The sequence below is a fragment of the Marinobacter sp. es.048 genome, from assembly GCF_900188435.1.
Lineage (GTDB): Bacteria > Pseudomonadota > Gammaproteobacteria > Pseudomonadales > Oleiphilaceae > Marinobacter.
This window is the reverse complement of sequence record NZ_FYFA01000001.1, coordinates 1-230686: the sequence shown is the minus strand read 5'-3', so window position 1 is coordinate 230686 and position 230686 is coordinate 1. Positions and strand designations below refer to the sequence as shown.

219 protein-coding genes, 1 tRNA gene and 5 pseudogenes (1 of these 225 cut by a window edge) are annotated in these 230686 nt (G+C 55.1%); 126 read left to right on the top strand and 99 right to left on the bottom strand.

Features of this window, described 5'->3' with window-relative positions; all coding sequences use genetic code 11:
• The 3 genes in view from CFT65_RS01130 to CFT65_RS01120 are tightly spaced (at most 16 nt apart) and all read right to left on the bottom strand, a layout consistent with a single transcriptional unit that may run on beyond the window.
• Positions 1-412 carry the 5' portion of a phytoene desaturase family protein gene (locus CFT65_RS01130; protein ID WP_228705755.1) on the bottom strand. 1229 nt of this gene lie to the left of the window's left edge, so 412 of the gene's 1641 nt are visible here — the first part of the coding sequence; it begins with the start codon at positions 410-412; the stop codon falls past the left edge of the window.
• 11 nt (positions 413-423) lie between these two features.
• Complete coding sequence (locus CFT65_RS01125) at positions 424-930, bottom strand: DUF6231 family protein (protein WP_088826218.1); 507 nt, start codon at positions 928-930, stop codon at positions 424-426.
• 16 nt (positions 931-946) lie between these two features.
• Positions 947-2269, bottom strand: a complete 1323-nt coding sequence (locus CFT65_RS01120; RefSeq protein ID WP_088826217.1) for a DASH family cryptochrome — start codon at positions 2267-2269, stop codon at positions 947-949.
• Positions 2270-2437: 168 nt separating this feature from the next.
• Here CFT65_RS01120 and CFT65_RS01115 point away from each other — a divergent pair, with 168 nt between their 5' ends.
• Positions 2438-3550 carry an S-(hydroxymethyl)glutathione dehydrogenase/class III alcohol dehydrogenase gene (locus tag CFT65_RS01115; protein ID WP_088826216.1) on the top strand — a complete coding sequence of 371 codons (1113 nt, stop codon included), beginning with the start codon at positions 2438-2440 and terminating at the stop codon, positions 3548-3550.
• Positions 3551-3616: 66 nt separating this feature from the next.
• Here the strand turns inward: CFT65_RS01115 and CFT65_RS01110 are convergent, their stop codons facing one another.
• Positions 3617-4516 carry a LysR family transcriptional regulator gene (locus tag CFT65_RS01110; protein WP_088826215.1) on the bottom strand — a complete coding sequence of 300 codons (900 nt, stop codon included), beginning with the start codon at positions 4514-4516 and terminating at the stop codon, positions 3617-3619.
• A gap of 114 nt (positions 4517-4630) precedes the next feature.
• Here CFT65_RS01110 and CFT65_RS01105 point away from each other — a divergent pair, with 114 nt between their 5' ends.
• The gene (locus tag CFT65_RS01105; RefSeq protein WP_088826214.1) at positions 4631-5434 is read left to right on the top strand and encodes a glutathione S-transferase family protein; all 804 of its coding nucleotides are present in this window, start codon (positions 4631-4633) and stop codon (positions 5432-5434) included.
• Positions 5435-5471: 37 nt separating this feature from the next.
• Here CFT65_RS01105 and CFT65_RS01100 read toward each other — a convergent pair whose 3' ends face one another.
• The 6 genes from CFT65_RS01100 to CFT65_RS01075 form a co-directional block, all read right to left on the bottom strand.
• Positions 5472-6068: an antibiotic biosynthesis monooxygenase gene (locus CFT65_RS01100; protein ID WP_088826213.1), complete on the bottom strand. Its 597-nt coding sequence runs from the start codon at positions 6066-6068 to the stop codon at positions 5472-5474.
• A 75-nt stretch (positions 6069-6143) separates the two neighbouring features.
• Positions 6144-7472, bottom strand: coding sequence for a DUF1329 domain-containing protein (locus CFT65_RS01095; RefSeq protein WP_228705754.1), 1329 nt, complete (start codon positions 7470-7472; stop codon positions 6144-6146).
• A gap of 15 nt (positions 7473-7487) precedes the next feature.
• Positions 7488-9401 (bottom strand): DUF1302 family protein, encoded by a 1914-nt coding sequence (locus CFT65_RS01090; protein ID WP_088826211.1) that lies wholly within the window; start codon positions 9399-9401, stop codon positions 7488-7490.
• A gap of 43 nt (positions 9402-9444) precedes the next feature.
• Complete coding sequence (locus tag CFT65_RS01085; protein WP_088826210.1) at positions 9445-11910, bottom strand: efflux RND transporter permease subunit; 2466 nt, start codon at positions 11908-11910, stop codon at positions 9445-9447.
• Positions 11911-11921: 11 nt separating this feature from the next.
• Complete coding sequence (locus CFT65_RS01080) at positions 11922-12914, bottom strand: WD40/YVTN/BNR-like repeat-containing protein (RefSeq protein ID WP_088826209.1); 993 nt, start codon at positions 12912-12914, stop codon at positions 11922-11924.
• A 254-nt stretch (positions 12915-13168) separates the two neighbouring features.
• The gene (locus tag CFT65_RS01075) at positions 13169-14875 is read right to left on the bottom strand and encodes a sigma-54-dependent Fis family transcriptional regulator (RefSeq protein WP_088826208.1); all 1707 of its coding nucleotides are present in this window, start codon (positions 14873-14875) and stop codon (positions 13169-13171) included.
• A 383-nt stretch (positions 14876-15258) separates the two neighbouring features.
• On the opposite strand from CFT65_RS01075, the gene CFT65_RS01070 reads away from it, so the two are divergent.
• The 17 genes from CFT65_RS01070 to CFT65_RS00990 all read left to right on the top strand — a co-directional run bounded on the left by CFT65_RS01070 (position 15259) and on the right by CFT65_RS00990 (position 29043).
• A complete protein-coding gene (locus CFT65_RS01070; RefSeq protein ID WP_088826207.1) occupies positions 15259-15519 on the top strand; it encodes a phenol hydroxylase subunit in 261 nt (86 codons plus the stop codon).
• A 50-nt stretch (positions 15520-15569) separates the two neighbouring features.
• Positions 15570-16571 carry an aromatic/alkene monooxygenase hydroxylase subunit beta gene (locus CFT65_RS01065; RefSeq protein WP_088826206.1) on the top strand — a complete coding sequence of 334 codons (1002 nt, stop codon included), beginning with the start codon at positions 15570-15572 and terminating at the stop codon, positions 16569-16571.
• Positions 16568-16837: an MmoB/DmpM family protein gene (locus tag CFT65_RS01060; protein WP_014579141.1), complete on the top strand. Its 270-nt coding sequence runs from the start codon at positions 16568-16570 to the stop codon at positions 16835-16837. The genes CFT65_RS01065 and CFT65_RS01060 overlap by 4 nt, the downstream gene beginning before the upstream one ends.
• A 14-nt stretch (positions 16838-16851) precedes the next feature.
• Positions 16852-18399, top strand: a complete 1548-nt coding sequence (locus CFT65_RS01055; protein WP_088826205.1) for an aromatic/alkene/methane monooxygenase hydroxylase/oxygenase subunit alpha — start codon at positions 16852-16854, stop codon at positions 18397-18399.
• Positions 18400-18464: 65 nt separating this feature from the next.
• Positions 18465-18824, top strand: a complete 360-nt coding sequence (locus CFT65_RS01050; protein WP_172408402.1) for a phenol hydroxylase subunit P4 — start codon at positions 18465-18467, stop codon at positions 18822-18824.
• 10 nt (positions 18825-18834) lie between these two features.
• The gene (locus CFT65_RS01045; RefSeq protein WP_088826203.1) at positions 18835-19896 is read left to right on the top strand and encodes an NADH:ubiquinone reductase (Na(+)-transporting) subunit F; all 1062 of its coding nucleotides are present in this window, start codon (positions 18835-18837) and stop codon (positions 19894-19896) included.
• 13 nt (positions 19897-19909) lie between these two features.
• A complete protein-coding gene (locus tag CFT65_RS01040) occupies positions 19910-20245 on the top strand; it encodes a 2Fe-2S iron-sulfur cluster-binding protein (protein ID WP_088826202.1) in 336 nt (111 codons plus the stop codon).
• A gap of 5 nt (positions 20246-20250) precedes the next feature.
• Positions 20251-21174, top strand: a complete 924-nt coding sequence (locus tag CFT65_RS01035; RefSeq protein WP_088826201.1) for a catechol 2,3-dioxygenase — start codon at positions 20251-20253, stop codon at positions 21172-21174.
• Between the two features lie 33 nt (positions 21175-21207).
• Positions 21208-22668: a 2-hydroxymuconic semialdehyde dehydrogenase gene (locus CFT65_RS01030; RefSeq protein WP_088826200.1), complete on the top strand. Its 1461-nt coding sequence runs from the start codon at positions 21208-21210 to the stop codon at positions 22666-22668.
• Between the two features lie 7 nt (positions 22669-22675).
• Positions 22676-23536: an alpha/beta fold hydrolase gene (locus CFT65_RS01025; RefSeq protein ID WP_088828110.1), complete on the top strand. Its 861-nt coding sequence runs from the start codon at positions 22676-22678 to the stop codon at positions 23534-23536.
• Positions 23536-24321: a 2-oxopent-4-enoate hydratase gene (gene dmpE / locus CFT65_RS01020; protein ID WP_088826199.1), complete on the top strand. Its 786-nt coding sequence runs from the start codon at positions 23536-23538 to the stop codon at positions 24319-24321. Before CFT65_RS01025 ends, dmpE begins: the two co-directional genes overlap by 1 nt.
• Positions 24322-24347: 26 nt before the next feature.
• Positions 24348-25283 (top strand): acetaldehyde dehydrogenase (acetylating), encoded by a 936-nt coding sequence (locus CFT65_RS01015; protein ID WP_062783127.1) that lies wholly within the window; start codon positions 24348-24350, stop codon positions 25281-25283.
• A 13-nt stretch (positions 25284-25296) separates the two neighbouring features.
• Positions 25297-26334: a 4-hydroxy-2-oxovalerate aldolase gene (gene dmpG / locus CFT65_RS01010; RefSeq protein ID WP_088826198.1), complete on the top strand. Its 1038-nt coding sequence runs from the start codon at positions 25297-25299 to the stop codon at positions 26332-26334.
• Positions 26331-27125, top strand: a complete 795-nt coding sequence (gene dmpH, locus CFT65_RS01005; protein WP_088826197.1) for a 2-oxo-3-hexenedioate decarboxylase — start codon at positions 26331-26333, stop codon at positions 27123-27125. Before dmpG ends, dmpH begins: the two co-directional genes overlap by 4 nt.
• A gap of 9 nt (positions 27126-27134) precedes the next feature.
• Positions 27135-27326: a 2-hydroxymuconate tautomerase gene (locus CFT65_RS01000; RefSeq protein ID WP_088826196.1), complete on the top strand. Its 192-nt coding sequence runs from the start codon at positions 27135-27137 to the stop codon at positions 27324-27326.
• A gap of 51 nt (positions 27327-27377) precedes the next feature.
• Positions 27378-28073 carry a hypothetical protein gene (locus CFT65_RS00995; RefSeq protein ID WP_228705753.1) on the top strand — a complete coding sequence of 232 codons (696 nt, stop codon included), beginning with the start codon at positions 27378-27380 and terminating at the stop codon, positions 28071-28073.
• Between the two features lie 28 nt (positions 28074-28101).
• The gene (locus CFT65_RS00990; RefSeq protein WP_172408401.1) at positions 28102-29043 is read left to right on the top strand and encodes a ketopantoate reductase family protein; all 942 of its coding nucleotides are present in this window, start codon (positions 28102-28104) and stop codon (positions 29041-29043) included.
• Here the strand turns inward: CFT65_RS00990 and CFT65_RS00985 are convergent.
• Both CFT65_RS00985 and CFT65_RS00980 read right to left on the bottom strand, forming a co-directional pair.
• A complete protein-coding gene (locus tag CFT65_RS00985; protein WP_088826195.1) occupies positions 29040-30065 on the bottom strand; it encodes a peptidoglycan -binding protein in 1026 nt (341 codons plus the stop codon). The genes CFT65_RS00990 and CFT65_RS00985 overlap by 4 nt on opposite strands.
• Complete coding sequence (locus tag CFT65_RS00980; RefSeq protein ID WP_088826194.1) at positions 30062-30790, bottom strand: MotA/TolQ/ExbB proton channel family protein; 729 nt, start codon at positions 30788-30790, stop codon at positions 30062-30064. The genes CFT65_RS00985 and CFT65_RS00980 overlap by 4 nt, the downstream gene beginning before the upstream one ends.
• 95 nt (positions 30791-30885) lie before the next feature.
• On the opposite strand from CFT65_RS00980, the gene CFT65_RS00975 reads away from it, so the two are divergent.
• Positions 30886-31338, top strand: a complete 453-nt coding sequence (locus CFT65_RS00975; RefSeq protein ID WP_088826193.1) for an acyl-CoA thioesterase — start codon at positions 30886-30888, stop codon at positions 31336-31338.
• Positions 31339-31403: 65 nt separating this feature from the next.
• On the opposite strand, the gene CFT65_RS00970 is transcribed toward CFT65_RS00975, so the two are convergent.
• A complete protein-coding gene (locus tag CFT65_RS00970) occupies positions 31404-32087 on the bottom strand; it encodes a type 1 glutamine amidotransferase domain-containing protein (protein ID WP_088826192.1) in 684 nt (227 codons plus the stop codon).
• Positions 32088-32278: 191 nt separating this feature from the next.
• Here CFT65_RS00970 and CFT65_RS00965 point away from each other — a divergent pair, with 191 nt between their 5' ends.
• Genes CFT65_RS00965 through CFT65_RS00955 form a run of 3 tightly spaced genes read left to right on the top strand, consistent with a single transcriptional unit; the run spans position 32279 to position 35215 of the window.
• A complete protein-coding gene (locus CFT65_RS00965) occupies positions 32279-33031 on the top strand; it encodes a substrate-binding periplasmic protein (RefSeq protein WP_172408400.1) in 753 nt (250 codons plus the stop codon).
• On the top strand, positions 33028-34410 hold the full coding sequence (locus CFT65_RS00960; protein WP_088826190.1) for a ribonuclease J: 1383 nt from the start codon (positions 33028-33030) through the stop codon (positions 34408-34410). Before CFT65_RS00965 ends, CFT65_RS00960 begins: the two co-directional genes overlap by 4 nt.
• Entirely contained in the window at positions 34403-35215 is an 813-nt protein-coding gene (locus CFT65_RS00955) for a substrate-binding periplasmic protein (RefSeq protein ID WP_228705752.1), read from the top strand. The genes CFT65_RS00960 and CFT65_RS00955 overlap by 8 nt, the downstream gene beginning before the upstream one ends.
• A gap of 21 nt (positions 35216-35236) precedes the next feature.
• Here CFT65_RS00955 and CFT65_RS00950 read toward each other — a convergent pair whose 3' ends face one another.
• The gene (locus CFT65_RS00950; RefSeq protein WP_088826189.1) at positions 35237-36577 is read right to left on the bottom strand and encodes an HD-GYP domain-containing protein; all 1341 of its coding nucleotides are present in this window, start codon (positions 36575-36577) and stop codon (positions 35237-35239) included.
• Positions 36578-36801: 224 nt separating this feature from the next.
• Between CFT65_RS00950 and CFT65_RS00945 the strand changes: the two genes are divergently transcribed.
• Together CFT65_RS00945 and CFT65_RS00940 are read left to right on the top strand one after the other, a co-directional pair.
• The gene (locus CFT65_RS00945; protein ID WP_088826188.1) at positions 36802-39069 is read left to right on the top strand and encodes a putative bifunctional diguanylate cyclase/phosphodiesterase; all 2268 of its coding nucleotides are present in this window, start codon (positions 36802-36804) and stop codon (positions 39067-39069) included.
• A 71-nt stretch (positions 39070-39140) separates the two neighbouring features.
• Positions 39141-39569: a hotdog fold thioesterase gene (locus CFT65_RS00940; protein ID WP_088826187.1), complete on the top strand. Its 429-nt coding sequence runs from the start codon at positions 39141-39143 to the stop codon at positions 39567-39569.
• A gap of 17 nt (positions 39570-39586) precedes the next feature.
• On the opposite strand, the gene CFT65_RS00935 is transcribed toward CFT65_RS00940, so the two are convergent.
• Both CFT65_RS00935 and CFT65_RS00930 read right to left on the bottom strand, forming a co-directional pair.
• The gene (locus CFT65_RS00935) at positions 39587-40540 is read right to left on the bottom strand and encodes a GGDEF domain-containing protein (RefSeq protein ID WP_088826186.1); all 954 of its coding nucleotides are present in this window, start codon (positions 40538-40540) and stop codon (positions 39587-39589) included.
• A 77-nt stretch (positions 40541-40617) separates the two neighbouring features.
• A complete protein-coding gene (locus CFT65_RS00930) occupies positions 40618-41955 on the bottom strand; it encodes an HD-GYP domain-containing protein (RefSeq protein WP_088826185.1) in 1338 nt (445 codons plus the stop codon).
• A 163-nt stretch (positions 41956-42118) separates the two neighbouring features.
• Between CFT65_RS00930 and CFT65_RS00925 the strand changes: the two genes are divergently transcribed.
• Positions 42119-42799, top strand: a complete 681-nt coding sequence (locus tag CFT65_RS00925) for a hypothetical protein (protein ID WP_088826184.1) — start codon at positions 42119-42121, stop codon at positions 42797-42799.
• On the opposite strand, the gene CFT65_RS00920 is transcribed toward CFT65_RS00925, so the two are convergent.
• Positions 42796-43518 (bottom strand): sulfite exporter TauE/SafE family protein, encoded by a 723-nt coding sequence (locus CFT65_RS00920; protein ID WP_228705825.1) that lies wholly within the window; start codon positions 43516-43518, stop codon positions 42796-42798. The genes CFT65_RS00925 and CFT65_RS00920 overlap by 4 nt on opposite strands.
• Before the next feature lie 108 nt (positions 43519-43626).
• On the opposite strand from CFT65_RS00920, the gene CFT65_RS00915 reads away from it, so the two are divergent.
• Positions 43627-44085: a YchJ family protein gene (locus CFT65_RS00915; RefSeq protein WP_141103793.1), complete on the top strand. Its 459-nt coding sequence runs from the start codon at positions 43627-43629 to the stop codon at positions 44083-44085.
• A 7-nt stretch (positions 44086-44092) separates the two neighbouring features.
• Here the strand turns inward: CFT65_RS00915 and CFT65_RS00910 are convergent, their stop codons facing one another.
• A complete protein-coding gene (locus CFT65_RS00910; RefSeq protein WP_088826181.1) occupies positions 44093-44473 on the bottom strand; it encodes a rhodanese-like domain-containing protein in 381 nt (126 codons plus the stop codon).
• Between the two features lie 94 nt (positions 44474-44567).
• Between CFT65_RS00910 and CFT65_RS00905 the strand changes: the two genes are divergently transcribed.
• The gene (locus CFT65_RS00905; RefSeq protein ID WP_088826180.1) at positions 44568-44789 is read left to right on the top strand and encodes a DUF3565 domain-containing protein; all 222 of its coding nucleotides are present in this window, start codon (positions 44568-44570) and stop codon (positions 44787-44789) included.
• On the opposite strand, the gene CFT65_RS00900 is transcribed toward CFT65_RS00905, so the two are convergent.
• On the bottom strand, positions 44786-45160 hold the full coding sequence (locus tag CFT65_RS00900; RefSeq protein ID WP_088826179.1) for a thiol-disulfide oxidoreductase DCC family protein: 375 nt from the start codon (positions 45158-45160) through the stop codon (positions 44786-44788). The two genes, CFT65_RS00905 and CFT65_RS00900, sit on opposite strands and share 4 nt — an antisense overlap.
• Complete coding sequence (locus tag CFT65_RS00895) at positions 45144-46496, bottom strand: CHAD domain-containing protein (protein ID WP_088826178.1); 1353 nt, start codon at positions 46494-46496, stop codon at positions 45144-45146. The genes CFT65_RS00900 and CFT65_RS00895 overlap by 17 nt, the downstream gene beginning before the upstream one ends.
• Positions 46497-46721: 225 nt before the next feature.
• Here CFT65_RS00895 and CFT65_RS00890 point away from each other — a divergent pair, with 225 nt between their 5' ends.
• From CFT65_RS00890 to CFT65_RS00850, 9 genes are all read left to right on the top strand, one after another.
• Entirely contained in the window at positions 46722-48398 is a 1677-nt protein-coding gene (locus CFT65_RS00890) for a methyl-accepting chemotaxis protein (protein ID WP_088826177.1), read from the top strand.
• 107 nt (positions 48399-48505) lie between these two features.
• Positions 48506-49576, top strand: a complete 1071-nt coding sequence (locus tag CFT65_RS00885; protein WP_172408399.1) for a TRAP transporter substrate-binding protein — start codon at positions 48506-48508, stop codon at positions 49574-49576.
• A 129-nt stretch (positions 49577-49705) separates the two neighbouring features.
• Complete coding sequence (potA, locus tag CFT65_RS00880) at positions 49706-50827, top strand: spermidine/putrescine ABC transporter ATP-binding protein PotA (RefSeq protein ID WP_088826176.1); 1122 nt, start codon at positions 49706-49708, stop codon at positions 50825-50827.
• A complete protein-coding gene (potB, locus tag CFT65_RS00875; RefSeq protein WP_088826175.1) occupies positions 50820-51677 on the top strand; it encodes a spermidine/putrescine ABC transporter permease PotB in 858 nt (285 codons plus the stop codon). Before potA ends, potB begins: the two co-directional genes overlap by 8 nt.
• Positions 51677-52447, top strand: a complete 771-nt coding sequence (potC, locus tag CFT65_RS00870) for a spermidine/putrescine ABC transporter permease PotC (protein ID WP_088826174.1) — start codon at positions 51677-51679, stop codon at positions 52445-52447. The genes potB and potC overlap by 1 nt, the downstream gene beginning before the upstream one ends.
• On the top strand, positions 52444-53484 hold the full coding sequence (locus tag CFT65_RS00865; RefSeq protein ID WP_088826173.1) for an extracellular solute-binding protein: 1041 nt from the start codon (positions 52444-52446) through the stop codon (positions 53482-53484). Before potC ends, CFT65_RS00865 begins: the two co-directional genes overlap by 4 nt.
• A gap of 107 nt (positions 53485-53591) precedes the next feature.
• Entirely contained in the window at positions 53592-53879 is a 288-nt protein-coding gene (locus CFT65_RS00860) for a hypothetical protein (RefSeq protein ID WP_228705750.1), read from the top strand.
• Positions 53880-53942: 63 nt separating this feature from the next.
• Positions 53943-54251, top strand: a complete 309-nt coding sequence (locus CFT65_RS00855; protein WP_088826172.1) for an antibiotic biosynthesis monooxygenase family protein — start codon at positions 53943-53945, stop codon at positions 54249-54251.
• 338 nt (positions 54252-54589) lie between these two features.
• The gene (locus tag CFT65_RS00850) at positions 54590-55096 is read left to right on the top strand and encodes a GGDEF domain-containing protein (RefSeq protein WP_228705749.1); all 507 of its coding nucleotides are present in this window, start codon (positions 54590-54592) and stop codon (positions 55094-55096) included.
• Positions 55097-55100: 4 nt separating this feature from the next.
• On the opposite strand, the gene CFT65_RS00845 is transcribed toward CFT65_RS00850, so the two are convergent.
• From CFT65_RS00845 to CFT65_RS00825, 5 genes are all read right to left on the bottom strand, one after another.
• Positions 55101-55541 carry a universal stress protein gene (locus CFT65_RS00845; protein WP_088826171.1) on the bottom strand — a complete coding sequence of 147 codons (441 nt, stop codon included), beginning with the start codon at positions 55539-55541 and terminating at the stop codon, positions 55101-55103.
• Positions 55542-55579: 38 nt separating this feature from the next.
• On the bottom strand, positions 55580-56863 hold the full coding sequence (locus CFT65_RS00840) for a TRAP transporter large permease (RefSeq protein WP_088826170.1): 1284 nt from the start codon (positions 56861-56863) through the stop codon (positions 55580-55582).
• Positions 56864-56898: 35 nt separating this feature from the next.
• Positions 56899-57492 (bottom strand): TRAP transporter small permease, encoded by a 594-nt coding sequence (locus CFT65_RS00835; protein ID WP_088826169.1) that lies wholly within the window; start codon positions 57490-57492, stop codon positions 56899-56901.
• A gap of 108 nt (positions 57493-57600) precedes the next feature.
• Positions 57601-58629: a TRAP transporter substrate-binding protein DctP gene (gene dctP / locus CFT65_RS00830; protein WP_088826168.1), complete on the bottom strand. Its 1029-nt coding sequence runs from the start codon at positions 58627-58629 to the stop codon at positions 57601-57603.
• Positions 58630-58770: 141 nt separating this feature from the next.
• The gene (locus tag CFT65_RS00825; RefSeq protein WP_228705748.1) at positions 58771-59310 is read right to left on the bottom strand and encodes a YqiA/YcfP family alpha/beta fold hydrolase; all 540 of its coding nucleotides are present in this window, start codon (positions 59308-59310) and stop codon (positions 58771-58773) included.
• Between the two features lie 140 nt (positions 59311-59450).
• Between CFT65_RS00825 and CFT65_RS00820 the strand changes: the two genes are divergently transcribed.
• Positions 59451-60002, top strand: coding sequence for a glutathione peroxidase (locus CFT65_RS00820; RefSeq protein ID WP_088826166.1), 552 nt, complete (start codon positions 59451-59453; stop codon positions 60000-60002).
• Here CFT65_RS00820 and CFT65_RS00815 read toward each other — a convergent pair.
• Complete coding sequence (locus CFT65_RS00815) at positions 59999-61006, bottom strand: LLM class flavin-dependent oxidoreductase (RefSeq protein WP_088826165.1); 1008 nt, start codon at positions 61004-61006, stop codon at positions 59999-60001. The two genes, CFT65_RS00820 and CFT65_RS00815, sit on opposite strands and share 4 nt — an antisense overlap.
• Positions 61007-61091: 85 nt before the next feature.
• A complete protein-coding gene (locus CFT65_RS00810; RefSeq protein ID WP_088826164.1) occupies positions 61092-61748 on the bottom strand; it encodes a metallophosphatase domain-containing protein in 657 nt (218 codons plus the stop codon).
• 70 nt (positions 61749-61818) lie between these two features.
• Between CFT65_RS00810 and CFT65_RS18985 the strand changes: the two genes are divergently transcribed.
• The gene (locus CFT65_RS18985; protein WP_172408398.1) at positions 61819-62691 is read left to right on the top strand and encodes a hypothetical protein; all 873 of its coding nucleotides are present in this window, start codon (positions 61819-61821) and stop codon (positions 62689-62691) included.
• Here CFT65_RS18985 and CFT65_RS00800 read toward each other — a convergent pair.
• Complete coding sequence (locus CFT65_RS00800; RefSeq protein WP_088826163.1) at positions 62657-63433, bottom strand: crotonase/enoyl-CoA hydratase family protein; 777 nt, start codon at positions 63431-63433, stop codon at positions 62657-62659. The genes CFT65_RS18985 and CFT65_RS00800 overlap by 35 nt on opposite strands.
• Before the next feature lie 76 nt (positions 63434-63509).
• Between CFT65_RS00800 and CFT65_RS00795 the strand changes: the two genes are divergently transcribed.
• From CFT65_RS00795 to CFT65_RS00780, 4 genes are read left to right on the top strand one after another with little or no spacing between them, the layout of a single operon-like run.
• The gene (locus tag CFT65_RS00795; RefSeq protein WP_088826162.1) at positions 63510-64910 is read left to right on the top strand and encodes an ethanolamine ammonia-lyase subunit EutB; all 1401 of its coding nucleotides are present in this window, start codon (positions 63510-63512) and stop codon (positions 64908-64910) included.
• On the top strand, positions 64907-65737 hold the full coding sequence (gene eutC, locus CFT65_RS00790) for an ethanolamine ammonia-lyase subunit EutC (RefSeq protein WP_088826161.1): 831 nt from the start codon (positions 64907-64909) through the stop codon (positions 65735-65737). Before CFT65_RS00795 ends, eutC begins: the two co-directional genes overlap by 4 nt.
• Positions 65738-65774: 37 nt before the next feature.
• Positions 65775-66530 carry a putative 4-mercaptohistidine N1-methyltransferase gene (locus CFT65_RS00785; protein WP_088826160.1) on the top strand — a complete coding sequence of 252 codons (756 nt, stop codon included), beginning with the start codon at positions 65775-65777 and terminating at the stop codon, positions 66528-66530.
• Between the two features lie 12 nt (positions 66531-66542).
• Positions 66543-67283 carry a ParA family protein gene (locus CFT65_RS00780; protein WP_088826159.1) on the top strand — a complete coding sequence of 247 codons (741 nt, stop codon included), beginning with the start codon at positions 66543-66545 and terminating at the stop codon, positions 67281-67283.
• Positions 67284-67301: 18 nt separating this feature from the next.
• Here the strand turns inward: CFT65_RS00780 and CFT65_RS00775 are convergent, their stop codons facing one another.
• Positions 67302-68078, bottom strand: a complete 777-nt coding sequence (locus tag CFT65_RS00775; protein ID WP_088826158.1) for an FCD domain-containing protein — start codon at positions 68076-68078, stop codon at positions 67302-67304.
• A 217-nt stretch (positions 68079-68295) separates the two neighbouring features.
• Here CFT65_RS00775 and CFT65_RS00770 point away from each other — a divergent pair, with 217 nt between their 5' ends.
• The 5 genes from CFT65_RS00770 (at position 68296) to CFT65_RS19420 (ending at position 75487) form a co-directional block, all read left to right on the top strand.
• Positions 68296-69135: a (Fe-S)-binding protein gene (locus CFT65_RS00770; protein WP_088826157.1), complete on the top strand. Its 840-nt coding sequence runs from the start codon at positions 68296-68298 to the stop codon at positions 69133-69135.
• Positions 69132-70583, top strand: a complete 1452-nt coding sequence (locus tag CFT65_RS00765) for a LutB/LldF family L-lactate oxidation iron-sulfur protein (RefSeq protein WP_088826156.1) — start codon at positions 69132-69134, stop codon at positions 70581-70583. The genes CFT65_RS00770 and CFT65_RS00765 overlap by 4 nt, the downstream gene beginning before the upstream one ends.
• Positions 70580-71251, top strand: coding sequence for a LutC/YkgG family protein (locus tag CFT65_RS00760; RefSeq protein ID WP_088826155.1), 672 nt, complete (start codon positions 70580-70582; stop codon positions 71249-71251). The genes CFT65_RS00765 and CFT65_RS00760 overlap by 4 nt, the downstream gene beginning before the upstream one ends.
• Entirely contained in the window at positions 71248-74064 is a 2817-nt protein-coding gene (locus CFT65_RS00755; protein ID WP_088826154.1) for an FAD-binding and (Fe-S)-binding domain-containing protein, read from the top strand. The genes CFT65_RS00760 and CFT65_RS00755 overlap by 4 nt, the downstream gene beginning before the upstream one ends.
• Positions 74065-74179: 115 nt before the next feature.
• Positions 74180-75487 carry a methyl-accepting chemotaxis protein gene (locus CFT65_RS19420; protein ID WP_088826153.1) on the top strand — a complete coding sequence of 436 codons (1308 nt, stop codon included), beginning with the start codon at positions 74180-74182 and terminating at the stop codon, positions 75485-75487.
• Positions 75488-75645: 158 nt separating this feature from the next.
• Here CFT65_RS19420 and nfsA read toward each other — a convergent pair whose 3' ends face one another.
• The gene (gene nfsA, locus CFT65_RS00745; RefSeq protein WP_088826152.1) at positions 75646-76383 is read right to left on the bottom strand and encodes an oxygen-insensitive NADPH nitroreductase; all 738 of its coding nucleotides are present in this window, start codon (positions 76381-76383) and stop codon (positions 75646-75648) included.
• 162 nt (positions 76384-76545) lie between these two features.
• Between nfsA and CFT65_RS00740 the strand changes: the two genes are divergently transcribed.
• From CFT65_RS00740 to CFT65_RS00680, 13 genes are all read left to right on the top strand, one after another.
• On the top strand, positions 76546-77346 hold the full coding sequence (locus tag CFT65_RS00740) for an SDR family NAD(P)-dependent oxidoreductase (protein ID WP_088826151.1): 801 nt from the start codon (positions 76546-76548) through the stop codon (positions 77344-77346).
• Between the two features lie 10 nt (positions 77347-77356).
• Entirely contained in the window at positions 77357-78562 is a 1206-nt protein-coding gene (locus CFT65_RS00735; RefSeq protein ID WP_088826150.1) for an acyl-CoA dehydrogenase family protein, read from the top strand.
• The gene (locus CFT65_RS00730) at positions 78562-79587 is read left to right on the top strand and encodes a phosphotransferase family protein (protein WP_088826149.1); all 1026 of its coding nucleotides are present in this window, start codon (positions 78562-78564) and stop codon (positions 79585-79587) included. Before CFT65_RS00735 ends, CFT65_RS00730 begins: the two co-directional genes overlap by 1 nt.
• Positions 79584-79946, top strand: a complete 363-nt coding sequence (locus CFT65_RS00725; RefSeq protein ID WP_088826148.1) for a DUF6285 domain-containing protein — start codon at positions 79584-79586, stop codon at positions 79944-79946. Before CFT65_RS00730 ends, CFT65_RS00725 begins: the two co-directional genes overlap by 4 nt.
• Before the next feature lie 25 nt (positions 79947-79971).
• Positions 79972-81585 carry a long-chain-fatty-acid--CoA ligase gene (locus CFT65_RS00720; RefSeq protein ID WP_088826147.1) on the top strand — a complete coding sequence of 538 codons (1614 nt, stop codon included), beginning with the start codon at positions 79972-79974 and terminating at the stop codon, positions 81583-81585.
• 147 nt (positions 81586-81732) lie between these two features.
• Positions 81733-82956 carry an ABC transporter substrate-binding protein gene (locus tag CFT65_RS00715; protein WP_088826146.1) on the top strand — a complete coding sequence of 408 codons (1224 nt, stop codon included), beginning with the start codon at positions 81733-81735 and terminating at the stop codon, positions 82954-82956.
• A gap of 76 nt (positions 82957-83032) precedes the next feature.
• Positions 83033-83902, top strand: coding sequence for a branched-chain amino acid ABC transporter permease (locus tag CFT65_RS00710; protein WP_088826145.1), 870 nt, complete (start codon positions 83033-83035; stop codon positions 83900-83902).
• Positions 83899-84852 (top strand): branched-chain amino acid ABC transporter permease, encoded by a 954-nt coding sequence (locus CFT65_RS00705; protein WP_228705747.1) that lies wholly within the window; start codon positions 83899-83901, stop codon positions 84850-84852. The genes CFT65_RS00710 and CFT65_RS00705 overlap by 4 nt, the downstream gene beginning before the upstream one ends.
• A complete protein-coding gene (locus CFT65_RS00700) occupies positions 84849-85631 on the top strand; it encodes an ABC transporter ATP-binding protein (RefSeq protein WP_088826144.1) in 783 nt (260 codons plus the stop codon). The genes CFT65_RS00705 and CFT65_RS00700 overlap by 4 nt, the downstream gene beginning before the upstream one ends.
• A complete protein-coding gene (locus tag CFT65_RS00695; RefSeq protein ID WP_088826143.1) occupies positions 85628-86332 on the top strand; it encodes an ABC transporter ATP-binding protein in 705 nt (234 codons plus the stop codon). Before CFT65_RS00700 ends, CFT65_RS00695 begins: the two co-directional genes overlap by 4 nt.
• Positions 86333-86377: 45 nt before the next feature.
• On the top strand, positions 86378-87061 hold the full coding sequence (locus CFT65_RS00690) for a TetR/AcrR family transcriptional regulator (RefSeq protein ID WP_088826142.1): 684 nt from the start codon (positions 86378-86380) through the stop codon (positions 87059-87061).
• Positions 87062-87075: 14 nt separating this feature from the next.
• Positions 87076-88539 (top strand): NAD-dependent succinate-semialdehyde dehydrogenase, encoded by a 1464-nt coding sequence (locus CFT65_RS00685; RefSeq protein ID WP_323807563.1) that lies wholly within the window; start codon positions 87076-87078, stop codon positions 88537-88539.
• Positions 88540-88563: 24 nt separating this feature from the next.
• Positions 88564-89787: a CaiB/BaiF CoA transferase family protein gene (locus CFT65_RS00680; RefSeq protein ID WP_088826140.1), complete on the top strand. Its 1224-nt coding sequence runs from the start codon at positions 88564-88566 to the stop codon at positions 89785-89787.
• A gap of 39 nt (positions 89788-89826) precedes the next feature.
• Here CFT65_RS00680 and CFT65_RS00675 read toward each other — a convergent pair whose 3' ends face one another.
• Complete coding sequence (locus tag CFT65_RS00675; RefSeq protein WP_088826139.1) at positions 89827-90621, bottom strand: enoyl-CoA hydratase-related protein; 795 nt, start codon at positions 90619-90621, stop codon at positions 89827-89829.
• Between the two features lie 250 nt (positions 90622-90871).
• Between CFT65_RS00675 and CFT65_RS00670 the strand changes: the two genes are divergently transcribed.
• From CFT65_RS00670 to CFT65_RS00645, 6 genes are all read left to right on the top strand, one after another.
• On the top strand, positions 90872-91687 hold the full coding sequence (locus CFT65_RS00670) for an ABC transporter ATP-binding protein (protein ID WP_088826138.1): 816 nt from the start codon (positions 90872-90874) through the stop codon (positions 91685-91687).
• Positions 91687-92565, top strand: coding sequence for a branched-chain amino acid ABC transporter permease (locus tag CFT65_RS00665; protein ID WP_014579204.1), 879 nt, complete (start codon positions 91687-91689; stop codon positions 92563-92565). Before CFT65_RS00670 ends, CFT65_RS00665 begins: the two co-directional genes overlap by 1 nt.
• 1 nt (position 92566) lies before the next feature.
• Positions 92567-93610 (top strand): branched-chain amino acid ABC transporter permease, encoded by a 1044-nt coding sequence (locus tag CFT65_RS00660; RefSeq protein WP_088826137.1) that lies wholly within the window; start codon positions 92567-92569, stop codon positions 93608-93610.
• 71 nt (positions 93611-93681) lie between these two features.
• Entirely contained in the window at positions 93682-94890 is a 1209-nt protein-coding gene (locus CFT65_RS00655) for an ABC transporter substrate-binding protein (protein ID WP_088826136.1), read from the top strand.
• Between the two features lie 8 nt (positions 94891-94898).
• Complete coding sequence (locus CFT65_RS00650) at positions 94899-95708, top strand: ABC transporter ATP-binding protein (RefSeq protein ID WP_088826135.1); 810 nt, start codon at positions 94899-94901, stop codon at positions 95706-95708.
• The gene (locus CFT65_RS00645; protein WP_088826134.1) at positions 95705-97507 is read left to right on the top strand and encodes an AMP-dependent synthetase/ligase; all 1803 of its coding nucleotides are present in this window, start codon (positions 95705-95707) and stop codon (positions 97505-97507) included. Before CFT65_RS00650 ends, CFT65_RS00645 begins: the two co-directional genes overlap by 4 nt.
• A gap of 11 nt (positions 97508-97518) precedes the next feature.
• Here the strand turns inward: CFT65_RS00645 and CFT65_RS00640 are convergent, their stop codons facing one another.
• Both CFT65_RS00640 and CFT65_RS00635 read right to left on the bottom strand, forming a co-directional pair.
• On the bottom strand, positions 97519-97839 hold the full coding sequence (locus tag CFT65_RS00640) for a hypothetical protein (RefSeq protein WP_088826133.1): 321 nt from the start codon (positions 97837-97839) through the stop codon (positions 97519-97521).
• Between the two features lie 95 nt (positions 97840-97934).
• A complete protein-coding gene (locus tag CFT65_RS00635; protein ID WP_088826132.1) occupies positions 97935-98885 on the bottom strand; it encodes a hypothetical protein in 951 nt (316 codons plus the stop codon).
• A gap of 131 nt (positions 98886-99016) precedes the next feature.
• Here CFT65_RS00635 and CFT65_RS00630 point away from each other — a divergent pair, with 131 nt between their 5' ends.
• Positions 99017-99664, top strand: coding sequence for a hypothetical protein (locus CFT65_RS00630; RefSeq protein ID WP_088826131.1), 648 nt, complete (start codon positions 99017-99019; stop codon positions 99662-99664).
• Between the two features lie 41 nt (positions 99665-99705).
• Here the strand turns inward: CFT65_RS00630 and CFT65_RS00625 are convergent, their stop codons facing one another.
• Positions 99706-100098, bottom strand: a complete 393-nt coding sequence (locus CFT65_RS00625; protein ID WP_088826130.1) for a globin — start codon at positions 100096-100098, stop codon at positions 99706-99708.
• Positions 100099-100309: 211 nt separating this feature from the next.
• Here CFT65_RS00625 and CFT65_RS00620 point away from each other — a divergent pair, with 211 nt between their 5' ends.
• A complete protein-coding gene (locus tag CFT65_RS00620) occupies positions 100310-100597 on the top strand; it encodes a hypothetical protein (RefSeq protein ID WP_088826129.1) in 288 nt (95 codons plus the stop codon).
• A 2-nt stretch (positions 100598-100599) separates the two neighbouring features.
• On the opposite strand, the gene CFT65_RS00615 is transcribed toward CFT65_RS00620, so the two are convergent.
• The gene (locus CFT65_RS00615; RefSeq protein ID WP_088826128.1) at positions 100600-100986 is read right to left on the bottom strand and encodes a hypothetical protein; all 387 of its coding nucleotides are present in this window, start codon (positions 100984-100986) and stop codon (positions 100600-100602) included.
• Entirely contained in the window at positions 100983-101378 is a 396-nt protein-coding gene (locus tag CFT65_RS00610; protein WP_088826127.1) for a DUF4149 domain-containing protein, read from the bottom strand. The genes CFT65_RS00615 and CFT65_RS00610 overlap by 4 nt, the downstream gene beginning before the upstream one ends.
• A 170-nt stretch (positions 101379-101548) precedes the next feature.
• On the opposite strand from CFT65_RS00610, the gene nei reads away from it, so the two are divergent.
• Positions 101549-102391, top strand: a complete 843-nt coding sequence (gene nei / locus CFT65_RS00605) for an endonuclease VIII (RefSeq protein WP_088826126.1) — start codon at positions 101549-101551, stop codon at positions 102389-102391.
• Here the strand turns inward: nei and CFT65_RS00600 are convergent.
• Both CFT65_RS00600 and CFT65_RS00595 read right to left on the bottom strand, forming a co-directional pair.
• A complete protein-coding gene (locus tag CFT65_RS00600; protein WP_088826125.1) occupies positions 102358-104751 on the bottom strand; it encodes a YbcC family protein in 2394 nt (797 codons plus the stop codon). The two genes, nei and CFT65_RS00600, sit on opposite strands and share 34 nt — an antisense overlap.
• Positions 104751-106325, bottom strand: coding sequence for an NADH-quinone oxidoreductase subunit L (locus CFT65_RS00595; protein ID WP_088826124.1), 1575 nt, complete (start codon positions 106323-106325; stop codon positions 104751-104753). Before CFT65_RS00595 ends, CFT65_RS00600 begins: the two co-directional genes overlap by 1 nt.
• A 255-nt stretch (positions 106326-106580) precedes the next feature.
• Between CFT65_RS00595 and CFT65_RS00590 the strand changes: the two genes are divergently transcribed.
• Positions 106581-107135 (top strand): hypothetical protein, encoded by a 555-nt coding sequence (locus CFT65_RS00590; protein ID WP_228705746.1) that lies wholly within the window; start codon positions 106581-106583, stop codon positions 107133-107135.
• A gap of 38 nt (positions 107136-107173) precedes the next feature.
• Here CFT65_RS00590 and CFT65_RS00585 read toward each other — a convergent pair whose 3' ends face one another.
• The 10 genes from CFT65_RS00585 to CFT65_RS00545 all read right to left on the bottom strand — a co-directional run bounded on the left by CFT65_RS00585 (position 107174) and on the right by CFT65_RS00545 (position 117093).
• Complete coding sequence (locus tag CFT65_RS00585; protein ID WP_088826122.1) at positions 107174-109609, bottom strand: EAL and GGDEF domain-containing protein; 2436 nt, start codon at positions 109607-109609, stop codon at positions 107174-107176.
• A 107-nt stretch (positions 109610-109716) separates the two neighbouring features.
• A complete protein-coding gene (locus CFT65_RS00580; protein ID WP_088826121.1) occupies positions 109717-109956 on the bottom strand; it encodes a sulfurtransferase TusA family protein in 240 nt (79 codons plus the stop codon).
• Positions 109949-110074 carry a hypothetical protein gene (locus tag CFT65_RS19395; protein WP_267283781.1) on the bottom strand — a complete coding sequence of 42 codons (126 nt, stop codon included), beginning with the start codon at positions 110072-110074 and terminating at the stop codon, positions 109949-109951. Before CFT65_RS19395 ends, CFT65_RS00580 begins: the two co-directional genes overlap by 8 nt.
• Complete coding sequence (locus tag CFT65_RS00575; RefSeq protein ID WP_088826120.1) at positions 110071-111243, bottom strand: formate dehydrogenase subunit gamma; 1173 nt, start codon at positions 111241-111243, stop codon at positions 110071-110073. Before CFT65_RS00575 ends, CFT65_RS19395 begins: the two co-directional genes overlap by 4 nt.
• Positions 111244-111331: 88 nt before the next feature.
• Positions 111332-111940, bottom strand: coding sequence for a formate dehydrogenase FDH3 subunit beta (fdh3B, locus tag CFT65_RS00570; protein ID WP_088826119.1), 609 nt, complete (start codon positions 111938-111940; stop codon positions 111332-111334).
• A 15-nt stretch (positions 111941-111955) separates the two neighbouring features.
• Entirely contained in the window at positions 111956-114841 is a 2886-nt protein-coding gene (locus CFT65_RS00565) for a formate dehydrogenase subunit alpha (protein ID WP_088826118.1), read from the bottom strand.
• Between the two features lie 90 nt (positions 114842-114931).
• Positions 114932-115123, bottom strand: coding sequence for a twin-arginine translocation signal domain-containing protein (locus tag CFT65_RS00560; RefSeq protein WP_081449860.1), 192 nt, complete (start codon positions 115121-115123; stop codon positions 114932-114934).
• Between the two features lie 41 nt (positions 115124-115164).
• Positions 115165-115776 (bottom strand): TorD/DmsD family molecular chaperone, encoded by a 612-nt coding sequence (locus CFT65_RS00555; protein WP_088826117.1) that lies wholly within the window; start codon positions 115774-115776, stop codon positions 115165-115167.
• A gap of 109 nt (positions 115777-115885) precedes the next feature.
• Positions 115886-116515, bottom strand: a complete 630-nt coding sequence (locus tag CFT65_RS00550; RefSeq protein WP_088826116.1) for a DUF3306 domain-containing protein — start codon at positions 116513-116515, stop codon at positions 115886-115888.
• Positions 116515-117093, bottom strand: a complete 579-nt coding sequence (locus tag CFT65_RS00545) for a DUF3305 domain-containing protein (RefSeq protein ID WP_172408397.1) — start codon at positions 117091-117093, stop codon at positions 116515-116517. Before CFT65_RS00545 ends, CFT65_RS00550 begins: the two co-directional genes overlap by 1 nt.
• A gap of 143 nt (positions 117094-117236) precedes the next feature.
• Here CFT65_RS00545 and CFT65_RS00540 point away from each other — a divergent pair, with 143 nt between their 5' ends.
• From CFT65_RS00540 to CFT65_RS00525, 4 genes are read left to right on the top strand one after another with little or no spacing between them, the layout of a single operon-like run.
• On the top strand, positions 117237-119216 hold the full coding sequence (locus tag CFT65_RS00540) for a 4Fe-4S binding protein (RefSeq protein WP_088826114.1): 1980 nt from the start codon (positions 117237-117239) through the stop codon (positions 119214-119216).
• A 17-nt stretch (positions 119217-119233) separates the two neighbouring features.
• Positions 119234-120082 carry an Mrp/NBP35 family ATP-binding protein gene (locus tag CFT65_RS00535; protein WP_088826113.1) on the top strand — a complete coding sequence of 283 codons (849 nt, stop codon included), beginning with the start codon at positions 119234-119236 and terminating at the stop codon, positions 120080-120082.
• Positions 120079-120783 carry a biotin/lipoate--protein ligase family protein gene (locus CFT65_RS00530; protein WP_088826112.1) on the top strand — a complete coding sequence of 235 codons (705 nt, stop codon included), beginning with the start codon at positions 120079-120081 and terminating at the stop codon, positions 120781-120783. The genes CFT65_RS00535 and CFT65_RS00530 overlap by 4 nt, the downstream gene beginning before the upstream one ends.
• Complete coding sequence (locus tag CFT65_RS00525; protein WP_064229096.1) at positions 120780-121256, top strand: DUF6505 family protein; 477 nt, start codon at positions 120780-120782, stop codon at positions 121254-121256. Before CFT65_RS00530 ends, CFT65_RS00525 begins: the two co-directional genes overlap by 4 nt.
• Here the strand turns inward: CFT65_RS00525 and CFT65_RS00520 are convergent, their stop codons facing one another.
• From CFT65_RS00520 to CFT65_RS00490, 7 genes are all read right to left on the bottom strand, one after another.
• Positions 121257-122504 carry a molybdopterin-binding protein gene (locus CFT65_RS00520; RefSeq protein ID WP_088826111.1) on the bottom strand — a complete coding sequence of 416 codons (1248 nt, stop codon included), beginning with the start codon at positions 122502-122504 and terminating at the stop codon, positions 121257-121259.
• 26 nt (positions 122505-122530) lie between these two features.
• A complete protein-coding gene (gene mobB, locus CFT65_RS00515) occupies positions 122531-123022 on the bottom strand; it encodes a molybdopterin-guanine dinucleotide biosynthesis protein B (RefSeq protein WP_088826110.1) in 492 nt (163 codons plus the stop codon).
• Entirely contained in the window at positions 123019-123606 is a 588-nt protein-coding gene (mobA, locus tag CFT65_RS00510; protein WP_088826109.1) for a molybdenum cofactor guanylyltransferase MobA, read from the bottom strand. Before mobA ends, mobB begins: the two co-directional genes overlap by 4 nt.
• Positions 123607-123618: 12 nt before the next feature.
• A complete protein-coding gene (gene fdhD, locus CFT65_RS00505; RefSeq protein WP_088826108.1) occupies positions 123619-124488 on the bottom strand; it encodes a formate dehydrogenase accessory sulfurtransferase FdhD in 870 nt (289 codons plus the stop codon).
• A 186-nt stretch (positions 124489-124674) separates the two neighbouring features.
• Entirely contained in the window at positions 124675-125481 is an 807-nt protein-coding gene (locus tag CFT65_RS00500; protein WP_088826107.1) for an extracellular solute-binding protein, read from the bottom strand.
• A 69-nt stretch (positions 125482-125550) separates the two neighbouring features.
• Positions 125551-126294, bottom strand: a complete 744-nt coding sequence (locus CFT65_RS00495; RefSeq protein ID WP_088826106.1) for an ATP-binding cassette domain-containing protein — start codon at positions 126292-126294, stop codon at positions 125551-125553.
• Positions 126291-126989 carry an ABC transporter permease gene (locus tag CFT65_RS00490; protein WP_088826105.1) on the bottom strand — a complete coding sequence of 233 codons (699 nt, stop codon included), beginning with the start codon at positions 126987-126989 and terminating at the stop codon, positions 126291-126293. Before CFT65_RS00490 ends, CFT65_RS00495 begins: the two co-directional genes overlap by 4 nt.
• 118 nt (positions 126990-127107) lie before the next feature.
• Between CFT65_RS00490 and CFT65_RS00485 the strand changes: the two genes are divergently transcribed.
• Together CFT65_RS00485 and CFT65_RS00480 are read left to right on the top strand one after the other, a co-directional pair.
• A complete protein-coding gene (locus CFT65_RS00485) occupies positions 127108-127992 on the top strand; it encodes a helix-turn-helix transcriptional regulator (RefSeq protein WP_088826104.1) in 885 nt (294 codons plus the stop codon).
• Positions 127993-128030: 38 nt separating this feature from the next.
• Positions 128031-129164: a putative sulfate/molybdate transporter gene (locus CFT65_RS00480; RefSeq protein WP_088826103.1), complete on the top strand. Its 1134-nt coding sequence runs from the start codon at positions 128031-128033 to the stop codon at positions 129162-129164.
• Here the strand turns inward: CFT65_RS00480 and CFT65_RS19390 are convergent.
• The 3 genes and pseudogenes from CFT65_RS19390 to CFT65_RS19490 all read right to left on the bottom strand — a co-directional run bounded on the left by CFT65_RS19390 (position 129142) and on the right by CFT65_RS19490 (position 130191).
• Complete coding sequence (locus CFT65_RS19390) at positions 129142-129390, bottom strand: FAD-linked oxidase C-terminal domain-containing protein (RefSeq protein ID WP_088826102.1); 249 nt, start codon at positions 129388-129390, stop codon at positions 129142-129144. The genes CFT65_RS00480 and CFT65_RS19390 overlap by 23 nt on opposite strands.
• A gap of 149 nt (positions 129391-129539) precedes the next feature.
• Positions 129540-129965, bottom strand: a pseudogene (locus CFT65_RS19385) (FAD-linked oxidase C-terminal domain-containing protein); the annotation flags it as partial.
• Positions 129966-129972: 7 nt separating this feature from the next.
• Positions 129973-130191 carry a hypothetical protein gene (locus CFT65_RS19490; protein ID WP_416376644.1) on the bottom strand — a complete coding sequence of 73 codons (219 nt, stop codon included), beginning with the start codon at positions 130189-130191 and terminating at the stop codon, positions 129973-129975.
• 266 nt (positions 130192-130457) lie between these two features.
• Between CFT65_RS19490 and CFT65_RS00460 the strand changes: the two genes are divergently transcribed.
• On the top strand, positions 130458-131708 hold the full coding sequence (locus CFT65_RS00460) for an ABC transporter substrate-binding protein (protein ID WP_088826100.1): 1251 nt from the start codon (positions 130458-130460) through the stop codon (positions 131706-131708).
• Between the two features lie 65 nt (positions 131709-131773).
• On the opposite strand, the gene CFT65_RS00455 is transcribed toward CFT65_RS00460, so the two are convergent.
• From CFT65_RS00455 to CFT65_RS00435, 5 genes are all read right to left on the bottom strand, one after another.
• Positions 131774-132268 carry a MarR family winged helix-turn-helix transcriptional regulator gene (locus CFT65_RS00455; RefSeq protein ID WP_088826099.1) on the bottom strand — a complete coding sequence of 165 codons (495 nt, stop codon included), beginning with the start codon at positions 132266-132268 and terminating at the stop codon, positions 131774-131776.
• 83 nt (positions 132269-132351) lie between these two features.
• Positions 132352-133491 carry a cyclohexanecarboxyl-CoA dehydrogenase gene (gene aliB / locus CFT65_RS00450; protein WP_088826098.1) on the bottom strand — a complete coding sequence of 380 codons (1140 nt, stop codon included), beginning with the start codon at positions 133489-133491 and terminating at the stop codon, positions 132352-132354.
• A gap of 24 nt (positions 133492-133515) precedes the next feature.
• A complete protein-coding gene (locus CFT65_RS00445) occupies positions 133516-134298 on the bottom strand; it encodes an enoyl-CoA hydratase-related protein (RefSeq protein ID WP_088826097.1) in 783 nt (260 codons plus the stop codon).
• A gap of 32 nt (positions 134299-134330) precedes the next feature.
• Complete coding sequence (locus CFT65_RS00440) at positions 134331-135098, bottom strand: SDR family NAD(P)-dependent oxidoreductase (protein WP_088826096.1); 768 nt, start codon at positions 135096-135098, stop codon at positions 134331-134333.
• A 35-nt stretch (positions 135099-135133) separates the two neighbouring features.
• Positions 135134-136798: an AMP-binding protein gene (locus tag CFT65_RS00435; protein ID WP_088826095.1), complete on the bottom strand. Its 1665-nt coding sequence runs from the start codon at positions 136796-136798 to the stop codon at positions 135134-135136.
• Between the two features lie 548 nt (positions 136799-137346).
• Here CFT65_RS00435 and codB point away from each other — a divergent pair.
• Genes codB through codA form a run of 3 tightly spaced genes read left to right on the top strand, consistent with a single transcriptional unit; the run spans position 137347 to position 140595 of the window.
• A complete protein-coding gene (codB, locus tag CFT65_RS00430) occupies positions 137347-138630 on the top strand; it encodes a cytosine permease (RefSeq protein ID WP_088826094.1) in 1284 nt (427 codons plus the stop codon).
• Positions 138631-139332: a PucR family transcriptional regulator gene (locus tag CFT65_RS00425; RefSeq protein WP_088826093.1), complete on the top strand. Its 702-nt coding sequence runs from the start codon at positions 138631-138633 to the stop codon at positions 139330-139332.
• 33 nt (positions 139333-139365) lie between these two features.
• Positions 139366-140595: a cytosine deaminase gene (gene codA, locus CFT65_RS00420; protein WP_088826092.1), complete on the top strand. Its 1230-nt coding sequence runs from the start codon at positions 139366-139368 to the stop codon at positions 140593-140595.
• A gap of 7 nt (positions 140596-140602) precedes the next feature.
• Here codA and CFT65_RS00415 read toward each other — a convergent pair whose 3' ends face one another.
• Positions 140603-142294: an FAD-binding oxidoreductase gene (locus tag CFT65_RS00415; protein ID WP_228705744.1), complete on the bottom strand. Its 1692-nt coding sequence runs from the start codon at positions 142292-142294 to the stop codon at positions 140603-140605.
• 158 nt (positions 142295-142452) lie between these two features.
• Between CFT65_RS00415 and CFT65_RS00410 the strand changes: the two genes are divergently transcribed.
• On the top strand, positions 142453-142845 hold the full coding sequence (locus CFT65_RS00410) for a glutaredoxin family protein (RefSeq protein ID WP_088826090.1): 393 nt from the start codon (positions 142453-142455) through the stop codon (positions 142843-142845).
• A 102-nt stretch (positions 142846-142947) separates the two neighbouring features.
• Here CFT65_RS00410 and CFT65_RS00405 read toward each other — a convergent pair whose 3' ends face one another.
• Positions 142948-143844: a LysR family transcriptional regulator gene (locus tag CFT65_RS00405; protein WP_088826089.1), complete on the bottom strand. Its 897-nt coding sequence runs from the start codon at positions 143842-143844 to the stop codon at positions 142948-142950.
• A 144-nt stretch (positions 143845-143988) separates the two neighbouring features.
• Here CFT65_RS00405 and CFT65_RS00400 point away from each other — a divergent pair, with 144 nt between their 5' ends.
• Entirely contained in the window at positions 143989-145965 is a 1977-nt protein-coding gene (locus CFT65_RS00400; RefSeq protein WP_088826088.1) for an alkyl/aryl-sulfatase, read from the top strand.
• Positions 145962-147587 carry a GMC family oxidoreductase gene (locus CFT65_RS00395; protein ID WP_088826087.1) on the top strand — a complete coding sequence of 542 codons (1626 nt, stop codon included), beginning with the start codon at positions 145962-145964 and terminating at the stop codon, positions 147585-147587. Before CFT65_RS00400 ends, CFT65_RS00395 begins: the two co-directional genes overlap by 4 nt.
• 917 nt (positions 147588-148504) lie before the next feature.
• Here the strand turns inward: CFT65_RS00395 and CFT65_RS00385 are convergent.
• The 5 genes from CFT65_RS00385 to umuD all read right to left on the bottom strand — a co-directional run bounded on the left by CFT65_RS00385 (position 148505) and on the right by umuD (position 154529).
• Positions 148505-149473, bottom strand: coding sequence for a viperin family antiviral radical SAM protein (locus tag CFT65_RS00385; RefSeq protein ID WP_088826086.1), 969 nt, complete (start codon positions 149471-149473; stop codon positions 148505-148507).
• A 126-nt stretch (positions 149474-149599) separates the two neighbouring features.
• The gene (locus CFT65_RS00380; protein WP_088826085.1) at positions 149600-151816 is read right to left on the bottom strand and encodes a hypothetical protein; all 2217 of its coding nucleotides are present in this window, start codon (positions 151814-151816) and stop codon (positions 149600-149602) included.
• A gap of 297 nt (positions 151817-152113) precedes the next feature.
• The gene (locus CFT65_RS00375; protein WP_088826084.1) at positions 152114-152437 is read right to left on the bottom strand and encodes a HipA N-terminal domain-containing protein; all 324 of its coding nucleotides are present in this window, start codon (positions 152435-152437) and stop codon (positions 152114-152116) included.
• 377 nt (positions 152438-152814) lie between these two features.
• On the bottom strand, positions 152815-154095 hold the full coding sequence (umuC, locus tag CFT65_RS00370) for a translesion error-prone DNA polymerase V subunit UmuC (RefSeq protein WP_088826083.1): 1281 nt from the start codon (positions 154093-154095) through the stop codon (positions 152815-152817).
• A gap of 2 nt (positions 154096-154097) precedes the next feature.
• Entirely contained in the window at positions 154098-154529 is a 432-nt protein-coding gene (gene umuD, locus CFT65_RS00365; RefSeq protein WP_088826082.1) for a translesion error-prone DNA polymerase V autoproteolytic subunit, read from the bottom strand.
• Between the two features lie 91 nt (positions 154530-154620).
• On the opposite strand from umuD, the gene CFT65_RS00360 reads away from it, so the two are divergent.
• The 5 genes from CFT65_RS00360 to CFT65_RS00335 all read left to right on the top strand — a co-directional run bounded on the left by CFT65_RS00360 (position 154621) and on the right by CFT65_RS00335 (position 157965).
• Positions 154621-155043 carry a hypothetical protein gene (locus CFT65_RS00360; RefSeq protein WP_088826081.1) on the top strand — a complete coding sequence of 141 codons (423 nt, stop codon included), beginning with the start codon at positions 154621-154623 and terminating at the stop codon, positions 155041-155043.
• Between the two features lie 483 nt (positions 155044-155526).
• Positions 155527-156177 carry a hypothetical protein gene (locus CFT65_RS19130; protein WP_228705743.1) on the top strand — a complete coding sequence of 217 codons (651 nt, stop codon included), beginning with the start codon at positions 155527-155529 and terminating at the stop codon, positions 156175-156177.
• 191 nt (positions 156178-156368) lie between these two features.
• The gene (locus tag CFT65_RS00350; protein ID WP_088826079.1) at positions 156369-156608 is read left to right on the top strand and encodes a hypothetical protein; all 240 of its coding nucleotides are present in this window, start codon (positions 156369-156371) and stop codon (positions 156606-156608) included.
• 114 nt (positions 156609-156722) lie between these two features.
• Positions 156723-157076, top strand: coding sequence for a hypothetical protein (locus tag CFT65_RS00345; protein ID WP_088826078.1), 354 nt, complete (start codon positions 156723-156725; stop codon positions 157074-157076).
• Between the two features lie 454 nt (positions 157077-157530).
• Entirely contained in the window at positions 157531-157965 is a 435-nt protein-coding gene (locus CFT65_RS00335; protein WP_088826076.1) for a hypothetical protein, read from the top strand.
• 259 nt (positions 157966-158224) lie between these two features.
• Here the strand turns inward: CFT65_RS00335 and CFT65_RS00330 are convergent, their stop codons facing one another.
• Both CFT65_RS00330 and CFT65_RS18980 read right to left on the bottom strand, forming a co-directional pair.
• Complete coding sequence (locus tag CFT65_RS00330; RefSeq protein WP_088826075.1) at positions 158225-158572, bottom strand: hypothetical protein; 348 nt, start codon at positions 158570-158572, stop codon at positions 158225-158227.
• A gap of 182 nt (positions 158573-158754) precedes the next feature.
• Entirely contained in the window at positions 158755-158922 is a 168-nt protein-coding gene (locus CFT65_RS18980; protein ID WP_172408395.1) for a hypothetical protein, read from the bottom strand.
• Positions 158923-159552: 630 nt separating this feature from the next.
• Here CFT65_RS18980 and CFT65_RS00325 point away from each other — a divergent pair.
• The gene (locus CFT65_RS00325; RefSeq protein WP_088826074.1) at positions 159553-161055 is read left to right on the top strand and encodes an ankyrin repeat domain-containing protein; all 1503 of its coding nucleotides are present in this window, start codon (positions 159553-159555) and stop codon (positions 161053-161055) included.
• A gap of 339 nt (positions 161056-161394) precedes the next feature.
• Here the strand turns inward: CFT65_RS00325 and CFT65_RS00320 are convergent, their stop codons facing one another.
• From CFT65_RS00320 to CFT65_RS00290, 7 genes are all read right to left on the bottom strand, one after another.
• Positions 161395-161910: a hypothetical protein gene (locus CFT65_RS00320; RefSeq protein WP_088826073.1), complete on the bottom strand. Its 516-nt coding sequence runs from the start codon at positions 161908-161910 to the stop codon at positions 161395-161397.
• 109 nt (positions 161911-162019) lie between these two features.
• Positions 162020-162769 (bottom strand): hypothetical protein, encoded by a 750-nt coding sequence (locus tag CFT65_RS18870; RefSeq protein WP_141103791.1) that lies wholly within the window; start codon positions 162767-162769, stop codon positions 162020-162022.
• Between the two features lie 470 nt (positions 162770-163239).
• Positions 163240-164447, bottom strand: a protein-coding gene (locus CFT65_RS00310; protein WP_088826071.1) for an IS3 family transposase whose coding sequence is annotated in 2 segments (ribosomal slippage) — positions 163240-164120 and positions 164120-164447 — 1209 coding nt in all. Because the reading frame shifts where the segments join, the coding sequence is not laid out codon by codon here.
• Positions 164448-164673: 226 nt separating this feature from the next.
• Positions 164674-165597, bottom strand: a complete 924-nt coding sequence (locus tag CFT65_RS00305; protein WP_216360400.1) for an SIR2 family protein — start codon at positions 165595-165597, stop codon at positions 164674-164676.
• A gap of 153 nt (positions 165598-165750) precedes the next feature.
• A complete protein-coding gene (locus CFT65_RS00300) occupies positions 165751-166035 on the bottom strand; it encodes a hypothetical protein (RefSeq protein WP_088826069.1) in 285 nt (94 codons plus the stop codon).
• A 91-nt stretch (positions 166036-166126) separates the two neighbouring features.
• Positions 166127-166672, bottom strand: a complete 546-nt coding sequence (locus tag CFT65_RS00295; protein ID WP_088826068.1) for a hypothetical protein — start codon at positions 166670-166672, stop codon at positions 166127-166129.
• A gap of 2674 nt (positions 166673-169346) precedes the next feature.
• Positions 169347-169772 carry an MbcA/ParS/Xre antitoxin family protein gene (locus tag CFT65_RS00290; RefSeq protein ID WP_088826067.1) on the bottom strand — a complete coding sequence of 142 codons (426 nt, stop codon included), beginning with the start codon at positions 169770-169772 and terminating at the stop codon, positions 169347-169349.
• Positions 169773-170033: 261 nt separating this feature from the next.
• Between CFT65_RS00290 and CFT65_RS00285 the strand changes: the two genes are divergently transcribed.
• The 3 genes from CFT65_RS00285 to CFT65_RS00275 are packed head-to-tail and all read left to right on the top strand — an operon-like array spanning position 170034 to position 176247.
• Entirely contained in the window at positions 170034-170570 is a 537-nt protein-coding gene (locus CFT65_RS00285; RefSeq protein ID WP_088826066.1) for a hypothetical protein, read from the top strand.
• Positions 170571-170611: 41 nt separating this feature from the next.
• Entirely contained in the window at positions 170612-172927 is a 2316-nt protein-coding gene (locus CFT65_RS00280) for a site-specific integrase (protein ID WP_141103790.1), read from the top strand.
• Positions 172924-176247 (top strand): tyrosine-type recombinase/integrase, encoded by a 3324-nt coding sequence (locus tag CFT65_RS00275; RefSeq protein ID WP_088826064.1) that lies wholly within the window; start codon positions 172924-172926, stop codon positions 176245-176247. The genes CFT65_RS00280 and CFT65_RS00275 overlap by 4 nt, the downstream gene beginning before the upstream one ends.
• On the opposite strand, the gene CFT65_RS00270 is transcribed toward CFT65_RS00275, so the two are convergent.
• The 5 genes from CFT65_RS00270 to CFT65_RS00250 form a co-directional block, all read right to left on the bottom strand.
• Positions 176218-176541 carry a helix-turn-helix transcriptional regulator gene (locus tag CFT65_RS00270; RefSeq protein ID WP_088826063.1) on the bottom strand — a complete coding sequence of 108 codons (324 nt, stop codon included), beginning with the start codon at positions 176539-176541 and terminating at the stop codon, positions 176218-176220. The two genes, CFT65_RS00275 and CFT65_RS00270, sit on opposite strands and share 30 nt — an antisense overlap.
• Positions 176542-176632: 91 nt before the next feature.
• Positions 176633-177562 (bottom strand): HD domain-containing protein, encoded by a 930-nt coding sequence (locus CFT65_RS00265; protein WP_088826062.1) that lies wholly within the window; start codon positions 177560-177562, stop codon positions 176633-176635.
• Positions 177559-177843: a hypothetical protein gene (locus CFT65_RS00260; protein WP_088826061.1), complete on the bottom strand. Its 285-nt coding sequence runs from the start codon at positions 177841-177843 to the stop codon at positions 177559-177561. The genes CFT65_RS00265 and CFT65_RS00260 overlap by 4 nt, the downstream gene beginning before the upstream one ends.
• Positions 177840-179048: an Arm DNA-binding domain-containing protein gene (locus tag CFT65_RS00255; RefSeq protein ID WP_088826060.1), complete on the bottom strand. Its 1209-nt coding sequence runs from the start codon at positions 179046-179048 to the stop codon at positions 177840-177842. The genes CFT65_RS00260 and CFT65_RS00255 overlap by 4 nt, the downstream gene beginning before the upstream one ends.
• The gene (locus tag CFT65_RS00250; RefSeq protein WP_088826059.1) at positions 179041-179277 is read right to left on the bottom strand and encodes a hypothetical protein; all 237 of its coding nucleotides are present in this window, start codon (positions 179275-179277) and stop codon (positions 179041-179043) included. Before CFT65_RS00250 ends, CFT65_RS00255 begins: the two co-directional genes overlap by 8 nt.
• 151 nt (positions 179278-179428) lie before the next feature.
• Here CFT65_RS00250 and CFT65_RS00245 point away from each other — a divergent pair, with 151 nt between their 5' ends.
• The 11 genes from CFT65_RS00245 to CFT65_RS00195 all read left to right on the top strand — a co-directional run bounded on the left by CFT65_RS00245 (position 179429) and on the right by CFT65_RS00195 (position 190638).
• Positions 179429-179635 carry a helix-turn-helix domain-containing protein gene (locus CFT65_RS00245; protein WP_088828104.1) on the top strand — a complete coding sequence of 69 codons (207 nt, stop codon included), beginning with the start codon at positions 179429-179431 and terminating at the stop codon, positions 179633-179635.
• Between the two features lie 170 nt (positions 179636-179805).
• On the top strand, positions 179806-181938 hold the full coding sequence (locus CFT65_RS00240; protein WP_172408394.1) for a DUF853 family protein: 2133 nt from the start codon (positions 179806-179808) through the stop codon (positions 181936-181938).
• A 156-nt stretch (positions 181939-182094) separates the two neighbouring features.
• Complete coding sequence (locus CFT65_RS00235) at positions 182095-183189, top strand: ATP-binding protein (RefSeq protein ID WP_088826057.1); 1095 nt, start codon at positions 182095-182097, stop codon at positions 183187-183189.
• Positions 183190-183271: 82 nt separating this feature from the next.
• Positions 183272-183967, top strand: coding sequence for a hypothetical protein (locus CFT65_RS00230; RefSeq protein ID WP_088826056.1), 696 nt, complete (start codon positions 183272-183274; stop codon positions 183965-183967).
• Positions 183964-184473: a hypothetical protein gene (locus CFT65_RS00225; RefSeq protein WP_088826055.1), complete on the top strand. Its 510-nt coding sequence runs from the start codon at positions 183964-183966 to the stop codon at positions 184471-184473. The genes CFT65_RS00230 and CFT65_RS00225 overlap by 4 nt, the downstream gene beginning before the upstream one ends.
• A gap of 35 nt (positions 184474-184508) precedes the next feature.
• Entirely contained in the window at positions 184509-184979 is a 471-nt protein-coding gene (locus CFT65_RS00220) for a hypothetical protein (protein WP_088826054.1), read from the top strand.
• Between the two features lie 108 nt (positions 184980-185087).
• On the top strand, positions 185088-185786 hold the full coding sequence (locus tag CFT65_RS00215) for a metallophosphoesterase (protein ID WP_172408393.1): 699 nt from the start codon (positions 185088-185090) through the stop codon (positions 185784-185786).
• A gap of 798 nt (positions 185787-186584) precedes the next feature.
• Positions 186585-187412 carry an ADP-ribosylglycohydrolase family protein gene (locus CFT65_RS00210; protein WP_088826052.1) on the top strand — a complete coding sequence of 276 codons (828 nt, stop codon included), beginning with the start codon at positions 186585-186587 and terminating at the stop codon, positions 187410-187412.
• 167 nt (positions 187413-187579) lie between these two features.
• Positions 187580-188011 (top strand): outer membrane protein assembly factor BamE domain-containing protein, encoded by a 432-nt coding sequence (gene bamE / locus CFT65_RS00205; protein WP_172408392.1) that lies wholly within the window; start codon positions 187580-187582, stop codon positions 188009-188011.
• A gap of 105 nt (positions 188012-188116) precedes the next feature.
• Positions 188117-189616 (top strand): hypothetical protein, encoded by a 1500-nt coding sequence (locus CFT65_RS00200; protein ID WP_141103789.1) that lies wholly within the window; start codon positions 188117-188119, stop codon positions 189614-189616.
• 269 nt (positions 189617-189885) lie between these two features.
• Positions 189886-190638, top strand: coding sequence for a hypothetical protein (locus CFT65_RS00195; RefSeq protein ID WP_088826049.1), 753 nt, complete (start codon positions 189886-189888; stop codon positions 190636-190638).
• Between the two features lie 173 nt (positions 190639-190811).
• Here the strand turns inward: CFT65_RS00195 and CFT65_RS00190 are convergent, their stop codons facing one another.
• Together CFT65_RS00190 and dcm are read right to left on the bottom strand one after the other, a co-directional pair.
• Positions 190812-191207 (bottom strand): very short patch repair endonuclease, encoded by a 396-nt coding sequence (locus tag CFT65_RS00190; protein ID WP_267283775.1) that lies wholly within the window; start codon positions 191205-191207, stop codon positions 190812-190814.
• Between the two features lie 42 nt (positions 191208-191249).
• Complete coding sequence (dcm, locus tag CFT65_RS00185) at positions 191250-192635, bottom strand: DNA (cytosine-5-)-methyltransferase (RefSeq protein WP_088826047.1); 1386 nt, start codon at positions 192633-192635, stop codon at positions 191250-191252.
• A 383-nt stretch (positions 192636-193018) separates the two neighbouring features.
• Between dcm and CFT65_RS00180 the strand changes: the two genes are divergently transcribed.
• The 4 genes from CFT65_RS00180 (at position 193019) to CFT65_RS00165 (ending at position 197607) form a co-directional block, all read left to right on the top strand.
• The gene (locus tag CFT65_RS00180) at positions 193019-193783 is read left to right on the top strand and encodes a type II restriction endonuclease (protein ID WP_088826046.1); all 765 of its coding nucleotides are present in this window, start codon (positions 193019-193021) and stop codon (positions 193781-193783) included.
• Positions 193784-194282: 499 nt separating this feature from the next.
• Positions 194283-195395, top strand: coding sequence for an AAA family ATPase (locus tag CFT65_RS00175; protein ID WP_172408391.1), 1113 nt, complete (start codon positions 194283-194285; stop codon positions 195393-195395).
• Between the two features lie 113 nt (positions 195396-195508).
• Complete coding sequence (locus tag CFT65_RS00170) at positions 195509-196264, top strand: HNH endonuclease (protein WP_088826044.1); 756 nt, start codon at positions 195509-195511, stop codon at positions 196262-196264.
• A gap of 182 nt (positions 196265-196446) precedes the next feature.
• A complete protein-coding gene (locus tag CFT65_RS00165) occupies positions 196447-197607 on the top strand; it encodes a hypothetical protein (RefSeq protein ID WP_088826043.1) in 1161 nt (386 codons plus the stop codon).
• Between the two features lie 122 nt (positions 197608-197729).
• On the opposite strand, the gene CFT65_RS00160 is transcribed toward CFT65_RS00165, so the two are convergent.
• Positions 197730-198395 (bottom strand): RNA polymerase sigma factor, encoded by a 666-nt coding sequence (locus CFT65_RS00160; RefSeq protein ID WP_088826042.1) that lies wholly within the window; start codon positions 198393-198395, stop codon positions 197730-197732.
• Between the two features lie 319 nt (positions 198396-198714).
• On the opposite strand from CFT65_RS00160, the gene CFT65_RS00155 reads away from it, so the two are divergent.
• From CFT65_RS00155 to CFT65_RS00145, 3 genes are all read left to right on the top strand, one after another.
• Complete coding sequence (locus CFT65_RS00155) at positions 198715-199194, top strand: hypothetical protein (RefSeq protein WP_088826041.1); 480 nt, start codon at positions 198715-198717, stop codon at positions 199192-199194.
• Positions 199195-199332: 138 nt separating this feature from the next.
• Positions 199333-199830, top strand: a complete 498-nt coding sequence (locus CFT65_RS00150; protein WP_088826040.1) for a hypothetical protein — start codon at positions 199333-199335, stop codon at positions 199828-199830.
• A gap of 156 nt (positions 199831-199986) precedes the next feature.
• Positions 199987-200709 (top strand): hypothetical protein, encoded by a 723-nt coding sequence (locus tag CFT65_RS00145; RefSeq protein WP_088826039.1) that lies wholly within the window; start codon positions 199987-199989, stop codon positions 200707-200709.
• Here CFT65_RS00145 and CFT65_RS00140 read toward each other — a convergent pair.
• A complete protein-coding gene (locus CFT65_RS00140) occupies positions 200703-201419 on the bottom strand; it encodes a metallophosphoesterase family protein (RefSeq protein ID WP_172408390.1) in 717 nt (238 codons plus the stop codon). The genes CFT65_RS00145 and CFT65_RS00140 overlap by 7 nt on opposite strands.
• Positions 201420-201736: 317 nt before the next feature.
• Between CFT65_RS00140 and CFT65_RS00135 the strand changes: the two genes are divergently transcribed.
• The 7 genes from CFT65_RS00135 to drmB all read left to right on the top strand — a co-directional run bounded on the left by CFT65_RS00135 (position 201737) and on the right by drmB (position 215854).
• Complete coding sequence (locus CFT65_RS00135; RefSeq protein WP_088826037.1) at positions 201737-202369, top strand: metallophosphatase domain-containing protein; 633 nt, start codon at positions 201737-201739, stop codon at positions 202367-202369.
• Positions 202370-202474: 105 nt separating this feature from the next.
• On the top strand, positions 202475-205912 hold the full coding sequence (locus CFT65_RS00130; RefSeq protein ID WP_088826036.1) for a TM0106 family RecB-like putative nuclease: 3438 nt from the start codon (positions 202475-202477) through the stop codon (positions 205910-205912).
• 271 nt (positions 205913-206183) lie between these two features.
• Positions 206184-207080, top strand: a complete 897-nt coding sequence (locus CFT65_RS00125; protein WP_088826035.1) for a hypothetical protein — start codon at positions 206184-206186, stop codon at positions 207078-207080.
• On the top strand, positions 207067-208542 hold the full coding sequence (locus CFT65_RS00120) for a hypothetical protein (RefSeq protein WP_088826034.1): 1476 nt from the start codon (positions 207067-207069) through the stop codon (positions 208540-208542). Before CFT65_RS00125 ends, CFT65_RS00120 begins: the two co-directional genes overlap by 14 nt.
• Positions 208543-208563: 21 nt before the next feature.
• Entirely contained in the window at positions 208564-210273 is a 1710-nt protein-coding gene (locus CFT65_RS00115; RefSeq protein WP_088826033.1) for a nuclease-related domain-containing DEAD/DEAH box helicase, read from the top strand.
• An 11-nt stretch (positions 210274-210284) separates the two neighbouring features.
• Complete coding sequence (locus CFT65_RS00110) at positions 210285-213986, top strand: helicase-related protein (protein WP_228705822.1); 3702 nt, start codon at positions 210285-210287, stop codon at positions 213984-213986.
• Positions 213977-215854 (top strand): DUF1998 domain-containing protein, encoded by a 1878-nt coding sequence (gene drmB / locus CFT65_RS00105; RefSeq protein ID WP_088826031.1) that lies wholly within the window; start codon positions 213977-213979, stop codon positions 215852-215854. Before CFT65_RS00110 ends, drmB begins: the two co-directional genes overlap by 10 nt.
• Before the next feature lie 136 nt (positions 215855-215990).
• Here the strand turns inward: drmB and CFT65_RS00100 are convergent, their stop codons facing one another.
• Both CFT65_RS00100 and CFT65_RS00095 read right to left on the bottom strand, forming a co-directional pair.
• Positions 215991-216428 (bottom strand): HAD domain-containing protein, encoded by a 438-nt coding sequence (locus tag CFT65_RS00100; RefSeq protein WP_088826030.1) that lies wholly within the window; start codon positions 216426-216428, stop codon positions 215991-215993.
• Positions 216425-216988, bottom strand: a complete 564-nt coding sequence (locus CFT65_RS00095; RefSeq protein WP_088826029.1) for a 3'-5' exonuclease — start codon at positions 216986-216988, stop codon at positions 216425-216427. Before CFT65_RS00095 ends, CFT65_RS00100 begins: the two co-directional genes overlap by 4 nt.
• A gap of 273 nt (positions 216989-217261) precedes the next feature.
• Between CFT65_RS00095 and CFT65_RS00090 the strand changes: the two genes are divergently transcribed.
• Positions 217262-217519 carry a hypothetical protein gene (locus CFT65_RS00090; protein ID WP_088826028.1) on the top strand — a complete coding sequence of 86 codons (258 nt, stop codon included), beginning with the start codon at positions 217262-217264 and terminating at the stop codon, positions 217517-217519.
• Between the two features lie 130 nt (positions 217520-217649).
• Complete coding sequence (locus CFT65_RS00085) at positions 217650-218462, top strand: hypothetical protein (protein ID WP_088826027.1); 813 nt, start codon at positions 217650-217652, stop codon at positions 218460-218462.
• Between the two features lie 151 nt (positions 218463-218613).
• Here the strand turns inward: CFT65_RS00085 and CFT65_RS00080 are convergent, their stop codons facing one another.
• From CFT65_RS00080 to CFT65_RS00045, 7 genes are all read right to left on the bottom strand, one after another.
• A complete protein-coding gene (locus CFT65_RS00080; protein ID WP_141103786.1) occupies positions 218614-219207 on the bottom strand; it encodes a hypothetical protein in 594 nt (197 codons plus the stop codon).
• A gap of 153 nt (positions 219208-219360) precedes the next feature.
• A protein-coding gene (locus CFT65_RS00075; protein ID WP_172408389.1) for an IS3 family transposase occupies positions 219361-220496 on the bottom strand; the annotation gives its coding sequence in 2 pieces (ribosomal slippage) (positions 219361-220253 and positions 220253-220496; 1137 coding nt in all).
• A gap of 311 nt (positions 220497-220807) precedes the next feature.
• Positions 220808-220990, bottom strand: coding sequence for a hypothetical protein (locus CFT65_RS18865; RefSeq protein ID WP_141103785.1), 183 nt, complete (start codon positions 220988-220990; stop codon positions 220808-220810).
• A gap of 110 nt (positions 220991-221100) precedes the next feature.
• Complete coding sequence (locus CFT65_RS00060) at positions 221101-221994, bottom strand: hypothetical protein (protein ID WP_141103784.1); 894 nt, start codon at positions 221992-221994, stop codon at positions 221101-221103.
• 33 nt (positions 221995-222027) lie between these two features.
• Positions 222028-223209 carry an MvaI/BcnI family restriction endonuclease gene (locus CFT65_RS00055; protein WP_088826022.1) on the bottom strand — a complete coding sequence of 394 codons (1182 nt, stop codon included), beginning with the start codon at positions 223207-223209 and terminating at the stop codon, positions 222028-222030.
• A gap of 472 nt (positions 223210-223681) precedes the next feature.
• Positions 223682-223758, bottom strand: a tRNA-Arg gene (locus CFT65_RS00050).
• Positions 223759-223952: 194 nt separating this feature from the next.
• Positions 223953-224498 carry a YaeQ family protein gene (locus CFT65_RS00045; RefSeq protein ID WP_088826021.1) on the bottom strand — a complete coding sequence of 182 codons (546 nt, stop codon included), beginning with the start codon at positions 224496-224498 and terminating at the stop codon, positions 223953-223955.
• Positions 224499-224573: 75 nt separating this feature from the next.
• Between CFT65_RS00045 and CFT65_RS00040 the strand changes: the two genes are divergently transcribed.
• The 6 genes and pseudogenes from CFT65_RS00040 to CFT65_RS00015 all read left to right on the top strand — a co-directional run bounded on the left by CFT65_RS00040 (position 224574) and on the right by CFT65_RS00015 (position 229203).
• Complete coding sequence (locus CFT65_RS00040; protein ID WP_088826020.1) at positions 224574-224933, top strand: CidA/LrgA family protein; 360 nt, start codon at positions 224574-224576, stop codon at positions 224931-224933.
• A complete protein-coding gene (locus CFT65_RS00035; protein ID WP_088826019.1) occupies positions 224923-225648 on the top strand; it encodes an LrgB family protein in 726 nt (241 codons plus the stop codon). The genes CFT65_RS00040 and CFT65_RS00035 overlap by 11 nt, the downstream gene beginning before the upstream one ends.
• A gap of 12 nt (positions 225649-225660) precedes the next feature.
• Positions 225661-226948, top strand: a pseudogene (gene pepQ / locus CFT65_RS00030) (Xaa-Pro dipeptidase).
• A 108-nt stretch (positions 226949-227056) separates the two neighbouring features.
• Positions 227057-227265, top strand: a pseudogene (locus CFT65_RS00025) (bacterioferritin-associated ferredoxin).
• A 90-nt stretch (positions 227266-227355) separates the two neighbouring features.
• Positions 227356-227832, top strand: coding sequence for a bacterioferritin (gene bfr, locus CFT65_RS00020; RefSeq protein WP_014575823.1), 477 nt, complete (start codon positions 227356-227358; stop codon positions 227830-227832).
• A 9-nt stretch (positions 227833-227841) separates the two neighbouring features.
• Positions 227842-229203: pseudogene (locus tag CFT65_RS00015) on the top strand (phosphomannomutase).
• A gap of 38 nt (positions 229204-229241) precedes the next feature.
• Here the strand turns inward: CFT65_RS00015 and CFT65_RS00010 are convergent.
• Both CFT65_RS00010 and CFT65_RS00005 read right to left on the bottom strand, forming a co-directional pair.
• Positions 229242-230367 (bottom strand): annotated as a pseudogene (locus CFT65_RS00010) (phospholipase A).
• Between the two features lie 13 nt (positions 230368-230380).
• A partial coding sequence (locus tag CFT65_RS00005; RefSeq protein WP_228705741.1) for a hypothetical protein occupies positions 230381-230686 on the bottom strand: 306 nt, incomplete at its 5' end.

The window sequence follows — 230686 nt, the reverse complement described above, 5'->3', positions numbered from 1 at the left end:
GGGAGAGCCGCAGCCCTTCCTTGCCGGCGCGCAGATTCACGACCTTGTCGCCGAGGAAGAAGCGGTCGTAGTTCTCGTCCATGGGTGCCCATTCCAGCTTGCCGTCGGTGATGTACTCGAACAGCCTGCGGCCAAGGGTGTGGTGAGAGCCCATGTCGCCGATATAATGTACGCCTACGTCCCATTCGTAGCCGTTGCGGGCATAGCTGTGGGTATAGCCGCCGGCGGTGTAATGTTGCTCAAGTACGACGACTTTCCTGCCCGCCTTGGCGAGGCAGGCGGCGGTGGTCAGACCGCCGATGCCGGAGCCGATCACGATGGCGTCGTAGGGGCCTTTCAGGCGGTTGGCCCGGTATCGGGTGCCTATCCTGATCGTACTCGGTTTGAGTTTTTTGGAGGACGGAGTGCTCATAGCCTCGCTTGTTACCACCATGCTTTGCCCCACATTTCCGGATTGGCCCAGTTCTCCGGATTGTTCCAGGCCCGCTTGTGGTTGTAAGTATCCAGATTGTAGGTGTACAGGGTGAGTGCGCCGTTATCATTTTCCAGTTCGGCATGGCGACGGAAGCCGAGGCCGATGAAATCGGTAAAGGCCCAGCCCGGCGTCTCTCCCACCAGAACGGCAATCTGGTGGGTGCCGTAGTTTCGTAACTGGCCCAGCAGCAGGGCGCCTTCATCATGAGGCAGGTGCTCAAGGGTGCCGGTTATCAATGCCAGGTCTGCAACCCGGTCCAGGTGAAGCCTGGCATTGGGGTCGGTGGTGTCCAGGGTTCGAACATCGACGCCTTCCTGATGTTTCTGCCAGATTCGCGACATTTCGGTTGCGAGGCTGCCGCAGCTCAGCAGGGTTGCCGGTGAGCTGGAGTCGATGATGCGGGCCAGGGTTTCCCGTGCTGTGCCCGTGTTGCTGTTGTCCGTCATATCCGTCATGGCGATTCGCCTTTTGCTACAGGGGCCAGTCTGCCGCATCCACTGTGTGTAAGCCTACGGGCTGATCCGCATGTCCGCCCCAGCGGTCAATAAAGGTGCCGGTGGGATCGTACTGCTGCGTCTGTTTCTCGAGGTTGAATTGCCGCAGGCCTCTCGAGTCCGCCCCTACGCCAGCCAGATACTGCCAGTTGCCGTAGTTGCTCCCTACATCATAGTCGATCAACTGCTCCTCAAACCATGCCGCTCCATATCGCCAGTCCAGACCGAGTTCATTGATGAAGCAGCTTGCCACCAGTTGCCGGGCCCGGTTGCTCATGTATCCGGTTTCCCGCAGCTGATTCATAGCCGCATTCACGATCGGATACTCGGTGTTGCCCTGGCACCAGGCCTTGAAACGATGGCCGTAGAAGGTGCCATGCCGACGTTTACGCTGGACGCCGTCCCGGCGAAACAGGTTGGCGCCATGTTTCAGGGCGTACCAGTAGAAGTACTCGCGCCAGAGCAGTTCAAACCAGAGCCAGTAGGTGGATTCGTTTTTGGTCTCGCTGGCTTCGTATTCGGTGATGGTTTCTGCTACTTCCCGGACCGAGAGACAGCCGTTGGCCAGCCAGGGTGAGAACTTGGAGGAGGCATCCCAGGTGTCCAGGGCGTTCCGGGTTTCCTTGTAGCGGTCAATGCTGTGGTTGCCATAGAGGAATTCCTGCAGCCGCGCCAGGCCAGCCGCTTCACCGCCCATGAACTGCAATGGGTGCACGGGCTCCGGTATTGGCGGGCAATCGCCGCGATTGTCTTCCGGGAAGCCCGGCGGTGGGGGCAGGGCCGTAAGGGTGCGAATCCTTAACCGTTCGGAACAGCGTTCTCCGGTTTTCTCAACCTGCTTGCGGAACTGGGAAAAGGTGTCCGGCAATTCCTCGAGAGCCATCGGCAGGGAGCCCTCGGTAAACAGGCTCAGAGTCTCGAATTGCTGGAACAGGGTTTTCGGGAGTTTGTCCTTGATGGCCCGCCACTGGCCGGCCTCCTGGGTGCCGGGCAGCCGGGAGCGAACCACCCGTTCAATGTTGTGAGCGTGAGCAAGTTGAGGGATGGCGGTTTCCGGCTCACCAAAGGCAATGTGTAACCGCTGCCCCAGTGGTCGAAGGCTGCGCTCAAGCGCCATCAGGCTCTGCCACAGGAAGCGCCAGCCATGGTCTCCCATGGCCTTGCTCTGGAGGGCACCGGGTGCGAACCAGCGCGGATCTACCACATAGACGCAAAGCAGCATGTCGGACTTGGAGACCGCCAGCAGCGCGGTGTTGTCGTGCAGGCGAAGATCCCGCGTAAACCAGTAAAGCGTGCGCAACGTAAGAGCTCCTCTCTCGGTATAGGTCAGCTATGAGATGATACGAGCCAGTTCCGGAAAAGATTTCGGCGCCCATCTGGTTGCGCACTTCGTCTAGAATGAACGGACAGCCGGCACATCGTGGCGCAAAATCCAATACACAGATCCGAATTCAACAGGAGTCCGACAGTGATTAAATCCCGTGCAGCGGTCGCTTTTGAGGCCAACAAGCCGCTAGAAATTGTCGAAGTCGATGTGGCGCCGCCCCAGGAAGGTGAGGTACTGGTGCGTATCGTTGCCACCGGTGTTTGTCACACCGACGCCTACACCCTCTCCGGGGCGGATCCGGAAGGCTTGTTCCCGACCATTCTGGGCCACGAAGGTGGTGGCATTGTTGAAGCCGTTGGCCCCGGCGTAAAAAATCTGGAAGTCGGGGATCATGTCATTCCGCTCTATACCGCTGAATGCGGTGAGTGCAAATTCTGCACTTCTGGCAAGACCAACCTGTGCGGTGCCGTGCGTGCCACACAGGGTAAGGGCGTAATGCCGGATGGTACTTCCCGTTTTTCCTACAACGGCCAGCCACTCTATCACTACATGGGCTGCTCCACGTTCTCAGAATACACGGTACTGCCGGAAATCTCCCTGGCCAAGATCCCCAAGGAAGCGCCCCTTGAGAAGGTTTGCCTGCTTGGTTGTGGTGTCACCACCGGGATTGGCGCGGTGATGAATACCGCCAAGGTGGAAGAAGGCGCCACTGTGGCCATCTTCGGTCTGGGTGGCATCGGCCTGGCGGCGATCATCGGAGCCAAGATGGCCAAGGCGGGTCGGATTATCGGCGTCGACATTAACCCGGGCAAGTTCGACATTGCCAAACAACTGGGTGCCACCGATGTGGTTAACCCCAACGACTATGACAAGCCGATTCAGGAAGTCATCGTCGAGATGACCGACGGCGGTGTTGACTACTCCTTCGAGTGTATCGGCAACGTCAAAGTCATGCGTGCGGCACTGGAGTGCTGTCACAAGGGATGGGGCGAATCCATCATCATCGGCGTGGCCGGTGCCGGCGAAGAGATCAGCACCCGCCCGTTCCAGCTAGTGACCGGCCGGGTCTGGAAAGGCTCAGCGTTTGGCGGCGTGAAGGGTCGTACCGAGTTGCCCGGCTATGTGGAAAAGGCGGAGAAGGGAGAGATTCCGCTGGATGTGTTCATTACCCATGAAATGCCTCTGGAAGACATCAATAAGGCATTTGATCTGATGCATGAGGGTAAGAGCATTCGGACGGTTATTCATTTCTGAGTATGAGCGGCTCCCCGGTCACGCCCGAACGATCGGGGAGCAACTGAGTTCAAGCGCTGACTGAAGCTAATCCCAGAGCGGTTGATCGGACAGCTTTTTCTGAAGGAACGAGATAAAGGCTTTCACCTTCCCCGGCAACTGTTTCCTGTTGGGATAAAGGACATGGATTTGCTGTCGATCTGTTTCGTACTTGTCCAGTAGCTTGATGAGCATTCCGTCTTCGAGCAATTCACCCACCATGAAAGACGACAATCGGGCAATTCCCCCTCCCTGCATGGCATAGTCGCAAAGGGCATTTACATCGTTGGTAAGGAAGCCGCCTTTGGCTTCGATAAGCTGTTCCCCCTCGGGGGTCTGGAATCGCCATAGGTTGAATGATCGGCTGGTTGAAAGGCGCAGGCAGCTGTGGTTTCTCAGATCAGAGGGGACGCGAGGCTTTCCGTGGAGCTTCAGATATTCCGGGCTGGCGCAAACGATGCGCCGGCTTTCGCCAAGGTGCCTCGCTACCAGACTGGTATCTTCCAGAACGCCCAATCGGATAGCCACATCAACCTGCTCAGCCACCAGATCGACGGGAATGCCGGAGAGCTGAAGTTCCAGTTCCAGCTGTGGGTATTCTTCCTGGAACTCCATCAGGATGGGAAGTAGCTGGTGGTGTGCAAAACCCGGGGTGCTATTAATCCGAAGTTTGCCTTTGGCGATCTGACCGTAATTGCTTAATGTGTTTTCGGCGTCCTCGACCGCAGACAGTATGTCCAGGCACCTTCGATAGAACTGCTGGCCGGCTTCAGTCGTGCTCAGCTTCCTTGTGGTTCTATTCAGTAGCCGCACACCCAAGCGGTTTTCCAGTCTGTTGATGAGTTTGCTTACAGCGGAGGGCGTAAGTTCAAGTTCGCGTGCCGCAGCAGACAACCCTCCGCGTTGTATAACCGTTGCATAGACTTCCATTTCCGTCAGTTTGTCCATTCGTGATGATTACCTTTGAATTCTATTCACAAATGCTTGGACAACACTCGTCTTTTTCCCGCGACGACGCAAGCCTAAAGTCGTTAAACCCGGCCACCGAAATGGAGCGTTAAAATGTTGGAACTTTATACCCATCCTATGTCGCCCTGTGCGCAGAAAGTCCGCATTGTGCTCGCCGAAAAAGGCCTGCGATGGACGAAACATCATGTCGATCTCGCTCAGAAAGAGAATCTTCACCCCGACTATTTGCAGCTTAATCCGTTGGGCGTCGTGCCTACTCTGGTCCATGAAGGTAAGGCCGTTATCGAGTCCAGTATCATTTGTGAATATCTGGAAGATCGCTGGCCAGGGCCAAGCTTGCGGCCTGAGGACCCCTACGCAATAGCCCAGATGCGTTTCTGGATGAAACAGGTTGATAACAAGCTTCATCCGTCCTGCGGCGCACTTCAGTGGCCGTTAGTAATGCGACCGGGGTTGATGAAGAAATCGCAAACGGAACGCCAGGCATTGCTTGATCAGATTCCGGAGAAACCCCGGCGTGAGCGCCAAAAACGGCTGACTGAATTCGGCCTTGAGGCGCCAGATGTGGTCGATGCCGTTCACGTATACCGTAAGACGATTCTGGAAATGGAAAATGCGCTCAAAGAGCATCATTGGGTAGTCGCCGATAGCTTCAGTCTTGCTGATATCTGCCTGGCACCATACTTCCAAACGATTATGCAATTCGGCTGGACAGATATTTATGAGGATTGCCCGCGTGTGGCAGATTGGTTCGAGCGCTGCCGCAAAAGAGCGTCGTATGAACAATCGGTGGCAGCTGACTTTCCAGCGGACGTCAGGGCTGACCTGCTGGAAAAAGGCAAACCTGCATGGAGTCTGATCCAGGGGCATTTAGAGAAATTTCCGTCTCCGATGTGACTTACAAATGGGCGTCAATCATGTTCGATGCATCCGATCATCGAGAAGTTCTGGCTGTATTCGGAAACAGCCAGAACGCAAACCAGCGTGTCATTCGCGGCATCAATACGTAGCTCATCAATAGCATCACGACAGCAGTGACCAGCAATGTACGCAAAAGCAGTGGCACTTGTGCCAGCACATCCCCGAATAACAGGAAGACCAGAGTCACCGCCGGGTAGAGTGCCAGCCAGCTGACAATGGTCATCTTCCATTTGGGTGGAGGTGTCACCGGATTCTGGCCCGGTAAAGTGAACCAGGTAACGATTCCCGAAGTCACTTCCCGCTCGCTGGGCTGTACCAGCAGACTTTCTATCTGCTCCAGCAGTTCTGCCCTCTCCTCGGAAGCTTCCCATGCAGCCAGCGATTCCCGATCTTGGAACTTGAACACGATGCGGTATTCAGGATCGTCGGGTGAAGCCGGCCGGAACATGGCGGTGCCCAGGTAACCGGGAAAACGCGAGGCCCGCTCGGTCATCTGGCTGCTTAGTGCCTCAAATGCGTCTTGCTGGCCCTTCTTGACCCGCCGCGAGACAACCACTGTGAAGGGGGCTGTTGAATCCTGTTGGCCAACGCCAGACTGGTTGTCGGTCATGTTCATTATCCTCAATGGTCCAAAAAAGGGGCCCGCAGAAGCGGGCCCAATGGAGAAGCAACAAGGATCCGTGGATCAGCTTCCTGTTGCCCGCAGGTGCTGAACGTTGAACATCTGTGGTGGTGACAGCTCGGGGTCAACCTGTCCCTTGAATTGGCCGGTGGTGCAGTGGCTGGCCTGAACATCGATCATGCTGAAGCTGTCATCGATGGAGACACCGCTGCCCTTGTTCTTCGGCAGGTGGTGGTCCGGATGCGCCTGGCCAATGGTGAAGGTCTTCCACAGGCTGCCCTTGCGGTCATAAGACACGGTTCTCGGAATGGTGAAGGTCTGAGCATCCATGTAGTGAACACGCTTCGACAGTGGGTGGCTTTCATCCACTGGAACCGATTCAACCTCGTGAACCTTGCGGAGCTGCCAGGTGATGTCGGGGAAGCAACCGCCCTGCCCACTGAAGGACACAACCTGGTACCCATCACTGTCGCTGTGGGTTTCGGAATCGAGCGTCAGGTCGTTGTGGTTGTAGAAGGGCATCAGCATGTAACGGGTGCCCTTATAGGTCCAGTTCATATCTGAGATGCGGCCGTTGTAGCCTTCGAAGTCCTCGATCATCAGGTCAGAGCCGAGAAACGCGTCGGTGACCTGGCCAGTTGCCAGACGACGGACCCGGCGTTGAAAACCCAGGTACAGCCAGGAGTTATCCCGCTTGAGATCGTCCGCTGCACGATGGATCAGTAGCTGGGTGTTACGCACATCAGCCGGGTCCAGCACCTGAACGTAGATGGCCCGGAACAGGTCAGACGGATTCGGGGTAATTTCCGGCGTCGGTTCCTGGATCACACGTCCTTTGTAGTTCAGGAAGTGGAAGTTGAACTTGATGGTTCGCTCCACCTTGCCGGAGTCCATGTCCCGATACTTCCAGTAGAAGGGATAGATAGCCGCGCTGTCGCCCCAGTTGTACCCATACTTGTAGTTCCACGCCAGTTTCTCGCCCGCTCTGGGGTCGTTGACGTCAGGTTCTTCGGGGAAGGGGCGGCCAGCGTTCCAGCCGCTGATTTCACCCACGTTGTCACCGAGCGTAACCTGACCAAGTGAAGCCCTTGTGGCTTCAACATAGTTCGGGTGCAGATCAAAGGAGGTAGTCTCGCCTACGGTGATGGTGGTCATGCCCTGCTCGATAAAACCGTAGAATGCGGGATCAATGGCGTCCTTGAACTGGGCAACGTTGCTCTGGTCGATGACCATTCCGGCTTTCAGCCCATCAAAGCTCGGTGTCTCTGTGTTGTAGGGGTAGAAGGAGTTGGTAATAACTGCTTCATCGGCCATTAGCGCTGTCGACATCAGGCCTGCCGTGCAGCCAGCCATCAGCCATCTAAAAACGGATTTGTTCTTTGTCGTAGTCATTTTGGTTCCTCGTTATCAGAAGCTGTAACGTGCGGTCAGCTGGATTTCATCTTCTTTTTGGGCCATGCCGATCGGTCCTGACTGGAACCGGCCAAGCGGTTCGTACCCGGAGAGTCCGGCGGACTCTCCGGCGGGCTGGCCAGGATAGGCGGCGGTGAACGGATCCCAGGGGTTACAGGTGCGGCAGTCGTCAAACTTCCGGGCACCATCGCCGACCTTGAAGTTGGCACCGGCTGTGAGTTTGAAGTTGTCGTTAACCAGCCACTCGATTGATGGCGCGACGGCAGTAGCCTGGGCGCGAATGTCATGGGCTGTAATGATCTGTGGGCTCAGGCGGCCATTCATGTAGAAACCCTTGATCAGCAGGGTCGCAATCCAGTTCTGTTCCCAATCCGGAATCCCGGCCTCGCCCAGCAGACGTTGCTCGCGCTCGTGGTCAAGAATGTGCTGGCCAAAGATCTGACCGGAGAACAGGAACGCCTGGGATTCGTTCAGGGCCGGGATGAAGATGTTCTTGTCGGCACCCACCACGTAGCGAACGACATCAGACTCCGAATACAGCTTCTCACGAAGGGTGTTGGCGAACTCTTCACCGGAGGTGTACGCGGTTTCAACCCGGAACACGGTGTCGATGCCCTGGGAGTAATAGTCAAGGGAACCGCCTACCAGGTTTACTCTTGGGAAGTGGATATCGAAGGCAATCAGGCTTGGCCAAACGGCGGTTTCGCCGGTGAAGGCATTCTCAGCCGGGATGCCGCCGCGCAGTGATGGCAGCTGGGAGCGGTAGGTCAAGGCGTTCAGAGAGAAGCCGAGATCGCCGTATACGCCTTCAAGTTTCAAACCCAGCTGGGTGTTGGAAAGGCTCCAGCTTGGAAGGTGCGCCTCGCGGATACCGATCTGCCCCGGGCCAAAGTCGGTTGCGATGCTGCCGTTGGCAAAGTTGGCAACGGTGCCCCCGTTTTCCCACAGATTATTCATACCACGGAAGAAGCAGCCTGCATCCAGGATGACGTTCGGCTGGCCACACTGGCCAATATCATGGGGACGGAACTGATCGAAGTTCCAGACCACCTGGAAGTTCAGGTCGTCGAAGGCGAAGCCATCGAATACTTCGGTGGGACCCATGCGATAGTCTGACTTCAGGATCCACATGGGTATCCGGATGTCTTCCAGCTCGTCGTAGATGTTGTTGCGTGAGAAGTCCACGGGGTTGATAACATCCAGTACCCGGAACAGGTCCGTTCGGCCCCAGATGACCTGCTGTTTACCCAGGCGGGTGCTCAGCACGTTACCGCTGTCGAAGTTCAGGTCAAAATCGACATAAAGTTCACGGATGAAATCCGCTCGGTCGTTGAACTCCTGGAAACGAAGCTCGTTCAGATCCTTGTCCAGATAGTCATCAATACAGCCCCGGCTGTCGACATCGCAGGGGCGCACTGGAACACCAAATCCGACACCACCATCCTGGGGGTGCAGGTTTTCACCCAGGACGATCATGCCGTCGTTGGGGTTCTGATTGATGTCGAAACCGAAGTTGGGTGTCGGAGCGATACCGCCACCATGGGGTACGAATGGGTCAGGGTTGGGCACCAGTGCGGTGTCTTCAAGCAGAATGGCACCACCAGCGGTACGTCCATATTCATCCTTGTTCAGGTCGTACACCCCGTCATAGGTGCCGCGCAATGTGCCGTTGATGGAAACGTTGCTGAAAATGCCCACGTCGCCAATTCGTTTCTCGCCTTCCAGTTGCAGGGTATTACGGAACTTTGATAGACCGACGCCCTCTCGCCCGTAGGTTGCGTTTTCGTAGAAACCGTTGACGCGGGCATCTTCCGCAGCAACGGTTGTAGTCATTGGAACCAGCGCCAGGGTGGCACTACCCGCAAGGGTGCAGCACCAGAACCTCAGGCCTTTTATTGTTGTTTGCATGGCATGTCCTCGTTACAGGTTTTAGTGGGGCTTGGTACCGGGTTCAGGCCCGGTACGGCGCTCCCGTCACAAACCCATCGTCCTGTCTTGAACCCAACACAGGGGATGGAGCTGATTTTGTTTCCTTGTGGTCTGAATGCAGGATTCCGTCTTCATCGGCATAGACGTCGGTGATGAACCGCGGTTTGAAGGCCAACACCCATGAAGGCACCAGCAGCATGGCGGCCATGCCGTTGATGACGATCATCACGCACAGCAGCAGCGCAGCATCTGACTGGAATCTCAGGTTCGAGAAGATGACCCACATGATGATCCCGGCCATCAGGGTCAGTGCGGTAAAACTGATGGCCATGCCCGTTGTGGAAATGGCACGTCGCACGGATTCGCGCAGGTCGCCGCACTTGGCCATTTCTTCCCGAATGCGATCCATCATGTAGATCGAATAATCGATACCAACGCCGATTCCCACGGCAATGACCGGCACGGTATTGATATCGATGCTCAGGCCATTCAGGCCCATGTAGGCGTAGGTCAGGGTGGTGGCGAACAGCATCGCCAGGAGCATCATCAGGCCGGCGTGCCAGGAGGTGTAAAACAGCATCACGAAGGCGAAGATGAGCAGAAAGACCAGTGGCAGAACGATCACATTGGTTTCAAACGCTGATTCGTTCATGGCAGCTGCCACACCGAGCGTGCCGCCCGCCAGACGGATCGTCAGGCCCTCAACGCGGTCTTCATTTTCAGCGATCCATTCCTTGGCCATGTGAATGGCACGACGGATGGTTTCTCCCTGACGGTCCTTGTAATAGAACACCAGGTTGGCAACGCGATCGTCTGTATCGTTGAACTCATCCAGGGCGCCAGGTACCGGGCTCGATGCCATGTACGTGAACATCAACCCACCCACGTAGCCAGCGTCGTGGGGAATCTGGTACCAGCGGGGGTCATCGTTGTGCATCAAACGATTCACCTGCTTGACCAGATCGGGTAATCCCTTGCTGCCGCCAACTTCGGGGTCCAGCAGCATGTGGGCCTGAAGATCAGACAGGGCCTCAAGCACCTCGGGACGTTTCAGTCCGCCTTTTTCACTGGTTTCCGCGACAATGTAGAGTTCCTCCGAACCCGGGAACCGGTCATTCACCACCCTTGAGGAGATGTTGTAGTCGTGGTCGGGGTACAGGATCGGCGAGCCCGGTTCAGAGTCCCCGATTTGCACATTGGATGCGGCCAGCAAACCACCCAGCATGGAGATGGCTGCCACAGCGAGAATGATCCGCGCGGCACCCGGCCGTGTGACCGTTCGAGAGCAGCTGGCACCGATATGGCGCAAGGCTGTTTCGCGAATTTCCGGGTTCTTCGGCGTGGGCAGGATGGAGAGTAATAGTGGGACGCCGATCAGGACGGTAAAGACAACCGTGATCGCCCAGAGTGAGGCGTAGATGCCCAGATGGGTGTTCAAAGGGATGGAGCCGATGGCGATCAGCGACAGGCCAATAGCGTCGGAGACAACGCCCAGAGAGCCCGGCCGGAAAAGGCTGTCGAAGGTTGCCTTCGCAGCCTTCGGGCCGCTCCCCAGTACCAGGGTTTCTGCGTAATAGCGCTCGACCAGTTGGACACCATGACTCATGGCGCGCGCCGCAATCAAAAAGGGGATTACCAGACCTAAGGGGTCCAGGTTATAGCCAAGTACACTGATAATCCCAAGGCCCCACACAGTGGAGATGAGAACGCCTCCAAGGGGGATGAGCACACCGTATGCTTTGCGGAAGTGAAAGATGAGCAGTGCCAGCATGGTGAGCACTGTGAAGATAAAAATTTGCAGGATCTGGTCCATGTAGGTGTAGGCCCAGCCAACAAGCACGGGCTGCCCCGTGGCGTAGATGGTTACGCTTTCGGCAGCTTCATTGGCTCGGAGCTCCTGAAGCTGGGCAAAGGTCGCTTCGTAATCCAGCTTGCCTTCAATGAGCTGCGCCTTGACCAACGCCATCTTGAGATCGGGGGAAACCAGAGGGCCGTAAACCCTTGGGTTGGCAGCCACATCGGCTCGCATGGCATCCAGTGACTGCTGCGAGTATTCGCCGCTGGTGGAGTCGTAATAGGGCTCGGAATTGATGCTGCCGACTTCAGTGAGCCAGATCTTCCGGGAGTTGCGATGGGTGACGCTGGAAACCAGGTTGTGGTTGACTCCGGGCAGGCTATCTACCGCCTGAGTGATTCGATCGATTCTGGCCAGGTTCTCGTTGGTGAAGATGTCACCGTCGGAAAACTCGACCCCAACCACCAGCACGTTGGCACCACCGAAACTGTCCTTGATGCTGTTGTGCAGTTGGATGTAAGGGTGCTGCTGTGGCAAAAGGTCCGCGAAATCCGTGTAGATTTTCAGGCCTGGGATACGCAGGGCGAAGATCAGTGTCAGTATCGCGATCACTGAAAGCACCTTGCGGGGGTTGCTGAATATCCACACTTCCAGCAGATGCAGCAGATGTGTGAAACGATGCAATCCGGGCATGGTTGATATCCTCAGTCTTTGCTGGCGGCGATAGCCGCAGGGAGTTCAAGGTCGAAAAGCAGGCCACGACCACCGGCGACAAGCAGCCTTTGCTCGGGCATGAGCAGGCCGGTTCGCAGATACAGCGGCTGGTCAGATTCCGAGATCTTTTTCCAGGCTGAGCCCTGCAACTGGAGAACGGTGGCGTTGTCGGCAACTGCATAGAGTTCGGAGTCGCCGGGGATGAAGCCGAATACCGGTGCATTCGTTTCCGCAGGCATCTGCTCCCAGCTCTCACCACCATCTGTGGTGTGGTAGATGAACCCGTTCAGACCGCCAACCCAGCCCTCCTCCATGGAACGGAAGTAGCTGGTATGGGCGTAGAATTCGTCTGGCAAGTAACCCGCGTAGTCCCAGTTAAGGCCACTATCGTCGCTGCGAAGCACCATGCCGTATTCGCCTGTGGCGAGGGCTTGATCCTGGTTGATGAACTGCAGGTTGTTAATGATGGCGTCTTCGTAAAGAGAGGTTTCATCCCAGTTCTCGCCCAGGTCAGAGCTGTACTGGATGGTGGTAAAGCTGCCCGCTGTCCACCAACTGCCGTCAGGGGCACAGGCCACGGTCATCATTTGTTCCTGGCTCGGTAACGGGTGCGGGGTCCAAACGCTTCCCTGGGCATCGCCCTGCCATACCTGGTTGTCGAACGTCAGCGCGATAAAGGATTTGTCCGGGCAGACATCCAGGGCCAGAAAGCTCGCTGTGGAATTCAGTGTCTGTCGCTTCCAGGTTCCGCCGTTATCCCGGCTGGTAAGCAGTACACCGTCGTTGCCAGTTACCACAATCACCTGGTCGTTCCGGGCCATGGCCTGGTAAAAGTCTGTGCGCTTGGATGATTGCTCTGAAACCTGGCGTACCGCCTCAAGGTTGAGGGGCGCTTCGCAGCCGGTCAGCAGCAGCGATGTGCCGGCTGCTATGGCGATCGCTGTACCGGCAGTGCGCCGTGAGCGCAGAGGAGGTTTTTGCATTTTCTGTCACCGTCTTTGTTTTTGTGAAAAAGCGACTGACGGTGAGAGAGCAACCGGTATGCCATGTCCGGCTTGTCATTTTCAAGCTATTGAAAAATTTAGGTTTAGCTGAACATCCCCTGGTTGGGAGATGGTTTTAGAGGCGTTATCGTATTGGTTGATTTTTATCAAATGATCAAACCTGCAAGCAGGTTGCTTATTTCGTGAGGTGAGGAGGAGAAGGCAACATCCATGTCGCGTCGTGGTCTTGGTATTCAGCCCTCGGCAAGAATGCCTGACTTTTTCAGCCGGTAGGCCAGGGCCGGGCGGGTAAGGCCGAGAATCCGGGCCGCGCCGGATACATTCTGCTTGGCCTGGTCCATGGCTCTGCGCATCAGAGTCTCTTCCACTTCGTCGAGACTGATCGAGTTCCCGAGGATCTGGTCTGCCCAGCCTCCCGCTGCGTTCGACACGCCCTCATGCACCACATGGCCTTCGCTATCAACGAACTCATGGGGCTTTTCCGAATGGTTGTCGGGGAAAACTGCGAATAACGAGTCCTGACTGATGGATTCGTTGTTCTCCGTGAGTATCACACCTCGTTCAATGACGTTTTCGAGCTCTCGAATGTTACCAGGCCATCGGTAATTCAGGCACAGGGCGAGTGCTTTATCAGACAGGCCCAGAGTGCGTTTATTGTATTCTGAATGAAACTTATTGAGAAAGTGTTCAACGAGCAGGGGCAGGTCCTCCAGGCGTTCCCGGAGTGGCGGAATCTTTACCGGGAAAACGTTCAGGCGGTAGTAAAGGTCGGCGCGGAATTTTCCGGCCTCAACGGCATCGGCAAGGCTCTCATTGGTGGCCGCAATGACGCGCACGTTGACGGAACGGGTGCGATTGTCGCCGACGCGCTCCAGTTCGCCTTCCTGCAGGACCCGGAGCAGCGTAGCCTGCGCTCTGGCTGTCAACTCCACCACTTCATCAAGGAATATGGTGCCACCATTCGCGCGCTCAAAGCGCCCCGGTCTGGACTGGTTGGCGCCGGTATAGGCCCCCTTCTCGACGCCAAACAGTTCAGCCTCAATCAGGTCGGGCGGTATTGCTGCGCAGTTGACTGCGATAAAGGGTTGCTCTGCGCGTTCGCTGCGCAGGTGGACGCTTCTGGCAATGACCTCTTTACCAACGCCGGTTTCGCCGAGAAGAAGGACTGAGACCTTGCCCAAGGCCGCTTTGTCGATCATCTTGCAGACCTTGTTGTATGAGGCGGACTGTCCAATGCCGTAGTACTGCCCCTGCTGTTTCTCAAGACTGCTGCGAAGCGAGCTGACCTGGGACTGCAGGTCGTAGAGTTCCTCAATCATCGGATCTGCTTTGAAGTATTGAGTGAACTCGTCAGTGTCATCCCACTCCTCGGCCGGCTTGCCGACGATATGGCATTTTTCGTCGCCGCAGCCCCGGCAGGAGACCTCCTTGAAAATGATTTGGCGGCCCATGAAGGAAGAAGAGTAGGCGCACGCATAGCCAAGAAGAGACCAGCAGGCAGGTTCACTCATTTGCCCCAGCTCAGTCTGGCAGATTTCGACTTCGAACGAGTCAACCCAATCCAGCTCGCCGTAAAAGGCGCCGGTTTTCTGATCGATATCAATCTCGACAGGAACCACTTTGACCATGCCCTTCAGGGAGTGAAGTTGTGGGCCTGCCAGGAAAATATCGACTTCACTGCAATGCGGGCGAAGCTTGCGGGCAAGTTCCGCGTCCCGAAGTCCGGACTGGTAGCCGAGACGCAGGAAAAAACCTTTTGCCCGTTCAATCCCGATGGTGTTGACCAGTTCTCGGCGAAATGCGCCCAACGCGGAAACCTGCATGAGAAGCATCCGTTGTTCGCCGAACCATATTTTTCCTTCCGTGCTTTGGAACCGGATCTGTTCCGTAAGATCCTGAAAATCCACGTATTGCAGCTGTGGTTTATAGCTGATTGCCATGTCAGGAGCCCCGTTTGTTGTTGTGTGGGGTTGGGGTGCGCCGGAAATAAAATTCAGTGCGCGGGCAACGGAGTTGCTGCTCTATATAACACCTGATGAAAGTCAAAAATCAATCAAATGATAAAAAACTGACCATTGGTCGAATGATTTTCCTCGCATCTGAGCATTTGCTGAGGTGGTCCTTTCAAGTTGATCAAATAGTAAAAAACGGCTTGCTCCAAGCCCGTCTTCGGCACCGGATATCTTTTTCTTTTCCCATCGGGTGGCCGAATTAAGTATTTATAAAACAATGTGTTGGAAGCTTTTTGCCGGGCGTTGTTTGCGGCTTGGCACACCCGTTGCTCTCTGATCACTAGCCAACAACAAAGACAATGGGGCAAACAATGACGACCCAGAACGACATCAAATCTTTCGACGAACTGACTCGCTACATCCGGGTGCGGAGCGAGCCGGGCGATAAGTTCGTGGAATTCGACTTCGCTATTGGCTACCCGGAACTGTTCGTTGAACTCGTTCTGCCGCGCGAGGCGTTCGAAATCTTCTGCAAGCACAACAAGGTGGTCCACATGGACTCCGAAATGATCCGCGCAATTGATGAAGACATGGTCAAGTGGCGGTTCGGAGAGCGTGGGCAACGTTACTGAGCGAAGCGCATCAACATCCAGTTTCACAACAACAAAACGGTAAGGTTGATATGAGTATCGAAATCAAGACCAACTCGGTGGAACCCATCCGCCATACCTATGGCCACATCGCCCGTCGCTTTGGCGACAAACCGGCAACCCGCTACCAGGAAGCCAGTTACGACATTGAGGCCAAGACCAATTTTCATTATCGGCCGCAGTGGGATTCCGAGCATACCCTGAACGATCCGACGCGCACCGCGATCCGCATGGAAGACTGGTATGCGGTAACCGATCCGCGCCAGTTCTACTACGGCGCCTATGTCGGTAATCGCGCCAAGATGCAGGAAGCGGCAGAGACCAGTTTTGGTTTTTGCGAAAAGCGGAACCTACTGACACGTCTTCCGGAAGAAACCCAGAAGCAACTCCTGCGACTCCTGGTGCCCCTGCGTCATGCAGAGCTTGGTGCCAACATGAACAACAGCAAGATCGCTGGTGATGCCACTGCCACTACCGTTTCCCAGATGCACATCTACACCGGTATGGATCGCCTGGGTATTGGCCAGTACCTGTCCCGGATTGCCCTGATGATTGATGGCAGCACTGGAGCGGGTCTCGATGAATCCAAGGGTTACTGGATGGACGACGAGCTCTGGCAGCCCATGCGCAAACTGGTCGAAGACACCCTTGTGATTGAGGACTGGTTTGAACTGACACTGGTCCAGAACATCCTCATGGACGGCCTCATGTACCCGTTGGTCTACGACAAGATGGACGCGTGGTTTGAAAGCCAGGGTGCAGAGGATGTCTCCATGCTCACTGAATTCATGCGCGACTGGTACAAGGAGTCGCTGCGCTGGACCAACGCCATGCTGAAGGTTGTGGCCGGGGAAAACGACGCCAATCGTGAACTGCTTCAGAAGTGGATCGATCATTGGGAGCCCCAGGCCTACAGCGCGCTGAAACCTCTGGCACAAGCCTCCACCGGCGTTGAAGCGCTGGATGAAGCGCGGGCCGAACTCGCCACCCGTCTCAAAAAATGTGGTTTGCAGAGCCAGGGAGTATCCGCATGAGCCAGCTCGTATTCATTGCCTTTCAGGATAACGACAACGCCCGGTATCTGGCCGAAGCCATTATGGAAGACAACCCGGAAGCGGAGCTCCAGCACCAGCCAGCAATGATCCGGATCCAGGCGGAAAAGCGCCTCGTGATCAACCGGGAAACGATGGAAGAAAAGCTTGGCCGGGACTGGGACGTTCAGGAAATGCTCATCGATGTAATCAGTATCGGCGGCAATGTCGATGAAGACGATGACCACTTCATTCTTCAGTGGAACTAATCGGGAGACCTATCATGGCTGTTAAAAACAAGAAATTGAATCTGAAAGACAAGTACCAGTACCTGACCCGGGATATGTCCTGGGAACCGACCTACCAGAAAAAAGAAGACATATACCCGGACGAGCGGTTCGAGGGCATCAAGATTACCGACTGGTCCCAGTGGGAGGATCCGTTCCGGCTGACCATGGATGCCTACTGGAAGTACCAGGCCGAGAAAGAGAAAAAGCTGTACGCGATTTTTGATGCGTTCGCCCAGAACAACGGCCACCAGAACATTTCAGATGCCCGTTACGTCAACGCGCTGAAGCTGTTTCTGAGTGGTGTATCGCCGCTGGAGCATGCAGCCTTCCAGGGCTATGCCAAGGTTGGCCGTCAGTTCAGTGGTGCCGGAGCTCGGGTGGCGTGCCAGATGCAGGCCATTGACGAGCTGCGTCATTCCCAGACGCAACAGCACGCCATGAGCCACTACAACAAACACTTCAACGGTTTACATGATGCTGCGCACATGCATGACCGGGTGTGGTTCCTGTCGGTGCCGAAGTCGTTCTTTGACGACGCTCGCTCTGCCGGCCCGTTCGAGTTTCTGACGGCAATTTCGTTCTCGTTCGAGTATGTGCTGACCAACCTGTTGTTCGTTCCGTTCATGTCCGGCGCTGCCTACAACGGCGATATGGCAACCGTTACCTTCGGTTTCTCCGCCCAGTCAGATGAAGCCCGGCACATGACTCTTGGTCTTGAGGTGATCAAGTTCATTCTGGAGCAGCACGAAGACAACGTGCCCATCGTCCAGCAATGGATCGACAAGTGGTTCTGGCGTGGTTTCCGCCTGTTGAGCCTGGTCGGGATGATGATGGACTACATGTTGCCGAACAAGGTCATGTCCTGGGCCGAGGCCTGGGAGGTTTATTACGAGCAGAACGGGGGCGCGCTGTTCAAGGACCTGGAGCGTTATGGCATTCGTCCGCCCAAGTACCAGGACATCGCCAACGATGCCAAGAACCATGTCAGCCATCAGGCCTGGTCAACCTTCTACCAGTACGGTCATGCCACCAATTTCCATACCTGGATGCCCGAAAAGGAAGAGCTGGACTGGCTGTCCCAGAAGTACCCGGACACCTTCGACAAGTACTACCGTCCGCGCTTTGAGCACTGGGCGAAGGAGCACGCTGAAGGTCGTCGCTTCTACAACAACACGCTGCCCCAGCTGTGTCAGGTGTGCCAGATACCGACCATTTTCACCGAGAAAGACGATCCGACCATGCTCAGCCATCGGCAGATCGAGCATGAGGGCGAACGTTATCACTTCTGCTCCGACGGCTGCTGTGACATTTTCAAGAACGAGCCGGAGAAGTACGTGCAGGCCTGGCTGCCCGTGCATCAGATCTATCAGGGCAACTGTGAAGGTGGCGATGTCGAGACGGTGGTTTCGAAGTACTACCACATCAATATCGGCGAAGACAATTTCGACTACGTAGGGTCCCCGGACCAGAAGCGCTGGCTCGCCATCAAGGGCAAGTCATCCGAGGAAAAGACGGAGAGCGCCAAGCAAGACGCAGCCTGATCCGGGATTCGCCCGGTGTTACCGGCATCGGGCGTTTCACCCACAAAAACAACAAGGTGACCATCATGAGTGTGAACGCTTTATACGATTACAAGTTTGAACCACGGGACAAGGTGGAGAACTTCCATGGCATGCAGTTGCTGTATCTCTACTGGCCCCACCACCTGATGTACTGCTCGCCGTTTGCTTTTCTGGTGCAGCCGGATATGACTTTCGGAGCCTTTATCGAGGAGGTGCTGAAGCCTGCGGTTGAGGCCCATCCAGAATCGGCCAAAGCCAGGTTTCTGGATGCTCAATGGCAACTGAACGGCGAGTCCTTCAAGCCAGATGCCTCGGCCACCCTCAAGGACAGTGGCATTGACCACAAGAGCATGCTGACTGTGATCACTCCAGAACTGAACGGCATCGCCGGCTCTGCATCCTGAGGTAAGCGCCATGAGTCACACCGTAACGATCGAGCCCATCGGCGAGCAGATTGAAGTGGAGGATGGGCAGACCATTCTGCAAGCAGCACTGCGCCAGGGTGTCTGGTTGCCCTTTGCGTGCGGGCATGGCACCTGCGCCACCTGCAAGGTCCAGGTACTGGAAGGTGATGTCGAAATTGGTGACGCCTCGCCCTTCGCCCTGATGGATATCGAACGTGACGAGGGCAAGGTATTGGCCTGCTGTGCCACGGTCGAGAGCGATGTCACCATCGAAGCGGATATCGATGTGGACCCGGATTTCGAGGGCTACCCGGTTGAGGACTATACCGCCACTGTGACGGACATCGTGGAGCTATCTCCAACCATCAGGGGCGTGCATCTGAAGCTGGATCGCCCCATGACCTTCCAGGCGGGCCAATACATCAACATTGAGTTGCCCGGTGTCGATGGCGCGCGGGCATTCTCTCTGGCTAACCCGCCGGGCAAAGCGGACGAAGTGGAGCTGCATGTTCGTCTCGTTGAGGGCGGTGCTGCCACTACTTACATCCACGAACAACTGAAAACCGGTGATGCACTGAATCTTTCAGGTCCCTACGGCCAGTTCTTTGTGCGCAGCTCCCAGCCGGGCGATCTGATCTTCATCGCTGGCGGTTCAGGGCTGTCCAGCCCCCAATCGATGATTCTGGATCTTCTGGAGCAGGACGATGAGCGCAAGATCGTTCTGTTCCAGGGCGCTCGCAACCTGGCGGAACTCTACAACCGGGAGCTGTTCGAGGCTTTGGATCGCGATCACGACAACTTCACCTACGTACCGGCGCTTAGCCAGGCCGACGAAGACTCTGAATGGCAGGGCTTTCGTGGCTATGTCCATGACGCAGCCAAAGCCCATTTCGATGGCCGGTTCGCGGGCAACAAGGCCTACCTGTGCGGCCCCCCTCCGATGATTGATGCGGCTATCACAGCGCTTATGCAGGGGCGGTTGTTCGAGCGAGACATCTTCATGGAGAAATTCCTGACAGCGGCTGACGGGGCTGAAGACACCCAGCGTTCGGCCCTGTTCAAGAAGATATAGCCGGAGGCGGGCCATGGGAATCCAGTGCCAGGTAACCAACCGGACAACCGGGGACAGCTTTACCTGCGGTGAAGGGCAAAGCGTTCTCAAAGCGATGGAGCAATGGGGTATGAAGTGCGTTCCCGTCGGCTGCCGCGGTGGTGGCTGCGGGTACTGCAAGATCCGGGTGATTGAGGGCGAGTACGAGTGCGGAAAGATGAGTAGAGCACACGCACCGCCGGAAGCTATTGAGCAAGGGGAGGTCCTTGCGTGCCGGGTCTATCCGGTGACCGATCTGACTATTGAATGCCTGCCGTCGTCGGCGGCGGGCAATACGAGCAAGCAAACAACAACAAAAGCGTTGAGGTAACTGTCATGAAAAAAGGTGTGATGCGTCCCGGCCACGTCCAGATCCGAGTTCTCGATATGGATGAAGCTGTCAAACACTACACGGATCTTCTGGGGCTTATTGAAACCGACCGGGACGATCAGGGTCGTGTGTACCTGAAAGCCTGGACGGAGGTGGACAAGTTCTCTGTCGTGCTCCGAGCCGCAGACGAGCCGGGCATGGACTTTATGGCCTTCAAGGTTGTGGATGAAGCCTCCCTGCAGCAACTGGAACAAGATCTGGTCGATCACGGCGTGGAGGTCGAACAGGTTCCGGAAGACGAACTGAAGGATTGTGGCCGGCGGGTTCGGTTCAACGCCCCGTCCGGCCACGCGTTCGAACTCTACGCTGATAAGAAATACACCGGCAAATGGGGCATTACCGAGGTGAACCCGGAAGCCTGGCCGCGTGGCCTCGATGGGATGAAGGCGGTTCGCTTCGATCACTGCCTGCTTTATGGGCCAGAGTTAGCTGCCACTTACGACCTGTTCGTTAACGTGCTCGGGTTCTATCTGGCCGAGCAGGTGCTGGATGGCGACGGCACCCGAATCGCCCAGTTCCTGACTCTGTCCACAAAGGCCCATGACATTGCCTTTATTCATCATGAAGAGAAAGGCAAGTTCCACCACGCCTCGTTCTACCTTGAAACCTGGGAAGACGTGCTCAGGGCGGCCGACCTGATCTCTATGACAGACACCTCAATTGATATCGGCCCCACGCGGCATGGCCTGACCCATGGCAAGACGATCTATTTCTTCGATCCTTCCGGCAACCGCAACGAAGTGTTCTGTGGCGGAGATTACAACTACCCCGACCACAAGCCGGTCACCTGGCAGGCAGAGCAACTGGGCAAGGCCATCTTCTATCACGACCGGGTACTGAACGAACGGTTCCTGACGGTATTGACCTGACAACCGACACTGGCGCAACAGGATCTAGCAGCAATGAAAGACATTAAACACTACATCAATGGGCAGTACGTTGGTTCGGCCAGTGGCAGGCTGTTCGACAACGTTAATCCTGCGAACGGCAAAGTGATCAGCAGGGTGCACGAAGCTGGCCGGGAAGAGGTGGACGCAGCAGTGAAGGCGGCAAGGGCCGCGCTGCGGGGTCCCTGGGGCAAAATGACCCTGGAACAGCGTACCGCCATCCTTCACAAGGTGGCGGATGGTATCAACGCCCGTTTTGATGAGTTCCTGGAGGCAGAGTGTCTCGATACCGGCAAGCCAAAATCTCTGGCCAGCCATATCGACATCCCCCGGGGAGCCGCCAACTTCAAAGTGTTCGCGGACATGATCAAGAACGTGCCCACCGAATCCTTTGAAATGCCTACTCCGGATGGTACCGGTGCACTGAACTACGCCGTTCGTCGCCCTAAAGGCGTGATCGGCGTTATCAGTCCCTGGAACCTGCCTTTGCTGCTGATGACCTGGAAGGTTGGGCCGGCCCTGGCCTGCGGCAATACGGTAGTGGTGAAGCCGTCGGAAGAGACGCCCACCACCACAGCCCTTCTGGGCGAGGTTATGAAAGAAGCCGGACTTCCAGACGGTGTCTACAATGTGGTGCATGGCTTCGGCGGTGATTCCGCCGGTGCCTACCTGACCGAGCACCCGCAGGTTGACGGTTTTACCTTCACCGGCGAGACCGGCACTGGCGAAGTCATCATGAAAGCGGCTGCCAAGGGGATTCGGGATATTTCCCTGGAGCTGGGTGGCAAGAATGCAGGCCTGGTATTCGCAGATTGCGATATGGACAAGGCCATTGAGGGCACCATGCGTTCTGCTTTTGCCAACTGCGGCCAGGTCTGCCTGGGGACCGAACGGGTTTACGTTGAACGTTCGATTTTCGACGAGTTCGTTGGCCGTCTGAAGGAAGCTGCGGAGGGTCTGAAGATCGGTCCCCCCGATGATGCCGAAGCCAACCTTGGGCCTCTGGTGAGCCTCAAGCATCGTGAAAAAGTCCTCTCCTACTATCAGAAAGCGGTTGATGACGGTGCCACTGTGGTCACCGGTGGCGGTGTGCCGGATATGCCGGCAGAGCTGGCGGGCGGAGCCTGGGTTGAGCCGACTATCTGGACCGGTCTCGCGGACGACTCCGCGGTGGTGACGGACGAAATCTTCGGTCCCTGTTGCCACATCCGTCCCTTCGATACCGAAGAGGAGGCCATCGAACTGGCCAACAGCCTTCCCTATGGCCTGGCATCGGCTATCTGGAGCGAAAACATTACCCGTGCCCACCGGGTCGCCGGCCAGATTGAAGCCGGGATTATCTGGGTGAACAGCTGGTTCCTGCGGGATCTGCGCACACCTTTCGGCGGTAGCAAGCAATCCGGCGTCGGTCGTGAAGGTGGTGTCCACTCCCTTGAGTTCTACACCGAAATGAAAAATATCTGTGTCAAATTATGAGGTTGTCATGAACGCATCTGCAGGCAGCCCTGAAATCGGGCGTGAGATTGTTGCCGCAGGCTATCGCACAAACGTCCATGACCAGGGAGAGGGCGGTTTTCCGGTGATGATGATTCACGGTTCCGGTCCCGGCGTTACCGCCTGGGCAAACTGGCGCTTGGTCATTCCGGAGCTGGCCAAACACCGCCGGGTGGTTGCGCCGGACATGCTGGGCTTCGGTTACAGCGAGCGTCCCGAATATCAGATCTACAACCGGGAGCGCTGGGTGAAGCACGCTCTGGGTGTAATGGATGAACTGGATCTTGAGCAGGTCGACCTGGTGGGGAATTCCTTTGGCGGTGGTCTCGCCCTCGCGCTCGCAATCGAGCACCCCGAGCGTGTGCGGCGGTTGGTGCTGATGGGTTCGGTGGGCGTCAATTTTCCGATCACCAAAGGACTCGACGAGGTCTGGGGGTACGAGCCGTCCCTGGAGACCATGCGCCGATTGATGGATGTGTTCGCCTTTAACAAAGGGCTGTTGACCGATGAGCTGGCAGAAATGCGTTATCAGGCAAGCGTCCGGCCCGGATTTCAGGAGTCGTTCTCGGCCATGTTCCCCGCTCCCCGTCAACGTTGGGTCGACAATCTGGCCAGTAACGAAGATGACATCCGGGGGCTGCCCCACGAGACCCTGATTCTTCACGGCCGGGAGGACGAGGTTATTCCTCTCGAAGCCTCCTATCGCCTTGCTGAATTGATCGACCGGGCACAGCTGCATGTGTTCGGGCGTTGTGGGCACTGGACCCAGATTGAACATGCCGGTCGATTTGCACGACTGGTAAACGATTTTCTTAACGAGGCCGACCAGGCCGCTGGCGGAGGTAAGTAATGGAACAGTCAAAAATTCAGGCCTTCGGTGACGAGCTCTACCAGGCCATGACAAGTCGGGAAGCCGTCAGCCCGCTGACCAGCCGTGGTGAAGACATAACCGTTGACGACGCCTATCACATCTCGCTTCGAATGCTGGAGCGTCGTTTGGCGGACGGGGCCTCGATCATTGGCAAGAAGATCGGTGTAACCAGCAAGGCGGTGCAGAACATGCTCAATGTGCACCAGCCAGATTTCGGTTATCTCACCGATGACATGGTATTTAACAGTGGCGAGGTGATGCCCATCAGTGATCGGCTGATTGCCCCCCGAGCTGAAGGCGAAATTGCCTTCATCCTGAAAAAGGATCTGATCGGACCAGGGATCACCAATGCAGATGTGCTGGCGGCAACCGAGTGTGTGATGCCCTGTTTCGAAATCGTCGATTCCCGCATCCAGGACTGGAAAATTGCCATCCAGGACACCATTGCCGACAACGCCTCCTGTGGCTTGTTTGTTCTGGGGGATCAGGCGGTGTCTCCGCGCAAAGTGGACCTGGTGACTTGCGGCATGGTGGTTGAGAAGAACGGCAGTGTTCTCAGTGCCGGGGCCGGAGCGGCAGCACTCGGTTCCCCGGTGAATTGCGTGACCTGGCTGGCCAATACCCTGGGCGAGTTCGGTATTTCCCTGAGGGCGGGCGAGGTCATCCTTTCCGGTTCTCTGGTGCCACTGGAGCCGGTCAAGGCCGGTGACTACATGCGGGTAGACATCGGTGGCATTGGTAGCGCCTCGGTGCGTTTTGCCTGATTGAAAAGAACAATGAGGAATAGGCTATGAGCAAGAAAATCAAGGCAGCGATCATCGGCTCGGGCAACATCGGCACCGACCTGATGATCAAGATCCTGCGCAATGGTAAGAACATTGAAATGGGCGCCATGGTCGGCATTGATCCGGAATCGGACGGTCTGGCCCGTGCTGCCCGGATGGGGGTGGCCACCACTCACGAGGGTGTGGATGGACTGGTAAAGATGCCGGAATTCGCCGACATCGACATCGTATTTGATGCAACCTCCGCGAAGGCCCACATGCACAACGAAGTGTTTCTGCGCGGCCATAAGGAGAGCATCAAGATTATTGATATGACTCCTGCGGCGATCGGCCCCTACTGTGTGCCGGTGGTGAACCTTGAGCAGCAGCTTCAGGAAGGCAACGTCAACATGGTTACCTGCGGCGGCCAGGCCACCATCCCCATGGTTGCGGCGGTATCTCGAGTGGCCAAGGCCCATTACGCCGAAATTGTAGCGTCGATTTCCAGCAAGTCGGCCGGCCCGGGCACCCGCGCCAACATCGACGAGTTTACCGAAACCACCTCCCGGGCCATCGAAGTGGTGGGCGGTGCCCAGAAGGGCAAGGCCATCATCATTCTGAACCCGGCCGAGCCGCCCCTGTTGATGCGCGATACTGTGTACGTACTCTCCGACGCCGCCGACAAGGCTGAAGTGGAAGCCTCGGTGGAAGAAATGGTCCAGGCCGTAAACAGCTATGTGCCAGGCTACCGTCTCAAGCAGAAAGTGCAGTTTGATGACATCCCCGAAGACCAGCCCATGAACGTTCCAGGCCTGGGTCGCTTCAGCGGCCTGAAGACCTCCATCTTCCTGGAAGTGGAGGGCGCCGCCCATTACCTGCCGGCCTACGCCGGAAATCTGGACATCATGACCTCCGCCGCTCTCGGTACCGCCGAGCGCATCGCCGAATCGCTGGTCAACTGAGGAGGATATTCCCATGACATTCAACCCCGGCAAAAAACTCTACATCTCCGACGTGACCCTGCGCGACGGCAGCCACGCTATCCGCCATCAGTACTCCATCAAGAACGTGCAGGACATCGCACGGGCACTGGACAAGGCCAAGGTGGACTCCATTGAGGTGGCCCATGGCGACGGGCTGCAGGGCTCGAGCTTCAACTACGGCTTCGGTGCTCACACCGACCTGGAGTGGATTGAAGGTGTGGCTGAGGTGGTGACCCATTCCAAAATTGCCACCCTGCTGCTGCCCGGCATTGGCACCGTCCATGACCTGGACAACGCCTACAACGCCGGCGCACGGATCGTTCGGGTTGCGACCCATTGCACCGAGGCGGATGTCTCCAGGCAACACATCGAACACGCCCGCAAACTGGGTATGGACACGGTGGGCTTCCTGATGATGAGCCACATGCAGACCCCGAAGGGGTTGGCGGAGCAGGCCAAGCTGATGGAAGACTACGGCGCTACCTGCCTTTACGTCGTCGACTCCGGCGGTGCGATGAACATGAACGACATCCGGGATCGCTTCCGGGCACTCAAAGACGTTCTCAAACCGGAAACCCAGACGGGCATGCATGCCCACCACAACCTCGCATTGGGCGTGGCCAATTCCATTGTTGCCGTTGAAGAAGGCTGTGACCGGATTGATGCCTCCCTGGCCGGAATGGGCGCCGGTGCCGGCAACGCGCCTCTGGAAGTGTGCATCGCCGCCTTCGATAAGATGGGCTGGGAGCACGGCACGGACGTGTATGCTCTGATGGATGCGGCCGATGACATTGTTCGCCCGCTGCAGGACCGCCCGGTACGGGTCGATCGCGAAACCCTGGCGCTGGGCTACGCCGGTGTGTATTCCAGCTTCCTGCGCCATTCTGAAGTGGCGGCGCAAAAATACGGTCTCAAAGCCGTGGACATTCTGGTTGAACTGGGCAAACGCCGCATGGTGGGTGGCCAGGAAGACATGATTGTGGACGTGGCGCTGGATTTGCTGGCGGCCAAGAAGGAGCAAAGCGCATGAGTAAAACATTAACCCAAGAGCAGGTTCTGGCTCTGGCCGAGCATGTGGAAAACGCCGAACTCCAGGCCCACGACATCACCAAGGTCACCAACGACTTTCCGGATATGACCTTTGAGGATGCTTACGATGTGCAGTGGGAGATCCGCCGTCGCAAGGAAGGCCGCGGGAACAAGATCGTAGGCATGAAGATGGGACTCACCTCCTGGGCGAAGATGGCCCAGATGGGGGTAGAGACGCCGATCTACGGGTTCCTGGCGGATTACTTCAGCGTGCCTGATGGAGGAGTGGTAAACACTAAAGAGCTGATCCACCCGAAAATCGAAGCGGAGATTGCCTTCGTCACCAAGGCGCCCCTCAAGGGCCCGGGCTGTCATATTGGCCAGGTACTGGCAGCGACTGACTTTGTTATTCCCGCCGTGGAAGTGATCGATTCCCGCTATGAAAACTTCAAGTTCGACCTGGTAAGCGTTGTAGCGGACAACGCCTCATCCACGCGTTTCATCACCGGTGGCCAGATGGCCGATGTTGCTGATGTGGACCTGAAAACCCTGGGTGTTGTGGTCGAGAAGAACGGTGAGGTTGTTGATGTGGGCGCCGGCGCGGCTGTGCTTGGCCACCCGGCTTCCAGTGTTGCCATGCTGGCCAACCTGCTCGCCGAGCGCGGGGAACACATTCCGGCTGGCACCTTCATTATGACCGGAGGCATTACGGCGGCGATTACTGTTGAGCCTGGCGACAATATCACGGTTCGCTACCAGGGGTTGGGTACTGTGTCTGCCCGCTTCGAATAAGGAGATCCCATGCCTGTTGCGCAAATCAATATTATTGAAGGACGGTCGGATGAGCAGAAGGAAATGCTTATCCGGGAGGTGACTGATGCGATTTCACGGTCGTTGGGAGCTCCGGCGGAAAGTGTCCGGATTATTATTACCGAGATGCCCAGGCAGCATTTCGGTATTGGCGGCCAGTCGGCCAAGAAACTGGGGCGCTGACGCCTCGCCTAGCCGGCCTATTTGCTCGCTAATGGCCTGATGGGAGGCTCTGTGCCGAAACTGCCAGTGTTTTACCTGTCCTGTGACAGAGATGCGTATTCAGATCCGATAAGCCAGCCCAGGCTCCGTCGTCTGATCAAGCGGGACATGCAGGTTGGTAACGTCACGTTTATCACCTCTCGAAAGGGCGGCGACAAACCTGAAATTTTTCACCAGTGCGGCAAAGGGCTTCTTGCGGCACGTTTGCAATCGCTGATGGCCGATAGGGGATTCCTGGCCACCATTGAGGGTGGGCGGGATCCCGGATTGGAATCGCTGGCTGAGAGCATGACAGGTGTGTCGCCGGAAGAGGTCATTGAGTTGAGGCTGAATACCGGGATGACCAGTGACGACTACAGGCAGATTGGTCACTGTCTGGAAAAGCTCCGGGAGCAGGGGATTCTTCTGATCTGCCTGGACCAGAAAGAACAGGGCGCGAGCAAGAAAAATCACCAGCCGCACGATACCTATATTCGCAACCTGATTCAGCAGTGGGAGCACGAACAGCTCTGGCTTCAGGCCATGTCAGGGGGCAGTCTGGCCGGGCGCCGAAACAGGAGTGAGCAGGACGTTCCCGTGGCCGATCCCACCCTGTGCGTGCTGAATACTGCCTTCAGCCTGGGAGGCCTGAAAGCCCCGCAAAGGGTTTTCGGCTTTGCACTCAATGAAGACAGCCAGTCACTCGCCGGCTACGGCTGGATGCAATAAACTGAGGAAAACATAAGGGATTACGTTAATGCTCAGAATATTGATCGTGGGTGCCGGTGGTATCGGGGGCTATTACGCCGCCCGCCTGCTGCATGCCGGGCATGAGGTCATTCTGACCGCGCGCGGTGCCCATCTGGCGGTACTTCAGGAACAAGGGCTGACGGTTCAGTACGGGGAAGAGGTGTGGTCGTTCCCGGTTCAGGCGTTGGATCATTCCGGACTGGTTGCCGGCTACAGTCCAGATGTTTTTGACGTTGTTCTGGTCACGCTCAAATCCACGGCGACTGAAGCGATGCTGGCGGAGCTGGGCCCCTGGCTCTACCACGGCACAGTGCCTGTCCTGTCGCTTCAGAACGGGGTGGACAATGAGCCTGCTCTGGCATCATTGTTGGGGGCGCAAAGGGTCTTGGGTGGCTTGGCCGTTCGAATTGGTGGCCATATCGTCCAGCCGGGCGTAGTGGAAGCCGAGGGGCCTGCCCAAATTGTTATGGGTGAATGGCCTCTGGCCGTCGGAGCTGACCGCCGGGGCGCGTTGCTGGAGCGTTTGCGGTCAGAATTCGAGGCGGCCGGGATTCCGGCAACCGTTTCCGACAACATCCGTTACGAGCTTTGGCGCAAGCTGGTGATCAACAACGGCGTTAATCCCCTCTCAGCCTTGACGGGTCTGGATACCCGGAGCCTGACCCACCACCCGGAATTCCAGAAGATTGTCCACGGAATGATGGCAGAAACAGTGGCGGCCTCTAAAGCCGATGACGTGAACCTCGGGCCTGAAGATCTGGCCGAGATGTTCGATCTGATCAGCAACTTCAACGCCATCAAAACATCCATGTTGATCGATAAGGAAAAAGGCCGGCCCCTTGAACTCGACAGCATCGCTGGTGTGGTGCTGAGACGCTGCGAGCGCTTGGGTATTGAGGCGCCATACACCAGAACGGTCAATGCCCTGCTATCCCACTCGCAGAACTAGCGATCCGTCAGTTTTAGCTCAATTCGCCGGTTGCGCTGCAGGGCTTCCGGCGAGGTCCCTTCTGCCACCGGGAAAAACTCACCGAAGCCGGCTGCCGCCATGCGCCGTTCCGGCACACCCTGGTCAGCCAGGTAGCGAACCACCGCAACCGCGCGAGCGGTTGAGAGCTCCCAGTTCGAGGGGAATCTCTGGGTATTGATGGGCAATATGTCTGTGTGGCCATCAATCCTCAGAATCCAGTCCACGTCGTCCGGAATCCTGGCTGAAACATCCAGCAGCAAATCAGCAAGCTTGTCCAACTCTTGCCGGCCTTCCTCACCCAGTTCTGCCGAGGCGGAAGCAAACAGCAGTTCAGAGGGCAGCAAAAAGCGGTCGCCGACGATCCGGACATTTTCGTTGCCGGCCAGAATATCCCGGAGCCGGGCAAAGAACTCGGATTGGTACTGTTCGAGCTGGTTGACGCGCTCAGCCAACAGGGTGTTGAGCCGTCGGCTGACTTGTTCAAGTTCCTGTTCCTTGTCGGCGGTCATTTGTTCCTGCAGCTCCAGCGCGGAGGCAATCTGCCTGAGTTGTTCCCGCAATGAGGCTATCTGGTTCGACAGTCTCAGGATCATCGCCTGCTGGCTGGCCGATATATCGTCTTTCTCGTCAATCGACTCCTCCATGCTGGCCAGCCGCTCCGATTGCGCATCGGCCATGGCGGTTTGCCGCATCAGTTGTTCACGGGTGGATTCCAGCTGACCGACCAGACTGTTGTTCCGCTCCTGAAGGCTGGTTAACTGATTTTCCAGTGCCTCGCTTCTGTTTTCTTCCAGGCCGAGCAATTCCGAGAGCTCGTTCAACTGGGCATTGAGTCGGGCAAGCTGGGTATCCCGGTCAGAGAGTGTCTGGGACAGGTAGAGCTGGCTGACCACGTAGACCAGTAGCATGAAGATCACCAGCATCAACAAGGCCGAAAGGGCATCCACGTACCCTGGCCAGACGTTGGTGGTGCTTCGGCTTCGACGTCTGGAACCGATCATGACAGGTCGTTCTCGTCGTCTACCCGGTCTACGAGGTTGGTCACGCCCGTCAGCCACTCTTCAAGGCCGTCGTAGAAACGGTTCTGGGCATGGCCAGCCTGGATGTCGAGGAAACCGAGGATCAGCGAGCCGCCGAGGCCCAGCAGGGAAGAGCTGAAGGCCGTGCCCATGCCCTCGAGGGGCGTGAGCAGGCCTTCCTGAAGCTCCGCAAACACCTTGCCGAAGTCTTCCTGGCTCATATCCAGGCCGGTAATGACCTGGCCGACCGAGTTGATGGTGCCCAGCAGGCCCCAGAAGGTACCCAGCAGACCGAGGAAGACCAGCAGGCTGATGAAGTAGCGGGTGATTTCCCGCTGTTCGTCCATGCGCGAATGGATGCCGTCGAGCACGGTTCTCAGTGACAGGGTGGATAGCGTGAATCGGTCCTTGGTCGCATCCTCGCCGAGCTGTCTTGCCAGCGGCTTCAACAATTGGGGTTCTTGAACCACGGAAAGTCCGGCATGGCCGGTTCTGAACTGGGCGATCCACTTCAATTCCGGAAACAGCACGAAAACCTGCCGGTAGGTGAGGGCAATGCCGATGATCAGAACTCCGAGAATCAGCAGATTGAAAACCCAGTTGGCCATAAAGGCCGAGACCAGGGGCTTATGGATCAGGGCACCGACAATAACGACCACGCCGAGAAACAGCGTCATCCAGAAAAGGGTGTGTTTGGGGTTGCTCATAGCGTTCGCCAGCTTTTTTGAGATATTCCTCAAAACGTTAGCACAGATATGAGAACCTGTTGGCGACAGTAACTGAACTTTAATCGGAGCGCTTCATGGCTGGTGATCTGCCTTTCCGCTTTCGCTTCCGGGTTCGCTATGGCGAATGCGATGCTCAGGGTGTGGTGTTCAACGCCCGTTATGCGGATTTTGTCGATATTGCTGTAAACGAATACATTCGCACGTTGTTTGGCGATTACCAGCACCTGTTGGATCAGGACCTGGATATCCAGGTGGTGAGCCTTACCGTGAACTGGAAAGCCCCGGCAAAGTTCGATGATGTACTGGAAGCCCGTATCCGGGCGGGAAGAATCGGCAACACCTCGTTCACGTTACATCTGGAGTTTTTCCGGTACGGGGATGGGGCGTTTATCGTCGATGCCGACGTCACCTACGTGGTGATTCAGCCTTCAGTGATGGCGAAGGTCACGATACCGGATCGTATTCGTGAATTGCTTGAGAACGGCGCTCCCGGTGAGTTGATCAGTCACGCAGGGGAGTCATCTTAAAACCTGAAAACGGGGCCAGATGAGCATTTCATCTGACCCCGGATTCATGGTCCGGTTTTTTCGGATCAGGCTTCTTGAAGCGCCTGAACTACGGCCTTCGCTGCACCCTCTGAGGATGCCGGGTTCTGCCCGGTAATCAGCTTGCCGTCCACCACAATGTGCGGTGCCCAGTCGTCACCCCGGATGTAGGTGGCGGTGTTCTCCTTCAGCATATCCTCCAGCAGGAAGGGCACCACACCGCTGAGGCCTACCGCTTCTTCCTCACTGTTGGTGAAGCCCGTGACTTCCCGGCCGCCTACGATGTTCTGGCCCGGCTTCACTTGCACATTCTTGAACACGGCAGGCGCATGGCAGACTGCACCGATTACCTTGTCCTGCTCGTAGGCAGTTTTGATCAGGGCAATGGATTTTTCGTCGTTGACCAGATCCCACAGCGGACCGTGGCCACCTGGATAGAAAATCGCATCGTATTCGTTCATATCCACATCGCCAAGCTTCTTGGTGCTGGCCAGCGATTCCTTGGCATGGGCATCCTGCTGGAACCTACGGGTGGTTTCAGTAAGTGCTTCCTCCGCCTCACTGTTGGGATCTACCGGCGGCTGGCCGCCCTTGGGTGACGCAATGGTGATGTCTGCGTCGGCGTCCCGGAAAACATAGTAAGGCGCGGTGAACTCTTCGAGCCAGAAGCCGGTCTTATGGCCGGTGTCGCCCATCTGGTCATGGGATGTAAGAACCATCAGAATTTTCATGGTGTCCGTCCTTTTCATTGACGAATGAATGGCGCTTCTCGATTGCTGTGTAAATGAACTTGTGCCACGGGTGACCGAATTCAACCGTGAGTACGTAATTCCAACAATCCCGGATCTTGAACCGTCTATACTGGAGACAGATGATCAGACCTCACAAAAATGTGAAAACCTCACAGGCAAGGACGACTGGAATGCGAGTGTTTACCACTGCTCTTCTGGTCGCGTTGGTGTTTCCGGTTTCGGCACAGCAGGGCACGGAAACCGTGGAAGCACTGACCGTAACCGTGGGAGCCAATCATGCGCCCCCGTACCGGATCATCCAGGGTGGGGAGCCAACCGGCCTCTACGTGGATATCTTCGAGGAAATTGCCGATCGGCTGGGCTGGAGAGTACATTATCGAGAGGCGCCTTTCCGACGGGTCTTGAGAATGGTCCAGCAGGGCGAGGTGGATGTGATGCTGGGTCCCCTGGAGACCCCGGGGCGGACCGAGCTCATGGAGTTTGTGGCGCCGGCATTTCCACCGGAGCGGCGATTGTTTTTTTACCTGAACGAAGAGAATCGCATTGAGCGTTACGCCGATCTTTATGGAAGAGCCATTGGCGTTCTGGAAGGAGCGTCGTATTTTTCCCGGTTTGATGGTGATGAGAAGCTTCTCAAGGAGCGTGCGCCCCGTTACGAAAATCTGATGCTGATGATGCAGAAAGGCCGGGTAGATGTCGTTATCGCGCCAGAGCTCGTTGGTTTGTACACGGTTGAGAAGCTGGGGCTGGATGTTGAGGTTTCACCGTTCTTTGTGCCCGGAGAGCGCTCCTACATTGCTGTTGCGAAAAGCTCGCCAGTGCTGAAGTACGCCGATGATATTCGGGCGGCGCTCAAACTGATTGAAATGGAAGGCACACAAGATGACCTGTTGTTTGAGTATCTAGATCGAGTTGCTGAATGATTCCCGAACAGTCTGATCTCTGGTTCCTGCCTCTGGGTGGAACCGGAGAAATTGGTATGAACCTAAACCTCTACGGCCACAATGGCGCCTGGTTGATGGTGGATTGTGGCGTTACCTTTCCGAAGCCTGGTCGGCTTGCCGCTGATGGCACGGTGCACCACCGTGGCGAGCCGCACGTGCAGATGGCGGATCCTGCTTTTATTGCCGACCGACGGGACCGTCTGTCGGGCCTGGTTATTACCCATGCCCATGAAGATCACGTTGGCGCTGTTCCCTATCTTTGGCCGCTGCTGCAGTGTCCGATCTATACCAGCCGGTTCACCGCGGAGATTCTGCGTCGAAAACTCGCGGAGTTCGATCTGCTGCACCGCGTTCCGATCATTGAGGTGGAAACTGGCCAGAGCAAACAGATCGGGCCATTCAGCGTTCAATGGCTGGCGCTGACCCACTCTATTCCGGATCCCAATGCTCTTATGATCCGCACGGATGCCGGTAACATCTTCCACAGCGGTGACTGGAAGCTGGATGAGCAGCCGTTGGTAGGCCATGGCTATTCGCCAAAAACCTTTACCGACCTGGCGGAAGCGGGTGTCAACGCCATGGTGTGCGATTCCACCAACGCCACGGTATCGGGACACTCGGTGTCCGAGGCTGCTCTGCACGCAGGTTTGCGGCAGGCTGTCCAATCCGCCGAGGGGCGCGTGGTGGTAACCTGCTTCGGTAGCAATATTGCCCGCTTGCACACGTTGGCCTCCATAGCGCGGGAGACCGGGCGCTACATGGGGCTTCTGGGGCGCTCATTGATTAATATGAGTGGGGCAGCCAAAGCGGCAGGGCTCTGGGATTCGGCAGATCATTTGATCAATCCCTCCCATCTTGGCTACCTGCCGCGGGATGAAGTTCTGGCCGTGGCAACCGGCAGCCAGGGCGAACCCCGAACGGCTTTGCGCAGACTGGCGACCGGCAGTCATTCGGATTTCGAGCTGGAAACGGGCGATACAGTGATCTTCAGCGCCCGTGCCATTCCCGGCAACGAGGAATCCATTGAAGCACTGGTGAGCAGACTGAAAGAACTGGGGGTCAGGGTAGTCACCGCCGAGGATGCTGATTTGCCGATTCATGCGTCAGGTCATCCCGCGCAGGAAGAACTGGAGTTAATGTACAAATGGGTAAGGCCTGCCATTGCCATTCCGGTCCATGGTGAGGCTGAACACATGGAAACGCATGCTGATATAGCCAAAGCAACTGGTGTACCGCGGGCCATGGTGGGCCGAAACGGTGACCTTTTCATGATCCGGCCGGTGCCGGGCATACGTCGTCAGGTTGTCGGAACCGGCCGTCTGGGCTGGCACAAAGAGGGTCTTGTCAGAGTTGAATAAGTCATTTTCTTCTGTTGTCGGTAAGTCACTTGTATTCGCAGTTGCCACCTTGTTTCTGGCACCGGTTCACGCCTTGCCAGACCCTTCCTGCAATACGCTCACCGTGAGCGGGAATCCGGAGTATCCGCCCCTGCTCTGGCGCGACGAACAGCGCCCAGGCTATCTGATTGGCGCGGTGCCTGCTTTGCTAAAGGAAATCACCGAGCCACTCGGTGTCAATGTTGAAGTGAGGGATATTGGCTCCTGGGCCCGGGTTCAGCATTTGGCCCGTCAGGGTGAAATCGACATGGTGACGGGAGCCTTCATCACTTCCGAGCGCATCGGCTACATGGATTATCTTCTTCCTCCGATTACGCATTTGCCAACCGCTGTCTGGGTGCGAAAAGGCAAGGAGTTTGAGTACCGCCATTGGCCAGATTTGGCAGGCAAACGTGGTAGTACACTGATCAACAATAGCTTTGGTCAGAACTTCGATCGGTACGCGGAGCAGAACCTCAGAATCGAAGGCGTGAGGTCAATTGAGCAGTCCTTCCAGATGGCGCTCGTTGACCGGGTGGATTATGTCCTCTATGAAGTATTGCAGGGTGAGGTGAAACTTGAGTACCTGGGTACTGCCGATCAATTTGTTCCCCTGTCGACTCCGGTGAGCCGGGAAGGTCTGTTTTTTACCTTCTCCAAGTCAGCACCATGCAACTCCTACGAGCTTCGGGAGCGACTTGCCGAGCGCCTCTATGAGCTCGTGAACTCTGGTCGCGTGGAAGAGCTGATCAGACGCTACAAGGCTATGTACTCCGCCTCCAGTTGAAGTATGCTGAGTGGGTAGGTGTCAAAGCGGCGCATCGTTTACGTCCAGAGTGAGCCCGTTATCGATGAATCGCTGCAAGACGATTCCGTAGGTTCCGTCAGGAACTTCTTTAATGATCTCGAACGGTTCTCCGACACTGTTAAGAGGCTCACTCTGCAAGTCCAGAAGACGGTATTTTGCAGGCCGCTGTTTGTTTTCATCCCGGACCAAAACCACCTTTGGCTTTCGTCGATTCTTCGGGTTTGAGCCAATCACGATTGCCACTTCGCCTGATTTCATTTCAACAATCGCGCCGGGTGGATAGATTCCGATCAGCAGGACGAACTCCCGGGCAAGCTCAGGATCAAACTGAGTGCCTCTGAAGCGGTGGATGATTTCCAGCGCCTCCCGTGAGGAGCGCCCGCGGTCATAAGCTCGATTGCTTGTGATTGCGTCGTAGGTATCGACGATGGCCACAATTTTGGCGAAATAGGGAATCTGGGAATCAACGAGGCCCCGGGGATAGCCCCTGCCGTCAAGGCGTTCATGGTGGTTGTATGCTACGTCGACGGCCGCATTTACTACGCGGGGAAGGGCCATGAGCATGTCACGGCCCCAGTTGGCGTGGTTTTGCATGAGTCCGTGTTCTTCGGGTGTCAAAGGTCCCGGTTTTTGCAGCAGATCGACCGGGACTTTGGCTTTGCCTATGTCGTGGAGTAGGCCGGACAGCCCCAATGTTCGAATCTCTTCTTCCAGTAATCCCAGCTTTTTAGCGAACGCGGCCGACAGTATCGAAACGTTGAGGCAATGCTCTGCCGTATATTTGTCCTTGTGTTTCAACTTTGTAAGCAGTAGCAGTGCGTCTTCATTTCTCAGGATGCTGTCTACGCAGTTATCCACGACCTCGCGGGCCTTGTTGAGATCAAGTGTGCGACCAACGCGTAGACCGGACATGATGCTGGCGGCAAAGGACTTGGCCTCGGCGTAATGTCCAGATGCTTTTCGTATTTCTCTATCAACACTGACCTTGTTGATGTAAGTAGTCCGCTTACGCGACCGGGAATTGCCGGTTTCCGCAATGGACTCTTGCGGGGGATTCAATATCTCCCGTTCGGATGTCGGTCCATGGAACATGGAAAAGCGGGACTTCGACGATGTCCGTGACTTTCGTTGAGCAATGTCCGGCTCAGTGTTCTTGACTTTGCCTTCAATCACTACGCTTCGGCATTGGGACTGAAGGGCATCGATATCCTTTTGTCGCTGGACCACAAAACCCTGGATCAGGAAATCAGTGTCTTCCCACGGGCGATCAAGCCGGACGACGTGCATTCCGACCCGCAGTTCCGAGACATCAATTTCAAGTTCGACCGTTTCGTATCGCATACCAATCAACCTGGCTGTCTGGAGTTCATCATACGGTCTCGCTATTCCGGGGTCACAGGTTGTCGGCGGTTTTTTGTAGCAGAAATCTAAAATCCTGTAATACGTAATTAAAGAATACACATAAGTATGAACTTACCGAAGCTTGGCTTCGTAAGTGTCTAGGGAAGCTCTTCTCAACTATCATAAATAAATAGTGGAGCTTTCTAGGGAAGGAGGCCGTAGGAATGGTAAGCGCAGTTACCCGGGAGCAACAGGAATTTGTTTACAGGCTCTCTCTGGGCCTGGCCCGGTCAAAGATCGACCAATTGGATGCCAGCGTTCACAGCTTCATCGCTGAGCTTGGTGACAAGCTCTGTTCAGATCGCGCCTACCTGATCACGTTTGAAGAAGCTACCCAGACCATTTCCATCACGCATGAAGCCTGCAAGAACGGCGTGACACCTCAGAGAGAGGCAATCCAGAACGTACCGATGGCCCGCTTTCAATGGCTGATGGACCAGCTGCAAACTCTCCCGGTGCTTGTCATCCCCGAAGTCGAAGAGCTGCCATCTGAAGCCGAAGAGGAGAAACTGGAATTCCAACGGGAGGGTATCCGGAGCCTGGTTCTTGTCGGTTTGAAGCTGGAAGGTCAGGTCCGTGGCATCCTGGGTTTCGATTTTCTTGAACAGTCTCGAGTGCTGGATTCCGAAACAGAAGAATTCGTGCTTCAGGTTGGGGAGATTTTAGGTGCATCTGTCCACCGACAGATCCTGGCCAGTCGTAATGTGAGGTTCGAGAATAGCCTTTATCGTTATTCCGACCAGTTCCCGGGTGTTATCTTCCAGTTCAGGATGTATCCCGACGGGCATGTAAGGTTTCCTTTCATCAGCGAGAAAGTCGAAGATCTATTCGGGCTTGCCGCTGATCTGCTCAGTGCAGATGCCCAACCTCTACTCAACTTGATCGAGGATGAAGACAAGGCATCCTTTTTTGCGAAGGTCGATGAGTCTCGCCAGTGCATGACCCCATTTGAAACTGATTTTCGAGCCCACAAATGCAATGGCACGATGGCCTGGGTGGAAGCCAGATCAGTGCCCGCGCGATTAGCCGACGACAGCATGACCTGGCACGGCTATTTTTTCGATGTTACAGATCGCAAGCAATCGGAATCCGAGATTGAGAAGCTCGCCTTTTACGATCCACTGACCGGTCTGCCAAATCGGCGCCTGTTGCAGGATCGCCTCGCGCAGGCACTTACCGGGAGCACCCGGGACCACAATCACGGTGCTCTGGTATTCATTGATCTTGATAACTTCAAGAACATCAATGACTCTGCGGGGCACCTGACCGGCGATGAGTTGCTGATCCAGGTAGGGGACAGGTTGAAACAGACGGTCCGCGAGTGGGATACCGTTGCCAGGCTCGGCGGCGACGAGTTTGTTCTTGTTCTGAAGGGGTTTCCCGCTGAGACGGCCAACGCAGCAGCGAAGGTTGAGAAAGTCTGCGAGAAAGTCCGTGATGCCCTGAACGAGCCCTATGATCTGAAGGGCATCGAGTACACGGGCACTCCGAGCATTGGCATTACGCTGTTCTATGACCACGACACCTCCCTCGAAGAGCTTCTGAGCCAGGCCGATATGGCTATGTTTCGCGCCAAGGAGGACGGCCGTAATTGCATCCGCTTCTACGACTCCATGATGCAGAAGAAGGTATCCGAGCGCCTGGCTCTTGAGTCGGACCTCAGGATGGCGATACGGAAGAAGCAGCTGGCAGTCCACTATCAGGTCCTGGTGAATGAGAAAGGGGAGCCTGTAGGCGCCGAGGCACTGCTTCGGTGGCATTGCCCAGGGCGCGGCATGGTGTCTCCCGCCGAGTTCATTCCTCTGGCCGAGGAAACCGGTCTCATTGAATCGGTCGGTTACTGGGTGTTGGAGGATGTTTTCTCCCGGGTGGCCAGCTGGAAGAAGCGAGGCGGTGCGTTGTCGCAGCTCCAGGTCTCGATCAACGTGAGCGCAAGGCAGTTCCACCTGCCTTCGTTCTGCTCGACTGTGATGGCGTTATTGAGAAAAACCGGTGCCTCCCCAAGAAACCTGAAAGTTGAAATTACCGAAAGCGCTCTTGCCTACGATCTCGAGTTGGTGGAAGAAATACTTCGCACTCTGAGAAGCATGGGAATACGGATCTCTCTCGATGATTTCGGCACGGGTTATTCATCCCTCGGCTACCTCAAGCGTCTGTCCCTGGATGAGCTGAAAATTGACCAGGGGTTTGTGCGGGACATTCTGGACGACCCGAATGATGCCGCCATCGCCGAGACCATCCTCGCCTTGGCCTCGGCGCTCAAACTGTCAGCTGTGGCCGAAGGTGTGGAAACCAAAGGGCAGTTGGACCGCCTTGTCCTTATGGGTTGCACCCGCTTCCAGGGCTACTATTTCAGCCGGCCACTGCCTGCGCTGGAGTTTGAGGGGTTGATTGAAAAGTCCAGGGCTGATATAGAAAGAACGGCTTGGTAGTTCGCATCCTATCTGTATAAACTGGTGCCTTGCTTCTTTTCCATTTCAAACAACATTGAGAGCAGTCCCCTATGGCAATCTGGACCAGCACCCCGAACCTTGAACACCTTGCCAAAGCCAGCGAAAACACCGCGGTCAGCTACATGGGTATCGAGTACCTTGAAATTGGCGACGACTATGTCAAAGGCCGCATGCCTGTTGATGAGCGTACCGTACAGCCTTTTGGCATTCTGCATGGAGGCGCATCGGTGCTTCTGGCGGAAACCCTTGGCAGTATGGCGGCCAATTGCTGCCTGAAAGACCCTGAAACGGTGGCGGTAGGGCTTGATATCAACGCCAATCATATCCGTCCGGTCACCAAAGGCTGGGTGTACGGCACGGCCAGGCCAGTTCACATAGGTAGTGCCACACAGGTATGGGAGATCCTGCTTGAGAACGAAGAGGGGAAAACCACCTGTATTTCCCGGCTGACCATGGCGGTAACAAAGCGGCCGGGGTGAGTTGCTCCGGGTGCGTTTCAGGGCTTGACGCGCACCCGGCCCCTGCCAAGAGCTTTTGACTCATACATCGCGCTGTCCGCTCTTGCCAGAAGATTCTCGAGGTTTGGCTCCTCCGGGCGAAGAGATGAAATGCCGAAACTGGCGGTCGGCCGGATACGAACATCATGGTATCGGACTGGTGTTTTATGCATAACGCCCAGTAATCGTTCTGCCAGTTCTGAGGCCTGAGCCGCATCAGCATCACCGAGAAGGATCGCGAACTCTTCGCCGCCAATGCGCGCCGCAATATCTGCCTCACGAACGTTGCTTTCCAGAACCCGTCCTACGTGCTGCAATACCTCATCTCCGGCATCGTGGCCGTGGTTATCATTGATCTGTTTGAAGTGGTCCAGATCAAACATGATGATCGCCAGAGGCGAGCCGGTTCTTCGGGTCTGTTTCAACAGCTGGTTGCCCAGCTCGAAGAAGGCTCTCCTGTTGTGAAGTCCGGTAAGGTCGTCCTCCAGTGCAGCGGCCCGGGCCCTTTCATGGGCCTCCTTTAGCGCCAGCTCCATTTCCTTTCGGTCGGTGATGTCTGTAGCAATTTCGAGGCGGACCAGTCGGCCATCTATCCAGGGAGTTGCCTGATCCCGGCACTGGTACCAACGGTTGTCCAAGCGATTCTGGAATTCCCAGATATGCGGCGGAGATGGGTTGCCTTCAGAATCAATCAGCAGATGATTGGTGCAGAAGTCGCAGGGGCTGGCGTTATTCTGCAGGACTTCCCAGCACTTTTTCCCATCTATAGAACCCCAGATTCTTCGGCCATAAGCGTTCATGTAAAGGAGCTCATGGGTTTCGAAATCAGAGACGTAAACCAGGGCGTCCAGATTGTCGAGTACGGCCCTGAGACCTTCGGCCGGAGTAATCTCCGAAATGTCAGAACCTTCTGACGCGGCCGGAATGTTGAGGGATGGAATGCCGGAGTTCATGTTTTTTTTGTGCCGGAATTAGTTTGGCAAGCAGTATAGCAGGGCAGCACAGGTTAGAAAGTAACGGACTGTCCCTTTTATGTGGCGTCAGTGCTAAGGCGTGGAGTTGTTACAATCAGCCCCTGATCGACAAACTCCTGGAGTACTATGTTGTAGGCACCATCCGGGACTTCCCGTGCAATGCGGTAGATTCCGCCTGAGGCATCTTCAGGGCTGACCTTCAGGTCGACCGTCCGATAGGGGGCCATCACGCTTTTGTCAGACTCCCTGACCAGCAGAACGCAGGGCTTGAGTTTATGCTCTGGCCGGCTCTCCACAACGATGCCAACCTCGCCATTAACCATCTCAACGATGGACCCCGGCGGGTACACCCCAATCATCTGGATAAAGGCATCCGCCAGTTCCTCATCGAACTGGGTGCCGCGATGCTTGTGGATAATTTCCAGCGCCTGCATGGATGCCCGGCCCTTATCGTAAACCCGGTTGCTGGTAATGGCGTCATAGGTGTCCACCAACCCGATGATCTTGGCAAAGTAGGGGATCTGCTGGGCGTGAAGGCCCCGGGGATATCCGGAACCATCCATCCGCTCATGGTGGCTGAACGCCACATCCACAGCGGTGTTCAGGGAGTTGCTGGACCCCATCAGAATGGTGCGGCCGTGGGTCGTGTGGTGACGCATGACGTCGAATTCTTTTGGCGTTAGCGCTCCCGGTTTGTTGAGAATCTCATCGGGAATCCGGGTCTTGCCAACATCATGGAGCAGACCGCAGAGGGCCAGGTTGCGGATTTCTCCTTCAAGCAAGCCCAGGTGCTTGCCAAAAGCGGCGGCGAGTATGGACACGTTGATACAGTGTTCTGCGGTGTACTCATCCTGGTGCTTGATCTTGGTAAGCAACAACAGGGCGTTCTCATTTCGGAGTACGCTCTCTACGCAGTGGTTCACCACTGTGCGGGCGTTGTTCAGGTCCAGCGTGCGACCTACCCTCAAGCCAGACATAATGGATTTGGCGGTCTTCTGGGCCTCCTCGAAGCGTATGACCGCCGTTTCCATCTCCCGGCCGGCGTCGATCTTGTTGATGTACGTGACGCGCTTTCGGGGCGGTACCGGTTTGTGGGTATCCTGGACAGGTTCGGAAGTCTGTTTTCTGCGGAAAAGCCCCATCAGGCCTGAAGCCTTCCGCCCGGTGCCGTTCCCGTGCTGTGGCAGCGGTGCCCCATCGATGCGCCCTTCAATAAAGACGAACTCGCACTGTGCCCGCAGTGCATCGATCTCCGCCTGATCACGAACAACAAACCCCTGAATCAGAAAGTCCGTATCTTCCCAGGGACGGTCCAGACGGATGACGTGCATGCCGATGGCAAGTTCCGACACGTCGATCTGGCTTTCAACAATTTTCTGATGCGGTGCGCTCATACACTGTTCCTGAATCCCTGGAGCACTATTTTGCGGTAAAAACCTGCTGACAGGATGGACCGGATTGCAAAATCTGGTCAAATAATGTTCATTCAATACGTTGGCAACCGTTTTCGCCGGTGTTGTGGTTTTGGGCTCAGGGTCGCTTAGAAGGATTCTTCCAATGACTGACCATCGTTCCTTTCATCTCTGGTGGCTCGCCCTTGCTGCGGCGCTGGTGCCTCTGATTACCATTCATCTCACCTTCACCGTTTCGGTGCTGGAAGGTCATGTGGACCTGTGCATGCCCTATTGGGACAGTTGCACCAGCATCAGTCGTACCGGCCGTCATGGCACTTCCTATTTCATTTTTAAAGGAACCATGCTGCCGGCGGCCTTGCTGGGGATCCTGTTCTGGTGGCTTAATGGCCGTTGGCTGCGTCAGCTCGGCGTCCATTCGTCCGGAGTTGCCTGGATCCCGTGGCTGGGCCTGGTGGCCAGTGTCTCGCTCGGTGCCTATACCCTGGCGCTGGGCCATGCCGGTGACGGCTTCAACCTGATTCGACGCATCGGCGTGGTTCTGTATTTCTCGCTCACCTTCATCTGTGAGCTGCTGGTCAGTTCCGGATTGCGCAGTCATCCATTGTGGAAGCACACGGGCATGAGGCTGCTGAATCTTTGCCAGCTGATTCTGGCTGTCGGAATTATTTCAGTGATCTTGAATGGCGTGGCGCCCGAGTTCTACAGCCGCAAGGACGATGCATTCGAGTGGATTCTGGCTTTCCTGATCAATGCTCACGCGCTCTGGCTGGCTTTGCTGTGGAAGAAAAACCGGTTCCGCGTGAGGCTCTGGGCAGATGCCTAGAGTGCAAGCAGGCCTCGAATCAGCGCGGCGGTCCCGGCAATGGCCGCAATTGCCAGGATCACCGGGCGAAGCCCTTCGAAGGGCATGCGGTTCACCAGTTTGCCGGAGAGCCAGAAGCCCAGGAACACCCCTGGGAAGGTGACGGCAAACAGGAACAGCTCCCGGGTGCCCAGGTAGCCTGAGGCAAGCAGACCTGACAGGCTCAGGACACTGGCTGCCAGGAAGAACGCGGACATGTTGGCCCTGACCAGCGGCCCTGTTTCATTCTGGTAGATCAACGCGATCGGTGGTCCACCTACAGCAGTGATCGTGCCCATGTAGGTCGAGGCGGCTCCGGCCATCACGCTGTTCCGGGCATTCAGCGCGGGCTTGAGTCCACCAATACTGAGCGCTACACCAGCGAGAATCAGTCCGCCGAAGATCAGCTCGAAGCCTGCTGTGGAGATCGCCAGCAGTGTCAGAGCTGCCAGAATGGCGCCGGCAACCCCGCCGACAATGGCAAAGCGCACTTCCCGGACCTGTAACGCGCCGCGATTGCGTATAAGCATGAACACGGTGAGTAGAGTGCCATTCAGGATCAGCGGTCCTGGGACTAACACCGGGCTGATCAGAAACAGCAACGGCGCTGCAAGCGTGCCAATACCATAGCCGGCCACGCCTTGCAGACAGGCTCCGGCAAGAATGGCTAGGTTGGCCAGAAGAATCTGTAACAGCGACACATCCGTCAAAGGAAATCACCAAAAGGTCAGGAGAGAGGGCCGGGGCAACACCGGTTTGATATTGATACACTGCCGGACTACGAGCATGTCCGAAACGATTGAAGCCCGATGATTCTACAGACTGAAAATCGAAACTGCCCCTGTGGTAGTGGTAAATCCTACAGCGAATGCTGCCGGCCTTTCCATCGGGGCGAACCTGCGCCTACCCCGGAAGCGCTGATGCGATCCCGTTACGTGGCTTTCGTTCTCAACCTCCCGGATTATCTGCGGACTACCTGGCATCGGAGCACGCGGCCAGAGGCGCTCACTCTGGAAGACTCACCGGGCTGGGCCTCTTTGCAGATCCTGACCACTGGCGAGTCGGGCGAAAGCGCCAATGTTCATTTCCGCGCAATCTATCGACTGGGCGAGGGCTGGGGATGTCTCGAAGAAAACTCCGATTTCGTTCGGGAGCAGGGCCGCTGGTATTACCTCCGGGGTGACACCAGCGAAGGACCGTTGAAACCGGGCCGCAACGAGCCTTGCCCCTGCGGGAGTGGCCGAAAGCACAAGGCCTGCTGTCTGTAAGCGCCCGTTACTCGAAGGACGGCAGTTCGGGTTTGGCAACGGGTTTGTTTGCTTCCTGCCAGGCATCGAACCCGCCTGCGATGGACTGCACGTGCATGTAGCCCATTTCTTTCAGGGCCCTGGCACTCAGCGCGGCTCGTCCGGATGTTTTGCAGTAACACACGATGTTCATGTCGCGGCTCTCGAACGCCGGATCATTGGTGAACTTGAACTCCAGCAAGCCACGGGAAATGTTCACGGCACCCGGTATATGACCGGCCCGGTACTCATCCGCATCACGTACATCGAGCAGCAAGTCAGCGTTCTTGATGGCATCCTCCGCTTGATCAAGGGGCACTTCCTGAATCTCTTTCTTGGCTGCTTCTACCAGATCATGGGCAGTTTTCATGGGTGAGCTCCTCAAACTGATGGAATAAGGTTATGTCTCAGGATAAGGGTTTGGGGCGCCCGGCGTCACCCTGCATATGTACGAAGGAGGGCAAATGAAACAACCCATCACCGGCTATCACAAGGATGAAGAGAACCACTGGGTTGCCCAGTTGGCGTGTGGGCACAATCAGCATGTGCGCCATACACCGCCCTGGGTGAATCGGCCATGGGTCACGACGAAAGAAGGTCGGGCATTGATGCTCGGGTTTGAGCTTGAGTGCCGGAAATGTGAGCAGGGCGCGCCGTCCGACTTGAGGCCGCCCCTGGATGATTAAGCCGCCTTGTTGTTGCCAATGGCACAGGCGTATTTGCGCTCATAACGTTTGTCTGCCCATTTCCCGTAGATGCGCGAGGCAATCTGAAATATACCGGGCCACAGCAGGGGTTTGAACAGAAAACCAAAGGGCGTGTGGGACCAGGCGCGAACGTTTGCGGGCAGGCCGATGACCCACTCGCCGGTCCAGGTCATCAGGTGCAGGCGTCTGAGCAGAGCTTCATGACTTGGCAGGTTGGAGCTGCCGTCACGTTGTTCATGGATGTCTGCAAAGATCAGATTGCCACGCTGGACTTTGCGCAGGGTGCGAATCTCTTTGGCGCACAGTGGGCATTGTCCGTCGTAAAACAGGGTGTCATAACGGGGCTCCATCGAGTCCTCCCAGGGTCAGAATCCGTTTCCGTGCATCCGCTTTGCGTTCTTCCACAGTCTCAACGATGCCATTGAGTGCGGCTGGCAAAACCTCCGGCGCCGCTTTGCGAAACTGTTCGAGCAATTCGATCTGGACGTGCAGATCCTGGAATTGGCCGTACAGCTGCTGTCGAGCCTTGAGCGTTTTCAGCTCGGACTTCCAGGTTCTGGCATCCAGTTCCATCAGATAACGGATTCGTTTGAGTTGCTTGCGAAGCCGATGAATGTCCTCATCCGGGGAGGTATGCATCAGCTCTGCAGTCAGTTTGTTGAACCCCTTGATACGATGTTGCACTGCTTTTCGGATGTCTTTCGGTCGAAGTGTTCCGGCCAGCTCATGGAACTTCCGGGAGTCGATGAGGTTGAGCCAGTGCTCCATGCTGTCCCGGTACCGTTTGCTTTGCAGGCGCTTTACCAGTTTTTTGTGGCGATTGGTGGCTTCCCGCTCGAACCAGATCTGCAGGGCGGCCCGGATTTCTGAATTGTCGCCACACAGTTCGGGCAAATCCTGGAGAAACACGTGCAGATCACGCAGGGGGCCTGTCGCCCGGGCATGACGCTTCAGGCTTTTAACCGCCTTTGCCAATGCCTTGTCACCCGTGACTTCCTGGACCGATTCGGCAATGGCCCGGCTGCGGCGAATGGCAATCCGGTACTGGTGCAGGAATTCGTCATCCAGGCCAAGGGCGACGCCCCGTTCCAGTTGCCTTAGACGATCAAGTTGATGGTGAAGGGCCTTGGGAATGTCCCTTGCCGGATCGTCTCCCGCGGTTCTGGCTTTCTTTTTCAGCTTCCGTTCGAAGTGGGCGTAGCTGTAATCCTGTGGCGTTATCAGAGCCACCAGTTTGCCCTTGCCGCGACCAATCTGGTGCCAGTGTTTGATCGAAAGCCGGATGTGGATAAAGCTGGCCGTGGGTAACTGTTCCGGAGGTTGTTTCAACAGCCATTGGGCCAGTTCCAGCAAGGCCGGATTATGGCCTACAAGCGTTATCGTGGAATCGCCATCCCGGTGTTCCAGCCAGGCAAGCAGACGCTGGTAGTCGAAGGTGTACAACTCCCCAAGGTGCTGGCAGCGCTCGGGTGTGACTGTATCAGGCAGGGTACCTCCAAGCGTAGCGATGGCGCGGGTGGCATCACTGCTGAAGAGCTCGCCCTCGAAGGCGCCGGCCGCTTTCAGGGCATTGCCGAGAGGTGCCAGTTGGCTTTTGCCGCGAGCGTTCAGTGGCCGCTCTCGGTCACTAAGCGTTTCATCGGCCCAGCTGGATTTGGCGTGGCGTACCAGAAACAGGTGCTTCATTGGCCTACCTTCGTCGTGGTCCTTAAGTCTAACGCTTACTCAAGACATTTACGTTACTGCCGTTACTCTACTCATCTGAAAACATTGGCGGAAGCCCCGTCTGGCCAGAGAAACTCAGGCGCAGCAGGGCGCCTGCTGAAATCTCTCTTAACAAACTGGAACAGATCACCTGGTGTGGTCTGTGGATAATCTCCAGCAACAAAAATCCCCACGGAGCGCGGTACAATGAATGTTCTGAGTCGGTTGAAAATTCGAACTCGCTTACTGGTGGCCGTAATGATCCCAGTACTTGTTACGGCGGCGACTCTCGCCTGGATTACCGCCAGCCAGATTCAGGCCAATGGCGAGGAGGAACTCAAGCGCCTTGAGAACAGTCTTCTGGAAGCGCGAAAGGCTGGCTTGCAGAATCTGGTTGATGCGGCCAAAGCGGTCGTACTGGAAGCCAAGAATGACCCATCGTTAAGTGAGAAAGAAGCGAAGGAAGCGGCAGCAGCCCGTTTGCGTGCGATTCGCTTCGATGAAACCAACTATGTGTTTGCCTACACCCGTGATGTCTACAACCTGGCCTATGCTCCCGATCCTTCCAAAGAGGGGCCAGCCAATAACCCGACTCTGAAGCGTCTGGTGGGGGATCTTTTTGCGGCGGCCGAGGAGGATGGCTTTTACGGCTACGACTGGATGAACCCGGCCTCTGGTAATGAAGAACCCAAGATGTCCTATTCCACCCTCATCCCGGACTGGGACTGGATGATAGGTGCCGGTGTGTACATTACCGATATCGACCGGCAGGTGGCAGCCGCCCGTGAGGAAATCGAGACCGGTATGGCCGAAACCCTGAGCTTTATCCTGTTGGTCACGGTGGTGGTGGTTGTGATTGCCCTGGTGATTGGTATTTTCGTCGGCCGCAGCGTGACCCGGCCATTGAAGGGCGTCAGCAACATGATGCAGGAAATTGCCGATGGCGAAGGTGACCTGCGCCAGCGTCTTCCGGACGAGGGTAATGACGAGCTGGCCGAGCTCGGCCGGCGCTTTAACGCCTTCGTGATCAAGATCCAGGACACCATGCGTGAGGTTGGTGCGACCACGGATCAGGTCGCGTCCGCGGCGGAAGAACTGAGCCGGGTAGCTAATGAAACCCGGGCTTCCGTCCAGGAGCAGGGTTCCGAGACCGACCAGATTGCCTCGGCGATCAATGAAATGGCAGCCACGATCCAACAAATCTCCGGCAACGCCAATGAAGTTGAGAGCGCAGCGTCAGACGCCGACCGTATGGCCCGCGAGGGTGGCGAAACCATTAGCAGCGCCCAGGGTGCGGTGAATCAGCTTTCCGAGGAAATCCAGGATACCGCGAAGAGCATTGATGCTCTTGCTGAGAAATCCGACGATATCCAGCAGGTTCTGGATGTCATCCACGCCGTGACGGAGCAGACCAACCTGCTGGCCCTGAATGCGGCGATCGAGGCTGCCCGGGCTGGTGAGCATGGCCGCGGTTTCTCGGTGGTTGCCGATGAGGTGCGTCAGCTGGCCAAGCGCAGTGCAGAGTCTGCCGATCAGATCCGGGAAATGATTGATGGCTTCGTGACGGAATCGAAAGCATCGGTTGAGCGGATGAACAAATCCCGCAAGCGCTCAACTGAAACTGTTGAGAGGATCAACCACGCCACGGATGCCCTCAAAACCATTGAGAATTCGGTGGGTCAGATTCACGATCAGGTGACCCAGATTGCGACCGCGGCCGAGCAACAGAGCCAGGTTGCCGAGGAGGTCAACCAGAACGTGGTCCGCATTGTCGATGCTGCTCAGCGCAGTGATACCGGCGTAACCCAGACCAACGAAGCCAGTCATGAATTGGCGCGACTGGGCGAAAGCCTTCGGGATCTGGTCGGTCAGTTCAAGGTCTGATACCGCTTCATGGTGATCTGCCGATTGGCGGAACATCATGAAAAAGCTATGATGGTTGCGTGACAGAAATACCTGTTTTCATACCAACAATAATGGAAGCCAACACAATGACAATCCGGAAAACACTGCTTGCGGCCGTGGCCGCTGCAGCCACCGCGTTCAGCGTGTCCTCGGTGGCCGAGGAAAACTTCACCTTGCGCCTTGCGCAAACTTGGGGCCCCAACTCGCCAGTACTGGGAGAGACTGTTCAGCATATGGCGGACATGGCCGAAACGATGTCGGATGGCCGGCTGCAGATTCGCATTGACCCGTCCAACAAGCACAAGGCGCCTTTCGGGATTTTCGATCTCGTGCGCAATGGCCAGTACGACATGGGCCACACCGCGTCCTATTACTACAAGGGCACCATCCCCAACGCCATGTACTTCACCACCATCCCGTTCGGGCTTATTGCACCTGAAATGTACGCCTGGTTCTACCACGGCGAAGGCATGGAACTGATGCAAAAGGTGTATGAGCCTTACGGCATGCTCTCCTTCCCGGGTGGTAATACCGGTAACCAGATGGGTGGCTGGTTCCGCAAGGAGATTAACTCTCTTGAAGACCTCAAGGGCCTGAAGATGCGCACCCCAGGTTTTGCAGGCGAGGTTATGTCTGAACTGGGCGTTGCCGTGACTAACCTGCCGCCGGGTGAGCTTTACACAGCCCTGGAGCGTGGCACCGTGGACGCCGTTGAGTGGGTCGGTCCCGCTCTGGACTTCCAGATGGGCTTCCATCAGATCGCCAAATACTATTATTCGGGCTGGCAGGAGCCAGGTGCGGAAGTCCAGTTCCTGATTAACAAGAAGACCTGGGAAGAGTTGCCAAAGGATCTTCAGGAGATCCTGCGGGTGTCCATGCGCACGGCTGCTTATGACATGTACATCCAGAGCACCCATCAGAGTGGTGTGGCCTGGGACCGGATGAAAGAAGACTATCCGGATGTTACCCACAAGGTGTTCCCGCCGGAAGTCATTGATGCCCTGCGCAGCACCACTAACCGGCTTCTGGCAGAGGCCGCTGAAAACGATCCGCTGGCGAAAGAAATCATCGAGTCCCAGCGTGACTACCTCAAGCAGGTTCGTCAGTGGACCAACATTTCAGACAAGGCTTACCTGAACAGCGTGGCCGAAGACTAAGGCTGACCAGCGTACCGGCCCGACAGGGCCGGTCCCCGAGAGGGGCGTGAGAGTTCAGAATGCTCCGCGCCCCTTTTTGTTTGTGTCGCTTTCTGGAAAAATAGGCCGCTTATTCTTTGGGCAGCGCCGATGAAACAGACACTGCTATCCTTGAGCAATCTTTCCAAGCAATTCGGTGGCAAAACGGTGCTCGACCGTCTGTATCTTGAGATCTACGACGGCGAGTTCATTACCTTGCTGGGCCCTTCCGGTTGCGGTAAGACCACCCTATTGCGGCTGATGGCAGGTTTCGAACATCCGGACGAGGGCACCATCACCCTGGCGGGGGAAGACCTTACCCACACCGCTCCGGAAAACCGCCCGCTTAATACCGTATTCCAGCACTACGCGCTTTTCCCCCATATGTCGGTGTTCGACAACGTGGCCTATGGCCTGAAAATGGAAAAGCGACCCAAGGATGAGATTCGCCAACGTGTCGATGAAGCGCTTGCCATGGTCCAGTTGCAGGATTTCGCCCGTCGTAAGCCCCATCAGCTGTCCGGCGGCCAGCAGCAGCGGGTTGCCATCGCCCGGGCGGTGGCCAAGCGACCGCGGCTGCTACTGCTGGATGAACCGCTCTCGGCCCTGGACTACAAGCTGCGCCGCACCATGCAGGTTGAGCTGAAACGCCTGCAACGGGAGCTCGGAATCACCTTTGTGTTCGTGACCCACGATCAGGAAGAGGCGCTCTCCATGTCCGATCGGGTGGTTGTGCTCAAGGATGGCCTGGTGCAACAGCTGGGTACGCCCCGGGAAGTCTACGAGCGGCCGGCCAATCTGTTTACCGCCCGGTTTGTAGGGGAAACCAATTTTTTCCCGGGTACGGTTGAGTCGGTACACAACGATTCCATCACGGTGGATGTCTTTGGCCTTAAACGAACCCTGCGTCGCCCGGATTTCCTGGTGCAGGCTGACCAGCGTTTGCATGTTTTGCTGCGGCCGGAAGATATCCGGGTTCTGGACCCGGCCGATGAGCAGGGCGTGGCGGGCAAGATCGTTGAGCGCAACTACAAGGGTAGCACCCTGGATTCGGTTATTCAGCTGTCTGATGGCACCGAGGTTCTGGCCAGCGAATTTTTTGACGAGGACGATCCGGCCTTCGATTACCGGCTCGGAGAACCCGTGAAAGTCAGCTGGGTGGATGGCTGGGAGTGGCTGCTTCCGGAAGAAGCCGGTCAGCGGAGCGAAGAGGGACTGTCGGCCGATGCATAGCGTTATGCAGCAGCCGTTCAAGACCGCTGTCCTGATCCTGGTGTGGGGCTGGCTCCTGTTCCTGGTGCTGGCGCCGAATCTGTTGGTGGTGGGCGCCAGTGTCATGACCCGGGACCCGGTCTCGTTTCTGTCACTGCCCCTGAACCTCGATGCCTACCGCCAGCTGTTTGATCCTCTGTATCTGGAAGTGTTCCTGCATTCCCTGTACATGGCGGCGATGACCACCCTGGTGTGTTTGCTGATTGGCTATCCGTTTGCGTGGGCGTTGTCCAAAGTGGCCAAACAGCGGCAGTTGATACTGATTTTTCTGCTGATCGTGCCTTTCTGGACCAACTCCCTCGTGCGCACCTACGCACTGAAGCTGATCCTCGCCACCAACGGACTGCTGAACAGTGCCCTGATGTCGATCGGGCTGATTGATGAGCCCCTGCAACTGCTTTACACGGAGGGCGCAGTGATCATCGGCCTGGTGTATCTGCTGCTGCCGTTCATGATCCTGCCGTTGTATTCGGTGTTTGAGGACCTCAAGCAGGAGCTGCTGCTGGCTTCTCACGATCTTGGCGCGGGCCGGCTGTCCACCTTTGTACACGTGATTGTCCCGCTCACTCTGCCCGGGGTTCTGGCCGGCGTGATGCTGGTGTTGCTGCCCGCCATGGGGCTTTTCTTTGTTCCCGATATTCTGGGCGGTTCCCGCAATCTGCTGGTGGGTAACGTGATCAAGAACCAGTTCCTCGACGCTCGTAACTGGCCCTTCGGGGCTGCCGCCAGCATCGTGCTTACCGTGACCATGGCGTTTCTCATGTTTGCCCACCGGTTGAGTAAACGGCGAATCGGTGAGGAGGGCGCGTGATGGCACGATGGCTGCCCCGAACCTATCTCACACTGGTCTACCTCCTGCTTTATGTTCCCATCGTGGTGCTGGTGGTGTTCTCGTTCAACGAGTCCCGCACCGGCTATGCCTGGGGTGGCCTCAGCCTGCGCTGGTACGAGTCGCTGTTTAACAACCGGGCCATGGTCATCGCCATGTGGAATTCCCTCTGGCTGGCGCTGTCTGCGGCCACCGTGTCCACGGTGATAGGTGCCCTGACCGCCCTGGGCCTGCACCGGTACCGGTTCCGGGGCAAGAAGCTGCTGAACGGCATGCTGTTTGTGGTGATGATGTCTCCGGAGATTGTCCTGGCGATCTCCCTGCTGGCCCTGTTCCTGTTGGTAGGCCTGCAGTTGGGTTACGTTTCCCTATTGTTGGCCCATGTGACCTTCTGTCTGCCGTTCGTGGTGATCACGGTAATGGCCCGGTTGAGCGGTTTCGATGAGAGCCTGCCCGAAGCTGCACGAGACCTTGGCGCTTCTGATTTCACCATGACCCGTACGGTACTTATCCCGGTCATCATGCCGGCTTTACTGGCAGGTTGGCTGCTAGGGTTTACACTTTCCCTCGATGATGTGGTAGTCAGTACGTTTGTTAGTGGCCCGAGCTATGAAATTTTGCCCCTTCGCATTTACTCCATGGTGCGTGTGGGCCTGAAACCCGAGGTGAATGCCCTGGGCACACTGTTGCTGGTGTTTTCACTGGTTATGCTGATGTTGTCTCAATGGATTCTGATAAGGAGCAAGCGATGAAGAAACTGGCACTGGCCGGCATGCTGGCAGTGGGATTGACGGGTTGCAGTTCCGAGGAACCCCAGGTTCTCAACCTTTACAACTGGTCTGAGTACATGCCGCAGGAAGTCCTTGACCGTTTCACCGAGGAAACCGGCATCCAGGTGGTCTACACCACCTACGATAGCAACGAGGCCATGTATGCCCGTTTGAAATTGCTGGATGACAGCGCGGCTTATGACCTTGCGGTTCCGTCTACCTACTACGTCAGCAAGATGCGCCAGGAAGATCTGCTGCTGCCAATCGATCGCAGCAAGATCGAGGGCTTTGACAACCTGGATCCGGAGCTGGTGAACCTTGATATCGACCCGGATAACAAATTCTCCGTGCCCTACCTCTGGGGTACCACAGGGCTGGCGGTCGACACCGCAGACATCGAAGGCGAGCCGGTAACTGCCTGGGAAGACCTGTGGGAAGACCGCTTCGAGGGCCGTGTGATGCTCACCAACGACATGCGGGAAGTGTTCCATGTAGGTTTGCGGGTGCTGGGTTACTCAGGCAACAGCACCAACCCTGAAGAAATCGAGGCAGCCTATGAAAAGCTTGCCGAGCTGATGCCTTCGGTTCGCACCTTCAACTCCGATGCGCCCCGCATGCCCTACCTGGAAGGTGAGGCCGACGTGGGCATGATCTGGAACGGCGAGGCCGTGATGGGCAAGGACACCATGGAGTCGCTCGAATATGTCTACCCGGAAGAGGGCATTATTGCCTGGCTGGACAGTTTCGTGATTCCGAAAAACGCCAAGAATCCGGAAGCGGCCCATCAGTTCGTCAGTTTCGTGCTGCAACCTGAAATCTCCGCACTGATCAGCGAGGAGATCGGTTATGCCACGCCGAACCTGGCGGCGCGCGATATGCTGCCGGATGAAGTCGCGAACAATCGGGCGAGCTATCCGAATGCCACCGATATGATCAATGCCGAGTTTCAGACCGACATTGGCGACGACGCCCTTCAGGTCTACGCCAAGTACTGGGAAATGCTGAAGTCCGGCCGTTAAACGCGCCGGCACTTGATAGCAACAGGAAAAACGGAGGCCGCGGTCTCCGTTTTTTGTCCCGGGTTTCACAAAACTGCAATACATGATCTATCACTTTCTGATAACAAATGGTTAGCAAGCTTCTGAACTTGCCATCAGTAAGAATGCGTTATGATCATGGCCTCTCGTTCGATACGGAACCGTGCTTTGTAGTGAAAGCGGCCATGGCCTTCCTGATGTCATTTGAAAACTTCAATACCACCGTTATGCTGACAGGTAGTAATACACCGTTGACCGTGGCCCTGTTCAATCGCCTTCGGGAAGGCTCCACGCCCGTGCTCAATGCGGTGGCACTGGTGCTGATGGTGGACTCTGCGCTATTGGCGCTGCTGGTGATGGGCCGCTCCTCACGTTAACTGTGTTTGCCGCAATCACGGGATAACGCGACCGGATTGGACTGGCAGTCGTCGGGAGGTCTCATGAAATTCATTTTTGAAGTGCACATCCGGGAAGGCCACACTGCGGAGGAATACGCCGATGCCTGGGTAAGAGCGAGCGAAATTATCCAGCAGGCGCCCGGGGCCAGGGGCACTGAGCTGCACCGCAAGATTGGCGACCCCAACACCCTGATTGCCATCGCCTCCTGGGAGAGCAAGGAGCAACGGGATGCCATGGAAGGGCAGCATAACCCTGAGGTGGCCGCTATCATTCGCAGTGCTGCGCCGTTTGTGGATATCAAACCCATCGGTGAGTTTGAGGACCCGGAATGGGTGGTGCAGCGGCAGTGACGTAAGCCCTCTGGATTTCGCAGGGACTGGCATGAAATCGTTCTCCCCGAGAACTATGTAGGCAAGCCGGTGTATTTCCGGATCTTCTCCAACTACACAGATATCGGTCTGTGGGGTGAAGTCTCCATCATGGACCATCCGGGTCCTGTCCGGGGTTTCAGCCGTCCGGTTCCCCTGCCAGTGCAGGCAACGTAACCGAAGGTGTTCTTCTGCTGGAGGGGGATGGCGTTTTCGGTAAGGCGGAGAGCGCGTATGGTTCGGCCCGTCTGTTTGCGGCTCTGCATCAGGCAATCCAGAGAATCAGTATCACGCTCTCCAGCATTGCCCTGCGGGAGGAGTTGCAGAAGTTTTCCTATGAGGATGCACTTACCGGACTGAAAAACCGCCGCTACTTTGATCAGCTTTTCGAGCACGAGAGCGCTGTTTCACAGCGCAACGACCTGCCTCTATCCCTGCTGATCGTCGATATCGATCACTTCAAGCGGTTCAACGATACCCACGGCCACGAAGCCGGAGACGATGCCCTGAGGATAGTCGCTGGCATTCTGCAGAAGCAGTTCCGGGACAGTGACATTGTTTGCCGTTGTGGCGGTGAAGAGTTTGTGGTGGTCATGCCGGGTGCGACGTCGGACGCCGCCCGAGACAAAGCAAACCAGCTGTGTGAAGCAGTTCGGGAGGTGCCGATTATCCATCGGGAGCGGGATCTTGGGGTGCTTGCGGTCTCTGTAGGCGTTGCAAACTGGCCCGACGATGGTGAAAAACCGTTACAGATTCTGACCCTGGCCGACAAAGCGCTTTATCGCGCCAAGGAAGCCGGCCGTGATCGGGTCGAAATCTCTGGTTAGACGGTTACACCACCAGAACCGGGCATTTGGCGTGGGATGCGACCCGGTGTGAAACGCTGCCCAGAAACAGGCCATCTTTGTCACTGTGGGTGCCCTTTGTGCCGATCACAATCAGATCTGCGCTTTTTTCCTTGGCAAACTCAACGATGACCTTTGACGGTTTACCTGCTTTCACGAAGCCCCGTACGTTTTTGCCGCCGCGCTCCGCCGCTAGCTGTTTGGCGTGATTCACCACGTCTTTGGCGTATTCTGAAAGCACTTTATCCGGGATGTCCATTTCAGCCGGTCGTCCGATCGACAGGGACGCCTCAAACAGGCTGTGATGCTTGTACACACACAGCAGGTAGATCTCCGCATCAGTCAGTTCTTGTAGCTCAATAGCCTTGCTCAAGGCCTCGAAGGAGGTCATTGAGCCGTCTACTGCCACCAGAATCCGTTTGAACATGTCGCTCTCCTTTGTATTCACCCTTCAGGGTGGTCAGATCACCTGAAGGCCAGGTCGCGCAGGAACAACGCTATTTGCGGAAACGCAATCAGGAGCCCGGCAGCAGCTATCAGCATGAATACGAACGGCGGCGTGCCGCGAATAACCTCCAGATAGGGGCGCTTGAATATCGCGATGGCAGTGAAGATGTCACAGCCGAACGGCGGTGTCGCCGAGCCGATGGCTACCTGCAGTGTAATGAGAACACCGACCAGAACCGGGTCGATGCCCGAGGCTTCTATGGCTGGTGCAAAAATCGGCGTCAGAACAAGAATTACCACGATCGGGTCAACGAACATGCAGGCAATAAAGAAAGCGATACAGATGGTAATCATCACGCCGACCGGGCCCATGTCGCTGATTCCGACTGCGTCCAGGATAGCCTGAGGAATCTGGGCAAAGGAAATAATCCAGGAGAAGCCGGTGCCCACGGCCACCAGAATGAATACGACCGCAGTGATCAGGCCAGTTGACTTGGCGATACGGTAGATATCGGCAAGTTTGAGTGAACGGAACACCACGAATTCAAGAAGGAAGGCGTAGAGCACGCAGACGGCTGCCGCTTCTGTCGGGCTGAAGATGCCCCCGTATATCCCACCGACAATAATGACCGGGAAAAACAGGGGCCACAGAGCCTCGCGCATGGCTACCGCGCGCTGACCCCAGGTCGCCTTCTCCTCGGTTGGGAGGTCGTTGACGCGAGCATAGATCAGGCAATAGATCGAGAACATCAGCAGAATCATGATGCCTGGCCCGATACCCGCAATGAAGAGTTCCGCAATGGACGTCTCGGAGATAACCCCGTAGATGATGAAACCGATGCTTGGGGGTATCAAAAAGGCAATGTCACTGGAGTTGATGATCAGTGCGAGCGAAAACGAATCCGAGTAGCCGGCTTTGAGCAGTTTTGGCCGTAGGGGCGAGCCAACAGCCACTACCGTGGCCTGGGTAGAACCGGACACGGCACCGAACAGGGTGCAGGAAGTGGCGGTACTGATGGCCAGACCGCCTTTAACGTGGCCTATGAACGCCATGACCATGTTGATCAACCGGTCAGCGGATTGACCGCGGGTCATGATATCCGCCGCCAGAATAAACATTGGGACCGCAATCAGTGAGGCGGGCCGGATACCGCCCATCATCTGCTGGACGAAGGTACCCATCTGGCCGAAGCCATCAAACATCATTACGAAGCCGACCACCGCACCTGTGATCAGAGGAACCATCATCGGGAAGCCCAGCAGCAACAACCCGATCATGATCAACATCATTATAGTTGCCATGATTTCCTATCCTTCCTTAACGTCAGCTGCAGGGTTCATACTTCCGATTCTGTGTCCGCATAGCCGTCGACTACGCCAGTGGAAAGGTACACATCCTTGCTGGTGAAGTTCTTGATGGCCGTGAGGAGGTACTGGATACCCGTGATCGCAAAGCCGATCGGCACCCAGATATAAATCCACCAGATCTCAAAGCCCAGGGCCGGTAGAATGCGGCCACGGCTGTAAAGGGTTTCGATGTACCCATAGGAGTGGTAGCAAAGGAAGAACATCACCACCGAGGTAAAGAGGGCGATGCAAATCATCAAAACCTTGCGTCCCTTGACTGGCAATGCGTCGTAGATTGCAGACATCCGGATGTGCCTGCCATGTCGCGCTGCATACCCGATGCCGGCAAAGGTGATCAGGATAATGAGAATCCGGTTAATTTCACCGGAGAAGAAAAGGCCTTCGCCGAACACATACCGCGCAATGACATTTACGCAGGTATTGATTGCCATCAAGATGACGCCAACCGCCAGCATGACGGCCTCGACCTTGGCAATAATTTCATCGATGGTTCCCAGAAATCCGGGCAGGCCGGACTCGTAGGTGCCGGTATCGTCTTCAAGATCCGGGGAATTCTCGGACATGGGGTCTGCTCCAGAGAATGTCGCTCCCGGCCGGTAGGAAGTCCCCGGCGGGGCGGGGTTGTTACAGCTTCCCGCCGGCATGTGCCGGCGGGAATGGTTCCCTCAGGCTCAGTTGTTCTGAACTTCTTTCAGGTCTTCCTTGAACTGGTTCAGCAGTTCTTTGCCGCTTTCGCCAGTCATCTCGATGAACTTTTCTTCCACCTGAGGCGCGCGCGCCTTGAAGGCTTCGATCTGTTCGTCGTTCAGACGGGTAACCGTGACTTCATCACTGGCCTTCTGGATCTTGGCCAGGGCTTCGTCGGCGAGACCGTCGATGTGCACAATGATTTCTTCAAAAGCAAAGTTAGCGGCGTCTTGCACCAGCGTCTTATCTTCATCAGACAGACCGTTGTAGAAATCCTGATTTGCCATCATGGCGGTGGTGAACCAGCCGTGCTTGGTGAAGACCAGGTTCGGGGACACTTCATACAGACCGCCGGACTCAATCCAGAAAATCGGGTTTTCCTGACCCTGGATCATGTTGGTCTGCAGAGCACCGTAGACTTCACCCCAAGGCAGTGGGGTCGGCGTTGCGCCAAAGGCAGAATAGGTCTCGGACAGAAGCGGGTTGGTCATAACCCGGATCTTCTTGTTGTTGAAGTCCTCTGGCTTGGTGACCTTCTCGTCCACGGTCACGACCATTTCTCCCTCCGGGTACATCTTGAGCAGTTCGAGGCCTTTTTCCGCGTAGAGCTCCGGGAAATCCTCGTTGATGGCCTCACTGGTGCGGAAGAATTCGATAACCGTATCCATGTTGGTGGGCATCAGATAAGGAATAAAGAAAATCTGGGCTTCGGGAATCAGTGAACCGGTAAAGCCGGGAGACTGGTTAACGAAGTTCAGGATGCCAGCCTGGGTCTGTTCCATGATGTCATCGGACTCACCCAGCTCGCCAAAGCGATAAACCTGCAGGGTGTGGTCGGAATTTTCCTCGATGTATTCCTTGAACTTGTACGCGAATACGTCCTGGACGTCGCCTTCGTATTCTTCGTGTGCATAGCGCCAGTTAGCGGCGTTTACAGAATTCGCCATGGTCATCGCAGCGAACGCGAACGCTGAAATTCCGGCCAGTTTCTTGAACTTGCTCATGCTGCTCATCGGGTTTTCTCCGTTCATTTTTTTACCGAAATGTATTGTTACATTAATAAAGACTGGCAAAACAAAGTGGTTTTCGCAAGAAAATGGCCAAAACAATCATTTCAGCGAAGCCGGTTTTCACCGTTTCGCAAGTTCATGAAATCACGGTTGATTCATATCTGAAAGGCAGGTTTGGAGGAATTCGCGGAACTCACTGACGACCCTGTCGAGACTGTTTTCAAGTCGGTGGCCATCGGGAAGAGCCAGAATCGGGAGGCCCTGATCGCGTGCCAGATCCAGCACGGGGGCGATCGGTACCACGTCGTCATTCCAGCCGTGGATGATCTGGCATTGGCGGGCCCGGATAACGGGGCTGGACTGGGGATACCTGGCCATGGCGAGGGCTGGCGCCAGCATGAAACAACCCAGAACCGGGGTTTCGGAGCAGGTCTGGGCGCACACCCAGCCGCCCATGCTGGAGCCGGCCAGAATGGTATGTGCCGGATTGGCGCCGTGTTGAGCCATGGCCTCGCGCATCTGCGCCAGCCGAGTTGCTGGGTCCCTGGTACTGCTGTGATCTATCGCGTGGGCCTTAATGTCCGGAAAGGTTTCGGCCTCGGTTTTCATGGCCTGGATCTTGGTGCTGCCAGGGCCGCTCTCCAGACCGTGGGAAAGGAAGACGTGGATCGGGGTATCTGTCATGATAAATGTTGCTCCGGTGCTGAACGCTGTAATCATCTTAATGGTGAACAGCAGGGCCCGCTCTGTCCATCACATTGGCTGAGCCGTCTATCAGATTGCGGCGTATAAATGAAACTTAGTCGAACAGGGAATCCGGATCCATGAAACAGGCAAAACAATGTCTGACGATCACAGCTTTGATTTTCGGCCTGTCAGGAGCGCCGGTAGCGATTGCGGACAATTGCCCGGCGTTTCTCGACCATGAACAGCGCAAACTTCATTCAACAGATACGGTGAACCTGTGTGAACTGGCGGCCGGCAAACCCATGCTGGTGGTCAACACCGCCAGCCGCTGTGGATACACCGGTCAGTTCGAGGGGCTTGAGGCTCTGCACAAGCAATACGCAAAGGAGGGCCTGGTTGTGGTCGGCTTTGCCAGCGACGATTTCCGGCAGGAGGCAGATTCGGAGGCCGAGGCAGCCACCGTCTGTTTCAAGAACTTTGGGGTGACGTTTACCATGATTGCTCCGGGAGCGGTGACCGGGACTGAAGCGAATCCGGTGTTCCGGGCCATCAACGAGCAGAGCCAACCACCGCGCTGGAACTTCACGAAGTACGTGATTGATCGTTCCGGCACGGTCGTGGAGTCTTTCCCCAGCCGGGTGCGCCCCCAGGATCCGGAGCTGATTGAAGCGGTGGAGTCGGTGCTCTAGGAAAGCGCGAGGCCGATCTTTTGGGTCTGTGCCAGGATGTCCAGTGCGTGCCGGCGTTTTTCGGGATCGTAGATATCCACGGTGAACATCAGCTCATCAACCTCAATGCCCGAGAGAATCTGTTGAAGCTGTCTCCCTATGGTGTCGGCATTGCCCAGCAATTGCAGTCCCAGAAAATCTTTCACACTGGCTTTCTCGCCTGCATTCCAAAGCCCGTCCATGGTGTTTACGGGCGGCTTCATCCAGAGCGGCTGGCCCCGGAACAGGGCGAGAATGCGCTGGTAGCTGGTCGTAGCCAGGTACTCTGCTTCCTGTACAGAGTCGGCCGGAACGGCGGGCAGAGCGAGCATGGCATAGGGTTTTTTGAGCCTTTCCGAAGGCTGGAAATTGTCACGATAGGCTCTCAGGGCTTCCCTGTAGAGTCGGGGCGCGAAATGTCCGGCAAAGGCATAGGGCAGGCCGCGCATGGCAGCCAGCTGGGCGCTGTAAAGGCTCGAGCCCAGCAGCCAGAGCGGCACATTGGTGCCTGCGCCGGGTATGGCCTTGACCGGCTGACCGGGCTGTAGCGGGCCCAGCAAAGACTGCAGTCGGGCGACATCTTCCGGAAACTGTTCCGCACCCAGGCCGTCCCGTCTCAGGGCTCGGGCGGTCACCGGATCGGTGCCGGGCGCCCGGCCCAGTCCAAGATCGATCCGCCCCGGGTAAAGACTCTCCAATGTTCCGAATTGCTCGGCAATGACCAGTGGCGGGTGGTTCGGGAGCATGACACCACCGGAACCGACCCTGATAGCCTCTGTTTTGCCCGCGATATGCCCGATCAGGACCGAAGTGGCGGAGCTGCTGATGCCTTCCATGTTGTGATGCTCGGCCAGCCAGAAGCGCTTGAAACCGAGTTGCTCAGCCCGTTGGGCATAGGCCACGCTGTTGGCCAGCGTGGTACCTACCGAATCGCCTTCGCGGACGGAGGCCAGTTCGAGCAGCGAGTAATCAGGACAGTCAGGCATGAAGCTCCCGGAGTAAAAGTGGAATTCGAGAGATAGAAAACATGGTGTCTGCAGGCGCCTGTTTCAAGATGAGCTGCGATCGGGGCTACAGATCGATCACAATCGGCGGGTTCAATGGCTTGAAACTGCCATTACAGGTGCTGGCGTTAACGCACAGGCAATCGCCGATCTGTTCCTCTCCGTGGCCTTCATGAATATGGCCAAAAATATGCATTTTCAGGGACAGTCTGGCGATCCGCTCGGCCAGAGCCTCACAGCCGGGGCGCATGGTGCCGGCGGGCGAATCAATTCTGTCGAGAATACCCGCCGGAGGCCCGTGGGTGATCAAGACGTCAGTGTCGTCGGGAATGCGGTCCCAGCGCTCGGCAATGGCGTCGCCCCGTTCCAGATTGAAGGCCCAGTTGAAGAACACCGGTGTCCAGGGGCTGCCCCAGAACTTCAGGCCTTCCAGTTCCACCGGGCTGTCCTGCAGGTAATGGGCGTGGCGTATCAGTTCACGGGCTTCGGCCGGCTCATCCTGGAAACACCAGTCGTGGTTGCCGGCAATCAGGATTTTGTTCCGGTGGGGCAGCTCGGAGAACCACAGGTCCAGATCCTCCAGTTCGTTCAGGGTGCCGACACCCAGGCAGTCGCCGGCGTGGATCAGCAGGTCGCCGTCAGGCACCTGGATCTGGCGATGCATGCTGTGGGTGTCGGAAATGCAGACAATTCTCATGACGTTGGCGGTTCCGGTCAGTGGCATTCGCGCATTTTTGTTTTGTCTAAGATAGCATTTACCGCCCGTTCAGCCTTCATGCTTTTCGAGTAATGCCATGCGATTGATCCTCAGCCGAAAAGGGTTCGATTCTTCTGCCGGCGGTTGCCCCAGCCCGGTTCTGCCGGATGGGTCCCTGTGTGTGTTGCCCATTCCTGATGCCCGGTCCCGAATCCGTTATGACGATGTTGTTTTCGACACACGCAGGCTCGGGAAGATCACCCGGGATCTCACCGGTGGCCGAATTCGGGGGAGTCACGGTGCCCACCTGGATCCGGATTTGATAGCGGGTGCCTACCCCCGTGAAGAAGGCTGGCGACCTGTGCTGGGTCAGACTGGCTCGGCCCAGGGGCACTTGCGCAATCAGGGCGTTGAGCCCGGAGATCTTTTTCTGTTCTTCGGCGTTTTCCGCCACGCCGAAATGCATAACCGGCGCTGGCGGTTTGTGCCCGGATCCCGTCCGTTTCATGCTCTCTGGGGTTGGCTCCATATTGACCGGGTTCATGCTGTTGACGAACTGGCACCGGATGCCATGCCGTGGGCCCGGTATCATCCGCACCTCCATGGCGAGCCGGATCTTGGCAATACGCTCTACACGTCCTCGCTTTCGTTTCGATTGGCAGGCGGGGCAGAGGTTTGGTCTGGTAGTGGCGTGTTTCCAAAGATTCGCGAGGAGCTGGTCCTGACCGATCCCCAGGGCCGTCTCCCCACCCGGTGGCGCCTGCCCGCCGGGTTTCACCCTGGCGATAACCGGCCGCCCCTAAGCTATCACGCCAGGCCGGATCGGTGGTGCCTGGAGCCGCCCTGGTGCTATCTGGCCTGTGCTGCCAGGGGGCAGGAATTCGTGCTCGATCTCGACGCTTATCCGGAGCTGACGGACTGGCTCACGGGATTGCTCAGAACTGGCCGTGGCGGCCAGCACCCTCTTTGAATTTCCTGGCCCCGGCAATGGCCTCCTCAAAGACCACCGGATAGCCTCCAGCCCCTTCGGCTTGCAGGGCTTCCGGAGTCTCCAGGTCCCATTGATGTATAGCAGAGGCCCGGTCTGCCCGAAGGCAACGCTGAGGGAATCCGGCCAGGGTCTTCGCAAGTTCCTGTGCGGCTTGCAGTGCAGAACCGTCCGCCACTACCCGGTTTGCCAGGCCCATCTCCAACGCTTCCTCTGCCGCGACGGGGCGCCCGGTGAGAATCATATCCATGGCCCGGCCGTGGCCCACGATTCGGGGCAACCGCACGGTGCCGCCATCAATCAGGGGTACGCCCCAGCGCCGGCAGAAAACGCCGAAAACCGCGGACGCTTCCGCTACCCGCAGGTCGCACATGAGCGCGAGCTCCAGGCCACCAGCCACCGCGTAGCCGGAAACCGCAGCAATCACCGGCTTGGATAAGTGCATTCGGGTGGGCCCCATGGGGCCATGACCTGTGCCGTGAGGATCAATCCGGTTTCGCCGCTGTTCATTCCCGATCGCTTCCAGATCGGCGCCGGCGCAGAAATTACCTCCGGCGCCGCAGAGTATCGCCACCTTCAGGGCATCGCTCTCTTCAAATTCGGTGAACGCCCTGCGCAGAGCGTCGGCGGTCGGTCCGTCCACGGCATTGCGCCTGGCTGGCCGGTTGAGGGTGATAGTGAAAATGCCATCGTTAGCGCTGGTCAGAACCGCTTCTTCGATCATTGCTTTATCCTGCCATTGATCTGTCCGGGTGATATTCACCTAAGATAGTAGAAGAGTGAATCTCAGGGAGAGGAGAATGTATCGGTACAGTCTGGGAAACCGGCGCTGGCAGTTTGCAACGCTGGCAGAGTTAATGGCGAAGGCAACGCCCGCGCGCTCCGGTGACCGGCTGGCCGGCGTAATCGCCCATACCGCCGAGGAAAGGGTGGTGGCCCAGATGGCGCTGGCCGACCTGCCCCTGAAAACCTTTCTGAATGAAGCGCTCATCCCCTACGAGCAGGATGAAGTCACCCGACTGATACTGGATGAACATGATTACGGGGCGTTCGAGCCCATTTCCCATCTGACCGTTGGCGATTTCCGGAATTGGCTGCTCAGCGACCTTGCCACGCCGGAGATGCTTGCGAGCGTCCGGGATGGCATTACTCCGGAGATGGCTGCGGCGGTGTCCAAGATCATGCGCAACCAGGATCTGATGCTGGTTGCACGAAAATGCTGGGTGCATACCGCCTTCCGCAGCACCGTCGGGTTGCCGGGCCGGATGTCGACCCGACTCCAGCCCAATCATCCCACTGATGACATAACCGGTATTGCTGCCAGCATTCTGGACGGGTTGCTTTACGGCAGCGGCGATGCGGTTATCGGAATCAATCCCGCTACGGACAACGTTTCTCAGAGTGTCCGCCTGTTGCAGTTGATGGATGAGGTGATACGCAAGTACGAGATTCCAACCCAGTCCTGCGTACTGACCCATGTAACCAATACCCTGGAAGCCATCGAGAACAGGGCTCCGGTGGATCTGGTGTTCCAGTCCATTGGCGGCACCGAAGCCACGAACAGGAGTTTCGGGTTTGATCTGGCCACCCTGGCCGAGGCCCGGGACGCAGCGCTGTCTCTTAACCGCGGCACGGTGGGTAACAACGTGATGTATTTCGAGACCGGCCAGGGCAGCTCGCTGTCGGCCGATGCCCATCACGGTGTAGATCAGCAGACCTGCGAGGCCAGGGCTTACGCCGTGGCCCGCAAATTCGAGCCGCTTCTGGTGAATACCGTGGTCGGGTTTATCGGGCCGGAATACCTGTTTGACGGCAAGGAGATCACGCGGGCCGGCCTGGAGGACCATTTTTGTGGCAAGTTGCTGGGCCTGCCCATGGGGTGTGATATCTGCTACACCAATCATGCCGAGGCCGATCAGAACGACATGGACAACCTGCTGACCCTATTGGGCGTGGCCGGCTGTAACTTCATCATGGGCATACCCGGCTCTGACGACATCATGCTGAACTATCAGACCACCTCGTTTCACGATGCCCTTTACGTTCGCCGGGTGCTCGACAAACGGCCGGCGCCGGAATTCGAACAGTGGCTCACCCGCATGCAGATTTTCCAGGATGGCGAGGGCAAGGTGCCCGCAGACGGATTGCCGGAAGCCTTCCGGAAAAGCCTGGCCAGTTTGCCCGGAGGGGTCGGATCATGACTGGCCATAAGCCATCAGTAATCGCCAACCCCTGGCGCCGGCTCTCGGCCTGGACCGATGCCCGGATTGGTCTTGGCCGGGCCGGCATTAGCCTGCCCACACATGAGATGTTGGCGTTTCAGCTCGCTCATGCCCAGGCAAGGGATGCGGTCCATCTACCACTGGATACCTCGGCGTTGATGAAGGACCTGGCCGAACTGACCGAGCGGAGAAAAGCGTTATTGCCCCATGAGCCGGTTCATCTGCAAAGTCAGGCCAGCGACCGGATAATCTACCTGCAACGCCCGGATCTCGGACGCAGGCTCAGCCAGAAATCCTGTGAGGCGCTGGACCGCCTGGGCCACACCGGTGATTCACCCGTCGACCTGGCTCTCGTGGTAGCAGACGGCTTGTCCTCCTATGGCGTACAGGAAAACGCCGTGGGGTTTCTCGAGGCGCTGCTGGCGACTCTTGAGGTCGATGATCAGACCTGGGAACTGGCGCCGCTGACAGTTGTCTCTCAGGGACGGGTTGCGATTGGGGACGACGTTGGCCATCGGCTAAACGCCCGCTGCGTGGTGGTGCTGATTGGTGAACGCCCCGGCCTGAGTTCTCCGGACAGCCTCGGGCTTTATCTGACCTGGCAGCCAGGACCAGGGCTGACCGATGCCAGCCGAAACTGTATATCCAACATCCGCCCGGCGGGGTTGTCGTTCGAGGAGGCGAGCCGGCGGCTCGGGTATCTGCTCAGGGAGGCTCGCCGTCAGGAGGTTTCCGGAGTACCCCTCAAGGATCGCTCGGAAGAGACGGTTATTGATCAGGGTATTGGCAACTTCCTGTTACGCTAGATGTAGCCATTGAACCATTCAGGGTAGGAGAATTCTCTTGCAGCAAGCCGAGTACTATGAAAATGACACCACACTCGCCCAATATCTGGAGTTCCACTTTGGTGAGCGGTGGCACGGAGAGGCCAACTTCCCCAAGGCGCTGGCGGATGCCGCCATGAATGCGATGGATGGCCGGCCCCTGGATCGTGCGCTGGATATTGGTTGTGCCGTGGGCCGGACCAGTTTTGAGTTGGCCCGGCACTTCCGGCACGTGGACGGCATCGATTTTTCCAACGCGTTCGTCAACAAGTGTCGGGAAGTGGCCCGTGACAAACGGGTGCGTTATGCGCGCCCGGAGGAGGGCGAGCTGGTGACCTTCCAGGACCAGTCCCTCGCGTCCCTCGGGTTGGAGGAGGCTGCTGAGCGCGTGTCTTTTCATCAGGGCGACGCTTGCGATCTGCCATCGCAGTTCACCGGGTATGATCTGGTACTCGCAGGCAACCTGATCGATCGGCTGTACCAGCCATCGCTGTTTCTGGAGACCATCCATGAGCGGATTAACGAGCTCGGGCTTTTGGTGATCGCCTCACCCTATACCTGGTTGGAAGAGTACACGCCGAAGGAACACTGGGTTGGCGGGTTCAAAAAGAATGGTGAAGATTTCTCGACATTCGACGGCCTCAAGGAGATGCTGGCGCCCCATTTCCGGCTGTTTTTCGAACCCTGGAGCTTGCCGTTTGTCATCAGGGAGACGAGAAACAAGTTCCAGCACAGCTTCTCCGAGCTGACCGTCTGGGAGAAAGTAAGCCAGTAAGGATGCGGCATTATGAGGACCATAGCGTTTTACAGCCTGAAAGGCGGCGTCGGAAAGACCGCCGCCGCGGTGAATATCGCCTATCTAGCAAGCCAGGCCGGGTATTCCACCTTGCTCTGGGATCTGGACCCACAGGGAGCCTCCAGCTGGTATCTGGCCGGTGCTGACGAGGTGAAAGGGCACAAGCTCTCGCACTTGCTCAAAGGCAAGACCCCCATCGCCGAATTTATCCACGAAAGCGAGTATGAAAACCTCGATTTCATTCCCTCCCATACCAGTTTCCGTAATCTGGATGTGAAACTGGATCAGGAAGACGGCAGCAACCTGATCAAACAATGGCTGGCGCCGCTGTCCGAAGAAACCAGTCTGGTGGTGTTGGACTGTCCGCCATCGCTCTCCCGGCTTTCCGAGCAGGTGCTGAAAGCGGCAGACGAAGTGTTCGTGCCGGTGATTCCCACCTGGCTGTCCTTGAACAGCTGGAAACAGCTGCTGGAGTTTGCCAAGGACAAAAAGCTGAAGCCATCGAAGCTGCACCCGTTCTATTCCATGGCAGACCGCCGGAAGGGGCTGCACCGGGAACTGATCAACGCCCAGGATGAGATTCTGCCCAAGGGTCTGAGGACCATCATCCCGAACGCCAGTGTGGTGGAGAAGATGGGTGAGGAGGGCACGCCGGTGGAACTGCTGGCGCCCGGCTCGGTGGCCGCCGACGCCTATCGCCGGTTGTGGAAGGAGATAAATCGCCTGCTCTGAGGCCCTGATCGCATGCGCTCAGGATCGGGCGAGCTTGTCCCTCCGCAGCGAACGCTCCAGTCGGCGGTGGCTCTCACTGCGTTCTGAAAGTACTTGCTGAACGTACTGGATGTGCTTGCCGGCCAGTTCCCGGGCTTCTTCAGCCCTGCCTTCTGTGATGGCTTCATACAGCATCCGGTGCTGTTCCACCAGGCCTTGCCGGGTCTCCGCCTCTCTTCGATACATGCCGCCGATGTTGGTAACCACGTTACTTTTCAGCATGTTGAACAGGTTTCGGATGGTGTGTAGGAGAATCACGTTATGGCTCGCCTCGGCAATCGCCAGGTGGAACCGGGCATCGGCTGCGCCCTCGGCCTCCAGGTCCCGGTCCCTGTCGCTGCCATAGCAGGCTTGCAGTGCCTCGTAAGCGGTTTTCAGGTGGGCCCTGTCGACCTCTGTCGCTCGCAGGGCTGCGTAATAGGCGCAGTCCGCCTCCAGTGTGCGACGAAATTCCAGCAGATCCCGTTGTGCGTCTGGCCGGTTTTCAAGCAGAGGAATCAGCGGGTCGCTGAAACTGCCACCGAGGGATTCAGTGACATAGTTGCCGCCGCCCTGACGGCTGATCAGCAGGCCTTTGGCGGTCAGCCGCTGAATGGCCTCCCGCAGGGAAGGGCGGGACACGCCGAACTGCTCCGACAATACCCGTTCCGGGGGCAGCCGCTCGCCCGGCTGCAGGGCGCCCTCCAGAATCATGGTTTCCAGTTGCTCCACAATGGTGTCCGCGAGTCTGCGAGGCGCGATATGTCCGACGTCCATAAGAAAGAATTTCCTGTCCCATAATTTATTGGTAATACCAATATCACAGACCAAGTCCGAGGCCAAGCGCCCATCTATTTTTGTAGTTCAGACTGAAGTCTTTGACGGAAAATTTTGACATCAACAACCGGTCTCGAATACCTTGGTTAATGATTGATGTAAATTGGTAATACCAGTTTTTTGTTAATATGTTTGAGACTGTCCTGAGGCGCAATTAATGAGCCAGCTGTTTTACGATGCCGCTCCCAATGCCACCCGGGTACCGCCCGGGCGGGAACCCGACCGGCAGTATCCGGAGAAGCCGGAAGCGGTCACTCTGTTCGGCACCTGCGTGGTGGATCTGTTCTTTCCGGAAGCCGGGCTGGACGCCATCCGCCTGATGGAGCGGGAGGGTGTTCGCGTGCGTTTTCCCCAGGAACAGAGCTGTTGCGGGCAGCCTGCCTGGACATCTGGGTACCGGGATGAGGCCAAAGCCGTGGCACGCGCCCAGCTGGATATCCTCGATCGGTCGGGTCTGCCCGTGGTGGTTCCCTCGGGCTCCTGCGCCGGGATGTTTCGCCACCATTATCGGGCGCTGTTTGTCGACGAGCCGGACACACTCAAGCGGGTGGAAGCGCTCGCCGAGCGCACCTTCGAGCTGACCGAATTCCTGCTGAAAGTCTGTCGGGTGCAGCTGGCAGACCGGGGTGCGCCCAGCAAAATTGCCCTGCACACCTCCTGTTCGGCCCGCCGGGAGATGCACACCCACCTGCACGCCCGCGAGCTACTGCAACAGCTTGAAGGCGTCGAGCGTGTTGATCACGACCATGAAAGCGAATGCTGCGGCTTTGGCGGTACCTTCTCGGTGCGAATGCCGGAAGTTTCAGGGGCCATGGTTAAAGACAAGACCCGTTCGCTGATGGACTCCGGCGCCGTGGAAATGGTTACCGCTGATGGTGGCTGCCTGATGAACATCAACGGTTCCCTCGAAAAGCAGCGGGAGAGCTTCCGCGGCCGTCATCTGGCCAGCTTCCTCTGGGAGCGGATTAACGGCGCCAGCGCAGGGGAGGTGGTATGAACCAGCGTATTCCCGTTACCGAACTGACTCCGGATTTCCGGGGCCGCGCCGAAGAAGCCCTTGCGGATGGGCAGCTGCGCAACAATTTTCGGGTGGCGATGGACTCGTTGATGACCAAGCGGGCCAACGCCTTTCCCGATGCGGATGAGCGGGAAGGGCTGCGGGAACTGGGTAACCGGATCAAGGCCGGTGCTCTGTCCCGATTGCCAGATCTGCTGGAGCAGCTGGAACAGAAACTGACCGAGAACGGTGTCAAGGTTCACTGGGCGGAGACCGTCGAGGAAGCCAATAACCTGGTGCACGGCATTATCGAAGCCCGCAAGGGCAGTCAGGTGGTGAAAGGCAAGTCCATGGTCAGCGAAGAGATGGAGATGAACGACTACTTGGCGGAGCGGGGCGTCGAATGCCTGGAATCCGACATGGGTGAGTACATTGTCCAGCTCGACAACGAAAAACCGTCCCACATCATCATGCCGGCGATTCACAAGAACGCCCGGCAGGTATCAAAGCTGTTCCACGACAAGCTTGGCGAGCCGGAGACCGAAGACGTCAACCAACTGATCCAGATCGGTCGCCGGACCCTGCGCCGTAAATTCATGGAAGCGGATGTGGGTGTTTCCGGGGTGAACTTCGCCATCGCCGAAACCGGCACCTTGCTGCTGGTGGAAAACGAGGGTAACGGGCGCATGAGCACAACGGCGCCGCCGGTGCACATTGCGGTAACTGGCATTGAAAAAGTGGTGCCGAACCTGAGGGACGTGGTGCCCCTGGTGTCCTTGCTGACGCGCTCGGCTCTTGGTCAGCCCATTACCACCTACGTGAACCTGATTTCCGGCCCCCGCAAGCCCGACGAGCTGGATGGTCCGGAAGAGGTGCATCTGGTGCTGCTTGATAATGGTCGCACCGGCGCCTTTGCCGATGCCCAGATGCGCCAGACCCTGAACTGCATCCGCTGTGGCGCCTGTATGAATCACTGCCCGGTGTATACTCGGGTGGGCGGCCACACCTACGGTGAGGTCTACCCAGGCCCCATTGGCAAGATCATCACACCTCATATGGCCGGGCTGGATAAGGTGCCGGACCATCCCAGTGCTTCCTCTCTGTGCGGAGCCTGCGGCGAGGTCTGTCCGGTCAAAATTCCGATTCCTGAACTTCTTCAGCGTTTGCGCCAGGAAAACGTGAAAGACCCGGAGCAACCGCAGCAGGTGAAAGGGGGAGGCGCCAAATATTCCCGGACAGAGCGCTGGATCTGGCGCGGCTGGCAGATGCTCAATACCCGGCCGGCGCTGTATCGCAGTTTTCTCTGGGCCGCGACCCGCTTTCGGGCACTGGCACCGAAAAAGGCCGGGCCCTGGACAGAGAATCACAGCGCACCGGTGCCCGCCCGCCGCTCCCTGCATGACCTCGCGGCCCGGCATCTAGACCAGAACGGAGGCCGGCCATCATGAGCGCCCGCAGTAACATTCTTGGTAAATTGAGAAGCAGTCTCGACGGCACCACGCCCCGCCCTGACGAGTTCGACGAGCGCCTGGTGACAAAGCCCTGGCGGTACGCGCCGGAAGACCGGATCGCCCGGTTGCGCAGCCTGATGGAAGCGGTCCACACTGAAGTACACCAGTGCCGGTCTGACAATTGGCCGGAACGGGTGGCAGGGTTGCTGAACGAACGCAACCTGAGCAATCTCTTGTGTGCCCCGGGAAAAGGCCATGGCAGGGACCTGCGGGCTCACTTTGAGGCCACAGAGCAGAAGGTCGAGTTATTGGCCTACGATCAGCCGGTGGAAACCTGGAAAGAAGAGCTGTTCTGGAACGTGGAGGCCAGCCTGACCGGCACCCTTGGCGGTATTGCCGCCACCGGAACGCTCGTGCTCTGGCCGGATCGCCATGAACCGCGGCTGATGAGCCTGGTGCCGCCGGTACACATTGCCCTGCTCAAGGCCAGCGAGATTCACGACAATCTGTATGACATGATGGTGGCTCAGGACTGGGCGGCCGGGCTGCCAACAAACGTTCTGCTGGTGTCGGGCCCGTCCAAGACCGCGGACATCGAACAGGTGCTGGCCTATGGCGCCCACGGCCCCCGTGAGCTCATTGTGCTGGTTCTGGAGGACGCATGACTTTTACTCCGGAAGTGTTGGCAGATATCCGGCAACGGATTCCCGAAAACCGGGTCTTTAACGATCCGGTGTCCACCCTTGCGTTCGGAACCGACGCCAGTTTCTACCGCCTGATCCCAAAGGTGGTGGTGCGGGTTCAGGATGAAGCAGAGGTCGTCGATCTTCTGGCCATCGCCCGCCGCCACAAGGTGCCGGTGACCTTTCGGGCCGCCGGTACCAGCCTTTCCGGACAGGCGATCAGTGATTCGATCCTGATCGTTCTGGGCGATCAGTGGAACGGCCACGACATCCGGGAAGAAGGCCGTCAGATTCGTCTGCAACCGGGTGTGATCGGCGCTCAGGCCAATGCCTGGTTAGCACCCAAGGGCTTCAAGATCGGACCGGATCCGGCGTCCATCAACGCCTGCAAGATTGGCGGCATCGTTGCGAACAATGCCAGCGGCATGTGCTGTGGCACCGCCCAGAACAGCTACCACACGCTGGCCGGTATGCGGCTGGTGCTGGCCGACGGGACAGTGCTGGATACCGAGGATGCGGCAAGCGTTTCGGCGTTTCGCAACAGCCACGGGGACCTCCTGGCAGCCCTGAAGAAGCTGGCCATCAATACCCGGGAGAATCCCGAGCTGGCGGAGCGCATTCGGCACAAATACCGCCTGAAAAACACCACCGGCCTGTCCCTGAACGCCCTGGTGGATTTTACCTGTCCGATCGACATCCTGACCCACCTGATGGTGGGTTCCGAGGGTACGCTGGGTTTCGTGAGCGCGGTAACCTACAACACCGTCCCCGAATATCCTGACAAAGCCACGGCCCTGTTGGTGTTCCGGGATGCGGAGAGCTGCTGCCGGGCAGCGTCGGCGCTGCGCTCTCAGCCTGTGGCGGCGGTGGAACTGCTGGATCGACGCAGCCTTCGTTCGGTGCAGGACAAGCCGGGCCTGCCGGACTGGATTCATGATCTGTCGGAAAGCGCCTGCGCGTTGCTGGTGGAAACCCGGGCGTCATCTTCGGAGATTCTGGATGAACAGCTGACCCGAATCAGGCAGGTCCTCGCTGAATTTCCACTGGAGCAGCAGGTGGATTTCACCCGCGACGCCAAAGTGTCTGATCAGCTGTGGGCCATTCGTAAGGGTACTTTCCCTGCCGTGGGGGCAGTAAGACCGAACGGCACCACCGTGATCATCGAGGATGTGACCTTCCCGATTTATCAGCTATCTGCGGGGGTCACCCGCCTTCAGGCGCTGTTCGTGAAGCATGGCTATGACGACGCGATCATCTTTGGCCACGCCCTGGAGGGCAACCTGCACTTCGTGTTCCCCCAGGGCTTCGACGACCCTGCGGAAGTCGCTCGCTACGAAGCCTTCATGCAGGATGTGGCACAGCTCGTTGCCGTGGAATTCGGCGGTTCTCTGAAAGCGGAACATGGCACCGGTCGCAACATGGCGCCCTTTGTCGAGTTGGAGTGGGGGCATGATGCCTGGCAGTTGATGTGGCAGATCAAGCGGCTGCTGGACCCTGAGAACCTGCTCAACCCGGACGTAGTGCTCTCGGAGGATCCGCAGATCCACCTCAAGAATCTGAAGCCTCTGCCCGAGGGCGATCCGCTGGTGGACAAGTGCATCGAATGTGGCTTCTGTGAGCCGGTGTGTCCGTCTGAAGGGCTTACCCTGTCGCCCCGTCAGCGCATTGTGATCTGGCGGGACATCCAGGCCCGTCGCCGCGCCGGTGAAGATACTGCCGAGCTGGAAAAAGCGTATCAGTACCATGGCCTGGATACCTGTGCCGCGACCGGTCTCTGTGCCCAGCGCTGCCCGGTGGGTATCAATACCGGCGATCTGGTACGCAAGCTGCGCAGTGAAAAAGCCACCGGCCAGTCCGTCGCCAATCAGCTGGCGAAGCATTTCGCCGGCGCCTTGAAAGCGACCCGTTTTGTCCTGGCCAGCGCATCAATGGCCGAAAGACTGCTGGGTGCGCCACTGCTGACTCGACTCAGTGGCGGCGTTCGCAAGGTGTCTGGTGGGCGGGTAGCCCAGTGGGATCCAAGTCTGCCCCAGCCGGTGCGGTTTGTTTCACTGAAAGCGCCGGAACCGTCCGATGGCCGGCCCCGGGTGGTGTATCTGGCAGCCTGTGTGTCCCGGACCATGGGGCCGGCTCGCGGCGATAAGGCGCAGGAGCCGTTGATCGATGTCACTCGACGGCTGCTGGAGAAGGGCGGTTATCAGGTAGTGTACCCGGAAGCACTGGACAGTCTGTGCTGTGGCCAGCCGTTTGCCTCCAAGGGCTATCCGGACCAGGGCGCGACCAAAAAAGATGAACTGATTTCGGCGCTGTTGCGGGCCAGCCGCAATGGTTTGGATCCGATCTATTGCGACACCAGTCCCTGCACGCTGCAGATTCGCGAGGCCGCCGAAGAAGCCGGGCTCACGCTCTTTGATCCGGTCCGGTTCATTCGGGATCATCTCTACGAGCGTCTGGATTTTGAGCCGGAGCAGACCCCGCTGGCGGTGCACGTCACCTGCAGCACCCAGCACCTGGGGGAGTCGCAGGGATTGATCGATATCGCCAGGCGGTGCAGCACCCAGGTGGTGGTGCCCGAGGGTATCCACTGCTGTGGCTTTGCCGGGGACAAAGGCTTCAATGTGCCCGAGCTGAACGCCCACTCGCTGAAAACTCTGGCCGAGCAGACGGCGGGCTGTGAGGAGGGGATATCCACCAGCCGTACTTGCGAGATCGGGCTCAGCCGGCACAGCGGTATCGACTATCACGGGCTGGTGTATCTGGTGGATCGGGTCACCAGGCCAATAGAAAAGGATTGAAAAGCTGGCATATGCTTACAATTCGTTTCTGGATGCATACCTGATAAAACCCTATGTCTTCGTGTTCTGCCTATAATCTGATCAAACAAGAACTGGCAGACCTCGGAGAATACCCATGTTTGGTCGTCATCGGCTATCAGAGCTGACGGAAAAACTCGAAGCGTCACGATTCGATAGCAGTAGAATGCATCAGATTCTGCATGCCATCAGTTCTAACCTCCCCTATATCGAATTCAGTCTCTCCGGGGTGGTGGAGAGCGCCAACGACCGGCTTCTGTCGCTTTTGGGTTACCAGCGCGAGGAACTGATTGGCCAGCATCACCGCGTGTTGTGTGATTCGAGTTACGCCAGTTCCGCTGCCTATCAGCAATTCTGGGAAGAACTGAAGCGCGGAATTTCGCAGCAAGGTACCGTTCCCCGTTATAACCGTTTGGGGCAGCGAGTCTGGCTGGAGGCAACCTACTTCCCGGTATTTGATGAGGAAGGTAGCGTCTGGAAGGTGGTGAAAATTGCCAGGGATGTGACTGCCGACCAGGACAAGGTGGCTGATCACAATGCCATGCTCGATGCGATCGACAAGTACATGGCGGTTATCAAATTTACGCCCGAGGGCGAAATACTCGAGGCGAATGAAAACTTCCTGGAAACCACCGGCTATGCCGCAGCGGATATCCTCCACAAACATCACAGGATGTTTTGCTACGACGATTTCTATCAAAAGAACCCAAACTTCTGGAAAAGGCTGGCGCGGGGAGAGAGTTTTTCGGGGCAGTTTGAACGCAGGGACAAGAACGGCAGGAGTATCTGGCTGGAAGCTACCTACAGCCCAGTCCTGGATGCTGATGGTCAAGTCTACAAAGTGATCAAGTTTGCTGCCGACATAACCGCTCGCGTAAACAATGCCCGTGAGGCTGCTGAAGTCGCTGCTTCAACTTCAGAGGAAACCTCGCAGATAGCTACAGAGGCTAATCGAGCGCTCGCCGTTGCTGTCGAGACCTCCGAGTCAACGTTGGAGAAGGTGGCCAATGCCGCAAGTGTAAGCCAGGACCTGGAAACCCAGGCCGATCAGATAGGAAACATTGTGAACACCATTCGCACTGTTGCGGAGCAGACCAATCTCCTGGCTTTGAACGCCGCGATTGAGGCGGCCCGGGCCGGTGAAATGGGGCGTGGGTTTGCGGTTGTAGCAGACGAAGTTCGTGAGCTGGCCGCAAAAACCGCACGCTCTCTGGAGGAAATCTCAGCAGTGGTGGGCAAGAATAGCCATCTTATTGAATCGCTGCGGGACACAATGGATGGAGTATCCGATCTGTCTCGACGCAGCTCAAACGAGATTTCCGGTGTTGCAAGCGGGATTCAGCAAGTGGAAAAGGGTATGACAGACCTGGCCGCGGTAGTTGCCCGCCTGACAAACGAGAAATGATGCCCCGGGATGTCCGTGACGCCTGCATCCGCAAAGCTGGCCTGCCTTCCCAGTTAAAACACTGGAACCGAAAGTGGTCGTGATTGTCGACCGGTTGTTTTAATACCGTGCTCCTTCTTCTACCCGAACCCGTTCAAGGTATCGGGTCAGCGTAGCGGTTATTTCATCTCGAAACCGCATTTGCGCAGGAATTCGCGCATGTGCGGTCGCAGTTTCGAGGTGAACAGCGGCTTGAGCTGCTCGGACCAGGTGGTGTCCTTGTTGCCACCGGTGCGTTCCCGGTAGTACTCGTTCATGGTGCGATCGAACCCGGCGACCAGCTCCTCGTCCCGGGCATCGGAATAGTAATCTTCCCTGAGAATCGCCTCCACCGGCAGACGTGGCTTCACCTCCGGGTTCTGGTCCGGGTAGCCCAGGCACATACCGAATACCGGATAGACATGCTCCGGCAACCGCAGTATGTGGCTGATCTCCGCCGGGTTGTTCCGTATGCCCCCGATATAGCACAGACCCAGCCCCTCGGACTCTGCTGCGATGGCCACGTTCTGGGCCATCAGGCTGGTGTCGATGGTGGCTACCAGCAGCTGTTCGGTCATCCCCCGCACCACTTCAGCCCCGGCCCGTCCTGCGGCATCGGTTGAACGCCGCATGTCGGCGCAGAACACCAGAAAGTCCGAGCAATCGGCGATATAGTCCTGCCCGCCCGCAAGTTCGGCGATTTTCCGGCGGTTGTCCGGATCAATCACGTGAACGATAGAATACGCTTGCACATGGTTCGAGGTGGCTGCGCATTGGCCGGCTCGGATCAGTTCCCTGAGAAGATCCTTGGGGATCTGCTCCCCGGTGAATTTGCGGATGGAGCGGTGTGAGGTCAGCAGTTCGATGGTCGGATTCATGGCGTCTCTCTTAAGTTGTTTTCAGCCAGCATGCGGCAAGTGGCTTGCGATGCCAAATACATCGGAATTCGTCTGGTTCAGAAATTTTCTTTGTCAGAAATTACATTCTGAGCTTGAATATTTCGAGCGCTCGTTCTAATTTTGGGTTCCGGAGGTCGAGATATGAACAATTCCAATAACACGAACCTTGGCAATACAAGTTGGTCCCTGCGCGTGGATGGCAAGATTGCACTGGTCACCGGCGCCGCTGGCGGACTGGGCCACAGCTTTACCCAATGCCTGCTCGAGGCCGGTGCCACGGTGATTGTCAGTGGCCGCCGCCGCGAAGCGCTGGAGTCTCTCAAGAACGAATTTCCCGACCATGCCGGTCGGATCCATGTGGTCACAATGGATGTCACCGACGAGGCCAGTGTCACTGAAGCCTTTGACACCATGGCCGATGACGTCGGCATCCCGGATGTGGTGGTTTCCAATGCCGGTGTGGCCACCAGCGAGAAGGCGCTGGACCTGACCGGTTCCGACTGGGACCGCGTAGTCGACACTAACCTCAAAGGTTGTTGGCTGGTGGCCAACGAGGCTGCCCGTCGTCTGTCCGCCATCAACAAAGGCGGCAGCATCATCATGATTTCTTCCATTCTCGGTCATCGCGTGGCCGGCAACGTGGCGCCCTACGCCGCGGCCAAGGCCGGTGTCGAGCAACTGACCCGGGCATTGGCGCTGGAATGGGCCCGGTATGGCATTCGCGTCAATACCCTCGCTCCGGGTTACATCGAGACCGATCTGAACCGTGATTTCTTTACCACCGAGCCCGGCCAGAAAATGATTCGCCGGATTCCCCAGCGCCGTCTCGGCCAGGCAGGGGATCTGAGTGGGCCACTGTTGCTGCTGGCCTCTAACCTTTCCGACTACATGACCGGCAGCACCCTCGTGGTGGATGGCGGTCATCTTCAATCTTCGCTTTAAGGAGTAGGCTGTGGACTTCAATCTGAACCCCAGGAACGAGTCGTACCGGAATCGTATCCGGGGCTTTGTGGAACAGGAGCTGTTGCCCCTGGAGCAGAACCCGGAGGCGTATGACGAGCATGAGAACATCGCGCCGGACTATCTGGAGCAGATGCGCGTCAAGGCCAGACAGCAGGGCCTGTGGTGCCTGCAGATTCCTGAGCACCTTGGTGGCCAGGGCCTGGATATCCAGGGCATGGCGGCTTGTTACGAAGAGATGAACCGGTCCATCTTCGGACCTGTGGTGTTCAATTCCGCAGCCCCGGACGACGGCAACATGATCGTATTGGCCAAGGTGGCTACTGAGGTCCAGAAGGAAAAGTGGCTCAAGCCCATCGTCGAGGGCAAGGTCCGGTCATCGTTCGCCATGACCGAGCCACCTCCCGGTTGCGGCTCGGACCCGGGCATGATGCAGACCACCGCGACCCGTAAGGGCGATCGCTGGGTTATCCATGGCTACAAGCATTACATCACCGGGGCCGGGGAGGCTTCCCACTTCATACTGATTGCCCGTACCTCTGACGATACCCGCAAGGGGCTCAGCGCCTTCCTGTTCCACAAGGACGATCCGGGCTGGGAAGTAGTCCGTCGGATCCCGATCATGGGTCCGGAGGAACATGGAGGTCATTGCGAGATACGCTTTGACGGCCTGGAAATTCCGGACGAGAACCGGCTGATGGAGGTAGGAGACGGCCTGAAGGTCACCCAGATCCGCTTGGGCACGGCCCGTCTGACCCATTGTATGCGCTGGCTGGGCTTGGCCCGCCGGTCCCTGGAGATTGCCACCGAATACGTGGATACCCGGGAATCCTTCGGTCAGACCCTGTCACAACGAGAAGGTGTGCAGTGGCTGCTCGGCGAGGCCGCAATGGAGATCCAGATTGGCCGGCTGCTGACCATGCATGCTGCCTGGAAGCTGGATCAGGGCGACTTCGCCCGCAAGGAAGTGTCCATGGCCAAGGTGGCCGTGGCGGACACCCTGCACAAGTCGGTGGATACAGCCATTCAGTTGTGCGGAGCCCGGGGGTATTCCAAGGATACGCCACTGGAGTGGATATACCGTTATGCCCGTCAGGCACGGTTGGTTGATGGTGCGTCGGAAATTCACAAGATGGTGTTCTCGAAGACACTGCTGGCAGAGCGTGCAGATTTCTGGCACTGGGGGGTGAAGGCCTGATGTCAGCCCTTGCCGACACCTTCAGCACCTTTATTGCACGGCAAACTGGTGCCCGGAGTGCTCGGGTTATCGAGTTCGACAAGCTTTCCGGGGGCGCCATTCAGGACAACTTCGGGCTGACCCTGGAGCTGGACGGCGGCAGCCGGCCGGGCCGGCAGGAATTTGTGGTCCGACAGGACGCCCCTTCCGGGGTTGCGGAAAGCCTGTCCCGACCGGAGGAATTCCGGGTGTTGCAGGCAGCGTTCGAGGCTGGTGTCACAGTGCCTGAGCCGCTCTGGCTTTGTGAGGATGAGGATGTTACCGGGCGCATCTTCTATGTCATGACCCGGGCCTCAGGCAGTTCATCACCGCGTAAGTTGGTGAAAGGTGATCTAAACAACAATCAGCGTCAGCAACTTGTCCGACGGTTTGGCGCAGAGCTGGCCCGGCTGCACACTGTGCGGCCGCCGAACGACTTGCTGGTTTTCCTGGAGATGCCGGCAGAGAGCAATCCCGCCCTGAACCGTGTGGCACTCTATCGCCGCTATCTGAAGGAAATCGGCGAACCGCATCCAGTGTTGGAATGGGCCCTGAACTGGCTTGAGGACCACGCGCCCGAGCCCGGCCCGACAGTCCTGTGCCACTGCGATTTCCGCACCGGCAACTACATGGTAGACGGCGATGAGCTGACCGCGGTCCTGGATTGGGAATTCGCGGCCTGGAGTGATCCCTGTGAGGATCTGGGCTGGCTCTGTTGCAGGAGCTGGCGTTTCGGCGGTGATGACCGGGAAGTCGGTGGCGTTGGCGACAAACAGGATCTTCTGGACAGTTATCGGGAAGTGAGTGGCGCCGACGTCGATCCGGCGGTGGTCAGTTACTGGGAAGTCATGGCGCTGGTGCGCTGGGCCATGATTGCGCTGCAACAGGCACGCCGGCACATGTCCGGAGAACAGCGCTCGCTGGAGTTGGCCCTCACCGGGCGAATGGTGGCCCAGATGGAATACGACCTGCTGAAACAGATTCCGGAATTGGAGGAAGGGCAATGATCAACGAGCCGGATAGCCGCGATCTGCTGACCGAAGCCCGCCAGGTGCTTCTGGATTCCCTGGTGCCTGAACTGGCAGGGGAGCAGAAATATGAGGCCCTGATGATTGCCAATGCCATGGGCATGGCGATCCGGGAGATCGAGCAGCGGGATCAGGGTGAGCCTGACGCCACCGACCGGTTGCTGTCGAAATTCCTGGCTGGATACCAGCTGCCGGATGCCGCTTCACAGGGTGAGCAGACTCTGGCACGGGCCATCCGTGAACGCCGGCTCAATGGCGATGATCCGGAACTGAGATCGGTTCTGAAGGGCATGACGGAGGCCCGGTTACGAATCAACAACCCGGGCTTTCTGAAATAATCCGGACAGTCCAGGACGGTGAGACATGAATAAGTACAAGAATCTGAAAAAGACCGCCGCCAATCATTCCGTTCTCACACCGCTGACGCTGCTTCAGCGCTCAGCGCGGGTCTACCCGGAGAAGCGGGCGGTCATCGACGATGATATGAGCCTCTCCTATCGGGAACTGCATCGCCGTTGCCGGCAGATGGCGGATGCCCTGCGCGTCCGGGGTATTGTTCCCGGCGATACGGTAGCGATCCTGTGTCCCAACAGCCATGAAATGCTTGAGTCTCATTACTCGGTGCCCATGGCCGGCGCGGTGCTGAATTCCATCAATATCCGCCTGGATGCGGCAACCCTTTCGTTCATCCTGGCCCATGGCGAAGCGAGGGTTCTGTTCTACGACACCCAGTGGGAAAACCAGGTCCGGGCGGCGATCGCCGAGCTTGAGGTGCCGCCGCTGCTGGTGGCCATCGAGCGAAAGGCCGGTGCCAGCGAGGGCCTGGCGGAACTGGAATATGAGTCGCTCCTGGCGGACGGCGATCCGGAGGCATCGTGGTTGCAGCCGGACGACGAGTGGGATGCGATCACCCTGAACTACACCTCCGGCACCACCGATAATCCCAAGGGCGTGGTCTACCACCATCGGGGTGCCTATCTGGCCGCCATGTCTAACGCCATGGCCTTCGATATGACGGCAGAGACCGTCTACCTCTGGACCTTGCCGATGTTCCACTGCAACGGCTGGGCCTATACCTGGGCGATCACCGCCGTCGGCGGCACCCACGTCTGCCTGCGGGAGGTGGATACCCGGGAGATCTATCGCCGGATTGAGGAATACGGCGTGACCCACATGTGCGGCGCCCCGGTGGTGATGAACATGCTGGTACAGGATCTGGGCCGCGAGAACCTGACCCTTACCCGGCGCGCCCGTTTCGCCCTCGGTGGCGCCGCGCCCCCCAGCAGTGTGATTCGCAAGGCCGAGGAGATCGGGTTCGAGATCACCCACCTGTACGGACTGACCGAAACCTTCGGGCCGTCCACCCTGTGCGTGCCCCAGCCGGAATGGCAGGAACTGCCTCTGGAAGAAAGGGCCGTAAAGATGTCACGGCAGGGTGTGCCCACCCATGGACTCGACGAAGTGGACATCCTGGATATGGCCAGCGGCGAGCCCGTACCGGCCGATGGCAGGACCATGGGTGAGATTTGCATCCGGGGCAACACCGTGATGAAGGGCTACCTGAAGAATCCGGACGCGACGGAGAAGGCCTTCGGGGGTGGCTGGTTCCATACCGGCGATCTGGCGGTCATGCACCCGGATCACTACGTCGAAATCCGGGATCGGGCCAAGGATGTGATCATCTCCGGCGGTGAGAACATCTCAAGCCTTGAGGTGGAGGAGGTGCTCTACCGACACCCGGGAGTCTCCGAAGCGGCCGTCGTCGCCATGCCGGACGAGAAGTGGGGCGAGGTACCCTGTGCCTTCGTCAATCCCATCGATGACGGTGGCGAGCTGACCGCTGAGGAAGTCATTGCCTTTTGCCGGGAGCATATGGCGCATTTCAAGGCGCCAAGAAAAGTGGTGCTGGGCGAACTGCCCAAGACTGCCACTGGCAAGATCCGTAAAAACATTCTCCGGGACTCTCTGTCGCGATGACTGGGCTGTCCCGATGATTGGGCTGACCATGGTCAGCAGGAGGTTGCGATAGAGCGAACAACGCATTCAGACCAACTAAGACAGGTTCCGTTATAACGGGCCTGACAGTTCCAGTGAAAACAAAGACAAGAACACAGGAGCATTAACATGAAAAATATAAGCATCAAGAAACTTCTGGTTGCGATGACAGTCGCCGCCACGCTGGGTACAGCTGGAACCAGTTATGCCGAGGATCCAATTCGGATCGGTGGCATCTACATTCTCTCCGGTAGTGCGGCCACCTATGGTGAGTTTGCCCAGAGAGGCATTAACCTGGCGGTAGATGAAATCAACGATTCCGGTGGCATTCTGGGTCGCCAGGTCGAAATGATCTATGAGGACAGCCAGGGCAAGGCCTCGGTTGCTATCCAAGCCGCCCGGAAACTGGTCTACTCTGAAGGTGCCGATGCCCTGGTGGGGCTGGACAGCTCGGGTGTGGCCCAGGGCATGGTGCCGACCATGCCAGAGCTTCAGAAACCACTGATCATCACTCACGCCGCCACGCCGGATGTCACCGGCAAGCTGTGTAACCCGTTCACCTACCGCATCAGCGTCAACGTGGCCCAGAACATGAAAGCGGCGGCGATGGTGGCGGCTGAAACCGACGCCACCAACTGGACCACTATTGGTCCGGACTATGCCTTCGGTCATCAGTCCTGGGAGTTCTTTGGCAACTACCTCAAGGACATCAAGCCAGATGTGAACCTGATTTCGGAGACTAACTTTCCGCGCTTCGGTGCCGAGGATTTCACCCCCTTCATTGATCGGGTCATGGACTCTGATGCCGAGGGTGTTCTGATCTCCGTCTGGGGTGGTGACCTGGTGAACTTTATTCGCCAGGCCAACAACCGCGGATTCTTCGAGAAGGATCTGGAAGTTATGTTCACCGTTGGTGCCGCCACCGAAGTACTTTCGGCCCTGGGTGACGAAATGCCTGGGGGTGTGCACCTGTCCACTCGCTACTGGTACGAGGCCTACAACAACGACATCAACGACCGTTTCGTGAAGGCCTACATCGATGCCTACGGCAATCCTCCGAGCTATAACGCCGAGGGAGCCTACGCTGCCATCTACGCCTACAAACAGGCGATGGAGATGGCCGGAACCACCGATGGCCAAGCTGTGGCCAAGGCACTCAGTGGCATGAGCATGGAGGCTCCGAACGGCACCGTTACTTTCCGCAAAGGCGATAACCAAGCCATGGTCAGCCCGAACTGGGGCGTTTCCGGCCCGATGCACGCCGAGCACGGCATTCGGACCTTGACCAACCTGCAGATCTTCGACGGTGAAAAAGTAGCCCGCACCATCGAAGAGACCGGTTGCAAGCTCTGATCTGAACCTTCTCACTAGCTTGCCGTGGCGTCCTCCTGGGCGCCACGAAACCGGCCCTAACGTAATGAGGTAATCCATGTCTGGCATCGGAGCGGCGTTGCTAAATAGTCTCGATATCGGGCTGCTGCTGTTCATCATCGCAGTGGGCCTGAATATCGTGTTTGGTGTTCTGAACATCATCAACTTTGCCCACGGGGCTCTCTACATGCTGGGGGCCTATCTGGCATTCACCCTGATCAATATTGCAGGCATGCCTTTCTGGTCTGCCTTACTCCTGGCTCCTGTTGGCGTTGCCATCCTGGCGGTGATCATCGACCGGGTTCTGTTGCGCTTCATCTATTCCCGGGACGTGGCAGACAGCCTGCTACTGACCTTCGCCATTCTCCTGATTATCAACGAGAGTGTGCGGATGATCTGGGGTAGCGGTATTTATGTGGTCCAGCCTCCACAGCTGCTTGCTGGTTCGGTGCAGCTGCTGGGCAGTTCTGTTGCTACCTATAGCCTGTTTGTGATCGTTGTCGGCCTGTTGCTGCTGGCCGGGCTATGGTACGTGTTCAACCGTACCCGCGTCGGCCGCATCATGCGGGCAGCTGCACTGGACCGGGATATGGCCGAGGCGCTGTGCATCAACACCAGAATGGTAGTGACCGGCGTCTTTGCGTTCGGTGCCTGGTTGGCCGCCGTTGGCGGTGTTATGGCAGCGCCCATGCGCGCGTTGGACCCTGGCATGGGAGACAAGATCATTATCGAGTCCTTCATTGTGGTGGTCATCGGCGGTCTTGGCAGCTTTCCGGGTGCTCTCATCGGCGCCATTATCCTGGGACTGATTCATGGTTTCGGTGGCCGTTACCTGCCGGAAGTGAACCTGCTGTTGCCGTTTGTAGGTATGGCACTGGTTCTGTTGTTCAAGCCACACGGCATTATGGGTAAGGGAGCAACGGCATGAACATTAAGATGAAGGTTCTGATGGCCATTCTGGCCATGGTGATTGCAGGGCTGGTTGCGGTGCCCTGGATTGCTTCCTATTTTTATGTATTTATCTTTACCGAAATTCTGATCCTGGGTCTGTTTGCTGCAAGCTTTAATCTGATTTTCGGTTATACCGGCATGCTGAGTTTCGGGCATGCGGCCTTCTTCGGTATTGGTTCTTATGCCACTGCGTTGGTGCTGATCCATCTGGAGTGGCCGTTCCTGGCCTGCCTTCTGGTTTCCATGGGGGTGTCTGCAGCTCTTGCGCTGGTGATTGGCTTCCTGAGTGTCCGGCTCAATGAAGTGTACTTTGCCATGCTTACTCTGGCATTTGGCATGATGGTCTTTGCCATTGCCTATCAGTGGCGGTCGGTGACCAACGGCAGTGACGGCATTGCCGGTTTTACTCTTGGTTCATTCGGTCTCGGCATTGATCTGGCTCTGGCCAATCCTGCGGTCTATTACCACGTGGTTCTGAGTATTGTCGCTATTGCGTCGGTGGTGCTCTATGTCATTTGCCGCAGCTCCTTCGGCATGATCCTCAAGGCCATCCGCCAGAACCCCGAACGGGTATCCTTTGCCGGGTTGAACGTACGCAGGTACCGGCTGGTGGCTTTCGTCATCGCCGGCACGTTTGCTGGCCTGGCCGGTGGTCTGATAGCCCCGTTCCTGCGAGTAGCCAGCCCCGAACTGCTGCACTGGTCCATGTCTGCGGAACCCATCCTGATGGCAATCCTTGGCGGCACCGGGTATTTTCTGGGTCCGTTCATCGGATCTGCTGCGTTCGTATTGCTGGAAACCTGGATCACCACTTATACAGAAGCCTGGATGCTGGTTCTGGGTGTCATCCTGGCAGTGATGGTGATCTTCTTTCGCAAGGGGTTGCTGGGCACCATTATTGACTGGTGGATGGAGGTGAAGAAATGAGTAGTCCGATCCTGACCATCGATAACCTTACCAAGCGCTTTGGAGGTGTTACCGCTGTATCCGCAATCAATATGGAGGTGATGCCGAAAGAAACCATCGCCATCATCGGTCCTAATGGCGCTGGTAAGACTACCTTCTACAACATGGTCTCCGGACGGATGCAACCGACGGAAGGCAAGATTATTCTCGACGGCATGGACATCACTGGTCTGGCTCCTCACAAGATCAGCCGCATGGGGGTGTCCCGTTCGTTCCAGATCAATAATATCTTCCCCGAGATGTCGGTACAGGAGAACGTCGAGGTGGTGTTGTCCGCCTATCATGGCCACAGCCGAAAACTGTTCAACATTGCTTCACGCAACACGGGTATCCAGCAGGAAGCGGTCGAGTATCTCAAACGTCTGGGCATCGATAGTCTGAAGGAGCAGCGCGCCGAAGTGATCAGTTACGGTGACAAGCGCCTGCTTGAAATCGCCATGGTGCTGGCAACACAGCCCAAGCTGGTTCTTTTGGATGAACCCACAGCGGGCATGACTCCGGATGAAACCCGGCGTACCACCCGGCTGATCAAGAGCCTGGCGGACAGCGGCGACTACACATTCCTGATAACTGAACACGACATGGATGTGGTCTTCAATCTGGCAGACCGTATTCTGGTCATGCACCGGGGAGAGAAGCTTTTTGCCGGTACGCCGGAAGAAGTGAAAAGTCATCCGGAGGTTCGTCGTGCCTACCTGGGTGAGGAAGACGACGAGGCAGTCGAGGAGGCCAACCAATGATTCTTGATGTTCGCAATATCCAGACGTTCTACGGCGAGAGCCAGGCTTTGCAGGGCGTCACCCTTCAGCTCGAAGCCGGTGAGACGGTATGCATCCTCGGCCGGAATGGCGCGGGAAAGAGCACTACCTTGAAAAGCATTATGGGTCTGACTCCTCCGAGGTCCGGAGAGGTGATCTATGATGGCAAGCCGGTTCAGGGCTGGCCAGCCCACCGGATTGCTCGCGCAGGCATCGGTTATGTGCCAGAAGATCGCCGTATATTCCCAGGGCTGACAGTTCGGGACAATCTGGATGTGGCAGCGTATCAACGCAAAGGCAGTGCTGCCCGCTGGACGGTGGGTGGTATCCTCGATAAATACGAGATGCTGGGTGAGCGGGCAGATCAGGACGGTGCAACTCTGTCTGGTGGCCAGCAACAGATGCTGGCGGTAGCGCGCTCGCTGATGATTCAGCCAAAGCTGTTGTTGTTGGATGAGCCCAATGAAGGCCTGGCCCCAGTGATCGTCCAGCAGATTGGTGAGCTGATTGACGATCTTAGCCAGACTACAACTATCCTGTTTACCGACCAGAGCGTGAGGTTTGCCCTCAAGCATGCCCAGCGGGCCTACATCCTCGAAAAGGGCCAGGTGGTGCACGAGGCAAGCAGTGAAGAACTCAGGGCTGATCAGGCCACCCAAGACCGATTCCTGTCGGTGGCATAATCTGAAGTATAATCCCCGCCGCAGGAGCGGACAGGCGTGGTACCAATGATCGAAAACTATGAGGCATTTCGCAACGAGTTGAGCATGTCCAAGGAGGATGTGGTCCGCGAGGTTTATCGCCAGAACAAGGACAGGATCAGCATCAAGAAGGAGGCGACGGCGGTCAAGAACCTGATTCGCATCATCGAGTCGACGCTGAGACTGGCCAATTCCAAGGGCTTCCACGCCATGACCTTGAGAGATCTTTGCTCGGACTCTGGCATGAGCATGGGTGGCCTTTATGCCTACATCCGCAACAAGGACGACCTGATCCACCTGATCCAGAGCCATGGCTTCACCATCACCCGCCGCACCCTGTTGCACTACACTGGCGAGGTGGTTGATGTACGTGACAAGCTGTTTTCTGCGATCAAGGCGCACCTTTATCTGAGCGAGCTTATGCGGGCCTGGTTTTATTTCTCCTATATGGAAGCGAAGAGTCTGCCGGCGCCGGAAAAGCGCGATGCGGTCGCCATCGAGCTGGAGATCGAAGACATTTTCCTGAACGTTATTGAGGACGGTATCAAGGCAGGCGTGTACCAGCCGAGAAATGTCCGGCTGGTGGCTTCGATGATCAAGGCCCTGTTGCAGGACTGGTACCTGAAACGCAGGAAATACCGCGACCAAAGTGTTGCTGTTGACGACTACGCTGCGTTTGTCAGGGATGTAATTGAAAGCTATCTGCTGTGAGGGCTGTGATGACTATCAGTTTGACGAATCCGGAACTGCTGCGCGAAGGCGCTTATATCAATGGCGAATGGGTCCAGGCCCGTTCGGGTAATGTGTTGCCGGTGACCAATCCGGCTAATGGCGAACATCTGGCCAACGTGCCAGATATGGGTGTCGACGATACCCGGCAGGCGATTCAGTTAGCCGAGGCGGCCGGGCCTGAATGGCGGGCGCGTCCGGCCAAGGAGCGTGCCGGAATCCTGCGTCGGTGGTTTGATCTGGTGATGCAGAACCAGGAAGATCTGGCTCGGTTGATGACCGCGGAGCAGGGCAAGCCGCTGGCAGAAGCACGGGGCGAGGTGGGTTACGGCGCCAGTTTCGTCGAATGGTTCTCCGAGGAGGCCAAGCGGGCCTATGGCGACGTGATTCCGGGCCATGGCCGTGACAAGCGCATCGTGGTGATTAAACAACCCATTGGGGTGGTGGCGGCGATCACACCCTGGAATTTTCCGGTGGCGATGATCACCCGTAAGGTGGCCCCAGCCCTGGCGGCAGGCTGCCCGGTGGTGGTCAAACCGGCAGAAGATACTCCGCTGTGTGCGCTGGCCCTTGCGGTACTGGCGGAGGAGGCCGGTGTCCCGCCCGGGGTTATCAATATTGTGACCTGTTCGAAAGGCCGGGCGCCTGAGGTAGGCGAGGAACTGACTACCAATCCGGTGATTCGCAAGGTGTCGTTCACCGGCTCGACACCGGTGGGCAAAATGTTGATGCGCCAGGCCAGTGGCACGGTTAAGAAAGTGAGCCTGGAGCTCGGAGGCAATGCGCCGTTCATCGTCTTTGACGACGCCGATCTCGATGCCGCTGTGACTGGATTGATGGCCTCCAAGTACCGCAACACCGGGCAGACCTGTGTCTGTGCCAACCGCATCTATGTCCAGTCCGGTGTGTATGATCAATTTGTTGAAAAGCTGAAGGAAGCCGTCAGCAAGATGGTGGTGGGCGCAGGCCTTGAGGGTGAAACCCACCAGGGCCCGCTGATCAACCAGGCAGCTCTGGACAAGGTCCGGCGCCACATCGCTGATGCCACAGGCAAGGGTGCAAAAGTGGCCCTGGGAGGGCAGGTGCACGCCCTCGGTGGTACCTTCTTTGAGCCGACCATCCTCACCGACGTCACTCAGGATATGCTAGTGGCCAGTGAGGAGACCTTTGGTCCTGTGGCGCCGTTATTCCGCTTTGATACCGAGGAACAGGCGATTGCTATGTCCAACAATTCGGAATTCGGTCTGGCAGCCTACTTCTACAGCAACGATATCCGGCGCATCTGGCACGTGGCAGAGGCCCTGGAAACCGGCATGATTGGTATCAACGATGGGATCATTTCTACCGAGGCGGCGCCATTCGGCGGGGTCAAGGAAAGCGGCCTTGGCCGGGAAGGCTCGCGTTATGGCCTGGACGAGTTCATGGAGCTCAAATACCTGTGCCTAGGTGGCATGCGCTAAAACGTCGGTTGCGAGGTGAATCGGATGGCAGGATCCCTGTCTCACCTGCGTGTGCTGGATCTTTCCCGAGTTCTGGCTGGCCCTTGGGCGGGGCAGATCCTCGGTGACCTGGGCGCGGAGGTCATCAAGATCGAGCGCCCAGGAACCGGAGACGACACCCGCTCCTGGGGGCCTCCTTATCTGCAGGGCGCTGATGGTAACGCTGAGCTCTCTGCCTACTTCCTGACCGCCAACCGGAATAAACAGTCTCTGGCGATTGATATCGCGCACCCGGAGGGTCAGGAGCTGATCCGCAAGTTGGTGGCTGAATCGGATGTGGTATTGGAAAACTTCAAGGTTGGTGGCCTAAAACACTACGGATTGGATTATGACAACCTGAAGCACATCAATCCGAAACTTATCTACTGCTCGATTACTGGGTTTGGCCAGGATGGCCCTTACGCGAATCGGCCCGGATATGACTTTCTGATCCAGGCTATGGGCGGACTGATGAGTATCACCGGGCAGCCGGACGGTGAGCCCGGCGCGGGTCCCGTTAAGGTAGGGGTGGCCCTGACAGACATCATGACCGGGCTATACGCGACTGTGGGTGTGCTCGCCGCCCTCAGCCACCGGGATCGGACCGGCGAGGGCCAGTATGTGGAAACTGCGCTGCTGGATGTGCAGGTGGCGTGCCTGGCCAACCAGGCGATGAATTATCTGACCACGGGCAATGCACCGGCCAGGATGGGAAACGCCCACCCCAATATTGTGCCTTACCAGGATTTCCCTACGGCGGATGGCAACATGGTGCTGACCGTGGGCAACGATCAACAGTTTGCCCGGCTGTGTGACGTGCTCGGCCATCCCGAGTGGGCAAACGATGAGCGCTTTGCGACTAACCGTGCAAGGGTGGCAAACCGCAGGGAGCTGATCCCCAGATTGAGGCAGACGACGGTGATGCGGTCTACTCTGGAGTGGGTGCAAATCCTCGAGGAGGCCGGGGTTCCCTGTGGTCCGGTTAATACTCTGGATCAGGTATTTGATGATCCCCAGGTTCTGGCGCGGGACATGAAACAATCCGTTGGCCATCCGGTCCTGGGTAAGGTGCCAACGGTCGGTAATCCGATCAAGTTGAAACTGACGCCAGTAACTTATCGCACAGCGCCGCCACTGTTGGGGGAGCAATCGGAAAAGGTTCTACAGCAGATTGCGGGACTGTCCGCAGTCGAGATTGAGGCGCTCCGTGAGCGCGGCGTTATATCGTGAGTTGCCAACAGCGGCTAGGAACCGGTTCTCCCACTTAGTTTACCGCCCCTGAAATTGCGCGCTTCGCTTGGCCAGAAATGCCGATACACCCTCTGCGAAATCCGTGGTTCGAGTCATGTCCAGAAAAGCCGACCGCTCGGCTTCAAGGTGGGCAGCCAACTGATCGCCGTTAGCGCGGTCAGTGAGCTGGCGGAACGCGCCAAAAGCCCGTGTCGGGCCATTAGCGACTTTCTTGATCATCTTGCTCAACAGACTGTCATAATCGCTCGCCGGGGCGAACTCTGTGATGATTCCCCAGTCTTTGGCTTCAGTGGCACTGAGAGTTCGCCCCAGCAGCATAAGTTCTGCCGCTCTGCCAGCGCCCAGCTTGTGAGCCAGAAACCAGCTGCCGCCGCAATCCGGAACCGCGCCAATACCGTTATAGGCCACCAGAAATTTCGCGTCTTCCTCGGCGATCACCAGGTCGGCCATCAGTGTGAGGCTGAGTCCCGCGCCAGCGGCCACTCCCCTGACCGCGGCGATCACCGGGGCATCCATGCTGCGTAGGAGCAGGATAGCAGGATTGACGGCATCTAATATTGCGCTAATGGCTGCTCCTGCCTGCTCAGACGTTCCAGCCATGCTGGACACGTCACCACCGGCCATGAAAGCCCGCCCTGCACCTGTCAGAACGATGCAACGAACGCCGGAAAGACTACGGATTTCCTGAACCGCTGCGAGAAAAGCCTGTGCCAGAGGTACATTGATGGCGTTGAGGGCCTCAGGACGATTGAAGGTCAACCTGGCCACACCTGTTTCGGTATCAAATGCGGTGGTTATCAGTGTGTCTGTCATGGTGAATCGCACTCCCGATCCGCCAGGTCTGAAGATCAGAAACCTGCGTACTGATGATTGTTGTTTGTCGGGTATCAGGATAGAGCGGTTTGCCTAATGTTGCCTGAATGGACTACTTTAAAACTTGATCGGGGCTAACCCCGACGACAGGAAAAAACAAAAATTACAATCATCTTCGGGCGTGAGATGGGTATCGGCAGGGCGTGTTCACGTGCCTGAGTACCCGGCGCCAGGGGTGCCGGGAGGTAGTGTGAGCATCCTTGAAATCAGTAACCTGTCTCTGTCGTTTGGTGGTGTGAAGGCGCTGCAGGACGTGAGTTTCCGGGTGCCTGAAAACACGGTAACAACCATTATCGGCCCGAACGGTGCCGGCAAGACGTCGTTGTTCAACTGCATTTCCGGCTTTTACAAACCCCAGCAGGGCAGCATCCGCTATCAGGGGCAGACGCTGTCGGGCAGTATCAAACCGCCGAAACGAGCCGCATTGGGCCTGGCACGAACCTTCCAGAACATTGCCCTGTTCCGGGGTATGACCGTACTCGACAACATCAAGCTGGGCGCCCACGTGCACATGAAGAGCGGTCTGCTCAGTGCCCTGGCCTATGTCGGCCCGGCCCGGCGTGAAGAAATGGCCGTCCGCAAAGATGTGGAAGAGAGGATTATCGACTTCCTCGAGATAGACCACATCCGCCGCCAACCGGTGGCGAGTCTTTCCTACGGCCTCCAGAAACGGGTGGAGCTGGCCCGGGCGCTAGCCATGCAGCCGAAAGTACTGATGCTCGATGAGCCGGTGGCGGGTATGAACCGGGAGGAAAAGGAAGACATGGCCCGGTTTATTCTCGACATCCGGGAAGAGTGGGGTGTCACCGTGCTGATGGTGGAGCACGACATGGGCATGGTAATGGATATTTCCGACCACATCGCGGTGCTCAACTTTGGTCAGGTCATCACCGAAGGCCTGCCTGCGGACGTTCAGAACAACCCCGAGGTGATCAAGGCGTATCTTGGCAACAGCGATATCGAGAGCCTTCGCAAAAAGCTCAATGCCGAGGGGGAGGCCGCCTGATGGATTGGTTGTTCTTCGGCGAAATCAGCCTGGCGGGGCTGGCCATGGGCGGCCTATACGCCCTCATCGCCCTGGGTTTTGTGATCATCTATAAGGCGACGCGGGTCATCAATTTCGCCATCGGCGAGATCATGATGTTCGCGGCTTACCTGTTCCTGGCGTTTGCCGGTGGCATGGAAATGTCACCCTGGATTGCCCTGCCGCTGGCGGTTATCGGCGGCAGTATTCTCGGTGGCGTCATTGAAAAGACCATGATCCGTCCGATGCTGGGCGAGTCGCCGATCTCGGTGGTGATGGTGACTATCGGGATCGCCAGCATTCTGGTGGGCCTGGTGGAGTTCATCTGGACGGCCGATCCGCAGCTGCTGCCCAATTTCCTGCCCCGGGAGCCGGTGTTTATCGGTGAGTTGTATCTGGCGCCCAAAATTGCCTATGGCTTTCTCATCGGCTCGGCCCTTCTTATTGTCTATCTGCTCTATTTCCGGTTCTCCCGGGGCGGCGTGGCCCTGCGAGCCACCGCCTCGGATCAGGCAGCAGCCTATTCCATGGGCATCAATGTGCGCCGGGTCTTCAACATGGCGTGGGTGTTCGGCTCTCTGGCGGCATCCCTCGCGGGTGTGCTGGTGGCGGCCACCGGCGGTCTCAGCCCGCAATTCGGGATCATTGGCCTGAGTGTTCTTGTAGTGGTGATCGTTGGCGGTCTGGACAGCATTCTTGGCGCCCTGGTGGCCGGCGTGTTCATTGGCTGGCTGGAGACCGTGGCGGGCGCCTATCTGGGCGGTGAATACCGGATGCCGGCCACCTTCCTGGTGCTGGCGATCATCCTGGTGATCCGCCCCTACGGCCTGTTCGGCACCCACGAAATAGAGCGAGTGTAAGATGCGCATCGGTGACGCAAAACAGAGTTACGAGGCCGATGAGGCAATCTGGACCAGCCAGACCCAGAAGCTGTGGCTGGGGTTCTTCCTGCTGATTTTGCTGGTCTTCCCTTTTATCGTGGACTCCTATCTGCTGTACCTGGGGTGCCTGGTCGGCATCGCAGTCATCAGTACGACAGGTCTGAATATCCTGACCGGCTTTACCGGCCTGATTTCACTGGGCCAGGCCGGGTTTATGGGAGTGGGCGCCTACACCGTTGCCTGGCTGTCGATTAACACCACATTGCCATTCCCGGTGACTCTGGTGCTGGCCGGTCTGATGGCCGCCGCCGTCGGGATCCTGGTGGGCCTGCCCTCGCTTCGCGTCAAAGGCCTGTACCTGGCCATTGCTACCCTGGCGGCCAGCGTGTTCCTGCATTTTATCTTCGCCGAGTGGGAGTCCGTGACCGGCGGTATGGGCGGCCTGAGCCTGGAACCGGCGCACCTGTTCGGTCTGACCTTCCAGAGTGATTTCATGATGTATTTCATCATTGTGCCGCTGGCGGTGCTGATGGTGATGGGTGCCAGGAATGTGTTCCGGACCAGAATCGGCCGGGCCTTTATCGCCATTCGCGACCGGGATATCTCCGCGGAGATCTTGGGCATTAACCTGTTGCGCTACAAGCTGATGTCTTTTGCACTCAGCTCCTTTTATGCCGGGGTCGCCGGTGGCCTCTTTGCCTATTTCTTTCGGGTGGTTACACCGGAAAGCTTCCCGCTTTCCATGTCCATTTTCTACCTTGCCGCGGTGATCGTCGGCGGCATGGGTAATCTGCTGGGTGGCATTCTCGGCGCCGCCTTCATGACGCTGGTACCGGAAGCCCTGAAACTGCTGACCGCCGCGCTGACGCCCTTTTATCCGAATGCGCCGGTGTTCATGTCGCCGATGCTGGAAATCATCTTTGGCGCGCTGATCGTGGGCTTCCTGATTTTCGAACCCCATGGCCTGGCGGAGATCTGGCACCGGATCCGCCGCTTCTTCCGCCTGTGGCCATTCCGGAATTAATCGTGTTTCAACGGGTTCGTCACCGAGAACCCATGCACCATCAACAACAAGAAGCAGCAAGGAGAAGAAACATGTTCAGAAACATCCTCAAGAAAGGTCGCCGGCTTGCCGGGCTTGGTAGCCTCGTCGCTGCGCTCACGGTCGCCTCCCCGGCGATGGCCCAGGATAAAGAGCCCATTGTATTCGGGGGCTCCATTCCACTCTCCGGCGTCTTTGCCTTTGCCGGCATTCACCTTCATGCGGGACTCACGGACTACACCACCTGGATCAACAGCCAGGGCGGCATCAATGGCCATCCCGTGGAATATGTCATGGAAGACACCGCCTATGAGGTGGACCGGTCAGTCGCAGCCTTCAAGAAGATTTCCGGCAGCAACTCCCCGGCCACCTATTACGGTGACAGCACCGGTTTCATGAAGGCCATTGCCTCGGAGCTCAACAGCCAGGGCAACACCCTGATGAGCGGCGCGTCCTTCGCCACCGTACTGACCGACAATGAAACCTATCCGTATCAGTTCATTCCGGGGCCGAACTACAGCCAGATGTTCGGGATCATCCTGGAGTACATCGCCTCCCAGGGTGAGGGTGGCGACATGCCGAACGTGGCGTTTGTCTACAGTGACACGGAGTTCGGCAAGGACCCGATCGAGAATGGCAAGGCCCGCGCGGCCGAACTGGGCATCGAAGTGGTGGAAGAGATTGTCACCAAGCCGGGTAGCGTCGACGTGTCTGCCGAGGTGCTGAAGCTGCGCCGTGTGCGCCCGGATTACGTGGTGTTCCACGGCTACGTGCTGTCACCGATCAACGAGTTCATGGTGCAGATGCGCCAGATGGGTCTGGACACCCAGTTTATGGGTACCTTCTGGTCTTCCGACAAGCTGATCATTGACAAGATGGGCGCGGATGCCGACGGCTACATGGGTGTGATGCCCTACAACTACTACGACAGTGAGGAAGGCGGGCCGATGCTGGAGGCTCTACGGGCCCAGGCCGAGAAGAGCGATCCAGAGGCTGGATACCGCCCCACCGGTTACATACAGGGCTGGTTTAACGCCATGGTCTGGACAGAAGTGATCAAACGCACCCTGGATGCCGGCAAGGAGCTGACCGCGGATAACATGGCAGAGGCTCTGGCCTCCATCGAAGACTGGGACACCGGCGGTATCATCGGGATTCCGGTGACCGTGCGGGACATGTCTTTCCCGGTAGGCCGTATCTGGCGGGTGAACGCTGACGAAGGCCGCTATGAGCCGGTGTCGGACTGGATCCACCTCGACTGAGGGGCTGTATGGAAGCCTTACTGGAAATCGATAATATCGAGGTGGTCTACAACAAATCAGTGCAGGTCCTCCGGGGCCTGTCACTGCGAGTGCCGGAGGGTGCAATCGTGGCACTCCTCGGCTCCAATGGCGCCGGTAAATCGACCACGCTGAAAAGTGTCTCCGGCCTGCTGACCCTGGAAGATGGAGAAGTAACGGCCGGGGAAGTTCGCTTCAGGGGTAAGGATGTGAAGGGTACACCCCCTGAAAAACTGGTGCGCAACGGGCTATTCCACGTGATGGAAGGGCGGCGGGTGTTTGAAGATCTCACGGTGGAGGAAAATCTGATTGCTGCTACCTATGCACTCAGCGGCAGCAAGCCATCGCTGAGTGACAGCTATGAGCTGGTCTATAACTACTTTCCACGCCTGAAGGAACGCCGTAAGCAGCTGGCCGGCTACCTCTCCGGCGGCGAGCAGCAGATGCTTGCCCTGGGACGGGCGTTAATCGCCCAGCCGGACCTGATCATGCTGGATGAGCCCTCCCTCGGCCTGGCGCCGCTGCTGGTGGAAGAGATCTTTACCATCGTGGCCAGAATCAACCGGGAACAGGGGACCGCCATTCTTCTGGTGGAACAGAACGCCGCAGTGTCACTGGCCATTGCGTCCTACGGTTACATCATGGAGAACGGCAAGGTCGTGATCGACGGCCCGGCGGACAAACTCACGGCCAATGAAGATGTTCAGGAATTCTATCTGGGTGTGGGGGGCAAGGAAGGGGAGGTCCGCAGTTATCGAGACATCAAGCACTACAAACGCCGTAAACGGTGGCTGTCATGACAACGCCTTCCATACCTGACCTCACGCTCACCCAGATGCTCCGGGCCCACGCCCGGGAGCGGCCGGACGCCCTTGCCCTTCGCCAGAAAGACTTCGGTATCTGGCAGGCCTATTCCTGGCAGGATTATTACCGGCGGGCGCGGCACTTTGGATTGGGGCTTCGTGCCATGGGGCTCGAACCAGGCGGCCACGTGGCCATTATCTCTGAAAACCGGGTGGAGTGGGTCATCGGCCAGATGGGCATCGGCCTGGTACAGGGCATCTGTGTCGGGGTTTATCCCACCAGTCCCTGGAACGAGGTGGCCTATGTTCTTGAGCACAGTGACGCGGAATTCGTGATCTGTGAAGATCAGGAGCAGACCGACAAGGTGCTGGAGGCCTGGCCAGATCTGCCCCAACTGAAACACTGCATTGCCATCGATATGAAGGGCCTGCGCTATTACCCGGAGCCGCCGGCTGCGTTCGAGGATATCGAGGCCAGGGGCCGGGAATTCGAAACGCAGCATCTCAACCTGGTGGATGAATTGCTGGACAGCCAGCAAATGGATGACACCGCCCTGATGATCTATACCTCCGGATCCACCGGCCGACCCAAGGGGGCCATGATCAGCTGGCACAACCTGCACTCCGCGGCGCCGGGGCTGATTGAGCTGTTGCAGGCCGACGAGCACGGCTCCAGCCTCTCCTACCTGCCACTATGCCATGTGGCCGAACAGGCCTTTACCAATATTGCTCCGGTCTATGTGGGCAGTACGGTCAGCTTCGGTGAGAGCCTGCGGACCATTCAGGAGGATTTGCGGGAAATTGCACCGACCTTCTTCCTGGGGGTGCCGAGGATTTGGGAGAAGTTGCACTCCTCCATTTACATCAAGATCCAGGAGACGGGTCGGTTGAGGCAGGCGTTGTTCAACTGGGCCATCCGTGTGTGTTCACCCATGGCCATGAAGCCACGCTCAGAATGGAATCTGAAGGAAAAAGGCCTTTACAGCATCAGCTACTGGCTCGTGTTGCGTGCCTTGCAGAATTTTATTGGCCTGCGCCGATGCACCATTGCCCTCACGGGGGCGGCTCCCATATCCACGGGCATTCTCGAATTTTTCCGGACCATTGGCATTCCCCTGGTGGAGGTCTACGGCCAGACGGAAAGCACCGGCGTTGCCACGGCGCAGCTGATTGATGATGTGCATCTGGGGACGGTGGGGGTAGCTGTGTCCGGGGTTGAGGTAACGCTTGGCGAGCACAACGAGATCATCATGCGCGGTGGCAGCATGTTCAAGGGGTATTACAAGAACGAAGAGGCCACGGCTTCAACTTTGAAGGATGGCTGGCTGCACACCGGCGACGTGGGTGAATGGCGGGATGGCCAGCTCAAGATCGTCGACCGTCTGAAAGACATCATGATCACCGCCGGCGGCAAGAATCTTTCACCAACGGAGATCGAAAACACCATCAAGGCCAGCCCCTATATCAAGGAATGCATTGTGATCGGTGAGGCCAGAAAATATGTGTCTGCGCTGATCCAGATTGATTTCGATACAGTAGCCAAGTGGGCAGAGCAGGAGCGGATTGCCTATACCACTTTCCGCAGCCTGACCGAGCAGACGCGGGTAAATGAACTGATTCAGGCGGAAGTGAACCGGGGTAACAAGCAGTTGCCCCAGGTGGCCCAGATCAAGCGTTTCCACCTGCTTACCAAGGAGCTTGACCACGATGACGATGAGGTAACGGCGACCATGAAAGTCCGCCGGAGCAATATCTACGAGAAGTATACGGAGGTGATCGAGTCGCTTTACGCCTGACAGCGAGGCGCCTAGAAACGGGCGCCTTCTTCGACTCGGATCCGTTCCATGTACTGGGTCAGTGCGGCGTTGATCACAGCCAGAACAAGGAATAGTAGAATGCCCTTGGGCACCAGGGCGTGAATTTCCGGGTTAGGCGCCGTGCTGGCGGTTACCAGAATCAGACCCAGTATGTTGCGGGCCAGACGCATGGTAAGCATGGCGCAGAGATACCCGGATTGGAATGCCGATTCGGCACCTTTGAGCAAACGGCCGAAGGCCGGCATCAGGTGCACGGTATTGAACAACAGGACGGAAAAGATAACTAATTGAATAACACTGTAAATGGTCATGACCAGAAGACTACCTAACGACAACACTGCTGGTTTAAAAACGGTCGGAATTATCCCTGATTGGACAGATTTAATCCAGTTCAGGGCTGTGCCGGCTAATAACTGCTGTTCAGAAGGTCGTGGTAGTCACTTCGAAATCTCTGGAAGCTCAGATAGTTATTCTGGTGATCCACCAGACTTGCCGAATTGAACGCTTCTACAAAGGCCCGGGATTCTCCTGTACTGATTTCACCATCGAACCCGCCATCCCAGTCCAGCAGCTGCACCATTTCCAGCAGGACTGTCATCGCCAGGGCGCCATTCGCCTTTTCCAGGTATCGGTAGGCCAGACCGTAATGCTCGAATCGATACGGGATGTTAGCTGCGTCATCGGGAATGACGTCCCAGAGAGGGTCGTAGTCATAATGCTGATAGACCGGGGCAACCGGCTCGCCTGCTACAACAATGGCCTGACCCTCGGCAAACCAGTGGGGCAGCAAACTATAAACAGCATCATATCGAGACAGGTTCTCCTGAACGAAATGAACAATCTCGTGGGTGACAATCTGGCCGACTTCATAGGGCCACTGGCCATAATAGGGGTTGAATGCTACCGCAGCCGGTGAGGCCGATACAAACTCACTGCGCGGCACTTCCGGGCTGAGACAACCGATTACCTGCCGCGGATAGGGTGCTGCTGCGCTGCGGTCTTCGACAAAATCGGACCAGCGTAACTGGAACCGGCTCAATACGCCGTCGATTCGGCGCTCGAGCTCCGAAGCGGCTGCCCGGAACGAGGTCTCGCTGTAGGCCGGCGAACCATAGACCCGCACCCGGCCGCTGTGAGTCTCGAAATACAGCGGTTCGTTTCGGCATGCCTCGGTATAGCGGGTTAATGACCAGGCGCTGGCCGGGTAGTGCCGGCCGGTATCCCGTGCGTCGAAGAAGAGGCCGGAGACGAAGCCACCGGAATCCGGATAATGATGACTGTCTGAGGTGGTGACCTTGCAACCGGTCAGTACCATTGCGAGAACACTGAGTATCAGCATGGCTTTACTGGTTGCCATAAACGACTCCCGAATCGATTCTGTTTTTCAGAATCATCGCAGGGTTTTCGGGAAGGCTCCGTCAACAGGGTGTAAAAATCAGGTAAAGCGAGCTAGCGTATTAATTGATATGAATGAGAGGGAACGGATAGATGGATTACATCGCTCCTGTCAGCAGCGCCATCATGGCGATCGTCTGGATTGTTTACTTCCAGCTGTTCTTCCTGCAGTACAAACGAAACAACCGCCCTTACCTGGTGATACACCACGCCCAGAATGAAAATCCGGATGCCCTGTGTCTGCTGGTGAACATGGGCAAGGAAACGGTGCACGTACAGTGTGTTCAGGTGGTTCTCTACACCCGCGCGGGCGACGAGAAAATCATGACGGTGACCGAGTATCGTCGTGTTGGCGCGGACGACGCCAACGTGCACCAGGTCCTACGGCAGGGGCCATTGCAGCCCGGTGGATATCTGGTGCTGGGCTCGTTCAGGAACATCATCCTCGGTCGTCGCAGTGAAGAGAGTGAAAGCGACTACCTGTTCGAGGACATCACCGGCGTTGAAATCCGGGCAGCTGTGATCCATGGACCCACAAAATACCCGGTTGGTGTGCGGCGGAGTTTCTCTCTGAGCCATGAAGGTGGCCCCGAGATTTTCCCGCGGAATATTCACAGCGAACAACTTGTTCGGCGAAAGGATCGACATCAGGTACGTCGCTGGGTTGAAGAGGAACTGCAGCCCGAGTGTCGGGGGAGCTCCGAATCTGACGACTCGGACCAATCCGGACCAGAAAAATGAAAAGTGAGTCAGAGTCCTGTTGTGGCTATCAGAGCCCTTGGTTAGTACGCCCCGCGGATAAGATCAATCCCCGGCGTCAGAACCTCCCGCCACGCTGAATCCAGTTCAGGGGTGTACTCCGGATCATGAAGGCGGACGGTTTTCATGAGCGAATCCAGCCATAGGGGATACCACTCGGGCTTGATGTTGTAATGCGAGCGGTTATGGCTCTCGCCAAGCGCTCTCAGCTTGCGGTCCGACATGCCGCGAGCGTGAAGGATTAACTGCATGATGCCGTTGCGCAGGAGGTGACGTTGCGCGCCCATATCCGTATTCGCGAACCGATCCTTGATAATGCTCGAACTGGCCATGAAGGAGTCATAGAAGTCGACGAAGAAAGCGTCTTGGTTACAGCAGCGTCCGTAGCTCTGAAAAACGAGGTCCGTTTTATTCATTTGCAGTAATTGTCCTTGCCTGATCTGTTATTAATGAAATCGAGGCGAGAGAATACTCGGCATAATGAACAGGTTCAGTTGAAATTTGTTACTGGTTTTCCGAAATAACTGTCGCTGAATCAGTCATATAGCGGGGCTTCGGGTTGCGTTTTCGGTCCTCTTTGCTGAATATGAAGATGTACATTCGCTAACATAGGAAAGGAGGCAACGCATGTCATTGAAAGACGAACTGATTAGAAAAGCCGAAGCGCAACTCGCAGAGTGGGAAAAGCAGGCCGATTCACTGAAAGCCGAGGCAAAAGCCAAAGAAGCGGAAGCTGAGAACGAGAAGGCCAGCGCGGAGATTCAGCAGAGTGCATCTGATGCATTGCGTTCGGTCGAAAACAAAATCTCGGATGGCCGCAAAAAGCTGGATGAGCTCAAGCAGAGCGGCGAAGACAATATTGATTCTCTACGCGAAAAGCTCTCTGATCTGGTCGGTCCGGGAGACAAGCGTTAAGGTTATTGAAACCGGGTGTAGCAACGCTGTCGCTTGACCAGTAAACCCTGCCACTGCTCATGCTTGTGGTGGAGTTCGTAATGCTCCATCACAGACATGAGCTTGCCGAGGTAGTCGCATTGACCTGAAGCCGGCAGCCACTCCCCCAGCTCCCGATTGTTACGTTTCCGGATGTCTTCTCGGGGCAACCGAACCATATTGTTTGGATCATTCAGAAACTGTTCCCGAAGCCCATCATCCAATCGAGCAGCACCCCAATTCTCGGCGTACGCCAGAGGTACCAGCTGAGTGGTCTCTTTGCTGGCTGACTGCGATTCTCCGGTTCCAATAACTAAGCCTATGGCAAGAACAACTGTCGCGCTCAGGAGTACAAGCGGTTGCGTCTTCATGGCAGAAAACGGACCAGTACCCAGCCACTGATGACAATGTGAGCCAGGGTTACAAGTACGGATAAACCGTGCAATACGCCGAACCGTTTTTTATTGCCGGTGTCATTCGCCCGATTGATGGCGGGCATCAGAATCTGGCGAGTGGGTAGTGTTGAGAGTGCAATAATGGCCAGCCAGATGGCGCTGCATAGATCGCTCCGCCAGACGAAGATGGCGGCCAGCAGCGAGATGCCCATTACCAGCAAGTAGAACACCGGGAAGGCTCTTCGTATCGACGCGCCAGCGGTGTCCGGCGGCAATACTGTAAACAGAAAGCCGGCAAAACCTGCGGAATAAAGCACCATGCCGCCGAATAGGGCGGCGGTGAGAAGAAGTGCGACCGATTCCATCATGACCCACCTTGCTCGTGCGTTGAATACTCCAGAACCTACGAGCAGGTTTGGCAAAGGGCTTATCCGGATCCGGACAAAACTTTGTGATCTGACAACTCCGAATTGCTGGAAACAACGTACGAAATAATTCAGTTGCGAAACAACGAGACTGGTCTGGAGCGGTTGAGAGTATGCCTGAGGGTCCCGAAATACGCCGCATGGTCGATGACATCGATAAGGCCGTGGGCGGCAAGACAGCGCAATCAGTGTTCTTTGCCTTTGAACACCTGAAAACTTTCGAAAACGCCCTTCGCGGACGCAGAGTGGAGCGAGTGGAAGCGCGTAGTAAAGCCGTCCTGGTGTTTTTCGAAGCCACTGACGAAGACGGGCCCTGGTGTGTGTACAGTCATAACCAGCTCTACGGAAAGTGGCGGATCGGAAGGCCTGATGCGGAGCCGAGGACCAATCGTCAGCTGCGGTTTGCGATTGTTGGTCAGAAGAAAGCTGCCCGGTTATACAGTGCGTCGGACATTCAACTGGTTCGGCCTGATGAACTGAACGAGGTTCCTTACCTCTCCCGGCTGGGACCGGATCCTCTCAATCAAACAGTTGGAATAGACCAGCTTTTAGCCGTGTTCGTAGAAAAGCGCTTCCGTGGCCGAAACCTGGGTGGTCTGCTTCTGGATCAGGGGTTCGTTGCCGGAATCGGTAATTACCTCCGCTCGGAAATCCTCTTTGAGGCGGGTATCTCACCGCGGGCACGACCCCGTGATCTGGATGCCGATCGGCGGTCGAGGTTAGCGGAGGCGATTCTGACTCTGGTGCAGCGAACCTATCGTTTAAAGGGCGTCACCAATCCTCCCGAGCGTGCAGAGCGGCTAAAACAGGAAGGATGGACGTTCGGACAGCGTCGGCACATGGTATTTAACCGCGATGGGGAACGCTGCCATGATTGCGCGTCACCCCTTGTTAAAACCCTGATGGCCAGCCGGCGGCTGTATTATTGCCCTGTTTGCCAGGGCGTGCCGGCCTGACTGGCAACGGTTTGCCACTGGTTTTGGTAAAACCGCTCAATTGAGGTCTGCTCGTCGTCTATCTGGAACAGATACAGCCAGTCGTTATCGATCAGCTCCTGCACGACCTTGTGTTTTTGAGCGATCTCGGCAATGGCTTCCTTCGGTGCGGCCAAATACACGCTCAGGCGCAAGGGCTCGTGAACCCAGCGCTCGCCATCATGTACCGACTGCAGCGGCAAACCGATTCGCAAATCGCCGCCGTTGCCTTCGAAAACACCAAGATGGCCGCCAACCACGTTGTGCAGGACTTTGTTGCCGCTGCCGTAATGCAGGTTGTCAGTGACGGACATGAAGTACTGCAGGTTGATCCAGTGGGTGACCACCATAGGCGCGGTCATGATCAGTTCGAGTATGTTGAAGCCTTCATCCTCGCGCCAGCGGTAGTCGTGGAGGAAGCTGCGTCCGCCGAGGTCCAGGTGTCGCGTGGCCGAGCGAGGCGCCACGATAAAGCTGGCGTTGCCGGCAAGGCCCCATTCAGGGCGCACTTCGGACCAGTCCTGGCTGCGTTTTTTGATGGCGCTGTCGACGTCATTCTCGTTCGCGATACCAAGACGGATGGCGCGTTCACGACGTGCCTGTGTGCCGGCATTGGCCAGGAAGTTCCGGATTTCCTTAGGAACGTCACCTGCGAATTCGACCTCGTCGGTGGTTGTGTTGTGCAGCGCTCCCACGAATTGGGTTTCGGACGGAATCGAAATCCCCTGCTCAGCCAGGGCCACGCGCACGTCCTTGTCGTTCAGGATGCCGGCGAGTACGCGAACGTTCACCGAGCCGGTCTGTCCGCCGCAGGCGCCGCAGTCGAGGCCTGCGGCATGGGGATTATTGCGGGTACTGCTGCCGTGCCCGACCAGCAGTACAGTAGGAGCAAACTGATGAGTCAGGGTCATGGCCCTTAGAATACCCCCAGCCAAGTCTGCTTTCTCCCTGGCGTCCAGCAAGGTGCCATTCTGACGGATTTCGAATTCGGTCTGCCCCTTGTGGAGTTGGTCGACCGGGTTGTCCGATGACTTGCCAAAAAAGGTTTTGCGGACCATACGTCCCAGGCCTGCCAGGCCCATGCTCTCGATAAAGCTGAAACTTGCCGGGCCGGCATTGGAAAACTGTGACCAATGGGAGTGGTTGGCCAACGATTGCCGGCTGAAACTGCCGGCAGATTCGGCCTCTGTGACCTCGAGCGCTGGTGCCAGCAACCCGGGTAATTGCGGCCGGCAAAATTCGGTGCCTTTGGGGCGATACGAAATCGGGAGCCCGAAGAATCCGGCAAATCCGAGAGTCCGGATCGCGGGGTTCTGGGCTTCCAGGACGCGACGGAAGACCTCCGAGCGAACATCAATGCAGAATGCCGCCTGTAACTTGAGCGGCTGATCGTCCGAGCACAGATGCTCAGGCCTGGACAGAAGTTTTTTGGCGAGCTGTGACTGATAGACCACCTCTGCTTCTGTTTGCTGACGCCAGCCTGTGGTTTGAGATTGTTCATGGGTCTGCAACATCTCTGGCCAGGCGTCCCACTGTTTGAGCCAGCGCTGTTTCAGGTCGGCGAAGATAGCACCGCCAACATGCTGCACGTGTCGCCAGATGGCTAGCTCCCAGGCCAGCCGGATGGCCAGCAGGCCGGGCAGAAGATCTCCCTCGCTGCCTTCCTCACTGCCATGCAACCTCGCCTGCCAGCGCAAGTAGGCGGCCCAGGATGACCATCCGTTGATATCCAGCAAGAGCGCATGGGCATAGTCCGGAGCATAGTCGGGTTGCGATGCGAGGGCGTTAAGGGCATCGGTTATCAGTTTTTCATGCTGATCCGGTAACACCTGAAATTGAGAGGGCAGAGACGGTTCTTCCATAACGATGGCAATGCCGCGGTCAGCCCGGGTCATCTGCAGCCAGCTGTGATACAGATCCTGGGCATCGGCTTTGAAATCTCCGGCATCCAGGCGCTGGAAGTAGTCGCCGCAAAACTGGCTGATCTGGTGCACAACCTCATCCTGCCAACCCACGTGATGGGCGGTATCGCGGTTACGATCCAGTTGGGCGCTGAGATTCTGCCAGTGCTCAGGCATGCTGGCGGTCTCGGCAGCAGCCGGGCCATTGCCCTCGCCGCCAAGGGCGGCCTGGTTCTGACAGCAGGTACCATTGAGTGCCGCCATCCGTGAGGCGACCCGGGTGAATGGCAGGTCCCGCATTTCCCAGAACGGATTGACGGCGATCATCTGATCCAGTGGCCATGAGGGAGCGATTCGCGCGCAGGCATCGGTAACCGCTGCCTGCCAATCCGGTGTATCCGTGGTTGCTTCGGTGATGGCATTAAGGCTCGACGCTAACATTATGCGGACTCCCTGGAACCAGAAGTTGAAGAGACGCTGACCACGGCTCGGGGCCGCACGACATCAGGCAGTTTTGCCGGCCAGATTTTCAGGGTCAGGCGTGTGGACCACTCATCGAGGTAGCCTGCGGCAAACAGAAACCGGTAAAGCCTGGCGCCTGCGGGTGAGAAACGGTGATAGCGAATCTGGTAGTAGCCGCGCACCAGGATCGCAATAAGGGCGGCGACAAAAGCCACTTCCGGCAGGCTTGCCTGGCTCTCCGGTGATGCGAGTACCATGTCGAAAAAGGTTTTCTGGAGCCAGTACAGTACCCAGAAGGCGGCACCAATAATCAGACCTCTACCAACGGTGAGAATGCCTCCCCCTGCTGACAGGAACTCTGAGAGCAGAATCGTCAGCGCGATGCCCGGCACAATCCATGAAAACATGTGCGCTGTGCCTGCCTCATTGGACAGGAAAATAGTCGGCAGCATGAACAGGCCGGCCAGAGCGGCGGCGGCCAGCCACTGCTTTGGCCCGGGCTCGTTGATCGAAACCAGACGTTTTTTCATGGACAACTCGACGGTATTGCCGGCGTTAAGGAAGGTGTGGGCTTTGTAGGCGGAATGGGCCACCAGGTGCAGGAGTGCCAGCTCGTAAAGGCCCAGGGCGCATTCAACCAGCATCCAGCCCATCTGGGAGCAGGTTGACCAGGCCAGCCTTACCTTGATGGAGATACGAGTCATCATGACAAGGCTGGCGAAGACCGCGGTGGGGCCCGCCACTGCCAGTAATAGCCACTGGGCAGCGTTTACTTCTGAAATGAGCGGCGCCATCAGAATCATGAGGAAGCCACCAAGGTTAACAACGCCAGCGTGAAGCAGGGCAGAAACTGGCGTGGGCGATTCCACCACCTGGATCAGCCACCCGTGGAACGGCATCTGCGCGCATTTCAGCAGTGCAGCCACGGCCATCAGAATCGCAGCGATTTGCGCACCGAAGGGCACCTCTGTTGCACCGGATACCTGGGCCAGAATCCGATCAATGAACGGCGTGTCGTACTGGACATAAAGCAGGAGAAACGCAAAGGCGAGGCAGAGCTCTGCAATTCGCGCAAAAATGAATTTTTTGTGGGCGGCCAGGGCAGCACGCGGGCGATCAGGAAAGAACATCAGCAACTGGTGCAGGCTCACGCTGATGGCAACCCAGCTCGCGAGGAAGACCAGCAAATGATTGGTGATGGCGATCATGGCAACACTGGCGAGGATCACCTGCAGCCAGACCATGAAGCGGCGCTGGCCCGGATCCCCCGCAAGATACCTTTGCGAGAAGCGTCCCAGCACCATTCCCAGCAAAGTGATCAGCAGCAACATGATCGAGGCCAGAGGCGCGTGACTGAACCAGACGCCAGCGACGGGCCACCACCAACTTCCGATCGCGGCAGCCACAGCGGAAACAAAGGCAAGTTTGAAGGTCAACGACCGTGCGAGAAGGTTGCTCTGGTTGGTTGCCAATCCGGTCGCCACGGCTCCGGCAACGTAAAGCAGCGGCACCAGCAAGGAAAACAAGGATTCGATCGCCTGAACATCGAACATGCGAGGACCTCGGAATCAGGAGTATTTAGTACGCGTAGTATCCGAGGGTTTTGCTGTGAACAAAAATATATATATCTGATTGATGCGTTCCCTTTTAAAGAACGATATGCCTGGAGGTTTGTAAAAGCTTCCCTCAATCACCATATTTCTGCGTCTACGAAATGATGCACCGATTGGGCTCGAGCTCATCGTTCAGTTGCCATTTCTGGAAGACGCGTGCAAGAAGAGAGAACCGGAAAAGACCGAGGCAAAGAATTGGATTGTGAAAAAAATGGGGCGTTCCTGGCTCGAAGGAAAAAGCACTCGACCCTGACCGCTGGCGTATACCACCCCAAGCCCGAAGCAATTACGGCCGAGTACTGGGGGGTCTTTGTTGATAAGACGCCCTACATATTATTGGTGTCTGACGAAGAGCGCAGCGCTCGTGAAAAGGCCGAGCGACTCGCCGAATCGGCTAGTTTTCGCACGTTGCTGGAAGCAACCCTGACAGCCTGTCAGCGGATTGAAGCGAAACCACTTGATGGCCGCGCGGTGGATTGGGGCGAGCGGTTCACCGTGATCAGCGCCAGTCGCTCAGGCGACGTTGAAACGGGAACTCGGGAAATCGGTGAGATCAGGGCAATCCTGATGCCCGGTTGCCACCAGGCCGTGGCGGATACCCTGTGTATCGACGATACGCTGGCTACGGTGATTGATTCGAAGTTCCCGCAGGTTTCGAATTTTGATGATCTTCCGGAGCTTTCTGAACGAGACGTGAAAATGTCGCTGGGTAATCTGGAAGCCCGCAAACACCCGCGAGGTGGTCACTGAGGGCGGGTGTTCGCCGGCAAACAGATACTGCTTTTTGTTCACTGTGTCGTTGTCTGCCGTGAACTAAGGAAAACGTCCATCGCATCCGGGCCGATGGGTCGGCTGAAGAAAAAGCCCTGGGCATCGCATTTTGCCTGCTTGAAAAACGCCACCTGAGCCTCGGTTTCAACGCCCTCGGCAATCGTTTTCAGTTTGAGGGTTTTTCCCAAACCAATAATCGCACGCACAATGGCTTTGTCTTCTTCGTCATCCGGCAAATCCATCACGAAAGACCGGTCTATCTTCAATTTGTCGATGGGCAGTCTTTTCAGGTAGCTCAGGGAGGAATAGCCGGTACCGAAATCATCAATGGCGATGGTGATGTTTCTCTCTCTAAGTGCGTGAAGCTTCGGTATGGCCCTTTCCGGTTGGTGCATGAACGAGCTCTCGGTTACCTCCAGTTCAAGATGCTCTGGCGGCAATCCGGATTCATCCACAATCGCAAACACCTCTGCAAGAAAGTTCTCATCGTGAAACTGCGATGCAGCCACATTGATAGAGATGCGCCCTATGTCCAAGCCGGCATCCAGCCAGGCTTTCCCCTGGTGGCAGGCCGTTTGCAGCACCCACTGTCCTATGTTTCTTATGGTGCCATTTTGCTCGGCAATCCGTATGAAGCGATCCGGTGTAATCAGTCCCTTGTCTGGATGCTGCCAGCGTATCAGCGCTTCCATACCGGTTAGTTTTCCAAGCTCCAGATCAAACTGCGGCTGGTACTCGAGGAAGAGTTGATTGTCACAAACAGCCTTCCTGAGAGCATTCTCAAAGAAAACGTACTCAAGTGCACGGGCGGTCGACTCGCTCGAATAGAATGCGTAGGTGTTTCTGCCGTTCTCTTTGGCCTGATACATCGCTGCATCTGCGTCAGCCAGCAGTTTTGCTGCGTCATTGGAGTCCTGCGGAAAGAGGCTGATTCCCATACTCACGGTTACCCCGATCTCGACCTCGTCCATGGCGAACGTTTCTTTAAACGCTTTCATCAGAGTGTCGGCGACCTGTCCGGCATGTTCCGCGCCGTCAATGTCCTCCAGAAGAACGACGAATTCATCACCTCCAAGGCGTGCTGCCGTGTCGGAGGCACGTAGCTGCTCCCTCAGGCGAGCAGCTACGTGCTTCAGCAGTTCGTCCCCTGTGGGATGGCCCATACTGTCATTGATATTTTTGAATCGATCAATGTCGATGAATAACACCGCTATGGAACGGCCGGTTCGCTCCGACAGACGGATGCTCTGTTGCAATCGGGAATTGAAAAGGAGGCGGTTTGGCAGGCCCGTCAGGGGATCGTGGTGAGCCAGATAATCCAGCTTTTCCTGGTGGGCTTTCAGTGTGGAAATATCTGAAAAAACGGTCACATAGCCGACCGGCTCGTCTTTGTTGAGAATGGTGCTGATGGTCAGTAGTTCCGGGAAGATACTTCCGTCTTTCCTGCGGCTCCAGATTTCACCACGCCAGTGCCCGTTTTCTCGAACGCTTTGCCAAATGGCATTGAAAAAGGTTGGATCGTGTCTTCCGGAATCAAGAAGGTCGGGAGTTTTGCCGATTGCCTCCTCTTCCGTGTAGCCCGTGATCTGGGAAAAGGCGTCATTAACCTCAATGATCCTGTTATCCAGATCGCTGATTATTACGCCTTCAACCGTACTCTGGAATACCGTCGCGGCTTGACGCAGCTTATCATCAGCTATGCGTGCTTCCGTCACATCAATCGCAACTGCATAGATCAACCCCGCCTCGGGGGATGTCACTGATGACCAGGACAGCCAGCGGTAGGAGCCGTCTTTGTGCCGATAGCGGTTTTCAAACTCTGACGACCCTGCGCTGCTTTCTGCCACTCTGCCGGCTTCACTCAGGGTCTTCTCACGGTCCTCCGGATGGACGAACTCGATGAAGACCTCTCCTTCCAGTTCGTCGCGACGATAGCCCAGCTTTGTTTCCCAAAGTCCATTGACCCGTACGAAATTGCCCTCGAAGTCGACCATCGCGTTCATCGCCATGCGTTGATCGAAGAAACTGTCCAGTGCTTCCTGGGTCTGACGTTCGCGTGTTACGTCAATGATCACGCTATTCCAGCATATGTCTCCATTTTCACGCTGTTTGGGAGTGCCAGTGCCACTCAGCCATTTCACAACACCGGATGCTGGCTTGATCCGCCACTCGTGCCTCCAGAAGGTCATGGTTTCCGCAGAGCCACGAATCGACCGGGCCAGTCCCTCGACATCCTCAGGTAGAATCATTTCCCACAGTGGGCCTGGATCACGCTTCAGTCGTGCCGCCTTAATCTCCCACAGATCAACACAACCCCGGCTGATGTAGCTCAACTGGTCAGTGCCGTCAGGATGGAGAATATACTGGAAGATTGCCCCGGGGATGCCGTCGGTAAGCTCCAGGTAAAGAGCGTTTTCCTCGCCTGGTGTGGAAAAGACTGGGTCTGAACTCATCGGAATGCCAATTATTAGATATCCTAACTAAATATAGGCGGTTGGCGTCTGATTTTCCAAGAGGGCGTAGCGGAGTGCAGGGAAAGCTTGAAATTTCAGTTGCAAGTCTATGCCAGGGAAATACGGTAACGAGTGACGCCAGCTTTTTCTTCTCTGGTCCATTCAATCCGGTGGCCAGTGATATCACAAAGGGCCTGAAGGTCCTTTCGGCCGGTAGGATCATCCGTCAGGAAATCGACCAGAGTTCCGCTGGGCAGGTCTTTGGTTCGTTTTTTGAAGCGCAGGATGGGGAGAGGGCATACCAGACCGACAGCGTCGATCTGGTATGCCCCGGACTGATCAGTCAAGGCGAACGCTCTCGGCGCTGGTCTGCTGGGCTGACGACCAGCCAAACTGATTCAGCACCATCGGCGAAGCCGTGGCAATAAGCAAAGCCGCGACAAAAGCGGAAATCATGACCTTCACGACGAACCTCCTTTGCCTTGTTTAGCTTCTACCTCAGCGACCCACAGATCGTGGTGCTGGCGGGCCCATTCCAGATCCACCTGGCCGCTGCCCATGGCGTCGAAGGCACCTTCCATACCGACCGAGCCGATGTAGATGTGGGCAATGATCGCCAGCATCATCACAAACGCCACAATCGAGTGCCAGATGTTCGCATATTGCATCTCTTCATGGGGCGCCAGGTCCGTCGGGAAGCTGGTTCCCAAAACGCTGTTGATCACCGCGAAAGTGTCTGCAAACATCGGCATTTGGAACGGAAACAGCAGTGACAGGCCGGAGAGAGAGACCGAGGCGCCCAGTATCATCACCGTCCAGAAGATGATTTTCTGGCCAGCGTTGAATTTCTTCGCGGACGGGTGGCCATGGGTAAAGAGCCCACCGCCTACCTTGAGCCATTGCCAGTCCAGTTTGTTGGGGATGTTGTGGGCAACCCACATCACGAATGTCATCACAAGGCCGAGCATAAAGGACCAGGCGATGTTGTTATGGATCCACTTGGATCCGGCTGCAAGGGTTGCGAAGGCATCCGGTCCCATGACAGGGATCAGGAAGCTGCGGCCCATCAGGGTTATCAGTCCGGTTATGCCCAGGGCAATGAAAGAGCCAGCCAGGAGCCAATGGCCAAATCGCTCAACAGCTTTAAATCGCTGAATCGTGGTGCCTGCCGGGCCGCCATCGATCATGATTTTGCCGCGAACAAAATAGAACACCACTAATAACGCTATGAAGCCAAGGATTGCTCCGCCGCCGTAGGTGATGACCGGTCCTTCCCGCAGCTGCCACCAAGGCATCCCGGCGTCCTGAATGAGGACCTCGGCCGCTGGCCCCCGCACTTGCGTTGTGGGGTCAATTTCGTTGTAGCGAATAGCGCGCCAGTTGTCTGAGTCGGAAACCGCGCCCCTGGTACCCAGTTGATCCGAAATTGGTGCGGCGTCAGCGGGGTTGCCCAGGTTTTCAGACCGAAAGGAATCGTCCATCTCCAGCTGTTTCTGGCGGCGCATTATGTCTTCGAGGGTCTGGGCGCCCCCGGTCGCTGTTCGATCAACCGTCGGGGACTCTTGTGCCCAGACAGGGTTGATTAGCAGCGTCGCCAGCACGAGGATGGCGGCACTAAAAAGTTTTGTTTTCATTAGAGCACTCCAACGGAATCGACAAGAAGAAATTGTTGCCTTGACCGACGTCGGGGCCCCGAAGGGGCCCCGTATGAGTCAGGCCAGTTTATGCACCCTTCTTCTCGTAGGCTGTGCCCCATCCCCAGGCGCCGGAACCGAAACCACGGTTCACAACACGCTGGCGATAGATATCCGCTACCTCGTTGCCGTCACCGGCCAACAGGGCTTTGGTTGAGCACATTTCCGCACAGATCGGCAGTTTACCCTCAGCAATACGGTTGCTTCCGTATTTAGAGAACTCAACTGTGGAATTGTCTTCCTCCGGGCCACCTGCACAGAACGTGCATTTGTCCATCTTGCCGCGGCTGCCAAAGTTACCCGCTTGCGGGAACTGTGGCGCACCGAACGGGCAAGCGTAGAAGCAATAGCCACAACCGATACACAGGTCCTTGGAGTGCAGTACCACACCGTCTTCGGTCTGGTAGAAGCAATCCACCGGGCAGACGGCCATACAGGGGGCGTCTGAACAGTGCATGCAGGCTACCGAAATCGAACGCTCTCCTGGCTTGCCATCTTCGATGGTTACCACTCGGCGACGGTTGATGCCCCAGGGGACCTCATGCTCATTCTTACAGGCCGTTACGCACGCATTACATTCGATGCAGCGCTCGGCGTCGCAAAGGAATTTTGCTCTTGCTTGTCCTTCAAGTGCCATGGTCTACACCTCTTGTTATGCCGGCATAATCGCACATAGGGTGGCTTTGGTCTCTTGCATCTGAGTGACCGAGTCATACCCGTATGTTTGAATTGTGTTGGTGGATTCGCCCAGAACGATGGGGTCGGCGCCCTTGGGATACTTGTCCCGCAGGTCCTTGCCCTGATAGTGCCCGCCGAAGTGGAATGGCATGAACGCCACCCCTTCTCCAACACGCTCTGTCACCATGGCCTTAACCTTGATTTTCGAGCCTTCCGGACCGGACACCCAGACGTCATTGCCGTCGCGGACATTCAGATTGTTGGCGTCGCGTGGGTTGATCTCGATGAACATGTCCTGCTGCAGTTCGGCCAGCCAGGGGTTCGAACGGGTTTCGTCACCGCCACCCTCGTATTCGACCAGACGGCCGGAGGTAAGGATGATCGGGAACTCCTTGCTGAAGTCGTTCTTCTGGATTGACTCATACATGGTTGGTACCCGCCAGAAGGTCTTGTCTTCATAAGTCGGGTAGTCTGCCACGAGATCGCGACGGTTCGTGTACAACGGTTCACGATGCAGCGGCACCGGATCCGGGAAGTTCCAGACAATGGCACGGGCCTTGGCGTTACCGAAGGGCGCACACTCGTGCTTGATGGCCACGCGCTGAATACCACCCGACAGGTCTGTCTTCCAGTTGGTTGACGCGCCGGCCACTGCTTCAATGCTGGCTCGCTCCTCAGCCGTCAGGTCACCGTCCCAGCCGAGATCCATCAGCATCTGCATGGTGAACTCCGGGTAGCCGTCCTTGATTTCCGAATTCTTGGAGTAAACACCGTCCGCGAGAATGTTTTGGCCGTTGTGCTCAACACCAAAGCGGGCCCGGAATGTCAGGCCGCCTTCGGAAACCGGCAACGACATGTCGTACAGGTTGGCGGTGCCCGGGTGGTTCATCTCCGGGGTGCCCCAGCACGGCCACGGCATACCGTAGAAGTCACCATCGCAAGGTCCACCAACCGCACGCAGGGTGGTCTTGTCGAAGTGGTGCTGGTACTTCATGTGCTTCTTGAGCCGCTCCGGCGACTGACCGGTATAGCCAATGGTCCACATGCCGCGGTTGAATTCGCGGGTAATGTCCTCAATTGACGGCTCATTGCCATCAATGGCGATGTTGCGGAACATCTGATCGGTAAAGCCGAACTTGTCCGCGAACAGTTTCATGATTTCGTGATCGACCTTGGAGTCGAACAGCGGCTCTACTACTTTTTCACGCCACTGCAGAGAACGGTTCGACGCTGTTACCGAACCATAGGTCTCGAATTGGGTGGTTGTGGGCAGCAGGTAGGCGCCTTCCTTGCGATCGTGGAGAACGGCAGAAACGGTCGGGAAGGGGTCCACTACAACCAGCAGGTCGAGTTTCTCCATGGCTTCCTTCATTTCCGTCATCCGGGTCTGGGAGTTGGGCGCGTGGCCCCACAGAACCATGGCCCGGGTGTTGTCCGGCTGCTCAAGGTTTTCCTTGGCTTCCAGAACACCGTCAATCCAGCGTGAGACTGGAATGCCCTTCTCGTTCATCATGGCGCGGGACTTGCCGTCTTTATCCCAAACAGCGAAACGGCCTTTCAGATAGTCGAGATCTTCTTCCCAGACTCTTGCCCAGTGGGCCCAGGAACCAGCAGACAGACCGTAGTAGCCGGGCAGGGTGTCAGCGAGTACGCCCAGGTCCGTTGCGCCCTGAACGTTGTCGTGGCCACGGAAGATGTTGGTGCCACCGCCGGCGACGCCCATGTTGCCGAGGGCCAGCTGGAGCACGCAGTAGGCGCGGGTGTTGTTGTTACCGTTGGTGTGCTGGGTACCACCCATACACCAGATAACAGTGCCTGGCCGGTTGTTGGCCAGAGTGCGGGCAACACGCTCAAGCTGTGCACCCGGCGCGCCGGTTACACGCTCAACTTCTTCGGGATTCCAGCGCTTCACTTCCTCGCGAATGTCTTCCATGCCGTATACACGGGTACGGATGAATTCTTTGTCTTCCCAGCCGTTTTCGAAGATGTGCCAGAGAATACCCCAAACCAGCGCAACATCGGAGCCCGGGCGGAAACGCACAAACTCGTCGGCATGGGCCGCTGTGCGGGTGAAACGCGGGTCGCAGACGATCAGCGGGGCGTTATTTTCTTCTTTCGCCTTCAGCACATGCAACAGCGACACCGGGTGCGCTTCGGCGGGGTTGCCCCCGATGATGAAGATCGCCTTGGACTTGTGGATGTCGTTGTAGGAGTTGGTCATTGCGCCGTAGCCCCAGGTATTGGCTACGCCGGCAACCGTTGTGGAGTGGCAGATACGGGCCTGGTGGTCCACGTTGTTGGTGCCCCAGTAGGCCGCAAACTTACGGAACAGGTAGGCCTGCTCGTTGTTGAACTTTGCGCTGCCCAGCCAGTAGACCGAATCGGGACCGCTTTGCTCGCGGATTTCGAGCATCTTGTCGCCGATTTCGTTGATGGCGGTATCCCAGGAAATCTTCTGCCACTGACCGTTGACCATTTTCATGGGCGACTTGAGACGACGCTCGCCGTGGGCATGCTCCCGTACGGAAGCGCCTTTGGCGCAGTGAGCACCCAGATTGAAGGGGCTGTCCCAGCCTGGTTCCTGGCCGGTCCATACGCCGTTCTGAACTTCGGCTTCGACGGTGCAGCCGACCGAACAGTGCGTACAGACCGATTTCTTGACGACCACTTCTCCGCCACCGGTTGCCGGAGCCGCAGCTTCAACTCGTCCCGATGTCAGCGACAGTGCCGCCAAACCACCCACTGCCACGCCGGACGTTGTCAGGAACTGACGACGGTCCAGAGTCTTGGCAGCGAGAGAAGAAAGCAAAGAGCCTGCACGGGAGCCTTTCGCTACCCCGTTGGTCTTCTTCCTTAACATGTTGTTTACCTCTCTCTTTATTGTTCTCGTTTTTTCGGAAAGCTGAGTCTCGCAAGGGCCTTTCGCAACCTCGGTCAACTCAAATCCCCGTTAAAAGCGAGCCGATTCGAAATACTTACGTGTGTGTTCGGTATCACGTAAACCGCGGCTTTTCGGGACGTCTGTTCTGACGACCTCGGCTGCGGCATTCGGTGCAACCGTCATGGCAACAGCAGCTGGAGCTGCGGCTGCGGCCATTTGCAAGAAACGGCGACGGCTGTTTTCACGCTTCGGGTTGTCCATTGGACACCTCCCCCTGGGTTTATGGGACCTTGAGATCCCGGTTACTGAATTGCAAAGGCGTCGGCTTCCACGGCCATGAAGGCTCGACCAAGCGAACCTGCTGGCGCGTAGAAGATGGCGCTTTGCGCTTCTTCCAAATCAGTAAAAAACAAGGCTGCCCACTTCGCCAGATGGGCATCAAAAAACGCTTTTTGCGACGGCAGTCCGCTGTCGCACGGAAATTCGCCAGTAATGATGCCGGCCATGATTTCGCAAAGGGTGCCGATGTGATCTTCCGGCTCCTTTACATCGCTGCGGGATTTGATTCCGCGAGACATGAGATCGGTTCGCAGCTCCGCCAGGGGCTTCTCATTCAGGAATCCGGTGAGGTAGTAACTGGCGTAGGGAAGCAATTCGCCACGACCGAGGCCAACAAACAGATTGTTGAACTCTCGCTCGGCGTCATACGGGTTGGTACGTTCGGCGAGGGCTGCCAGGTTCTTGCAGGCTGAACCCAGGGGCGTCTCGTCACCCTGCAGTGAAGCCAGCCCCTTCAGTAAGTCATTGGAGGGTGGGTCTGCAAGCAGGACGCCCAGCAGTTGATAGATCTGGGCCCTGGCACGATCCTCTTCGGAGATCGAACGGGGGCACTGGATTTCCGCAGTATTACTCAACTCATCTTCCTTCTAATTATTATTTGCGGTCTGTCACGCTATTCTAGTACATATTCCGGAATATTGGCCCGACCGACCTTTAATTTGCTAATAGCTGAAATGTATTCTGCTAATAGTCAAAACGCATCCGAGGACGGAATCGAGGTTCCGGCTCCTCTTCTGGCTGGCTGGACTGTTCTTGGGCAAGCCGTTGCTCGGGAAGTTCCGTCGGCGTTGCCCTGTCCTCCAGCTCGGGGCTGTCCTCGGTCTCCGGTTCCTCGGCGGTTGTCGAATCAGGTTCAGCCATCGATGAAATTGCCTGGTTTTCTGACTGATCCTCCACGACGTCAGCGGCTTTTTTGGCCTTGTCCACGAGGCCTTCGCCCACTTTATAGAGCGTTTTCACGGTTTGGCCGGCCGTCGAGGCCAGAGTGTAGTCCTCGTCGTAATCATTAAGACCATCGAGAACTGCAAGCACAGGGTTAGATTTCCAGAGGCCCCGGAGCGCCTTTCGGCGAAGGAACTCCGGAATTTCCTTGCGCATGAAACCGGTGATGTCCGTACCCAGTTCGATGTTTTCGGGGTCGGGCAGGTCATACTTCTCTAGTAGCTCGTGTTCCGGCAATGCTTCATTGGTCGCAAGTTCCTGCTCTTCCGGGGCTGGTTCGGTCTCGATAACCGGAGGAGGAGGAGATGGTTCCGGGCGCTTGGCGGCTTCGGCCTTCTTGCGAGCCCAACGCTGGAGTCTTGATTCGGCCATTACTGAATTCTCGGCTTTTTGATGTTCGCAGGGGCACGGTAAACGTCGCTTTCCTGGCGAATGCGCGGGTCGCCCTTGGCATCCTCGGCGCCATCAACGCGGACCTCATCGCGGCGACGTTTCTTGAACGGCTCCTCGATGTAGTGCATGTCAATAAATTCCTTGATCCAGGCCGCCATGGATTCGGGAATGGGAACCGCCTCAACAATGCTTTCGCCGCTATCAAGGGCATCCAGTGCTTCATGGGCGCTGGCGGTGATGGTGCTCACGACCCATCCGGAGGGTGAATGGCTCGTTACATCCCTGTCCATGATGATCCAGATCGATGGAACGGCCATGTTCAGAGAGACCAGATAGCCTTCGACGTCGGCCCGAAAAAGCTCCATCGTAACGGTGCCCGCGTGGTAATCGACCACATCTTCCTCGCAAACCAATTCTTTCCAGAATGCATCAGGTGCCCCCGGTATAACGGCAACTGGCTTCCAGATTTCCTTTACCCAGCAAGTGACGCCTGGAGTTCGGCGAACGACAGCGCCGACCCTCAACTCGCGTTTCCACTGTTCTGTACGACTACTCATGGTGCTTCTCATTTTTTGTTATAGCTTAAAACTAGCAGGACACAAAAGATTATCCAATTGTCCAAAAGATAATGCCTGTGGCATGCTCGAAAAGCGATACGTAAGTGTAAACGTATAAAAACAACGAAAGAGTCAATTTCCTGATGACGGCACATAAGACTTTATTACTATGCAGCTGTGACAAATCACAGACCTTCGATTCAGAGGCTTTGCGCAAAGCCGCGGCCGCTGAGCAGGTGATTGCAGTTGATCAACTGTGCGGCAAGGAGTTGAGTGTTGCCGCCGAGCATCTGGGCGCCAGCAATGACGTCCTGATTGCCTGTGGCCAGCAGGCGGCTTTGTTCGAGCGCCTCGCCGAGGACGTTCACGCCGAGATCCAACACTCCGCTCCACTCCAATCCATTGATATCAGGGACCGTGCTGGCTGGAGCGCCCCCGACGCGAAACCCGAGCGCCTGCACGCGAAGCAGGCAGCCCTGATTGCCGCCGCCCAATTGCCGTCGCCCATGGCGCCGGCGAAAACCATTCAGTCCAACGGCGTGTGCTGCATCGTCGGTCCCACCGAGAAGGCAATCCGGATGGCCGGGCTTGTGCAGGACGAACTGGGTGTTACCTGCATTGTTAATGATGCCGGTCCCATTCAGCTGCCATCCGCCGCTTACGACGTGGCCAAGGGCCAGTTGACGGGAGCCTACGGTGCACTTGGCAATTTCAAGCTGGAATTTGCCCACCTGCAACCCTTACACCCGGCCGGTCGCGGTGAGCTGGGTTACGAGGCGGCCAAGCCCACCGCCCGCAGTGAATGCGATGTGTTTATCGATCTGCGGGGCGGCGCCCCGGCATTTCCGAGCCACGAGAAGCGCAACGGCTACTTCTGGGCGGATCCGGAAAAGTCCGGCGAGCTGGAGCGCATTGCCCTGACGGCAAGGGAAATGGTGGGTGAATTCGAAAAAACTGTGTACTTCAGGCTCGAAGAGTCTTTGTGCGCGCACTCCCGGGCCAACAAGCCTGGTTGTACCCGGTGCCTGGATGTCTGCCCGACGGAGGCTATTTTTTCCTTCGGGGATCACATCCAGATTGATTCGGATATCTGTGCCGGTTGCGGCTCCTGCGCTGCTGTCTGTCCCACCTCTGCAGTGACCATGAATGAGACGCCGTTCGAGGCGCTCACCAAGGCTGTGGAAGTGATGGCCAAAGTCTATCGCGAGCATACTCACGAATCGCCCCGCCTGGTTTTCCATACCCTGGAGGCTGGCACAGAGGCCATTGCCAACCTGGCTCGCTACGATAATGGTCTCGCGGATGATCTGATCCCGATGGGGCTGGAGCATGTCGACCGGATCGGCCACGCTGAAATCATGGCGGCATTTGGCGCCGGCTACGCAGAGGTTCTGATCCTTGCGGACAACGAGCTGGATCGCCGTGCAGTGGCCGCAGAAGTGGAGCTGGCCCAGTCTATGCTCAAGGGTACCCACAACTCTCCGAGCCGGGTTAGGGTTATTTCCGCCATCGAGCTTTGCGACGCCGGCGACAATGCCGGTCGCGTGAGCGACCCTGTGCTGCTGGTTGGCGGTCGCCGGGATATCACCCGGGTGACAGTGGCTGCCATGTCGGAAAAGATCGAAGAGCCGATTCCGTTGCCCAAAGGTGCGCCTTACGGAGCCATCGAAATTGATTCCGATAAATGCACGCTCTGCCTTGCCTGTGTATCACTATGCCCGACCGGCGCCCTTGGTGACCATCCGGATCGACCCGAGGTGCAGTTCACGGAAAACGCCTGCGTCCAGTGTGGTATCTGCGAGAGTACCTGCCCGGAGACCGCCATCACCCTGAAGCCCCAGCTCGATGTGTCCAAGGCGGCGCTCAGTGCCCGAGCGTTGCACGGTGAAGAGCCATTCGAATGCATCAAGTGTGGCACCCCGTTTGGCGTTGCCAGCACGATTAACCGTATCGTCGAGAAACTGGAAAACCAGCACTGGATGTACAAGAACTCTGATAACGTGCAGCTCATCAAGATGTGCGATGACTGTCGGGTCAAGGCCCAGTTCCATGGGAGCACAGCGCCCATGGCCGGTGGCGAGCGCCCGCGGGTCCGCACCAGCGATGATTATCTGGACAGTTAAAAACAACAGGACACACCATGGTTGAGTACACCGAAGTAGGAAAAAATCCGAATCTGATCGGAACTGACGCTCCGAGGCCTCAGGACAAGAACCCGAGGGGCGTGGATCGCATTATTGCCATTGCGTCGGGCAAGGGCGGCGTTGGTAAATCGACCGTGTCGTCCAACCTGGCTGTGGCCCTCGCCTCGAAAGGGCTGAAGGTCGGCTTGCTGGACGCTGACGTCTATGGGCCGAGCCAGCCCCGCATGCTGGGGGTTTCGGGCCGGCCGTCCAGCCCGGATGGCAGCACCATCCTCCCGCTGAGGAATCACGGCGTAACGATGATGTCCCTGGGCCTGATGGCCCCGGAAGACGAAGCCATTGTCTGGCGCGGGCCAATGTTGATGGGCGCCTTACAGCAGATGATGAACCAGGTTGAATGGGGCCGGCTGGACGTACTTCTGGTGGATCTTCCACCGGGCACCGGTGATGTCCAGATGACCCTGAGCCAGAAATTCTTCGTGGCCGGCGCGGTCGTTGTCTCGACGCCCCAGGACATTGCTCTGATGGACGCTCGGAAAGGCATTGACATGTTCAAGCGGATGGATGTGCCGTTGTTCGGACTGATTGAGAATATGGCCTCGTTTATCTGCGATGGTTGCGGCAAGGAACACCATCCGTTCGGACACGGGGGTGCGAGGGCGGAAGCCGAGAAATTGGGTGCGCCTTTCCTGGGAGAAATTCCGCTGGATCTTGATATCCGGTTGGGATCGGATGGTGGTGTTCCGATTGTGGTCTCGAAGCCGGACAGCCCCCAGGCGCAGGCTTTCCAGCGCATTGCGGATGAAATTGTTGCCTCTGACGTCTACGCACGGGCCATCCAATGATCGAATCACCCCAGTTCCCGCCGTTACTTAAGGGAGAAGTGGTACCCAGACACACGGACCCGTTTGATAAAGCCGTCAGCCGGGCCGTCGCGGGTGTCGATTCCGGCACGGTGTTCTACTCCGAGCAAGACGACACCCTGCGCGCGGCCCTGGTTCTGGCGCCGGAAACACCCCTTGAAGAGGCCATCCAGGCAGTCTACGTCGCCCAGATAGGCCTTGCCGAGAGCCTGGGTGCGTTGGCCCCGCCGGAAGTGCCGGTGCACTTTCAGTGGCCCGACCGGATCAAGGTAAACGGTGCGCTTTGCGGCAGTGTCCGTTTCGCGGCGGATGTTTCCGATCCCAAGGCCTATCCCAACTGGCTGGTTATTGGCATTGAAGTACCTTTCATTCCGATGACGGACCAGCCGGGAGAAAATCCGGATGAAACCTGTCTGTATGAAGAAGGGTGCATCGAAATCACGCCCATGGCCCTGCTGGAAAGCTGGTCCAAGCACACTTTGTTGTGGCTGACCTACTTTCTGGACAGCGGCTTTGAACGGGTACACAACGAGTGGCGGCCACGATGCGACACCTTGGGCAATATGATCGAACTGCCCAGGCCCGGCATCTTCGTTGGCCTGGATGAAAAAGGCCGGATGCTGTTACGTCAGGATGTCATGACCGAGACACTGAGTTTGATCGAATTCGCGGAGCACGTATGAAACTGGCCCGAACCCTTCAGCTGGATATATCGGACGAAAACGTATTTGAAAAGCCTGCACCCAGCGGTGAGTGGGCCATCTCCGGTGGCTTCGAGTTCTCCAACTGGACCGAGGCAGACCTGAAAGGCAAAGCCCGACAGGCGTTCAGTAACGGCTGGTACAGCATTGAATCAGGCGGGCGCGCCAGTTTCGTGGGTGTCTGCAACATTACCGAACCGGAACTGGAGCATGTTCGCCGGACCCTCGCGCAGACATTTGTTGACCATTACGGCGCGCCAGATATCGACGCGGCCTACCCGGTTGCCTGTGAGGAAATCGACCAGATGCGCAGCATGTGCGAGGATTTCGAGGACAACACGCTGTTGATGGTCAGCCGCACGCTGACCGAGTTGGGTGTCGAGGAAACCTACCGTTCCCGGGGGCCTCAGGATGCTTCACTGGAAGCCTTTGCGGTTCATGGCAGCGTAGACTGATTACAGGCCGAAGCTGCCGTAAGGAATGAACCGCACGGGGGTGCCCGGATCTATCTGCTGGGCGCTCTCATCCAGTTCCACCAACCCCTCGGACCAGGCCAGGCCGGTCACCCGTCCGGAGCCTTCAGAACCGAACACCTCAACCTGCCCATCCCGGACCCGTGCCCGCAGCATCTCGCTGCGTCCGGGTTTTTTGTTCTTAGAAAAATTGGCCGGCATCACATAGGCCTGAGGCTCGAACCATTCTCCGCCCGCCAGTAATGCCATGGCCGGGGCGCCAAACCGAAGGGCGCAAACCCAGGCGGCCACCGGGTTGCCCGGCAGACCCACCACGGGCGCGCCCTGGAACATGGCGAGGGCCAGGGGGCGGCCCGGTTTGATGGCAATGCGCCAGTTACTGATGTCGCCGTGGGCTTTCAGTGTTTTCGACACGTGATCTTCGTCGCCGGCAGACACACCGCCGCTGGTCAGAATCAGATCGCAGTGTTTCGCGCCCCGTTCAAGCGCCGCTTTCACCTCTTCGGCCCGGTCAAGCACATGGCCGAGATCCACGAGCTCGTAGCCCAGTTGCGAGATCAGGGCGCTGAGCATCGGGCGGTTGGCGTCGTAGATCTGCCACTCGGTCACCGTTGCGCCGACCGGTTTCACTTCATCACCGGTAGACAGGACGCCGACCCGAAGCCGCTGATAGACATCGACAGAGTCGACACCCACGCTGGCAAGTACGGAAATCTGGGTCGGGCTGAACCGGGTTCCGGCAGTGAGGATCTTGTCCTGTGCCTCGATGTCTTCACCGGCTTTGCGGGCATTGGCACCCGCTTTTAGCGTGCCATTCAAATGCAGCTGGCCATTCCGGACTTCGCAGTCTTCCTCCAGAACCACCGTATCCGTGCCGGCTGGAATGACCGCGCCGGTCAGAATCCGGATCGCGTGGCCTTGGGGCATCTGCCCCATGTAAGGCTCACCGGCGGCACTGCGGCCATCCATCAGCGGCAGTGTGCAGGGTACGTCTGTTATCGGCCCGGCAAGGGCATAGCCGTCGACAGCGGAATTGTTGCTTGGGGGATGCGCCCGGGGAGCGTAAACATCGCTTGCCAGGATACGACCGTTTACCTGCGAGAGCGGAACGGCCCGCTCAATCTCCACCACGGGGTGCAACCGTGAACGCAAACGCTCAAGGGCCTCTTCGACCGGGGTCCAATTGATGCCGGGGGGAAGGGCAAAGCAATCGTTGCGAAGCGGTTTCATGGATCTTCGGCTCCTGGTTATGCTGTTCAGGGTTGCTGACGGTTGAGAATAAAATCAGCGATGGCGGGGATATCGTTTATGTCGAAAACAGGACCCGAGAACTCGGCAGCATAGTCCGACACCACGGCAACAATGCTCGGATCCTCGGTGAACAGCGGTGACCGCGAACCTTCCCGCCGGTGCACCTCGATTTTGGCGTGGGAGTGGGTCTTGAAACCCTCCACCACCACCCAATCGCAGGGGCTCAGCCGTGCCAGTAACTCATCCAGCGTCGGCTCTGCGGCCCCCCGGAGTTCGTGCATGATCGCGAAGCGCTGACCGCCGGCCAGGATGACCTCCCGGGCGCCGGCGTCACGATGCTTGTAGCTGTCTGTTCCGGGTTGGTCCACATCCACCATGTGGTGGGCGTGCTTGATCGAATTGACCGTTAACCCCCGGCTGGACAGCTCTCGAATCAGAGCCGCAGCCAGGGTGGTCTTTCCGGAGTTTTTCCAACCTACGATGCCGATAACGTTCACTTCAGGTGCTGCTCCGCCCAGGCCAGATCTTCCGGCGTATTGATATTGAAAAAATCGCCCTCGTCGAACACCACCAGGGTTTCACCCTGGGCCTGTGTCCACTGGCGGATCTTGCGAACCCCGTCGATCAGGGCGGCCCGCAGGTCGTGCCGCAAGGATACCTGCCAGCGACCAAACGTTGGTTGCGGCAGCCGGCCCCGCTCAGGGTCCGGCGTGGCTGCGAGTACCACCGGGGTGTCATGCTCGGCCAGTCTTTCGGCCAGATCCCGGGGAAAGGACGGGGTATCAGCGGCAACGCTGATCAGCCAGTCATGGCCCTGCTCGGCAGCCCAGTCCATGCCGGCGAGAACACCGGCCAGCGGGCCGGGAAAGCTCTTGATGGAGTCCGCGACCACCGGCAAACCCAGATCGTCAAACCGGTGTATATCGCCGTTGGCATTCAGCACCACCGCGTCGACCTGCGGTGTTATTCGCTCAATTACCCGCTGGATCAATGACTGGTCTCCGAGCATGAGCCGGCCTTTGTCGCCGCCGCCCATCCGGTTTGCCTGGCCGCCGGCCAGGATGACTGCGCAATCGGTCACGCCGTGCCTCCGTCAATCATGCTGAGCCCCTTTTCGACGCAGCTTTTTGTCTTCATCGGGAACCTGCGAGAGGTCCTGATCGAACACCAGGCGGTGTTGGCCGCTCAGACAGGTGAATTTCTTGCCTCGCATCCGCCCGATCAGGGTCAACCCGACTTGCCGGGCAATGTCGACGCCCCAAGCGGTAAAGCCGGAGCGGCTGATCAGGGTGGGAATTCCCATCAGCGATGTCTTGATGACCATTTCGGAGGTCAATCGCCCGGTGGTGTACAGCACCTTGTCGGCCGCCGAAATGTTGTTCAGGTGCATCCACCCGGCAATTTTGTCGACCGCATTGTGGCGTCCGACATCCTCCATGTAGGCCAGGATTGTTTGGCCCTGGCACAGTGCGGTGCCGTGGATGGCGCCGGTTTCCATGTACAGGCTGGGTGTGTGGTTGATCTGATAGGAGAGATCGTAAAAGGTGCTGGTGTGCACCGGGGTGTCCGGCAGCGAAAGGCCTTCAAGCCCCGCCATCATGTCGCCGAAAACCGTGCCCACCGCGCAGCCGGAGGTGCGGGTTTTCTTTTCCAGCTTGTCTTCAACATCGGTAACACCCGAGGTGCGGACCACGGCAACCTCAAGTTCCTCGTCGAAATCGATCCCGGTGACCTCATCGGTCTTTTTCAGCATGCCCTGGTTCAGCAGGAAGCCCAGAGCCAGGTACTCGGGGTGATCGCCAATGGTCATCGCCGTGACAATCTCCTGGCTGTTCAGGTAGATGGTCAGGGGGCGTTCCTCAATCACGCTGATCGATTTGGCCTCGCCGTTTTCGTCAACACCCTCTACTGGCCGGGAAAGCCGGGGATCTTCGGGATCTGGAAGTATGGGATCAATCATCATTTTTGTTATGGCCGTTTCATGAATGCCGCGGAATGGAAGTTGTATGGAGATTGCCAGAGATTAGCCTATTTGGCATTCGGGAAAAACAGCTGCTTTCAGCCAATAAAAAACCCCGGCCATGCCGGGGTTTTTTATTGGGGTAAAATCGGGTCAGGCCGGGGGCCTTAAAACTTTGCCCGTTTTGTCTTACTGGGCGTTCGGGAAGAACAGTTGCTGCCCGTCTACCTTGAAGTCCGCAATTGCCTTTTGTCCATCCTCGGAAAGCAGCCAGTTGTGCCATTTTTCGGCCATTTCATGCTTGAGGTGCGGGTGCTTCTCTTCAGAAAGCAGCAGGCTGCCATACTGGTTGAACAGCACTTTGTCGCCTTCGAAGAGCAGCTTCAGCTTCTGGCGGTTTTCGAAGGCGACCCAGGTGGCGCGGTCTGACATCACATAGGCATCCATGGCGGCGGCGGTGTTGAGGGTTGGTCCCATGCCGCTGCCGAGTTCCCGATACCAGCTGCCGCCCGGTTCAACGCCAGCACTTTCCCACAGGCGCAGCTCGGCGCGATTGGTGCCGCTGTCATCGCCCCGAGAGGCAAACGCTGCTTCAGACTCGGCAATTGCCGAGAGCGCTTCAGCTGCGGTTTTTACTTCACTGATATTCGCTGGATCATCAGCAGGGCCAATCAATACAAAATCGTTGTACATGACATCGGCGCGCTCGGTCGCGTAGCCGTTTTCGACAAAACGTTTTTCGCCGGCGGTGTCGTGTACCAGAAGGCTGTCGGCATCACCACGGCGGGCGATTTCGAACGCCTGGCCGGTACCAACGGCGACAACGCGCACTTCGATGCCCGTGGCGTCTTCGAACTTTGGCAGGATCGAGGCGAACAGGCCCGAGTTCTCGGTTGATGTTGTTGAGGCCAGCGTTATGTAGTCTTCGCCATGGGCATTGAAAGCCAGGCCCATGGTGGTGACGGCTGCAAGAACCAGGTTAAGGGTCTTTTTCATTTTGTTATCTCCATCTTGGGTTTCATTCATCGGGTGAGCAATGGATTGGTGGATTTTCGTGGTGGCGCATCAGGCTACGAGTTCGCCGCTGATAAAGGCTTGTGCCTGGCGCGATACAGGGGCGCTGAAAAATATGTCCGCACGCGTATGCTCCTGCACTTTGCCACCTGCAAGAAACAGCACGTCACCGGCAATTCGCCTGGCCTGGTGCAGGTCGTGGGTTGTCATGACAATGCGTGTGCCTCGGTCGTGAAATTCCTGAACTGCGGCTTCCACGGCCTTTATGGCAGCTGGATCCAGGGCGGAGGTGGGCTCGTCCAGAAAAAGTACCGAGGGTGAGAGCGCCCAGGCCCGGGCCAGTGCCAGGCGTTGTTTCTCGCCACCGGATAGCACTCGGGCGGGCGTGTTGGCACTAGCGGACAGGCCAAACCGCGCCAGTGCTTCTTGCGCCACTTCTTTACGATGTTTGCGTGGGACCGAATTGACAGCTAGCGCGTGCGTGAGGTTGGCCAGCGCTGAGCGGCGCAGGAGCACCGGCGTCTGGAATACCATGGCCTGACGGGGCGTTCCTGAGCCTGACCAGGTGACGGTTCCCTCTGTCGGGGTGAGCAGACCATGGGCCAATCGCAGCATCAGGCTCTTGCCCGCGCCATTGGGGCCCATAACCAGCGTGGGGCCGGGGCCGTCAAGCGTGAATGAACAGGGGCCAAAAAGCCGGTGGCCGAAAGGGTTGAACTTGACGCTCTCAAAACACAGCGACGGCGGTGCACTGAGCTCGAAAGGGTTTTTGACGGGTACGTTTAACGAAGTCATCCCATGCGCCTTTTTGCCATTTCACTCAAAATGTAGGCCGTTGCGTTGATGGCCATGACCAGTGTCAGGAGCACAATGCCCAGACCCAGCGCCAGTGGCAGGGCACCCTTGCTTGTCTCCAGCACAATGGCGGTGGTCATGACCCGCGTTACGCCATCAATGTTGCCGCCAACCATCATGACGGCGCCCACTTCTGCGCTGGCCCGGCCGAACCCTGCGAGCAGAACGGTCAGCAGGGCAAAACGGGCGTCCCACAAAAGGGTGGGCATCATGCGGGTCCGGGACATGCCCAGCGAGACGAACTGTTCCTGGTACTCGCCCAGTAACTCCTCCACTTTTTGGCGCGAGAGCGCGGCGAGAATGGGCAATACCAGTATCACCTGCGCAATCACCATGGCGCCGGGCGTGAACAGAAGGCCCAGCTCACCAAGCGGACCCGCGCGCGACAGCAGCAAGTAAACGCCGAGCCCGGCCACAACCGGAGGCAAACCCATCAAGGCATTGAGCGCAACAATCACTCCGCCGCGTCCCGGGAATTGCCACAACGCAACTGCTGCGCCAAGGGGGAAACCCAAAAGCGCAGCTATCACCACTGCCAAAAGCGAAACCTGCAGTGAAAGCACCACGATCTGGTACAGCGAAGCGTCGAGATTCATCAGTAGCGACAGCGCTACGTAAAATGCATTTTCTTCCACAGCAGCGTCTCCTTAATATTGAGCATCGTGGCGTTTTTAACTACGCTTTGCACAGCCTGTTGAAAAATATGCAACCAAAAACAGTCTCGTGCTTTTGCCTGGTCCACCGGAGAAATCGATGCCCCTTCCCGCCTATCTCACTACGGCCGAGGCCGCCGAGTATTTGCGCCTGAAAGAACGCAAGGTCTATGATCTGGTCAGCCAGGGTGTTATTCCCTGTGTGCGGATTACCGGAAAGCTGTTGTTCCCGCGCCAGCGTATTGATTTGTGGCTGATGAACCATCTGGAAGGGGACGACGCGATCAGTGCACCAACCCCGCCGGTGCTGGTGGGTAGTCAGGACCCGCTGCTCGAGTGGGCGGTAAAGGAGAGCAACGCAGAGCTGGCCATGTTGTGTCAGGGAAGCGGCGACGGGGTGCAGCGGCTGGTCGATAGACGGGCCATGCTCGCGGGTATGCATATCTGGCACGCCGAGAGCGAGTGTTATAACGATCCGGCAACACTGGGTTTGACCGGGATGAGGGACCTGGTTCTGATTCGTTGGGCCAAGCGCCAGCAGGGCCTGCTCCTGGCGCCGGGCAATCCTCACAAACTGACACAACTGGAGGATATCGCGCGGCCCGGCCTTCGCCTCGCCCATCGACAGCCGGATGCCGGCGTCAGTCATCTGTTGCAGAGCCTGCTTGCCCGCCATCGTATCGAGGGCAGTCAGCTGACCTGGGCCGAGCATCCTTCACTCAGCGAGGATGATCTGGCCCTGGCCATTCGCCAGGGGGAGGCGGATGTGGGCATAGGTATAGAAGCGGCGGCAAGGCGCCAAGGCCTGGCGTTCATTCCGCTGCAGCAGGAGCATTTTGACCTGGCCATGCGCCGGCGCCATTACTTTGAACCGGCCATGCAGCGATTGCTGGCTTTTGCTCGCAGTGAACGATTTGTTCAGCGAGCGGAGGCATTGGGTGGTTATAATATCAGTGAGCTTGGAAACGTTGTGTACAATGCCTGAGCAAAAATAATAAACAGGCAGATCAAGCAGGGGCCTGCATGGGGTCAATCGGAAACAGAACTGTCAAAGAGTTCAGCGGCGCTTTGGGTGACATTGGTACCCTACTGCCACTGAGCCTCGGTGCCATCGGGGTGGCCGGGCTGGCGCCAGTACCGGTTTTGCTGGGATTTGCCCTCTTCTATATCGCCACCGGGCTGTATTATCGTCTGCCCGTGCCTGTGCAACCCATGAAAGCGGTGGCCGCGCTCCTGCTTACTACCCAGGTCAGCGCCCAGAGCCTTGTTGCCAGTGGTGTTCTGATCGGCGCGATTCTTTTGATTCTGGGTTCAACCGGGTGGATCAACCGGGCTGCACGCCTGGTCCCAGGGTCGGTGTTGAGCGGCCTGCAGTTGGGGCTGGGGTTGTTGTTGGCCAGCATGAGCCTGGAACTGATGGTCACCTCTTTGCCGTTGGGGCTCTTTGTCCTTGCGTTGCTGGCCGTTACCCTGAAACTTTTCCCCAGTTGGCCTGCGGCATTGCTTGGTCTTGCCGTGGCGATGGTTCTCGGGGCGCTGCTGGGCTCGCCCGGGCTGCCGCTACCGGCGGATCCGGCGATTTTCTCGATGCCTGAGCTGCCCTCAATGGATGAATGGCAGCAGGGATTTTCCATCCTGGTGCTGCCACAACTGGCGCTGACCATCACCAACGCAATCGTTCTGACAGCTCTGGTGGTCGGCGATTATTTCGGCGACCAGTCCCATCGGGTATCGCCTGCGCGTCTTTCCGTTACAACCGGCCTGGCCAACCTGTGCCTGGTTCCGTTCGGTGCCTTGCCCATGTGTCATGGCGCTGGCGGTGTTGCGGCCCACTATCGCTTCGGTGCCCGCACTGGCCTGGCGCCGGTCCTGCTGGGCGCGGGTTTGCTCCTGGTGGCGATCGTGCCGGGCGGTCTGTCTTTCATCGCCGCCGTTCCCGCGGCTGGTCTCGGCGCTCTGCTCATGGTGGCGGCTGTCGAACTTGGTCTAACCAGGCGTCTCTGGACCGCGAAACCATCCTGCTGGCCGGTGATCGGAATCACAGCACTGATTACCTTCTGGGCCGACCCGTTTTTCGGATTCCTGGCCGGAGTGGCGGCGGAGACGTTCCGGACTGCCTGGTTGCGGGGACGATTCAACGGTGTGCATCAGGACTGAGAGGGTTGCCCTGATCTGATAACACACCCGTAATACCAGCGTTTTTGTCTCGCGGGTCGATGAGAGCGCCCGGATTCTGGATCCCCTGGGGATCCAGGAAGTGCTTGCCCGCCGCCGGGATCTTACGAAACAGCGGTGATGTCTGCTGCTCATAACCCAAACGATGATCCCGGCCAACCGCGTGATGATGTGTGACGGTAGCGCCTTGCTCGGCCAGTACTTCCATGGAGATGCGCTTGAGCTGTTTCCTTTTTCCAGGGCTTTGCCCAGATCGCCGGTGGTGTCGCCCACGCAATAAAAAGTGAAATAGGGCGCAGGACCGTCCGGGTAAACGTGAGTAAAACGGCAGGAAAATGAAAACGGTCGTTGCGTGATCTCCCGAAGCGCGGTCTCCTTGGTGGATTTTACCGCCCTGTAGAGGTCCGGGAACTTGTCCCAGGTAATCGCGGTTTCGAAGGTGTCGGCAATCATGCCCGTGGCCGTCAGGCGGTTACGCCAGTAGGGCATGGGAATAAAGGCATTGCGCCACGACTCGGCCTCGCTGGACTCTTTTTCGGAATGATCCGGGTTATAGGTAATGCCATCTTTTTGCAGAACGCCGCCATGCTCTTCGGCAATAGCAGCGGCCCGTTCGATTTTCTGGTCTTGGGGATGGTCTGCGGATTCGAAGCCAAGAACCAGGATGACGCAAGGACCGTCAGCAATCCGGTTGATGATCACTTCGGCTTCATCGAGCAGGCAGCAGTTCGACGGAAACAATCCCGGTTGCACAGTCTGCCGGACCGCATCGACGCCTTTCATAAAACTGTCAAACCGCCCCGATGCCGTGGCTCTCCAGCTGGGACGGTGCTGCAGTCGCATGGTTGCCTCGGTAATGATTCCCAGGGTGCCCTCCGAACCACAGACCATGCGGTCTGCCGAAGGACCGGCGCCTGAGCCGCTCAAGATCCTTGCCTTCGATGCCAGCCTGAATTCGTGCCCGGCGGCTGACCGGATCGATCTCCAGAATCCGGTTCAGATTCTCCATATCAACGCTGATGGTCGCCCGGTAGCTGTCGCCAACATCGGGCTTTACGCCGCCACAGACGCTGGTGCCGTGGCTGCGCACTTTCGTTTCGGCGCGCGGGCTGAAGTGGCGGTGGAGGCTGTTCGCGCAGGTTGCGCGAGAATTCAACAATACATTCGGTAACGAAAAGAACACTTCTTATTACAGTCCTGAACAATCGGGAGTTTCCAATGAGAGTATAGTTGGCAGCTGCAAGGTAAAATTAAATAATAAAAAGGGTAGTAGTAATGAAAGGGAAAACACCCATTCTGGTCGGACTTATCTTTATTCTGGCCAGTTTTCCACTGTTTGCAGAATCCATCAAACTCGGCTTTAACTACCCGAAATCCGGCCGCTACAAAGACCTAGGGCTGCAGCAGAGGTTGGGTGCTTTTCTGGCCGTGGAGGAAATTAACAAGGCTGGCGGAATTCTGGGGAGAGACGTTGAGCTGGTTATTCGCAACACCAGGGGCTCGCCTGAACGAGGTGTTTCAAACACGGAGGAATTGATCCGCCAAGAGAACGTGAACATGGTTTTCGGGGGTGCTTCAAGCTCCGTGGCAATTGCTTCCGGGAAGATGGCCAAAAGCCTGGACCGAATTTATTTCGGAACCACAACCTCTGCCAACGCCACAACGGGCAGCGAGGGGCATGACCACATGTTCCGGGAGTATCCCAATGCCTGGATGACGGCGAATGCCTTGGGCCACTTCCTGCGCGAGAATTACGGTGATTCAAAATACTTCTACCTGACGGCCGACTACACCTGGGGGCATTCCTCAGAGGCCTCAATCCGGAACTTCACCGGAACTACCGATGAGAGTAAACACCCCCATTCGCTAACACCCTTTCCTAACGCCCACATGAGGGATTTTTCGCGAGCCCTTGAAGAGGCTGAGGCGAGTGGTTCCGACCTGCTGGTTCTGGTTCTTTATGGTGATGACCTGGTTCGAGCGTTGAAGGTTGCCTACGACATGGACCTTAAGGACAAGCTGCAGATCATTGTTCCCAACATCACGCTGGGTATCGCGCAGAACGTTGGCGCCACCATCATGGAGGGAGTTATTTCAACGACACCGTGGGAGTGGATGATCCCGTACCAGCTCGATTACCCCAGAGGCCGGGCCTTTGTGGAATCCTTTACCGAGCACTACGGTGTTCGACCTACCTCAACCGCCGCAACGACGTATGGCATAGTCTATCAGTACAAAGACGCTGTGGAACGGGCGGGCACCACAGACACCAGCGCTCTTATCAAGGCGCTGGAGGGCCACACCTATAGCCTCCTGAAAGATGAGCAACAATGGCGGGCCTTCGATCACCAGAATCTGCAGACGGTGTATGTCGTTCGCAGCAAACCCAGAAACGAGGTTGTGAAGGGTGAACTTCGCACTGACTTTTTTGAGGTGATCGGTTCGCTCGAAGGGGAGGAGGCTGCCCAGACTCTCGCCGAGTGGCAGGCGGAAAGGGCTGCAGCCGGTAAGCCCCCGCATCTGTGAATCGAATGGTTGAATGAGGAGGACGGGGCACCATGCTCTGTCCTCCTACCATTGAATAGGATGTGTCAGCTTTCAGTCGAAATGAAAGTAACTCTCTTTGAGAGGGTGGATTCCAGGGAGATATCGATAAGCTCATGCTGAAGCTTTTTCAGAAGGTGAAGCAGGCTGACGCTGTCATCAAAACTCATCCCCTGCATGGCCTGTCTGTAAAATTCGGCAATTGTGTCTTGCAGCCGATTCCAGAAAGTCCGGCCAGATTCGGTCAGCAAGACCAGTCTGGCTCGGCGATCCTGGGGGTCCGGTATCCGAACGACATGCCCGTCTCGTTCCATTCGTTTGAGCACGCCGTCGAGGTTTTGGCGACTGACGTAAAGGTATTCTTTCAGTTGATTGAATGAGGTACCGTCTTCGAAGCCTTCTCGCGACAGTGCGCCAAGAACCGCCCATTGCACGGCGCTGATGCCCATTTCATTCTGAACCTGGCGCTGGAGAATGTTTCCCGTCTGGAATAGGCGGAAAAACAGGCGGTTGGGGATGCCTCCGGATTCATTGACGATCATCTGTGCTCCTGTATTGCCTTGCTGGCCGCTGGGCCGGCGAGGGCGGTTTTCGGCGTCCTGAATCACGGAAGGCATGGGACGCGTCACTTTGGCAGGTATTCGCGGGCGATAATGTTCTTCATGATCTGCGCGGTACCGTCACCTATCTGAAGGCCAAGTACATCCCGCAACCGCTGGGCGAATGGCAAATCCTCACCCCAACCGGTGTGGCCGTGGGCCAGCAGACACTGCTTTACCACATCGAAGGCGAGCTTCGGGCCCCACCACTTGTTCATGGCCGCTTCAGCGTTGTGGGGCAGGTTGTTGTCCTTGAGCCAGAGCGCATGGTAGCACTGCATGCGGGCAGCATGAACATAGGTCTGGTATTCCGCCAGCGGGTGAGTCAGGCCCTGGAACTCGGACAGGTTCTGGCCAAAGGCGGTCCTTTCAGTCAACCACTGCCAGGTTTCATCCAGGGACTGCTGGGCCACCGCCAGGCACTGCAGGCCAATCAGGGCGCGGCTGTAGTCAAAGCCCTGCATCACCTGTTTGAAGCCTTTGCCCTCGTCACCCATCATCTGGCTGGCGTGCACTGCCACGTTGTCAAAGAAGATCGAGCCCCGACCGATTGCCCTTTGTCCGTTGTCCTCAAAGCGCGTGGTGGTAATGCCCGGGCTGTCCATCGGAACCAGAAACGCGCTGATGCCGGAGGCCCGTTGTTCCACCGTGCCAGTGCGCGCAAACACCACCGCCACATCGGCCTGGTCGGCCATGGAGATGGACGTTTTCTCGCCGTCGAGCACGAAAACGTCGCCCTCTTTTTCCGCCTTCAGGCGCAGGTTGGCAGCGTCGGAGCCACCGTGGGGTTCGGTCAGGGCGATGCAGGCTACTTTCTGGCCGGTGGTCATGCCGTGCAGCCATTCCTTCGCCAGATCCGGCGCCGCGTGGCTCGCGATGATCTGGCCGTTCAGGGACGTCAGCAGAGGGATATAGCCAACGTTGAAATCCCCCTTGGAAATCTCCTCGATGATCAGGCCGCTGGTGACACAGTCCATTCCGCTGCCGCCGAATTCTTCTGGCAGCTCGCCGCCAAGTAGTCCCATCTCGCCGAGCTGGCGGATGACATCCTTTTCGATAACCCCTTCCTGGTCCCGCTTGCGATAGCCTGGCGCCAGCACCTCGGCGCTGAAGCGGGCCACAACCTCGCGAATCGCATTTTGTTCTTCGTTGAATCCGAAATTCATGGTGCTCTCCGGGCTATCTGGCCGTTACTTGTAGTACTTGCGGAATTCCGGCTTGCGCTTTTCCCTGAAGGCGTTCACGCCTTCTTTGGACTCGTCGGTGTCGTAATACAGGCTCAGTGCCTGCATACCAAGGGCTCCAATGCCGGCAATATTGTCGCTGTCGGCGTTGAACGAGCGCTTGGCGATGGTGAGAGCGGTGGGGCTCTTCTCCAGGATTTCCTCACACCACTTTTGTACTTCTTCATCCAGCTGCTCCGGCGGAACCACGGCGTTGACCAGACCCCAATCCAGTGCCTGCTGTGCACTGTACTTGCGGCACAGGTACCAGATTTCCCGGGCGCGCTTCTCACCGACAACCCGCGCCAGGTAAGCGGTGCCGAAGCCGGGATCCACCGAGCCCACCTTGGGGCCGACCTGGCCGAAGATGGCGGTTTCCGAGGCAATGCTCAGATCACAGATCACGTGCAGCACGTGGCCGCCCCCGATGGCGAAGCCATTGACCCGGGCGATCACCGGTTTTGGCACTTCGCGAATGGTGCGCTGAAGCTCTTCCACCGGCAGCCCTATCAGGCCACGGCCGTCGTACTGGCCCTCGTGTGCGCCCTGGTCACCGCCGGTGCAGAACGCCTTTTCACCGGCGCCGGTGAACACGATGACGCCGATGTCCTTGTTCCAGCCCGCGCGGTTGAAGGCGTCCAGGAGCTCCATGCAGGTCTGGCCCCGGAAGGCGTTGTAACGGTCCGGCCGGTTAATGGTGATGGTGGCGACGCCGTTGTTTTCGTCGTACAGGATGTCTTCGTAATTCATAATGCGTTCTCCTCGATCTTGTAGCTGGTGCCTTAGCCGGCCATGGTCAGGCCACCGGACACGCTGATCACCTGGCCGGTGATGAAGTTGGCGTCGTCACTGGCGAGCAGGGCGATGACGCCGGGGTAGTCTTCCGGCTGGGCCAGTCGCTTCATGGGTACCGCGTTGCGGAAGGCTTCCAGCAGTTTTTCCGGGTTGGGTGCGGATTCGGCGACGCCCTTGAGCAAGGCGGTGTCGGTGGGGCCGGGGCAGACCACGTTCAGGCACACATTCTTGGTGGCCAATTCCCGGGCCACGGTTTTGCTGAAACCCACCAGGCCAGCCTTGCATGCGGCGTAGACGGATTCGCCTGAGGAGCCGACGCGGGCTGCATCGGAGGCGACGTTGATGACCTTGCCACCGCCGGCGGCAATCATCTTGGGCAGTACCACATGATGCATGTTCAGCGCACCGGTTAGGTTCACTGCAATTAGCTGGTCCCAAAGTTTCGGCTCGGTTTTCAGGAAGGGCATGAAGCGGTCGAAACCGGCGTTGTTGACGAGCACGGTGGGTACCCCCAGATCGCTTTCGATGGCGGCCACGGTGTCAGTGATCATGGCGTAATCGGTGATGTCGGCGGCGTAAGCTTTTGCCTGGCCTCCAGCTTCGGTAATCAGGTCTGCCGTGGCCCGGGCGGTGCTTTCGTCACGGTCCAGCACCGCCACCAGGCTGCCTTCCTCAGCAAAGCGCAGGCACACGGCACGACCAATGCCGCCACCGCCACCGGTCACGATGACTGTTTTTCCCTCGAGGCCTCTCATGATGACTTGCTCCTGTTGTTGTGAGATCAATGGGATTAATTGTGTTTGTTCGGTTCCAGGCGAACGTCTTTGGCCTGCTCGCGCAGTTTGAATTTCTGGATCTTTCCGGAGGCCGTGCGAGGCATGGCCTCGATCACTTCCAGGTATTCAGGCAGGTAGTTTTTGGACAGTTGCTGTTCGGTCAGGTAGGTCTTGACCTGTTCCAGGGTCAGATCGGTGGCGTTCTCATCCAGGGTGACATAGGCGCACAAGCGCTCACCCAGGCGTTCGTCGGGGCAACCGACCAGGGCGACATCGACAATGCCCGGGAACTTGTAGAGCAGGTTCTCTACCTCCACTACGGGAATGTTCTCACCGCCTCGGATCACCACGTCCTTGGTTCGGCCGGTGATACGGATGTAGCCATCTTTATCCATTCGAGCGAGGTCGCCGGTGTTGAGCCAGCCGGATTCGTCCACGCCATAGAGTTCGGGTCGCTTGAGATAGCCGACAAACAGGCTGGAGCCCCGGACCAGCAAGCTGCCTTCTTCACCTGCCGGCAGTTGGTTGCCCTGGAAATCGGTGACTTTGACTTCCATGAAGGGCATGGCCTTTCCGTCGGATTGGCTGGCCCGCTCGGCTGGATCTTCCGGGCAGGTCATGGTGACAGCGCCGTTTTCGGTCATGCCCCAGGCGGAGACGATCTTTGCCTTCAGTACCTTGCCGGCCTGCTCAACCACAGCGCTCGGGATCGGTGCGCCGGCAGAGACGAAGATCCGCAGGGAGTCCAGTTCACCCTCGTGCTTTGGCGCGGTCTTCACCAAATCGGCCAGGAACGGAGTGGCGGCCATGGTGAAGGCCGGCTTTTCGGCACCAATCACCATGCAGACATAGTCCGCATCCCAGATGTCCTGCAGGATGGCAGTCGTGCCCAGATAGACGGGCATCATGATGCCGTACATGAAACCCGTCTGGTGGGCCAGGGGGGAGGCCATCAGTACCTTGTCATTGGAAGTCAGATGCAGGCGGTCGGCGTAGGGTCGAACATTGGAAAACAGGGTGTTGGAGGTATGCATTACCCCTTTGGGCTCGCCGGTAGTGCCAGACGTGTAGAGAATCTGGATTGCATCATCAGCGTTGAGTTGGCGTTCCGAGAACAGGGTCGTGATGTCCTGCTGTTCTTCCCAGGGCGTCTCCATCAGGCGTTGTTCGAAGCTGCGTTCACCTTCTCCGCCGATGACCAGCAGAGTTTCCAGGGCCGGCAACTCCTCGCGAATACCGTTAACCATCGCCTCATAGTCAAAGTCCCGGAAGATCTTTGGAATCACAAGCAGTTTGGCTTCGCCATGCTTGAGCATAAAGCGGAGCTCCCGCTCACGGAAAATGGGCATGAGCGGATTCAGGATGGCGCCGATTCGCATGCAGGCCAGATGCAGGGCCGTGGTCTGCCACCAGTTGGGTAGCTGGCAGGCCACCACTTCGCCCTTTTCGATGCCCATAGCCGCCAGGCCCGCTGCCATGCGAGTGACTTTGTCATTGAGTTCCCGATAGGTGAGGGCGGTGCGGGTGTCGCTGGTGACCTGGTAACCGACGATGGCTTCCCTGTCCGGGGTGCTGGCGACCGCCTGGTCGAAGTAGTCGGTAATGATATTGTCGTTCCACGCGCCGCTATTGATCATCGCGGCACGGCGTTCCGGATTGATAGTGATGCCTGTATCCATCTTGTTCACCTGTTGTGTCCGGTTTGTTGTTGTTAGAAGGGTGACCGCGCAAGCGCAGGGTTTTGCCTTGTCAGATTCAACATACGCCCTCCCAAAATAATATGTCAAGATGTTGCTCTAAAAACGCTCGGGTGTGGCCTCTGAAAACCGGAGGAATAAACCGTCATCGATTTTAAGCAAAAGAAATAAGAAAACGCTTATCAGTAGAGCGAGTTATTCCATACAGCAATATGTTGCTGGAAAATGAGAGCATCCGCGTCCTTGTGATTACTGGTAATGAGAGGATGTTTGAAGCCGGTTCTGACTTTTCAGAGGCTCATGACTTGGACCTCTCCGTCAGAGGGCAGGTCTGCACTGAAATGAGTATTGGCCTGCTTTTTTGCACCAGGTCAGGGCGAATCCGGGGTGCGACTGCATGCTACCGGGCTGTGATTGTGCAAAATGCACAGAGTGGGTGTTCGCCTTCTTCTAATACCACGGCGTTCACGAGCACATGGCATAGACGTTGCCATCTCTCTTGCGTGTTTTCATCAAAGAGAGACAAGGCTATGACCTCACAAGTAACCCCCCAGGAACAGGACTACCCGCTCAGCCCGGTACCCATGGACCAGCGACGCAGTATCTGGTCTATGGGCCTGGTTCTGCTTGGTTTCACCTTCTTCACCGCCACCATGTGGGCGGGCGGCAGCATCGGTGTTGCGTTTGATTTCTCGACCATGCTGCTGGTGTTGGCAGCCGGTAACCTGCTGTTGGGAACTTATGCCGCTATTCTTGGCTACATTGCTGCCAAATCTGGCCTCAATACCGCGCTGATGTCCCGCTTCAGCTTCGGTGAACTGGGCAGCAAGCTTTCTGACTTTATTCTCGGGTTCACCCAGATCGGCTGGTACGCCTGGGGCACAGCCACCATGGCGATACTCCTGGTCAAGCTGACGGGCCTGCCCGAGAGCTGGACCACGCCGCTGATGGTGGTGTTCGGTTTTGGCTTCTGCATTACTGCCTTCATTGGTTACAAGGGGCTGGAAATGCTGTCCCGCTTTGCGGTGCCGGCGATGATTATTCTGGTAGCGGTGAGCATGACAATCGCAACCTCGGACGCCGGTGGATTTTCGGGATTGCTCGCCATTACCCCCTCAGACGAAATGACCGTAGCTGCTGCCATTACCATGGTGTTCGGCACTTTCGTCAGTGGGGGCACTCAGGCCACCAACTGGACCCGTTTTGCCAAATCCGGAAAAACGGCGGTGATTGCGACCCTGCTGGCCTTCTTCCTCGGCAATGGCCTGATGACGCTGATCGGCGCCTTTGGTGCACTGGTTTACCAGCAGGCGGATATCGTCGACATCATGGTGGCGCAGGGATTGGCGACCCTGGGCATTCTCATGTTGTTCCTGAACCTTTGGACAACGCAGGATAATACCGTATACAACTTCGCCGTTGCTGGCTGCAATATGATTCGAACCCGCCGTCGCAAGCTGGTGACAGTGGGCGGTGCCGCGATCGGCACATTGCTCGCGGTTCTGGGTATGTATGAATGGCTCATCCCGTTCCTGGTATTGCTTGGAACCTTCATTCCGCCCATTGGCGGCGTCATCATGGCCAGCTATTTCATTGGCTACAAACGCGAGTATCCGTCACTCGAAACGGTGACTCTGCCCGCGTTCAACCTTCCCGGGCTGGCGGCCTATGCCATAGGCTCGGCAGCGGCCTATACCTCGCCATGGATCGCGCCGATTGTCGGCGTTCTGGTTGCTGCGGCCAGTTATGGTGTGGTGCTTGTGGTCAGTGAGGCCGTGCGTGAGCGTCGGGCCCAGGTTCTGGGGGCAGTGTAAATGGCGCTGAAGTGCCGGGAAATTCCGGAGCTCCCCGGTCTTGGGGCTATCCATCTGCGCGGTGGCAGTTCAGGCGTAGACAACACGGTGCGCTGGCCTTACCTGGCGGAGAACCGGTCTTTCAGCAACTGGGTCAGGGGTGGTGAGCTGGTATTTGTCACCGGTATTAGTAGCCACCGCAGCCCGGCCAATCTGGCCGAATGTCTCCATGAAGGCCGGGACTGCGGTATATCCGGGCTGGTCGTGCTTACCGGCGATGCCTACATCGGGCAGCTGCCGGCCATGTTAAGTCGCCTGGCTGATGGGCTTGCCATTCCCCTGTTCGAGCAGCCCTATTCGCTGCCACTGGTGGATGTGACCGAAACCATCGCTCGGGCGATTGTCGCATCGGAGCGAGCGCAAGAACCCCGGGAGGGCGGCCTGGCGGAAGCGTTGATAGCCAGTATTGGCAGTCATCAGCTCGAACGACTGACCCGGCAGTACCTGCCAGGGTTGGACGGCGCGCTCATGGATAGCCGTGATCTCCTGGAAGCGTGGCTCAATGAACGCGGTAACCAGTGCGCCATGGCCGAGGCGCTTGGCTGCCATCGAAACACCATCCGGAACCGGATGAACCGTTTGGTCGAGGAGATGCCTCCGAAGGCTGAACCGAACGAGTACTTCAAAACCCTGGTGTTGGCCCATCTGCTGTCCCGGCCATGATTCAAACCAGTGGGAAATCTGTGTGGAGATGTTATGAGTGAAAATCTGAACGCTATTATCAATGCCCGGCTGCAGGGCCGCGAGGGTTTGTTCCGGCTAACCATCACCGATGGCCAATTCAGCAGTATCACGGCCCAGACTGCGCCTGAAAGTGTCGCCGAGTATCAGCTGGACGCTGGCGGAAATCTGGTCGCTCCTCCTTTCGTGGAGCCGCACATCCACCTGGATGCGGCCATGACTGCCGGCGAGCCACGCTGGAACCAGAGCGGCACCCTGTTCGAGGGTATTGAGTGCTGGTCCGAGCGCAAAGCCAGCTTGACCCGGGACGACGTGATCGGTCGGGCGGAGCAGACGCTCAAGCTGTTTGCCGATAACGGCATTCAGCATGTCCGCACCCATGTGGATGTCACAGACGCTAAGCTGACGGGCCTGAAAGCCATGCTTGAAGTGCGTGAGCGCATGGCTGAAACGGTGGATCTCCAGATCGTGGCGTTTCCCCAGGAAGGCCTCTGGTCATTTCCGCAGGGTAAGGAGCTGATGGAAGAAGCTGTTCGACTGGGTGCCGACGTGGTTGGTGGCATTCCCCATTTCGAATTCACCCGGGATTACGGCGTCGAGTCGGTTCAGTGGCTGGTGGCGCTGGCCCACAAACACGACCTGCTGGTCGATGTGCACTGTGACGAAATCGATGATCCCGAGTCCCGCTTCCTGGAAGTACTTGCCGCCGAAGCGCTCAAGCTCGACTATGGCTCCCGGGTCACCGCCAGTCATACCTGCGCCATGGGTTCGTACAACGACCACTATTGCAGCCGGTTGTTCCGGTTGTTGAAGAAATCCGGTCTTCGTTTCCTGTCGATGCCTACCGAGAGCCTGCACCTGCAGGGCCGGTTTGACGGCTACCCGAAACGTCGAGGCCTGACCCGTGTTCCGGAACTGCTTGATGCCGGGCTGAAAGTCGCCTTCGGCCAGGACTCTATCCGCGATCCCTGGTATCCGTTGGGGAACGGCAACATGCTCCGTACGCTGGATGTCGGCCTGCACGCTTGCCACATGCTGGGTATGGGCTGGATTGACCATTCGCTGGAACTCATTACCGACAACGGTGCCGCAGCACTGGATCTAAAAGAGTACGGCATTGAAGAAGGTCTTCCTGCTCGTTGTGTTGTTCTGCAAGGTCAGTCGCCGTATGAGGTTCTGTTGGGTCAGTTACCGGTTTTGGCGTCGGTTCGCGATGGCCGAATTCTGGTAAGCATGCAGGGCTGACGTCGAGTCAAAACTCGACGTCAGAAAAAGCACCCGTAATGCCAATGTCCTTATCTTGGGGGTTAATGAGAGCCCCCGGATTGAGGATGCCGTGGGGGTCCAGAAACTGTTTACCTGCAGCCAGGGTTTGACGAAACAGCGGTGATGTCTGCTGTTCGTAGCCAAAACGGTGGTCCCTGCCGACCGCGTGATGATGCGTAACGGTGGCGCCCTGCTCAGCCAACACTTCCATCGAAATACGCTTGAGCTGTTTCCACTTTTCCAGAGCGTTACTCAGATCGCCCGCGGTATCGCCCACGCAGTAAAACGTAAAGTAGGGCGCCGGGCCGTCCGGGTAAACGTGGGTAAACCGGCAGGAAAATGAAAACGGCCGTTGAGTGATCTCGCGAAGCGCGGACTCCATGGTGGATTTTACGGCCTTGTACAGACTCGGGAACTTGTCCCAGGTGATCGCGGTTTCGAAGGTATCGGCAATCATGCCCATAGCGGTCAGTCGATTGCGCCAGTAGGGCATGCGAATGAAGGCATTTCTCCAGGATTCAGCTTCGCTAGACCCTTTTTCTGAATGATCCGGGTTATAGGTAATGCCATCTTTTTGCAGAACACCGCCATGTTCTTCGGCAATCGCAACGGCACGTTCAATTTTATTTTCCTGAGAATGATCCGCTGACTCGAAACCAAGAACCAGAATGGCGCAGGGCCTGTCGGCGATCCTGTTGATCATCACTTCGGCCTCGTCCAGCAGACGGCAATTCGACGGGAATAAACCCGATTGCGCAATCTGTCTGACGGCATCGACACCCTTCATGAAGCGATCAAAATTTACCGAGGCAGTGGCCCGCCACCTGGGCCGATGCTGTAACCGCATGGTGGCTTCGGTAATGATCCCCAGCGTGCCTTCTGAGCCACAGATCATACGGTCTGCTGAAGGGCCCGCGCCTGAGCCAGGCAAGGCGCGAGTCTCGATGATGCCTTTTGGCGTGACCAGCCTGGTTGCTTCAACCATGTCTTCGATGTGCGTGTACACGGTCGCAAAATGGCCGCCAGCACGGGTTGCCAGCATGCCGCCGAGGCTCACGAACGGAAAGCTCTGCGGGTAATGACGCAGCGTCAAACCGTGCTGCTTCAGTTGCTGCTCAAGGTCCGGGCCTTTGATGCCAGCCTGAATCCGCGCTCGGCGACTGACAGGATCAATCTCCAGGATCTGGTTCAGGTTTTCCATATCAACGCTGATTGTAGCCTGGTAGGTATCGCCAACATCGGGCTCTACGCCGCCACAGACACTGGTGCCTCCACCAAAGGGGATAAGTGCGATCTGATGTTCGGCCGCGTAGTTAAACAGTTGCTGGATGTCGTCTTCGGTTTTGGGAAAGGCAACGGCGTCGGGCGGATTATGCACTTGCCGCATCAGCATCCGGGCCATATCGGCGTAGGACTTTCCGTAGCTATGCACCAGGCGGTCGTAGGGCGTTGTGGAAATGATGTCCGAGAGAGACTCTGGAATCGAGGATAGCCGGGGTGCCGGGAGCTCAAAGTCCTCAACCGTTGGTGGCTCGATCTCCACAAGCCCTTCAGGCACGAACATTTGCGTGACTGTGTCGATCATGGCGTGTTCCTCGGGATGCAGATCCTCATCCGCATAACCCCAGCCCCAGAATCGCAGGGGTTTGCGAAGTGACTTTGTGCCGGACTCGGACATCGGGTTCTCCATCAATGAGGGTTCTGCCCCTTTACTCTGAACACTTCATCCTTTGAAATGATATCCTCGTACACCACTACAGGCACGCAAATAAATCCTGAATGCCGACATCCTTCAGACGACGTTCTATCTGGAAAACCGGAGTTTGAGCCTTACCCATGAGATTTATTATTCGTTATTTTTTCCGCACCCTACGCTTGGTACTTACGCCCTTCATGCTGCTCAGTGAAAAGCTCAGCACGCCTGAAAGCGTTACCCGCGCTGCTGAAGAGCAGGCACGTGCCGACGAGGCCAGCAAGCATCTCGCCCTTTACCAGTTCAAAGCCTGCCCATTCTGCATCAAGGTAAGAAAGGAAATCGCTCGGCTTGGCCTGAACGTTGAGACCCGCGATGCCCAGCATGACCCGGAGCATCGCGCAGCCTTGGAAGCCGGTGGTGGTCGTGTCAAAGTGCCCTGCCTGAAGATTCGGCATGAGGATGGCAGTGAACGTTGGCTTTATGAGTCTGACGAAATCAAGGCGTGGCTGCAGGAGCGGTTTGAGCCGGCCTGATTTCAGTTGCTGATCTTTTGGTTGAAGAGCAAGCACATCGGGTCTCGCTCTTCTGGCTAACGGGTTCTGATGGCTAGTGCCAACGAGTGCTATGTCTATGGTTTATTTCAGATTTGCGAATTCCAGAATCATGGAATGAAACTTACCCGCCGCCGGTGAAAGCGGTCTCCCGCAGCGTTGCAAGACACCATAACGGGTCCGAAGAGTCTCAATCCCGGTTACAGAAACGGTTGTCACCTTTCCGCTTTCAAGCAAGTCAGCCACTATAGGTCTGGGCGCAATACTGATGGCCTTGCTGCCGGTAACAATGGCCGCGAGCATGGCAATATTGTCGCACTCTATCCTTCGTTTCAGGCCGCCTTGTTGCGCGCTCATGGCCTGGATATTCCGTTCCATATCTTCAGGAACACGGGTCATGGCCAAGGGATAATCGAGCAAATCTCCCCATACCACCCCCTTTTTCTGAGCCAACGGGTGATCATGACGACAAAACACAACAACCTCGGGCTGCGGCAAATGGGTAATGTCCAGATCCGGATCGCCAGACAATTCGCCGGTATCGGCCACAAAAAGCTCTATCTCATGATCCAGCAGCGCAAGGCGTAAGTCCTGCCAGTTATCTGTTCGTATGTTGAGGCGGATTCCCGGGTATTGATCCACAAACCGGGCACAGACCTTATCCATCAGGGCCAGCGCCGGGTAGGGGCCAGTTCCGATATTCAATTCGCCTGTCTCAAGCTCGTCGATGGCCTCGACTTCCTGCCTTAAAGACTCTGCCGCGGCCAGCAGGCCCCGGACATGAGGCAGAGCGGCCCGCCCGTGCGCGGTTAAAACCGCCCCGAAGCGTCCCCGATCGAACAGTCTTGCCCCCAGTTGGCGCTCCAGTTCCTGGATGCTGCGACTTAACGCCGGTTGAGACAGGTGCACGACCTCAGAGGCGCGAGCAAAACTGCCGCACTCAACCAACGCCATGAAATGCCTGATGTGTCGTGTGTCCATGGCACTACATCTATGCGTTTTGCGCATGCTAAGTCAAGAAACATTGCATTGGATGAACGGAACACCTCGCTTCAAACTGCAGTTACGTGGCGCACGATTCAAAACCAACAAAACCCAGGTGCCGCCAAAAAGAGGAGATTCCGCATGCTACCCCTATTCAAGAAGGCCATGCTGGCAGCGTTAGGTGCCGGTATACTGTTCCCAGCGATCGCTCAGGCCGAAACCTCCAAGCCGGCAACTGCGGTGACAGCAAAGGTTAACCAGGAAGTACTGAACGAGCTGCCGTTTGCTGACACGCGATCATTTGAGGATGCGCGTCGTGGTTTCGTGGGTGCGCTGCCCAATGGTCGGGTAGTGGACGAAGAGGGGCATGTGGCCTGGGACATGGAGCCCTACTCCTTCCTCAATGGTGATTCAGCTCCGGATTCCGTTAACCCAAGCCTGTGGCGCATGGCGCAGTTGAATGCGATCCATGGGCTTTTCGAGGTGGTGGATGGCATGTACCAGGTCCGCAACATGGATCTGTCCAATATGACCATCATCGAGGGCGACAGCGGCCTGATCATCATTGATCCCTTACTGACGCCCGCCACAGCCCGCGCCGGTCTGGAACTCTATTACCAGCACCGAGACAAGAAGCCCGTTGTGGCCGTGCTTTATACACACAACCATGCGGATCATTTCGGGGGCGTGAAGGGTGTGGTTAATGAGGAGGATGTCCGGGTCGGGAAGGTGCGGATCTATGCTCCGGAGGGGTTCATGGAGCATGCCATTGCAGAGAACGTGATTGCCGGCAACGCGATGACCCGTCGTGCCACCTACCAGTTTGGCGCCGGTCTGACTCCAGGCGTTAGAGGCCATGTCGACACCGGGCTTGGCAAGGCATTGGGTAGTGGCGGGCTCAGCCTCATTGCACCCACGGATACAGTACCTGACAACGCCAACCTGACCATTGATGGTATCGATATCGAATTCCAGATGGCCCATGGCACTGAAGCCGAATCTGAGATGATGATGTATTTCCCTCAGTTCCGGGTGCTCAACACCGCCGAGATCACCAGCCAACATCTTCACAATATCTACACCATCCGCGGGGCCGCGATTCGGGACGCCAATTCCTGGTCCAAATTTATCGATAAAGTACTGGTTCGCTTCGCCGATCGCACGGACATTCTGGTGGCCCAGCATCACTGGCCGATCTGGAATCCCGAGGACATCACGCATTTTCTGGAAGTTCAAAGGGACCTGTACAAGCATATCCATGATCAGACGGTTCGTATGATGAACCGTGGCATGTTGCCCGGGGATATTGCTGAAAACCTGCAGTTGCCTGAAAGCCTGAACCAGGAATGGTCAGCGCGCGGTTATTACGGAACCGTCAGCCACAATGCCCGCGGTGTATATCAGCGCTACATGGGCTGGTATGACGCCAATCCTGCCAACCTAAACCCCTTGCCACCTCGTGAAGAATCCAGACGCACCATTGATTACATGGGCGGTGAGGCGGAAGTGCTCCGAAAGGCCCGCAAAGACTTTGCCGACGGCGACTATCGCTGGGTGGCATCAGTGATGCGAGATCTCGTTTATGCCAACCCTGAAAACCGTGAAGCGCGCGAACTGGGGGCGGACGCTCTCGAGCAGCTTGGCTACCAGGCTGAGGCGGGCACCTGGCGTAGTGCCTACCTTGTTGGCGCGCACGAATTGCGCCACGGCATGATTACGCCGAAACATGTGGGGCTGCAGCCAGACCTGATGCAGGCGCTGGAAACCAGCATGTTTTTTGATGCCATGGGGGTAAGGATTGACCCGGAAAAAGCGGCCGGAAAGCACCTGGTGATCAACTGGTCCATCACCGACAAGAGCGAAGATTATCGGCTGAACCTCCAGAACGCCACGCTGACCCATCGGTCGGGGGAGCTGGACGAGCATGCCCACGCCAGCGTGAGTATGTCCCGAGCGGTTCTGGACAATATCCTCCTGCAAAAAACAAGCTTCCCGGAGGCGGTGGAGGCAGGCGATATCCAGGTTGAAGGATCAGTGGATGCCTTCTTTGGCCTGCTGCAAATGCTCGAACAGCCGCCATCAAACTTCGCCATCATTGAACCGGTGGCGATGCAATGATCAACGAGAGCTTTGATTACATCGTCGTCGGTGCCGGCTCTGCCGGCTGTGTACTGGCAGACCGCCTGTCAGCCAGTGGCCGGTTTTCGGTGTGCGTGCTGGAGGCCGGGCCCGGCAAGAGCTCGTTCACAATCCGGACGCCGGGCGCTTTTGCTGCCCATATGTTCATCAAGACATACAACTGGGCTTTCAACGCCAGGCCCGACCAGCGACTTCGTGGTGGCCAGCCTTTGTTTACCCCTCGTGGCAAAGGGCTTGGGGGGAGTTCGTTAATCAACGGTATGTTGTATGTGCGGGGCCAGAAAGAGGATTACGACGAATGGGAGGCTCTGGGTAATGAAGGCTGGGGCTATGCCGAGATGTTGCCTTATTTCCTGAAATCGGAACACCACGAGACGCTGGCCGCAACCCCTTATCATGGCAAAGGCGGCAACCTTTATATCAGTGCCCCGGAAACGGCCGAATATCCGATGTCTGGAGCCTTCGTTGATGCGGCCCGGCAAGCCGGTTTTCCCTACAGCAGTGATTTTAACGGCGCCGAACAGGAAGGAGTGGGCTATTTCCACCTGAACATCAAAAACGGCCGTCGGTTTGGTGCCGCCGATGCCTACCTGAAGCCCGCGATGAACCGCCAGAACCTCACCGTGCTTACCGAAGCGCGAGTCCAAAAACTGGTGCTCGAGGGGAATCGGGCCGTTGCGGTGGAGCTTCGTCACAAAGACAGAGACCTTGTCTTGAATGCGAGCCGGGAGATCATCCTGAGTGGTGGAGCTATCAATTCACCACAGTTGCTTCAGCTTTCCGGCATCGGGGACCGCGACTCGCTGGAAAGCCTGGGTATTCGGTGCCTGCACGAATTACCGGGGGTGGGCAAGAACCTCCAGGAGCACGTGGACGCCTGTGTGCTGGTCTCAAGCCGGAAAAACAACGGCTTCACGGCCTCGCTCGGCGGCCTGCTGAAAATGCTTCCGGATACGATCAGCTATATCGCCAGAAAACAGGGGAAGTTGGCGAAATCCATCACGGAGGCTGGCGGCTTTATCAGATCCAGTGACAGCGTTAATCGCCCGGATGTTCAGCTCCACATGCTGCCGCTGCTGTTTGATGATAGCGGGCGAGACCTGAAGCTCATGTCCAACCCCGGTTATTCAGTGCATGTCTGTGTGCTGCGGCCAAAGAGCACAGGCACCGTAACCATAGCGTCGGCCGATCCGTTTGCGGCGCCGGAGATCGACTACAACTTCTTTGCCGATCCCGATGACTGCAAAGTCATGGTGGATGGTATCCGCCAGGCCCGCCGGATTCTGGCGGCGAAGGCCTTTGACGATTATCGGGGTGAGGAAATCCACCCGGGCGCAGATCGCCAGTCCGACGAGCAGATCATTGAGAAGGTAAAGGAAAAGGTAGGCCTGGTGTACCACCCGGTGGGCACCTGCAAGATGGGTACTGACAGGATGGCGGTAGTGGACCCGCAACTCAGGGTGCACGGGCTCGGAGGCCTCCGTGTGGTAGACGCGTCCATCATGCCCCGGCTGATTAGCGGCAATACCAACGCGCCCACGGTTGCCATTGCCGAAAAGGCTGCTGACATGATTCTCAAGGCCGCGGGTTCACATAGCTGATCAAAATGTCCAACAGTTCCAGTGATCGGCGGCGCCCAAACGGCTGGCGCCGTTTGTCGAACGTAGGTTCTGCATCTGCCATCGGGCAAACCAGAGTTGCATAAAAAAGCCCACACGAGGTGGGCTTTTTTATGCAATTTGGCGCGCCCGATAGGATTCGAACCTATGACCTTTGCCTCCGGAGGGCACCCTCATTGCCCGATAGCTAGCGGTCTTAATCGGCGAAAATCTGTATGTTCAATTGCTTACGCCAAAAATATGAAACTTAAAAAATGCCGATATATCAATATTATGACCGATTAACGACGACTTTGGGCACAAGGTTGATAAGAATTTGGTGTCCGGGAACCGGACTTTGATCGTTGCCCTTAGCATGCTTTTTTCCCTGTATAAATTGACTCTACGCCTTGGACCTGGTTTCGCAACTGTTAGGAAATGCGTGTCCGAAATCCGGACACTGGCGAATTTGGATGCGCAGCTTATCGTTAGAAGGAAATAACGATAATGGGCGAATAGCCCATCAACTTTATTGGCATTAAAGGGATGGAAGCGACCGGAAAGCGGCCGGAAGTCGAGATTGAATCTCAATGGTTTGGGGCGCGTCAGTACTCCCAGCGAGTTGATCCATTTATAAGGCCTCGATCGCAATCTGCCCCTGGACCTCCTCCAAAAGGAGATCCAGAGAGCTTCATGTTGCATATGGCTGATGGCTCTTTCGATCTAGCCCCGAGTCGACCTGACAGTTCGCATGAAGTTTTTCAAGCTCCGGTGGTCGCTCGGTGAATTCGAAACAATGAGTGTTTTCGAGCAGTCGGGATGGGTTAGTCGTCCGTGCTTGCCACCGCGACGATACCTCCACCCTAGCTTGACGAGGCGTCTGATGGCGACGTTCCAATCTTTGTTCGAGCTGTACCTTTTCACTGTCTGCCTCCCAGCTCGCCTGTATAGCGGGATTGAAAGCTGGCCGAATCGAATGCCATTTTCGAGAATGCGGCCTGTGCGCCAACGGCTAGAATGGGATCGCTGTATAGGTACCCTCCGGCTAATGAGGGGTGATTTTGGAAGAAGCGCCCGAAGGGATCGACCATGAGGTAGGACTCACACATGTCTCGATTGTCCTCGACACATTGAACCGACTGGAAAGCGCGATGCCTTTGAACAAAGGCGACAAACTCCTCGTCGCTGATCGCTAACGAGCGGTCAACAATCGGGAGCATGCGCAGGATCTTCCAGCGTTGGGGGCGTATCTCTCCAACCAAATCGCTGAGATCCTCTCCGGCATTCAGGAGGTTCACGACAGTATTGAGCTTTATTGTGAGTCGGGGGTTGATCTTGCGCGCCAGACGTATATGGCCTGCAAGCTCCTGAAGGTCGAGGAGCTGTCCGCTTCGAAGGGCTCGGCCAATCTTCATGTTGGTAGTCGGATTTGCTGAATCCAGGCTGATCCCCAGGCAGGTCAAATGCGGCGCTAGTTCCTTAATCATGGAACGCGTCAGTCGTGAGCCATTGCTGATAATGGAAAGCTGAAATCCAACTTCCCGGGCTACCTGGGCAATCTCCAACAGACGGTCGCCAAGGATCGAGGGCTCTCCGCCGGCGAGATTTAGGCGGACTGTCTTCCAGGAGAGTTCTTCACGTAACGGATTGTTGGTGTTTGTGGGGTCAAAGTGTCGGAATAACTCGGTTAGCAGCTGGCGGGTCCGCCTGCGGTCATGAAATAACTCCCGCGGATTGGGGTAGTCTTTCCATTTTGCGTAGCAATACTGGCAGCTATAGTTGCAGGCTTCCGTGACGTGCCAGTTTATTGTGAGCTCATCTACCGCAGGGACCTTGGCAGGAGGTGTGGCCGATCGGTTTGCTGAACAAATAAGGGTGTTCGTACGCATGCGTATACTCCTTGACGGAATCCGTTTTACGGACCGTGAAGTTTTTACATGGCGGACGCGGGGCGTCAGGGTAGGAGCATCAGGCTCCAGTACACCACTTGGTTTTGGGGTCAGGTTTTCGGTTGGTTACGGGTTGCGCAACAAGTTGCGCCGGGTCTTGAGTGCTTCCTCATGGTTAACTTCGAGATTGAGTTCAAGCCGTTGACTCATCAACAACCACCATTCAGCGGCAATCAGTCCGCGTTTGAAATCCTGGATGCTCCGGTTCTTTTTGGCCTCTCGGCGGACAGCCCGATAACACTCTTTTGCAACCGCTCGAACATTTTCATCAGGATCGAACTGTTTGGTGAAGTAGACCGTTTTATGGGCCTTACCGTTGGGATCAAGGCCGAGTTCCAGTAACGCCTTCAGATATCCCTGGCGCCAGATGGGGGATTTTTCAGTTACTTGGCTAGCATCGTATTTGCCATCTTTGGGCTTCTCTCCTTTCCGGAGGCGAAGGCGGCTCAGGCAGAATTCAACCAATTCGAGTGCAAACGTCTCGTAGCATGCCATTTCGGCCTGCTCGCTTTCTTCACGGCTCTGCGGACGGCTCAATTGCATGGTTTTAGAAAACCGATCCCTGGCCACTTCCTTCAGGGGCCAGTACCAGCCAATAGCTTTCTCACTGTTTACTGGATTGAAGCGAGAAATCGACTCGTCAGAAAACGGGATGTTTGACGAACGCATCAGCATGAGGCGATGCCGCAGTGCTTTCGATGGTTTGAAAAAGGACAGCTTGTTCAATAATTCCTCAAGCTGCTTGTTATGGTAAGGCTGCGCCCCATTAGACAGTTCACCACGAAGCAGCCCTAGGCTTTTATCGATGTAGGGAGTCACTAACTCTTTATCCAACCTGTCAGCGGCAGCAATCGCCCACTGAGGGATTAGAGAAGGCGGGAACTCGGGGTCGTGAATTAGGCCTGCGAGCAACCCGTTCCACCACGCCAGGTATTCACGGGCAGCGGCCTCGTGAGGTAAGCGGCGTAAAGCACCTGAGAGGATTGTCAGTTTGGCCTCGATATCCCGGCTGTTGAGTTCTTCTTCGAGTTTAATTTTCCAGGTGGCCGGATAGTCCGACGCCCACCACTTCCTGCTTTCGTAACCACGGAATTCTCTGCTGGGGAGTAGCCCGTCGGATCGCGACAGTTCCGACTCAATATCTCTCCGGATTGACCACTGAATCCAGTACTCAATCTGGTAGTTGGTGAGCTGCGAGCAGATGAGTTTCAAATGTTCGTTTTCAGTGGCGTCCCGTTCCTCCGGGGGTTCCTTTAGGATGTCAGGGTAGCGAAAGCTGAGAGACTGAAAGCAGGTGTTCAGTTGTGAAGCCCACTGTTCAATCTGAACGTCATTGGCCGCCAACAGATCCATGTGGATGCAGAACGTCTCATGAAGTGTTGATTTGATTTTTACAAGCCATTGGTAGGCAGTGTCCGATGGTTCGCTGAGAGAAGCGTGCGTCGACGCTGTCGAATCTAAGATTCTAAAGAGTTCTGACCACTCGATATCTAGTTTTTGAAACACTCCCTCATAGACACTGTTCAGTCTTCTGGCCGCGGCATCGGAAGCGACCCACGTTTTCAGGAACCTGATGCCCTGCAGGAACTTTTGTGAACCGAGGGTTGGCGGGCCATCATGAACCTGCAGCGAGGCAACGGAAATCAGGTTCTTAATTTGGGGGGCGCATATGCCCGTCATTTCATTCTGGTTGCCATCGTCATGCCGGGACATAGTGTTGAAGAATCCCCAGAGCATGTCGTTTCTTGTCATTTCTCCTTCGGCATTGAGCGCAGGATCGTCGAACAGTGAACGAGAGAAACAGAATTCGCCGCCGAAAAGTGCCGTTACAAACCCATCGAACGACGGTGGTAAGGTAGAGGTCGAGTCAGAGTTCTTGAGGGCGCCATATAGTGCGTAGGGCGAATCTGAAAAGTACGTCTGAGCCACATCTTGCGCGAAGTCGTACACTGCAGAATCACGATCAGCCACACGTATGTGCCGGGGCACGAGGGGGTGTCTTTCCAGCAATTCGATATTCAGCTTTCCTACCAACGGAGTGGAGCAAAGGAATGACGCTCCCTTCTCCGCGTCGGAGGTTTCCTGCCGAACGGTATCTAGGGCATCTTCCAAGGCAGACACGCGCCCAAACACGCACCACCAGTTTTCGCAAAAATGTTTGATAAGTAACGCCCGGAAATGACCGTCAATTCCGCGCTCGTCTAGCGCCTGAATAAAGCGTTCACTTGGGTCGGATTTTTCATCAAGGGAGCGATTGACGTAAGGCGCATCAATCCTGCACATGGTTTTCTCCTCGCTATGGGATGAGGTTTCACAATAGGGATCACGCACCAGACGAAAGTCTGGCCTGCAGTTGAAACCTCCCGTGCAGCAGAGGGGAGCGGAAAAGTGAGCATCAAGCTCGATAGCCGACCGCAGATAAGCGTTTGATTAGACTAGAGTGGTTTTCTGTAGGAGTCAAATTCAGGTTGTGTAGCGTGTAGAACCTAAATGCTGGAAGAATGGAAAAATCCTGCTCTCCCAGAGCTGGCGGCCAGCGGTAGACTGTAACCATCCCCCAAAGACAGGTTAGTAATTGCTTTAGTCGATCGGTTCTATGGTGACCGCTCCAGCAAGATCTCGTCCGTTGTTTATCAATAGTAAGAAAGAGTCAGCAGGATCTATTTTCTGTTCAAAACTTTGCACTCTCCTGAGCCAACCCTCTGAACAGAGACCACTGAAATAGGCGGGCAGGCCTGCTGTTTCATAGGGTTCGGCTCGAAGGGGTAGACTAAGGCTCAGTTGTTGCCCAAGCTTTAAATACTGTTTGTCGTATTGGAACCTTACTCGACTACCAAAACGCTCTAGAGTCCCGGCAATTTCGCCATGCATATACACCGTTGCTTTTGTGCTAGAACGACTCATGGATTCTGTATCCTCGCTGGTGGATGGCTAGGGTTTTTCTGTAGAGCAAAGCGCCTCAGATTAGATTTTAGAAAGATAAAACCCCGTGAAGCCAGGCTCCACGGGGTTTTATCCTCATTGCCCAAAACGCAGGGCTGCGGACGATCCCCGGAGAGGAGGAGATGCGCTTTGGTGCACATCAGACTCCGTGATCGACTGCCGGTGTTTACAGCTACCGCCGGCTGAGCTGCTCCTCGATTAACCCCGGAGCCGGGCTGCTTATTTGGTTGAGCCTTGCGACTGAATTCGTGCCGCTTTTCTGCTTGATGGTGGTCATCTTTACACAAGTCGTCGGAGATGCAACCCCAAAAGTTCCAACTTTTTTTCGGTGGCTGGCTCTAGCACTTCACTTTCGGAATATCGGCCCAGCGAGTGGTGTACGCGGGGCTCAGGTTTTCCCGACGCATCTGCCAGCTCGTGTTCTTGTGAATTTGTCGGCCAAACTGAACCGTGTTCTTTCCGGCGATGCTGTTGATTTTGTCCAGCGTCCGCATCAGATTCTGATCCCTCTCATCGTCCTCTATCCGACTGAAGAAATCCGACTGACAAGCGCCAGGCACCCGGAAATCCGAAAGCACGATCCCTGCTTTATTGTACTTGTACCCGTCCCGCCAGAGCGACTGGGCCAAGCCAACCGCATGGCGACAGATCTCGCGGGTGTCTGCGGTAGGATAAGGTAGAGCAATGCCCCTCTGGTTCGCATAGTGCTCACCAGACCGGTACCGGCTTGTCGACATGAACGTGGCCAGATATCCGCACTCACGGTTTTCCTTGCGGAGTTTCTCGGCTGCCCGCGTGGCGTGGTGCGATACAGCGGAAAGCATGGAATCGAGTTCAGTGACAGGCGACCCGAAGGACTTCGAGCAGAGGATCTGCTTTTTTGCCGGGGCGACTTCCAGGATGTCCTTATGGCAGGGAATCCCGTTGAGTTCCCTTACTGTGCGTTCGACCACGACGCTGAAGTGCTTGCGAATCCACTTGGCGTCCGCGTCAGCCAACTGGAGACCGGTTTCAATCCCAAGATCCGCCAGCCTCTTACTCAATTTCGAGCCAATTCCCCAGATCTCGCCCGCCGATACCAGGTTGAGCAGGCGGCGCTGCCGGTCCCGATCGGTTAAGTCCACGACGCCTCGGGTCGCCGGATACTTCTTGGCACCGTGGTTTGCCAGCTTCGCTAACGTGGGGCTGGGAGCGATGCCGACGCAAATCGGAAGGCCGGTCCACTGCTTCACCTGGTCTTTCACCTGATGCCCAAAGTCCTCATACGACACCACCGATTCGATGCCGGTCAGATCCAGGAACGCTTCGTCTATTGAATAGGGCATGACCCTTGGGGAACATGTCGATAGAGCCTGCATGAAGCGAAAACTCATGTCGCCGTACAAAGCATAATTGGAGGAGCATACGACCAAGCGGTTCTTCTCGACATGCTCTCGCAGCTCGAAGATCGGCTGCCCCATCTTGACTCCGAGAGCCTTGGCCTCTTTATTTCGGGCGACCGCGCAGCCGTCATTGTTACTGGCCACGATAACGGGCTGGCCAACGAGTCTGGGGTCAAAGATGGACTCACATGCCGCATACATGGCATTCACATCGCATAGTGCGTAGACCTGCTTCATGGTCAGACTGAATGCACCACCGTTGTCACAACGCCGAAGATTTCCAGTTCAGATTCGTTTCTGAGCGTAATATCCGGGTAATCATCGCTCTCGGCCCGAAGCACCGGCTTGTCCCGATTGCTCAAGTCCAACCTCTTGCACAGAAATTCCCCGTCCACCGTGGCAATAACGACTTTTCCATGGGTATGCGGCAGGCTTCGATCGACAACCAGAACGTCACCGTCATGGATGCCAGCCTTTTCCATAGACGTTCCCGAAGCGCGGACGAAGAAGGTCGCGGCCGGTGTCCGGATGCATAGTTCATCCAGGGAGAGCGTCTTTTCGGTGTAATCCTGGGCCGGCGATGGAAAACCGGCCTGGACGGTATCACCCGAGAACGGAATGCCGGGTTGCTTGCGGCCCAAAGTCGGAGAGAATATGTCTTTAATCTGCATCGTGCTGACTTCTTTGATACTGTTTAAATATACAGTATAAGTTCTGGCCCGTTGTTTTACGACCGCTTTGACGCGCCCACCGGAGTTTTGTATGTCGAATCGCGCAACCAGCCTTGTGGAATCTCGCGTCTTTGAGATTGCCTGGTCTTATTTTCGCGGGCTGGTGATCCTGTCTGCGTCAGGGCTTTTGGCAGCTTTCATCTTGAGCGCTCTTACCTCGTTCCTTAAAACGTCTTTTGGTGTGGATCTGGCTCAACAGGCGCAATGGTTTGTTGCGCCGACATTTCAAGTGGTGGCCACTGCGATTGCGTGCGTTTACTCGAGCGTTGCAGTGAAAAAGATGCTCGGGAAAGAGGCGCAATTTCTTTGGGGTTGGCCAGCTGTTGTGGCGTGTTTTTCGCTGATCTTAACCGCTTTTATGGGCTCTGATTGGGCGTTTGCGGAGGACGCGCAGCGTACTGGTGCGGTTGTCCTCGCCGCGGTCGTTGCAATCCGACTACGCGATGAGAAATGAGAAGAAGGCTTCCATCTAGTTATTTTTTGATCGGACGACGCCCTTTGCCTGGGAGAGCGCCCGGAGTCAATCCAATCCTAAGACCCTTTTCATGCGTTGGCACGCTCACACTAAAGCATAACGCCCGTTAGACCGCGAGCCCGGGAGAGGCGATCGGTATCGCGGCCCGCTGGATGTATTCAAGCCCTGAGCAAATCCGCGCGAAGGTGAAAAATCGGGCACTGTCGGTGACTAAGGATAAGGATACTTAGTTCAGGTCTGGGTATGAGCGTCTAACGCCGGTGCAGGCATCACCGAGGAAAAGGAGATCACCGAAGATTATCTTGATCAGTTCGCTAGTGCAGCAAGGCATCCGGTTGCCAGTTTCGATGAAGACTTCGCGGCTTTCATGAGCTGTGACTTCGGCGCTAATTCAAGCAGATGGAGCTGTATTTGAATTAATGACGACGAGGAAAACAAAGCCAGAGCTAATGGAGCCTGAGAGTGATCGGTTCCTCAGGCAATCGCTTTGATCTTTTTGGTTGTGTGCTAGGTTGCGGAGAAGCAACTCAATTTATGAATCTGGATGATGCCGTTATGTTCAAAACCCTGAAATCCCTGTTCACCAAAAGCGATGAACTGAAGCCTGACGAATACACTGTTTACACCGTCCACGAGGGTAAGGAGTACGTCAGCCATGACGGGCTGGGATTGAAGACGCCTCAGCCAGAATCGGAGCCTGAGCCAGTTCGAGAGCCAATGGTGACATCTCCCGACTGGCAAGAGATCAGCCGGGCGGGAGGTATTTTGGCAGATTCAGATACTGAATCAGTGACCGATAATGACAGCCTGTTCACAGACGACTTGTTTAGTGATTGCTCCAGCCCACTAGGCGATGACGACGGTATCGCAAGCGGTGGCATCAACCCCGCGACCGGCCTGCCTATGGTCAACAGTATGATTGATGTAGGCGGTAACGTTTACGGAATGAGTGACGACAGTATGAGCCTGGGTTTACATGACAGCATGGGCACTGGCATGGACGACACTATGGGCTCCAGCATCGGCATGGATGACAGCATGGGTATCGGGACTGGGATGGATAGCGACTTTGGCATCGGCAGCTTCGGCAGCTCCGATGATGGTTTCTTGTAGCCTTTCCTGAATTCTGGCCTCAAGTTTCACTCGTGCGAGCAACAGCTGGGCTATCTCAAGCCAGAGGCGCAAATGCTGGAAAACGAAAGCTGGCCTGCAGAGTCGTACCCAGAAAAATGATTTAATCGACAACTCAGCGTGGATGATCTCAAGCAATTCTGCATTGATTTTTCTGGAAAAGGAACGGACCAATGAGAGGAAGTTTTGAATTTGAATGGTGGGCTGTCGATCGGAAGGGGGACTCACGTGCGCGCGAAGTGGAGCCCCACCACAGAGTGACACTGGAGCGCACAGCCAGTCGCGTTGTTGCAGATCGTCTTGCCGATGGGATCTTCGAAGGAAAGATGTACGAGGTCGTATCCGATACCCCAAGAGAGAGCGTCGACGGCCTCCGCTATGAAGGGTATTGGCGAGTCATTGTCAAAGAGTGAACGGATTCTGGGCGTCTGAGCAGAACACTATGGAAGGCGGTCGGTCAAAACCTCTGCAGTCTCTCAAAAGGTTCGCGACACTCCTCGATTCGGAACAGGACAGGGAAGGTTTGTATGAAATCCAACGAGTTGCTAGATAAAAACGGGACGTTCAAGGTGCCCTTCTTCCACGGCACCAGCTCCCTGTTTCTCCCTCATATTCATCGTCATGGACTGGGTGGTTTGAATATGGTTCGGGACAGCGGCTGGATTGATGCGTTTGGCGACCTGTTTGAATTTGCCGAAAAGAACATAGCAAGTATGCTTGGATGGGCAAGGCTTAGAGATCACCTTTTGCCTATTCTCGAACAGGGTCTCGGTAACGACTGCAATCGGCATCACTATCGCCACGGTGAAACCTGCATCACTTCAGCAGAGCCGATTGCGAGGCAGTATGCTTTCCCGCACGGCTGTGAGCTACTGTTTTAAATCAGGACATTGGCGCAGCTGCTAGAGTTCAAATTGGGCCGCAGTGCCCTGTCAAACGCGCTTCAGGAATCCCTTGCCCCAGTTCTGGAACAAGACTACAGGCCACTAATGGTAAAGATAGACGGCCTGCGCTTGGACGACATCGCCACCGAGAATGGCTATGACAACTTGGAAACACTAGAGCGATACCAAGAGATTCGCGGCACCGGCCAAGGCGCGGTTTGACCTGTTCCCTGGCCCATAGATGATTGTCAGCTTTGACCTCGAGGTCTACTGCCGAATTCGAGTTCCGGCAGATGCGCCTGTGCCGGTCCAATTGGCGTGAGGACTAGCCAGCTAATTCCTGCAATAAAAACACACATTTCGTTACAGGTTTGGGCCGACTTTTGGCCTTGCACCTCCGGCGGAATATGCAATTCTGGCTACGAACTTTATTTATTGAGGAATTTTAGTAATGACCGCAAGCACAGAAACACATACCGCCCTCGCAGCTATGGGTTCGCGAATTCTTTCAGCTCCCAGCGTCTTTCCACAGGACCACCCGTTAAACGACATTTATAGAGACTTGTCCTGGATTGAGCGGAAGACGTTAGAAGAAATTGTGAAGGCGAAACGCGCCGATTCAGAGTTGGTGCTCAATGAAAACAACATCATGGCATTGACGCTATTGCAGGAGCGATTGTACGACAAACACCAGATCGATCCGTTTGTTGCCACGGAGCTGAAAGCGTTGGCTTATTGCACTGGTGTAGATCGCCCAGAAATCACCACGGTCGATGAGCATGGTGAATGTGATGGATCGGTACCAACACATCTTGAGGACCCCGATCCATTTTCAGAGGACGATAGTTGGGGAGCTCCGAAGTGGATGCGTGCTGCTAACACTTAACGGCAGGGGAACCGGACACGGAAAACGTCCGCTTTTGTTTAGGTGCGCCTAGGTCGCAAAGCGAACGTCCAGATTGACCACAAAGCGGACCGTTTCACGGGCCGCGTGACCCCGTAACCTCCCCCTCCGATTTACTGGAAACCTGACGCCACGGGAATATCTGGCTAAACACCAACGGGCGGAAAACTCTAATCGGCGGTGCAACTGAAACAGGCGTGTTTACACAACCAAACGCCTTGCTCAACGGCGGGGTTTTTAATTACGATTTCCCACTTTTCGACCCTTGATACAAAATCATCGGAAGTCCTGTACAGGCCCAAAGGTAGAAAGCACGACTCATCCAATCCTTAAAGTCCCCGGTACCGATCACCCGAAGATCCTGAACCCATGACATCGACCACCGCCATGCACCCTGGATCATATCGAGACCAAGAGCACCAAACAAATGGGCTGTTTTGGAGACAAAGCCACGAGCAAAATCCACAATGGGATCGCCAATAAAAGCTTCAATAATAATCCAGATAACGAACCAAAACGCCGTTTCACCGAGTACCAAAATTCCAACCTGATCACTGCTTTCTACGTTTCTGAGTGAAGCGTACATCATACAAATCCCCTTCTTAAGCTTCCTGTGACTGGGTTATTACCGGGTGGCCAAGATCATGCTGGTATGACGCCAGTGCTTTTCCATATAGCGTGCTCTTGCAGCCTAGAATCTCTTCTGTTTCATTCCAGTGAGGCCGACGTTATAGGTTTCAATAGCGCACTGAAAATCACCACTGCATCGGTTCAGGTAATGCTCAAGGGCAATCCGACCGCAACATCAACAACCCAAGCCTTGGCTGACTGTCCACCACCATCTTCAACAATTGCTCCTGCATCAGCTACGCACAATGAGGTTTCTGCAAATAAAACCGGATGGAAAGCAAACACTATGAATAGAAGAAGAAACCGCATAATTCGATAACCTGTAAATGCCCTAACATCAATTTGGCAGTGCGCTTTATCATTGCAAAAATTTGACTACGTCACTATCACTGACTTTGAATCATCAATTGCGCCGCACATGCACCAATGAAACAATAACTTAGCCGAGCATGGACATCTATGCCATGTAATCATTCAGCGTCTGCAATTTGCTCCGCCAATCATACTGGATGAGAAGGCTGTGATTGGCTTTGAGGCTCAGGAAAAGCCCTGACTCGAATGTCCGCTTTTGTTTAGGAATTAGAGGGGCCCGACCTAGTCGCAAAGCGGACATTTGGGATAGGTCAGAGGCTCACTCTTGGAGCATGAGAAGTAGTCTTAAAAACGGTAAAACTAAAGCCCCATCAGACACCGCAATTATTTTCGCTTTTGGTGTGCCTTGATTGATCGCAGACCCATTGCGTTTGGTTCCGATCGAGAATTGACCCTTGAGACCCGAAGGCTCCAAGCAAGGCGAAGCACTGTTCGAACAAACTAAACCGTATTTCCTGCCGACCTCAACCACAGTCGAAAACTCATTTAACAGTGTTTTACGCGAGGAAGAAGTTTCTCCCCGGCGAGTTTGGTAGCCTTTTGTCCAACAAGCGGCACGGAGGTCCCATGAACACCGTTTTTTCTCGTTTCTGCATTTTGATAGTTGTTGCTTCACTCATTTCAGCTTGTACCGGGCGACTTTCAATGAACGAGCTGCTGAACAGTCCTATCCTCTGGGCAGCGTCCTCTTGCAAAAACATGAATACCGAGTCACTGATATTGACCCTGGAGGAGGAGCGCGCATCCAGAGATATTCCTGCAGACGAATTGGGGCATGCTCTTGGTATAGCAATTGAACTTGGACCTGAAGCCACGGATTGTGCAACGATCCTCCTCAGAGCAGGCGCAGGTCCCAACCATCGAGATTTTGAAAATCGGACGCCTCTTCACATAGCGGCGAAGCATAATCCGCTATTTGTTGAGGAGTTACTTAAGGCAGGCGCTGATCCAGCGCCAGTGGATGAATATGGAAAAACACCTCTTGATTATGCGGTTGAAGAATACCAATACGGGGGAGTTGACAGCGCAGTTACTAACCTACTGGCGGCATCGAATATGCGCGGTCATAAGGAGTTAAAAGGCGATATACCGGCAGAGCTTTACTATAATGGCGTTCTCTATCCAGATCCGTCTGCAGTCTCAGCGCTTGACATTGATTCAAAAGATACATTTGGGCGCACTCTGCTTCACTACGCGGTGATTCACAATAACCCCGAAATGCTCAAAACGCTCCTTTCTCTGGGGGCAGATCCGGCGATTCTGGATGGAAAACACGGTAGCGGCATGACGCCTCTATGTTACGCAGCTCAAGTTGGCGGTTTCGACGAAGGACTGCGAATGCTCGCATCTGATCCGCGAGCGCGATCTGTTGGTTGCGGTTATGACGACGACGAAGACACCTATCGGTTGAGTGCAATGACTTGGGCCGTAAGTGACAGTTTACCGTGGACATCCTTGAGACCCTATCACTCTGAACCTTCAGGCGTTGAAGAACTGATAATATTGCACGAAGCCGGACTGAAAGTAGCTTCCGAAAAAAGCTACGTACCGTCGGGTGAATACCTGGAAGAGACTGCTTTATTTGACGGTAATCTCGAAATGCTTAAAACCATTGTCGAACTTGGCGGTTCACTACACAGCACTGGACATAATGGGCGCCTTCTCCTGCAAACGGCAATATATCAACGTAAAGACGAGATGTTTGATTACCTGATTCAACACGACGGTCTAGTCAATAAAGCAGAGTCTTATGGCAGCACCAGTAGTGAAAGGCATAATTCCTTTCCTCTTCATGCCGCTGCGCGAATCGGGAGACAAGATTACGCCAAAGCACTTCTGTCCCATGGCGCCAAAATCAATGTTCAAGATGACCTCGGTAACACGCCACTTCACTATGCAGCACTACAGGTTGATCCCGAAACCTTGTTGGTCCTTTTGGGCACTGGCGGTATTGAGAAACAACTGCGGAACAAAGAAGGTCAAACACCGCTTCAAATGGCACGATCGAAACTGGAAAAGGGTTTGTGCAGATGTTCTGACTCAATCTCAAGCCTCGAAAAAGCTCTATAATGGTCAGCAAGAACTGAACGGTTAAATCCATAACGGAAGGCCCTTTTCGTGTCATTACTTCAATGCCACCCAACAGCCTTTAAGGCTCTATCCATTTTGATGCGATCGCCACTGCATCGTGGCAGCTCCCACATGGAAGCATGAATCTCTAAAAAGCGATTACTAATGTCCGCTTCTGTTTAGCTGAGGTCCCTGAGTCGCCTTGGTCGCAAAGCGAACATTCAGCTGGTGCAATAACGCTTTTAGAAGCGGCGGTATTGTAGGCGCGAATCGCCGAAACGGAGGTCCAACCCAGCCGCCTTTTGGCTGGGTGAGGCTGACTAAACTTGTTATCCTGCCTTACCTGATTCTGCATATTTTGGTTTCGGCGGGCAAAAGTTCACCGCCCGCACTGAGTTTAAATGGTGCAGAAGTTGTGACTATGCCGGATATAAAAGGAGCACTTAAGTCAAATTCTAGAATTACACTTCTGTAGTCCTCTTCGTGACCAGTTTGGAAGAAACGTTCTGATAAGAACACTTGGTAAATTTTACCAGCTCGAATTTCCTTTGCTGATTTAAGACGATAATTTCCTTCAGTTTTTAGTTCTTCGTTATTAATTACAACGGTTTTGTCAGTTGTCTTAAAGCCTTTGCCATATATCATCCTTAAATCAACTAACTCCATATCTGTATAGGCCTTAACGACGAACTGCAACTTGACGAAAAACTTACTTTCATTATCAAGTAAATGGAATATATTGTTACCAGGTCCGTTGACAGGGGTAACTTCTAACTTACTAAATCGGCGAGTCGCCCAGTCTTTTAATCCAGGTATAAAAGCTAGAACTTTAAAAATTGGAGCTAAAAATTCCATATCATTTCTCCTTAAAGCCTAACTCCGCTAGCATGCGTGGCTTTTTAGTGAAGGCGAAAGCGCAACGAAAAAGGTGTCGCCGTGCCTACCATTATTATAGTGTTGCTTATTAACGAAGTTCTGCCTCAAACACATAAACAGGAACTGTTTTGTTATCCAAGAACATTCGACTATTAACTTTACCCACCTTGTAGCTATTCGTTACGAGACTTTTACTACGAATATAGAGATAAGCTCCAGCTGAAAATACCACTTCCTTTTCATGCCCTTTTCGCGTTCCATTTAACCTGGTAGCGAATGCTTTGGTTACTTCCTCAGCTACACGAATTATTATCAAGTGAATTACACCTGCATCGAATGCTTTTCCTCCCCAAATTGCATTTCTCAGAGCAATTTGCGGACAAAAACTAGTCGAAAAAGGACGATCTGAAGTAAAGCCCTTACCGCTATCTACGGGGCAATACCCTCCGTGGTACAGTACTGTGCCAACGCCAACCGTACTGCCGCAGGAATCTATATCACAAGAAACTTTTTCCAAGTTATTCACGGGGTAATTGTTTTGATAATCAGAAATAGATTGTGGAGTTTGCGACGACATTGATTGCCTCAATGTTTTGTAGCCTTGAGATAACTCCAACTGCCTATCTATGAACCTCTCGAAGCGATTATCTGTTGCTTCTACACGCACACTATAGGACACGGCTTCGAGTGGGGTGCTAACAGTTTCTCTGATTCTAGTTTCTATTTCTGGCGGAACGTTCTTACCTTCTTTCAGGAATTGGGCTATATCGTCAGCTGTCGCTTCGCGCGTTTCCCATATTTCATATGGGGTTCTCAAAATATTTATTTCAGGCTTCATGATTTAAGCATCAACTTTGACAAAACCTATAACGTCATGGTGGCAGGAGGCAGCGCAGCGTAGTTAGCATCCCGTTAACCAACTGGTCATGTGGAATTGACCAAGATGCTGGCTAACATCCCGATCACTCCAACTTGGTAAAACAGTTTGAATAGATAAGTGTTCACTGCTTCAGGAACAGTCTTACCCTTCCAAGTTTGAATTTCCCAGCTCAATTTAGCTAAGACCGCCAGTGCAATGAGCGCAGAGCACACAAACCGAATTATGACCAGATGGCCGTCATCTAGGCCCCCAAGCTGGTTTACTGAATAAGCCACACCAAGCGCCGCAAGACACAACAGGAGAATGGTTGCGATAGCTCGCGCGTAACTCCGTCGGATTTCCCAGATGGCTTCGAATGCCTGCTCTCTGTCTTGCCCTTGGTCCGCAGCTAATTCCGTGTAGTTGCCCCCGCTAAACCAGACACCACCTCATTCATTTGATGCCAGTTCCGCCCGGTATTCCCAGGGCGATTTCATTTTCAGTCCCTTGTGTGGGTGACTGCGGTTATAGTCCTCGATCCATTCCGGCAACTTCGCCATCACAGAGGCGGCGTCGGGAAGATCGTTCAGGTAAATATAGTCCCTTTTGAACGTCTTCACGAAGGCCTCAGCCATGCCGTTGCTCTGCGGGCTTCTCACAGGCGTAGTGCACACCACAAAGCCCAGAGAAGATGCGAACGCTCGCGTTTCTTTGGCAATGTAGCAGCTGCCATTGTCCGTCAGCCATTCCAGCGGGTGTGGAACATGCTCTGACTGGCCGAAGCGGTATTCCAGGCTTTCCAGCAACAGGTCCTGGACCATCTCAGCGGTGACTCCCCCGGTCGTCGCCACATAGCGCATCAGTTCCCGATCACAGCAGTCCAGGCTGAAGGCCACGCGAACCACCTCCTTATTCCAACAGCGGATCTCGAAGCCGTCTGAGCACCAACGGAGGTCCGGCTTCAACGTAATGACCTGGCCGTTGTGACAACGCTCCTGAGGCCGGCCCGTGTAACGGGGCAACAACAGCCCATCCTGCTTCATCAGCCGGTACACACGCTTGTGGTTCACTCGCTCATCGTTGGCTGCAAGCAACCGATTCAAGCGTGCCGTAATCCTTCGATAGCCATTGGCCGCACGGACTTCACACAGCTCTCTGATAACCGGCAAATGCCGGTCATCGTCCTGTTTTTTGTATCTGGGACATCTACCTTTCTGGCGGCCGTGAAGGCGATCCAGAAGGTTGGAGCGCGATACCTTCAGTACCTCCGCTACCCGCTTCAGAGGGTATCGTCCGGTGGCAGCAACGGCATGCGCGAGATCAACTTTTTTGACTGAGCCACCTCCAGAGCTTCCCGGAGTATTTCAGCTTCCATCGTCTTGCGGCCCAACATCCGCTCCAGGTCCCGAACCTTTTTGTTCAGGGCCTTCACCTCGGATGCACTGACAACCTCATCACCGGATTCAATCGCGGACATGCCACCGTCTTTCATCAGCTTCTTCCAACGGAACAACAGACTTGCTGATATACCATGACGTCGCGCTACAAGCGACACTGACATGCCTGGCCGCTCACACTCAGCAACCATGAATGCCTTCTCCTGTGCGGAATACCGGCGACGACGTTGCACTCCGGTTATGACTTCGATTCTCTCCACCTTGGACACTCCTTTGCACTAGGTCTATGCCTAGGCCTTTGCTTCTACCAAGGTGTCCGGTTTAAATGGGGGCTACTACATTCCGCGAGCTTTGCCGGCCATAGAAATAAGAGAAGAGCTTTAATCATACTTCGAACTCATCGCATATAACGGCTGCCATCAACGGTGTCAGAACCAGAGCGAAGCGTAGGTTTTGGTATCCGGTGCATGGCTTTGTTATGCATACTTACCACTCTTGAAACTCAAGAATATTCTCCCGTCTAACGAGCGTCACCTCACTGGCAAGAGTTTCGGTCCAGTGTTCCATTCGCGCCTCTTCATCTCCTGCACCGGCCCACTCAACGACCCTCACCGGAACATTTGCTGCGTTATGAATCATCGCATTCAGATGATCGTCCGCGCCGGAATAACCTACTAGTATGACTTCTTCAGACTCCCCAATTGCTTCGGCCAGTTTTCGCCAATAACTGAGCAGAACTTCTGAGCCACTAATAACTGTCGGTTTGTGCTCAAAATGTGTTAACACGATGTGCTGGCTTACAGTGTCAGTCTGTTCCGCCAAATCACACTGATTGAGCTTAATGGTGCTGTTGCCTCTATCTATGAAAAGCGGGGAGCCATGCAGATGTAGATAGTATCCAAAGTTTCGCGAATAGAGGCGCTCCATATTATCTACATTAAATCCGGTACGGTGAAAACCATCTACGAGAGCGCCGCTATAGCCTTTCAGTACCTCTCGCTCAATAAGTGGCTGATAGAGAAGGTTGTCATAATTCAGCGTGGCAACATGAGAATTGGTTTGGTTGATGAACTCTGCGAGCGGTCCGAGAAAGCCGTCTGGAAGAACATCGTCGCATTGATGAAATTGGAGCGCAGTGTGATAGATAAATTTTCGAACGGCATGAGGAAACTGCTGCCCCTCTTCACTCAACCAGTGAATGCGACTTCCCCGGATGTCGCTCAAAAAATCACATGCCGAGAGAGCTAGTTGGAGAATATCTAGCTCGTCTTCACCATGCGGCCTTCCATCGCATTCTTCCGGAAGGCAACTCGTAATCAATTGTTTACTGGCGTCGTCGAGGAAGTCGTCGTCGTGCCAAACGGTTCCAATTGCTGTATCCAAGGAAAACTCTTCTGGATTAAGCGCCATCCCTAGTCCGTTACCGAAAATTATAGTTTTCCGAGGCATCCAACCTCCTTTGCATAAAGCTGAGCTTAGCTGCGACCTTGCAATGAAGGCGAAGCCGCAATGAAAAGGGCGTCTGGCGGCCATCGGCCGCGTACTACAGCGACTTGTGAAAAATCAGTAAATTCTGTAGAGGCGTTTCTTATCTTTCTTGTAAAGCGTAATCGCGGTCCCCCAGAAAGATAGCAAGCAACCCAGCGCAGCTTTATCGTAATGTCGTAAAAACTTCTGTTTAATCACATCAACGATAGAACTCATCGGGCCAGAAAGTTCGAAGTTGGAGAGTTGATAATCGCCCCACACTTGTATTCCAAGAGACCCGACCACTCCTAGAATGATGGCCCACTGGGTTCGCTTTGAATAGGTTAGGATCACCAGAAATTCATTCAACCAATCTTTCACAACTTCTGCCTCCTTGCATTTTTAACGCCTGGGCTCAGCGGCCGGTTTGGAGGCGCACCGCGCCGGAAAAGCGGTCCGCTGCAGCCCCTAGTTAGGCAATTCTCTGCCTTACGATTGAAGCTAAAGCATGCTCGTGAGCTTCTTTTGCTTCACGTAGATCTGACACTAGGGCGTCCAAATTGTCCAGACACCCGCTCTTTTCGGCGATACCTCGGAGCCACCCAGTATTCGAGAGAGGTTTACAGCATTGGGCAATCGAAGAGTTTTTTCTTCTGGCCTCTAAATAGGCCCTATAGTTGTCTTGGCTTATACCAAGCCTATGCAACTCTGCGAGTTCTGCTTTTTTTGTCTTTACGCCGGCAAAATACCTGTCGAATAGCGGTTCAATAACAGCTATCAGCTGCTTCTTGATCTCTGCCAAATTCTGCCCGGCTCGAATTGCCTCTTGTTCGCTACTGAGAAGAATTAAGGAGTTATAGAGAACACGCCATTCAGAGGAACACTTGGAACAGTTAATGCGGAGGGAGATATCAGCACCGCTCCATGGATTATCCTGAGTCGTAATCGACTTGATAATTTCGCCTGCTCCGCAGGGGCAGAAACCAACCTTATACTCTGTTGTTTCCGATGTGCTCATCCATGACCTCTTTATTGCCTAACGCTGAACGAAGCGGCGCGTCTCACGCGTCCGCCTTCCGTAACTTGTTAAATTGCATTTCATTCAGGAACCAACAAAGTGACGTGGGATCCCCCTAGGCTAAATTCATAGTCCACCAAAAACTTTCCTACCACACGTTCAGCGGTTACGGTTTTTTTCCCTTTTATAACCTACTTTGATGGGAAGGTTATCGTGAGATGGAAAGCAAAACGTCGCTATACCAGCGTGTGCCCCGACAAGCTGGAGACTCTCCAGACAGTTATGTTCTTGCACTTTTTTGGCTAGCCAATGCACGGGGTTAATATTACATTTCAAATTTAACTTATCTGGACGAAAGCCTTCGCTATTACAGTCACAATCCCCATAAGCATAAGAGACGTCTGCAAATACTAATTGTCCTTCGTTCGATTTCGCATAGTTGAAAAGGTCCGCCAGAGAAGAGTCCTCTCCAGGTGGCGATCCACCACAAACGACATCAATATCGAATTCCATATACTATTTGGCTGATGCTTGTTTATTTGGAAGGGGCGATATCGACCAATAAGTCCCTAGAATGTATGCAGCGATGCCTATTACACAAATGCTCCAAACCAGCCACATGAATAATGTAAGATGCTTTCTCGTGCCTCTTGGGAGCTGCAGCTTTTGAAAAAGAATCAGGAATACACCAAGAGCCAAGCCCCCGATGCCTGCCACACTGCCAGCTACTTTAAGGATTTCTTCCATGACTGCCCCTCAATAGCACTTTAACAGCCTATTAGTTTGAATTCTTATTAAACCGCAACGAGACTTCCCCGTCCAAACTTAGCTAAAAGCCCGAATAACGTATAATTTTCAAAGCCTAAGAATGCGTCGGCTGGGAGTTTTTTGGCGCTTGCCTCTGTTAAAAGTGTGCACGCGGGATATTTGTGCACGTTCTTGCAAGTTAAATCCAGAGAGCCAACTTTTCTCTCTATGAAACAGTCACCTCCAGAGGCGACTTGTGAAAAGTGTGCAGCGCTATGCAAATTAAACCGCAGGAAATTGGCCGATTTTTAGCGAATTTCATTATAGGCCAAGTAAAACGACAGGCTGTTTTGCTCACCGAATTTCCCGCCGAAAACCCGGTCTGCGGTTCGAGTCTTCGAAACCAAGAAAGAAGGGATTTCGGTCTGTCTCAGGGGAGAATAACGGGATCAGAAAACGTAATGCGAGTGCTCGCTTGTGTTTAATGGCGACTCTTTCATCCTCCTTTAGCCAGGACACCTACGTTACGCCCTCTCTGAGGTTATGTTCACTGCAGATTAACACCAACTGATCTGCGCACAACCTGACTCAACCTAGAGATATTTCGCAAAATGACAAACAACCTATCGGGTTGTATTGGCTGGGAGCTGATTGGTCAGGGAGACCAGAGCTCACCGCTGGCTCGGTACCCGGCAAACGCGACATCGGCCCAGTGGTGTGACACCGGGGAGAGGCCCGGTACCCGCCGCACACCAGCTCTTCTACCAGAGCAATGGGCGAACCATTTTTTTTAGTATGTGCAGAATGATGTGCCAGAAAAAACCAAACCGGCTTATTTGTGGTTGTTTTGTGATCAGCTTGCCAAAATGTTGCGCATATTTTGGCTTAAATTCAGCTGAAGTGGTTCGCACACGTCCCTTTGACGCGCCCATTGGTTTGAAGGGTGGTTTGCACATTGACCTCAATATGCTGGAGGGGGGGAACAACGCCCCCTATCTCTACCATCGGCGTTATTTGCCCTTCTGTTTTTCTACGTAGCGAGGATAAATACACCACCCAGTGAGGATTGCTCCACCTATAGTGCCGATGGCCATAGCCGAGTCGGCGCAGGCCTGATACCGCTGCGAACGGATTCCGTCCCTCGGAGATTAAAAACCGGAAGAACTGGTCAACGAGGGATGGAGGGACGAGGTACGCGTGACTGGGGCGTTCAGAACCGCTGACGCCCGCGCCGGGGCGGCTTGATCTCACCCTTGAAGACTGCGTTGATGCCGCTGGCGTAATCCGAATCGTGATATCCCCTCGTGCGAACTGCGACCACTTGCGCGGCCCGGGGAGCGAAGAAGCCATCAGAATCATCTTGAAGGCGGGTGTTTTCCTGCGTTGGCTCTAAAAAACGATCCGGGATGAAGGCGTCGTTTACCTTTACCGGACAGGATAACGCGTCAGTCGGACTTCTATGTTACTTTGACAGCCTAGCCAAGTTCGTTGATGAGACTGGCGGACGCGAATTTCCTTGGCTTTCGAGATGCCAGCTAAACGCTGCGCCTGCACTGACCGTGCCCCGGTGTGTTTGAGCATTTAAAACTGGAAAAACAGGCATGTTACAGCACCTGAAGTGGAGTTGACTGATCTGAGCCTCGTGGATGCTCCTGCTTCCGTAGATGCTATGTAGCCATGGCTATTTTTTGGTAAATTAAAGATTGAAAGTTGAACCCATACGAGGCCCTCGATGAGTCTGGAAATTGGAGTTCTTGTAGCCATGGGGATTGGGATCCTCGGTGCGGCTGCGTTAACAGCCTGGTGTCTCTATTCAAGATATTGCGAAAAGCTCAATTCCAGAAAATAAACACCTCAAACCCAAGTAGAGAGCTTCATCATAAGTAACAGCGCGATCCAGCGACAAGCTCTTCCCAGTGGGCGGCTCTTAACTGAAATCCCCAAATTCAATCTTCTTAGCGACTTGTGCCACCCATCGGCGCCCCTCGTAAGAATCAAACAAATCTACAGGTTTTTCGCCGCCGAGCGCCTGCACGGGCGAATCCAGCCATTGTTCCGCAAGCTCATGAGAACCCCAGACTGCACGCACTGCACCCAGTATGCGAAGGCTGTCCAGAAGACTCTCCGACTGTCGGGCATTGAGCCGAGTAAAAGAGCCGTATTCTTTGAGACCTTCGAGGTCAGTGTTGAGAGCTCCCGCAAAGAGCTGCCGGTTCTCAAATTGGGCGAGAGCTTGCTGAAGCACTTTGCCGGATATGCCTGTTCGAACCGCCGTTATAAAACACGCTGAATTCTCGAAAACCTTCGGGTCCAACCCTAGCTCGGCTGCGAAGGCATGCATGGGGGCTGTCATGGTACATCTCGATCTTTGGTGGAATCTGTGCACGGTGGAGCTTGAGCCTTAAGCTCTGGCTTCGTCGCCTTCCCTGATTTTATACCATCCCACGCACAGAATTCTCATCAAGGTGTCGTTTAGGCGTGTGTTTGTGTGCGCTGCAATAAAGTCCCAGAAAAGCGCTGTCGTTATGCGCAAAAAGTGTCGGTTCTTACCGGAAAATTCCTTCTGACCAAAGGTCATTTTCCCTCAATTTACTCTGTATGAGGTGCATGAGTTATGAAGAGCTACCAGGGGCATCGTCGAGTTCGAGCAGAGCAGCTTGTGGTCGCACAAAATTTACCGGTGAGTATCCAGAGTTTGTACTCTGATCGCCGATATCGCGTGCGGGGCATTGCTGACTGGCCGTCAGAAATTATTTATCATTACATAGTGTTGCATCCGCCGGTCGTAATAAGGCGTGATGGTTTCTACCACGCTATTGGTAATCTGCGCTCGGTCGAATTGACCGGGTACCTACACCCAAAAGCTTGGGTCCCTGTCTTGGAGCATGCCCCGGTTCCACTGCGAAAAATGGAGGCAGAATCGGTAGCACTGGAGTTCCTCTCGACGACCTTTGGTGCTCTGGAGCCCATCGCCTTTGAGCAATCTGCGCTGTCGCTCTGGGAGTTGTATAAGAAACACGAAAATTTCCCCGCCCTGATTTCTACCAAGCAGGCTCTGGCGCGCTTCCTTGCTGTCAATCGTAGGAGGCTCTCTCAACCAGCTCAACCAATGCCTCAGAAAACCCACCCGACATTTCGCCGTCCGGAGTAACTCTAATGACTATGAGGTCTTCAGTTGCGGACGCTCCGCAGATGCTTGAAAACTTGATCCAGCCGCCGCCCGATCGACGTTTTATCACCCAAATTGCGCCAGTGATTGCCAAAATCCTGGGCGTGATGCGAGAAATGCCGCTGTCGGACTATGGACTTGATGATATTTCAGGTTGCCTGGATGAGATGACTAAACTATGCCAGGCCATTGAACTGGGTGAGGAGTTAGTGCCTTCAGCCTGGACCGAAAAGCCTGTCTTTTCCCGGGGCTCATACATTACTGATTATCCCCTCTATGCGGCTCTGGACCATTTTTCTCGGCGTTCAGAGTATTCCCCGGCGCGAGTGGTATTGGCCGCGCATGTAATCCTGTCGATCTATATGGGTCGGCCGGTGGGTGCGGAAGAGGAAGTCTCCAAGCCTATCCCCGAGACAAATATCTTGTCGGCCTGCCGCGAAATCCGGTTACTGCAGGACAGATATCTACAGCGACTTGGTGATGTGTCAATTGAGCGACAAGCTGTCTATGAAGACCTGGAAGCTTTCATTAGGGTAAACCCCAAAGGAATTCCTCCCAAGATGCTGGGCCGCTTTCGTAATGTGAAGCGAGTAATCGGATTGTCTTTAGGGCATGAGCGTCCGGAAAAGCGCACCCGGGGACCCAGTGGGCCCCGGCTGTACGTCGATGTCTGTTGGCAGCCGGGTGTCAGCGATATAGATCCAGACGATGGCCTTAAGTCAGAGACTATGCCCACGATCGCAGCACACTCGCATACTGATGAGGAAACGCTGCACGGAGCTGTCCAGGAAGGGTTATCGACGTCAGATGTGGTCAGTACTAACACGGTTCAATGTTTGAATACTCGGTACGCAAGCAAAAAGGGGGAGAGCCCTGAGCACGGGTTGTATCAGCAGCGTGCGGTGGCCAACCAGATAAAACGTCAAGCACAGCTCCTCCCGGCGCGCTGGGGGCAATTAAGCGAGCTGGATTGTGTCACCTTTCTCGATTGGGTCACGCAGGAAGTGAATCCCGTGACCGTGGCGTTGTTACTCAGCTTTGTCACCGGCAGACCTTTGGATCAAGTCGCTGAAACTAAGCTGGTTAATGAGGACAGTCTTATCCCCCAGTCACACGCCGAAAGCTACATTTCGCTTTGCGCCGAGTCTCAAACCTGGATATCGAAACCGCCGCTACCAGAGCGAACGAGATCCATGCGAGCGAACTGGCATCAGAATCTCGCACCGACAACCGAGAATCTCATGCTGCCTATCCCAGACCTTCTTTGGGAGCTGCTGAATCAATTTCTGGAAGAGTTCTCAGGAAACTGGGCCGGCAATTTATTTACGAAGGCCCAAAAGCGCTCGTTGATAACCCGGGCGAAAGAAGCGTTGCGCGACGGGATACGGCGAAAGGACGCAGGATTGACCGTGACGCGAATTCAGCGACACCTTTTCAATCTCCTGGTCAGCAGGGGAGGTGACATCGCAGATGCAGTTTTGATTACCGGAACGGCGCCACCATACGGGCAGGCAACAGCCCTTTACTATTATCAAGCAGACGTCGGACACCTCGAGTGTGTTTACCTGGATGCCATGGACCGCGTGCCGGGCCTGCAGCGCCGGAATCCAGATAGCATGCGGCAGGCGAAGATGATTGAGGAATCAGTCGGGTCGCCGTTCTACCCAAGGCCGGAGCGACTTCCCTTTTTGGTGAGTGATCTCACGGCCGAACTGGAGCGCTTACGGTCTATGCCACCATCACGACAATCGTTGGCAGATTTTCATAACAGCTACACCGTTTACACCGCACTTTTCGCCGCTTTCGCGACAGGCTACCGGAGCGTGAAATTCCCAGTTTCCCGAGAGTCGGATATCGACGAGAAGAGTGGATTCCTGGTGGTCGCTGACAAGGTGGGTGACGATATGAGCCACTCGCGCCTGGTCCCGCTGGTACCCGTTCTGCTCGAACACCTGAGGCTTTACAGAGAACATCGCGAAACTCTGATCCGCCGCTTGTGGGGGTTCCAAAAACAGCCAGCACCTGAGCATTTCATGTTTTTCGTGAGTCGTAAAAATACCGAGGTTTCCCCGATAACCCCCAGCACACTTGGCTCCCATGCCCAGTGGGCCTACGATCTGCCCCTTAATGCTAATCGTCACTTTCTGCGCACCGAGCTGCGTGCACGTGGTGTTTCTGGCGAACACGTTGATGTTTTTATGGGGCACTGGTCCCAAGGACAAGAGCCTTACGGTAAATTTTCCAGTTTTTCTTATCGTGACTATCGCAGCCAAATCGTTCCTGTCCTGGAAAAAATCGTGGCAGATATGGGTTGGGAGCCCAGGGAGGGTCGGTTATGACGAAGGCTATCCCTACAGACCGGTCCCTTCATGGAGATGAATACCGGGGAGGAAACCGATTTAATGCCCAAGCCAAGGATCGGGAGAGGGCGTGCGCTCTGGATATCATCCGCACGGAGTTTCCGGAGATTTACGCGCCGTCTAAGGATAAATTGATTTCGAATACGGAAGTCGATGCTCTTCTTGAGCGCGTCAGTGATGGACAACCGGGGCAGGAAAAGCGGGCTCGACACAATGCGGTTGTGGCATTTCTGAGAGCAGGAGCTAGCAATCATTGCTGGGACGTTGAGATTCCAGCGTATGCGGTGATGGCGCAGAGTGAAAAAGCTGTCGCGCATCCGCAATCGTTCGCCAAACTCCCACCTTACCGTGCAATGGTCGATACATTCATGGAATCACTGGAGGTATCGACACCGTCTGCTAGCTGTCTCGATGAAAATCTCCTGCGTTATGAGGCGGGCCAACTCATTTTTTCCATGATCAGTCAGGGCGGCCTTCATCACCGGCTTTGGTTGCAGAAGACCGTTGAGGCATTGCCCTTGGGTGTCGTGGGCCGAGGCCAGCTGATATGGCTGGATGTGGAGTGCGGGTCGCAACTGCGGCGCTGGTTTCCGGATCCAATCAGCGCTCTTCTGATTCGGCGATGGTTTCGCCGTTGGCAGCAGCAGTGGCCTGATGCAACGCCAGAGCAATTGCTGAATGTGTTTTTGGCGACAGCACCGGCTTCACCAACAGCATCGGCCATGCCCAAAAGCTTTCGTGCAATATCGAGCGCGGCGGTGACCGCGTCCAGCACCTATCACTCCGGAGTCATTCGTAATTACCAAACCACGCGAAACGCCAGTGTTTCGTTACCGGAAACCGCGTGGCGGCGTCTCCAGACGAAAGAAGTACCCCGGCGAACTCAAAGCGAGCCACATGAGTCAACGCATTTATCGCATACGACACCTGTCGTGGATACCTCGGTACTGGTGGGAGAGGGTACTGATGATGGACTGGTCACATTGGACCGCGTTCGAAAAGCGTTAAGTTCCATACAGAACGGCAAAGCACCCACCAGAAAAATGATGGCGGAGTCTTTGACCCAAGTTGCCGCCAATCAGCGTCTGGCACCGATAGTTCGAGTGCTTAGTTTATGGTGTCGCGACTTGATAACCAGTCGCCTGAAATCGGGCAAAAGCAAATTAACAGTCAGTTCAGCCAAGACCTATTTGTCGAGAATTGGGCCGCCACTCGCAGTGGCGCTTGCCAGGGTCACAGATCTCAATGAGCTGGGAGATGACGATTGGGAGTTCATTTATGAGGGGCTGATCGGCAGCGCCAAATCATCGAGTCACGGGTTGAACCGGGCCATACAGGCCAGAAGATTTCACCAGTTTCTGGTGGATCATTTCGCATTCCCCGAGGTTCACATAGAAGGGGGGGCAGGAGGAGGACGAGTTGTCGATGCAGACATACTGACGGCGGCAGAATACATGAGGGCAAAACAAATACTGCAACTGCACAGCGCTGATTCTCGGATGGCACGTATCCGGACTTTGGTGCTGACGCTCGGGTTTCGCTGTGGTCTTCGGCGCGGCGAGGTTCAAAAAATCCAGCTTAGGGATTTGCCCGGGGTTTCTGAGCCAGAACTGGAGAATCCCCAGCTGCTGATTCGTCCCAGCGCATTCGGAAGCGTCAAAACCAATGCGGCGATACGGCGGCTCCCCCTGTCGGTTTTATTGACCGCGGAGGAACTGAGAGAACTCCGCTATTGGACGCAGCAGCGGCTATCGGAGCAGGTGGCACCGCAGCCTATGGAGTTACTGTTTTGTAAGCGTCATCAATCCCAGCGCGTGCTGTCCTCTCTGGAGCTGTTTGATCCGATCCAGGAAGCAATGCAGATGGCCTCCGGCACGAAACTGCGATTTCATCATCTGAGGCATGCATTCGCGACGTTTACCGGGCTACGGTTATTGGAGTCGGTTCCGGGCGAATTAATGCGTGAAGCTTGGGCTATGGATGATGAGGGCAAAATCGTGATGCCTCATTGGGGAAAAGATTTTTCAGCACTGGCTGATCTGGCCTCCTCCGGGTCAGCGACAGTAAAGCGCCTTTGGCTTCTGGGCCAGTGGTGTGGTCATGTCACGCCAGGCGAGACACTGAAAAGTTACAGTCATTTGATCGACTGGGTGAGTTTCCATGAGCGTTTAGCGGGCGAGAATACAGCGCTCAGTATTCGCCAGCAGGCGTATTTGTTGGGGGATAGCGTCAAATCCGTTTCGGTATTCAGGACCCGAAACGGCTTGAAGGGCTCTACTAAGGCCATTGAGCTGCTGAGCGCTGCCAACAGTCACTGGCCCGACGGATTCCGCAAAATCAGAGAGGACAGATTACAAACCTATCGGTCCCCAATTGTTCCGGGTCAGGTATTGGAAGAAGCGGTGAAGCCCAATATAACGGCCATGAAGCTTTACAATATCTTCCAGAGAATCGGTGCCCTCCAGGCTCGTGGTAAAAGCGAGACTAAAGCCATAGAGGAGTCTGCAGCCTATTACAGTCAGGGTGTGGAAGACTTAGCGCAGTGGCATCAGCGGGCCATGCAAATGATGAATGACCCGTCAGATAAAAAAGCGCCCATAGATAAAGCCGGAAAGCCGAGGGAAAACATTCCACCTGAGGTCATTCACCGTCGATGGTCGGTGGACCATCAAAGCAAACTGGCCAATCCCTTTGTAGAGAGTTCGGGACAGCCGAGTGCTACCCGCCCTGAATTGATCCAGTGTCCTGCGCCACCGACGCCCCATGTTGCCCAGGAATACTGCGAGGCAGTCTTCGAGCGACTGGTATCCTGGTCGGACTCAGAGCCACAGGCATTCAGTGAGGCCATGAATGCCGTTCAGAATGCGATGCAGCGCAGCCATCCGCAGATCTCGTTCCGCTCGGACGAAAATAAAAAACGATACCGGCAACTGTTGCGCCAGGCGAATTTGTGTCATCTGGTGAGAGTGCATGTCAAGCCACCACCGACCCGCGACTATAAACAAGACAAACTCAAAAACCATTGGGCTGCGGAACTCGGCGTCAGTCGCGTCAGGGTGAAACTCTTGAGCGAGTCGGCGAAAAGTGACCGATCGGAATGGGGTGTGGGACAAATCAACATCATTCCGGATGCGTCCCTCGGGGACGCCGCCAGACAGATGACAATGAGTACGGTCCGGTTTGCGATTTTTATGGCTGCTGTCGTGTTTGAGGGGGAATTGGCGATTGATAAAAAGCGGCGGGAAGCATCCGTGTGGTCGCTTACCGAGTTACGATCGAGTGTGTTTGCTCGCCAATGAAGCCAATGACCGCGGCTGATACAGTGCCAGTAGTTTCTCTTGCAAAATCACCAGCGCATCAAGCTTTTGCTCAATTCGCTTTAGACGCTCGGCCGTCAGGGGGTTCTGTTGTATGCCGCAGGCGATAGGGTTTGCGGTGGTTACGGCCATGGCATCCACTGCGCGGATAAGGCGCCGCTGATCCTCGCCGGTCTTGTAAGCCAACTCTCCGCGTTTCATCCGCCGGTAAAGCGTCTTAGTGCTGCAGCCTGCCAGTCGGGCCGCATCCTTGACGTTGAGATATTCGTCTGTCATTTGCAAAGACTCTCATAATGGAATGGTACACGTCGCAAGACGACTCTGGGACACGGCCCGGGCCTAGACCAGAACCGTGTCCCGCGGAGGGTCACAGTGAAACTCGGTGTGGCAGCCAGAAACGGCTTGGTGGGCCAACCCCCTGTGTTTTGGCAAAACGCTGCCAGTGTGGCCGCTCTGAAAAGGCCTTGGCGCGAACCTGAAGCGCAGAATTCATCCTGTCGGCATAAGCGATGGCCATAACGCCCGGTAGCAGTGGGCGATGACCCTCCTGCGTGACCTGTGAGCTCAGCAGGTAGCGGATCGCCAGCGCCCCATCCGGCCACTGTCGATCCAGCCATGCCAGGGCCTCAGCAAGGATCTCCAGCGTCCATTGTTCATGCCGAAGGACAAAGCCGGCGCCAGTTTTACCGTTTTCATCAAAACAGCGGATTTTTCCGATGTCGTGCATCAAACCGGCTATCGCACACAGCCATGTCTCCCGATCATCCATATTAGGCAAGGCCTGCAGAGTCAGTTTCGCCACCGCCAGGCTGTGTTCGGCAAGTCCTCCTAAAAAGGCGTGATGATGGTCTGCACTTGCTCGGGCGCGAAAAAAGGGAATGCCGATGTCGGGACGTCCCAGGACCTGCCACGTGAACTGTCTCAGGACTGGGATGGGACACGTCCTGACCCAGGTCTCGGCATCATCAACGAGGTCTGGCCTCGCCAGGTGCGAGCCCGGCAGGTGATCCAATGTATCCAGAGAATTTAAACGGTTGAGCTTGCATCCCGTAACGGGCTCCCCCGCCGATGACTGTAGTGGCTCGAACACCAGTTGAACGGCTCCCCAGCTGATATCCGGAAGCGGATCACCCTGGCTGCCCGGTTCAAAGATCGCATCAATTTCTTCGCAGCGGTTTTGCAGAGACATTTTCAAGGTGGCTCGACCAAAGTCCGCCTCCAGAATGGCCACCTCCGTGATGGTGCCGATAAAGGTGCTCAGCCCCTGCTTTGTCTCCACAGAGTTAAGACCTGTCATAGGTTGGCCTCCATACTTAGCAGTTCACGCTCAAGGCGATCTAATAGCCAAGGCAGCAAAAGTCGGACGCCTTCGTCATCAGGTGTCATCAGGGTGTTCTTGATCCAGGTCTCCAGCGCCTGGGTGTTGTCCCTTTCCCAGCCAAAGCCGAGGAAACAGACCAGAGAGTCATCCTGAGGGATACGCAGGCAAGCCTGCAGTGCCCTGGCGAGTCGACCCAATACAGCGCGAGGTGGTAGTTGGCAGCGCTCGGAGACGTACATGGCTGGGTGGCTGCTCATGTCTGGTCCTCCTCGGTCAGTAATTCAGATTCGGTGCTGTTTATCATCTCTCTGGCAAGCAGTCGCTCAAAGGCAGATCCGTCTCGTCGAGTCAGGTTGGGCACGTAACGCGAGTACACCCGGAACAGCATTTCTGTCGTTGTATGGCCCATCTGGCGCGCAATCCACTCCGGATTCTCGCCGGCGGCCAACCACAACGTGGCTGCCGTATGCCGTGTCTGGTAAGGACGCCGCTTCCGCAAACCAAGGTGGCGGAGCAGGGGATACCAGACCCGTTTGGTGACATTATTGTGATTCAGCGGGCCGCCCGTCCGGGTACAGAAAACAAAGTCCATGTTCCCCGTTGCTTTCTTCTGATCGTTCAGCGCATCTATGACAAGCTGAGACATTTCAATCGTGCGGAAGGAGCCATCATTTTTGGTGTGCTCGAGGCGCCCTTGGACCAGGGCCTGGCGAACCAGAATCTGGCGACGCTTGAAATCCACGTGGTCCCACTGAAGCCCGTCTATTTCCCCGGTTCGCATACCGGTGAAGAATCGAACCACGTAGTAGTTCCTGAAATCCGGCCGAACGGTATCGATGATCTGTTTGACCTCATCAATACCGAACGGCTCGACATCGGTCCTGGGAATCTTCAGCGATTTAATCCCATGATAGGGTGAGCTAAACTCAAACCGGTTGGCTGCTTCGCTAAGGATCATGCGCAAAGGCGTCATGATTCGGTTGATACGACTGGCTGAAAGATGCTTTCCGCTCCGGGTTGTTACTTTGGCGAGTGAGGCCCGGAAATCGAGAATGTCTTTCTTGGTGATGCGGCCAACCTCTTTTTCCCCGAAATAGGGGTTGAGGTAGTTTTTCAATGTTCCCTCCACGGTGGTGATGTGTGACAGGCGCCACTGGATCTTCATTTCGTCGAGCCAGTTTTTCGAGAAGGCTTCGAATAACGGCGTGTCTTGTGCTTCCCTGGCCCGCTGAACCCCCGCCTGCTTTGTAAATTTCTCGGCGTTGGGGCTGTTTGGAAAGTGGCGGTGGTATTCAAAGGTCCCGAGAGTGATTTCGGCCTCGATTCTTTTGAGGATGCTTTCGAGTTTTTTGCGGTTTGATGTCGTGTTATCCAGAGTGGTTTGTTCCCGACACCGTTTCCCGGCATACCGAAAATCAAAGAAAAGTTTACCTGTTTCCGGTCGTTCTACGATCTTACCCACGACACATACCTCCTCCGGCCATTGGCACGGCATAGGCGTGGTTTCCGGAGTGGTTGAACATGTCCTGTTCAATAACATTCCAGATGTAGAGAATCTTCCGTCCGCCGAACGGCCGAATGTAATGAATACCCTCTAGCAGGACGGAATCTTTCAGCCGTTCGCGGATCGTGCGCACGTCGTACTTAATCCGCTTAGCAAGCTCTTCGGTAGTCAGATACTCCTGTGACATAACTTTTTTCCTCTGCTATCGTTCAGTGCTGGAGGACATACCGCATGATTAGCGCATCAAAATGTCCTCCTGTAGATCATTATGCACTCAGAAAGACCTATTGCAAGTCTTTTTGATCTCCTGCGGGTTATTTTGTTCTTTGGTGGTCCAAATGATTAAGTGCCATCTATCGAAATTGATGGGCGAGAAGAAGCTGAAAATTGTGGATGTTGCGAGGGAGACGGGGGTGAATCGGGGCACCATTACCCGGCTCTATCATGAGACTGCCAGCAGAGTTGAATTGGATGTGGTTGATGCGCTCTGTTCGTATCTGAGATGCGAGGTTGGAGATCTTTTCGAGTTTATTGAGCACCCTTGAGTCAGGTGCTTGAGACATTAATTCTTATGGGCGGAACTCGCCAGCTTCGCTACTTGAGGTCGAAGACCCGGATCTGATTTAAATTTCCCTTCTGCATTTTTCCGCTTTTTCGCTGCTCACACGTTATAGCTACTAAGCCTTCGTGAGTCATCGAAATTCGGGAGATGCCCTTGAGCCTTTGTTGCCAGCCGTTGATTGTTTTGAAAGGTGTGGATTCCAAGCCGCTTCACGGTCGCTATGCAGATCTAAGCAGTGGACTCGACGCGCATGCTTCAATTCAGAGCGGAATGGATCGCTCTGTTGTGATTACCTTTGAGGACGCAAACCGACATCTCATTACTTTGGGGGCAACAGGGACCAGAAAGACCACGTCGGTGCAGGCCCCGGTGATCTTACGAATGATTGACACAGGATGTTCCGGCCTGGTCGTCGACGTGAAAGGTGAGTATCGGCATTTGGCGGAGAAATACCCGGACCGGGTTATGGTTATTGGCGCAGATAAGGATGCCACCCCTTACAACCTTATTCAGGGCCTGTCAGATGAGCAATTCACTGCTTTCCTGAATGAGCACAGGACTAGTACCAAGGAGCCATACTGGGGGGCCATGGGCGTTCAGGACGCGAAATTCGTCCGCAAGACGTACCAGTTGATGGGGCAGGAGCCAACTCTGGCAGACATTGTGGATGCCCTCAAAGATCCACAAACCTTCGTCCGATTATGTGATGCTTTTTTTAAGTACCAGCGCTCATTGCCAGGCGACTACCTGGATCTGTTCAAAGCTGTGAGGTCTAACCGATTCAGCATCCTTGCAATGGGTGATTCCTCGCTTCTGGATGTCGGTTCACCCGGGATGGACGACGTTCAGAAGCAATATAGCTGGCAAACCAATGGTTTGATCAGTGCGCTGGCACCCTTTTCCACCGATGCGTGTTTGAGAGAAAAGTTTTCACCCAAGTGGGCTGAAAATGCTGAAGAGCCGGAGTCGGAAATGCCCCGGATGCAGGACCTTTTGTATCGGGACCGGAAAGTCTTGTTGATGGACATCCCCGTCGATCGGTTCGGTCAAACGGCACATGTCATTTCCAGACTAATGCGTATCCGTCTGGTTTCTGCCATCACTGGTTTTCGTCAACACAGACAGGTGGGCTGCGGCAGAGACTTCTACACCTTCTTTGCGGCTGATGAATATCAGCACCTGATCAACATTGATCAGGAGGGTGCGAGCAACGGTCTGTTCGATGACACGACCTTTTTCGATCGTTGCAGAGGTTATGGACACATTAACGTTGTAGCGACGCAAAGCGTGTCCGCACTGCAGGCGAGGACCAGTGAAAGAGTAGCGGTTGATTGCCTCTTGCAGAACATCGGAACAGTCATTTGCTTTTCCTCTGCAGATCCGGCAACCGACAGGCTTTTGAAAGGCAGAGTTTCGGCATTTGATGCAGAGCAGATCAGCTCGGTCGTAAGAAGCGACTTGTCCGCTGGTGAAGCCTATGTGATCGGTCGCGCCCTCGAAAAGCATGGAAGAGGGACTTTGGTATCTCGTGTGAAGGCCGATTTCATCCCCGGCGCTCCTCACATGAGCCGGTATTTTTCCGGAATGCCTGATCCGATTGCGATTCCTCGATACGAGAGCGTGCCTCGTGTCGTCAAAAATCCGTTTCATGAAACCAATGCAAGGCCTCCAATGGCAGGAGCTTTGGCATTGAAACATTCGTTCAGAGAGGGGTTCAACGGAATTCTTCAGGAGCTTGAGCTCTCACAAGGGGATTTATCGCCGGACAAATACGAGGTTGATGTATTGGTATGCGAAGACGCAAGTTGCTCTGTCATTCTCAAAGGATTCATGGAGGGTTCCATCCCGACTTTGTGGCAGCCAGGTCTTTCCCTTGTAGTCGAGCTCAATGGTGTTCACGGTTGGCGATGTGAAATCCCAATGATCACGATGATGCCCTTTGTTGAATATTACATGCGCCCTTGTGATCGAAGGGTACGAGAGCATGAGCCTCTCCAATCCGGCTTGGCAGGTGATCTTTTGAAGGCGGCAGAGCAGGACGCTGATGATGGAGTGGAGATTGTTCCTGCGGAAGAAGGTGACGAGGTGGAGGAAGCTGCCGTCAGGTTCCTTGTTCGGGATGCTTCAATGTTGTTTCCACAGAAACAATGGGAGTGTGTCTGCGGTTGCCTGGGGCGCCTAGAATCTCAGTACAGCCGTGTTGAACTCCTGGTGTACAGAGACTCGTCGAACCCGGAATCCGAACCACCGAACGATCTCTTCGACGTTTTTTTTGACGATGATTGATTGAGTCGGGTTCGCCATGTAGTGAGAGGAAGGCTGCATCCCCCCCATCCCGTGATTCAATGAAGTAGTTGTCGGGAATCAGGCTGGCACTCGGAGAGGCTCGCAGAGCCTCTCGATGCCTCTGGCATCGTATGTATTAACGTCAGGAGATCGGACATGAGCTCAGTCAAGTCCATTGAAACAGCCGATAAAGGTTCAAGCGTATTGGAAACCAGACAATCAAATCTTAAAGCTCCAGTGGGCCGTCGGAGCAAAAAATTATTGGGAAAGAGAAAAAGTAAGCCGCAAATACAGGATGCATTCAATGTGATGCGACCTTGCGACTGGGAACGTCTGGGGTCTCTTCCGGCTGAATCAGAGCAGGAAGAGGCGTTTATTAAACAAGTGATATTAAATGGTCCAAGCCGATCCCTTCACTCAGGTCGCGAAAATGTTTTAAACGAGATAGCGTCGCTTTTTCACTCGTTCCCAAACTTTTCTGATGTGACGACTCACATCATGGGCCGTTACAAAATTTCGCTCCTCGGCGGCACCCCACTCTCTTTGCCGGTGATCAACCTCCAGGGTCCGCCCGGAATTGGCAAAACAACCTATATCAGGGCAGTTGCAGCTGCACTGGGACAGCCGTTTCATGACCTCAAAATCTCTCAGATGATGGAAAAGTTCGAGCTTGTCGGGATGTCCAAAGGGTGGCGGGGGGCACGCCCTGGAAAGATCGCAAAGATATTATTGGAGGAGGAAGCTAATGAAGGGCAGCCCGTCCTTTTTTTCGACGAGCTATGTATGGCCAAAGACACGGACGACCATTCGGTAATCCACCCGCTGTACACGCTGTTTGATCGGGACAGCGCCGGGTATTTCCGGGACCTGTTTCTGGATATGCCCATGGATACCAGTCATGCCCTCATTTTTTGTGCGACCAACAATTTCGAAGTTCTTCGCCCGGCGCTCAAATCGAGATTGCTGAACTTCGAAATTGAAGCACCGTCGAGCAGCCAGATGCGTCAAATGGCACAGACGCTTTATGCTGAGTGTCTGGAGCAGCTGAATGTTGCGGAGAATTTCCCGAGCCTGTTGGGCAACGATATTCTTCGACGCCTCACACAGGGCTCAATACGAGACATGAAGTTGAATATTGAGCGAGCGATTATCCGCGCTGTCGGGGAGGCGATTCATCAGGATATATTCAGGCTGCTGCCTGAATATATTCCTGCCGCCGATGATGAAAGGTCCGGGATAGGCTTCATATGATTGTGCCCTTCTGGGCGCATTTACGGGGAGGGAAACAACGTGATTCGGGCATGACGGAATCCTGTCTTTTATGAGTCGAGCAATGAAGTCAAAGCTGTCTGCAATATTGATGTCGGAGTATCCCAAACTCTTTTTCCCAAGCGGTCAGTGGGAGATTGAGTGTGGGCGCGGTTGGTTTCCGATCATTCTTGAGTCTCTGGGTTTAATCGACGATATGCGGCGCCGGACTGGTTGGGTTGCAGAAGTCTCCCGGATAGCCGAAAAAGCTGGCAGTTTGCAGATAATCTGCAACCTCCCTTTCCTGTCATACGAACAAATTTTGCTGGAATCCGCCATTGCTCATCTTTCGACGTTAATCTGCGGGGCTTGCGGGAAATCCGCTATTCCTGATCAGAGCGGTCGGTGTGCGACTTGCTCGGGAGACAATCGAAAAGCAATCGGACAAACCCTCTGGCCGGAGAGAGATCCTGCCTCAGGATTGATGGTTTCTGAACGGGAAGGTTTGCAGACCTGTGGGCTGGTAAGGCTGAGCGTGCGTCGAATCTCTCCTGAGATGCAGGGCCAGGCAGAGCTTTTTGCCTTCGAATATCCCGACAACTTGGTTTCGCTGAGATCGGTCGGTCTCCTGGCTCAGGGCAGGTCAAAGGTAAAAAGAGGAACGATTCGGGACTTGCACAATGAAATCCGGGCATTCAGCGCAGCAGGTAAAACACTGTTGGTTTATTCCGACTGTTCCATGGTGGCAATGAAGGTGTTCGAAGGCGTGACTGAAAAATGATTGATGAGGTGGCTGGAGGCATGGATTTGTACATTCTTGATATTGAGGCGAGCGGTCTGGACGACGAGAGCTACCCTATTGAGATTGCCTGGTGTTCCATTGACGGAGACGATTCTTTCTCAACGCTGGTCAATCCTGAAAGTGCGGGAGGCTGGGAGCATTGGGACCATTACGCAGAGGAAGCAATACACGGTATTAGTCGCGAGGAATGTTGTCTTGACGGGGAGAATGTCGTCGTGACGGCACAACGAGCAAAAGCATTGCTGCTGGATCACCAGGTTTTCACCGACGCTGCATACCAGGATCAGTTCTGGCTCGATCGACTATTTGAGGCGGCCGGTGTCAGTTGCGCAGACAGAATCCTGCAATTGGATCAGGCAGTACCCCCGACCCAGCGATTTAATCTGGCTAAATCCTTAGCTGAGATGCATCGGCCGCATAGAGCCCTGAGTGACTGCTTGCTGTTAAGAGACCTTGTTCGAAAATTGAGAGCAACAGCGAATTAGACGGTTCAGTTTGTCCCGTTAGACGGAGAAGTCTGTTGATAATCATTGACGTTGAAGCAAGTGGACTTGGAGATGAAAGTTACCCCATCGAAATTGCCTGGGGTGATCGTTTTAATCCCCTGCGCCATGATTCTTTCCTGATTCGCCCTCCGGAGGAATGGGTTTACTGGGATGACTACGCTCAATCTCATATTCATCATTTATCAAGGGATCGTCTTCGCCGCGAGGGGCTTCCGATAAGAGAGGCTGTTGAGCGCCTGGACCGGAATCTGGCGGGAGTTGAAGTTTATTCTGACTGTGTGTCGGCCGACCGTCCCTGGATAGTGAAGCTATATGGACTTTTAAATCGGGAGCCAACATTCAGGTTTCGCTCGGTTCATAGTCTTCTCCCGCCTGAAAAAGTTGCGGATTACATCAACAGATTCGACTCGACGCACACTGAGCACAGAGCGCTTCCAGATGTGAGAAAGATCATCCGGACGCTCAACTTTTACTCGCCCGGCTGAAAGCAAGAGCGGGAGGAGGCCCCCTGACGGTCCCTCATATGGTCTTAAGATTTCTGCACAAAATCAGGCGGCTTCCGGAAAAACTTGAGACGTCGAACAGGAGAAACCTTGAAATTTCCACTTAAACATCATGTAAATCTTCCAAGAAATCAAAAGGGGGAGGATTGGTTCACCGGCGACGTCCACGGAGAATGGAGGGCACTGGTCGATTTAATGCTACTACGGGGGTTTGATTTTGATGCAGACAGGCTTTTTATGGTCGGTGATCTGATTGATCGGGGGAGCGACTCTCCGGGCACATTACTTTTTCTCGACCAATCTGACTTCGCGTACAGCATCGCAGGCAATCATGAACTGATGTTTTTCGAATCTTTGTACAGTGCGGAAGACCGCGAGATGCACCTTTGCAATGGAGGCGAATGGACCCTCGCGGAAGATGAGATTTACCTGGACCAGCTACGCGGAATCATTGCAGAGCAGATGCCTCTTTCTATGTCTATAGAAACTGAGTACGGCATCGTTGGGATGGTTCATGCCTCAGCGCCTCACGAGTGGGAATTGCTGCGGGATCCCGAGTCCGACTACGACCGCTGCTATCGTTACCTCGTGTCCAGGTCTGACTGCAGGGAAGCTGCCTTAGGTAACTCACGTGCAATCAACGGAGTTGATCTGGTCATTCATGGTCATACTCAAACTGAGGATGTTGTCGTTGGTCGGAATCAGATCTGGATCGATACCGCATACTCGGAAATTGGTCGCAAATTAATCACGCTGAGCGAAGCTGTGTCCTACATCCAAAGGAGTTAGGGTTCTTATGGCGTAAGTTCCGAAAGGGGCGGGAGCATCAAGGCAATATGCAGCGTATTGTGGGGGACTGAAAGTGAAGCCTACCCCGCAGACCTGGACTCCCCCCTTCACAGGGCAAACCTGGCAGTACAACGGGGCAACTCCAATTTCGGGCTATGAAATTCCGGAAGGCCGTCGGTATTCCTGACAGATCCCCCAAGAGGACTCTCCGCCGTCCTCTGATAAAAACCGATGCTCTCTGCTCAGTTAAAATCTCGGCTGATGCAGTCTGCTTGACCGCCATAGCAAAACGGGGAGTCCCGTACAGGCCCAAAGGACATGGCCGCGAATGATCCAGTCCCATATCAGGTTGCCTGAACCAAGCATGACTAATTGAATAATCCACCCCGTTGAAAAATCCCATACCGAGGCGACTGAATCCAGGCTTAGGTGTGGAATAAGATCTCTGTTTTATGTGCTGAGATCCGCAGCCAACGGATAACATTTTCTAGTACATAAGCCTCCAGAACACACCAGATAGTGATCCAGACGGCTGCTTCCCCCGCGATATATGGTCCACACGCATCACTGTCGATTCCTTTCAGGCGTGCATAAAAAAATTCACTTCTCCTTCTTAATCGGAACGGACTTCAGCAATGCACCAGTTCTGCCTTCGACATCCCTGCTGCGCCTATCCGACTGAAAGATGCTATCGCTGCAAGTCATTTAAAACGAGCCGTCGCTGATAAAACAGAAAAATTTTTCTGCCGATTTAATCGCCAGACGTTTTAACCCTTAACTACACGAAAAGGGAATCATATGTTCGGGGCAATTGTTGGCGATTTTATCGGAAGCTGCTGGGAAGGTGCGGACCCCTTTAACTTCAAGGGTGATCTGCTGAGTGACAGGAACCATTTCACAGACGATACCGTTCTTACTATCGCTACCGCCTACGCATGGGCAGTGGCGGGCGACATGAAAACCCATTACCGGGACATGATAAATGATTATCAGGATCTCGGCTTTTCTGAGTCTCTGATTCAATGGGCGGGTGGTTTCGACGCACAGCAGTACTTAAATGAGGGGAATGGGGCGGCCATACGGGTGAGCCCTGTGGTGATGTGGGCAAAGTGTCGCAATGAAGCGATCGCATTGTCACGAAGCTCGGCCTCCGTGACCCACTATAACGGAATTGCCATCCAGATGGCGGAGCTCGCCGGAGCAGCGACCTTTATGGCCCATGGCAATTGCACGCCGGCCGAGATACTCGAATTCGCAAGAGATTACAGCCCTTCTTTTTACATACAGCCCCGCTCTGCAGCGCCCTATCGATGGGAATCTGTGATAACCGCCATCGAGATTGCCTGCGATACAGAAAGCTTCGAGGACTGCATGCGCCACTGTATCTCTGCAGGCGGAGATGTGGACTCAGTTTGTGCAATCGCGGGAGCAATTTCAGACGGCCTCTGGGATTGCCCTCCGCGCGTTGTAATTCAGGTGCTTGATGAGCTTAAACGGCGCCACCCTGACCTTTTCAGAATGCTGCGTCTTTCTCTTCTGGGAGCCGGCGCTCCAAAGCATTATTTCCGGTTTCTTGAGAAACACCCCTTTACCTCAGCAGAGCAAGTCTGCTTGCCCGCGCGGTGATAACCAAAATTTACAGACTGGTTTCCGGTTTTTTCGGGGCTTGCCCTTTAAAGAATGATCAGCCTCTTAAGTCAATAACCCCCCGAGCGGACGAACCGCTCCCTTAAACACGATAAAGGTGACAGATGACTATGATGTCCGGAGTAAAACAAGGAACAGCAATTCTCATGCTTGGTTTCGTCCTGTCTGGCTGCGCCACTAACGGTGGGCAGGGCAACGGCATGTCGGATGCCGCTGGCCGCGTTGGTGGAGTGCTAGAGGAGGTCGCCAACGGTGTCGGAGCCGTTTTTGGTGGAATGCTCCAGCCATACACGAATGGCGTGAAGGTAACCGATGAGCAGATGGCGCAACTTGAAGTGGGTATGCCGGCTTCCAGGGTTGAGCAATTGATCGGCTATCCCACCGAGATCAGAAGTTTGAGTAGCGGAGAGGTGTGGTCCTATCCCTACAGTGAGATTCCTCATTTCGGTGAAAACATCAATGAAACGACCGTCATACGGTTTGACCCGTCAGGGCTTGTAACTAAGGCCTACAAAACGAATGCCCGTGGCAATGCCAGCGGGAATCCCCTGATTGATGCTGCGAACGGCCTGCAGTAGCCAGTCATCTCGGTGGTGAATTCTGTAATACAAGCATTTGTGAAGTCTCGCTAGCTGATTGCGCAGGTGCGCACACCGGGGTCCAACTCAAAAAGAGGATATCGCGTGATTCAACGTACACAAGACAAAAAGGAAAATGGAATGGCGAAATTTTTGGTCGGGAAAATGGGTCTGGTCTTCGTTCTGATGATCTTTGGTCTGGTCGGGTGCGGTGGGGGCAGCAGTTCATCCCCTCAGAATGACTCAACTCAGGAGACTCCCTACGAGGATAAGGAGGGAGGAGATAATGGCGATATGATTGAGGAAGAAGATCCGATAAATGACCCGGGTACTGCGGATGATTCCCCCATCGTTAAAGACCTGACGGTTTATGATGAACACCGCGTATCCTTCGACACTTTTCTGGGCTCTTTTGGTGGTCCTTTCGTGGGCCTGTCCGAATCAGGAGATGCTTTTGCAGTCTGGGTGACTTCTGACCTCGATATCCTGGGGGATGGTGAATGGAGCTCTAAGCTGCACACAAAGACCGGCGATATTTCGACAAAGACCTGGGCGGCAGAGCAATCACTTCCTCTTCCAAAAGTGGGATCAGTACGCATGGACATGGGTGGTAACGGTGATGCAGTGATTGCGCTATCTGATGATCAGGGCGTGAGCGTGTTTCACTACACTTTGGAAGGTGGGCTGGAGGCGCCCATGTTGCTAAGGAACGCTGACAGTACGGCGGTTGTGGGTCTGGATGTAAATGATCGCGGTGACGCTATTCTGGTATGGCATGAGCTTAACACCAATAAGCTGGTGTCCCGCCTATATAGCAAAGACAGAATGAGCTGGGGCAGTGAAACGGTGATGAATGTTGCTGCAAATGGGGACATCTTTGCATCCCAGGGCCACGTGAAAATTAACCTTAATGACGCGGGGCAGGCTCTCTTTGTGGATTCGGCCATTCAGTCAGGCAAGTCGCGGGAGGCTTTGCTTGTAAGGCGTTATGACGGCACCAGATGGTCTGAAATTGGTGATGTCGAAGCTTCAGCTTTCCCTTACGCCGACGCTGACTCCGTGTCCGGATATCTGGATGACCAGGGGCGCATTGTTGTGGGTATGGGGCGTCGTGCTCCAGGTGAGGTCTATATTTCGGCAGGGACTATTGCTGGTGGTTTGAGTGAGGCGTCGCTTGCTTTCTATCAGTACTCGAACCAGGGCCTCTTTCAGCTGGATGCCCGCTGGACTGGCGCGAAACAGATCACGGCCAGCTTTGTCGGAAGAGAGTCCGGGACCAGGCACTATGTGAGCTCCAGCAATGACTCGGGCGCTACATGGAAGGTGATTGGATACTTCAACGGCACCTACGGTAACGACAGTGCTAAGACTTCAAACAAAGGAAATACCATTTACATTCAGGACGGAAGTCAGTGTGAATCCGCCAAGAGGTTTGGTGCTCCTCTTGTCGCCCTTAACAAGGATTTGTCGGTGACGAGAGCATGTGTGATCAACCGGATGACGTCTGTTGATGTCGCAGTGAATGATTCGGGTGAGGGGGTAGTTATGGGCAGGCATGATGCCATTGATTCGCTCATATTCCATTTCTTCAAATCGAATTACTGACACGCTGAAAAGAGGAGGAGTATTGCTCCTCCTCTTTTCCCGGAGCTCCGCGGAATACTTTTGATTCAATGTGCCAAAGCAGTGAAACCAAAAGTTGCACCGACTTTGAACAAAAGCGGACATTCGCGCTGCTGCCTTTTTCGAAAACCAATATTTCACAAAGCCGCTAGGTGTCTGCGATTTGGGGTGCCATGACCTCAGATTCGAGGTCGCCAAACTATAATCCCCATTTTCGAATTGAATTCGGGAACGTGTTAACGAGGCAGTCTATGAAGAGCAAGTTTAGAGAGTCGTATCCGCTTTTGATGGCGCAGAAGGACGACAATTCCTTTCAGCGATTTGGCTTAGAAATCGGATCGGGATGGCTGTTTCTGGTGTACGAGCTTTTCGGCTTTTTGGAAGATATCCAGCGCCATTCCGGCCAGGCAGTGAGTATTTCTCAGATCAAGGAAAAGTTCGGGTCCCTCCGGATCTATCTCAACAGCAGCCCTGAAATCGCGAAAGATGTAGACATGCTTGAAAGCCTCTTCGAATCTTTATCGGTTCGTATTTGCGATATCTGTAGCGCACCCGGTCGGCGTCAAAACGACGAAGGGTATTGGTGTACTCGATGCGATAAACACAGAAACACTGCCGATGGCGACATGCTGAGAAGGGCCGCTCAAGAGGCTGAAAAAGATTTTATTGACTATCAACGACAGGGCGTCGCGTTATCCGGTTATGTGCACTTGAAAGCGGTTAAAAGCCCTTTGGGTGAAGGATACGGAACCCTGACACTGACCCGCTTTCCTGATCACCTGGATTCGATCCCTTCAGGCTTGATGGATCAGGTCTCGGTCGAGGAGCTGGCCGACCGACCGGTCTCAGATCTTGAAGGTGTAGTTAAGGAATTGAAGGAGCAGAAAAAGCGATTGTTCGGTACAGCCGACGCTTCTATCGAGGCCGACATTATCCTTGGAAATCCCGTTGAAGAGAGTGCAGCTCAGGCGGTCCGGGCGCTTCGGGACAGTGAACGCAAGTGACGAATTTCCCTGCTTTTCGTTACGATCTCGATTTTGCCTTGTGCGTCGAGACCAAATAGAAATCGATTGTGATCGAGAAGCCAAGACTCGATCTAATCGGATTCGCGGTCTCTGGACAGCTGCAAAAACTTTGTCTGTACTGGGGTGAAGCCAATGCCTCATGACAGCTCGAGTCAGTTTTGTCGTGCAGCTCTCAGCGATTTTGTCAGGCTTTCTATTGCGGCCGTTGAACCTTTGCTCATTTCTCTGATCCGGCACTCCCACACAATTATCACGTTCCAGCCTTTGGCCCGGAGTCTGGAATAGTTTTCCTGGTCACGGGCTTTGTTTTTTTCCAGTTTCTCTCGCCAGAAAGCGGTATTCGAGCGGGGGAGCTTGAAATAGCGGCAGCCTTCATGACAGTGCCAGAAACACCCGTTTACGAAGATGACGGTTCTGAAGCGTGGGAGCACTATGTCCGGTTTTCCGGGCAGGTCTTTGCGGTGGAGGCGATACCGAAAGCCTCTCCTGAACAGCTCTTTCCTGAGCCACACTTCCGGTTTCGTATCCTTACCTTTTATCGCCGACATATTCCGGCTACGGGTCGCCTTGTCGTGAACATCCGCCATTAATCAAGCCGCTTTGGAATCTCTCTTCTGAAGTTTATTGATGGCTTGCAGAATACGTGGGCGCATGAGCTTTGCGACTGCGCGAAAAACAGGAACAGCGACCGAGTTTCCGAACTGCCTGTAAGCCTGAGTGTCAGAAACCGGCACTTTAAAGTTGGACTCATTCGGGCGATCAAAGCCCATAAGGCGTGCACACTCTTTCGGTGTGAGACGCCTCGGCCGGTTGGCTTGATTCAGAATATCCTCAAACCCTGCATTCATATCCCACCCGCGGTCCACCAGAATCTCGGAGCCGTCCTTGTGGTATCGGGCCGAGAGCGTTCGGGCGACATCGTTTGGGCCCGTCAGGCCAAAGCCAAAGCCGTTGCCCTTTTCCCTGTGCTTCTGTGCATAGTCGTAGAGGTATTTCCAGAGCTTCGGAGTAAGGATGTACTTGTCGTCGACTTCATCTTCGGGTTCCAGTATGTCGCCGAAGGTGGGCACATTGAGCGGACGCTCTATGTCTTTAAGCGTGAATCCCTCGTGGACATCGAGATCCCTGCGGAATCCGACTAAGACGATTCTCTCTCTGTGCTGGGGAACAAAATTGCGGGCATCGATGACTTTCGGGTCGCTTGTGCCGGCAAAGTTCACGTCTGCGACCTCATAACCAAGTTCATCAAGCGTATCCAGGATTACTTTAAATGTTTTCCCTTTGTCATGGCTTTTGAGGTTTTTTACGTTCTCAAGCAGGAAAGCTGCAGGTTTTTTAGCCTTTAGGATCCGGGCCACGTCAAAGAATAAAGTGCCCTGAGTGTCGCACTCGAAACCATGCTTTCGGCCGAGAGAATTTTTCTTGGAGACCCCGGCGAGAGAGAAAGGCTGACACGGGAAGCCGGCCAAAAGAACATCATGGTCGGGGACTTTCTGATCTATGTGTGCATACGCGGTTTCTTCGTCAATTTCCAGGTTGTCTGAGAGAGTCACTTCCCGGATGTCTTCGTTAAATACGTGCTTGTCAGGATCGTTGTAATGATTGGCCTTATAGGTGCGCACCGCGTATTTATTCCATTCGCTGGTGAAAACGCACTCGCCGCCGATCTCTTCAAATCCCCGGCGTATTCCTCCGATCCCGGCGAAAAGGTCAATAAATCTGAACTCATGACCGTCAGTCTGGAATGGTTCTGGCAGAAAGCCCTCGAGCAGCCTGACCTCCGGTGCAGTGAGTGTGACACCTTCAACTTTAGCCAATACCTTTTTGAGACGATCCCGGTTCCAGGAAAAACCAGAGCATTCCTGCAGCTGTTCCACTATGTATTTGGGATCATAAATTTCAGCGACCGTACTCAGAAGCCGGAAATCCTGATCGCCCTGATCCTGAAGTTGCCTGGTTTCTTTTTCTGGATCCATGAACCAACGCCTGTTTAGAAGGTTTTGTCTGATGAATTGGTCTGATTCTATGTCAACATTCGCGCTGAATCGACCTTGCCTTTGTTCAGTCTGTTCACTGTCTGAAGGCTGTATAAGTGTACAGATACTGCAAGAGGCCATCCAGGGCGAAGTGAAAAATAATGACGATTTTTCCGGTTTAAGGACTAAGCTCCCTTTGTAGAAAATAGACGGCCGTTTCGCATTTAATTAGCAAGACGGGGAAGCAGGCTATGGTTCTCACATATGAGAGTAAGCGGGTTGAGTGTTGCTCGTGTTCGAATGATTAAACCAGAATCAAGATGCAGGTTTTGTCAGATCAGGTCACATTTCAACGCATACGAAAGGGATCTAGGGACGCGTAAATGATGCTATTTGAGAAAGTTAAAAGCCGGATACCTGACAACGATCAGCTTGCGAAAGAAGTTGCTGACGAAATTTTCGCGGGTAAGGCTCCGGAAGAGATCAAGTCTCATTTTTCCGATTACGTCACGCAGATACATGACCGCATCTACGAAAAATATGTTCTGGCTGAGCGCAGAGCTGGCCAGCAAGTCATTGATGAGCAGATTGAGCGCCACTCAACGATCGATTTTTCAGAGATGAGCAAGCTGATGATGTCACTCTCTCAGTCCCGGCGCAGCCGGGCAGGACAGGCTTTTGAGGGCATCTTTAAAGCGCTGTTCTACAAATTAAGCTACCCGTATTCTGATCAGGTCAACATCGAGGGAGCTAAACCGGATTTCGTCATGCCTTCAGAGGAGTTCTTCCGGACGAACCCGTTGGACTCAATAATCTTTACTGCAAAGAGAACGCTTCGGGAACGATGGAGGCAAGTGGTAACCGAGGCCAACAAAGGATATGGTTTTTTCCTAGGCACGTTCGATGACAAAATTTCGGCCAACCAGATCAGTCAGGCAGCCCGCCACAAAATCTACATCGTAGTGCCTGCTTCGATGAAAAAAGAGAATCCGAATTATCGCGAGGCCTATAACGTGCTTACGTTCGAGGATTTTCTGAAGCTCCATCTTGATCCTGCAATGGACAGATGGGTAGCTGCCGGATTCAAAACAGAGCCCGAATCTTCGACAGGAATGTATCAGGGTACGTTTGAAGAGTTTGACCGGTAGTCAGCATTCAGTTGCCTTTGGTATTGACTTTTCTTAAATCTCCGCTATACTAGAGTGCTTGTGATTGTGGCATGAGGGATTGAATTTAATGAAAACAAGCAACAAATTCAAATGCCGCACATCCGGACTCGAGAGTTTCCTACCTTTAAAGCAGTTTTCCTACCAAATATTAGTTTGCCAGATAAATCAAAACTTAATAGCGAAGCGTTTCCGGGCCTTCTGACAGGTCCGACCATCATCTGAGGATCAAAGGCTTTTGACGTCCCTTTGCAGGCCGTGCGAGCTTTCGTTTGCCTGAAAAACGCGATGAATCCCAAAAGCGCCGAAATGTTGGGCTTTGAGGCCGAATTGCGTCTCAAAGGTATTCTGAAAATTTTGGGCGTGGCCATTGAGAATAAAGTCATCGCCGTCCTCATGGAATAGAAGTCTTGTTATTTGAGACTGCTGATCGCTTCTGAGTTTCCATTGAAGAACTGAAAAAGCTGCCGGGGAGATGTTTATGAGTTCAGCCAGAAAAACGTCGGGTGCCCGTAATGAAAATAAGGGTGGATGTATGCCGAATGGGCAAACCATCGAAGACGCGATCATTGAGCAAATGAGGACAGCGGACCAGAAGAAAAGAGTGGTCTCTGGTAAGAGAGCTGCCCCTTCAACCCCGAAGACCTTTGAGGTTGTTCGCAAACAAGGTTGGGAACGACTCAAAGAGACGGTTCCTGAATCAGATGAACAAGAAGTTTCCAAGGAAAGGATTGTAGAGAACGGTCAGATTCGCCGATTGCACAACTGTCGCGAGGAAGTCCTGAAACTGCTCGAGGCATTATTGAGAGAGTTTCCGAATTTCCGTGAAGTGACCAAGGAAATTATTGGCAGTTACAGGATTTCAATGATTGGTGGCAGTCCTTTGTCGCTACCTGTCATTAATCTGCAGGGGCCACCCGGAATTGGCAAGACTACCTATGTGCGTGCCGTCGCTTTGGCTCTTGGCCTGCCTTTCCACGATCTGAAAATCTCCCAGATGATGGAAAAGTTTGAGATTGCCGGAATGTCGAAGGGCTGGAAGGGTGCAAGACCCGGCAAGATTGCCAGGATCATGCTGGAGGAAGAGCCTATCGAAGGGCAGCCCGTCATTCTGTTCGATGAGCTTTGCATGGCCAAGGACACAGCAGAGCATTCGGTTGTTCATCCTCTGTATACCCTTTTCGACAGGGATAGCGGCGAATACTTCAGGGATCTTTGTCTCGACGTCCCGATCAATACGAGCCACCTTCTGATGTTCTCCACGACCAACAACGTGGAAGTGCTGCGCCCGGCTCTCAGGTCACGCCTTTCATCTTTCGATATCGAAGCGCCCGGAACAGATGAGATGCGTTCGCTGGCTCAGAATCTATACAGGCAGCTGCTTGGGAATTTCAACATGACGGACTATTTCCCGGCACTTCTGGGACACGACGTGCTTAAAAAAGTCACCGATGGTTCTATTCGGGAGATGAAGCGGAATCTCCAGCGGGCGATTGTTCGTGCGGTGGCTGAGTCCGGCGGACAAACCCGGTTTACGCTGAAAGTGGGCCATTTGCCTGACGCCCCATCGCGGAAACAACCGATCGGCTTCTAAAACTTTGTGCAACTTCGGCTTGCAGCAGTCGTTTCGGGCTGCTGCAAGCCTGCCAATCGGCGGGGCAAATTTGTCCCGGTACCGTCTGATTTCGAATTTACGAGGTGGGTGGAATGGATAGTCTTGACGCGTTGTTTGCTGATCTTTGCGGGGATCATTGGGCCAGGAAAACGGTTACTCATAATGACAAAGATAAGGGCGGTTTATACGTCACAAGGGCGCTGGAAAAAGTAATGACCGCTGCAGGCAAGTCTGCAGAGCGCTATGAGAATGCAGAAGACATTACGTTTGAACTTGTTTTTCCGGATACGGGTACCGGAGTGCTGTCTTATTACGAATCTCAGCGTGACGACCGACCGGAAAAGCGAATGGGTCGGAGTATGGTTTCCGGCTGGCTGAAGAAAAGAGACGAGTTCTATATCGGATGGACTGGCAGCAAGCTTATTGCCGCAAGGAGCGACACTGCCGGCACAGCCGTTGATGAGCAGACCATTGTTTCTTCTCTGACGCGCCTGGTCAGCGATGAGGAACTCAGGAAGCGCGCCGGCAAGGCCCCACGTCAGCCGGCTACGAAGGTTGCTGAGCGCAAAGAGTTTGAAAGAAGTCCGGCCGTGGTCGCGTATGTGCAGAACAGGGCGGGAGACAACTGCGAAATGCCGGGCTGCACGTCCGTGCTCTTCAGAAAAGCTGACGGATCTGCTTATAAAGAGGTTCATCACATTCTCCCTCTTGCCGAGGGAGGTGATGATTCCGTTGAGAATGCCGCTGCGCTTTGTCCGAACTGTCACCGGGCCCAGCACTATGCAGAAAACAAGGCTCAACTCCGTAAAATCATTGCGAAGCACGTAGCTCACCTTGAGAAACGCTAGGAACGTGTTCTGCCCCATCTCATCCTGAAAATCTCATCAAAGCGGGTCCTGCAGCCAGGCAATTGAGGATGCGCGCAGGTGTGGCATGAGATGGCAGCGTGTGTGTTGCAGGTATATAAAATTGACTGTGGGACGCGGTATCCGCGTGTCGGATAATTTTTCTTAAGGGTGGAGTGAATATTATGGAAGATCAGGAACTGGTAGAGCTTATCCTCGCTAATGATAACCCTAAGCGGCTGCTTGCTTTTATCCAGGAGGCTTTTTTATCAAAAAAGATTCTTCCTGCAATGAAAACGGAGGGCGTCAGTGAGGGTTGGGTCAAGGGTTCACTCAAGACAGGCGCAGACACCTCTTTCAAGTTGTTCCAGGTTCTTGAGCGCAACCAGCCAGTCACTGAAGCTGACCGACTGGCAGCGAGAAAGCTCTGCGAAATCTGGGGGCTGGATGCTTTTCAGCTTGTCGGAAGCATCGAGAAACTTTCCGGTGAATATAAGCTGTTTATTCGCGTAGTCAGTCACGGCGACGGCGAATCTTTAATCAGGGAAGAGCCAGCACGAGCTGTCGCTCTTTACACCGATCCGTATCGTCCGCGATTCGGCGACAGAAACCTGAGTCAGAAAGAGCGTGCTGAAATTGACGAGGTGGCAGGGTTTCTCCGGAAATGGTCAACCGATGAGCTACGTAAGCTGCTGTTTACAAGGTTCGTGATGAATCATTTCCTCTGGAAGCCGGTCGACCTTGATGCTGTGTATTTTAGAGGCAAACAGCGGACGCCCTTTATTCTCGAGTATAAGCGAAAGGATGCCATGAAAGGTTTCTACCCGTTTATCGGCGGTCGTGGCTTGACTGTATCAGAAGTTGGAAGGCTGCAGTCAGGTTTCAGACAGTACTTAGCAGGCATGGGATTCGGTGATCGACAGAAACCTTCCATGAACGATGTTCGGGATCATTTCGCAACTTACGTTTCTCAGAATTTTCCAGGGGTTATCGGCGAGCGCGTGTGGGAACGAGCGTTCGGACTGGATCTTTCGCACGCATCAAATGTTCCCGGAAACGACGATTCGTGGGGGTATTCCTACCTGATATGGGAAGCGCCTGCTCCGGAAAAGATCTCGAGCTTGTTGGATACGGAACTTTCACCGAGAGCTACTCCTCCGCTCGTTTTCAGCGATCTCGCGCCCGGGAGCTTCTCCGGGGTTGCATTCACCGTTTACGGAGACTCCGGCTCTTTCGATGCGCGCACGAGATTGCAGATGTGTATCAGGAGGGAGGGGCCCGGTTTCAGGAGTGCGGAATACCTTCGAAATGTGTTTTCCGTTCGTCCTTCATGCGCAGCAGGCTGATCCGGTCATCGCTTTTGTAGGGCCATTTGAATGTTGCCGTGAATCATCTTTTGTTCACGGCAACATCCAATCTTTACAGGCTGCAGTTTAAGAGGTTTACACAAGCCAGAAAGCGGCTGGTATCAATCTGTCTCCGACACGGCATTTCGTAGTGCTGAGATGCGATTACGGATCGTTCGTTCATCAACATCCATCAGCTCCGCCACTTCTTTTTGTGTATAACCTGCCAGCAGTAGCTGCAGGCAGTTGTATAAATTCGGGTCAGAAGTCCGTACCTCACCGAGGAGGCGATCTAAATCGGTTTCAGCAAGGGCAGGGTCCCGGTTCGCATAATCAATCTCTGCACCAGACGTTCGGAGTGCTTCGGCATCCGGGGTGTCTTTTTCATCATTATCCCATTTCAAAGGAGATCCAGTCAGATTCTTGCTCCTTGTTCCGTCCTCTTTCCTTTTAGTACCGAGGTGTCGGTTAACGAGTTCTTTGGCAGCATCTCTGACCACTTTGAAAACATAGGCGGCAGTTTCTCCGTCACTTCGCACATCGAGGCCATTTTTCCGGACGTGTTCAAGGAACTTTATGACTGCTTCCTGGCGCACCTCCTCGACAAGATCTTCGATGCTGATAGAAATGTTCTGAAGATAGGGACCGGCCTGTCGCCTTATGTGCGACTTCACTGAATAGTCGGTAATCAGATTAATCAGCTTTCCCGCTAATTCGTCCCCGGTTTTCTCCGGCGATGCAATGTAGCTTTCAACAAGCTCGCTAAGTCCGGTCGCAGAGGTTTTCATAGTGCGAATATCCCTTTCCATATTTGCGGTGATTTATGGAGAGTATCTCAGAAATTTATTTCAATGACTCCGGCTGCTGAGTATTTAATGATCAATAAAAGCAACATTTTAAGTAATTTTACTTTTAGTTGTGCCGGGGCGGATTGCGGCCACCGATAAAATATCGTTGCAATGATTTCCGGTTTTCGTCTGTGTGAGCCTTCAAAGGTTACAGGCAGGTCGAAATGTTCCCGATCCGGGCAGAGCTCTGACCTCAAACGACTGCGGTTCCGGTCTGGTTGTCCTGGGTGATGTTAAGTCAAGTAAAGAGGTGCTCCGTTTGTACATTATTGATATTGAGGCAAGTGGTCTGAGTGATGAAAGCTATCCGATTGAGGCTGCGTGGTGTGCCCTGGACAGCGATGAGACATTCTCTTGTCTCATCAATCCTGACACCGCCGGCGACTGGGATCACTGGGATGACTACGCCGAGCTGGCGATCCACGGGATCAGTCGCGAGGCATGTCGCGATACGGGCGAAAACGTAGTGTCAGTCGGACGTCGCCTCGAAAAATTACTTGCGGAAAACGTCGTTTTCTCAGACGCACCGGGACAGGACCAGATATGGATCGACCGACTGTTCGATTCCATCGGTAAACGCAGCCCGGCAAGTCTGGTTGATATTCAGCAGGCGGTTCCTCTCACGAAGCGCCCGGAGCTGTCCCGCCGGCTTTCGGAGCTGTCCCGCCCGCACCGCGCTATGGCCGACTGCCTTTTGCTCAGGCAGCTTGTTCAGGAGATCCGAAGCAAAACGGATTGAGTTAATCAGTGAGACCGATGCTCTGGTCTCCCGTCTGCATATCCAGTCCGGAGAGGACGGCCGGCAGAACGAAACCCGACGAGCAGATTGATTTCTGGCACCCCTGCCGCTAACGAAAAGCATCAGAAGGACTGACGCATGGTAAACGAATCAGCTGTAGAAACCTCCGTGCCGACAGTTGCCGATCTGGAAGCAGAATTATGGCAACAGAAACTTTATGATCCGGAGGTATTTGAAGATCTGGTGCGGATGAGGACGTCTCTGCGTCTGTTAAAAAAAAGTGATGCTCTGCTGCTTGCACTTGTTCTCTGCGGAACGGTGACTCTGGGTATTACTGTTCATTGGGTCTTTGGTCTGGCCGGTGCGTTCCTTGTTCTGTTTTTGCTTGGAAAAAAGCGCTCACGCCTCGCTGACACCCGAAACAGCATCGATAAGCTTATAGGGGAACCGGATCGACTGTTTAACTCGATAGCGGTGAATAAAATCATGATGGAAGCCTTTGATCGCTCGCCTCAAGTTGCGGAGTACCTTCGAACGATGGAAAGGAATGGACGCCGTAAACTCACATATTTCGAAACCGAAATGCTGATAAAGATTCTGGCGGCTTTGGATCGTGAGGAAGCCGAAGTGAAATGAAAAGTTGAACGGGCTCTCCTGATGTTTGCTTGCAGCTAACCCGTGAGAACGAGCCAACTGACCTTAATTGCATAACCGCAGTGAACACACGCAAAACCCGCTAAATCCAGTCATGGGTGTTGCCGGGGGGAAACAACACAGATCCAGAGGAGTTTTATGGGAACATTTCTTAAATACGCTTTAGAAATTCCGTTGTGCTTTTACTTTATGTTTTTCACCCCCAAGGCCGATTACAGGGAGAATGTCGAGAGCTACCTGTACGGCGTAGTCGTGATGGCTTGCGTTCAGTGCCTTGTGATGGTCTGGCTGATGGATTATTTCGGTTGGAACGTGCCTTTCCAGAGGGACATACAAGAACACTTTGGCTATTACGTCTCTGACTGGGAGTTCGGTTTCTTTATTGGTTTCTGGACGCTTTTGGGCGGACTTCAGTATCCGTCGCTCATGGAGGGGCCTGATAAACCGGGCGTTTATGATGAGGATTATGCATTCAGCGTCAGAATGTCAGCCAGCCCGGATCTACCGAATAATAACTTTGCAGCAACAGTGCGCGAAGACAGAACCTCGGGACAACAAAAGAGGAAAGATAAAGCGCAGGATAAGACTGTCCAATCCCAACCAGAAAAGGTCATTGCGGCAAGCCGACCCGAGAAAACCGATGCGGTCTGGAGCGGCCTGCTTCTGAAAAAGACGCCTCCTGAGGCCGTCCGCTATCTGACAATGATAAAGTGCAGCCTCGATGAGAACACGGATCCAAAAGAGTATTGGGGTATTGAAGAGGAGTCTCCTTTGTTCAGGGACCGCCGGTGGGTAGAGGCTGAAATGGCAAGGCTCATGAAGTTGACGAGTGAAGAAGAGTGTTGGCCAACTCGTCAATAAAGCCCGGCGACACGGGGTGGCGACTTTCCTGATGTTGCGGCTGGATTCCCGGTAGTCATCGATCGGACTGTGTTATGACTATTACCAGGGGAATCCACATTGACGGCCTGGCCGTCACCGAGATCAATCAAAAAGTCCCGGGGCCAGTGGGTGTGCCCGAAAATGGTCAGCCCTCTGAATCCTGTTTCCAATGAGAGAGCGACAGCCGGGTCCCCGAGACGTTGATTGTGAATATCCTCCGGCCCCTGATGTAAAAGAAGAAAGTCGGGGTTCCGCCGGGTAACGGTTTCCATAATTTCTAAAAAGTCGGGCTCAGAACGACGGTTATGGCGTTTTGGATCGCCGATGATCCCGCTCACACCACCGACCCTGAGTCCGCTTCGAAGCGTTACTGTCTGTCCATCGAGAATCTGAATGCCGGCTGGAAGCGACTCAGGACTGGAGAGAATGTCATGGTTTCCCAGAACGCAGAGCGTATCAGGCGTAACAGCTGATAGAGCATGCAGTGCATCACTGATATCACCCGTGCCGCCCGGTTTCCTGCAGTCCGGATAATCGTAAAGATCCCCCGCGACGAGTAGGGCGTCGAGCGCCGGAATCTCCTTTACAGAAATCATTGACAGCAGCTTCTCGGCAACCGTTTCCCCGAGCAAACGTTCAGAACCCCTGAACGTCCCGGAAAGATACTCTCTGCCCTGAAGATCGGACATGCAGGCCAGAGCATTAAAGGATGCCGGCAGACCCTCGGCAGTCGCCCGATGGAAGGGAAGGCTACGCAAGCGAGGTTTGCCTCCTGATCCACTGGTCCAATAGCGAAGATTGAAAAACGGTGAATGATTTATAGAAGTAAGTCGCATGGGTGCTCCAATGCCATCATGCAATCCAGCCCGAGGCGACACTAGCCTGGCGGAAATCTAAAAGGCAAAGTGTTAAAGGCAATCCATCTCATCCAGCGGTAGGCAAGCCACTATCCTAGCAGGTTGATTTGCGTTTTGGACCGGACGCCAGAGCAGGAGTTTATGAAGCAATGAGGCTTGTATGCATTTCCGACACTCACAGTATGCACCGGCAAATTCCACGGATACCCGACGGCGACGTACTGATTCATGCGGGAGATTGCCTCGGCCGGGGGACCCTGGATAATGTCGAGGATCTGAATGACTGGCTGGGAATGCTGCCGCACCAAAATAAAATCGTAATCGCTGGTAATCATGATTGGGTATTCCAGGAAACGCCGGCACTTGCGAGAGAGGCATTGTCGAACGCTTTCTATCTGGAAGACAGCGGTATTTCTCTTCAGGGCGTAAATTTCTGGGGTTCCCCATGGACGCCGGTCTTTATGGACTGGGCCTTTATGTTGGAGGGAGGCCAGGCGTTGTTTGATAAGTGGAAACTGATTCCTGATAACACTCACGTGCTGATTACCCATGGCCCGCCAAAGGGCTTTGGAGATGAGGTAGATACCGGACTCAGGTTTCAGAATGTCGGCTGCATCCATCTTCTCGATAGAGTGGATGAAGTGTCTCCGAAAGCGCATATCTTCGGTCACATTCACGAAGGCTATGGCGAATATCTCAGGGGCAGCACTCTTCTGATTAATGCCAGTACCTGCACCGAGCGGTATGAGCCCACTAACGCGCCTATTGTGTTGGATATTTAAGCGTCGGTTGATGGGATTGCACCGGCGTGCTGTATGGTCGGATGCTTTTTTTGCCGGCGAAACTAATAGCAACTGTCTGATTGCAGTTACAGGAGAAGGGTTACAGTGAAATTTGATAATAATGTCTGGTATCTGACCGCGTCTGACCTTGTGGCACACAGCAGTTGTGATCATCTGATGATGCTGGAAAAGCAGGTTGCTCTCGGTGACCTTAAAAAAACCGAACACTACGATCCGCTGCTCGAGCTTTTGCGTGAGCGGGGCGATCGTCATGAAAACGCTTACCTGAATCACCTTGTTGGACAGGGCCAGACGGTTACCACCATCAAGGGTTCAGAGGTTACTGATGAAAGCGTTCGGCAGACGTTGGACGCTATGTACGCCGGTGATCCCGTCATTGCTCAAGCGGCCCTGCGCGACGGTAGATGGCGCGGCCGCGCCGATGCCCTGCTACGCGTTGAAAAGAACAGTGCCCTTGGGGAATGGTCATACGAGGTTGTGGACACCAAGCTTGCCCGGGAAACGAAAGGTGGCACGATCATCCAGCTATGTCTGTATGCTGACCTTCTTTCAAAGGTCCAGAAACGTGCCCCGGAGTTTGTCTATGTTGTGGCGCCATGGCAGGAGTATGTACCTCAGCGTTTCCGGTACGCTGACTATTCGGCTTACTTCAGGCGAGTGAAATCGGCTGCAGAGTCGGATGCGGCGGCCGAGCAACTCAAAGAAACCTATCCGGATCCGAAAGCTCACTGCGATGTCTGTCGGTGGCAGAACGTTTGTGAGAAACGCAGGCGTGATGATGATCACTTGTGTCTGGTGGCGAACATAAGCAAAGGTCAGATCAAAGAACTTAAGGAAAATCGGATCCATACTCTTGAGGACCTCGCCAAAGCGCCATCGCCTTTGCCCGGAAATATTGCCTCAGGAAGTCGTCCGGCACTTGAGAAAGTGAAGGCTCAGGCTGAGATCCAGGCGCGTTCCCGTGAATCCGGAAAGCTTCATTATGAACTTCTCGGGTTAATACCGGACGCCGGGTTGTCGGCTTTGCCTGAACCTTCAGATGGTGATGTGTTTTTCGATATCGAGAGCGATCAGTTCGCCGCTGAATCCGGCCTTGAGTATCTTTTCGGGTATGTCTATCGGGATGACAATGGGGAATTGACTTATCAGCATGAATGGGCATTCCGGCCCTCAGAAGAGAAGGCCATGTTCGAGCGCTTTGTGGATTTCGTTACAGAACGCAGGAAGCGCTACCCCGCCATGCACGTATACCATTTTGCACCCTATGAGCCATCAGCGCTGAAGAGGCTGATGGGGCGCTTCGCGACTCGCGAGAACCAGATCGATAATTTTCTTCGCCAAGGGGTTTTTGTCGATCTTCTTGCAGTCGTGCGTCAGGGTGTCAGGGCAAGTGTCGAGAGCTACTCCCTGAAGAAGCTGGAGCCGTTCTTCGATTTCCGGCGGAAGGTTCCTCTACGCGAAGCCAATGCAGCGTTGACGAGGCTCACCTATCACATTGAACTGGACCACCCGGGCGCTATCGACAGTGAAACAAAGTCCGTCGTCCAGCAGTACAACGCCGACGACTGTTTTTCTACAGCCGCCCTGAGAGACTGGCTGGAAACACTGAGGGAGGAACTTGAAGCGCAAGGTTGTTTAGTCGCACGACCTGACAGCCAGTCTGACGAAACGGCAGAGGACAATGAGCAGGCGGCGGCGATCAGGGCCTTGATGGAAAAGCTCACCGCTGACGTTCCTGATGACGTAGCAAATCGGACTGAAGAGCAGCATGGACGCTGGATTCTGGCGAACCTTCTGGAATGGCACCGCCGTGAAGAAAAATCGGAATGGTGGGAATATTTCCGGTTATGTGAGCTTCAACCGGATGAATTGTTCGACGAAAAAGCTGCCGTGTCCGGGCTGGATTTTATTCACACCGTGAAAAGGTCAAAAACGGGAATTCCTGTGGATCAGTATCGGTTTAACCCCCAGGAAACTGAAGTCCGGGAGGGCGATGAACTGAGGCAGGCCGGCGGTGAAAAGCTGGGTAATGTCGCAGCGGTATCGGTTGAAGATGGCACTATTGATATCAAAAAGCGAAAAGATACCGCTGACACACATCCGGAAGCCGTTTTCGCCCATAGGGTTATCTCAGCGAATGAGCAGAAAGCTGCGATACAACGGCTGGCTGAATACGTTGCAACGCATGGTATTTCGGGAAACGGAAAATTTCAGGCAGCGCGCAATCTGCTTTTACGGTCAAAAGTTGCGGAAGCCGGCGAGTCGCTATTGAGAGAAGGTGAGCGAACACTGGATGCAGCCTTGCGAATCGCCCCGCAGCTCAGTGGAGAAGTTCTGGCAATTCAGGGGCCTCCGGGAACAGGCAAATCATATTCCGGTGCGCAGGTGATCTGTGATCTGGTTGCCCGAGGCAAGAAAGTGGGCATCACTGCAAACAGTCACAAAGTCATACGAAATTTAATCGATGCAGCACTCAAACAAGCGGCTAGAAATAATCAGACGCTTGAGTGCTTTCAGAAACCCGGAGCCGACCACAATGAAGCAAACCAGCCCGGGCTTACTTTTGTCCGTAGCAACGGTGATTTGTTAGGCGCTTTGGATGACGGAACCGCGCAGGTAGCCGGGGCAACGCACTTTCTGTGGTCCCGGGAAGATGCCTTGAGCAGTCTCGACGTTCTTGTGGTGGACGAGGCCGCTCAGATGTCGCTGGCCAATGTTGTTGCAATCGCCGGAGCGGCAGATTCAGTGATACTGCTGGGCGATCCCCGACAACTTGAGCAGCCGACCAAGGGGGCTCATCCTGAGGGCGCAGATTGTTCTGCGCTCGATCATCTCCTCGGGGGAAATCTCACGATTTCTGCTGACCAGGGTCTTTTCCTCGGAGAAACCTATCGGCTGCACCCGGCTATCTGCGCTTTCAATTCCGAGCTGTTCTATGAAAGCAAGCTGGTATCGGTCCCGGGCACTGAGAAACAGAGAATAAGCTCTGCCGGTGATTTTTCCGGTTCAGGGCTGCAATATTGTCCAGTAGAGCATAAAGGCAATACCAGCCGTTCTGTCGAAGAAGCCACTGTTGTGGAGCAGATGGTTCGCGAAATTCTGGCAGATAATCCCTCGTGGGTAGACAGGGAAGGCGTGGAGAAACCGCTGACCATGAGCGACATCCTGATTATCGCGCCCTACAACGCTCAGGTTTTCGAGCTACACAAAAAATTACCCGACGCGCGTATTGGAACTGTAGATAAGTTTCAGGGTCAGGAAGCGCCGATCGCGATCTTTTCTATGGCAACCTCGAGTCACTCGGATGCGCCCCGGGGCATGGAGTTTCTTTACAGCGCCAGTCGTTTGAATGTCGCGATATCACGTGCCAAGTGCCTTGCAATCCTAGTGGCGTCGCCTGAAATTTTTGAAGCGGAATGCCGGACTCCCGGTCAGATGGCGCTCGCGAATGCATTTTGTCGGTATCTGGAGCAGGCGGACGTGGTTCGAGCCTCTGGGCTGATGCAAAGTTGCTCAGACTAATTTTAGGCTGATCCTCTCGTTTGGAGTTTAAGTAAGCAAAAAAGCGGGCTGCGCTTCGCAGCCCGCTTTCATTAGGATCCGCTTTGATTGATCAGGCCTAATTGGATTCTTTCTAAATTCATTTTGCGTCGGCCCCATTCCCAAACTACCTTTTCCCTTGTATCCGTTTTGAAAAACCAATGCAGGGCCTGTTTCAGTGGGGTTTGGCTAGTTGGGCTGTATCAATGTAATTCGGTGCGTTGGAATGCATCGATCCGGGCCAAGGAAGTAAATGACAGTAGTAGGGCTCCTTTCCAATTCTACAATTAAGATAGGTTCAGCCAATCATGCTTTGCCCGATTGGCTGAAATTTCCACTGTTACTGGGCGAGTATGCATCGAGTCAGCCAGGCTTTTACTGCTGTGTTATTGTCCCTGACGCGGCTTTGGCTGCGCTGCTAGTGGCTAAGGGTGCGGATCTTTCGATTGGCGATACTTCTCACCTTTTGGAGCCTAACGACCTCGCCTACGTTCGTTACGATGAATCATCCTCCTGGAAACGCGCTGTTTGTTCAGAGGTTCGGGAAGATTTCATTGTATTGATCCTAGATCGGGAAACGGATGCAAAAGTATTCGTGCCGGTATCTGACACATCTCGTCGTATTCGAAAAGCGCCATCGGCATCCAGTCCGGAGGATTGGCTGAGAAAGAAAATCACAAAAGTCACTGCCATCAAAGAAATACAACTACTTGAGACTGGAAAATCGACGGTAGCGGCTGAATTGTTTGGGATTGAAGCCGAATTCAGAAGGGCGGCAGAGTTGAAATGGCTGCGAATTGGATCGAAAGAAGTATTTTCATTGGACGATTTGCTGGCGCTGCAATCATCAATGGGTGTCAGAAGTCGCGCCTTTAATGTCGGCATCAACAATCGTGAGTTAAGCCAGTGTAGGCTTCATGTTTATACTGAGCACGTTCCAGATCAACAGCCCTCCTTTGAAAACGCAACAATATGTCTTTTGAGTGCAGGTAATAGAAATACAGAGCTGTACGCAGGCACATTTATAGATCAGTTTAGAGCTTCGCCGAGTTACGAGCCGGTGGAGAAGCTACCTTTCTGGCGCCAAGCGCTAAACGAGGACGGTATTCGCGGTATTGAGTTCTGCGGGGTTCAGCGTGGATCACACTAAGGCGTTGCTGGAGCGGTGGCACAATGGAATCGAGTGGTCACTTCTCATTGTCGAAGTGACCCAGACAGAATTTCAATGGCTCAGGCATTCCTTAGCGTTATTCGAGCGCGATCAGGTTGAGGACTACGGTGACAACTTTTTAAGGATGCTGAAAAATTTCCTAGTTTCCCAGATGGCCGCTCCGTGCAATCCACAAGCAACGCTTCATGATGGTTGGGAAATCGAATTCGATAGAGAAGCAAAGGAATTTTCGCAGCAATACAAACAACATCAGAACAGGGTCGTTTTGGTCAAAAGACTTTGCGCGGCCATGTTTGATAAGCCTTCTCTACTAATGCTCGCTCTTGAGCGACTCTTTTTAGAAGATGTTCTAAAACCTTCTGTTTACTCGCTGAGGTTTGGAGTCAGAGAAAACTCAATAGTCAGCAGTGTAGAAAGTGCAGGTTTGTCTGAGTTCATTGACATTCGACTTTGGAGAGACCTTAAGAAATCGGGTTCGGAAAAAGCTGTAATCTTTGGCGGGCCGATTAGCTGGCACGCAGAACATTTACGTGTGCCGCCATCAAAAAAAGTTGTGATTGTTCAACCTTCCAAGCTCCGGAAAACGTTCCACATAAAGGATGTTTTTGAGATCGGCCCTGGGGTGTCATTCGCAATTCGGAATCCCGCCCCTTCAAAAATAATCGGTCACGAAGTCGCAGTGCCAAGTGTTTCACCAGTATCCCTTCTGCATGAACTCGCAACGGAGCAGGTTACGGGTGAGATTGTTGGGGTTAGTAGCATTGAGGAGACTCCAGGAAAGAGGCATGGCCTCAGAAGTGAAAACGCAGAATATGCGATTAGACTGCGTACACAGGACGGGCCCGAGGCGCTTGAATTAGGAACTCGTCATTGGTTTTTGAGCTACAAAAGAGGATTGGAAAAAATTCAGGTAGATTCGCAGGATGATATTCCCACAAGCGGTCACCTGGTAGTTCGAAATGTTCCAGTGTCTGCAGAGCTCGATCGGACCTGGGAAAGCGAAATGAACGCGTGGCGAACCTGGCTTAAAACAAATATGGCGCTTAATCCGGAAAGAACGAGAAGCCAGTTTCTGAGGGCAGGTGGCCAACTATCACATCGTCTTGATGACTGGGCCAGGGACGAATTAGTGATTCCTCAGTCTGATTCTGATTTTGAAGCACTTCTGATTTGCGCCGGTGTTGAACCTGTTGAGGAACGCAGGCGAAGAATCAGGTTAGCCCGGGATTCGCACAGTGAGGCGAGAAAAATCGGGCGAGAGATGTCCGCTAATGAGCACCAGAATTTGGCAGCCATTTTCAAGGATTCATCCAATCTGCCATCAGAACACAGAGAATCCTCCAGCTTCTCATTCCGACTGAATAATGGCTCTTCCTACCGTTTCAAGAAGATTCTGAATGTTGATTTAGATCTCGTGATCCAGAACAAACAAACTGCCTAGAGGAGTGGCACTTTGGCTCGAATGATTCCTCCCGTTCTGCCGGATAGTGTTAAAAGTCCGGGAGAGACTGAGCTTTTTAGAAGGTTAAGGGACGACCCTTTAACTAAAAGCTGGGTTGTTCTGCATTCCTTTGATATTGCAAAACACACTCGAAGGATCACCGGCGAGGCAGATTTTGTCGTAATTGTGCCCGAACTCGGCGTGCTGGTAGTTGAAGTCAAAGCCCACAGATCAGTTCGGCGAGACCAAGGGCTCTGGTATCTCGGAAATACTCAGCAGGGTGAGCCAAGAAGTCCTTTCTCTCAGGCTCAAGAAGCAATGCAGAGTATTAAGTCCCGGGTGCTGGAAAAAGACGCTCGACTCCTGAATGTGCCTTTTTTTAGTTGTGTTTTATTTACGCATTGTGCGTTTGAAGAAAAATCTCAGGAATGGCACCCATGGCAATGCATTTCAATGGCTCGCTATAAGAGGAGGGGAGCTGGCGGCTGCTTATTGGACACATTGAAAGAGTCGAGGAGATATCTGCAAAGTGTTAGTTCTGCAGAGTGGTTTCGACAGAATTCTCATGAACCTACTTCGGAGCAGGTCGTTCGATTGCAGGATCATTTGCGCCCTGACTTTGAGGTCTATATATCGCCTCGTGAGCGGGAGCAAGAGCAGCAGGACGAGATTAAGCGATTTACTGCGGAGCAATTTGGCGCGCTAGACGCTTTGTCCTCACAGCCAAGGCTCCTTTTTACTGGGCCAGCCGGCACCGGCAAAACCGCACTTGCAATCGAAGCTGCTCGCCGGGCTGTCGAGACCGGCCAAAAGGTTCTGTTTCTGTGTTACACCAAGCGACTGTCAACTCATCTTGCAAGTGAGTGTGAGGCGCTTGGTGGTAGCGTTAAAGTCTCAACGCTCCATGCGTTAATGCTCCAGATTGCAGAAACTCGTGCGGGCGACCCGACTGCGGAATTCTGGAAAACGACGCTGCCCGAAATTGCTCTGGATAAACTCTCTGAGAGCGCTGAAAGCCACGAGCGCTTCGATTTGTTGATCCTTGATGAGGCACAGGATCTGTCCAATGACAGCTGGCTGATTGTTCTTGATGAGCTTTTGAAGGGAGGTTTAAGTGCAGGTAACTGGATGTTTTTCGGTGACTTTGAGGGTCAGGCTATTTTTGATACGCCGGAGAATACGAAAGCAGAGCTGGACCGCTTTAAAAAGTTATCCGCGAACGTTGTTCACTATATGCTCAAGGTGAATTGCAGAAATCGGAAAGCAACCGCAAAACATGCTGTTCAGCTCGGTCGTCTGGGAGAGATTTACGCCGGTTTCAGGAGAGATTCGGATTCAGGGCCCAGACCCAAGTTTATTTCCCACAAGGGTCACGACGATCAAAAGGAAAAAGTTTCAGCCGAGCTTGGAAAATTGCTCCGAAAGGGAGTTCCACCTGAAAGCATTGTGATTCTGTCCCCCAAAAGAGATGGTCAGAGTATCTCGAGTTTTTTGAACGAGGATACACAGTCGACAGTAGTTCCCTTGGATAAACGCGTTGCAGGGCAGGTCGGCTATTCAACTATACACTCCTTTAAAGGGTTGGAATCTCCTTATGTTCTGATCACCGATATAGACGATATTGAGAGGGTAGAGAGTCGGCGATTGCTGTATACCGCATTGACGCGACCACTGGATACTTTTCTGATTTTTATGTCTTCGGACGCAAGCGAAACGCTTTTAAACGGATGAGGGAATTGGCGATGAACTTAAAATCTCAAACCGAGCCTTTGGGCTGGCGCGCGCGAGACAAAGTAATGGTGCCAAAACTTCTGGCTGAGCTTGTTGGTCCCTCATCGGGAGATCAGGAGCTAGATTGCTCGTCCCCAATTGTTTTTGCTGACAGCAAAGAAGCCTTTGGCAATTGGTTTCAGAAGGGAAGCGGAGAAGAAATTCTCAAAATGTCCCCTTTGAGCCGCTATGGAGTTGGGGTTCTTTATCCGAAGGAAGCACCGCTCCAATCTGATGGGTCAGATGAGACTTCAGAAGAGAAAGATCGAGAAGACGTGGTCGAACCTGATGGGAAGCCTAAAGCTGTAACTCAACAGCGTAGGGGGATTGATGGAGAAGTTGAGAGTGAGGAGTTTGATGTATCGACCGCTAATGCTAGGTTTCCATCAACAATCGCTGTGAGCTTCTTTGCTCTTCCACAGCAAATCGAGTCTTTCAGTCTAAAAATTCAGGGCGGTCTCTACAAAAAAACTGATGTTGTCGTTGGGGAACGGAATCAGAAATGGTGGATGCGCCAAAGCGTGGAGATTGATCGAAGCCTTCCCCCTGAATCTTGGAGTATAAGCGCTACTCCCTATTCGCTACCAATTGAAGGTTCTGAATTGCTTGATGCGCAGGGCGTGCACCTGCGAGTCAACGTATACGCGCGGAAGGTCGCGCTTGCAGGCAAGACAGAAGGAATTCTTTTCACGGTGGCACTCGTAAATGACACACCTGATCATGGGTCTTCTGATCGGAACTGTCACAGTTTATTTCAGGCAGGATTCACGATAGATCTGCAGGGCAAGAATGGGGGCGTTATTCAGCCCTATCCGGACACTGAGTCGCTTCAGCCCGATGAGGAGTCAGAATCGAATCGGCTCCTCTATAGGAATGATCAGGTATTTGCATTGGGTCATGGCTGCGCTTCTAACTGGGACAAAAAACCAGGAGAAGTGAAGGCGTCAGTTGGACGGATCTGGACTGAAGCGGTGCCAGAATATGAGGTTCCGGGCGTGACGCCGGACATTCATCTGAGCGACGGCACAAAGCTTGCTGTTTCGATGGCTGAATTAGCAGATTACGAACCTGACGGTGAGGGTGCCAGGCAACTTGATGTATTGATCGCAGAATATGATCGCTGGATCGACAAAGAGGCCAAGCGAGCAATTTCACTAACAGACCCTCAATTGAAGCGCACAGCGATCCGCCACTTGGAAGCTTGCCGCGAAGTGCTCGATAGAATGAACGAGGGGCGACGTAACCTAGATCAGGACGAAGATATTCGCAGAGCCTTCCGGCTAATGAATAAGGCGATGTTGTTGCAACAGGAGCATGCTCCCAAAAGACTTCGCTCGCCTCAATTTAATGAGTATGGCCAGTATTCATTTCGTCATGTTCCTTTTCGGCAGAATGATGTTCCCGGAACTTGGAGAGCGTTTCAGATTGGTTTTGTACTTATGGCGCTCTCCTCTGTTTCTGATGAGAAAAATCAGTTCCATGAAACTGTCGAATTAATATGGTTTCCAACAGGTGGTGGTAAAACAGAGGCCTATCTGGGATTGGCCGCCTATACAATACTTTATGAGCGCCTGACACGGCGAGGGGAGGCGACGGGCTGTCAGGTGATGATGCGTTATACCCTGCGCCTTCTCACTGCACAGCAATTGCAGAGAGCTGCGACCCTTATTTGTGCTCTGGAAACGATTAGAAGATCGAACGAATCAGAGTTGGGAACTACGATATTTCGGGTTGGTTTGTGGGTTGGAGGCAAATCAACACCGAATCAGAAAAAGCAGGCTATTCAATCCCTTCGAAAACTAAAGAAAAGTGAACAGGACAACTGTTTTCTGATTACCCGCTGCCCTTGGTGTGGCGCGGAAATGGGTCCTGTCGCCCAACCTAAATCGAGAAGTGCGGGCAAGAAGAAGGGACAGGCACTTTGTCTAGGCTATCAGGAGAGAGAGGGTTCGGTGGCTTTCACCTGTCCTGATATTGATTGCGAGTTCAGCGACAGCATCCCGGTTACGGTAATAGATCAAGAGATGTATGCTTCGCCACCGTCATTGATTATCGGGACCGTCGATAAGTTCGCGATGCTCTCCTGGAAGCCGGAAATACGCTATTTTTTTGGCCTTGATGACGAAGGTAAAAGAGTCAAGAGACCCCCGGCTCTCGTTATTCAGGACGAATTGCACCTCATCTCAGGGCCACTTGGTTCAATGGTCGGGTTGTATGAGCCGCTGGTTGAGGAGCTTTGTACTGATCGCAGGTTCCACGAGCGTGTGAGACCAAAGATCATTGGAGCAACAGCGACAACTGCTCAATATAAGATGCAGGTGAGAAAATTGTATGGACGTTCTCAGACCCGTCTCTTCCCACCTCCCGGCATTGATGCCGGCGATTCGTTTTTTGCCCGGCATGATGTCGATGATCATGGGCACCTGCGGCCGGGAAGGAAGTACGTCGGAGTCTGTGCGCCGGGCTTAAGTTCTTTGATGACTGCTCAGGTGAGGTCGTTTAGTGCTCTTCTTGCTGCCACACAATGGCTTCATCCCAAAGATCGTGATCCCTGGGCCACTCTTCTGATTTTCTACAACAGCCTTCGCGAGCTCGGTGGAGGCTTGACACTTTTCCAATCTGATATCGCGGGTTACTTGCAAGAGATCGGAAAAAGGCAGCCATTAGAAATGCCCATTCGCAAAGCGAGTTACGTGGAAGAACTCACTAGCCGTCTCAGTCCGGAAGAAATACCCAAGTCCATTGATAAGCTCTCCCGGACATATCCAGAACTTGATCAGAGAATACTCGAAGAATCTCTGAAAGAAATTAAGGAACTGGCCATAGAAGTTGCGGACGCTAAAAACTTTGTAGATAAGTTGCAAGGTATTTCAAATGTTGATTCATTGGAGCGGCTCTATCTTACGAGAAAATTGATCGCAATCTGTCGCAGAGAAGGTAAAACCTTGTCTGATAACTGCCAACACGTTTGGGATGTCTTATCTGGCAAGGACGTCATTGATGCTTGTTTAGCTTCGAGCGTTATCGAAGTTGGAGTCGATATTGATCGACTTGGAATGATGGCGATCGTAGGGCAACCAAAAACTACCGCTCAGTATATACAGGTATCCGGTCGGGTTGGCCGGCGCCCTGACATCGGTCCGGGGTTGGTTGTTACGTTATACAGTCCTGCCAAACCGAGAGACCGTTCCCATTATGAGCACTTCAGGGAATATCATCAGAAGCTGTATGCCCAAGTAGAACCGTCCAGCGTGACGCCTTGGTCCGACCCGGCTCTCAAGCGTGCCTTGCATGGAATGATCTTCGGCTTCATGCGGCAGTTTTCACCAATTGATTCAACTCCTGATCAAATATCGGATGATTTGGTCAGAGATTTTTGGACCTGTTTTTTAGAGTCCCGCGCCGAGTTTATGACTGAAAAAGAGAGAAGTAGGGCGACGGAAAGATTTGAACAGATTCTTCGTTCGCGAAAACTCAGACATTACGAACAATGGGGAGATTTCCGGATTCACACGCCAGGTGTTGACCTGATGTATCCGATGGGTAAACAAGTGGAGACGGATCTGAAAGTGAAGGCTTTTCCTGTCTCAACAAGTATGCGCTCTGTCGATGGTGATTCAGAGCTGCGTATTGATAACCCGTATGCAAGAGCTGAGGAGGAACAATGGCACTAGCTATTCGGAAAGGCCAGTTGATCTCAACATTTGGCCCTGGTGCTATGGTTGTGGATGCTCGGGGTGTCTCTGTAATGACGTGTGGTCTTGATCACTGGTTTGACGAGTCGGACAGCTCTTCCTATTTCCGATACGTGCTGCAGGATAATAGGCTCGCAAAGCGGTTGAACGTTCAGGAGTTCCGCCTCCCACCCGATAGAAAAGACCCGGATAGAGGAATTGATGGATCTGAAAACTGGATCTCTGCGGTACGGTTTCCCCGGACTCATATTTGCAGCAATCCAGCGTGTCAGCACATTTCTTCAGTCGGGCCAGAGGCTGTATCCATTCCCTATTGCAGGCTCTGCTCTTCTCCTCGGTATCAAGCTCGATTCGTCGTTATCTGTGAAAATGGACACATCGACGACTTCCCCTGGAACGAATGGGTCCACAGAACTTCATCCCCCGAGTGTCAGGGCAGTGCATTACACATGAAAGGCGTTGGCAGCAGCTCTCTGGCCGGCATATTTGTTGAGTGTCGGGAATGTCGCTCCCCTGATCGATATCTACGTCGATCTTTGGCTGGCATCACGACGTTACAAGATGACGGCAGCACTTTAGGAAAAAATCTTGATGAGCAGGGCGACTATGTCTGTTCCGGGAAGATGCCTTGGCTTGGGGATGAGCATGTCAACTGCAGCGCTCAGCCGGTTGGCGTTCTGCGCCAGGCTTCGAATGCCTACTTTTCCCGCCTTGTAAGCTCAATTTATCTTCCTGTAGATGCGGGGAAAAGCCCGGCTGCGCTGGTCGACATCATGGACAAAGAGGAGAATTATCATTTTTTTGACCTTCTTCGAATGGCCAAATCGGAGGAGCAACTGCTCGAAAATATAAAACGGTTTTTTCCTCCGGAAGTCCGGAATTTCGGTGATAAGGATATCCTTGACGCCTTTGCACTGATTGACGAACGATTGAATTCAGACGAATCCATGTCAGATGCTACGCAGGATGCCCTCGACGATGAGAGCGAGACGGTGTTTCGACTTGAAGAGAGGCGCTTGTTAATTGCCGGAATCAATCGAGATGCTCTGATCTCGACAGCGATGCCACTAACTGACTACCAGAGCTGGTGCGGAAAATATTTCAGTTCGATTTCATTGGTTGAGAGACTTACGGAAACCAGAGCTTTATTAGGTTTCGACCGGCTGACACCGAATGGAGAAAAATCGCTGTTAGAGTACCAGAAGCAGTTGTTTCTTGAATTACCTGCAGAGTCGAGTAAACGATGGTTACCTGCTATCCAAAGTTTCGGAGAGGGAATTTTTCTGGAATTCCAGCCCGAATTGGTCAGCAGTTGGGAAAAAAAGGTTTGGCCTAGGCTGCAGTCTCTGAATAGCCGGCTTGAAGTGAATTCCTTTTCCCGCCGGGATCAGATTTCACCCAGATTTTTGTTGGTCCATACCTTTGCTCATCTTCTTATCAATCGGCTGGTTTATGACTGCGGTTACAGCAGCGCATCCCTTCGAGAGCGTTTATATATTTCTGAAAATGAAGAAAGCCCTATGGCAGGTGTTCTTATTTACACGGCGTCAGGTGATTCCGAGGGGTCGTTAGGCGGACTCGTCAGAATGGGAGAGCCCGGTTTTCTTGAGAAGACTATTCTGGATGCTCTTGAGGAGGCCGAATGGTGTTCGTCAGATCCAGTTTGCACCGAATCTGGAAGCATAAGTGGTCAGGGGCCCGGCGGGCTGAATCTGGCGGCCTGCCACAGCTGTACGCTCATCCCTGAAACATCCTGCGAAGAGTTCAATCTTTTTCTCGACCGAAGAAGTGTTATGTCGTTGGGTCGAAATGGTCAGGGTTTTTTTGATGATCTGACGTTGGAATGACGAGCACGGTCGGAAAAGTTTTTCAAATTAGAGCTGATCCCTGACAGCTGAAAAGTCAGGTTGGTTTTTATTTGGCCACTCAATGACGGATGTTAATTTCTTAAAGTCGCTCGTCGCATGAGGTACGCAGGTCTGCTCAGGCCTCAGGCTTTTCCCGGATAAATGCCAGAAGCTGATTGAAGGTCGACAGATCCAGCCCTCGCTGAGGATCGCACAGAAACAGCCCCGTGCAAGATGGCAGGAACAGGTCCGGATCATCATCAATGGCGATCCATGATGTTCCGGGTTGGTTTTCTGCCACCCATGCATTGATTTCTTTTTCCCGAACGCCTTGTTGCTCGGGAAAAAGAAATGGGGTGCAGCCAATAACAAAATCCCCGAGATGATGCTGGAAGTATTCCAGCGGAAAGGCATGACGCCATATGGATGATATGACCACCCTGGCTCCGATGCTGCGGACAATCCATCGAAGGCGACCCACAGCTGTTTCATCCAGTTCCGTCCGGGACTGAACACCATCCACTCTTAAAACACCATCAATATCCAGAAAGATGATGAGAGATGATGTGCTCATGCCGGGAATCCCGGGCGTTTTTTGTGCCCGAATACGAAAGGTAGAAGAGCGCTTAAATTGCGGGCATCCTCGAGGGCATCATGTTGTCGGCCGCACGTTCGGACGTCACAGATTTTCATTGCCATCCTCTGGCCGACGCGGCCTTTCATTTTCTGACTGAAAGACAAAGCTTTTTTTGCATCAAAGTGGAAACAGCCTGCGGGAAAAGGCCAGCGTCTGCATTGTTTCATCATCTGCTCCAGGTCATAACCGCCCCAGCTGCACCAGGCTTCGACCCTGTGTCCGCTCAGCCACTCCATCAGTTCTTCGTTTACCTGATTCCATTCCTTGGCTGAATCCACGTCCGATTGTTTGATCGCAGTGAGTTCAGAGCAGAATTGGGTAAGCGTCGGGTTGATCACGGGGCGAACAAATCGATAAAACTCCTCAAGAACCGGGCTCTCAGGCGAGTTGAGAGTGATGGTTGCTCCAATCTGAATGATCTCTGTTTCAGGCAGCAAGCCTGACTTGTCACAAGTTAACTCCAGATCCACGACAGCCACTAAGCGCGGTACCTGCATAAGTCCTCCTCTTAAGTGCTCTTCCTCACTCCGACCTCAAGATAGTGTCAGGCCGTTCATGCGCCCAAACGCATTGCTGAAGATTGAAACGCCTGATTTGGAAATAAGCAGAAAACAGAAAGAGAAAAAATTTTCTGCTTATTCCAGTGTGGCTCGTTCTATCTGGATATCGGGCAAGCAAATGCGGGGATTATCCCGGATGAAAGTGATGGAAGTTCGTTGGGAAAACTTCATTCCGGGATAGTTTTAATTTTGACGGCTAGGAGAGAATCAATGGTTGTTTATGTGTTCGTAATGTTCATTTTGCACAAGCTGTACATCTTTCCTCTGATCGTCGACCTGACACGGTGGGCTTCATATACCCTGGCGGATTTGGGTATGGAGCACGCAGCGTATTGGGCGGCGTTGGGTTGGATGCCGGGCAATTCTGTATTCTGGCTAACCTGGTTCCTCGAATGTCTCATTCTGCTGGCGATCGTTCCCGGTCTGCTGGGAATGTTAAACAAAGCAGATGCTCTGGCTGATCGATAGTTGGATTAAGGCAGATCTTTGGGTAATTGCCCGTCCCAGTCAATGTAAGCGCCAGGAGGAGATTGCACCTCTGATAAAGGGCGAGTGAGAGGTTGGGCTTGGTATGAATCGTGAGACGCCAGGAGGAAAGGTGAAAGTTCTGATCAGATACACTCTCACTTCACTGGGAATTGTTACGCTACTTTTCGCAGCTGCTCTTGCCTTTTTCGTCCTTAACCCTTTTCCCGAGAGGATCAGAACGGCCGACAAGGCATACAAGCCTGCGTCGCTAGATCGTCATCTTTTTGCCTGGTCTTACCTGAATGGCAATCAGGAAACAGATCCTATTATCCCGGTTTTGATGGATGAAGGTTCTGATGGCATTGAGCACCTTAATCCCGATCTTCTGAACGTTCCTGTGTTCAGGAAAATGAAGATCGGACGGTTGCAGTCCCTTGTCAGTTTCAGGGCCTGCGTGAAAGGCGGTTGTTCGAGGACAACAAGCCTCGGAACCAATCGGATTTGTCAGGTTTCAGCGAACACGGTTCATCAGGGCAGTATCAGCATGAATAAGCGCGTTGTGCTGCGACATGAGCTGGAGCATTGTCGTCTGCACCTGATGCGAGCAAGTTCGCCTGAAATTGACGAACTCTTTTCCGTCGACGGTAACGAGGTCATGGAATTGAATTTAGCCGAATCGTACGCAGACCTCGCATCATTACTGACTTTTCAGGACGAAAAGCTGATTAAAGTTACGATGAAGGCGCGTAAGTATTGGTTGAAAGAGTTTGGAGACATCCAGCACATCAGCAATTGGGTTCTTGAAAGGGCGCTGAAAGATTACGAGGCAACTGGAACTTGGCCCGTGAATCCAGTGACTTACTCACTTAACAAAATTCATGATTACAGGACCTTTATTGAAAAGAGGGACTTGGCCGGCGTATTTGAGCTATTCAAGCCGTAGAGAGGGAGTGAGCCGCCAAGCACCTGACCAGCGCGTATCATCTGCAGCACTACTCATTCCCGGCGATTCCGTTCAACAAGCTGCCGGCGATCTCTCAGACACAAAAAACGCCCCATCGGGGCGTTTTTGATCTGCTCTGGCAGGCCGCCGATCAACCGGCGGTTGCCTTTTTGAGGCGCTTAATTTCTGCCTTCATCCATGATGGGTCTTCCATCAGGCGAAAATGCTCCCTATGACCCCAATAGGCTGAAGGCTCATGGCCATCATCGATCAAGTCCTTTGAGCGCTTGAGGTAGTCGAGGCAATACTCTGCCGTCTTCTCACGCAGAATTTTGTTCCATACCTGCTGAGCCTCATCCCGGTACTCCCGCTCAACGCTTTCCTTGGCTTCAGCGTAGGCGATCTGGTTTTCGGTCATGCCTTTGTGGGGGTCCATGTCTTCCTTCAGATATTCCTGGAGTGCTGGATATTGAAGACCGCCAATCAGGTTCCAAACACCGAGAAAGATGGCAATCTCAATACCCTGACCGGCATAGTACCCGGTCAGTTCGTAAGTCAGGTCGATCAGCGGGTCCATCCAGCCAAGCCAATGCAGCAGGTAATACATGCCCACGGCGTGAAAAATGGAGGTAAAGACCACTCCATACAGGTAATTTTCGAGGTTCGCTTCATAGTCGTAGGTCTTTGGCGTCAGAAGCAGATAATACGCGCAAAGCGTGAAATTGACGGCGTACTTGATGATCATGAACATAATTACCCTCAGCTCAATAGATCACATCACTTTAACAAAGATCATAAAAGTAAGGACTGAAACTCTGCACGTCGCACGTTCGCGTAGCATGAATGAGTCCGATAAGAGCCATTGGACTTACCCCGATACGCATGACACACCCCAGCCTCAAACGGAGGCCATTTCAAAGGCCTCTGGGCTGACGCCACCCAGGTGGGTATGACGTCGGACCCGGTTATAAAACACTTCGATGTAGTCGAACACATCCGCCTTAGCCAGGTCACGGGTTTTGTAGATCCGTTTGCGGATGCGTTCCTTTTTCAGACTGCTGAAGAAGGATTCCACGACTGCATTATCCCAGCAATTACCTCGTCGGCTCATGCTGGGGTCCAGGTTGTGAGCCAGACAGAAACGATGCCAATCATCACTGCCGTATTGGGTGCCTTGATCCGAATGAATGAGCACCTTTTCCTTCGGTCGTCGACGCCAGACGGCCATCAGCAGCGCATCCACGACCAAGCTGCGATGCAGTGTCGGTTTCATCGACCAGCCCACCACGCGGCGTGAGAACAGGTCGACCACCACTGCCAGATACAGCCAGCCTTGCCAGGTGCGGATGTAGGTGATGTCGGTCACCCAGGCCTTGTCTGGGCAGCCTACCGTGAATTCACGTTGGAGCTTGTTTGGGTTAAGGATCGACGGTCTTCCGGCGATCACCCTGGGTGCTTTATAGCCTCGTAGCGCTTTGATTTTATGTTCTTTCATCAACCGGGCAACTCGGTTCTTGCCGCAGGTTTCACCGGCTTCCCGAAGGTCCAGAAACACGCGTGGAGCACCGTAGACACCAGAACTGCCCTGATACGACGCCAGGATCTGCGCCAGCAGCCGCTGGTTATCGATAGCTCGGTCAGATAATGGTTTATGCAGCCATTGATAAAACCCGCTGCGAGCCACCCGGAGCACGCGACACATGGTCATTGTGTTGAATTCGTGTCGGTGATCGTTGATGAACCGGTACTTTACTCGGGCTCTCTGGCAAAGTACCGAGCGGCCTTTTTTAGGATATCCCGCTCTTCCTCAATCCGGCGCATCTGAGCACGCAGCCTGAGAATCTCGCTCTTGGCTTCAACCAATTCGGCAGCCTGTTCATCAGACTTATCCGGCTTCACGGCCTTAACCCATTTGTAGAGGCTGTGAGCCGAAACTCCCAGTCGTTGCGATACTTCGGCGACGGTGTAACCCCGCTCCAGCACTTGTCGGACCGCTTCGTCTTTGAATTCCGGGGGATAACGTTGGCTGCTCATGACAGTTCCTCCTATGCTCTAATCATAGGCCAGGAGTGTCTAGTGGACTGGGGTAAGTCCAATCATAGGCCAGGAGTGTCTAGTGGACTGGGGTAAGTCCAATCATAGGCCAGGAGTGTCTAGTGGACTGGGGTAAGTCCAATCATAGGCCAGGAGTGTCTAGTGGACTGGGGTAAGTCCACATTGATTAGACACCGTTCCAGCTAAACGGGGTAGAACTCAATGTTCGCTTTCGTTTACCGGCGGACAGCTTGATGCAAGGGAGTGGAAGAAGGCGGCTAAAATTCTCAGCTTAAGTCAACATGATGTGGTCAAGCCCGCCAACTACCGGTGGCGGCATTAAATGCAGCTTCTGCCAGTGCTGAAACAGATAAGCCGAAGATCGTTAGCAAAAACGCATGCGCCGGCTCAACGCCTGCTGTAAAAGCGATGCAACTGGCACTTCCTGCAACGATAAGGCCCATCTTAATATACATTCTGGGGTATTCTGCCATTTCGGTTTTCCTCGGAGTGATCGAACAGCCGGGAGTATTACTGCCTTGCTGAGCCTGTTTAAGCGCGACCCTGTCAGTCTGATGGGTTGTGGCATTGCAAAACCCAGCTCTCATGTCTCACGATTTTCCCGGGTAAGTTCAGCGATCCTTGCTTTGAGTTTCTTCCATCGATACTCAACTTTGTGAGGCTTTACGCCGAGCTCGGCGGCGACAATCTTGTAGGGTGGACGCTTGTAGCCCCCGTCCAACTGGGCACTGACCAGTTTTTCCATGAATTCCTGATCATCCTGTGGAAGCTGGGATAATGTGTCTGCAAGCTCACCCAGTCGCAGCTGACTGGTAACCGGGTCCTGGTTCTGCCCGGGCTTCTGGTACTGATCAAGGTTGGTTGTGCCTTCATCATCTTCCATCCGGGGCGCATCGAGGAATCCATGTTTGATTTTGGTGTCTCGTTTTCTTCGAAACATAGTCGTGGCCTCACGTTTGGCTTTCCATAAAAGGAGATTGAACCTATCTGAGTCGGTCTTAAGGTTTTTCAGCCGTGAGGGCTTGCCGCTCTTTCGTTTTGCCAGATAGTAAATAACACTGTCCGTGACTGCTTTTGATGCGACATCCCGAATCTGACTTTCGCTATGCCCTTTTGAGTAGCAATGCCTGAAAACTTCGTTCTCCAGAGCTTTCCGGACTTTTTCTGCTCCAGCGCTCTCCTTTGCTCCGAGGCTCTCGCCTGAAGTTTCGTCCAGTAATTTAAACAAGTCTTCGACCGGCAGATTCTGTTTGGTTCGCATGAGGGCGCCTTTTGTTTCGTTGAGGTTTCCGGGTTCTCGTATGTAAAACGCACGACTGACGAAATAACAGAAAAAATGGGTGAATTTTTGAAAAATTTCTGCTCGTTCATTACATCGAGTTTGATAGGTTAGTGGTGCAAGGGGAGCGCTGAGCCTTCTCAACGGAGTTTTCCCGAAAAGCCGTGCTTGATTGTTGCGGAGGATGGCTCTCAGCAAGATCGCAGGAGTGTCCTTTCCTGCTTCTGGTGTTCAATCCTTTTCTCGAAGGTGCTCCACTCGAGCATAAAGTTCGGTAAGCTTGCTTTCTTTGATTCGAAAGCAGCAGCCATAGTCCTTTTTATCGTGCATCCTCAATTCAAGGTGCACATCGCCGCAATCAATTAGAGATATAAATTGTTTTATTGAAGGTGTTTGGTAGTAGGTGAGAGTCTGGTAAGAGAATTCCTCTTGGTCACCTTTATTTCTGGATGTTGCCCCAATGAAAGCTATTTCTGTGACTTTCTCTGATAACCTGAAATCAAGGACCTTGAAGCTATATTTCGCAACTTGGGTTCCTTGATAAGTCAGGTAAACAGACTCCTCGTTTTCGCTGACAACTAGCTGCAGTCCATGACTATTTGCGTTTGAGGACACTTTAGAAAATAGCGCTCTGCGATTTCGTTTAGCATCTTCATATCCATACCGTTCTAGGCGCTGGAGCCGGTTTTTACTGCCATCGATCCAAGTTGGAGCTTTAAGAAAAAGGTTGCGAACGCCAGTGTCGGGGCCCTTTTTAAGCCTGTGGCACTTGAGCTCGATCCCCATGAAATCGGGACCAGAATCGTTATTTTCTTCTATTCCAATAAGTGTTTCGAAAGTAAAGCCTATGCCTGTGCTGCCGGCTCTAAGCGTTCTCAAGTATCCCTCAGACTTGATTTTGTCAAATTGCGATAAGAGGCTCTTTACAGCCTCGGTCTGGCCATGTTTTGTCCTATTTGAGGACCACTCGAGGTCCAATAAAAAGGCCCCAGCTTCGGAACTAAGTCCCAAGTCTTCCAGTAGAGGGTAATAGGACTCAGACCCGCGTGGAATAATGTGTAATTCGTAGAAACGATCTCCATCTGTGCGTTTGCCGATTACTAGCAGCGTTTCAGTTGGAGTTGTGTTGAGTGCTGGATCCAGGCGAGTGAGTCTTCTCTCAGGGTAACGATGGTAATGTTTATAGCAGCTTTCTCTCGTGGTCCCCGATTCCGGCCATATCGTACGAATGCTTTCGGTGAAGTTCTCCGGCACTCCCGGAGTGAATTTGGCAATTTTGGGGAACAGTTTGTATCCCTCTTCTGGAATCAATACTCCATGTCTGCCCGCATCGTCATTGTTGGTTAGCACTTTGCAAAAAATGCCCTCGATTTTTTCAGGTTCGACAAAAACTGATAAGAGATTTTTTGACATTCAAATTCCTTTTTTAAAAAGCTTGAGGTCGGCTGGCTGATTATCTTGGTGCAAAGGTCATTTGCGGAGCGTCGGAAGCTTAGATGTTTGAGTCAATCGAGGCCAGCCTTGATGAGGCTGAGGAGGGGTAATCGGGATCATGGATTAGACGCTTGCTCCTAAAATCAACTTGGTGCGCCAAATTCTGAGGAGCCGAATTATCTCGTTAAGGCCACGCAGGGTACTGTGTCCAAAACAGATTTCGCTAGATCAGAGCAAAGGTCAGATTTCTTAATTGCTTGGAAGCGGCATAATCAATGTGGACACACCATGGACACAATTTGGACACAGGCGTTATTTCGTGTGCCAAATAGTAGAATTACTGGAACAAGGCAAAGGTCATTGCCTGTCATCGGATTAAATCGAATAAGATTTTGAGCGGGCGGGGCGGATGAGAGTTTCGGAACTATAACTTATTGAACTTAATCAATAATGGCCCGCCCGAGAGGATTCGAACCTCTGACCTCCGCCTCCGGAGGGCGGCGCTCTATCCAGCTGAGCTACGGGCGGTCTTCACCAAAGTTGGCATGTTTGACCGTTGCCTTCGGTCCCGGATTTTTTCAGTGACCCTTGCCTCCGGAGGGCAACGCTCTATCCAGCTGAGCTACGGGCGCTTCGAGCTCGACGATGGCTCGCCGATTTCGAGTGCGCAATCTTACGTGCGAAGCGGGTCGCTGTCCAGCCCCTGCTGCCAAGTCTCGCCGTCAGTTATCGGGCAGTCGCTGCTCGGGGGTAATCGTGACCAGGTTGTTGTCGTTGCTGAAGGTTACCTCGCCATCCTGGATGGTCACCTGGAAGGTCATGGAGCGGTCGGCGAGCTCGGCCAGGGCCTCGGTGCTGTCGCCGGGCAGGTGGACAATGGTGAGGTTGTCGAAACGTTCCAGCTTGCCGTGGTGTTTGTCCCACCAGACAGGAAAGGCGCGGTCGCCATAGGTATAAAGGAACACTTTCCCGGCGCGGTTGCAGGCCTTCCTGATCCGGTCTTCTTCCGGCAGGCCCAGCTCAATCCACACGTCGATCTCGCCGGTCAGGTCTTTCTGCCAAAGCTCTGGTTCGTCATCGGTGCTCAGACCCTTGGTGAATTCGAGGGTGTCGCTGGCGTTCAGGGCAAAGGCGAGCAGCCGGATCATTACGCGCAGGTCGGTTTCCGACGGATGCTGGGCGATGGTCAGCTGATGGTCCGCGTAGTAGTGACGGTCCATGTCGGCGATATTGAGCGTCGCCTTGAGAATGGTTGCTTTGAGCGCCATGGGCTTCCTGCATTGGTATCGAGGTAGTGGTTTGGGCTAGTGTAATGCAATTCTTTCCCGGGTGAGTGTAAGCGCATGCCGATGTTGCGTGGTTTTCTGGTTCTGGTGCTGTTTTTTATTCTTGGTGAGTCTGTGCGCCTGCTTCTGGCGTTGCCGGTGAGTGGCGGCGTGCTGGGGATGGTGGTCATTACCTTTACGCTGATGGTCAAGGGCAGCGTCAGTGATGATCTGGCTCAGGCCAGCCAGGGGCTGATATCGGTGCTTGTGCTGTTGATCATGCCTGGGGTTGTGGGTGTGTTTTTCACGGCCGACCAGTTTTCGGAGCAGTGGCTTGCGGTTGCCGCGGCGCTTCTGGTGGGCACCTTCCTGAGTGTGCTGACGACTTTGTTGTTGATGAAGGCGGTGACGGCCAGGGGAGTGAGCGATCGTGAGTGATCTCTTTGCCCGCTTCCAGGCGTTGCCTGATACGCTTGCCGCCACTCCGATTCTGGCGATCGGTTTGACGCTTGGTGCTTTCTTTGCCGGCAACTGGCTGTTCTCACGCATTGGCCGGCCCTTGTGGCTGCCGCCGGTTGTGTTGTCAGCGTGTCTGTTATCCGGCGTCATCGCCGTTCTGGCGGTGGACTATCAGGATTACCAGCAGGGCGCCCGCTGGCTGACGGTGTTGCTGGGCCCGGCCACGGTGGCCCTCGGCATTCCGCTTTACCAGCAAATGCACCATATCCGTGCCATGTGGCGCCCGATTGTGGTCACTTTGCCTATTGCCGCCACCATGGCGGCGGTTTACGCCGTGGTGATTGGCTGGGCCCTGGGCGCCACGCCGGAGGTCCTGGCCTCGCTGGCGCCCAAGTCAGTGACGGCACCGATCGCCATTGGTATTACCGAGCAACTGGGCGGTTCGGTGCCCCTGATGATGGGCGGCCTTCTGATTACCGGTGTGGTGGCCACACTCTTTGTTGAACTGCTTGCCCGCTTGTTGCCCGTTCAGGATGAGCGCATTCTGGGGTTTGCGCTGGGATTGAACGGCCATGCCATCGGAACTGCACGAGCATTCGAGATCAGCCATACTGCGGGTGCGTTTGCTTCCCTGGGTATGGGCCTGACTGGCGTCTTCACCGCTCTGGTTCTGCCTTTGGTTTTTCGTTTGTAATAGGTCTTGGGCATGTCTGACCGGAACCTGCTGTCACTCCAGGTGGAACACCTTCAGATTCTTCTGGACCGTTATACGGGGGCGTTACAGGAGCATGGCTACGACAGCCTGCTGATCGCTTCCGGCGCCGCGCCTTTCCGTTATGGAGATGACCAGACCTGGCACTTCCAGGGTTATGGCCCGTTTCTGCAATGGACCGGGCTGGCCGGTCGCGAACACTGCTGGCTCTGGATCCAGGCGGGGCATAAGCCCGTGCTCTGGCTGTTCGAACCGGTCGACTTCTGGCAAGCCAATCTGCCCCTGGCGGAAGAGCCCTGGCAGCAATTTATCGAGGTTCGCAGCAGTGACTCATCCGAGGCGCCGTTGCTGGACGATCCCGGCAGCCTTGCGGTGATCGGTGACCCTGCCCTGATCGAGAATATCCCGGGTGACAAAAACCCGGATGCCTTGCTGAGGGCACTGGACGAGACCCGCGTGCGCAAGACCCAATATGAAATTGAGTGTCTCGCGCAGGCCAACAGGCTCGCTCTGGCAGGTCATGCCGCTGCCCGGGAGGCGTTCCTGGCCGGTGAGAGCGAGTTCGGCATCAATCTGGCATACCAGCAGGCGACCGGTCAGCGGGAAGCCGAAGCGCCTTACCACAGCATTATCGGCCTGAACGAGCACGCCGGCACGTTGCACTACCAAATATTACGATACGCAGCCTCCGGGGCGGCCCCGCAGCTTGCTGATTGATGCCGGGGTGCGTTTTCGTGGCTACTGTTCCGATATTACCCGCACCACGGCAGGACCGGACGAGTCGCACTTTGCGGCCCTGATCCACGGCCTGGACCGACTCCAGATCAGGCTTTGTGACATGGTCGCGCCGGGTGTGAATTACGTCGACATTCATCGCAAGGCCCATCAGGGGCTTGCCGCCCTGCTGTCGGCGACCGGGCTAGTCACTGGCCTGGATGATGAGGACATCGTCGAACGGGGCATAACCCGCGTGTTTTTCCCGCATGGCATTGGTCATTTCCTGGGCGTCCAAGTTCACGATGTGGCTGGAAAGCCAGCGGCGCCTCCGGAAGACGCGCCTTTTCTCCGCCTGACCCGCCGGCTGGAACCCGGCATGGTAGTGACCATCGAGCCGGGTCTCTATTTCATTCCCTCTCTGCTGGATCCCCTGCTGGAAGGGAAGCTGGGGCAATATCTGAACCGGGCGCTGATTGGCCGGCTGAGAGGCTGTGGGGGCATTCGTATCGAGGACAACGTGGTGGTCACTGAGTCCGGCTCCCGGAATCTGACCCGGGGTTCGTGAGCCTCGCAATACCAAATGTTGCACAAATTTACGCCAGAAGGCTTGCATTTCTAGATGCCAATAACAATAATTATCACTAACTTTTATTGTCATTGGTGAGTCACTGCTATGTACGTTTGCCTTTGCCACGGCGTAACCGACCGGGAAATTCGCGAAGCTGCCGATAACGGCGTGTCATCCATGCGCCAGCTTGGCAAAGAGCTGGGCGTCGGTACCCAGTGTGGACGCTGTGCCTGCACTGCTCGCGAAATCCTGCGCGAGAGCCGCACGCCCGACTACCTGGGCCCATGGCCAATATGCTCGCCCAGCCTGCCTGACCGGCACGATTGTCCGGTTCTGTTTTTCTCCTGTGCCATAAGGGGGCTATCCTAAGACACTGATTCATTCGGCCATCAGGGAGCCCGAACATGAAAGGCGATAAAAAGGTCATCCAGCACTTGAACAAGGTCCTCGGCAACGAGCTGACCGCCATCAATCAGTACTTTCTCCACTCCCGCATGTACAAGGATTGGGGCATTACCAAGCTGGCCGCCAAGGAATACGAAGAATCCATCGACGAGATGAAGCATGCAGACCAGCTTATCGAGCGGATCCTGTTCCTCGAAGGCCTCCCCAATCTCCAGGATCTGAACAAGTTGCTGATCGGCGAGAACGTCGAGGAAATGATCTCCTGCGATCTCAAACTGGAAGAAATTGCCCACACCGACCTGAAAGAAGCGATCCTCTACTGCGAAGAAGTGCAGGATTTCACCAGTCGTGAACTGTTCCGCAGCATTCTTGATAGTGAAGAAGAGCACATCGACTGGCTGGAAACCCAGCTGGAAATGATTTCCCAGATGGGCATCCAGAACTACATCCAGCTTCAGTCATCCGCCGCGGAGTAACTCCAGACAATGGACTTGTCCTGTTTTAAAGCCTACGACCTGCGGGGCCGGGTGCCGGATCAACTGAATCCGGTCCTGGCTGAAAAAATCGGACGCGCCTACGTGGAAATTACCGGCGCCAAAAAAGTGATTGTCGGCTACGACATCCGTATGTCCAGCCCCGACATTGCCGAATCGCTCAGCTCGGGCTTGATGGCCGCCGGTGCGGATGTGTTTGATATCGGCCTGTGCGGCACCGAGCAGGTGTATTTTGCCACAGCCATTACAAGATGGACGGCGGCATTATGGTGACCGCCAGCCACAATCCCAAAGATCACAACGGCATGAAAATGGTCGGCCCTGAGTCCCGGCCTATCAGCTCCGACAACGGTCTGAACGAGATCCGCGACCGGGTGCTTGAGCCTTTCGGTGATGCGCCCCAGCAGGGCCGCTACGAACCGCTTGAGGTGATGAGCGCCTATGTGGACCATTTATTGGGATACATCGATGCCGGCTCCCTCAACCCGCTGACCATTGTCTGCAACGCCGGTAACGGCGGGCCGCGCGGCCTCGTGATCGATGAACTCGAACAGCACCTGCCCTTTGAATTCGTAAAAGTGCACCACCAGCCAGACGGCCATTTTCCCAACGGCGTACCCAACCCGATTCTCCCGGAAAACCGGGCGGCGACGGCCGACGCCGTTATCGCGGAAGGCGCCGCCATGGGCATAGCCTGGGATGGCGACTACGACCGCTGTTTCTTCTTCGACGAAAACGGCCGTTTCATCGAGGGCTACTACATTGTTTGGTCTGCTTGCTGACCAGTTCCTGCGCAAAACTGGTGGCGGCAAAGTCATCCACGACCCGCGCCTGACCTGGAACACCCTTGATCTGGTGAAAGCCGCCGGTGGCGAAGCCATCGAGAGCAAAACCGGCCACGCCTTCATCAAACAGAGAATGCGTGACGAAGACGCCGTGTACGGTGGCGAAATGAGCGCCCACCACTACTTCCGCGATTTTGCCTACTGCGACAGCGGCATGATCCCCTGGCTGCTGGTCGCCGAGCGCCTCTGCCAGTCCGGCCAGACCCTCTCATCGCTTATCGACGCCCGAATCGAAGCCTACCCGGCCAGCGGCGAAATCAATCGCACCATCGATGATCCCCCCAAGGTCATCGCGGCCATCGAGGCCAAATACAGCGTCGGCGCCAAAAACGTCAGCCACGTGGACGGCGTAAGCATCGAATTCGACGACTGGCGCTTCAACCTTCGGATGTCCAACACCGAGCCGGTTGTGCGTTTGAATGTAGAATCGAGGGCGGATATTCCGTTGATGGAAGAGAAAACCGGGGAATTGTTGGCTGAAATGGATCGGCTAAACAAAGAAGGCTAAATCTATGGCTCGCTCTGACTGTTACTGAGGCAACACGGTCAGAGCCAGTCGTTAAGCATAATCCCGATACCGAACCGCTGAATCCGGTGGTTATAGTCGATCAGGCTCTCCCCATACCCGTTGTAGTACTGGAAGAACCCCTTAACCGTATCCCCCATCGGAAAACTGTACCCGAACTCCACCGACGTCTTGTTGTCATCCGATCGGAGATTGTTCATGAGCCGTAACGAAAACGTCCGGTCTTCGGTCAGCTTGTAGACCGCATAATAATTGGCATGCCCCAGATAGCGCTCGATATCCGCATTGTCATCGTCATTGTTTTCCGGAATCCGATACCAGGGTTGAACCATAAACAGCCACCGGTCATAGCTGTAGGCGGCTGAGCCCATAACCCGATTCCAGCTCCGGGAACGTGGCTCCGACTGGCCGTTTGACTGATGGTTGAACCCCAGGGTCACGCCATCAAGCCGGCCAGGTCCGATATTCCAGTCGGTCTGATATCGCGCGAATATTTCCGGTTCGTAGTTGGTCTCCCGGAAAGGCGCAGAATCGTCCTGGTTGTAGACCTGCCAGAACGACGTCTGAGTGTAGCCAAACCAGAGGGTGGTACGGTCATCCATAATCCCCGTAAGCAACGGCACCTTGAAGCTGATCTGGTACTTGGCCTCTTCCCGTTCCAGGTTGTAGTCGTAGCCGACGGAACCGAGCCTTGGGCTGGAGGGCACATCGTTCGGATCTTTCACCCAACTGACGGGCAGGATATAGGTGGGGCGATGGCCCACAAAACCGCCGGAGAATGAGAAGACGGCCTTTTCAGCTGCTACATACCGGTCTACCAGCCGACATAACGCCTGCGTCGGAATCGCCTTCCAGGGCATTGCCGGCAACGGCATCGAGATCTTTACCACTGGGCGCCAGTTGCTCCGCGCTCTTCTCGGCCTGTTCTTTGGCGCTTTCCGATGCCCGGGCCTGGCTCTCTGTGGGTTTGTAGAGGCTGTCAAAACAGGCCAGGCGCTTGATTCCATCGTCAATCAGAGCGCACTGTTCGGGCGAATCAATGGAGGGCGCTTCCTCAGTCTGTGCCGCCACGTATACAGGCACCGACAGCATCAACGAGAGGGTAGTGATGGCCGTGGGCGACGCCAACAGGTGTGGGGATGTCATCGGGTGCTCTCTCCTAGCTGGCGGTCAGACTGAACCAGGTGTTGGCAATGCCATAGATCCAGACGCCGATCAGCGTGACGGCCAGAAGTGAGAAAATAACCTTGTGCTTGAACCGGTTGCCGCTTTCTGCCGAGGCTACCCAGCGCAGGTACATGAGGCCGATGAAGCTGATGAAGACCCCGAGGCTGGCAAAGGCTGGAATCAGCAGCCAGCCGGCATTGATCGTCTGGCCGTCGGTGGTCTGACTGGAAAACCACCCCATGGACGCGAGCAGAATGGCAAGAGCCGTAAATTCGGCAATCAGCAGCGGTTTGCGCAA

Bases quoted from the DNA above. Each gene is read 5' to 3' on its own strand.
- CFT65_RS18870 (WP_141103791.1), bottom strand. From the start codon at position 162,769: ATGAAGCCTGAAATAAATATTTTGAGAACCCCATATGAAATATGGGAA.
- CFT65_RS00385 (WP_088826086.1), bottom strand. From the start codon at position 149,473: ATGCGTACGAACACCCTTATTTGTTCAGCAAACCGATCGGCCACACCT.
- CFT65_RS00690 (WP_088826142.1), top strand. From the start codon at position 86,378: ATGATCGAAAACTATGAGGCATTTCGCAACGAGTTGAGCATGTCCAAG.
- codB (WP_088826094.1), top strand. From the start codon at position 137,347: ATGACCTCACAAGTAACCCCCCAGGAACAGGACTACCCGCTCAGCCCG.
- CFT65_RS01075 (WP_088826208.1), bottom strand. From the start codon at position 14,875: ATGGCAATCAGCTATAAACCACAGCTGCAATACGTGGATTTTCAGGAT.
- CFT65_RS00840 (WP_088826170.1), bottom strand. From the start codon at position 56,863: ATGGCAACTATAATGATGTTGATCATGATCGGGTTGTTGCTGCTGGGC.
- CFT65_RS00165 (WP_088826043.1), top strand. From the start codon at position 196,447: ATGGAAGATCAGGAACTGGTAGAGCTTATCCTCGCTAATGATAACCCT.
- CFT65_RS00480 (WP_088826103.1), top strand. From the start codon at position 128,031: ATGGGGTCAATCGGAAACAGAACTGTCAAAGAGTTCAGCGGCGCTTTG.
- CFT65_RS00810 (WP_088826164.1), bottom strand. From the start codon at position 61,748: ATGCCACTGACCGGAACCGCCAACGTCATGAGAATTGTCTGCATTTCC.
- CFT65_RS00775 (WP_088826158.1), bottom strand. From the start codon at position 68,078: ATGGACGTCGGACATATCGCGCCTCGCAGACTCGCGGACACCATTGTG.
- CFT65_RS00335 (WP_088826076.1), top strand. From the start codon at position 157,531: ATGACCGCAAGCACAGAAACACATACCGCCCTCGCAGCTATGGGTTCG.
- CFT65_RS00765 (WP_088826156.1), top strand. From the start codon at position 69,132: ATGAACCAGCGTATTCCCGTTACCGAACTGACTCCGGATTTCCGGGGC.
- bamE (WP_172408392.1), top strand. From the start codon at position 187,580: ATGCTTGGTTTCGTCCTGTCTGGCTGCGCCACTAACGGTGGGCAGGGC.
- CFT65_RS00425 (WP_088826093.1), top strand. From the start codon at position 138,631: ATGGCGCTGAAGTGCCGGGAAATTCCGGAGCTCCCCGGTCTTGGGGCT.
- CFT65_RS00980 (WP_088826194.1), bottom strand. From the start codon at position 30,790: ATGAGCAACCCCAAACACACCCTTTTCTGGATGACGCTGTTTCTCGGC.
- CFT65_RS00535 (WP_088826113.1), top strand. From the start codon at position 119,234: ATGGTTGAGTACACCGAAGTAGGAAAAAATCCGAATCTGATCGGAACT.
- nfsA (WP_088826152.1), bottom strand. From the start codon at position 76,383: ATGAATCCGACCATCGAACTGCTGACCTCACACCGCTCCATCCGCAAA.
- CFT65_RS00095 (WP_088826029.1), bottom strand. From the start codon at position 216,988: ATGCAGGTACCGCGCTTAGTGGCTGTCGTGGATCTGGAGTTAACTTGT.
- CFT65_RS00135 (WP_088826037.1), top strand. From the start codon at position 201,737: ATGAGGCTTGTATGCATTTCCGACACTCACAGTATGCACCGGCAAATT.
- CFT65_RS00210 (WP_088826052.1), top strand. From the start codon at position 186,585: ATGTTCGGGGCAATTGTTGGCGATTTTATCGGAAGCTGCTGGGAAGGT.
- CFT65_RS00270 (WP_088826063.1), bottom strand. From the start codon at position 176,541: ATGACAGACGAATATCTCAACGTCAAGGATGCGGCCCGACTGGCAGGC.
- CFT65_RS18865 (WP_141103785.1), bottom strand. From the start codon at position 220,990: ATGGCAGAATACCCCAGAATGTATATTAAGATGGGCCTTATCGTTGCA.
- CFT65_RS00755 (WP_088826154.1), top strand. From the start codon at position 71,248: ATGACTTTTACTCCGGAAGTGTTGGCAGATATCCGGCAACGGATTCCC.
- CFT65_RS00710 (WP_088826145.1), top strand. From the start codon at position 83,033: ATGTCTGGCATCGGAGCGGCGTTGCTAAATAGTCTCGATATCGGGCTG.
- CFT65_RS00530 (WP_088826112.1), top strand. From the start codon at position 120,079: ATGATCGAATCACCCCAGTTCCCGCCGTTACTTAAGGGAGAAGTGGTA.
- CFT65_RS00245 (WP_088828104.1), top strand. From the start codon at position 179,429: ATGATTAAGTGCCATCTATCGAAATTGATGGGCGAGAAGAAGCTGAAA.
- CFT65_RS00485 (WP_088826104.1), top strand. From the start codon at position 127,108: ATGCCCCTTCCCGCCTATCTCACTACGGCCGAGGCCGCCGAGTATTTG.
- CFT65_RS00140 (WP_172408390.1), bottom strand. From the start codon at position 201,419: ATGTCCGATCTTCAGGGCAGAGAGTATCTTTCCGGGACGTTCAGGGGT.
- CFT65_RS18985 (WP_172408398.1), top strand. From the start codon at position 61,819: ATGCGATTGATCCTCAGCCGAAAAGGGTTCGATTCTTCTGCCGGCGGT.
- CFT65_RS00965 (WP_172408400.1), top strand. From the start codon at position 32,279: ATGCGAGTGTTTACCACTGCTCTTCTGGTCGCGTTGGTGTTTCCGGTT.
- CFT65_RS01125 (WP_088826218.1), bottom strand. From the start codon at position 930: ATGACGGATATGACGGACAACAGCAACACGGGCACAGCACGGGAAACC.
- CFT65_RS00100 (WP_088826030.1), bottom strand. From the start codon at position 216,428: ATGAGCACATCATCTCTCATCATCTTTCTGGATATTGATGGTGTTTTA.
- CFT65_RS01015 (WP_062783127.1), top strand. From the start codon at position 24,348: ATGAGCAAGAAAATCAAGGCAGCGATCATCGGCTCGGGCAACATCGGC.
- CFT65_RS00455 (WP_088826099.1), bottom strand. From the start codon at position 132,268: ATGATCGTCAATGAATCCGGAGGCATCCCCAACCGCCTGTTTTTCCGC.
- CFT65_RS00565 (WP_088826118.1), bottom strand. From the start codon at position 114,841: ATGTTAAGGAAGAAGACCAACGGGGTAGCGAAAGGCTCCCGTGCAGGC.
- drmB (WP_088826031.1), top strand. From the start codon at position 213,977: ATGGCACTAGCTATTCGGAAAGGCCAGTTGATCTCAACATTTGGCCCT.
- CFT65_RS00040 (WP_088826020.1), top strand. From the start codon at position 224,574: ATGCCGATGTTGCGTGGTTTTCTGGTTCTGGTGCTGTTTTTTATTCTT.
- CFT65_RS01110 (WP_088826215.1), bottom strand. From the start codon at position 4,516: ATGGACAAACTGACGGAAATGGAAGTCTATGCAACGGTTATACAACGC.
- CFT65_RS00330 (WP_088826075.1), bottom strand. From the start codon at position 158,572: ATGATGTACGCTTCACTCAGAAACGTAGAAAGCAGTGATCAGGTTGGA.
- umuD (WP_088826082.1), bottom strand. From the start codon at position 154,529: ATGCAGATTAAAGACATATTCTCTCCGACTTTGGGCCGCAAGCAACCC.
- CFT65_RS00585 (WP_088826122.1), bottom strand. From the start codon at position 109,609: ATGAGTTCAGACCCAGTCTTTTCCACACCAGGCGAGGAAAACGCTCTT.
- CFT65_RS00360 (WP_088826081.1), top strand. From the start codon at position 154,621: ATGTCGAATCGCGCAACCAGCCTTGTGGAATCTCGCGTCTTTGAGATT.
- CFT65_RS00520 (WP_088826111.1), bottom strand. From the start codon at position 122,504: ATGAAACCGCTTCGCAACGATTGCTTTGCCCTTCCCCCCGGCATCAAT.
- CFT65_RS00650 (WP_088826135.1), top strand. From the start codon at position 94,899: ATGGAAGCCTTACTGGAAATCGATAATATCGAGGTGGTCTACAACAAA.
- CFT65_RS00415 (WP_228705744.1), bottom strand. From the start codon at position 142,294: ATGTCCGAGTCCGGCACAAAGTCACTTCGCAAACCCCTGCGATTCTGG.
- CFT65_RS01000 (WP_088826196.1), top strand. From the start codon at position 27,135: ATGCCTGTTGCGCAAATCAATATTATTGAAGGACGGTCGGATGAGCAG.
- CFT65_RS00350 (WP_088826079.1), top strand. From the start codon at position 156,369: ATGAGAGGAAGTTTTGAATTTGAATGGTGGGCTGTCGATCGGAAGGGG.
- CFT65_RS00975 (WP_088826193.1), top strand. From the start codon at position 30,886: ATGGCTGGTGATCTGCCTTTCCGCTTTCGCTTCCGGGTTCGCTATGGC.
- CFT65_RS00110 (WP_228705822.1), top strand. From the start codon at position 210,285: ATGAACTTAAAATCTCAAACCGAGCCTTTGGGCTGGCGCGCGCGAGAC.
- CFT65_RS00525 (WP_064229096.1), top strand. From the start codon at position 120,780: ATGAAACTGGCCCGAACCCTTCAGCTGGATATATCGGACGAAAACGTA.
- CFT65_RS00225 (WP_088826055.1), top strand. From the start codon at position 183,964: ATGATTGATGAGGTGGCTGGAGGCATGGATTTGTACATTCTTGATATT.
- CFT65_RS00640 (WP_088826133.1), bottom strand. From the start codon at position 97,839: ATGACCATTTACAGTGTTATTCAATTAGTTATCTTTTCCGTCCTGTTG.
- dmpE (WP_088826199.1), top strand. From the start codon at position 23,536: ATGGAACAGTCAAAAATTCAGGCCTTCGGTGACGAGCTCTACCAGGCC.
- CFT65_RS00600 (WP_088826125.1), bottom strand. From the start codon at position 104,751: ATGTTAGCGTCGAGCCTTAATGCCATCACCGAAGCAACCACGGATACA.
- CFT65_RS00665 (WP_014579204.1), top strand. From the start codon at position 91,687: ATGGATTGGTTGTTCTTCGGCGAAATCAGCCTGGCGGGGCTGGCCATG.
- CFT65_RS00285 (WP_088826066.1), top strand. From the start codon at position 170,034: ATGAAGAGCTACCAGGGGCATCGTCGAGTTCGAGCAGAGCAGCTTGTG.
- CFT65_RS00720 (WP_088826147.1), top strand. From the start codon at position 79,972: ATGAATAAGTACAAGAATCTGAAAAAGACCGCCGCCAATCATTCCGTT.
- CFT65_RS00250 (WP_088826059.1), bottom strand. From the start codon at position 179,277: ATGTCACAGGAGTATCTGACTACCGAAGAGCTTGCTAAGCGGATTAAG.
- CFT65_RS00080 (WP_141103786.1), bottom strand. From the start codon at position 219,207: ATGATCATCAAGTACGCCGTCAATTTCACGCTTTGCGCGTATTATCTG.
- CFT65_RS00910 (WP_088826181.1), bottom strand. From the start codon at position 44,473: ATGAAAACTGCCCATGATCTGGTAGAAGCAGCCAAGAAAGAGATTCAG.
- CFT65_RS00825 (WP_228705748.1), bottom strand. From the start codon at position 59,310: ATGACAGATACCCCGATCCACGTCTTCCTTTCCCACGGTCTGGAGAGC.
- CFT65_RS00940 (WP_088826187.1), top strand. From the start codon at position 39,141: ATGGCAATCTGGACCAGCACCCCGAACCTTGAACACCTTGCCAAAGCC.
- CFT65_RS00625 (WP_088826130.1), bottom strand. From the start codon at position 100,098: ATGAATAAAACGGACCTCGTTTTTCAGAGCTACGGACGCTGCTGTAAC.
- CFT65_RS00500 (WP_088826107.1), bottom strand. From the start codon at position 125,481: ATGAAAAAGACCCTTAACCTGGTTCTTGCAGCCGTCACCACCATGGGC.
- CFT65_RS00740 (WP_088826151.1), top strand. From the start codon at position 76,546: ATGAACAATTCCAATAACACGAACCTTGGCAATACAAGTTGGTCCCTG.
- CFT65_RS00230 (WP_088826056.1), top strand. From the start codon at position 183,272: ATGAAGTCAAAGCTGTCTGCAATATTGATGTCGGAGTATCCCAAACTC.
- CFT65_RS00700 (WP_088826144.1), top strand. From the start codon at position 84,849: ATGAGTAGTCCGATCCTGACCATCGATAACCTTACCAAGCGCTTTGGA.
- CFT65_RS00175 (WP_172408391.1), top strand. From the start codon at position 194,283: ATGAGTTCAGCCAGAAAAACGTCGGGTGCCCGTAATGAAAATAAGGGT.
- CFT65_RS00985 (WP_088826195.1), bottom strand. From the start codon at position 30,065: ATGATCGGTTCCAGACGTCGAAGCCGAAGCACCACCAACGTCTGGCCA.
- CFT65_RS00375 (WP_088826084.1), bottom strand. From the start codon at position 152,437: ATGAGTCGTTCTAGCACAAAAGCAACGGTGTATATGCATGGCGAAATT.
- CFT65_RS19420 (WP_088826153.1), top strand. From the start codon at position 74,180: ATGTTTGGTCGTCATCGGCTATCAGAGCTGACGGAAAAACTCGAAGCG.
- CFT65_RS00835 (WP_088826169.1), bottom strand. From the start codon at position 57,492: ATGTCCGAGAATTCCCCGGATCTTGAAGACGATACCGGCACCTACGAG.
- CFT65_RS00400 (WP_088826088.1), top strand. From the start codon at position 143,989: ATGCTACCCCTATTCAAGAAGGCCATGCTGGCAGCGTTAGGTGCCGGT.
- CFT65_RS00675 (WP_088826139.1), bottom strand. From the start codon at position 90,621: ATGACAGACACACTGATAACCACCGCATTTGATACCGAAACAGGTGTG.
- CFT65_RS00180 (WP_088826046.1), top strand. From the start codon at position 193,019: ATGATGCTATTTGAGAAAGTTAAAAGCCGGATACCTGACAACGATCAG.
- CFT65_RS01035 (WP_088826201.1), top strand. From the start codon at position 20,251: ATGAAAAAAGGTGTGATGCGTCCCGGCCACGTCCAGATCCGAGTTCTC.
- potA (WP_088826176.1), top strand. From the start codon at position 49,706: ATGAAACAGACACTGCTATCCTTGAGCAATCTTTCCAAGCAATTCGGT.
- CFT65_RS01065 (WP_088826206.1), top strand. From the start codon at position 15,570: ATGAGTATCGAAATCAAGACCAACTCGGTGGAACCCATCCGCCATACC.
- CFT65_RS00620 (WP_088826129.1), top strand. From the start codon at position 100,310: ATGTCATTGAAAGACGAACTGATTAGAAAAGCCGAAGCGCAACTCGCA.
- CFT65_RS00615 (WP_088826128.1), bottom strand. From the start codon at position 100,986: ATGAAGACGCAACCGCTTGTACTCCTGAGCGCGACAGTTGTTCTTGCC.
- CFT65_RS00610 (WP_088826127.1), bottom strand. From the start codon at position 101,378: ATGATGGAATCGGTCGCACTTCTTCTCACCGCCGCCCTATTCGGCGGC.
- fdhD (WP_088826108.1), bottom strand. From the start codon at position 124,488: ATGATGATTGATCCCATACTTCCAGATCCCGAAGATCCCCGGCTTTCC.
- aliB (WP_088826098.1), bottom strand. From the start codon at position 133,491: ATGAATTTCGGATTCAACGAAGAACAAAATGCGATTCGCGAGGTTGTG.
- CFT65_RS00845 (WP_088826171.1), bottom strand. From the start codon at position 55,541: ATGTTCAAACGGATTCTGGTGGCAGTAGACGGCTCAATGACCTCCTTC.
- CFT65_RS00930 (WP_088826185.1), bottom strand. From the start codon at position 41,955: ATGAGCGCACCGCATCAGAAAATTGTTGAAAGCCAGATCGACGTGTCG.
- CFT65_RS00800 (WP_088826163.1), bottom strand. From the start codon at position 63,433: ATGATCGAAGAAGCGGTTCTGACCAGCGCTAACGATGGCATTTTCACT.
- CFT65_RS00320 (WP_088826073.1), bottom strand. From the start codon at position 161,910: ATGGAATTTTTAGCTCCAATTTTTAAAGTTCTAGCTTTTATACCTGGA.
- CFT65_RS00495 (WP_088826106.1), bottom strand. From the start codon at position 126,294: ATGACTTCGTTAAACGTACCCGTCAAAAACCCTTTCGAGCTCAGTGCA.
- CFT65_RS00890 (WP_088826177.1), top strand. From the start codon at position 46,722: ATGAATGTTCTGAGTCGGTTGAAAATTCGAACTCGCTTACTGGTGGCC.
- CFT65_RS00895 (WP_088826178.1), bottom strand. From the start codon at position 46,496: ATGAAGCACCTGTTTCTGGTACGCCACGCCAAATCCAGCTGGGCCGAT.
- dctP (WP_088826168.1), bottom strand. From the start codon at position 58,629: ATGAGCAGCATGAGCAAGTTCAAGAAACTGGCCGGAATTTCAGCGTTC.
- potC (WP_088826174.1), top strand. From the start codon at position 51,677: ATGGCACGATGGCTGCCCCGAACCTATCTCACACTGGTCTACCTCCTG.
- CFT65_RS18980 (WP_172408395.1), bottom strand. From the start codon at position 158,922: ATGCGGTTTCTTCTTCTATTCATAGTGTTTGCTTTCCATCCGGTTTTA.
- CFT65_RS00770 (WP_088826157.1), top strand. From the start codon at position 68,296: ATGAGCCAGCTGTTTTACGATGCCGCTCCCAATGCCACCCGGGTACCG.
- CFT65_RS00395 (WP_088826087.1), top strand. From the start codon at position 145,962: ATGATCAACGAGAGCTTTGATTACATCGTCGTCGGTGCCGGCTCTGCC.
- CFT65_RS00715 (WP_088826146.1), top strand. From the start codon at position 81,733: ATGAAAAATATAAGCATCAAGAAACTTCTGGTTGCGATGACAGTCGCC.
- CFT65_RS00445 (WP_088826097.1), bottom strand. From the start codon at position 134,298: ATGAATTACGAAGACATCCTGTACGACGAAAACAACGGCGTCGCCACC.
- CFT65_RS00195 (WP_088826049.1), top strand. From the start codon at position 189,886: ATGAAGAGCAAGTTTAGAGAGTCGTATCCGCTTTTGATGGCGCAGAAG.
- CFT65_RS00325 (WP_088826074.1), top strand. From the start codon at position 159,553: ATGAACACCGTTTTTTCTCGTTTCTGCATTTTGATAGTTGTTGCTTCA.
- CFT65_RS00345 (WP_088826078.1), top strand. From the start codon at position 156,723: ATGAAATCCAACGAGTTGCTAGATAAAAACGGGACGTTCAAGGTGCCC.
- CFT65_RS01100 (WP_088826213.1), bottom strand. From the start codon at position 6,068: ATGACCGACAACCAGTCTGGCGTTGGCCAACAGGATTCAACAGCCCCC.
- CFT65_RS00725 (WP_088826148.1), top strand. From the start codon at position 79,584: ATGATCAACGAGCCGGATAGCCGCGATCTGCTGACCGAAGCCCGCCAG.
- CFT65_RS00295 (WP_088826068.1), bottom strand. From the start codon at position 166,672: ATGAGCACATCGGAAACAACAGAGTATAAGGTTGGTTTCTGCCCCTGC.
- dcm (WP_088826047.1), bottom strand. From the start codon at position 192,635: ATGGATCCAGAAAAAGAAACCAGGCAACTTCAGGATCAGGGCGATCAG.
- CFT65_RS00540 (WP_088826114.1), top strand. From the start codon at position 117,237: ATGACGGCACATAAGACTTTATTACTATGCAGCTGTGACAAATCACAG.
- CFT65_RS00645 (WP_088826134.1), top strand. From the start codon at position 95,705: ATGACAACGCCTTCCATACCTGACCTCACGCTCACCCAGATGCTCCGG.
- CFT65_RS00265 (WP_088826062.1), bottom strand. From the start codon at position 177,562: ATGACAGGTCTTAACTCTGTGGAGACAAAGCAGGGGCTGAGCACCTTT.
- bfr (WP_014575823.1), top strand. From the start codon at position 227,356: ATGAAAGGCGATAAAAAGGTCATCCAGCACTTGAACAAGGTCCTCGGC.
- CFT65_RS00780 (WP_088826159.1), top strand. From the start codon at position 66,543: ATGAGGACCATAGCGTTTTACAGCCTGAAAGGCGGCGTCGGAAAGACC.
- CFT65_RS00990 (WP_172408401.1), top strand. From the start codon at position 28,102: ATGCTCAGAATATTGATCGTGGGTGCCGGTGGTATCGGGGGCTATTAC.
- CFT65_RS00945 (WP_088826188.1), top strand. From the start codon at position 36,802: ATGGTAAGCGCAGTTACCCGGGAGCAACAGGAATTTGTTTACAGGCTC.
- eutC (WP_088826161.1), top strand. From the start codon at position 64,907: ATGACTGGCCATAAGCCATCAGTAATCGCCAACCCCTGGCGCCGGCTC.
- CFT65_RS00865 (WP_088826173.1), top strand. From the start codon at position 52,444: ATGAAGAAACTGGCACTGGCCGGCATGCTGGCAGTGGGATTGACGGGT.
- dmpG (WP_088826198.1), top strand. From the start codon at position 25,297: ATGACATTCAACCCCGGCAAAAAACTCTACATCTCCGACGTGACCCTG.
- CFT65_RS00055 (WP_088826022.1), bottom strand. From the start codon at position 223,209: ATGTCAAAAAATCTCTTATCAGTTTTTGTCGAACCTGAAAAAATCGAG.
- CFT65_RS01050 (WP_172408402.1), top strand. From the start codon at position 18,465: ATGAGTGTGAACGCTTTATACGATTACAAGTTTGAACCACGGGACAAG.
- umuC (WP_088826083.1), bottom strand. From the start codon at position 154,095: ATGAAGCAGGTCTACGCACTATGCGATGTGAATGCCATGTATGCGGCA.
- CFT65_RS00405 (WP_088826089.1), bottom strand. From the start codon at position 143,844: ATGGACACACGACACATCAGGCATTTCATGGCGTTGGTTGAGTGCGGC.
- CFT65_RS00170 (WP_088826044.1), top strand. From the start codon at position 195,509: ATGGATAGTCTTGACGCGTTGTTTGCTGATCTTTGCGGGGATCATTGG.
- dmpH (WP_088826197.1), top strand. From the start codon at position 26,331: ATGAGTAAAACATTAACCCAAGAGCAGGTTCTGGCTCTGGCCGAGCAT.
- CFT65_RS00925 (WP_088826184.1), top strand. From the start codon at position 42,119: ATGACTGACCATCGTTCCTTTCATCTCTGGTGGCTCGCCCTTGCTGCG.
- CFT65_RS00630 (WP_088826131.1), top strand. From the start codon at position 99,017: ATGGATTACATCGCTCCTGTCAGCAGCGCCATCATGGCGATCGTCTGG.
- CFT65_RS01030 (WP_088826200.1), top strand. From the start codon at position 21,208: ATGAAAGACATTAAACACTACATCAATGGGCAGTACGTTGGTTCGGCC.
- CFT65_RS00550 (WP_088826116.1), bottom strand. From the start codon at position 116,515: ATGGCCGAATCAAGACTCCAGCGTTGGGCTCGCAAGAAGGCCGAAGCC.
- CFT65_RS00900 (WP_088826179.1), bottom strand. From the start codon at position 45,160: ATGGAGCCCCGTTATGACACCCTGTTTTACGACGGACAATGCCCACTG.
- CFT65_RS00820 (WP_088826166.1), top strand. From the start codon at position 59,451: ATGAAACAGGCAAAACAATGTCTGACGATCACAGCTTTGATTTTCGGC.
- CFT65_RS01105 (WP_088826214.1), top strand. From the start codon at position 4,631: ATGTTGGAACTTTATACCCATCCTATGTCGCCCTGTGCGCAGAAAGTC.
- CFT65_RS00190 (WP_267283775.1), bottom strand. From the start codon at position 191,207: ATGTCGGCGATAAAAGGTAAGGATACGAAACCGGAAGTGTGGCTCAGG.
- CFT65_RS00290 (WP_088826067.1), bottom strand. From the start codon at position 169,772: ATGACAGCCCCCATGCATGCCTTCGCAGCCGAGCTAGGGTTGGACCCG.
- CFT65_RS00635 (WP_088826132.1), bottom strand. From the start codon at position 98,885: ATGGCAACCAGTAAAGCCATGCTGATACTCAGTGTTCTCGCAATGGTA.
- CFT65_RS00380 (WP_088826085.1), bottom strand. From the start codon at position 151,816: ATGTGCAGGATTGATGCGCCTTACGTCAATCGCTCCCTTGATGAAAAA.
- CFT65_RS01085 (WP_088826210.1), bottom strand. From the start codon at position 11,910: ATGCCCGGATTGCATCGTTTCACACATCTGCTGCATCTGCTGGAAGTG.
- CFT65_RS00885 (WP_172408399.1), top strand. From the start codon at position 48,506: ATGACAATCCGGAAAACACTGCTTGCGGCCGTGGCCGCTGCAGCCACC.
- CFT65_RS00760 (WP_088826155.1), top strand. From the start codon at position 70,580: ATGAGCGCCCGCAGTAACATTCTTGGTAAATTGAGAAGCAGTCTCGAC.
- CFT65_RS00655 (WP_088826136.1), top strand. From the start codon at position 93,682: ATGTTCAGAAACATCCTCAAGAAAGGTCGCCGGCTTGCCGGGCTTGGT.
- CFT65_RS00730 (WP_088826149.1), top strand. From the start codon at position 78,562: ATGTCAGCCCTTGCCGACACCTTCAGCACCTTTATTGCACGGCAAACT.
- CFT65_RS00960 (WP_088826190.1), top strand. From the start codon at position 33,028: ATGATTCCCGAACAGTCTGATCTCTGGTTCCTGCCTCTGGGTGGAACC.
- CFT65_RS01090 (WP_088826211.1), bottom strand. From the start codon at position 9,401: ATGCAAACAACAATAAAAGGCCTGAGGTTCTGGTGCTGCACCCTTGCG.
- CFT65_RS01080 (WP_088826209.1), bottom strand. From the start codon at position 12,914: ATGCAAAAACCTCCTCTGCGCTCACGGCGCACTGCCGGTACAGCGATC.
- CFT65_RS00855 (WP_088826172.1), top strand. From the start codon at position 53,943: ATGAAATTCATTTTTGAAGTGCACATCCGGGAAGGCCACACTGCGGAG.
- CFT65_RS00545 (WP_172408397.1), bottom strand. From the start codon at position 117,093: ATGAGTAGTCGTACAGAACAGTGGAAACGCGAGTTGAGGGTCGGCGCT.
- CFT65_RS01095 (WP_228705754.1), bottom strand. From the start codon at position 7,472: ATGACTACGACAAAGAACAAATCCGTTTTTAGATGGCTGATGGCTGGC.
- CFT65_RS01060 (WP_014579141.1), top strand. From the start codon at position 16,568: ATGAGCCAGCTCGTATTCATTGCCTTTCAGGATAACGACAACGCCCGG.
- CFT65_RS00460 (WP_088826100.1), top strand. From the start codon at position 130,458: ATGAAAGGGAAAACACCCATTCTGGTCGGACTTATCTTTATTCTGGCC.
- CFT65_RS00160 (WP_088826042.1), bottom strand. From the start codon at position 198,395: ATGAAAACCTCTGCGACCGGACTTAGCGAGCTTGTTGAAAGCTACATT.
- CFT65_RS01055 (WP_088826205.1), top strand. From the start codon at position 16,852: ATGGCTGTTAAAAACAAGAAATTGAATCTGAAAGACAAGTACCAGTAC.
- CFT65_RS00280 (WP_141103790.1), top strand. From the start codon at position 170,612: ATGCTTGAAAACTTGATCCAGCCGCCGCCCGATCGACGTTTTATCACC.
- CFT65_RS01070 (WP_088826207.1), top strand. From the start codon at position 15,259: ATGACGACCCAGAACGACATCAAATCTTTCGACGAACTGACTCGCTAC.
- CFT65_RS00705 (WP_228705747.1), top strand. From the start codon at position 83,899: ATGAACATTAAGATGAAGGTTCTGATGGCCATTCTGGCCATGGTGATT.
- CFT65_RS00410 (WP_088826090.1), top strand. From the start codon at position 142,453: ATGAGATTTATTATTCGTTATTTTTTCCGCACCCTACGCTTGGTACTT.
- CFT65_RS00935 (WP_088826186.1), bottom strand. From the start codon at position 40,540: ATGAACTCCGGCATTCCATCCCTCAACATTCCGGCCGCGTCAGAAGGT.
- CFT65_RS01045 (WP_088826203.1), top strand. From the start codon at position 18,835: ATGAGTCACACCGTAACGATCGAGCCCATCGGCGAGCAGATTGAAGTG.
- CFT65_RS00435 (WP_088826095.1), bottom strand. From the start codon at position 136,798: ATGGATACAGGCATCACTATCAATCCGGAACGCCGTGCCGCGATGATC.
- CFT65_RS00680 (WP_088826140.1), top strand. From the start codon at position 88,564: ATGGCAGGATCCCTGTCTCACCTGCGTGTGCTGGATCTTTCCCGAGTT.
- CFT65_RS00970 (WP_088826192.1), bottom strand. From the start codon at position 32,087: ATGAAAATTCTGATGGTTCTTACATCCCATGACCAGATGGGCGACACC.
- CFT65_RS01040 (WP_088826202.1), top strand. From the start codon at position 19,910: ATGGGAATCCAGTGCCAGGTAACCAACCGGACAACCGGGGACAGCTTT.
- CFT65_RS00115 (WP_088826033.1), top strand. From the start codon at position 208,564: ATGATTCCTCCCGTTCTGCCGGATAGTGTTAAAAGTCCGGGAGAGACT.
- CFT65_RS00275 (WP_088826064.1), top strand. From the start codon at position 172,924: ATGACGAAGGCTATCCCTACAGACCGGTCCCTTCATGGAGATGAATAC.
- CFT65_RS00150 (WP_088826040.1), top strand. From the start codon at position 199,333: ATGGTAAACGAATCAGCTGTAGAAACCTCCGTGCCGACAGTTGCCGAT.
- codA (WP_088826092.1), top strand. From the start codon at position 139,366: ATGAGTGAAAATCTGAACGCTATTATCAATGCCCGGCTGCAGGGCCGC.
- nei (WP_088826126.1), top strand. From the start codon at position 101,549: ATGCCTGAGGGTCCCGAAATACGCCGCATGGTCGATGACATCGATAAG.
- CFT65_RS00260 (WP_088826061.1), bottom strand. From the start codon at position 177,843: ATGAGCAGCCACCCAGCCATGTACGTCTCCGAGCGCTGCCAACTACCA.
- CFT65_RS00815 (WP_088826165.1), bottom strand. From the start codon at position 61,006: ATGCCTGACTGTCCTGATTACTCGCTGCTCGAACTGGCCTCCGTCCGC.
- CFT65_RS01025 (WP_088828110.1), top strand. From the start codon at position 22,676: ATGAACGCATCTGCAGGCAGCCCTGAAATCGGGCGTGAGATTGTTGCC.
- CFT65_RS00045 (WP_088826021.1), bottom strand. From the start codon at position 224,498: ATGGCGCTCAAAGCAACCATTCTCAAGGCGACGCTCAATATCGCCGAC.
- CFT65_RS00695 (WP_088826143.1), top strand. From the start codon at position 85,628: ATGATTCTTGATGTTCGCAATATCCAGACGTTCTACGGCGAGAGCCAG.
- CFT65_RS00795 (WP_088826162.1), top strand. From the start codon at position 63,510: ATGTATCGGTACAGTCTGGGAAACCGGCGCTGGCAGTTTGCAACGCTG.
- CFT65_RS00090 (WP_088826028.1), top strand. From the start codon at position 217,262: ATGGTTGTTTATGTGTTCGTAATGTTCATTTTGCACAAGCTGTACATC.
- CFT65_RS00125 (WP_088826035.1), top strand. From the start codon at position 206,184: ATGACAGTAGTAGGGCTCCTTTCCAATTCTACAATTAAGATAGGTTCA.
- CFT65_RS00950 (WP_088826189.1), bottom strand. From the start codon at position 36,577: ATGCGATACGAAACGGTCGAACTTGAAATTGATGTCTCGGAACTGCGG.
- CFT65_RS00145 (WP_088826039.1), top strand. From the start codon at position 199,987: ATGGGAACATTTCTTAAATACGCTTTAGAAATTCCGTTGTGCTTTTAC.
- CFT65_RS00660 (WP_088826137.1), top strand. From the start codon at position 92,567: ATGCGCATCGGTGACGCAAAACAGAGTTACGAGGCCGATGAGGCAATC.
- CFT65_RS00440 (WP_088826096.1), bottom strand. From the start codon at position 135,098: ATGAGAGGCCTCGAGGGAAAAACAGTCATCGTGACCGGTGGCGGTGGC.
- CFT65_RS00905 (WP_088826180.1), top strand. From the start codon at position 44,568: ATGAAACAACCCATCACCGGCTATCACAAGGATGAAGAGAACCACTGG.
- CFT65_RS00595 (WP_088826124.1), bottom strand. From the start codon at position 106,325: ATGTTCGATGTTCAGGCGATCGAATCCTTGTTTTCCTTGCTGGTGCCG.
- potB (WP_088826175.1), top strand. From the start codon at position 50,820: ATGCATAGCGTTATGCAGCAGCCGTTCAAGACCGCTGTCCTGATCCTG.
- CFT65_RS19390 (WP_088826102.1), bottom strand. From the start codon at position 129,390: ATGGAAGTACTGGCCGAGCAAGGCGCTACCGTCACACATCATCACGCG.
- CFT65_RS00235 (WP_088826057.1), top strand. From the start codon at position 182,095: ATGAGCTCAGTCAAGTCCATTGAAACAGCCGATAAAGGTTCAAGCGTA.
- CFT65_RS00305 (WP_216360400.1), bottom strand. From the start codon at position 165,597: ATGGCGCTTAATCCAGAAGAGTTTTCCTTGGATACAGCAATTGGAACC.
- CFT65_RS00860 (WP_228705750.1), top strand. From the start codon at position 53,592: ATGGTTAGCAAGCTTCTGAACTTGCCATCAGTAAGAATGCGTTATGAT.
- CFT65_RS00575 (WP_088826120.1), bottom strand. From the start codon at position 111,243: ATGAAAACAAAACTTTTTAGTGCCGCCATCCTCGTGCTGGCGACGCTG.
- fdh3B (WP_088826119.1), bottom strand. From the start codon at position 111,940: ATGGCACTTGAAGGACAAGCAAGAGCAAAATTCCTTTGCGACGCCGAG.
- CFT65_RS00915 (WP_141103793.1), top strand. From the start codon at position 43,627: ATGATTCTACAGACTGAAAATCGAAACTGCCCCTGTGGTAGTGGTAAA.
- CFT65_RS19490 (WP_416376644.1), bottom strand. From the start codon at position 130,191: ATGGAGAATCTGAACCGGATTCTGGAGATCGATCCGGTCAGCCGCCGG.
- CFT65_RS00560 (WP_081449860.1), bottom strand. From the start codon at position 115,123: ATGGACAACCCGAAGCGTGAAAACAGCCGTCGCCGTTTCTTGCAAATG.